The organism is Streptomyces sp. NBC_00654, from assembly GCF_026341775.1.
Taxonomy (GTDB): domain Bacteria; phylum Actinomycetota; class Actinomycetes; order Streptomycetales; family Streptomycetaceae; genus Streptomyces.
The window spans coordinates 1,440,977-1,669,716 of record NZ_JAPEOB010000002.1 but is presented as its reverse complement, the minus strand read 5'-3'; the positions used below and the strand labels follow the sequence as shown (position 1 = coordinate 1,669,716).

Below are 228,740 nucleotides of genomic sequence, written 5' to 3'. Positions count from 1 at the left end.
CCTCGGGAGGAACGACAAGTGAGGATCAAGCGCAACACCCCCCGTAAGGGCACCGCGAGACGCAACAGGGCCACCGCCGTCTTCGCGGGCCTCGTCGCCGTCGCGGCCCTCGCCGCCCCCACCGCCAGCGCCGACTCCACCGAAACCTACAGCGCGAGCCGGCTGACCGCGGCCGCGGACGCCGTGCTCGGCGCCGATGTCGCGGGTACCGCCTGGAACATCGACCCGAAGACCGGCCGACTCCTGGTGACCGTGGACAGCACGGTCTCGCAGGCGGAGATCGAGAAGATCAAGGAGTCCGCGGGAGCCGACGCGGGCGCCCTGCGCATCGAGCGCACGCCCGGCCGGTTCAGCAAGCTGATCTCCGGCGGGGACGCGATCTACGCCGACAGCTGGCGCTGTTCCCTCGGGTTCAACGTCCGCAGCGGCAGCACCTACTACTTCCTGACCGCCGGCCACTGCACCGACGGTGCGGGCACCTGGTGGGCGGACTCCTCGCACACCACCGTGCTCGGCACCACCACGGGATCCAGCTTCCCGACCAACGACTACGGCATCGTGCGGTACACCAACACCACCATCGCCAAGGACGGCACCGTAGGCAGCCAGGACATCACCAGCGCGGCCGAGGCCACGGTCGGGATGTCCGTCACCCGCCGCGGTTCCACCACCGGCACCCACGGCGGATCGGTCACCGGTCTCAACGCCACCGTCAACTACGGCGGCGGGGACATCGTCTACGGCATGATCCGCACCAATGTGTGCGCCGAGCCCGGCGACTCGGGCGGCCCGCTCTACTCCGGCACCAGGGCGATCGGTCTCACCTCCGGCGGCAGCGGCAACTGCAGCTCGGGCGGGACGACGTTCTTCCAGCCGGTCACCGAGGCGCTCAGCGCGTACAACGTCAGCGTCTACTGACCCAACCCCGGACCTGTCCGGAATTGGGAGCCCTCGTCCGGAAATCCGGACGGGGGCTCCCGCTCGCCCCGCGGCTTTTGAGAGGATGTCGGGACGGTCGGGTGCAGACACGCAGGGGGTTCCAGGTCCGTGAATCGCATCGGAGTGACCGGTCACCGTTCGATCCCCGTGGAGGCACGGGCGGATGTGCTGGCGGGACTGAAGGCGGCACTGTGCGCGGCGGGCGGTTCCCTGGAGGCGCTCTCCAGTCTGGCGGTCGGCGCCGACCAGATCTTCGCCGAACTCGCGCTCTCCCGCGGGGCGAGGCTGACGGCGGTGATCCCCAGCGGCGACTACGAGGACTGTTTCGACGGCGACGCCGAACTCGCCCACTACCGGATGCTCAAGTCCCGTGCGGCGCGTGAGGTCCGGCTGGACTTCCCGCACTCCACCGACGAGGCGTACTACGCGGCGGGCACCTATATCGCCGACCACTGCGACCGGCTGCTGGCCGTCTGGGACGGCCGCCCGGCGAGGGGTCTGGGCGGTACGGGCGACATCGTGACGTACGCCCGGAACCTGGGCCGTCCGGTCACCGTCATCTGGCGGGACGGCGTGGAGCGCGCCTGACCCCGAGGATGTGAGCTGATGCATCGTCACATGCGGTGTCTGGCCAGCCAGTCGGTGTGTTCCGGGGAGACGATCCGCTCGGTCTCGAAGACCGCGACGGGCCACTGACGCTCGGTCAGCGTGGTCTCCATCGCTGCCTGCATCGACTCCAGGTCCGTCTCCACCAGCGAGTGCGCGGAGATCAGCGGATGATGACGGCGCATCTCGTTCCAGGCGAGACAGGCGGCCGCGGCGGCGGAGAGCGTCCCGGTCAGCGCGAAGGACCGCCCGGCCCCGAACGTCTGGAACACGGCCAGCACCAGGGCGGGCGCGGTGAGCGCGGCGATGGTGCTGGACCAGACGAACGCACCGCGCCGCGAGACCTGCAGACGCCTGCGGTACCAGCGGCGCTGCTCGATCAGCCGGTCCCGGATGTACGTCTCCTTGCGTACGGTGAACGCCTTGTCCCGTAACTCGCGCATGGACTCGGTGATGAGGCCGTCACCGGAGCCGTCCAGTTCGTCGCGGGGGTCGGCCCAGCCGACCTTCCGGAGCTCCTGGAGGCCCTCTTCGAGCCGGTTGGCGAACACCGCCTCCGGGTGCGGTACGGCGGTGTCGAAGGGGGAGCCGTGGACGGCGTACCGCCAGCAGACGGACTTGATGAACTCGGCCGCGGAGCGGTTGAGCTGCCAATGCGACTTCGCTTTGCGGCGCGAGGCGAGGAAGGTCGTGACCAGGACACCCGTGTAGGCCAGCACGCCTATGGCGTCGAGCAGTTCGACGGGGCCGGCACCGACGTGCCAGGGGAGTGCCGCGGGCACCGTTCCGAGGACCAGCAGGACCAGCTGCCCGCGCGTGGTGTTCACCGCCTCGCGCTGACGTGCGATGGCGATGGCGTCCGTGTGGTGGAAGAGCGCCGGGAGGTCCTCGTTCCTGAAGACCATGGACCGGAGGGGTCCGGGAAGCGCCGTCATGTTCACCCCGTCTGCAGTTGTGGGCATGCCTGAACCGGTCGCGCCGCCGGCCCGGGGCCATGCCGCGACGGGTCCGCCGCGCGACGGGTCCACGTCCCTGCCGGGTCCACGAGAGTAGGGGTGGCCGCCGGGGACGGCAATGGCGCCCGTCGGTGCGGACCGTGTTCCCCGGCGAGGCTCCGGCCACTCTCGTGCGAACCGGCGTGCTATGAGAAAGTATTTCAACGTGCGGTGCACAAAGGTGAGTTGCAGATCAGCCACTTGGGCGATCGGCTCTCGGCGGGGGGAGTGCGTGATCGAGACGGACCGGAGAGACCAGGACGGCGGCGTGCCGCTGTCCGACAGCCAGCGCAGGGTGCGCCGCAGCCCTCTTCTGTTCACCGCGCCCCTGGTGCTGCTGGGACTGCTGACCCTCGTGCTGATCTGGGAGGCCGTCCGCGCCAATATGACGGGCGAGGCGCGGACCGAATGGCCCTGGCGCCTGCAGCTGCTCGACATGGAGGCGCTGGGCAGCCTGCTGGCCGTGGCCGCCGGGGCGGTCCTGGCCAGGGCGCAGTACGCCCGTACGGTGCGGCCGTATCTCGGCTGGCGGGGCGTCTGGGCCAAGGGGCTCCTGAAGGGGGACGCGGACGCCTGGCGCGTGGGCATACTCAACGGCGGGCAGCACATCGCCGTCATCGAGAACTGGGACTGCCGGCTGGTCCGCCGGGGCGATCCCGATGCCGCCGACGCGCCGTGGGCCGATGTCTCCGACGTCCTGGCAGACCTGACGGCGGCCGGACTGCTCGTCAAGGAGGACTTCCAGCTGATCGCCTTCGGCCCGGGATTCCCCCTGGTGGGCACCGGAGGATATGAATCGGTCCTGGTCGGCGCCTTCTCCCGGAGATTCGTCGAGCAGGTCGACGCGCTGTATGTGCGCGTCAGGGTGACCGACGTCGTGGGCGACACCCACGAGCGGGTGCTGGACTGCATGAGGGGCTCGCGGGTGGGCTACAACGCCCCGCTCGACTGACGTCCGCCCCGCGGGGGCGCGTTCGCGGTCATGCGCGCGGGCACGTTCGTGGTCATGCTCACGGCCATGCTCGCGGTCATGCGCGCGGGTGCGTTCGCGGGCGGAACCCCCGTGACGGAGCGTCTGCCGGGCCGGCGGGACACACCCGGGACCGCGGTACGGGGCGGTGTCCCGTGGCCCGCGAATTCAGGTCATCCGGCAATCCGGAAGTTGCGTGCCCCCGCTGTCCGTGCGCGGGTCGCGCGCCGGTCCGCGGGCGTCCTCACCGGGGAATGCCGCGGGTGCCGCAGGTCCCGTCGGCCCCCACCCCCGCGGCCTGCGGTTTCTCCCCTCACCCGACCGGTCGGTCGCGCACGGTGTTTTCGCCGGGGAAACGGGGCGTCAATGGCACCCCGGTCAACGTGTGTGAGGGCTCGGATGGGAGTAAAGTCATGCCGCCGGACGCTGCAATTATGCAGATACCGGTGACATTCAAGTGTCCGGAAACAACCCCTCAAGGACGGCCGTGAAGACCAACGAATCCTCCCCCGCCTTCGCCAACGCGAAGAGTCGTGCGCCGCTCGTCGAGATCGACGCCCGCAGTGCCGATGCCACCCGGAAGCTCAGCAGGGTATTCGGCGCCACCGCCGGCCGTCCCACGCGGACTTCGACCTTCAGTTCGGCGCTCTGATCCGGTCCGCCGGATGGCTAGACTGGGGGAATGACAGGACCCCTGGTCCCCTTTCGCGAAATCGTACTCAAGGTGCACAGCCGGTGCGATCTCGCCTGCGACCATTGCTATGTCTATGAACATGCAGATCAGAGCTGGCGTACCCGCCCCAAGACAATCTCTGACGACGCTATTTCCTGGACCGCCCGACGCCTGGCCGAACACGCGGCGACTCATGGGCTCTCTTCCCTTTCAGTGATCCTGCATGGGGGAGAGCCGCTCCTGGCGGGGCCCGCGCGGCTGCGCCGCGTCTGCGAGGAGCTCGGCTCGGCACTGCACGGTATCGCTGAGCTGGACCTCAGGATCCACACCAACGGTGTCCAGCTCAGCCCCCGATACCTCGACCTCTTCGACGAGTTCGGCGTCAGGGTCGGGATCTCGCTCGACGGCGACCGTACGGCGAACGACCGGCACCGCCGCTTCGCGAACGGACGCACCAGCCACCCGCTGGTCCTCGACGCGGTCAAGCTGCTCCGGCAGGAGCGCTACCGCCATCTCGACCTCGGCCTGCTGTGCACCATCGACATCCGGAACGATCCGATCGCGGTGTACGAGGCGCTCGCCGAGCAGGAACCGCCGCTCGTCGACTTCCTCCTCCCGCACGCCACCTGGGACGAGCCCCCGCCGCGCCCGGACGGTTCCCCCACCGCCTACGCCGACTGGCTCCTCGCGGTCTTCGACCGCTGGACGGAGCAGGGCAGGCCGGTCCCGGTACGGCTCTTCGCCTCGGTCCTCTCCAGCCTGAGCGGCGGCCCCAGCCTCACCGAATCCCTCGGGCTCGCCCCCACCGATCTGGTCGTCGTCGAGACCGACGGGCAGCTGGAACAGGTGGATTCCCTCAAGAGCGCCTACGAGGGCGCGGCGGCCACCGGGTTCGACGTGTTCACGAACTCCTTCGACGAGGTCGCCGCCCACCCCGGTGTCCGGGCTCGGCAGCTCGGTCTTGCCGGGGTCAGCGAGACCTGCCGCAGCTGCCCGGTCGTACGCTCGTGCGGCGGTGGTCTCTACACCCACCGCTACCGCTCGGCCGGCGGGTTCGACAACCCCTCGGTGTACTGCGCCGATCTGAAGGCGCTCGTCCGGGGCATCGAGGAACGCGCCGGGGCGTCCCTCGGATCGCCCGCGGTCACGGAGCCGAACGAACTGGCCGCGGAGCAGCAGGACCTGACGCGCACCCTGCTCGCCGCGCTCAACGAGGAACTCGACGGGCGGGGCGGGGAGAGCTGGGACCGGGCGTGGGAGCTGGCGGTGCGGATCGAGGGGACGGCGGCCGGTGCCGCCGGGCTGGACGCCGTGCTGGGCCATCCGTTCACCCGGGGCCGGCTGCTCGACGCGCTGGAGGGGGTGCGTGCCGGGCGGCCCGACGACGGCCGGGCGGCGGAGCGGCTGGCCGCGTCCGTGGCCGCCGCCGCCGTGCGTGCCGGACTCGATCTGCCCGTCCGGGTGACCTGCCGGGACGGGCGGTTCCACCTGCCCACCCTGGGCACGGTGCGGATCGGCGGACCGGGGGACCGGGGCGCGGCTCTGGTCCGCGGCACCGGCGGGGGGTTCACGGTCCGCCGTGAGGGCGACGGCGGCCACCCGGAGCCGCACATCGCGCTCAGCGACACGGACGGCCCCCACTGGCAGCCGGTACGCCGGGTGGCGGCGCCCGGGGCGCCCGGGTTCCTCCTCGACGACCTCGATCCCTACCGCGACTGCTTCGGCGCCCCCGTGGCGCCGCGGCTCGGCCGGGACGGGGCCGAGGCCTGGGGCGCACGGCTCGCGGCGGCCTGGGCGCTGCTGGAGGACGCCGTACCGGAACTGGCGGCCGAGGCGGCCGGGGCGCTCACCACCCTGACCCCGCTGGCCCCGTCGGCCGCCGGCGGGGCCGCCGTGGGGCGGCACGGCTACGGTGCGCTCGCGATCGGCGCGGGCGGGGACGCCCGGGAGCTGGCACTCGCACTGCTGGGCGGTTTCCGGCGGGCGAAACTGCGGGCGCTTGCCGAAGTCACGGATCTGTACGCGTCGGACGGTTCCTGGGATCATCGGTTGCCCTGGCGGGAAGAATCCGTATCGTTCTCCCGGCTGCTGACGGAGACCTATGAACGGGCAGGACTCGGTCTCTTCGCGCCACGGTTCCTCAAGGGCGTACCGGAAGCGCTCGACATGATCGAAAAGGCGGCAGAACCGACCGTCGACGGAAAGCGTCTTCTGGCCGTAGTACGGAAAGAGATCAGCGGTACACACGGGACAACTGGGGGAAAGGGCCGCGACGCTGTTCTTGATCAATAACACCCGGGACCGAAACCGGGAACGGTTGACCGAAAAGCGGCGTTCAATGACCGAACGCCAGGGGGGTGGAGCGCAGTCTGCTCCGGAATGATGAATTCGCTCGCATTCTTTTCCTACTCCTCGGATGCGAGTGCTCACACAGGACGGGGGTCGTGTGCACGCATCGACGCAGCAGCGAGCGGCGGACCATCGGCCGTACTTCTTTCTGAGTTACGCGCATACACCGGGGTACGGCGGTGGAACGGACCCCGATATGTGGGTCGAACGGTTATTCCAAGATCTGTGCGGCCATGTGATGGCCATGACCGATCTGCCCGCGGGCGCACCCGCGGGGTTCATGGACCGGGAGATACGCTCCGGTGAGGGCTGGTCGGAACGGCTCGGCGGAGTGCTCGCCACCTGCCGGGTCTTTGTCCCCCTGTTCTCACCGCGTTACTTCGCCAGCGAGATGTGCGGCAAGGAGTGGTACGCGTTCGAACAGCGCGCCATCCACCACCGGGCGCGCTCGAACCAGCCGGCCGAAGCGATCGTCCCGGCGCTCTGGGTCCCGGTGCCTCCCAGCCAACTGCCGGGATCGGCGGAGCGGTTGCAGTTCAACCACCGGGACTTCGGGGACCGGTACGTCAGCGACGGACTCTATGGGCTGATCAAGCTCAGGCTGTTCGCCCAGGACTACGAACGGGCCGTCTACGAACTGGCCAAACGGATCGTCAGCGTCGCCGACACGGTGCGGATCGACACCGGCCGGCCGGTCGACTACCGGCTCGCGCCCAGCGCCTTCGGCTCGCGCAGCAGCGGGGTGGGCGCCCCCCGGCCGATGCGGATCACCATCTGCGCGCCCACCCGCCACGACCTGCCCGAGGGGCGCAACAGCGACTACTACGGCGACAACCCGCAGGACTGGAACCCCTATCATCCGGCCGCCGCGAGACCGCTGGCCTATGTGGCCGAGGAACTGGTGCGCTCGCTCAACTACCAGGCCGTCATCTCCTCGTTCGACGAGGAGTCCGGGCAGCCCGAGGGCAAACAGTCGCCCAGCACCCCCGAGATACTCCTCGTCGACCGCTGGGCCCTCCAGGACGAGGAGCGGCGGCGCCGGCTCGCCTCCTTCGACGCCGAGAACCGCCCCTGGGTGACCATGGTCGTGCCGTGGAACCGCGACGACCACCAGAGCCGGGCGGCCGAGGCCGAACTCACCGAGAAACTCGAACAGACCATGCCGGCCAAGATGCGGCAGGGGCGGGCCTTCTGCCGCGTGGCGGCCAAAGGAGTGCCGACCATGGACGCCTTCGGGCAGATCCTGCCCCAGGTGGTCGAGGTGGCCGCCCAGCAGTATCTGCGCCACGCGACGGCGTACCCACCGGCCACCGGCGGAGGACACAGCGAACGGACGCGGCTGATGGGACCCATGGGCAACACCAGCTTCCTACCCGACCCGAACGATCCTGCGACGCAAGCGGAGGACGTATGACAGCCGGTCGTGACGGGCGCATCGTCACTTTCTACTCGTACAAGGGCGGTACGGGCCGCACGATGGCCCTGGCCAACACGGCCTGGATCCTGGCCGCCAACGGCAAGCGGGTACTGGCCGTCGACTGGGACCTGGAGGCACCCGGTCTGCACCGGTTCTTCCACCCCTTCCTCGACCCCTCCACCCTCGGTGCCACCACCGGGGTGATCGACCTGATCACCGAGTACGCCTGGGCCGCGACCAGCCCCGCCCAGCGCGCGGACGACTGGCACCGCGACTACGCCCGCATCCAGCCGCACGCGGTCTCCCTCACCCCCGAGGCGCTCGGCTGGGAGTTCCCGCAGGGCGGCACCCTCGACTTCGTCTCCGCCGGCCGGCAGAACCGCGAATACTCCGCGACCGTCTCCACCTTCGACTGGGACAACTTCTACGACCGGCTCGGCGGCGGCCACTTCTTCGACGCCCTGCGCGAGGACATGAAGGCCAACTACGACTACGTCCTCATCGACAGCCGTACCGGCCTCAGCGACATCGCCGACATCTGCACCGTCCACCTCCCCGACGTGCTCGTCGACTGCTTCACCCTCAGCGACCAGTCCATCGACGGTGCCGCCTCCGTCGCCCGGCAGATCGCCGAGCGCTACACCGGCCGTCCCATCGCGATCTTCCCCGTCCCGATGCGTATCGACGAGGGCGAGAAGGAGAAGGCCGACGCCGGACGGGCGCTGGCCCGGCTCAAGTTCGACCGGCTGCCGCGCGATCTCTCGGGCGACGAACTCACCGCCTACTGGGGCGCGGTGGAGATTCCGTACCGCCCCTACTACGCGTACGAGGAGACGCTCGCCACCTTCGGGGACGAGGCCGGGCTCACCAACTCGCTGCTCTCCGCCTTCGAACGGCTCACCGCGGTCATCACCGGCCGGCAGATCACCGCCATGCCTCCGGTGGGCGAAGAGGTGCGCCTGCGCATCCGGGACGCCTTCACCCGCCGCAGGCCCGCGCTGCCCGCCGACCTCTTCCTCAGCTATGTGGCGGAGAACCGGATGTGGGCCGACTGGATCGAGTCCGTCCTCACCCGGGCCGGCTTCCGGGTGGTCCCGCGCGATGTCTCCGCCGAACGGAGCGAGCGCCCGGAACCGGCGGACGTCACCGCCGAGAACGCGGCCAGGACCGTCGTCCTGCTCTCCAGCGCCTACCTCAAGTCGCAGCGCGCGGTGGGCCTGTGGGACCGCGCGGTCTCCGAGGACCCCGGCGGCGGCCGGCGCCAGCTGCTGCCGTTCAGGGTCGGGGACGTACGCCTCAGCGCCCCCTACATCGACCGCAACCCCGTCGACCTCTTCCGGCTCGACGAGGTGCACGCCACCACGGCCCTGATGCGCGCACTGGACCGGCCGGTGCAGCTGGTCGACGGGACGTCACCGGGGCCCCGCTTCCCCGGCACCGTACCGAGGATCTGGAACGCCCCGCCGCGCAACCCCGGATTCACCGGCCGCTCCCTCGTCCTGGAACGGATGCGCGACCAGCTCGGCGGCGGCATGGCGGTCGTCCTGCCGCAGCCGCAGACCCTGTACGGACTCGGCGGCGTCGGCAAGACCCAGGTGGCGCTGGAGTATGTGCACCGCTTCATGGCCGACTACGACCTGGTCTGGTGGATATCGTCCGAGCAGCCAGACGACGTGGTGGCCTCACTGGCCGAACTCGCCGTCCGGCTCGGTGCCCAGGGCGGCGAGGACATGGCCGCGGCCTCGCAGGAGGCCGTCGACCTGCTGCGGCGCGGAGTGCCCTCGGACCGCTGGCTGCTGGTCTTCGACAACGCCGACGATCCCGAACAGCTCCGCCGCTACTTCCCGCAGGGCGGCTCCGGCCACATCCTGGTGACCTCCCGGAACCAGACCTGGTCCCAGCACGGCGACGCGCTGCCCGTCGATGTCTTCCTCCGCGAGGAGTCCGTCGAGCACCTCCAGCGCCGCGCCCCGGGACTCAGCGACGACGACGCCGCACAGGTGGCCACCGCGGTCGGTGACCTGCCGCTCGCCGTCGAGCAGGCGGCGGCCTGGATCGCGGAGACCGCCACCCCCATCGGCGCCTATCTGGAACAGCTCGCCCAGCAGGCCCCGCAGGTGCTCGCCCTCAACCAGCCCGCCGGCTACCCCGAACCGGTCGCCGCGACCTGGAACATCTCCATCGCCCGGCTCAAGGAGCGCTCGCCCGCCGCGGTGCGGCTGCTCCAGCTCTGCGCCTTCTTCGCTCCCGAGCCGATCTCCGCGAATCTCCTCTACAGCAAGGAGATGATCGAGGCCCTGAAGCCGTACGACGCCTCGCTCCAGGAGAAGCTGGTGCTCGGCCGGGTCATCCGGGAGATCGGCCGGTTCGCCCTCGCCAAGGTCGACCAGGTGTCCAACTCCATCCAGGTGCACCGTCTGGTGCAGGCGGTGATCAGGGCCCAGCTCAGCGAGGAGGAGCAGCGGGAGGCCCGCCATGTCGTCCACCGCATTCTGGCGGGTGCGCGGCCCGACGACGACGAGCCGATCGACAACCCGGAGACCTGGCAGACCTTCGCCACCATCTGGCCGCACCTGGGCCCGTCCGACGCGCGCAACTGCAAGGAGCCGGAGCCCCGCAGGCTCCTGATCGACCGGGTGCGCTATCTGTGGAAGCGCGGGGACGTCCGGACCGCGGCCACCCTCGGTGACGAACTGCGCGAGACCTGGCTGGAGACGCTGGGGGAGCGGGACCTCCAGTACCTCTACCTCTGCTTCCACCTCTCCAACATCCTGCGTACGCGCGGACGGTACGTGGAGGCGAAGGAGCTCGACGAGCTGACCCTCCAGCGGCAGCGGGAGGTGCTGGGCCAGGAGCACCCGCACACGTACATGACCACCAGCAGTCTGGCCATCGACCTCGGTCTGCTCGGTGACTACGGCCGGGCGATCGAGCTGGCGACCGACGCCCGCGACGGGTTCAGCCAGATCTTCCACGACGATCACCCCAGGACGCTGGCGGCGGCCAACAACCTGGCCCTGAACCTGCGGAGCATCGGGCAGTACGCCAAGGCCCGCGAGATCGACCAGGACGTCTACGACTCACGGACCGAAGTGCTCGGCGCGGAGCACCCCTACAGTCTCTCCTCCGCCATGAACCTGGCCCGTGACCTGCGGGAGATCGGGCGGTACGAGGACTCCGTCGGTCTGCTCAGCCGCACCTACGACGCCTTCAAGCGGACGCTCGGCCGGAGCTATCCGACCACGCTCAGCGCCGCGAAGAGCCTGGCGGTCTCGCTGCGCAGGGCGGGCCGTTTCGAGGATGCCCACCGGCTGACGGTGGCCACCCGTGCCAGGTACCGCGCGAAGTACACCATGGCCAACCCCGATTCGCTGGCGTGCGACCTCAACCTGGCGGCGGACCTGTTCGCGGCGGGCGAGCCGGTCCAGGCCAGGGACGCGGCACGGGAGGTGGTCGACCAGTACATGAAGGTGCCGGGGGAGAAGCACCCGTACACCCTGGCCGCCCAGAACAACCTCGGTGTCTATCTGTCGGGGACGGGGGAGGCGGAGCAGGCCGAGAGGCTGCTGAAGCAGGTGGTCGCCTCGATGCGGGAGCGGTTCGGCCGCGAGCACCCGAACACCCTGTTCTGCGTGATGAACCTGGCCAGCGCGACCGCGGACCGGGGGGAACTCGACATCGTGCTGGAGACGGAGGAGCGGCTGTCCTCGCAGCTGCGGGAGGCCCTCGGGGCCTACCACCCCGAGACCCTGGCCATGACCTCGAACAGGGCGGTCACGCTCGACGCGCTGGGACGCGAGAACGAGGCGGTGCACCTGCGGGCGGAGGTGGTCGCCGAGCTGTCCAGGCAGCTCGGCGACGAGCATCCGCTGACCCGGATCGCCCGGGACGAGCGCCGGTTCCGGCGCGAACTGGAACCGCTCGCGGTGTGAGCCCGGCCGGGCCCGCCCCGACGGGCCCGGCCGTGGCCAAGTGCCCAGCCGTGGCCGGGGAGTGCCCGGCCGTGGTCAGGCGGCCGGGCACTCCCGGTCGTCCAGCAGCCAGTTGAGGATGCCGGGGAGCGCGGACAGCGCGTCGAAGTGCGCCGCCGCCGGTTCCAGTACGGCGGTGGCCCCGGGGATCTGGCCGGCCAGCCAGCGGGAGTGGCCGACCGGTGAGAACACGTCCTTCTCGCCGTGCCAGAGCATCACCGGACCGGTGATCTCCGCCGGGTCGAAGCCCCAGGGACGGCAGAAAGCGATGGCGTCGTCGATCCATCCGTACGCCGAAGTGCGCAGCCCCTCCCGGTAGTTGCGCAGCAGCATCGAGCGGATCCCGGCGTCGTTGACCACCACGCGGTCGGACGCGGTCAGCTCCCGGCGCAGATCGTCCAGAAGCCTGACAGGGTTCTGCCGGATCTCCTCGGAGCGGATGATGAAGGACTCCGCGAGGCCGTCCGGGTCGGCCGCGGCGGTGGAGTACGCGAGCACATTCGACTCCGCCATCCCCTCGAACCAGTCGAGTCCCTCCGCGTCCCAGGGCGCGAGGCCGACCAGGGCGGCGGTGCGGGTGACCCGGTCCGGCATCAGCGCCGCGCAGGCCAGGGCGTGCGGGGCACCGCCGGAGCGTCCCACGACGGCGAACCGCTCCAGACCCAGGGAGTCGGCGATCGCCCGTACGTCCTCGACGACATCGCTCACCCGGCGGCCCGCGTGACGGTCGGAGCCGCCGTATCCGGGGCGGTCATAGGTGATCAGCTGGGTGCGGCGCTGATAGAGCACCATGCCGCGTGGAGCGGGGCCCAGCCTGCTGCCCGGCATGCCGTGGAGCAGGAAGACCGGTCTGCCGCGCGGATCACCCAGGCGCTCCACCATCAGATGCCGCCCGTCCGCCGCGCGCACCCGACTTCGCACCCGTGCCTCCTCCGCCTCGGTTCCCCGGCCGGTCCGGGCACGGTGTGCCCGGCGTGTGCTGCCTTTTCGATGATGACCCATCAGGGGCGTCACGGGGACTCCCTGTCGGAAGGAACCGTGAAGGTCTTGGCGTGAAGGTACGGGGCGGGGGGCTTTCGCCGGATCCCGCACCGCGGCCGCGCGCTTCCCCGCGCGCCGTCGCGCGCATTATTCGTGAACGTTTTCACAAGCTTGCGAAGGGCTTTGGTCCCCGATGTCTTTGCAGGTGGGAGCGGGTTTCATGGGGAGAACGAGCGCTCGGGAGAGGACTTTGGGCCCTTCCGCCAGGGTCTTTGGTGGCCGATTCCGGAGTGATCACAGGTGTCGAATGGAGAGGTCAAGGAGCGCGACTCGATGAAGGAGTTCCTGTCATGCAGGCCGAAGAGATGGTGGACGGACTGGTCCGTAGGGCCTTGAACGCGCTCGACGCATACGGGTCGTTCACACAGGAGCAGATCGACCACATCGTCAAGAAGGCCTCGCTCGCCGCACTCGGCCGGCACGGCGAGCTCGCGCGGCTGGCGGTCGAGGAGACCGGGCGCGGGCTCTTCGAGGACAAGGCCGTCAAGAACCTGTTCGCCTGCGAGCACATCACGCACTCGATGGCCGGGCTGAAGACCGTCGGGGTCATCGGCCGCGACGAGGTGAACGGCATCACCGAGATCGCCGAGCCGGTCGGTGTCGTCTGCGCGATGACCCCGGTGACCAACCCGACCTCCACCACCGTCTTCAAGGCGCTGATCGCGCTGAAGACCCGCAACCCGGTCGTCTTCGCCTTCCACCCCTCCGCGCAGCACTGCTCGGCCGAAGCCGCCAGGACGGTCCGCGACGCGGCGGTCGCGGCCGGCGCGCCCGAGGACTGCGTGCAGTGGATCGAGGAACCCTCGATGGAGGCGACGGGCCTGCTGATGCACCACGACGGTGTCTCCACCATCCTGGCGACCGGCGGGAACGCCATGGTCAAGGCCGCCTACTCGTGCGGGAAGCCCGCCCTGGGCGTCGGCGCGGGAAACGTGCCCGCGTATGTCACCAGCAGCGGCAGGCTCCGGCGCGCGGTGCATGACATCGTGCTCTCGAAGTCCTTCGACCACGGCATGATCTGCGCCTCCGAGCAGGCCGTCATTCTCGACCACGAGGTGTACGACCGGGGTCTCGCGGAATTCGAGCGCCTGGGCGCGTATGTCGTCACCGCCGCCGAGAAGACCAAGCTGGAGGAGTTCGTCTTCGGCACCACGGCCTTCGCCGCCGACTGCTCCGGCGGGAAACTGAACGCGGACGTCGTCGGGAGGTCCCCGCGGTGGATCGCCGAGCAGGCCGGATTCCAGGTCCCCGAGAACACCGCGCTGCTGATCGCCGAATGCGCGGAGGTCGGTGAGGGCGAACCGCTCACCCGGGAGAAGCTTTCCCCGGTGCTGGCCGCCCTGAAGGCCGATTCCACCCGGCACGGCCTCGAACTCTCCGCCCAGATGGTCGAGTTCGACGGACTGGGACACAGCGCGGCCATTCACACCGAGGACGCGGAACTGGCCGAGGAATTCGGCAGTCGGGTCAAGGCGGTCCGGATCATCGTCAACGCGCCCTCGACCTTCGGCGGTATCGGCGACGTGTACAACGCCTTTCTGCCCTCCCTCACCCTCGGCTGCGGCAGCTACGGGCACAACTCGGTCTCCGGCAATGTCTCCGCGGTCAACCTCATCAACATCAAGCGGATCGGGCGGCGCAACAACAACATGCAGTGGTTCAAAGTGCCGCCGAAGATCTACTTCGAGCGCAACGCGCTGCGCTACCTCGGCGAGATGGACGGGCTGAACCGGGTCACCGTCGTCACCGACAGGACCATGGGCAGGCTGGGTTACGTACAGAAGGTCATCGACATCCTGCACTCCCGCGAGGGCGGACCGGTGACCCTCCAGGTGATCGACAACGTCGAGCCGAACCCCGAGCTGGAGACCGTACGGGCCGGGGCCGCGCTGATGCGCGACTTCGCACCGGACACGATCATCGCGCTGGGCGGCGGCTCCGCGATGGACGCGGCGAAGATCATGTGGCTGATGTACGAGCACCCCGAGGTCGAGTTCGCGGACACCAAGGAGAAGTTCTTCGACATCCGCAAGCGCGCCTACACCTTCCCCTCACTGGGCGAGAAGGCGCAGCTGGTCGCCGTCCCGACCACCTCGGGCACGGGCAGCGAGGTCACCCCGTTCGCGGTGATCTCCGACCCGGCGGCCGCCCAGAAGTACCCGCTCGCCGACTACGCCCTCACCCCGAACGTCGCCATCGTCGACCCGGTGCTGCCGATGGGCCTGCCGCCGAACGTCACGGCGGACTCCGGGTTCGACGCGCTGACCCATGCCACCGAGGCGTATGTCTCCGTCTACGCCAACGACTACACCGACGGGCTCTGCCTCCAGGCCATCAAGCTGATCTTCGGCAACCTGGAGCGCTGTGTGGTCGACGGGGCCCGGGACCCCGAGGCGCGGGAGAAGATGCACAACGCGTCGACCGTCGCCGGAATGGCCTTCGCCAACGCCTTCCTCGGCCTGGTGCACGCCATGGCCCACACCCTGGGCAACACCTTCCACGTCCCGCACGGTCGCACCAACGCGCTGCTCCTGCCGCATGTGATCCGGCACAACGGCCAGGTCACCGGCAAGGCCACCCCCTGGCCGAAGGCCGAGGTCTACCGGGCCCCGGAGCGGTTCCAGGAGATCGCCCGGATGCTGGGGCTGCCCGCCTCCACCCCGGCCGAAGGGGTCGAGTCCTACGCACGTGCCGTCGAGGAACTGCGCGCCAAGTGCGGGATCCCGGCCTCCTTCGCCGAGGAGGGCGTCGAGGAGACGGCCTTCGTCGAGGCGCTGCCGCAGCAGGCGATGAACGCGTACGCCGACCAGTGCGCCCCCGCCAACCCGCGGATGCCGATGATCGACGACATGATCCGGCTGATGCGGCAGGCGTACTACGGCAGCTGACCGGAGGCGCGCGTACCCCGCCCGGATGCCCGGTGCCGAGCAGGCACCGGGCGTTCGGGCATCCGGCGTTCGGGTTTCCGGCCACTCGGGCGTCCGGCCGTTCGGGGCGGAACCCGTGAAGAGTGGTGGTATCCGGCACAACCCATGCGCATATCCAGCCTTTCTGTGTGTGTCAGGTGTGCGCTCCGGTCGCATCGGCACATGCTCATCGCGGCGGCGGTGCCCGAAGGGCGGGCGCCGCGTCACCATGCAGGGGGAAGCGCGATGAGACGTGGACGTCGTCCGGCCGGAGGGATCGTGGTGGCTGCCGTCGCCGCGGCGTTGGTGACGGGAGCGGTGCCGGCCTCGGCCGCCGGTGCGGCGGAGGCCGCGATGCCGGGGTTCCTGGAGCCGTCGGACCTGCCGCCGGACCCCTTCTCGGCGTGGTACCGGTCGTCCGGTCCCTCCGAGGGGCCGCACCAGGCGATCTGTGCGGAGGCGCTCGTTCTGCCCGAGGGGGATGTCTGGAGCGCCACCTACAGCACCCCGGAGACGGCCGGGGCCTCGCAGGTGTCCGTGGTCTTCCCCACGGAGGCCGCGGCCGCCGGATTCGGTGCGCAGGCCGAGGCCTCGATCACGGGCTGCGAGGCCCGTATGGAGCAGGAGCAGCCGGGCCGCCCCGTGACGTTCCAGGACCACGGCACGGTCGGCGTCGAGGAGGGCGCCCATGTCTACGGCATCGGCTTCCAGGGCGGCTGGGGCTATCAGAACCAGCTCGTCTCGGTGGGCCGCGACGGCGACACCGTGACGATCGTCAGCTGGGAGAGCAACTGGGGCGACCCGCCCGTCGACGCCTTCAGGGAGACCACCCGGGTGGCCGTGGACAAGCTCAGGTGAGGGTCGGCCCGCCCGGTGCCGTCGCCGCCGAGGGCGCCGGACCGGACGGGTCCGTCTCCGGCCTGTGCCGCAGGGACAGCAGCAGGGTGCCGGCCGTGCCGACGACCGCCCAGGCGGAGAGCACCAGCAGCGGCCCGGTGACCGCGTTGCCCTTGAAGTACGCGATCGAGCGGGCCACCCAGGTGCCGGCGCCCGGGGGCAGGGCGGGGCCGATCGCCCGCCAGAAGTCCGGCAGCATCGGCAGCGGGAAGGCGCCGCCCGCGCTCGGGTTGCCCGCGATCACGATGATCAGGACGGCCAGTCCGATGCCGACGATGCCGGTGAGCGCCTCCAGGGCGAGCGTGATCATGCCGACCGAGAAGACGACCAGCGCGCCCAGGCCGGACAGCCCCCACACGCTGCCTGGCAGGGCACCGAGGATCGGCCCGATGATGACCGCGCCGCCGATGCCGCCCGCGATCGAGTACAGCGCCATGACCCCGGTCCGGATCACCGCGCGCTGTCGGTTGGCGGGCTTGGTGCCGGCGCTGATCGCCAGGATCGAGGCGCAGAGGTAGCCGCCCACGCACCAGCCCACGACGAGGTAGAAGGACGAGAGCCCGTCGAAGTCGTCGGGGGAGGCCGGGGCCACGTCCACGGTGCGCACGGTCCGGCGCTGGGTGGCCTCGACCTCGGTGAGGATCTTCTCCAGGGAGGTGGCCAGCACGGTGCCGCCGCCGGAGGCGACCAGCACGATGTCGGTCCTCCCCGCCGGGTCGACGATCAACGCTCCGTCGATGTCGCGGTTCAGGATCTGCTCGCGGGCCTGTGCGGCGTCACCGACCGTGCGGGGGTCCAGCGGGCCGCCGGGCAGATCGTCCAGCTGGGTGACGAGCTGCTGGGACATCTGCTGGGGGGCCACCACCCCGAACGGGACATCGGTCGGCTTCGGCTTGTGCAGCGCTCCGACGTAGGACGCGATGAACAGGAGCTGCAGCCCGAGCACACCGATCACGAGCAGTGCGGCCCGTGTGGTGACGGCGTTCTTCACCTCGTCGACGAAAGTCATGCCCCCACGGTCCGGGCGGCCCGCTGTTTACGCAGGCGGGGCTGGGCCGAATGGCTGATGGGGCGGCCGGGAGGTGCCCCGCACCCCGGGTATCGTACGAATGTTCGAAACTTGGTCTATGGTGGAGAACGAGGGGGGTGAGTTACGGAACGGTCCAGGAGGTGCGGATGCCCGGGTTCACGCATCTGCACACCGTTTCCGGGTTCTCCCTGAGATACGGGGCCTCGCACCCGGAGCGGCTGGCCGAACGTGCCGCCGAGCGGGGGATGGACGCCCTCGCGCTGACCGACCGCGACACCCTCGCGGGCGCCGTCCGCTTCGTCCGGGCCTGCGAGAAGGCCGGGATCCGGCCGCTCTTCGGCGTCGAACTAGCGGTGGCGCGGCGTACGGGGGAGGAGGGCCGCACGCATCGGCTGCGGGCGCCCGTGCGCGGTGGTGCCTTTGTCGATGAATCCGCACCCCGGGTCACCTTTCTCGCCCGTGACGGCGCACGGGGCTGGGCGGAGCTGTGCCGGCTCGTCACCGCCGCCCATGCCGCGTCCCCGGACCCGTCCGCCGACGCCGGACCGCCCCTGGTGGACTGGCCCTCGCTGCCCGCCGAAGGGCTCACCGTGCTGCTCGGGCCCGCCTCCGAGGTGGGCGGGGCGCTGGCCGCGGGCCGCCCCGACCGGGCCGCCGCGCTGCTCGCGCCCTGGCGGGAGATGTACGGCGACGACCTGCGCCTCGAAGCCGTCCACCACGGCCGCGGGGGCACCGGGCCGGGCTCGCTGCGGCTCGCCGCCCGGACCGTCGGTTTCGCCGCCGAGCAAGGGGTGCGGGCCGTGCTGACCAACGCGGTCCGGTACGCCGACCCGGGGCAGGGTCCGGTCGCCGATGTACTCGACTCGGCCCGCAGGCTCGTCCCCGTCGACCCGCGCCGCTCGCCCCTCGACAGCGGTGAGCGCTGGCTCAAGGACGCCCGCGCGATGCGGGAGACCGCCGAGCGGATCACCGCCGCCGCGGGTCTCGGCCCGGACGCCGGGGCGAGGCTGCTGGCGGAGACCCGCCGCACCGCCGACGCCTGCCTCGTCGACCCCGAGGACGACCTCGGCCTCGGCACCGTCCACTTCCCCGAACCGCGTCTCGTCGGTGCCGGGCGGCGCACCGCCCAGCGGGTGCTGGCCTCCCGGGCCGCCGCGGGCATGGTGCTGCACGGCCACGACCGCAGGCGCGACTACTGGGAGCGGATGCACCACGAACTGGACATCATCGCCCACCACGGCTTCGCCTCGTACTTCCTCACGGTCGCCCAAGTCGTCGACGACGTACGGGACATGGGAATCCGGGTCGCCGCCCGCGGCTCCGGCGCGGGCTCCCTGGTCAACCATCTCCTGGGCATCGCGCACGCCGACCCGGTCGAGCACGGGCTGCTGATGGAGCGCTTCCTGTCCAAGCGGCGCTTCGTGCTGCCCGACATCGACATCGACGTCGAATCGGCCCGCCGTCTCGACGTCTACCGCAGGATCATCGGCCGCTTCGGCGCCGAACGGGTCGCCACCGTCGCCATGCCCGAGACCTACCGGGTGCGCCACGCCATCCGGGACGTCGGGGCCGCGCTCTCCATGGACCCGGCCGAGACCGACCGGCTCGCCAAGGCCTTCCCGCACATCCGGGCCCGCGACGCCCGCGCCGCCATGGAGGAACTGCCCGAACTGAGGGCGGTGGCGGAGCGGAAGGAGACGTACGGGAGGCTCTGGGAGCTGGTGGAGGCGCTGGACGCGCTGCCCCGCGGCATCGCCATGCACCCGTGCGGGGTGCTGCTCTCGGACGCCGCGCTGCTGAGCCGTACCCCCGTCGTGCCCACCAGCGGCGAGGGCTTCCCGATGTCGCAGTTCGACAAGGAGGACGTGGAGCACCTCGGACTGCTCAAACTCGATGTGCTGGGCGTACGGATGCAGTCGGCGATGGCGCACGCGGTCACGGAGGTGAAGCGGGCCTCGGGGGAGGAGGTCGACCTCGACGCCGTGCCGCCCGGCGATCCGGAGACGTACCGGCTGATCAGGACCGCCGAGACACTGGGCTGCTTCCAGATCGAGTCGCCGGGCCAGCGCGATCTGGTCGGCAGGCTCCAGCCCGCCACCTTCCACGACCTGGTCGTCGACATCTCGCTGTTCCGGCCCGGCCCGGTCGCCGCCGACATGGTGCGGCCGTTCATCGAGGCCCGGCACGGCCGGGCGCCCGTCCGCTACCCGCATCCCGACCTGGAAGGGCCGCTGCGCGACACCTATGGCGTGGTCGTCTTCCACGAACAGATCATCGAGATGGTGGACATCATGACCGGCTGCGGCCGGGGCGAGGCCGACCGGGTGCGGCGCGGGCTCTCCGACCCCGGGTCGCAGGACCGGATCAAGGTCTGGTTCGCGCGGCGCGCGGCCGCGAGGGGGTACGGCATCGAAGTGATCGCCCGTACCTGGGAGATCATCGAAGCGTTCGGCAGCTACGGCTTCTGCAAGGCGCACGCGGTCGCCTTCGCCGTACCGACGTACCAGTCGGCCTGGCTCAAGGCGCACCATCCGGCGGCCTTCTACGCCGGGCTGCTCACGCACGACCCGGGGATGTACCCCAAGCGGCTGCTCCTCGCGGACGCGCGGCGGCGCGGGGTGCCGGTGCTGCCGCTGGATGTGAACCGTTCGGCGGCCGCCCATCGAATCGAACTGGTGTCCGGCGAAGAAGGGGACCCCGGGACCTGGGGGCTGCGGCTGGCGCTCTCGGACGTCCATGGCATCAGCGACGCCGAGGTCGCCCGGATCGAGGCCGGGCAGCCCTACAGCTCGCTGCTGGACTTCTGGCAGCGCGCCCGGCCGGGCAGGCCGGCCGCCGAACGGCTGGCCCAGGTCGGCGCGTTGGACGCCTTCGGCGCCAACCGCCGCGATCTGCTGCTGCACCTCTTCGAGCTCCACCGTGCCCGGCGGAGTGCCGGACCGGGCGCCCACGGGGCTCAACTCCCGCTGGGGGAGGGCCGGAAGTCCGGTTCCGCGGGCCTGCCCGACCTCAATGACGCGGAGCGGCTCAGCGCCGAACTCGGTGTGCTGAGCATGGATGTCTCGCGCCATCTGATGGAGGACCACCATGTCTTCCTGAAGGAGCTGGGCGCGCTCTCCGCCAAGCGGCTGCGGGAGGCACGGCACGGCGAGACCGTGCTGGTCGCGGGGGCCAAGGCGGCCACCCAGACTCCACCGGTCCGCTCCGGCCGCCGGGTCATCTTCACCACCCTGGACGACGGCACCGGCCTGGTGGACCTGGCCTTCTTCGACGACAGCCACGAGGCCTGCGCGCACACGGTCTTCCACTCCTGGCTGCTGCTGGTGCGCGGCGTGGTGCAGCGGCGCGGTCCGCGGAGCCTGAGCGTGGTCGGCGCCGCGGCCTGGAATCTGGCGGAACTGGCGGAGCTGCGCCGCAGCGGCGGACTCGACGCGGTCGCGGCGCGGCTGGCGGAGGTCCCGGACGGCGCGGACGCCGCTCCGGGGGAAGAGCCCCAAGGCACCGGCACCGGCCGGCGCATCACGCTGCCCACCGGTTACGAGATGAACCCCTGGTCCGACCTCCAGCCCCCCGGCGAGGGGACTCCCACCGGAAGGAAGCTGTGGCACCAGAGCCCCGGGAGCGCGGGATGAACGGCCGGGCGACGATTCTGTTCCTGCGGTTCCGCCGGATCGGCGGGGGGCCGGTGGGCGGCACCGGTTACGAGGGGCTGCTCGCCCTCCTGGGCGCGTTCACCCCGGTCGTCGAGGCCGCACCGCCCGACGGGGCGCTCGCCGATGTGAGCGGCGCGCTGCGCTACTTCGGGCAGGACGCGGTGGACCTGGCCTCGGTGATCCGGGTCCGGGCGCTCGCCCTGCACGGCGTGGACTGCGCGATCGGGGCGGCCGGCAACCCCATGCTGGCCCGGATGGCGGCGCGGCAGGCCGCGCCCGGGACGACCTTCGTGGTGCCCGACGGCCGGGAGGCCGCGTTCCTCGCGCCCCGGCCGGCCGCCGCGCTGGACGGTGTCGGGGCGGCGACGGCACGCACCCTGTGCGGATACGGGCTCGACTCCGTCGGCCGGATCGCCGCGGCGCCGCTGACCACCCTGCAGCGGATCACCGGGGTGCGGACCGGGCGCGAGGTGTGGGAGCGGGCGAACGGCATCGACCGCACCCGGGTCGTCCCGAACGCCGCCGCCCGCTCCATCGCCGCCGAACGCTCCTTCCCGCGCGACGAGCTGGACCGGGAGCGGCACCGCCGCGCGCTGCTCTCGCTCACCGAGGAGCTCGGTGCCCGGCTGCGCGGCGAGGGGCAGGTGTGCCGGGGGCTCGCGGTCTCCGTGCGGTACGCCGACCGGAAGGGCTACACGACGCTGACCCGCAGCCGCGCGCTCCGGGAGCCCACCGCCCACTCGGCGGCGCTCACCGAACTGGCGTACCGGATCCAGGACTCGCTCGGTCTGCAACGGGCCCGGGTCCGGGGGATCGGGCTGCGGGCCGAGGGGCTCGGCGACGCGGAACGGGCGGCCCGCCAGCTCAGCTTCGACCCGGCGGACGAGCGGGCGCGCCGGATCGAGGAGGTGTCGGACCGGCTGCGGGCGAGGTTCGGGCCGCAGGCGGTGAAACCGGGGCGGCTCGCTGCCTGACGTGCTGTCATGTGCCTGGAGCGCGGCCTGCGGTGAGGCGGCGCCAGTTTTTACCGACGCGTAACTTCCCCCGCGACCCTACTCGTGCGTAATTTGGCATGAGCACGGTAAGTGCATCGGAAGGAACAGCACCACCCGACTTGTGGTCCGGGCCGCAGGACGACCGACATCGCCACTCCCTTGAGCCGCAAGGAGACCACACGATGCTGCCCTGGACACGTGCGTCGCGCACCCCGCGTCCGCGCAGAACGCTCGCCGCACTGCTCCTCGCCGTCGCGGCCCTCGCCACCCCCGCGGCGACCGCGACCGCAGCCGCCCCCACCGCCTCCCCCTCGGCATCCACCGCCGGGGAGACCGCCACCTCCCGTGGCTGGAACGACTACTCCTGCAAGCCCTCCGCCGCCCACCCCCGCCCGGTCGTCCTGGTCCACGGAACCTTCGGGAACTCCGTCGACAACTGGCTCGTCCTCGCCCCCTACCTCGTCAACCGGGGCTACTGCGTCTACTCGCTCGACTACGGACAGCTCCCCGGCGTGCCGTTCTTCAACGGGCTCGGCCCCATCGACAAGTCCGCCGGACAGCTCGACGCGTTCGTCGACAAGGTGCTCGCCGCCACCGGAGCGCCGGAGGCCGACCTGGTCGGCCACTCGCAGGGCGGCATGATGCCGAACTACTACCTGAAGTTCCTCGGCGGCGCCGACAAGGTGAACGCCCTCATCGGGATCGCCCCCGACAACCACGGCACCACGCTCCTCGGGCTGACCAGGCTCCTGCCGTACTTCCCCGGCGCCGAGGACCTGCTCACCGAGAAGACCCCCGGCCTCGCCGACCAGATCGCGGGCTCGCCGTTCATCACCCGGCTCAACGCGGGCGGCGACACCGTGCCGGGCGTCCGCTACACCGTCATCGCGACCCGGTACGACGAGGTCGTGACCCCGTACCGCACGCAGTACCTGGACGGCCCGAACGTGCGCAACGTCCTGCTCCAGGACCTGTGCCCGGTCGACCTGTCCGAGCATGTGGCGATCGGGACCATCGACAGGATCGCCTTCCACGAAGTGGCCAACGCCCTCGACCCGTCGCGCGCCACCCCGACCACCTGCGCCTCGGCGGTCGGCTGACCCGGCCGGCGCACCGGGGACCGCTGCCCGGCGGGGGGCGGGCGGCGGTCCCCGGCAGCCGCGGGGGGAGGGGCTCAGCCCAGCGCCCGGTAGCGGCGCTCGGGCCGCCCCGTCCCCCCGTACCGCAAGGTCACCTCGGCCCGCCCCGTCTCCGCGAAGTACTCCAGATAGCGGCGGGTGCTGACCCGGGACAGTGACCCCGCCTGCGCGCACTCGGAGGCGGACAGACCCCCGGGGTGCTCCCGCAGGATGCGCTCCACCAGGTCGGCCGTGTGCGCCGCGAGACCCTTGGGCAGTTCGCGGGAGCCCGGCGGACGGGTGCCGAAGATATGGTCCACGTCCTCCTGCCGGGCCTCCTTCCGCGCCTCGTCCAGCGCGTCGAGCCGATTGCGCAGCGAGGCCACGTGCTGCAACTGCTCCACCAGGGCCGACCGGTGGAACGGCTTGATCAGATAGTGCAGCGCCCCGGCCCGCAACGCCGCGCGGACCACGCCCGCGTCGCGGGCGGCGGTGATGAAGAGCGCGTCGGCGCTGTGGCGGTCCGCGTCCCGCTCCTCCGCCGCCCGCAGCTCCCGCAGCACACTGATTCCGTCCATGTCGGGCAGATAGATGTCGAGCAGGATCAGATCGGGGCGCAACCGCCCCGCCGCGCGCAGCGCTTCGGCGCCGTTGTGCGCCACCCCGACGACCGTGAATCCGTCCATCGCGGACACATAACGGCTGTGCAGCTTCGCGACCATGAAGTCGTCGTCCACCACCAGCACCTTTGTCACGCGGCCACCGTAGAGCGCGACCACAACGACCACAACGTCCGTTGATTCCGGAACGGAGACAGGCCGTCGACGCGCGGGCAGCATGTGGGCCACTTCACAGCGAAAGGCGGAACCCGTGCGATTGCGCACTCCCCTCGCCCTGTTCGGGGCCGCGGTGCTGGTGTTCGTGGGGCCGCCGCTGCTCTCCACGGGCGGCGGCCCGGACAGCGGCACACAGATCCCCGGACTGCGCCCTCATGGTCCCCAACACCCCCGGCGGCGGCTACGACATCACGGCGCGCACCGCCGCGAAGAACGCCGAGGACGCCGGACTCACCCACAGCATCGAGGTGTTCAACCTCCCCGGCGCGGGCGGCACCGTCGGTCTGACCCGGCTCGTCGGCGAGCACGGCAACGGCAGGCTCGCGATGTCCATGGGCCTCGGCGTGGTCGGCGCGGTCCACACCAACAAGTCCCCCAAGACCCTCGGTGACACCACCCCGATCGCCCGGCTCACCGAGGAGCAGGACATCGTCGTCGTCGCCAAGGACTCCCCGTACCGCTCCATCGGCCAGCTGCTCACGGCCTGGCGGGCCGCCCCGGCGAAGCTCCCGGTCGGCGGCGGTTCCTCGCCCGGCGGCCCCGACCACCTCGCCCCGATGCTGATGGCGAAGGCCGCGGGCATCGCCCCGAAGCAGGTCAACTACATCCCGTTCGACGGCGGTGGCGAACTGCTCGCCTCGATCCTCGGCGACAAGGTCGCCTTCGGCGTCAGCGGGGTCGGCGAATACCTCGACCAGATCGAGGCGGGCGAGCTGCGCCTGCTCGCCGTCACCGGTCCGGAGCGGGTCCCCGGGCTCGACGCCCCCACCCTCCGCGAGGCCGGGCTCGACACCGACTTCACCAACTGGCGCGGCATCGTCGCACCGCCCGGCCTCTCCGACGCCGAACGCGACAAGCTCGTCGGCCTGATCCGGAAACTGCACGACTCGAAGCAGTGGAAGGACTCGATGAAGAAGAACGGCTGGGACGACGCCTTCCTCACCGGCGATGCCTTCGGCGACTTCCTGGACGCCCAGGACCGGCGCGTCGCCACGGTCCTTGAGGAGCTGGGACTGTGACCACCGACGACAGGCGATCCCCCGCCCCCGATCCCGCCCCCGCCCCCGATCCCGGACCCGCCCCCGCCCCCGATCCCGGACCCGCCCCCGCCCCCGATCCCGGACCCGCCCCCGCCCCCGATCCCGGACCCGCCCCCGCCCCCGATCCCGGACCCGGCCCCGCCCCCGATCCCGGACCCGGCACCCCTTCGGGGCGAGGTTCCTGGCTGCGCGAGCACTCCGAACTCGGCGTCTGTGTCCTGCTGCTGGCCCTCGGTGTCCTCGTCCTCACCGATGCCCTCACCATGAGCCCCGACATCACCCAGCGCGGACCCGTCGGTCCCAGGACCGTCCCGGTCGTCGTCGGCGCCGGGCTGCTCCTGGTCGCCGTCCTCCTCGCCGTGGACGTCCTGCGCGGCGGCCGCGGCGAGGCGGAGGGAGGCGAGGACGTCGACCTCGCCGAGCCGGCCGACCGGCGCACCGTGCTCCTGCTCGCCGCGGTCTTCCTCGCGGGCGCCGTACTGATCGACCCGCTCGGCTTCCCGGTCGCCGGCGCACTGCTCTTCTGGGGCTCCGCCTACGCGCTGGGCAGCCGGCACCACGACCGCGACCCGCTCATCGCGGCCGGGCTCTCCCTCGTCACGTACATCGTCTTCGACAGGCTGCTCGGGGTCCCCCTCCCCGGCGGCCCGCTGATGGGAGTGGTCTGACCGATGGATTCCCTCAACTCCCTCATCGACGGCTTCGGTACCGCGCTCACACCGGTCAACCTGCTCTGGGCCGCCCTCGGCGTCCTGCTGGGCACGGCGATCGGCGTGCTCCCCGGCATCGGACCGGCCATGGCGGTGGCGCTGCTGCTGCCGGTCACCTACGGACTCGAACCGACCGGTGCGTTCATCATGTTCGCCGGGATCTACTACGGCGCGATGTTCGGCGGCTCCACCACCTCGATCCTCCTCAACACCCCCGGGGAGAGCGCGGCCGTCGTCGCCGCGATCGAGGGCAACCCGATGGCCAGGGCGGGCCGCGGCGCACAGGCGCTGGCCGCCGCGGCGATCGGACACTTCGCGGGCGGCATGATCGGCACGGTCCTGCTGGTCGTCCTCGCCCCGACGGTGGCCTCGCTCGCCGTGGACATCGGTGCCCCCGACTACTTCGCGATCATGGTGCTGGCCTTCATCGCCGTCACCTCCGTCCTCGGCTCCTCCCGAATCCGCGGCCTCGCCTCCCTCCTCATCGGTCTCACCATCGGCCTCGTGGGCCTCGACGGGATGACCGGCCAGCAGCGCCTCACCTTCGGCTCGCTCCAACTGGCCGACGGAATCGACGTGGTGATCGTCGCGGTCGGCCTCTTCGCCATCGGCGAGGCGCTCTGGGTCGCCGCCCATCTGCGCCGCTCCACCGCCGAACCGATCCCCGTCGGCCGCCCCTGGCTCGGCCGGGAGGACCTCGGGCGCACCTGGAGGCCCTGGCTGCGCGGCCCCCTCATCGGCTTCCCGTTCGGCGCGATCCCGGCGGGCGGCGCGGAGATCCCCACCTTCCTCTCGTACGTCACGGAGAAACGTCTCTCCCGACACCGCGCGCAGTTCGGCAAGGGCGCCATCGAAGGTGTCGCGGGGCCGGAGGCGGCGGCCTCCGCCTCCGCCGCCGGCACGCTCGTGTCGATGCTCACCCTCGGTCTGCCCACCACCGCCGTCGCCGCCGTGATGCTGGCCGCCTTCCAGCAGTACGGCATCCAGCCCGGACCGCTCCTGTTCGAACGCGAACCCGAGCTGGTCTGGGGCCTCATCGCCTCGCTCTTCGTCGGCATGGTGCTGCTGCTCGCCCTCAACCTGCCGCTGGCACCCGTGTGGGCGAAGCTTCTGCGGATCCCGCGCCCCTATCTGTACGCGGGCATCCTGTTCTTCGCCGCGGTCGGCGCGTACGCCGTCGGCGGCGAGTCGTCCGACCTGGTGATCCTGCTGGTCATCGGACTGATCGGGTTCGGCATGCGGCGGTACGGACTGCCGGTGCTCCCCGCCGTGATCGGGGTGATCCTCGGCCCCGCCGCCGAACAGCAGCTGCGGCGCGCACTCCAGATCAGCGACGGGAGCGTCTCGGGCCTGGTCGACACCCCGTTCTCGGTGACCGTCTACGCGATCGTGGTGCTGATCGTGGCCTGGCCGTTGGCGCGCGGGCGGGTGGTGCGCCGGCGGGCCGGGGCCACGAAGCAGCGCACGTGACAAGGAGCACGGGACAAGGAGCACGGGACAAGGAGCGCCGGACAAGGAGCACGTGACAGTCCTTCGACGTCCGAAAAGGACCGGAACGGAGGGAAGAGGCCCCCGCACTGTCAGCGGCTGCTGAGACCATCGGGGGCATGACGACGATCGACTGGGACGCCGCCGCCGACTCCTTCGACGAGGAGCCCGACCACGGGCTGCTCGATCCGGCGGTCCGCCATGCCTGGGCCGGGCGGCTGGAGGGCTGGCTGCCCGCCACCGGCTCCGAAGTGCTCGACCTGGGCTGCGGGACCGGCAGCATCTCGTTGCTCGCCGCCGGTCAGGGGCATCGGGTCACCGCCGTCGACCGCTCGCCCCGCATGGCCGAGCGGGCACGCGCCAAGCTCGCCGGGACCGGCACCGAGGTGCTGGTGGGGGACGCCGCCCGGCCGCCGGTGGGGGACCGGCGGTTCGATGTGATCGTGGCACGGCACGTGGTGTGGCTGCTGCCCGATCCGGCGGCGGCCCTCCGCCACTGGTTCTCCCTGCTGAGGCCGGGCGGGCGGCTCGTGCTGATCGAGGGGGTGTGGGGAGGCGTCGGGCTCTCCGCGGCCCGTCTCACCGGGCTGCTGGCCCCGCACACGGAGCGCATCCACCACGAGGCCCTCTCCGGGGACGCCCGGCTGTGGGGCAGGGAGGTGGACGACGAGCGGTATGCCCTGGTGGCCCGCGCGGAGCCGCCGCGGCGGCACACCGAGGTCGTCGACGTCCATCTGATCCTCCGCCGGGGCCCCGACGTCCTGCTCGCCCGCCGGGCCGGTACGGGATACGGGGACGGCCTGTTCAACCTGCCCTCCGGCCACGCGGAGGACGGCGAGGACGTCCGGGAGGCGATGATCCGGGAGGCGTCCGAGGAGATCGGCGTGGCGCTGGACCCCGAGGAGCTGCGGGTGGCGCTCGTGATGCAGCACCGGGGTCCCGGCGGTGGTCCGCGCATGGGCTGGTTCTTCGAGGCGGAGTACGACGCGGCCCGCCCGCCGCGCAACGCCGAGCCGGACAAGTGCGCGGAGCTGGCCTGGTTCCCGCTGGACGGCCTGCCGGACGACATCGTCGCCTACTGCCGTGCGGGACTCGACGGATACCGCGCGGACGAACGGTTCCTGATCCACTGGCACGAGGACGGCGACACCATCGCGTACGACCCGGCGGGCGTCCGCCGGGCCGTCCCCCTGCCGCCCGCCGGGGCAGGCACCGGCCGGGTCCACCACATCGAGCTCTGGGTGCCCGACCTGGCCGGGGCCGCGAGGAGCTGGGGCTGGCTGCTCGGACGCCTCGGCCATGTCCCGTACCAGCAGTGGCAGTACGGCCGCAGCTGGCGGCGCGGCGACAGCTATCTCGTCCTGGAACAGTCGCCCGACCTGGCCGACGGCCCGCACGACCGCCGCCGCCCCGGTCTCAACCACCTGGCCTTCCACGTCCGCGACCGGGCCGCCCTCGACGCCCTGGTCGACGATGCCCCCGGGCACGGCTGGCGGCTGCTGTTCCCCGACCGTCATCCCTACGCGGGCGGCGCCGGGCACTGCGCCGCGTATCTGGAGGACCCGGCGGGGTACGAGGTGGAGCTGGTGGCGGGCACGTGCTGAGGGTCGTCCGCAGGGTCAGCTCAGGGCCGGGCGCACGGCGGGGCGGGCCCTCACGCGAGCAGCGGGGCCAGCCCTTCGGTGCGGGCGAGGTGTTCCAGTTCGTCCAGGGCCCGCACCGCCGCGCCGGCCGCGGCCGGGTCGCGTACGGCGAGGCCGCTGTCGGCGAACTCGTCCTCGTCCAGCCGCAGTACGGACGAACCGTCCGCCGACACCCACAGGTCGAGATCCAGATCCTCGACCTCCAGCACGCCGTCCGCCAGGAGGGCGGGCCGGGTGATGTCGCAGTACCAGCCCTTCAGCTCGCCGGCACCCGTGCGTACCTCCTTCACCGCGAACCACCGGTCCCGCCAGTAGTGCTCGGTGAACACATCCCCCGGTTCGAACCGTACGAAGCCGAAGTCCCGGATCCCGGGCGCCGCCCAGGGAGCCCTCACGGTCACCCGCCCGCCCTCGTCGCGGATCAGACGGGCGGGGTAGCGGATCTTGGTCCGGCCCGCCTTGGTCAGGGCGACGACCACGTCCGCCGGTTCAGCCGAGTGCGCGGACATGGCGTACCTCCGTGGCACAGATCCGGTAGCCGAACCACTCGTTGATCGCCAGCATCGGACCGTTGCCCGCGTCATTGCCGGTGTACGCGTCCGTGTATCCGGCGGCGCGCGCCCGGTGCAGGGAGTCGTTCTTCGCGAGCTTCGCCAGCCCCCGGCCGCGGTGGGCCCGGCGGGTTCCGGTCATCCCCGTCGCATACGTCGTGCCGCCGTCGGTGGTGGCCGCGCTGAACGCCGCCACCTCGCCGTCCACCATCGCCACCGAGGTCAGCTCACGGTCGAAGGAGGGATGGCGCCAGGTGCTGTTCAGCCAGTCCTCGTAGTCCGCCAGTTCGGAGGGGGTGTCGCTGGGCTCGTCCGCCGTCGTCTCCGCGTCCGCCTCGAACAGCGGCCGCGGATCGTCGGCGAAGGAGGCCGCGGTACGCAGTTCGACGCCCGCCGGGACGTCCTGGAGCGGCGGCAGTGTGCTGTTCTTCAGGTCGAGGTGGAGGAAGTGGGCCGGGCGGCTGGGCCCGTAGCCGCGCTTCCGGGCGAACTCCCGGCAGGCCGTCTCGTCGAGCACCCAGGTGTACACGGCGACCGCCCCGACCCCGGCCAGATACTCCTCGGCCGTGCTCAGCAGCAGCGAACCCGCCCCGCGCCCCAGCCGGTCCGGGTGGGTGTACGGGTTGCAGAACCCCTGGCCGGGCTCGGGGGTGTCGTGGGAGATGCCCACCTGCGCGGTTCCGACGACCTCCCCGTCCTCCTCGGCGACCAGCAGCCGGTACCGGCGGTCCGGATGGGCGGTGGCGAGGTCGAAGGCCACCTGCTCGGCCGTGGTCACCATGTACGGAAGGGCGGCCCGGCGCACCCGTACCCAGCCCTCGGCATCGGTGGGGAGGAAGTCGCGAACAATCACAGTCATGCGCCGGACGCTACGTGGAGCACGGCCGCGACCGCCTCCCCATTTTCCCGCGGTGGGGGAGAATCGCCCCGTGACTCTGAAGATCGCCATTGACCCGGATGCCGGCACCGCCCCGTACGAGCAGTTGCGCACGCAGCTCTCCGAACTGGCCCGCTCCGGCGCTCTGCCCGTCGGCTACCGGCTGCCGACCGTACGCGGCTTCGCCGATGAACTCGGCCTCGCCGCCAACACCGTGGCCAAGGCCTACCGGGCGCTGGAGGCGGACGGGGTGATCGAGACCCGGGGCCGGAACGGGACCTTCGTCGCCGCGGCGGGGGACGCGGCCGAGCGGAAGGCCGCGGCCGCCGCGCAGGAGTACGCCGAACTGGCCCAGCGGCTCGGGCTGTCCCGTGCGCAGGCGGTGTCGCTCGCCCAGGACGCCGTGCGGGCCGCGTACACGCGCTGACGAAGCCCCGGACGCACCGGGTCCGCCGGGCGGAGGTACGGCAGCGGGGACGGCGGACCGCCGCTCAGAGATACAGGCCCGCGTCCGCTCCCGCGTCCTGCTTCGGCACCGACGCGGGCCCGCTGCCGCGGCGCAGCGCGTACAGCTCCGCGAGCGTCGCACCGTCCCGTCCCAGCCCCTCCTCCGTACCCAGCCAGGACACCGACTCCTGGTGGGTCAGCGGCCCCACCTCGATACGGGCCAGGCAGCGGCCCGGCCTGACGACCGCCGGATGCAGCCGTTCCAGGTCCTCATTGGTGGTGACCCCCACGAGGACGTTGCGGCCCTGGCCCAGCAGACCGTCCGTCAGGTTCAGCAGCCGGGACAGCGCCTGGCCCGCCGTGTGCTTGGCCTCGCCGCGGATCAGTTCGTCGCAGTCCTCCAGGAGCAGCAGGCGCCAGCGTTCCTTCGCCGTGCCGTCGTCCTCGCCGATCGCGATGTCCATCAGATAGCCGACATCGTTGAAGAGCCGCTCCGGGTCCAGTACACAGTCGACCTGGCACCAGTCGCGCCAGGACCGGGCCAGGGTGCGCAGCGCCGAGGTCTTGCCGGTGCCCGGCGGGCCGTGCAGCAGGAGCAGCCGGCCCGAGATGTCGTCGGGGGTCACCTTCATCAGCCGGTCCATGGCCTCGGCCACCGGAGCGGTGTAGTTGGGGCGGACCTCGTCCCAGGTCCCGGCGGAGATCTGCCGGGTGGTGCGGTGCGGCCCGCGCCGGGGCGAGACGTACCAGAAGCCCATGGCCACGTTGTCGGGCTGCGGTTCCGGCTCGTCCTGGGCGCCGTCCGTCGCCTGTCCGAGCACCTTCTCCGCCAGCTCGGGGCTGGTCGCGGTGACGGTGAGGTCGGCGCCGCGGCTCCACCGGGAGACCAGCAGGGTCCAGCCCTCGCCCTCGGCGAGCACGGCACTGCGGTCGTCGCCCCGGGCGGCCCGCAGCACCTTGGCGGCCGGAGGCAGCAGCGTGGCCCCGGACTTGACGCTTTCGAGGGAGGAGCTGTGGGAGTACGGCTGCTCACCCGTCGCGAACCGGCCGAGGAACAGCGCGTCGACGACATCGGAGGGTGAATCACTGTCGTCGACGGTGAGCCGGATCGGCAGAGCGGACTCAGGGTTGGCGGACATGGCGCCCATGATCCGGCACGGGACCACCCCGCGCACCCGGGTTTCACCACTTCGTACCGGGGCCGGCCGCCCCGGCGTCCGGTGAACTCAGGGGGGCGGCAAGGCGCATTCGACAAATATCTTTGACATGCACACTTCCTGATCGGCGGTGGGTCCTGCTACGACGTAGGGACGCAGATACCCCTGCTCAAGGAGGTCCCATGAAAATGTCCAGACTCGTGGCGTTCTCGTCCTCTCTCCTGCTCGGTACGGTGCTCGCCCTCACCGGCGCGGGTGCGGCGAGCGCCGCGGATTCCGTGAAGGCCGTCGACTACGTGGCGCTCGGCGACTCGTACTCCTCGGGTGTCGGGGCCGGCAGCTACGACAGCGGCAGCGGCGACTGCAAGCGCAGCACCCGCGCCTACCCGGCGCTCTGGGCCGCCGCCAACTCGCCCGCCTCGTTCGCCTTCACCGCCTGCTCCGGCGCCCGCACCGGTGATGTCACGGGCGGTCAGCTCGGTCCGCTGAACTCCTCGACCGACCTGGTCTCGATCTCCATCGGCGGAAACGACGCGGGCTTCGCCGACGTCATGACCACCTGTGTCCTCCAGTCGGAGTCGACCTGTCTGAGCCGGATCGCCACGGCCCGCAGCTATGTCGACTCCACCCTTCCCGGCAAGCTCGACTCCGTGTACGCGGCGATCAGCGCCAAGGCCCCCTCCGCCCGGGTCGTCGTCCTCGGCTACCCCCGCTTCTACAAGCTGGGCGGCAGCTGCCTCGCCGGTCTGAACGAGAACGAGCGCGCCGCCATCAACGGCGCCGCCGACTACCTCAACGCGGCCACCGCCAAGCGGGCCGCCGACCACGGCTTCACCTTCGGTGATGTCGCGAAGACCTTCACGGGCCATGAGATCTGCTCGGGCAGCGCCTGGCTGCACAGTGTGAACTGGCTCAACATCGGCGAGTCCTACCACCCCACCGCCGCCGGGCAGTCGGGCGGCTATCTGCCCGTCCTGAACTCGGCCGCCTGACCGCGGCCGGCCGGCCGTCCGTCGCCGGTGCCCGTGGCAGGAGGCCTTGTCCGCCAGGGTCTCCTGCCTGTGGCTCCGACCTTCCGATCTGTCCAAGTCGCCCAGGAATCGGACAGATTCGGTAACTGGTCGTCAACCTCCGTATGTGTGTGCTCAATCCTGTGGCCGGGATACACGGGTGTCACTGCGGGGGGATAGGGTTAACCTGCCCGAGCCGGGTGCCCTCGTACGGGTGGGGAGTGACATGGAACAGATAACGGTGCGAAGCAGGCCGCGTGTGCCTGCCATTACATGCGGAAGCAGCGCGACCAGTTCGCGCCTCGACCGCCATCTCGCGGTGCTCGGCGGCCCTGCCGTCCCACAGCGTGATGCCGCGGAAGCGACGCTGCTGATGCGTGAGCTGACCTCGCGCGATGCCGCGCACCGCCGCCGGAGCAAGAGCGCGCGTGTCTCGCTCTTCGCGCCCCTGCGGCGACTGCGGCGCTCGCTCTTCGGCAGCCGCCGCTGAACCGACCGCATCACTCCGGGCCGGCCCGCTGTTCGGGACGGCGCGGGCGATCACACCTCCCGGCACAGCACTGCTGCCTGCTCGTCCGTCATTCCCAGGGCTCGCAGCAGTGCTTCGGTGTGCTCGCCCGGCGCTGGAGCGGCACCCGGCCCCGCCCTCACCGGCTCGGTGCGGGAGCCGCGGCCGGAGCGGGCCTGCGGCCCGGTCACAGCAGGGCGAACTGTCCCTCCGGCCCTTCCTCGTGGTGATCGAGCACGGACGCGGGCCGCCGGGCCGCCGCGGGAACGGGCAGCACTCCGGCGCCCACCAGTTCCTCCCGGGTGATCAGCGGCGCCCCGTCCAGCCGCGCCAGCAGCGCCTGCCGACGGTCCTCCAGCCCGTCGAGGAGCGCGAGGACGGTGATGAGTTCGAGGAGCTCCGAGGTCCACTCCTGCAGCCAGCCGTGCGGGCCGACCGCCGCCAGGCCCCCGTCCACCGGCGGCCGCCCGGCCTCAGCCGTGCTTTCCGGTCCGTTCCCCGCCCCGCTGCCCGGTGCGCTTCCTGTTCCGCTTCCTGTTCCGCTTCCGTTCGCGGCACCGTTCCCGGCGCCGGTGCCGGGCCCCGCCGTCGCCGCCGTACGCCGCTCGAACCAGAGCTCCAGCATCCGTACGCCGCCCACCCGGAACTCCCAGGCACCCGCCGGTACGGGGGAGATACGGCCCTCGCCGACGGCGAGCACCTCGCCGTCCGGGTCGTAGTCCAGCGTCCGCGGCCGGGGCGGGATCGCGGCCCGCACATAGGGGCGACGGCCGCCCGGCAGCCGGGGGCGCTCCCCGCCGCGTGCCCCGCGCAACTGCGGCCGCATCAGCTCCCGGCCCAGCCCCACACCCGCTGCCCAGAGCCGCCTGTCGGCGGGCAGGGGCACCCGGCAGCCGCCGGGGGAGGGGAGGGCGACGGCGAGGGCCCAGGCCAGGACGGACTCGGCGGTGAGCGCGTCCTCGCTGCTGCCGTCGTTGCCGCCCCAATTGCCGCTGCCGGTGCCGCTGCCGCCCTCGTCGCCCAGCCGGCCACGCAGCAGATCGAGCAGGCCCGGCGCCAGATTGGGTTCCGTGCCGCCCGGCCGCCGGTACAGCGGCCGGATCCGGCCCGGCCGGCCGGCGGGGGAGTGCCCGTCGGGAAGCAGCGCGCTCACCCAGAGGGCGGGCCCGGTGCCCTGGGGGACGGAGCCGTGCTCGACGGCGAAGAGCTGGTGCCCGTCGGCGACCCGCCACAGTTCGGGGCGGGCGGCGTCGATCAGCCGGTGATCGGGGATCAGCCACTGTTCGTCGAACGGTCCGTGCAGGATCCGTACGGGGTCGGGGAACGGGCCGGGGTCCCGGGCGAATCTGCCCGTACGGGTGGCCCGGCCGGGCAGGGCGGCGACCGCGGTGTGCGGCGTACGGTGGCGGCTGGGCGCGAACAGCCTCTCCCGCTCGGCGCCTTCGGCCCGGACCAGCCGCTCCCAGCGCGCCCTGAGCGTCGCCGGGTCGGGGCTCCTCACCCAGGGGCGTCCGGTTCTGAGGGGCCGTACAGACCACGGCATCAACTCGTCGAGCAGTGGGAACTCCGCGTTCCCGCCGGCTCCGGCCGCCCTCCGCGCTGCCACCGTGTCGTCCTCCGCCCCGCCGCGTCCGCCGAACCACCGGCATCGTAGCGGCGGGCGGTGCCACCGTGGGGTGGGGTCAGTGCGCCTCGACCGTCACGGAGAAGGAGAAGCGGTCTCCCCGGTATCTGATCCGCGCCACATCCACGACGCGTCCGTCGTCGTCGTAGGTCACCCCCGTGTAGTGCAGGATCGGGCTGAGCAGCGGGACCTGGAGCAGCTCGGCGGTGTCCGGGTCGGCCAGGCGTGCTTCGACGGTGTCGGTGATCCGGGAGATCCGCACCCCCACGGCGTCGCGCAGCACCTTGGTCATCGGCCACCGTTCGAGATCGGCCACATCGAGCCGGGCCGCGATCTCGGGGCGCAGCGCGTTCTCCGCCCAGTTGGTGGGCTCGCCCGTCTCGCCGTCGCAGCGGAGGCGCCGGTAGCCGACCACCTCGGCGCAGTCCGGGAAGAACTCGGCGAGGTCGCCCGGAACCGGGCCCGGCCCGTGGCCGAGCACGGTGGTCCGCTCGCCCGACTGCTGCGCCACGATCGCGTCGACCGAGCCCAGCAGCCGGACCGGCGAGACGCGCCGGGCGCGCGGCTCGATGAAGGTGCCGCGCCGCCGGTGCCTGCTGATCAGCCCTTCCGTCTCCAGCTCCTTGAGTGCCTGGCGCATGGTGAGCACGCTGACCCCGTAGTGCGCGGCGAGCTGCTCCTCGGTGGGCAGCCGCGGGGAGGCGTCCTGCGGGCGACCCAGTATCGAGGCCCGCAGCGACTGCGAGACCTGGTACCAGAGAGGGAGCTTCCGGTTCAGGACCAGGGAGTCGGGTGCGAAGGAGGGCGGGCGACGCGCCTCGGTCGCCCTGTGCGCTTCGTTCGCCCCACGCGCGCCCTGGGTCCCACGCGCGCCCTGGGTCCCACGCGTTCCCTGGGCCCCGAGAGCCCCCTGCCCCCCGAGAGCCCCCTGAGCCCCACGCGTTCCCTGGGCCCCGAGCACATCCCCGGCCCCGTGCGGTCCATCGACCCGGCTCGCGCCCTGAGCTTCGCTCACCCTGCCCACCTCGTTCAGCTCGCTCGCCCTCCGCCGTCCCGGCACTGCGGCCCGGTCCGCCCGGTCCGCCTATGGCCGGAAGTTGCGGGTCAGACCCTGCCATACGTCGTCGTACCCGCGCTGCAGGTGGTCGGCGCCCGCGGCCTGCGAGGTCGCCGTGACCGGCCACCGCGTCTCGAACATGAAGGCCAGGCCGTCGTCGATCTTCTGCGGCTTCAGCTCCGCCGCGCTCGCCCGGTCGAAGGTCTCCCGGTCGGGACCGTGCGCGGACATCATGTTGTGCAGGGAACCACCGCCCGGGACGAAGCCGTCCGCCTTCGCGTCGTACGCCCCCTCGATCAGTCCCATGTACTCGCTCATCACATTGCGGTGGAAGTACGGCGGGCGGAAGGTGTCCTCGCCGACCAGCCAGCGCGGGGCGAAGACCACGAAGTCCACTCCGGCGAGTCCGGGGGTGTCGGACGGTGAGGTCAGCACGGTGAAGATCGAGGGGTCCGGGTGGTCGTAGCTGATGGTGCCGATGACATTGAAACGGCGCAGGTCGTAGACGTACGGGGTGTGGTTCCCGTGCCAGGCGACGACATCGAGCGGGGAGTGGCCGTACGTCGCGGACCACAGGTTGCCGCAGAACTTGTTGATCACCTCGACAGGGCCCTCGTGGTCCTCGTACGCGGCGACGGGCGCCAGGAAGTCCCGGGCGTTGGCGAGGCCGTTGGCGCCGATCGGGCCGAGGTCGGGGAGGGCGAACGGCTGACCGTAGTTCTCGCAGACATAGCCGCGGGCGGTCTCCTCCAGCAGCTCCACCCGGAAGCGGACACCGCGCGGGATCAGCGCGATCCGGCCCGGTTCGGCGTGCAGCAGGCCCAGTTCGGTCCGCAGCAGCAGACCGCCGCGCTCCGGGACGATCAGCAGCTCACCGTCGGAGTCGCTGAACACCCGGTCCGTCATGGAGGAGTTGGCGTGGTAGAGGTGCACGGCCATGCCGGTGCGCTGCGCGGCGTCGCCGTTGCCGCCCAGCGTCCACAGACCGGAGAGGAAGTCGGTGCCGGGGGAGGGGGCGGGCAGCGGGTTCCAGCGGAGCCGGTTGGGGTCGGGGACCGACTCGGTGAACGGTGCGGTGCGCACGGCGCCGTTGTCGACACGGACGAACGGCGGGTGCGCCGCGGAGGGGCGGATCCGGTAGAGCCAGGAACGCCGGTTCCGGGCCCGGGGTTCGGTGAACGCGGACCCGCTCAGCTGCTCGGCGTACAGCCCCAGCGGGGCGCGCTGCGGTGAATTGCGGCCGTGCGGCAGGGCGCCCGGCACCGCCTCCGAGCTGTGCTCATTGCCGAAACCCGAGGAATAGGCCAGCCCCTCCGCCGTCTTCCTCGCCTGCTCGATGCCGCTCATCATGCGCTCCCGGTGCTGAGGGTGCCTGGAATCCGCCGGACAACGAATCCTATGGGTAACCGTAGGAATCGGAACCTGGCGCGTCAACGGCATTCGTGGTGCGCAAGGGGGTTCCAAAAGATGAACAATGCTCTACTCTCCCGCACATGTCGTGGACACGCAGACTCCTGGTGGTTCTCGCGGCGCTCGTCGCCGCGCTGCTCGCGGCCCCGGCCGCCCAAGCGCACGAAGAACGGCCGCTGACCCTGCCCGACGGCACCGGCAGCGTCCCCGAGTACCGCACCGGACCACCGGACCTGCTGGTCTGCAAGACCGACCGGGCGGACTTCGTACGCCGCACGGCGGGCTTCCCGGCCCGGCTGCGCGCCCGGAACATGGCCCTCTTCGAGCAGTGCCGCGAAACCGGCTACCGGCATCTCCAGCAGGCGGTCGACGCGGCCGTCCGGCCCGGCACCAACATCGCCGTCCTGCCGGGCCTGTACGAGGAGGAGCCCTCGCTCCCGAAACCGGCCGGGGAGTGCGCCCGGCTCAAGGCTCCCGACTCGCAGCTCGGCTACCAGATCCTCAGCTACGCGCAGCAGGAGCGGTGCCCGCACAACCAGAACCTGGTCGCGATCCTCGGCAAGAAGAACCTCCAGATCGAGGGGACGGGCGCGGACCGCACGGATGTCGTCATCGACGCCAAGTACCAGAAGCTGAACGCGATCCGCGCCGACAAGTCCGACGGGATCTACTTCAAGAACTTCACCGCGCAGCGCACCACCTTCAACTCGCTGTACGTCCTGGCCCAGGACGGCTTCGTCATCGACGACGTCCTCACCCGGTGGAACGACGAGTACGGCTTTCTCACCTTCGCCAGCGACCACGGGCTCTACAAGAACTGCGAGTCCTACGGGAACGGCGACTCCGGCATCTATCCGGGCAGCGCGTCGAACATCAACGACGGCCGGGGCTACGACGTCCCGCGCTACGCCATCGAGATCACCGGCTGCCGGAGCCACCACAACATGGTCGGCTACTCCGGCACGGCGGGCGACTCCGTCTACGTCCACGACAACGAGTTCGACCACAACATGGGCGGCGCCTCCATGGACAGCGCCTTCCCCGGCCACCCCGGCCTGCCGCAGAACCACGCCCGCTTCGAACGCAACCTGATCCACGACAACAACGCCGACTACTACCCGTACGTCGCCGACGGCACCTGCGCCAAGCCCCCCGTCGAACGCGGCTACGAGCGGGGGGTCGTCTGCCCGCAGATCTCCATGCCCCCCGGCACCGGCATCATCACCGCGGGCGGCAACTGGAACCTGTACGAGAACAACTGGGTCTACGGGCACGAGCGCGCCGCGTTCTTCCTGAGCGCCGCCCCCGCGTTCATCCGGGGCGAGGACTCCCTCGCCAAGCAGACCGACACGTCCCATCACAACCGCTACGCCGACAACCACCTCGGCACGGACAAGCAGGGCAGGTCCCGGCCCAACCGGACCGATGTGTGGTGGGACGGACAGGGCGAGTCCAACTGCTGGCAGCCCGGAACGGGACCCTCCACCCCGCGCACCCTGCCCGAGTGCGGGGCGGAGCGCGGCGAGGTGTCCGGGTCCACCGACCGGCTGGCCGGCGAGCCGGTCAAGCTCGCCCATCTGCTGGTCTGCGCCGACTACAGCGTGCAGGCGCGCCGGCTCCCGGCGGGCTGCGACTGGTACGGGGCACGGGGCATCGAACGCATCGAGGTGCAGGCGGCCCTGGGGCTCGCGGTGGTTCTCGCCCTGGTCGGCGGGGTGCTGTGGTGGCGCAGGCTGCGCCACAGCCGGGCCGCGACCGCGCTGACCCTGCTCGGCGCCGTCGGCCTGGCCCTGGATGTGGCCGGCGCGACCATGGGGCTCACCTCCACCTATCTGCCCGCGGTGGCGCTGCTGCTGACGGGTGTGTGGTGGACCGGCATCGGGCTCGTGCTGCGCCGCGAGCGGCCCGGCTTCGGCTGGACCACCGTCGCCCTGGGGACGCTCACCCTGCTGGACGCCTTCGACAAGGGGGTCCTGATGATCCCGTGGATACCGCTGAGCCCGGCGTGGGTGCGTGGGCTGCTCGGTGTGGTGTGGGTGGTGTGGGCGGTCGTCGCCGCGGCCCGGCACGGCGCGGAGGCCGCGGAGCGGGCCGGCGGGTCCCAGGAGAGCCCCGGCGACCCGGACCGGCAGCACTCCGCCGCCCGGCCCACCCCGAACGGAGAGTTGTCATGAAACCGGCCCGTACCCGCACCGCCGGCCCCGTGAAGGTCCCGGTCGGCCGCGAACAGGCGGCGAAGGCCCGTACCCGCACCGTCGCACTCCTTGCCGCCCTCACCCTCGCCCTCGTCCTCGGGGCGAGCGGCTGCGGCGGGCGCGCCACCACGCACCACAAGCCCGGGACCGGCCATGAACAGGCGAGCGGTGCCGTCGGGCGACTGCTCGCCGCGGACGACGGCAACGGCCACCGTCTGCGCCAGGTGGACGCGGACCGGGCGCCGGAAGCGGAGCTCTCCGTGCGGCCCGACTCCGAGGACGGCTGGAACGTCCATGTCTCCGTACGGAACTTCCGCTTCACCCCGGACAGCGTGGGCGGTGCGGCCCTTCCCGGGCGCGGCCATGTCCGCCTGTTCCTCGACGGACGCCCGCTCGCCCGGCTCTACGGGCCCTGGTACCACCTCCCCGGCGCGCTCGCCCGCTCCACGGCAGACGGTCCCCGCTCCCTCACCGCCCGGCTCTACGCCGACGACCACACGGCCTGGGCCGTCGCGGCCGGCCCGATCGAGGCCACCGCTCCTCTCGCCCCCGGCGCTTCCGGTACGTCCGGTGCCTCCGGGAAACCGTCAGGTCCACCGGAACGGCCCGCCGCCGACCGCACCCTGGACATCTCCATCGCCCACGGCAAGGTGAGTCCCGCGCCCGGCCGCACCGAGGTCGAAAAGGGCGAACGTGTCGCCCTTCGGGTCCGCAGCGACCGCGCCGACACCCTCCACGTCCATGGCTACGACAAGGAGGCCGATCTGCCCGCCGGCCGCACCACCACCCTCACCCTCACCGCCGACCGCACCGGGCTCTTCGAGGTCGAGACACACGGGTCCGGCCTGCTCCTGACCCAGCTCGTCGTACGGTGACGGGTCCGGAAGGCCCGGTGCGCACGGTGTCCGTACTCGCCCACGGCGTCGGCTCGCAGCACGACCTGCCGCTGTCGCCCTTCTACGCCTTCGCGGGCGCGTTCACCGCGCTCTTCGTCTCCTTCCTCGCGCTCGGCCTGCTCTGGTCCGCCTCCCGTTTCCGGGGCGACCGGGCGGGCCGCCCGCTGCCGGGCGCCGTGCAACGGCTCGCCGATGCCCGGCCCACCCGTATCGCGGCGCGCGTACTCGGGGCGGGCGCCGCCCTGTTCGTCGTACTCCAGCTCCTCCTCGGCCCGGAGGACCCGGAACGCAATCCGGCCGCCGGTGCGCTCTATGTGCTCTTCTGGGTCGGGCTCGTCCCGGCCTCCCTGTTCCTGGGCCCCGTCTGGCGGCTGCTCAACCCCCTGCGCACCACGCACCTCCTGGTCTGCCGCGCCCTGCGCCGGGACCCGGCCGCCGGCCGCCCCGTCCCCGTCCGGCTGGGGATGTGGCCCGCGGCGGCCGGGCTCCTCGCCTTCACCTGGCTCGAACTGGTCGCCCCCGACCCCGCGTCGGCCACCGCGCTCCTCCTCTTCCTCGCCGTGTACACCGCGATCCATCTCGCGGGCGCCGCCCGCCACGGGGACCGCTGGTTCGACCACGCCGACGCCTTCGAGGTCTACTCCGGCCTGCTGGCCCGCCTCTCCCCGCTCGGGCGCCGCCGCTCCGACCGCCGCCTCGTCCTGCGCTCCCCGTTCAACGGACTCGACGCCACCGCGCAGGTCCCCGGGCTCGTCGCCACCGTCTGCGTCATGCTCGGATCCACCGCCTACGACGGCTTCTCCGACGCCCCCTCCTGGATCACCACCGTCCAGACCTCACCCCTGGGCCGCACCGCGGCCGCCACGCTCGGACTCCTCGGCGCCGTCGCCCTGGTCGCCGCCCTCTACACCCTGTGCGCCGGAGCCACCCGGCTGATATCCGGCCGGCTGCCGCACCCCCTCACCGCCTTCGCGCACTCGCTCGTCCCGATCGCCCTCGGCTATCTCGTCGCCCACTACTTCACGCTCTTCGTCACCGAAGGGCCACGCACCGTCATGATGGCACTCGGCACCGACAATCCCGCCGCCCCCGGGCCGCCCCTGGGACCCGGCGCCCTCGCCACGCTCCAGGTCGCCGCCATCGTGCTCGGCCATGTGCTCGGGGTCGTCGCCGCCCATGACCGGTCCGTGCGGCTGTTCCCGCCGGGCCGCGCGGTCGCCGGACAACTGCCCCTGCTGGTCCTGATGATCGCGTACACCCTCGGCGGACTCACCCTGCTCATCGCCTGAGAGCCTGTCGGACCGGCGGCCACCGCCCGTTCCCGCGGAGGAGACCCACGGCATCATGGAGCCCGTGCCCCATGCGAACCCGAACCTCCGCCGCGCCCCCGTGCAGCGGCGCAGCGCCGAACGTCTCGCCCGGATACTCGACGCCTGCGCCGAACTGCTCGACGAGACCGGCTACGAACAGCTCTCCACCCGTGCCGTCGCCGTCCGGGCGCAGGTGCCCATCGGCTCCGTCTACCGGTTCTTCTCCAACAAGCGGGCCCTGGTCGACGCCCTGGCCCTGCGCAATCTGAACAGCTACACGGAGCGCATCACCGCGCGGCTCACCGGCGTTCCGGCCGCCGACTGGCGCGCGGTCGTCGACGCCGTGCTGGACGAGTACCTCGCGATGAAGCGGTCCGTCCCCGGCTTCGCCCTCGTCGACTTCGGCGCCCCGTCCCCGGCCGACGACCCCATGGGCGACGCCAACCCGCGGGTCGCGGCCAAGCTCGCCGACCTGCTCGCCGACCACCTCGGCCGCACCCCCGACGAGCACCTGCTCCGGGCGAGCCTGGTCAGTGTCGAGGCCGCCGACGCACTCTTCCAACTCGCCTTCCGCACCGACCCGTCGGGCGACCGGGCCATCGTCGCCGAGACCCGGGTCCTGGTCATGGCCTACCTCGGGCGGATCCTCGACTGACTGGTGCTGCCCCCGCCGCCGCCCTCGCAGAGCGCCCACTTCGACTTCGCGCTGAACTCCCTGGCCGTCCGCAACCAGGTCCGCTGCACACGCCCCGCCGTGCTCAACGCCATCCCCGTCTCCGTAACGGCACCCCATTGACCTGGGGTTTTGCTCGTATTGCTCGCACGTCAACATCTTGTTAACGCAGGAACGGGGCACCTAACGTCATCCGGACCGCCGACTCCGGTGGGAGTTCAAAGGTGAACGTTAGGTGTCTCCCATGCTGACAATCCTCGGCTTCGCCATGATCGCCACCTTCCTGGTGCTGATCATGACGAAGAAGATGTCGCCGATCGCGGCGCTGGTCCTGATCCCCGCGCTCTTCTGTGTCGCCGTCGGCCAGGGGGCCGAGCTGGGCGACTACGTCATCGAGGGCGTCGGCAACCTCGCGCCGACCGCCGCGATGCTCATGTTCGCCATCGTGTACTTCGGCGTGATGATCGACGTCGGCCTCTTCGACCCGATCGTCCGGGCCATCCTGCGCTTCTGCAAGGCCGACCCGCTGCGGATCGTCGTCGGTACGGCGGTACTCGCCGCGATCGTCTCGCTGGACGGCGACGGCTCCACCACCTTCATGATCACCGTCTCGGCGATGTATCCGCTCTACAAGCGTCTGAAGATGAGCCTGGTCGTGATGACCGGCGTCGCCGCCACGGCGAACGGCGTGATGAACACCCTTCCCTGGGGCGGCCCCACCGCCCGTGCCGCCACCGCGCTCAAGGTGGACGCGGCCGACATCTTCGTCCCCATGATCCCGGCGCTCGCGGTCGGACTGCTCGCCGTCTTCGTGCTGGCGTTCGTCCTCGGCCGGCGTGAGCGCAAGCGGCTCGGCATCCTCACCCTGGACGAAGCCCTCGTGCGGGAGACGGAGACGGTGCTCGTCGGTGCGGGTGGCGGCAGCGACCGTACGGCCAAGGCTTCCGGCGGGTCCGGCACGGTCACTGCTGGTGCTGGTGCTGGTGCGGACGCCGACCCCGCACCGGCCGCCGGTCATGCCGGCGACGAAGAGGAGTTCAAGGGCCTGGACCCGAACCGGGCCACCCTGCGCCCCAGGCTCTACTGGTTCAACGCCGGCCTCACCGTGGCCCTGCTGACCGCGATGATCATGGAACTGATGCCGATCCCGGTCCTCTTCCTGCTCGGCGCCGCCCTCGCCCTCACCGTCAACTTCCCGCACATGCCCGACCAGCGGGCCCGCATCGCGGCCCACGCGGACAACGTCCTCAATGTCTCCGGCATGGTCTTCGCCGCGGCCGTCTTCACCGGCGTCCTCTCCGGCACCGGCATGGTCGAGCACATGGCCGACTGGCTCGTCGGGGCGATCCCCGACGGCATGGGCCCGCACATGGCCGTCGTCACCGGCCTGCTCAGCCTGCCGCTCACGTACTTCATGTCCAACGACGGCTTCTACTTCGGGGTCGTCCCCGTCCTCGCCGAGGCCGGAGCCGCGCACGGCGTCTCCCCGCTGGAGATCGCCCGCGCCTCCCTGGCCGGACAGGCCCTCCATATGTCCTCCCCGCTGGTCCCCGCCGTCTACGTCCTCGTCGGCATGGCGAAGGTCGAGTTCGGCGACCACACCAGGTTCACCGTCAAGTGGGCCGTGCTCACCTCCCTGGTGGTGCTCGGCGCGGGCATTCTCTTCGGCATCGTCTGAGCCGTGACGGCCACCGACGGGACCGGGCGAATCCGCGGGCCGGACGTGACCGGTGTCTCCGGACGGTCCCTGGCGCCCAAAAACTAACGGCGCTAGTTTGGGCTCGGACGACATCGGCGGTACCCATGCCCTGGAGGACATGCCATGAAGGCCCATGACGGGATGTACATCGGCGGTACGTGGCGGCCTGCCGAGGGACCGGACACGATCGAGGTCGTGAACCCGGCGGACGAGCGGGTCATCGCCCGGGTTCCGGCGGGCACCGCCGCGGACGTCGACGCCGCCGTACGGGCCGCCCGCGCCGCGTTCCCCGGCTGGGCCGCCACCCCGCCCGCCGAGCGCGCCGCCCGGCTCGCCGCGCTGCGCGACGTCCTGGCCGCCCGCAAGGACGAGATAGCCGAGACCGTCACCGCGGAACTGGGCGCGCCGCTTCCGCTCTCGCAGGCGGTGCACGCGGGTGTGCCGGTCCTGGTCGCCGGTTCGTACGCCGAACTGGCCGCCTCGTACAGCTTCGAGGAGAAACTCGGCAACTCCACCGTCCTGCTGGAGCCGGTCGGTGTGGTCGGCGCGATCACTCCCTGGAACTACCCGCTCCACCAGATCGTCGCCAAGGTCGCCCCCGCGCTCGCCGCGGGCTGCACGGTCGTCCTCAAGCCCGCCGAGGACACCCCGCTCACCGCCCAGCTGTTCGCCGAGGCCGCCGAGGAGGCCCAGCTGCCGGCCGGCGTCTTCAACCTCGTCACCGGACTCGGCCCGGTCGCCGGTCAGGCGCTCGCCGAGCACGAGGGCGTCGACCTCGTCTCCTTCACCGGATCGACCGCCGTCGGCAGGCGGATCGGTGCCACCGCGGGCGCCGCCGTCAAGCGCGTGGCCCTGGAACTGGGGGGCAAGTCCGCCAATGTGATCCTGCCCGGCGCCGATCTCGCCAGGGCCGTCGCGGTCGGGGTGGCCAATGTGATGTCCAACTCCGGCCAGACGTGCAGTGCCTGGACCCGGATGCTGGTCGACGGCGAGCGGTACGAGGAGGCGGTGGCCCTCGCGGCGGCGGCCGTCGCCAAGTACGTACCGGGGGAGCGGGTCGGCCCCGTCGTCAACGCCGGGCAGCAGGCCCGGGTGCGCGGCTACATCGAACAGGGCATCGCGCAGGGCGCCAGGCTGGTCGCGGGCGGCCCCGAGGCCCCGAGGACGCCGGGGTACTACGTCAGCCCCACGGTGTTCGCCGATGTCACCCCGGAGATGACCATCGCCCGCGAGGAGATCTTCGGCCCGGTCCTCTCGATCCTCAGGTACGAGGACGTGGACGACGCCCTGCGGATCGCCAACGACACCGTGTACGGCCTGGCCGGCGCGGTCTGGGCCGCCGACGACGCGGAGGCCGTGGCCTTCGCCCGCCGGATGGACACCGGCCAGGTCGACATCAACGGCGGGCGGTTCAATCCGCTGGCCCCCTTCGGCGGGTACAAGCAGTCGGGCGTGGGGCGCGAACTGGGCCCGCACGGTCTGACGGAGTACCTCCAGACCAAGTCGCTCCAGTTCTGAGCGAAACCGCCCCGCCCGCCCTTTCGCGCATCCGCCCCGTTCGCGCATCCGCGCATCCGGGCCAGCCTCAGCCAAGGAGCCTTTCCGTGGTCCGCGCCGCCGTACTGCCCGCTGTCGGAGCTCCCCTGGAGATCACCGACATCGAACTCCCGCAACCCGGTCCCGGTCAGGTGCGCGTCGCGCTCGCCGCCGCCGGGGTCTGCCACTCCGACCTGTCCCTGTCGAACGGCACCATGCGGGTCCCGGTCCCCGCGGTCCTCGGTCACGAGGGCGCCGGAACCGTCGTCTCCGTCGGGGAGGGAGTCGCCGGTGTCGTCCCCGGCGACGCGGTCGTCCTCAACTGGGCGCCGTCCTGCGGGAACTGCTTCCACTGCGGAATCGGCGAGGTCTGGCTCTGCTCCGACGCGCTCAAGGGCACCGCCAACATCCATGCCCGTACCGCGGACGGCACCGAACTCCACCCCGGCCTGAACGTCGCGGCCTTCGCCCAGGAGACCGTCGTCGCCGCGAACTGCGTGCTGCCCGCCCCGGCCGGTATCCCGCTCACCGACGCGGCCCTCCTGGGCTGCGCCGTGCTCACCGGTTACGGGGCGGTCCACCACTCCGCCCGGGTCCGCACCGGCGAGAGCGTCGTCGTGTTCGGGATCGGCGGCGTCGGCCTCGCCGTGCTCCAGTCCGCCCGGATCGCCGGCGCCTCGCGGATCATCGCGGTCGACGTCTCCCCCGGAAAGGAGGAGCTGGCCCGGCTGGCCGGCGCCACGGACTTCGTCGTCGCCTCCGCCACCACCCCGCGAGAGATCCGCAGACTGACCGGCGGCCAGGGCGCGGATGTCGCCGTGGAGTGCGTCGGGGCGCCCGCCACGATCCGGGGCGCCTGGGAGTCCACCCGGCGCGGCGGCCGCACCACCGTCGTGGGGATCGGCGGCAAGGACCGGGAAGTCACCTTCAACGCCCTGGAGATCTTCCACTGGGGCCGGTCGCTGACGGGCTGCGTCTACGGCAACAGCGACCCGGCGCGGGATCTGCCGGTGCTCGCCGAGCACATCCGCGCGGGCCGTTTCGACCTGTCCATGCTGGTCACCGAACGGATCGCGCTGGACGGCATCCCGGCGGCCTTCGACAACATGATCGCGGGCCGGGGAGGGCGCGCCCTGGTGGTCTTCTAGGGCGTGTGTCGAAAGCAGCGCCGCCCGCCCGCACGGAGCAGCGCCGCCCGCCCGCACGGAGCAGCGCCGCCCGCCCGCACGGAGCAGCGCCGCCCGGCCCGCACGGAGTCGCGGGCGGGCGGGACCTCAGGAACCGCGCGGGGCCTCCGGGGCCAGCAGCCGGGCGTCCATCTCGCCCTGCTCGAACAGCCGTGAGGCCGGACCCGCGATCAGCGGGTCCGGTGCTCCGACCACCTCGGGGTCCTTGTCCGGGTAGTCGAAGCGGTGCAGCACATGGCGCATCGCCTCCAGCCGCGCCCGCTTCTTGTCATTGCTCTTCACCACGGTCCAGGGCGAGTCCGCCGTGTCCGTGTGGAACAGCATCAGCTCCTTGGCCTCCGTGTACGCGTCCCACTTGTCGAGCGACGCCAGGTCGACCGGGCTCAGTTTCCACCGGCGTACCGGATCGATCTGCCGGATCATGAACCGGTTGCGCTGCTCGTTGCGCGAGACGGAGAACCAGAACTTCACCAGGTGGATGCCGTCGCGCGCCAGCATCCGCTCGAAGTCCGGCGCCTGGTGCATGAACTCGAGGTACTCACGGGTCGTGCAGAACCCCATCACCCGCTCCACACCGGCGCGGTTGTACCAGGAGCGGTCGAACAGCACGATCTCCCCGGCGCTCGGCAGATGCGCCGCATACCGCTGGAAGTACCACTGGGTGCGTTCGCGTTCGGTCGGCTTCTCCAACGCCACCACCCGGGCACCACGCGGATTGAGATGCTCGGTGAACCGCTTGATCGTGCCGCCCTTGCCCGCCGCGTCGCGCCCCTCGAAGAGGATCACCAGCCGCTCGTCGTGCTCCTTCACCCAGTGCTGGAGCTTCAGCAGCTCGATCTGCAGGGCACGCTTGCGCTTCTCGTAGTCCCGGCGGGGGAGCTTGCGCTCGTACGGGTAGTCCTCGCGCCAGGCCTCCCGGGCGTGCCCGCGCGGTGTCACCAGCACCGGGTCGTCGTCGCCGCTGTCGGCCACGGCGAAGCCGTCGAGATACGGGCCCCCGTAGCGCGCGGCTTGCTTCGCGTCCTCCGAAGCGGAAGCCGACGCGGATGCCGACGCGGAAGCGGACCCGGCCCCGGACCCGGGTGCGGAACCGCGCTTCCCGCCACCCTTCCGCCGCGCCCCGTTACCCTCGCCCCGCTGCTTGGTGCTCCTCGTCATGACGGGATCCCTCCACCGGCCGTGCCCGACTCTTCCGCGTCAGGCCAGTCTGCTTACGGGTCCGGGAGACCGCCACTCCGGCCAGGCAGAGCAGCCCGCCGGCGATGCTGAGCGGTGCGGGCACCTCGTCGAGCAACAGCCAGGCCAGCACCACCACCAGCGCGGGTACCGCGTACGTGGTGGCGCCCATCCGGCCCGCGGTGGTGCGGGCCAGGGCGTAGGCCCAGGTGGTGAAGGCGAGGGCGGTCGGGAAGACGCCCAGGTACACCATGTTCAGCGTGGCGGACAGCGGCGCGTCGGCGGCCTCGGAGACCAGCACGCCGGAGAACGGCAGACAGGCGACCGTACCGATCAGGCAGCCGAAGGTGGTGACCTGGAGCGCGGATCCGTGCCGCAGCGCGGGCTTCTGGCTCACCACCCCGGTCGCGTACGCCACGGCGGCCAGCAGACAGAGGAGCACTCCCCGCACCGACGAGCCGCCGTGCCCGGACATCGAGAGCCCGACCACCGCCGCCCCCGCGAACGAGACCGCCATGCCCGCGAGCAGCCGGCGCGGCAGCCCCTCACCGAGCAGCCGTCCGCCGAGCAGGGCGATCAGGACCGGTGCGATGTTCACCACCATCGCGGCGGTTCCCGCGTCGACCTCCTGCTCGCCCCAGTTGAGCACCACCATGTAGAGCCCGAACCAGAGCAGCCCCGAGGTGACGATGCCGGGCCAGGCCCCCCGGGCCGGCAGCCCCTCCCGGCGTACGAGAAAGATCGCACCGAGGACGAGCGTGCCCGCCAGCAGCCTGCCGAGCGCCAGCGCACCGGGCGAGTAGGCCTCCCCCGCGCTGCGGATGGAGACGAAGGCGGAGGCCCACAGGACCACGGTGGTGGAGGCGGCGGCGACCGGCCGCCAGTCGGGCCCCGGTGCGGAATCAGCAGGTGGGATCGGTGTTGTCATGACCGAGAGGCTACGACCGCGACGTTGCGGCCCCGGCCGAATTGTCGTCTTCCGTCAATCGTCGGCGTCGCCGGATGCCGGATGCCGGGAGCCGGAGGCCGTCGTCCGCCGCCCCGTCCGCCGCGACGGCCGGCCACCGGGCGGCCGTTGCCGGGGCCGTCAGGCGATCGACGGCGCCTCGATGCCGAGCAGCTCCGACAGCGCCCGCTCCCCGTCCGGCGTCGCCCGCACCGCACGCCCCGAACCGATCCGTACGCACCATCCGGCCTCCAGCGCATGGCGGCACAGCGCGGCGCCCGCGGCACCCGCCAGGTGGGGGCGGCGTTCCGTCCAGTCCAGACAGCTCCGTACGAGGGGCCGCCGGGACGTGGACGGGAGCCCGATGCCCAGCGCGTCGAACCAGCCGAGGCCGGCGTCCGTGAGTGCGAGGCCGTTGTCCTGCCGCAGCAGTCCGCGGTCGGTCATCGCGTCGGTGATCCTGATGCCGAGCCGGCCCGCGAGATGGTCGTAGCAGGTGCGCCCACGGGCCAGGGCGCTGCTCATGCTCGCCTCCCGCAGGCCGCGCGGCCGCTCGTCCGCCCCGGCCACGACCCCGGCGGCCAGCTCCTCGACGAGGTGCGCGGTGCGTTCGTCGGCGAGCCGTACGTAGCGGTGGCGGCCCTGCCGTTCCTCGGCCAGCAGCCCGCCCGCGACCAGCTTGCCCAGATGCTCGCTGGCGGTCGACGGGGCGACCCTCGCGTACCTGGCCAGCTCACCGGCCGTCCAGGCGCGCCCGTCGAGCAGGGCGAGGCAGAAGGAGGCGCGGGTCTCGTCGGCGAGCAGCGCGGCCAGTGCGGCGAGGCGCGGAGCGGCCGGATCGTGCGGTGTCTGGCGTGCCATGCGTCCAGGATGCGTCAGGCACGGTTCGGCAGCGGCCGAACCGTGTCGTTCCCGGTGCGGGCCATCTGCTCGTACTGGAGCGCGAGCCCGTCCAGCAGGGCCCGCAGCCCGGTCGCGAACGCGCCCTCGTCCACCTGCCGGCGGCGGTCGGCCAGCAGATGCGCCTGGCCGAGGTGCGGGTAGTCGGCGGGGTCGTAGGCCGTCTCGTCGTCGACGAAGCCGCGGGCGAAGGAGCCCAGGGCCGAACCGGTGATGAAGTAGCGCATCAGGGCCCCGATGTACGTCGCCTGGGCGGGCGGCCAGCCGGCCCCGACCATGGAGCCGAACACCACGTCGGCGACCCGCAGACCGGCCGGACGGCGGCCGGGCCCCTGGGCGAGGACCGGGACGATGTGCGGGTGCTCGGTGAGCGCCGCGCGGTAGGAGACGGCCCAGTCGTGCAGGGCCTCCCGCCAGTCCCGGGGGTCGGACTCCTCGAACATCGACAGATCGACCTGGGCGGAGACGGCGTCGGCGACCGCGTCCAGGATCTCGTCCTTGTTGCGGAAGTGGTTGTAGAGCGAGGGCCCGCTGACCCCCAGCACGGCCGCCAGGCGCCGGGTGGAGACGGCGCCGAGCCCCTCGGAGTCCACGAGCGCGCTCGCCGCCTCGACGATGCGGTCTCTGCTGAGGAGGGGCTTGCGCGGTCGGGCCATGCGGCTCATAGTAGGGCCTGCGAACCATAAACTAGCAGTGCTAATTAAAGTGGGGTGTCGCTCGATGAACCTGGAACTCAGCGAGGAACAGGAAGCCGTACGGCGGCTGGCGGCGGACTTCGTCGCCCGCGAGGTCACCCCGAACGCCGTCGCGTGGGACCGGGCCGAGAGCGTCGACAGGTCGATCGTGAAGAAGCTGGGGTCGCTCGGCTTCCTCGGCCTCACGGTCCCCGAGGAGTACGGCGGCTCCGGCGGCGACCACCTCGCCTACTGCCTGGTCACCGAGGAGCTGGGCCGCGGCGACTCCTCCGTCCGCGGCATCGTTTCCGTCTCGCTCGGCCTCGTCGCCAAGACCGTCGCGTCCTGGGGGAGCGAGGAGCAGAAGCGGCGGTGGCTGCCGCGCCTGACCGCGGGCGAGGCGGTCGGCTGCTTCGCCCTCACCGAGCCCGGGACCGGATCCGACGCCGGGAACCTCACGACGGGGGCCGTCCGCGACGGCGGGGACTACGTCATCAACGGCACCAAGATGTTCATCACCAACGGCACCTGGGCCGATGTGGTGCTGCTCTTCGCGCGGACCGGGGACGCCCCCGGTCACCGGGGGATCTCCGCCTTCCTGGTGCCCGCCGACACTCCCGGCCTCACCCGCCGCGCCATCCACGGCAAGCTCGGCCTGCGCGGCCAGGCCACCGCCGAACTGGTGCTGGAGGACGTCCGGGTCCCCGCCGACACCCTGCTGGGCCCGGCGGGCAAGGGTTTCTCCGTCGCCATGTCGGCCCTGACCAAGGGGCGGATGTCGGTCGCGGCGGGCTGTGTCGGCATCGCGCAGGCCGCACTCGACGCCGCCGTACGGTACGCGGGCGAGCGGGAACAGTTCGGCAGGTCCATCGCGGGCCACCAGCTGGTGCAGGAACTGATCAGCGACATCTCCGTCGACGTCGACGCCGCCCGGCTGCTGACCTGGCGGGTCGCCGATCTCGTCGACCGGGGCCAGGACTTCGCCACGGCCGCGTCCACGGCGAAGCTGTTCGCCTCCGAGGCGGCCGTGCGCGCCGCCAACAACGCCCTCCAGGTCTTCGGCGGCTACGGCTACATCGACGAGTACCCCGTCGGCAAGCTGCTGCGCGACGCCCGGGTCATGACCCTCTACGAGGGCACCAGCCAGATACAGAAACTGATCATCGGCCGCGCGCTGACCGGGGTCTCCGCCTTCTGACCGGCCCTCGCGCTCGAACGGGCGTCTGAGTACCGGGCTGAGTACGGATGCGGATGTGGCGCGCGCCACGCCGGCGGATGCTGTGCGGCATGAGTGAGACGACATCGGTCAAGCAGCAGGGCACCGCGGCCTTCTACGGTCAGGCCGTCGCATCCTTCGGGGTGGCGATGGGCGCGGTGGCCCTCGGGATCTACTTCCTCGACGCCGACGCCTGGGTGCGCGGCTTCCTCGCCATCGGTGTGCTCTACCTCGTCACGTCGTGCTTCACCCTGGCCAAGGTCATCAGGGACCGCCAGGAGGCGGGGCAGCTCGTCAGCCGCGTCGACCAGGCGCGCCTGGAGAAGATCCTCGCCGAGCACGACCCCTTCCAGAAGCTCTGATCCGGCGACGGTATCCGGCGCCCCGGACCTAAGCGCTTGCTCAGGTTCGGGGTATGGTGTGCGTCCTGTTGACGGAGAGGGGCACGTGGCGATGAGTACGGCGCAGGAGATGGACGGTGACGACACGCCGTGGGGCGAGGTCACGCCCGAGGCGGCCAGGCGGCTCCTCGTCGCCGCCGTCGACGCGTTCGCCGAGCGCGGGTACCACGCGACCACCACCCGTGACATCGCCGGCCGCGCGGGTATGAGCCCGGCCGCGCTCTACATCCACTACAAGACGAAGGAAGAGCTCCTCCACCGGATCAGCAAGATCGGCCATGAGCGGGCCCTGTCCGTCCTGGAGGCGGAGGCCGACCGGGACGGCACGGCGGCCGTCCGGCTCGCCGCGGCGGTGCGCTCCTTCGTCCGCTGGCACGCCGAACGGCACACCACCGCACGCGTCGTGCAGTACGAACTGGACGCCCTCGGCGACGAACACCGCGCCGAGATCGTCGAACTGCGCCGCAGGAACGACGCCGTGGTGCGCCGGATCATCACCGAGGGCGTACGGGCGGGGGAGTTCGACGTCCCCGATGTGCCCGGCACCACCCTCGCGGTGCTGTCGCTCTGCATCGATGTGGCCCGCTGGTTCAACGCCCGGGGGATCCGGACGCCCGACGAGGTCGGCGCGCTCTACGCCGACCTCGTGCTGCGCATGGTGGGTGCGCGGACATAGCCCCTGGCCCGGCGGCCGGGTCCGGGGCGGCTCAGAAGTAGTAGCGGGACACCGATTCGGCGACGCAGGCGGGCTTCTCGCCGCCCTCGCGCTCGACGGTGACGACGGCGGTGACCTGCACACCGCCGCCCGCCTCCTCGACGCCGCCGAGCACGACCGTGGCGCGCAGCCGTGAACCCACCGGGACGGTCGAGGGGAAACGGACCTTGTTGGTCCCGTAGTTGATGCCCATCTTCATGCCCTCGACCCGCATGACCTGGGGTACGAGCGCGGGCAGCAGGGAGAGCGTCAGATAGCCGTGGGCGATCGTCGCGCCGAACGGCCCGGCCGCCGCCCGCTCGGGGTCCACGTGGATCCACTGGTGGTCGCCGGTCGCCTCGGCGAACTGGTCGATCCGCTTCTGGTCGATCTCCAGCCATTCGCTGTGACCCAGTTGCTCGCCCACCCCGTCGCGCAGTTCCTGCGCGGACGTGAAGATCCTCGGCTCTGACATGGTTCTGGTCCCTGCCTTCCGGCTCTCTGCCCTCATGCTGCGCCTCGCAACGTCGATTTCTAAGCGCTTGCTCAGCATCCTTCGGGCGGTGCGCCCCTGTCAACGACGCTGCGCACCGGTGTACGGGGGCGGCGTCCGGCGCACCGTGGTGATCGGCAGGGTTTTCGAAGAGTGCGGCGGGGTTCGAGGGGTGCCAGTAGGGTTCGAGGGGTGCCTCAGATCCCACAGACACTCCATGAACTCTCGGTCGGCCAGCTCTCCGCGCGCAGCGGTGCCGCGGTCTCGGCCCTCCACTTCTACGAGTCCAAGGGCCTGATCCACAGCCGTCGGACCAGTGGCAACCAGCGCCGGTACACCAGGGACGCACTGCGCCGGGTCGCGTTCGTGCGCGCCGCGCAGCGGGTCGGCATCCCGCTGGCCACCATCCGCGAGGCGCTCGCCGAGCTCCCCGAGGGGCGGACCCCGAACCGGGAGGACTGGGCCAGGCTCTCCCACGCGTGGCGCGGCGAACTGGACGAGCGCATCGATCAGCTGGGCAGGCTGCGTGACCATCTGACCGACTGCATCGGCTGTGGCTGCCTCTCGTTGGAGAACTGTGTGCTCTCCAACCCCGATGACATCTCCGGCGGCATGATCACCGGCTCTCGTCTGATGCCCGAGCGCACGAAGAGCGAGCGGGGAGAGCGGCCGGGCGGGTAGCGGGAGCAGCCGGGCGGGCAGGGGGAGCCGACGGGGTCGACCGCCCCTCCGGGCGCACCGCTCACGCCGCCGAGGCCAGATTCCGCTGCCGTGTCCGCCCGGCCCGCGCGAGTGCTCCTTCCGTCAGCACGGGGCGCGGCACCACGATTCCGCATCCGGTGCAGACCGGCCCCGACCACGGGTCCCGGTCCAGGTCCTGCCGCCAGGTGATGCCCGTCGCCGCGCAGACCGGGCAGGCGGACCCGGGCTCGGACCCCAGCGCCGCGATCAGCCGCCGCAGCACCTCGGCCAGGGGCGCGGACGGATGGACCCCCGGATCGGCGCAGCGGGCGACACCGTTGCCGCCCCAGGTCCGGCGGTGCCAGTCGTCGAACGCCCGCGGCCGGCGGAGTCCGTCGTGCTTCTCCCGGCGCCTCCGCTCGGCGAACCCCGTCTCGTACGCGAGCCAGATGGCCCGCGCCTCCTCCAACTCCTCCAGGGCGCCCATCAGACGAACCGGATCGGGGGCCCGGTCCTCGGGTCCGATCCCGTGCCGGGCGCACAGATGGTGCCAGGTCGCCCGATGACCGTACGGGGCGAACCTCTCCAGGCATTTGCGCAGCGAATACCGCCGCAATGCCAGGTCGCCCAGCGGATCGCGGACCTGTCTCGCAAGACTCCGGAAACCGGCCATGTCACTGCCACCTCCGTCACTCGTACTTCGGCGTCAAGGAATGGACGTACGACTGCCCGTTTCGGCTCCATCGAAAGATGAGAATCGTCCATTGGCCGAGACACCCCACGTGAGGCGGGGGTGATGACCGGTAGCGCGGCGGCGTGCGGCCGGTGGTGAGAGGGCGTGCGGGTGGGCGGCGATGCGGAAGAGGTGACCGGTGTTCGCCCTGCCGGCCGGGGACACCGCCTCCTTCCAGCGCGCGGCCTCCCGCATCGACCGCGCCTTCAACTGGTTCGGCGCGGACTCCCGCACCGCCGCCTACTGCAACAGCGGAATCAACCCGGTGCGCGCGGCGGACGTCGATCCGGCCACCTCGTATCACCGCCCTGAGCAGGCGTTATTCGGTGGCCAGGCTTTCCGGGCCGCGCATAGGGTCCGCATATGACAGTGTCCCCACGCCTGGAGAAACCCACCCCCGCGAACGTGCTGAGCGCCTGCCGTCTCCGGGTCCGCCCCGACCAGACGGCGTTCGTGTCGCCGGTCGCCGAATCGCTGGCGGAGGCGTATGTGCACCCCGGCACCGCCTGGCCCCGGCTGATCCGCGACGGTGACCGGACCGTGGGCTTCGTGATGGCCTTCTTCGGCATCCCCTTCGACTTCGACGCGGACGTGCCGGGCGCACCGCCGCGCTCCGGTCTCTGGCGCCTGGCGATAGACGCCGGTGAACAGGGCCGCGGGTACGGGCGCTTCGCGGTACGGGCGGTGAACGAGGAGATCCGCAGGCGCGGCGGGACGCTCTCCACGGTGACCTGGCACCCCGGCGAGGGCGGCCCGGAGGACTTCTATCTGCGGCTCGGGTACCTCAAGTGCGGGCTGACGAACGACGGCGACCATCTCGGCGAGCTGGACCTGACCCGCTGACGTCCGGGGCCGCCGGAGGACGGTGGGGGACGGTGGGGGCCGACCGGGGGACAGCCGGGGGACAGCGCCCCCCGGCCCTGCGTCCGGGACAGCCGCTACCCGCCGTACCGCAGGTACTTCTTCCGCTTCGCCCGGAACGCCGCCAGGTCATCGCGCCAGGCGCCCACCACCTCATCGGTGTCCGCGCCCGCGTCGATCATCGTGCGGACCCGGGTGTTCCCGGTGAGCTTGTCGATCCAGTTGTCCGGCCGCCAGGCGAAGCCGCTCCAGGACCGCTTCGCCGTCACCAGCAGGGCGATGCCGGTGCGCACCGGGTCGAACACCTCCCGGTCCTGGACATGCAGCTGCACCCCGCCGACCGTCTTCCCCTGGAACTTGGAGAAGGTCGGCGCGAAGTACGCCTCGCGGAACGCCACCCCGGGCAGGTCCAGCGCGTTGGCGGCGGCCGCCCAGCGGTAGTCGATCCCCTCCGCCCCCAGCAGCTCGAACGGCCGCGTGGTGCCCCGGCCCTCGGAGAGGTTCGTCCCCTCGAACAGGCAGGTGCCGGAGTAGACGAGGGCCGATTCGGGCGTCGGCATGTTCGGGCTGGGCGGCACCCACGGCAGCCCCGTCGTGTCGAAGAAGTCCGAGCGCCGCCACCCCGACATCGTGACGACGTCCAGTCGCACCGGCCGCTCCGCCAGGAACTCCGCGTTGAAGAACAGCGCCAGCTCCGCCACGGTCATGCCGTGCGCCTGGGCGATCTCCCGGCGGCCCACGAACGTCGCGAACGCCGGATCCAGGACCGGTCCCAGCGCGGCCCGCCCGGTCACCGGGTTCGGCCGGTCCAGGACGACGAAACGTTTACCCGCGAGGGCGGCCGCCTCCATGCAGTCGTAGAGCGTCCAGATGTACGTGTAGAAGCGGGCGCCCGCGTCCTGGATGTCGAAGACGACCGTGTCCACCCCGGAGGCGGTGAAGACGTCCGCCAGGGGCTGACCGCTCTTGAGATAGGTGTCGTAGACCGGCAGTCCGGTCGCAGGGTCGTCGTACCGTCCCTCGGAGCCGCCCGCCTGGGCGGTGCCCCGGAAGCCGTGCTCCGGGCCGAAGACGGCGGTCAGGTTCACCCGCGCGTCCGGGTGCATCACATCGACGATGTGCCGCACGTCGGAGGTGATCCCGGTCGGATTGGTGACCACCCCGACCTTCTGCCCCTTCAGCAGCCGGTAGCCGTCGGCGGCCAGCCGGTCGAACCCGGTGCGCACCCGGCCGTGTCCGGAGCCGTGACCCGGGCGGGCGGCTGCGGGGCCGGTCCCCGCCGCCGTGGCCGCGAGGGCTCCCACAGCGCTCCCGGCGGCCAGCAAACCACGTCTGGACAGGCTCATTCCGCTACCTCCATGATCGCGCCGTCTGTCATGGTCACGCACGCTAGCGCGGGTCCGCGCCGCACGGAACGACCCGGACCGGGCGGATTCCCCGTACTGGCCCCGGACCCTTCCCCAGGGACATACCGACCGGTTAGTCTGCCGGGACGGTCGGCTGGGAGAGGCGGGATCCGATGAGTACGGTGCAGGGCGCCGGCGTAGTGGTCACAGGGGCCGGGGGCGGCATCGGCGCCGCGCTGGCCCGCAGATTCGCCGCGGAGGGCGCGCGGGTCGTGGTCAACGACCTCGACCCCGGCCGGATCGGGCCGCTCGCCGAGGAGATCGGTGGGGTCGCGGTCGCCGGTGACGCCTCGCGGATCGTGGACGCCGCCCGCGACGCGCTCGACGGCACGGTGGACATCTACTGCGCCAACGCGGGCCTCGCCTCGCCCGGTGACGTCTTCGCCGACGAGGAGGTCTGGGCCGCCGCCTGGGACGTCAACGTCATGGCCCACGTCCGTGCGGCCAGGGCCCTCCTGCCGGACTGGCTGGAGCGGGGCAGCGGCCGCTTCGTCACCACCGCCTCCGCCGCCGGACTTCTCACGATGATCGGCGCGGCCCCGTACAGCGTCACCAAGCACGGCGCCGTCGCCTTCGCCGAGTGGCTCTCCCTGACCTACCGCCACCGCGGTCTCAAGGTCCACGCGATCTGCCCGCAGGGCGTGCGCACGGACATGCTCACGGCCGCGGGCTCCGCCGGGGAGCTGGTCCTCGCCCCCGGCGCGATCGAGCCTGAGGCGGTCGCCGACGCGCTGTTCGACGCCATGGCCGAGGACCGCTTCCTGGTCCTGCCGCACCCCGAGGTGGCCGGGTACCACCGGGCCCGCGCCACGGACCCGGACCGCTGGCTGGGCAGCATGAACCACCTCCAGCGGAAGTGGGAGGGGACCGGCGCGTGACCGCCTCGCGCCCGGGGCGGAGGTCCTGACCGAGCCCGCCGGGGCCGCGAGTGGGAAGATCCTCGGGCGGGAACCGCGTTCCCCCCGTCAGAACAGTTCACGCACCGTACGAAAGGCAGGTGGCCGCAGATGGCCAAGGCGACGGACGGGGACGGCACGCCCGTTCCCCAACGGCTGCTGGCCGCCGCCACCCGGCTCTTCGCCGAGCAGGGCTACGACCGCACCTCGGTCCAGGAGATCGTCGAGGCGGCGGGCGTCACCAAAGGGGCGCTCTACCACTACTTCGGCTCCAAGGAGGACCTCCTCCAGGAGGTGTACTCCCGGATGCTGCGGCTCCAGCAGGAACGGCTGGACGCCTTCGCGGAAGCCGAGGCGCCGGTCGAACAGCGGCTGCGGGACGCGGCCGCCGACGTGGTCGTCACGACCATCGACAACCTGGACGACGCCGCGATCTTCTTCCGCTCGATGCACCATCTGAGCCCGGAGAAGAACAAGCAGGTGCGGGGCGAGCGGCGCCGCTACCACGAGCGCTTCCGGGCGCTCATCGAGGAGGGGCAGCGGAGCGGGGTGTTCTCCACGGCCACCCCCGCGGACCTGGTGGTCGACTACCACTTCGGCTCCATCCACCATCTGTCCACCTGGTACCGGCCGGACGGCCCGCTCAGCCGCCAGGAGGTCGCCGACCACCTGGCGGACCTGCTGCTGAGGGCTCTGCGCCCGTAGCGGGTACGGCGTGGGCGCGCGGCCCCCGGGCCTGCGGGCCGGTGCCCGTGTGCGTACCCGGGCGCACAACCGGGCACAAAGGCGTCTCCGAAGGGTTGTTCGTTTATAGAACGGACATGTCCGGTTTCCACTCTTGACGGTGTGCCGTCATGTCGCTGACCATCGGTCACGCATCTCGCACCAGTAGCTCACGCACCTCGCACCATCAGCTCCAGGCATCCCGCACCAGCAGCTCCAGGACCCGGCCGGGCCCGACGACGTCGGCGCGACCGGGTGCCCCCCGCACGTTCCGTCAGTCCCCGAACGGAATCCGGAGCCCCTCGATGAGCCCGAACCGCTTTGCCCTGCGCAGATCCCCGGCCCTTCCGGCCGCTGCCGTCCTCTCCCTCGCCGCACTCCTCGTGACCGCCGCCCCCGCCGCCGAGGCGACCGGGACGACCGGGACGACCACGGTGGCCGCCGCCCCTGACATCCCGCTCGCCAACGTCAAGGCGCATCTCACCCAGCTCCAGTCGATCGCCACCGCCAACGGCGGCAACCGCGCCCACGGCCGCCCCGGCTACAAGGCGTCCATCGACTATGTGAAGGCCAAGCTGGACGCCGCCGGATACACCACGGCCCTCCAGCAGTTCACCTCCGGCGGCGCCACCGGCTACAACCTCATCGCCGACTGGCCCGGCGGGGACGCGAACAAGGTCCTCATGGCCGGGGCCCATCTGGACTCGGTGAGCTCGGGCGCCGGCATCAACGACAACGGCTCCGGCTCCGCCGCCGTGCTGGAGACGGCCCTGGCCGTCTCCCGGGCCCAGCTCGCGCCGGACAAGCACCTCCGGTTCGCCTGGTGGGGCGCCGAGGAACTGGGTCTCGTCGGCTCCCGGTACTACGTCAACAACCTGCCGTCCACCGAGCGTTCCAAGCTTTCCGGCTATCTCAACTTCGACATGATCGGATCGCCCAACGCCGGTTACTTCGTCTACGACGACGACCCGGTCATCGAGAAGACCTTCAAGGACTACTACGCCGGTCTGTCCATACCGACGGAGATAGAGACGGAGGGCGACGGCCGCTCCGACCACGCCCCGTTCAAGAACGTGGGCATCCCGGTCGGCGGTCTGTTCTCGGGAGCGGACTACACCAAGACCGCGGCCCAGGCCCAGAAGTGGGGCGGAACGGCGGGCCAGTCCTTCGACCGCTGCTACCACTCCTCCTGCGACAACACGAGCAACATCAACGACACGGCCCTCGACCGCAACAGCGACGCCATCGCCCACGCGATCTGGACCCTGTCGGCCGGCACGGGCGAACCGCCCACGGGCGAGGGCGTCTTCAGCAACGCCGCCGATGTCGCCGTCCCGGACAACGGTGCCGCGGTGACCTCCTCGATCGCGGTCACCGGGCGTACCGGCAACGCGCCCGCCGCACTCCAGGTCGGCGTGGACGTCAAGCACACCTGGCGCGGTGACGTGGTCGTCGACCTGGTCGCCCCCGACGGCACCGCCTACCGGCTGAAGAACTCCAGCAGCGGCGACTCGGCCGACAACGTGATCACGACCTACACGGTCGACGCGTCGAGCGAGACCGCCAACGGCACCTGGAACCTCCGGGTACAGGACGTGGCCTCGCAGGACACCGGCTACATCGACAGCTGGAAGCTCACCTTCTGAGTCCCGGGCCGCATCCGTACCCGTGGCCGCCGCGGCCGCCGGTACCCGCGCGTGCGGCCGCGCACGGTCCCCGGTGCGGGGCGGACCCATCCGGTCCGCCCCGCACCGCCGGTATCACCGGTCACCGGTACTTCTTGATCTCCTGCCGGGCCAGCGAGCGCTGGTGCACCTCGTCCGGCCCGTCCGCCAGCCGCAGCGTCCGCGCCGCCGCCCACAGCTCCGCCAGCGGGAAGTCCTGGCTGACACCGCCCGCGCCGTGCAGCTGTACGGCCCGGTCGAGGATGTCCACCACCGCGCGCGGGGTCGCGATCTTGATGGACTGGATCTCGGTGTGCGCCCCCCGGTTGCCCACGGTGTCCATCAGCCAGGCCGTCTTCAGTACCAGCAGCCGCAGCTGCTCCACCGTGACCCGGGCGTCCGCGATCCAGTTCTGCACGACGCCCTGCTGGGCGAGCGGCTTGCCGAAGGCCGTACGGGACACCGCCCGTCGGCACATCAGCTCGATCGCCCGCTCGGCCATGCCGATCAGCCGCATGCAGTGGTGGATCCGGCCCGGACCCAGCCGCGCCTGCGCGATGGCGAAGCCGCCGCCCTCCTCACCGATCAGGTTCGACGCGGGCACCCGCACATTCTTCAGGACGACCTCCGCGTGGCCGCCGTGGTAGTGGTCCTCGTAGCCGTACACCCGCATGGCGCGGCGCACTTCGAGGCCCGGGGTGTCCCTCGGGACGAGGATCTGCGACTGCTGGCGGCGGATGTCCTCGCCGTCCGGATCGGTCTTGCCCATCACGATGAAGAGCCGGCAGTCCGGGTTCATCGCCCCGGAGATGAACCACTTGCGGCCGTTGATGACGTAGTCGTCACCGTCCCGGGTGATCCGGGTCTCGATATTGGTGGCGTCGGAGGAGGCGACCTCGGGCTCGGTCATGGCGAACGCGGACCGGATCTCACCGGCGAGCAGCGGCTCCAGCCACCGCTTCTTCTGCTCGTCCGTGCCGAACTGGTGGAGCACCTCCATGTTCCCGGTGTCCGGCGCCGCGCAGTTGAGCGCGGTCGGCGCCAGCTGCGGGCTGCGGCCCAGGATCTCGGCCAGCGGGGCGTACTGGAGGTTGGTCAGCCCGGCACCGTACCCGGCGTCGGGGAGGAAGAGGTTCCACAGGCCCTGCCTGCGCGCCTCCGCCTTCAGATCCTCGACGACCTGCGGGGTGTCCCAGGGGGAGGCGAGGAGCGCGCGCTGTTCCTCCGCGGTGCTCTCGGCCGGGTACACATGCTCGTCCATGAAGGTGAGCAGCCTGGTGCGCAGTTCTTCGGTACGGGCGTCGAACGCGAAGTCCATGGGGTGATCAGCCTTCCTGGAGGGTGGTGAGGCCGTGCTCGATGAAGACGGGGACGAGATCGCCGATCGCGTCGAAACCGGCGCCCACGGTCTGGCCCCGGGTGTAGCGGTAGTGGATGCCCTCCAGGATCACGGCGAGCTTGAACCAGGCGAACGCGGTGTACCAGGAGAGGGCGGAGGTGTCCCGGCCGGAGCGGGCCGCGTAGCGCTCGATCAGCTCGGCGGGCGCGGGGTGGCCGGCCGCGCCGCTGGTGGTGGAGACCGGTGACTGCGGCAGGCCGAGGTCGGAGCTGTACATCACGAGCAGTCCGAGGTCCGTCAGCGGGTCGCCGAGGGTGGACATCTCCCAGTCGAGCACGGCCCTGATCCGGTCGTCCGGGCCGATCAGGACGTTGTCCAGGCGGTAGTCCCCGTGCACCACGGTGGGCGCGGGGGAGTGCGGCAGCGCACGGCCGAGCGCGGCGTGCAGTTCGTCGATCCCGGCGAGTTCGCGGTTGCGGGAGGCGTCGAGCTGCTTGCCCCAGCGGCGCAGCTGACGGTCCAGGAAGCCGTCGGGGCGCCCGAAGTCCCCGAGCCCGACGGCCCCGGGGTCCACGGCGTGCAGATCGACCAGGGTGTCGACCAGCCCGAGGACCACGCCCCGGGTGCGCGCGGGGCCCAGCGGGGCGAGCTGCTCGGCCGTGCGGAACGGGGTGCCCTCGACGTACTCCATGACGTAGAAGGGCGAGCCGATGACGGTCTCGTCCTCGCAGAGCAGCACCGGTTGCGGTACCGGTACGGCGGTCGGGAACAGTGCGCTGATGACCCGGAACTCGCGCTTCATGTCATGTGCGGTGGCCAGCACATGGCCGAGCGGGGGCCTGCGGACGACCCACCGGCCGGTGCCGTCGGTGACCGTGTACGTGAGGTTCGACCGGCCGCCCTCGATCAGCCGGGCCTCCAGCGGTCCGCTCACCAGCCCCGGCCGCTCGCGGTCGAGATGCCGGCGCAGCGGGCCGGGGTCGAGACCTGGCGGGTGGACTTGGCTCATGGTGCGCACCTCCGGGGCGTCGGAACGATCGCAGCCCATGATGCCGACCAGTCGGTATGTCGTCCAGTGAACTCCCGGAATCGACTGCGGCAACTCCCCTCGGGCTCTGGTGTTCAGTCGTATCCCTGAATAGAGTTCACGTATGGATACAGCCTTGTTGATCGACGAAGTCCGGCTCACCCCGATTCTCATAGCGGATCCGCCCCTTCTGAACACCCAGGGCGTCCATCAGCCGTACACCCCCCGGCTCATCGTCGAGGTCGTCACACGGGGTGGAGTGACGGGCATCGGGGAGACCTACGGCGACGGCACCTATCTGGATCTCGCCCGTCCGCTGGCCGAGGCCCTGCCCGGCCGCCGGGTCAGCGATCTGAACGGCCTGTTCACGCTCGCCGAGCAGGTGTGCGGCGACTCGCGCGCCGCCGACGACCGGGTCGACGCCGGTGGACTGCGCGGCGTGCGGACCGCCGACAAGCTCCGGCTCTCCGTCGTCTCCGGCTTCGAGGTCGCCTGCCTGGACGCGCTCGGCAAGAGCCTCGGCCTGCCCGTGCACGCCCTGCTCGGCGGCAAGGTCCGCGACACCGTCGAGTACAGCGCGTACCTCTTCTACCGCTGGGCCGCGCACCCGCGGGCCGGGGAGCGGGACGACTGGGGGGCGGCCCTGGACCCGGCCGGAATCGTCGCCCAGGCCAGGCGCTTCGCCGACGAGCACGGCTTCACCTCCTTCAAGCTCAAGGGCGGTGTCTTCGAGCCCGACCAGGAGATCGCCGCCGTCCGGGCCCTCGCCCAGGAGTTCCCGGGGCAGCCGCTGCGCCTGGACCCCAACGGCGCCTGGTCGGTGGAGACCTCCCTGTACGTCGCCGAGCAGCTCAAGGGCGTACTCGAATACCTGGAGGACCCGGCGAGCGGTACGGCGGCGATGGCCGCCGTCTCCGCGGCCACCGATGTGCCGCTGGCCACCAACATGTGCGTCACGACCCTCGCCGAGGTGCCCGAGGCCTTCGCCCGGGACGCGGTCCAGGTCGTCCTGAGCGACCACCACTACTGGGGCGGGCTGCACCGCACCCGTGAACTGGCCGGGATCTGCCGTACCTTCGGCGTGGGGCTCTCCATGCACTCCAACACCCACCTCGGCATCAGCCTCGCCGCGATGACGCAGGTCGCCGCCACCGTGCCCAACCTCGACTACGCCTGCGACAGCCACTACCCCTGGCAGACCGAGGACGTCATCACCACCCGGCACGTCTTCACCGACGGCCGGCTGACCGTCTCCGACGCTCCGGGCCTGGGCGTCGAACTCGACCGCGAGCGGCTGGCCGCGCTGCACCGGCGCTGGCTGGACGACGACGGCGCGATGCGCGAGCGCGACGACGCGGCCGCGATGCGCGAGGCCGAGCCGGAGTGGGTGACGCCGGCGATCCCGCGCTGGTGAGCGCCCGCCCGGTACCCCGGCCCTGAGTTGCGCCGAGTGTGGCCTGCGCCGAAGGTCGAAGGATGAAGGCGATCAGCTACAGCAGGTACGGCGGGGCCGACGTCATGGAGTACGGGGAGCGTCCCGACCCGAAGGTCGGCCCGGACACCGTCCTGGTGAAGGTGCGGGCCGCGGCCGTCAACCCGGTCGACTGGAAGGCCCGGGAGGGCTACCTCCAGTCGGGCCTCGAAGCGGTCTTCCCGGTGATCCCGGGCTGGGACGTCTCCGGAGTGGTCGTGCAACCCGGTGTCGCGGTCGACGAGTTCACCGTGGGTGACGAGGTCATCGGCTATGTGCGGGAGGACTTCCTCTCCCGGGGCACCTTCGCCGAATACGTCGCCGCGCCCGTGCGCACGCTCGCCCGCAAGCCGATGGGCCTGAGCTTCGAGGAGGCCGCGGGGCTGCCGCTGGCCGGCCTCACCGCCTACCAGGTGCTGCACCGCACCCTGAAGGTCCGCAGCGGCGAGACGGTCCTGGTCCACGCGGCGGCGGGCGGGGTCGGCTCGCTCGCGGTGCAGCTCGCCCGGCACGCGGGCTGCCGGGTCATCGGTACGGCGAGCGCCCACAACCACGACCATGTGCGCAGCCTCGGCGCCGAACCGGTGGAGTACGGCGACGGGCTCGCCGACCGCCTGCGGGCCCTGGCACCCGACGGCTTCGACGCCGCCTTCGACACCGTGGGCGGCGAAGCGCTCCGGGCCTCGGCGGACACCCTCGCCCAGGGCGGCCGGCTCGCCTCCATCGCGGACGGGGAGGTCTTCTCGTACGGCGGCCGCTACGCCTTCGTGCGGCCCGATGCCACGGACCTGGCCCATCTGGCGGAGCTGGCCGAACAGGGCATCGTCACGGTCCATGTGGACCAGGTCTTCCCGCTGGACCGGGCGGCGGACGCGTACCGGCTCAACGAGCGGGGCCGCACCCGGGGGAAGATCGTCGTCACCGTGGCCTGGGACAACTGAGAGGTCGCGCACGGACCGTGACAGCCCGGAAGCCGCGTGCCGCGACGGCCGGGAAGGTCATGCGCCGCGACGGCCGACCGTGTGCCGCGACGGCCGGGAGGACCGCCCCCCGTGACGGCTCAGAACAGCATGGCCGCGGCGAACACCGCGAGCGCCACCGTGCACACCGCCGCCGTCAGGGCGTGGCGCGAGGACAGCGGCTGCGGCCGCGCCACATGCATGCCCAGCACCCGCCGGTGCGCCACCCGGAGGAACCCCAGCCAGGCCAGCGCGCTCAGCGCCACCGCGGCCACCGCACCGGGCGTCGCGCCGCCGTGCAGCGCCTGCCGGCCCGCCAGCAGCGCCACCACCGTGCAGGACAGGGTGGTGCGCCGCCAGGCCAGCCTGGTCCGTTCCGGCTGCAGCCCCGGGTCCCTGGGGGCCTCGGTCACCGGCCCTCCCAGCCGAAGAGGACGACCACCACCATCGCCACGGCGACCACAGCGACCGCGAGACTCAGCAGCGTCGGGAAGCGGGAGACCGGCAGATCCTCACCGCGCCGCATCGCCCGCTCGCACCGCACCCAGTGGTTGACCGCCCGCAGCGCGCAGAGCACACCGGCGGCCAGCAGCCCCAGCGCCAGGCCCGCCCGGATGCCCCAGACGAGTTCCGGGAGGAATTGGTCGACGGCGAAACCGCCCCCGATGAGGGCCAGCGCCGTCCGGATCCACGCGAGGAACGTACGCTCATTGGCGAGCGAGAACCGGTAGTCCGGGGTGTCGCCCTCTTCGCGGATCCGCTGCGGCGCGAACCACAACCGGATGCCCTGTACAAAATCGTTCACGCCCGCGCCCTGTCTGTCGTTCCGCCGCTGTCCGGGTGCCGTGCTCACCGGGAACGGAGCTCCCGCAGCCGGTGGTACGCGGCCAGCCCGTCGGGCACCCACGGCCACTCGCCCAGCCGCGCCGACAGCTCCTCGTCGGTGAGGAAGGCGTGCCAGGCGACCTCTTCCGCCTGCGGATCCACCGGAGCCTCGCACCGCACCCGGTACACGTACGACCACCAGGTGTGCTCGGAGCTCTCGTAGAGGAACTTGAAGAGCGGCTCGGGGCGGGGGAGTCCGGACACGCCCAGCTCCTCCTCCGCCTCGCGCAGCGCCGCCCCGTCGTAGGACTCGCCCGCGCCCACGACCCCGCCGACGAACATGTCGTAGTGCGAGGGGAAGACCAGTTTGACGGGCGTTCTGCGATGCACGAAGAGCCTGCCCGAGGCGTCCCGCACCTCGATGAACACACAGCGATGACGCAGGCCCCGCGCGGTCGCCTCACCGCGCGGGGCCTGCCCGACGACCTCGTCGTTCTCATCGACGATGTCCAGGATCTCGGCAGTCGGGTCAAAGGGCTCCATACGCCCCATCCAACATCATGCCGCCGGCGGGGATCACTGCCCCATGACCCGCGGGGCCCCTGATCCGCGAAGGATCACCGGACAGCCTCTACGCCGTCACTGCCCCATGACGTACTTGACGGTCGGGCCGGTCGTCCAGCCGCCGTCCACCGCCAGCTCGGCGCCCGTGATGTACGAGGCGGCCTCCGAGAGCAGGAAGACGACGGCCTCGGCGATCTCGGGAGCCTCGCCGACCCGGCCCATCGGTGTGTTCGGGTAGTTGCCGTCGCCCTGCGCGATGCCCACGGCCGCGGTCATCGGGGTGTAGGTCATTCCGGGGTGGACGGAGTTGACCCGGACCTTCGCCGTGCCCAGCTCCACCGCGCCGATCTTGGTCAGGCCGCGTACGCCCCACTTGGAGGCGCCGTAGCTGGAGGTCATGGCGAGGCCCATCAGACCGGCGGCCGAGGAGATGTTGACGATCGAGCCGCCGCCGTTCTCCTTCATCACCGGGATCACGGTCTTCATGCCGATGAACACCGCGGTCAGATTGATGTCGATCACCTTGCGGAAGTGCTCGACCGACTCGGTCTCCAGCGGCTGACCGGTGGAGACACCGGCGTTGTTCACCAGGCCGTCGATCCGGCCGAACTCGGCGAGCGTGAACCGCGCGACGCGCTCCCAGTCCTCCTCGGAGGTCACGTCGTGGTGCAGGAACCGGGCCCGGTCCCCGAGCGCGGCGGCGGTCGCGGCGCCGTCCTCGTCGAGGATGTCGGTGATCACGACGTTGCCGCCGCCGGCGACGGCGAGACGGGCGGCCTCGGCGCCGAGGCCGCGGGCTCCGCCGGTGATGATGACGGTCCTGCCGGTGAGACTGGTCTTGTCGCTCATGGTGCTGTCCTTCATCTGCGGGTGGTTCCGGTGCGGCCCGGCACGGGGGCGCGCAGAAACGCGGTGGTGGTCTCGACGAGATCGGCGAGGAAGAGCTCCTCGCCGGTCAGTGGTTCGGTGCCGTCGAGGTATTGGCGGGCGCGGTCGGCCATCGCCGCGCCGATCAGGGTGAGCGCCAGATCGAGCCGCTCCAGGCGTACCGGCGTGGGCAGTGCGCCCAGGCGGTCCGAGACGCGGGCGATCAGCCGTCCGTACGCGGTGGCGTCGACCGCGGGGTGCAGTTCGCCCGTGCGCAGCCCGGTCTCATGGCTGAGCTGCGCGGAGATGCGCAGACAGCGCCGGCCGCGGTCGTCGGCCAGCAGACCGGCCTCGGCCGTCACCAGCGCGCCGACCAGCTCCCGTACGTCCGCGTCCGCGCCCAGCCCGTCCAGGAGCGGGGCCATCACCCGCTCGGTGCGGGACTGCCTCCCGGACATCACCGCGTCGAGCAGTCCGGCCCGGGAGCCGAAGTGGTACTGCACGGCGGACGGATTGCTCTGCCCGGCGAGCCGCACGATGTCGCGTATCTGCCCACCCGCGACACCCTGCGAGGCGAAGACCTCCTCGGCGGCGCGGATGAGCTTGTCCCTGGTGTCGGGCCCTGACGTTCTCGCCATGGGTCCACTGTAATGCTGGCCATTATTAATAACCAGTGCGGAGAGTCCGGACCCGCCGCGGGCCACTCCGGCCCGGCCCGCGTCAGCGCGGCTGGAGATCCTTCGTCCGCCGCCCGCCCACCGGCCCCGCCGGCATCGCGGGATGCAGCCCGAGCAGCACGATCCCGGTGACGATCGCCGCCAGACCCGCCGCCTCCCAGGCCAGCGCCCCCGTGTCCGTGCGCACCCGGTCCCCCAGGAAGCCGATCCCGCAGGCGATCCCGGCCAGCGGCTGGGCGGCGGTCAGCGCGGGCAGCGACATCCGCAGCGGCCCCGTCTCGAAGGCGCTCTGGACCAGGATCAGTCCCGTCACCCCCAGGACGAGCACGCCGTACGGCTGCCAGGCCGTCACCAGCGCGTCCCAGCCGCCCTCGGTCAGCCGCTCACCGCTCGCCCGGGTCAGCGCGTCCTGGAGCCCGTACAGCAGCCCGGCCGCCACCGCCAGGAGAGCCGGCGCCGCCCCGATCCGTGAGTGCCTGGCGGCGGCCGTCAGCAGCAGGGCGAGCCCCACCACCCCGCCGATCACCACCCAGTGCCGCAGCGGGTCGGTCACCGGATCCCCGCCGCGCGGCTCGCCGGCCAGCAGGAACGCCGCGACGCCCCCCGCCAGCAGCCAGAGCCCGGCCCAGCCCTGCCGCCCCAGCGGCTGCCTGGTGCGGCGGCGCGACAGGGCCATGGCGAAGAGCAGATTGGTCGCCAGCAGCGGCTCCACGACCGACACCTCGCCCCGGCCGAGGGCCAGCGCGCCCAGCACCATGCCGCAGACCATCAGTCCGATCCCGGCCAGCCAGCTCCTCACCCGCATCAGGTCGAGCAGCAGCCGGGGGGAGAGGAAGTCGCTCATCGGGGCACGCCGGGCGGCGGCCTGCTGCAGGACGAAGCCGAAGCCCAGACAGCAGGCGGCACCCACGGAGAGAACCAGGACCAGCACCGACACGATCTCTTCCTCAGGTCGGACCGGGAGGGAGTGATGTGGTTCGACGATAAGCCCTGCGCCGTACGGGAGCGGTGAGAATGCCGCCGACCGGGCGGTTGACGGCGCGGCGGACGGTGCCGAAGATCTAACGCACGAGTAACTTCGCCCACCGCTCCGCCCGGCGCAGGCCCCCCGACAAGGATGGAACCCCATGGCGTACGACGCTGATGTCATCGTGATCGGGGCCGGCCTCGCGGGGCTCGTGGCCACCGCCGAACTGGTCGACGCGGGCCGCTCGGTGATCCTGCTCGACCAGGAGCCCGAGCAGTCCGTCGGTGGCCAGGCGCACTGGTCCTTCGGCGGCCTGTTCTTCGTCGACTCGCCCGAACAGCGCCGGCTGCGGATCAAGGACAGCCGGGAGCTGGCCCTCCAGGACTGGTTCGGCACGGCGGGCTTCGACCGCGAGGAGGACCACTGGCCCCGGAAGTGGGCCGAGGCGTACGTCGACTTCGCCGCCGGTGAGAAGCGGCCCTGGCTCCACGCGCAGGGGCTGCGGATCTTCCCGGTCGTCGGCTGGGCCGAACGCGGCGGCTACGACGCCAACGGCCACGGCAACTCCGTTCCCCGCTTCCACATCACCTGGGGCACCGGCCCCGGCATCGTCGCCCCCTTCGAGCGCCGGGTGCGCGAGGGCGTCGCCAGGGGCCTGGTGCAGCTGAGGTTCCGCCACCGGGTCACCGGACTCGGCCGCTCGGCAGGGGCCCTCGACACGGTCACGGGCGAGATCCTGGAGCCGAGCGGAGCCGCGCGCGGCACGGCGAGCACCCGCGAGGCCGTCGGCGCCTTCGAGCTGAAGGCCCAGGCGGTGATCGTCACCTCGGGCGGTATCGGCGGCAACCACGACCTGGTACGGGCCCAGTGGCCCGAGCGGCTCGGCACCCCGCCCGCGAAGATGCTCTCGGGAGTCCCCGCCCACGTCGACGGGCTGATGCTGGGCATCGCCGAGGAAGCGGGCGCCCATCACATCAACCGCGACCGGATGTGGCACTACACCGAGGGCATCGAGAACTGGAACCCGATCTGGGCCAGGCACGGCATCCGGATCCTGCCCGGCCCCTCGTCCCTCTGGCTGGACGCCCGCGGCAAGCGGCTGCCGGTCCCGCTCTTCCCGGGCTTCGACACGCTCGGCACCCTCGAACACATCATGCGGTCGGGCCACGGATACACCTGGTTCGTCCTGGACCAGCGGATCATCGGCAAGGAGTTCGCGCTCTCCGGCTCCGAGCAGAACCCCGACCTGACGGGCAAGTCGGTCCGCGACGTGATCGGGCGGGCCCGCGCCGATGTGCCCGCACCGGTCAAGGCGTTCATGGACAACGGTGTGGACTTCGTGGTCGAGAACGACCTCGGCGCCCTCGTCCGCGGCATGAACGCGCTCACCGGCGACACCCTGATCGACGAGGACGGCCTGCGCCGCGAGATCACCGCACGCGACCGCGAGATCGCCAACCCCTTCACCAAGGACCTCCAGGTCACAGCCATCCGCGGGGCCCGCGCCTACCTGGGTGACCGGCTGATCCGTACGGCGAAGCCGCACCGCATCCTCGACCCGGCGGCGGGCCCGCTGATCGCGGTGCGCCTCAACATCCTCACCCGTAAGTCCCTGGGCGGCCTGGAGACGGACCTGTCCTCGCGGGTGCTCGCCGCCGACGGCGATCCGCTGCCCGGGATGTACGCGGCGGGCGAGGCGGCCGGGTTCGGCGGCGGCGGGGTCCATGGCTACCGGTCGCTGGAGGGCACGTTCCTCGGCGGCTGCATATTCTCGGGCCGCGCGGCGGGCCGGGCGGCGGCGCAGGCGGTCGGTTAGGGCGTGTGTCGAAAGCAGCGCCGTCCGCCCGAAGGGCGGGGCTGCTTTCGACACACGCCCCAGCGGGAGCGGCCGGGCAGCCGCTCCACCACCCGGAACCGCTCGGCCACGATCATCGTGCCGGTCCGGCACGCGTCGCCCGGCTCCCGGACGCCGGCGGCGGACCACGCGGACCCCGCGGGCCACCGGAGCCATCGTGGGCGGACAGCCGGCGGGCAGCGTGTCGTTCCAGCCAACTGTGCGGAATTCGGACGGAGTTGGCGGAGGGATGCCCTTGACTGGGAGGCTTCCGTGCGGCTTGGCTGTGCGCGATCATTTTGCTCGTACACCGCGTCGAAAGAAGCCTGCGGATGTCTCCGCCTCCGCCGCCCCTGGGCCGCTCCCGCAGACGGGGCGGTCGCTCGGACCACTCCTTCGACCCGGCCCTGGACGACAGCGACCTGATCGACGCCCGCCATCAGTTCGCCCAGGGCAGATGGACCAGGGCCCGCGCCCTGCTCGTCGGTACCGGCAGCGACTGGGACCGCCGCGGTCACCGGGTGCTCGCCCTCGCCGGCATCCCCTCCGCCGTCGACTGGGCCCGTGACTGGCTGATCGCCGAACCCGACAGCGCCGACGCCACCACCCTGCTCGGCTGCGCCTCCGTCGCCCGCGTCCGGCACCGGCGGGCCGCCGCCGACGAGGCCTCCCGGGCCCGCGAAGCCTGTCTGGCCGCCGCCGGGCTCGACCCGGCCGACCCGACCCCCTGGCTCGGACTCCTGCTGCTGGACCGCACGCTCGGCGGCGACGGAGCGGACACCGGCAAGCTCTTCGAAGAGGTACGTTCCCGGCACCCCGAACACCACCACGCGCACCACCTGATGGCCGCCCATCTCGCCGAGAGCCGCCCGGACGTCGGCCAGGACCCGCTCCACGAGGTCTACGACTTCGCCGCCTGGGCCGCCGAACAGGCCCCCGCGGACTCCCCGCTCGCGGTGCTCCCGGTCATCGCCCACGCCGAGCGGTACCGCGTCCTGGTCGCCGCCGGCACGGAGTCCGACGACCCCGTGGCCTCCGGGCACTGGTCGGGGCGGCGGGCCCGTCAGGTCATGAGGACCGCCTTCGACTGGTGGCTGGAGTGGGAGCGCGAGGACCACCCCCGGCACCGCACCGACCTCAACTTCCTGGCCCACGCCAAGTTCTGCGAGGGCCGTCCCGCCGAGGCGGCCGCGCTCTTCCACCGCATCGGCCCGCATGCCACCCCCGCGCCCTGGTCCTACTCCGGCGGTGACCCGTACCCCGCCTTCCTCGCGGCGCGCCGCTTCGCGCTCGGCACCCCCTGAAGGACTCCGCACACCGAAGCACCGCACACAGACACCCAGCACGGACACGCACAGCACGGACGCACAGCACAGACGCCACCGAAGAAGGGAACAACCCCGCGATGTCGACGGGCAGTTCATTTCCGAGTGATTCCGGCACCACGAAGGTGACCGGCGATACCGGCGGGATCAACACGTACAAGGGAGAGGAACGCGCCCTGCGGGCGAACCGGCTCGGCACCCCGGGCCTGCTGCTCTCGGTGCTCGCCGCCAGCGCCCCGCTGATGGTCGTCGCCGGGGTCATGCCCACGGTCTTCGGCGTGATGGGCATCGTCGGCCAGCCCCTGCTGTTCGTCATCCTCGGCATCGTCCTGATGCTGTTCAGCGTCGGGTACGCGGAGATGAGCCGGCACGTCCACAACGCCGGCGCCTTCTACGCGTACATCGCCCGCGGGCTCGGCCCGACGGCCGGGGCGGGCGCCTCGCTCGTCGCGCTGGTCGCCTACAGCGCGATGCAGGTCGGCATCTACGGCATTCTCGGCTTCGAGGTCTCCGGACTGTTCGCCGTCTATCTCGACATCGACCTGGACTGGTGGATACCGGCCCTCGTCGCCGTCGCGATCGTCGGCTTCCTCGGCTGGCTGAAGATCGACCTCAACGCCAGGGTGCTGGGAGTGCTGCTGGTCGTGGAGTGCGCCCTTGTCGTGATCTTCGACATCGCGGCCGTCAGCAAGCCCGGTCCCGAGGGGCTGTCCCTGCACGCCTTCGACCCGCAGACCCTCAGCGGCGCGGGGCTCGGCACCGCCCTGTGCTTCTGCATCGCCGCGTTCGTGGGCTTCGAACAGGCCCCGGTGTACGCGGAGGAGACCAGCCGCCCGCAGATCGTCGTCTCCCGGGTGATGTTCCTGGCCGTCGGCTACGCGGCGCTGTTCCTCGCCATCAGCTCCTGGGCCCTGACCGTCGCCACCGGACCCGGCTTCATCGCGGACACCTCCCTCAAGGAGGGCCCCGGAATGCTCTTCGGGCTCACCGAGGAGCGGCTCGGCACCACCTTCACCGACGTACTGCACGTCCTGTTCGTCACCGGTATGTTCGCCGCGCTCCTGAGCTTCCACAACGTCGTGGCCCGCTACGCGTTCGCGATGGGACGCGAGGGCCTGCTGCCCGCCGGATTCGGCCGCACCAACAAGGCGAGCGGCGCCCCCGCCACCGGATCGCTGCTCCAGTCCGTCGTCTCCGCCGTGATCGTGCTGGCCTTCGCGCTGACCGACGACAACCCGGTGGGCGACCCCACCGCGCCCGTCCTGCATCTGTTCACCTGGATGGGCAACGTCGGGGCGCTCGGCATCATCGTGCTGATGGCCGCCGCCTCGTTCGCCGTCATCGCCTTCTTCGTACGCCGCGGTGCGGGCAGGGCCCAGGCCCCCCGGCTCGTCGCCTCCGGGCTGGCCGGAATCGCCCTGCTGGCCATCGCGGTCTTCACGATCCGGGACTTCGGCGTCCTCGTCGGCTCGGGCCCCGGCTCGGTGCTCGACTGGGTGCTGCCCGGCGTGATCCTCGCCGCGCTCGCCGGCGGGCTGGTGTACGGGGCGGTGCTGCGCTCCACCAAGCCGGAGGTGCACGCCAGGATCGGCCTCGGCAACGAGGCGTTCCAGCTGGAGAAGGCCGCCGAGAACACCGCCGAGAACACCGCCGGCCCGCGCCGGAGGTACTGATCCGCGCGGGCGCTCCCGGGATCCTGCGGGCCGCACAGGGCGATGGCGCCCGTCGGCCGGTACGCATGCCGTACATGCGTACCGGACCGGCGGGCGCCATCGTGCACGGCCCCGTACGAACGTGGGGGGAGGGCCGTGCGGGCAGCCGGTGCCGGGGCCCTTTCCGTCGGGACGGAAGGGCTTCTAGAGCACCAGCGAGAGCAGCAGGATGAAGGCCAGCGAGACGACGGAGATGATCGTCTCCATCACCGACCAGGTCTTGATGGTCTGGCCGACGTCCATCCCGAAGTACTCCTTCACCAGCCAGAACCCGGCGTCGTTGACGTGGCTGAAGAAGAGCGAGCCTGCGCCGACGGCGAGGACCAGCAGCGCCGCGTGCGAGGTCGACATGTCGGCGGCCAGCGGGGCGACCAGACCGGCCGCCGAGATGGTGGCCACGGTCGCCGAACCCGTCGCGAGCCGGATCGCGACGGCGATCAGCCAGCCGAGCAGCAGCGCGGGTATCGACCAGTTCTCGGAGAAGTCCAGGATCATCCGGCCGACACCGGCGTCGATCAGCGTCTGCTTGAAGCCGCCGCCCGCGCCCACGATCAGCAGCACACCGGCGATCGGGGCGAGTGACTTCTCGACCGTGGTGGAGAGCCGGCCCTTGGTGAATCCGGCGGCCCGGCCGAGCGTGAACATCCCGACGACAACGGCCGCGAGCAGGGCGATCAGCGGCGAGCCGATCACATCGGTGACCCGCTGGACACCGTTCTCCGGATCGTCCACGACGATGTCGACCAGGGCCTTGACCAGCATCAGGGCCACGGGCAGCAGAATCGTCGCCAGGGTGGCGCCGAAGCTGGGGCGGCGGTCCAGTTCCTCCGAGGGGCGCTGCGGGATCATCTTCTCCGGCGCCTTGATGTCCACCCAGCGTGCCGCGTAACGGGAGAAGACCGGGCCCGCGATGATCACCGTGGGGATGGCGACCAGTACGCCGAGGGCCAGCGTCACACCGAGGTTGGCGCCCAACGCGTCGATCGCCACCAGCGGGCCGGGGTGCGGCGGGATCAGTCCGTGCATCACGGAGAGCCCGGCCAGCGCCGGGATACCGATCCGCATCAGCGAGTAGTTGCCGCGCTTGGCGACCAGCAGCACCACCGGGATCATCAGCACGATCCCGACCTCGAAGAACAGCGGCAGACCGATGATCGAGGCGATCAGGACCATCGCCCACGGCATGGCCCGTCCGCTCGCCCTGGCGAGGATGGTGTCGACGATCTGGTCCGCGCCGCCGGAGTCGGCGAGCAGCTTGCCCAGAATGGCGCCGAGCGCGATGAGGACACCCACACCCGCGACCGTCGAGCCGAGCCCCGCGGTGAAGCTGGCGATGGTCCTGGCCGGCGCGGCGCCCGCGAACGAGCCGAGCGCCAGCGAACCGATGGTCAGCGCGAGGAACGCGTGCATCTTGAACTTGGTGATGAGCAGAACGATGACGGCGATGCCCGCCAGCACGGCTATGCCCAACTGCGCGTTGCCGGCCGAGGTGATCGGTTCGACGGCGTCCGCTGCCAGCGTCTCGACGCTGAGACTGGTCACGGTGATGATCCTTAACTGTCGAGCCGGCGCAACGCGGCGACGGCCCGCTGGGTGATTTCCTCGGGCGTGCCGGACACATCGACCCCGACGCCGGCCTCGTCCTCCCCGAGCGGCTCCAGGGTGGCGAACTGCGAATCGAGCAGCGCGGTCGGCATGAAGTGACCCTTGCGGTCCGCCATCCGCCCCTCGATCAGGGCCCGGTCGCCGGTCAGATGGAGGAAGACGGCATCGGGGGCCTCGGCCCGCAGCCGGTCGCGGTAGACACGCTTGAGCGCCGAACTGCTGACGACACCGCCGAGTCCGGCCCGGCCGTGTGCCCACCGGCCGATCGCGTCCAGCCAGGGCAGGCGGTCCGCGTCGTCCAGCGGGGTGCCGGCCGACATCTTGGCGATGTTCGCCGCGGGGTGGAAGTCATCGCCCTCGGCGTACGGAACGCCGAGGGCGGCGGCGAGCAGGGGACCGATCGTGGTCTTGCCGGTTCCTGCCACGCCCATCACCACGACGACGTGGGGGGTGCTCATGGGTGCCTCGCTGTCTTCTTCGACATCGGTCCGTCGCGCTACTGAAACCCATTAGGTACGACTTATTCAAGTGGGTGTGACGCAAACGTCGTACTTTTTGTTCCCGAGGTGTGCCCCGTAGGCTTGCCCCATGACCACACAGGGCCAGGGGCTGCATACACATGTGCTGGACACCCTGGGTCTGGAGATCGCCTCCGGCCAGTGCCCGCCGGGCACGGTGCTGCGTACCGACGAGCTGGCCCAGCGCTTCGACGTCTCCCGTACGGTCGTGCGCGAAGTGGTCCGCGTCCTGGAGTCCATGCACCTCGTCGAGTCCCGGCGCCGGGTCGGGGTGACCGTGCGGCCGGCCGAGGCCTGGAACGTCTACGACCCCCAGGTCATCCGCTGGCGGCTGGCCGGCCGGGACCGGCCGCGGCAGCTGCGCTCGCTGACCGTCCTGCGCTCGGCGATCGAACCCGTCGCCGCCCGCCTCGCCGCCCGCAACGCCACCCCCCAGCAGTGCGCGGAGCTCACCGAACGCGCCCTCGGCATGGTCGCCACCTCGCGCGGCCAGCAGCTGGAGGGATATCTGGAGCACGACATCGCCTTCCACCGGATCGTCCTCAACGCCTCCGGCAACGAGATGTTCGCCCGTCTCGGTGACGTGGTCGCCGAGGTCCTGGCGGGCCGCACGCACCACCAGGTGATGTTCGAGGACCCCGACCCGGCCGCGGTCACGCTCCATGTCCGCCTCGCCGAGGCCGTACGCGAGCGGGACGCGGACGGGGCCGAGCGCCTCACCAAGGAGATCGCGGTGGGCGCCCTCCACGAACTGGACGTCCTCGCGCCCTGATCGAGGGGCCGGACCGGACGTGCCGGACAGGCCCTACGCCGTCCCGCCCCGTACGTGCGCCAACCGCCCCGCGGCAGCCGCGAGCACCATCTCCAGCGCCGCGGGATACCCGCTGCGCTCCATCTCCGCGACCAGCACTCCGGCCGTCGCCGCGATATGCGGATGTGTCCGGGCCGGCAGCCGCGCGTACGTCTCCCGCCAGGTCCGTTCCTCCAGGTCCCGGGCCCGGTCCGGAAGTGCCAGCGTCGACGCGTCGAGCGCGGCGAACGACAGCGTCTGGTCGACGAACACGTGGTAGATCCGGACGGCCTCCGCGTCCGGGAACCCCGCCCCGCGCAGCACCCCGAGGATCGCGTCGACCGACCGGATCTCGTGCCTCCGCCCCGTCACCCGGGCACAGGCCAGCACGGCGGCCTGCGGATGCGCCATGTAGTCCGCGTGCATCCTCAGCCCCAGCGCCCGCAGATCGGCCCGCCAGTCGCCGGTGGGGCGCCAGCTGTTCAGCGTACGGCCGATCAACTCGTCGGCCACCGCCAGCAGTAGCTCGTCCGTGTCCCTGAAGTACCGGTAGACGGCGCTCGGATCGCACCCCAGCGCCGCGCCGAGCCGGCGCACCGTCAGCGCCGCCGCCCCGTGCTCGCCGATCAGTCTCAGCGTCGTCTCCACGATCAGCTGCTCGGACAGAACCGCCCCGCCCTTGGTGGGACGTCTGCGCCGACGCGCGCTCTCCGGCACCACCCGCTCGCTCGCACCCATGGGGCGCACCTTATGACAACGGCGTTGACGTGTGAACCCGGCGAGGAGTTCGATGTGCCGCCATCGGGGCCGAACGGTGCCCCTCGGCGAAGGAGCGACGGTGACGGTTTCATTGACCCCGTACAGCAGCGACCCACCGGCCCCCGAGCCCCCGCAGGCCCTGCGCAAGAGTCTCGGCGTCATCGACGGCGTGGCCATCGCCGCCTCCTCCACGGCGGCCACCACCAGCATCGGCATCGGCCTCGGTGTCACCGCGGGCGCCGTCGGCCTGCATCTGCCGATCATCATGCTGCTCGCCTTCCTGCCGATCCTGGGCATCGCGAGCGCCTACTCACGGCTCAACAGGGTCGAGCCGAACATGGGCAGCGGCTACGTCTGGGTCGGCCGCTCCCTCAGCCCCTGGCTGGGCTTCCTCGTCGGCTGGATCGCCATCGCCGCCACCGTCGTCTTCCTCTCGTACACCACGACCGTCACCGGCTCCGCCCTCATCCAGCTCGCGGGCGAGGCGGGGCTGCACGAGTTCGCCGGCCTCCGCCTCGATCCCGACTCCACCGCCCAGGCGACCGCCCTCGGGATACTCGTGCTGGTGGCCGTCACCTTCACCGCGATCACCGGCCTCCGGGCCGCCGCCACCTTCCAGAAGTACCTGCTCGTCTTCGAGTACGCCGTCCTGCTCGGCTTCTGCGGATACGGACTCGTCGTCGGCCCCCACCCGTTCAGCCTGGACTGGATCAACCCGTTCACCATCCCGTCGGGACAGCAGTTCGCCCAGGGGCTCCTGCTCTCGGTGTTCTGCTACTGGGGCTTCGAGTCCTCCTTCAGCGTCACCGAGGAGGTCCGTGATCCCGAGGACGCCTCCCGGGCCGGGATCATCACCCTCTTCACCATGCTCGGCCTCTTCCTTCTCGGCTCCTTCGCCTTCCAGCGTGTGCTGTCGCTCGACGAACTGACCGCCAACGGAGCCCAGGGCCTGACCTACTTCGGCGACCGCCTGGCCGGGCAGCCGCTCGCCGCGCTCCCGCTCATCGCCCTCACCTTCTCCGCCGTGGCATCTCTCCAGTCGGGTGTGATCCCCACCGTCCGCGGCATGTTCGCCATGGGACGCGACCGTACGCTCGGCCCGCTGTGGAGCAAGGTCAGCCCCCGCTACGGAACTCCGGCGGCCGGGACCGTCGCCATCGGCTGCGTCGCCGTCGCCGTGGCCGTCCTCTCCCTGGTCATCCCGAAGGTCGGCGACAGCATCCTGGCCTCGGTCAACGCGATCGGCGTCGTCGTCTCCCTCTACTACGCGCTGACCGCCCTGGCCGCCGCCGCCCGCTTCCGCGGCACCCTGCGCGAAAGCCGCACGGAGGCGCTGCGGGCCGTCGTTCTCCCCGTCCTGAGCGCCGTCGTGCTGCTCGGCCTCGGCGGCTATCTGAGCTGGACCTTCTACACATCGGCCGATCACTTCGAGATCAGCCCGGACAACGGCTGGTTCATGCTCCTCTGCCCGGCGGTCATGCTGCTGACCGGCGTGATCGCGGCGGCCTGGGCCAAGTGGGTACGGAAGTCCCCGTACTTCGTCACCGGCCGCTCCGTCGCACCGGCCGTCGCGGAAGCTGCCTGACAGCGCACCGCACCCCACCCCGCACCCCAACGGACCGAAACGGAACCACCCATGCGCCACGCACCCGCCGACCTCGTCCTCACCGGCGGCCCCGTCCTCACGATGGACCCGGCCCGCACCCGCGCCACCACCCTCGCCGTCACCGGCGACCGGATCACCGCCGTCGGCCACGACGAGGTCCGTGAACTCATCGGCCCCCGGACCGAGGTCGTCGATCTCGCCGGGCGCCTGCTCGTCCCCGGCTTCCAGGACGCCCACATCCACCCGGTCACCGCCGGACTGGAACTCGCGCAGTGCGATCTCACGGACACCCGTACGGCGGCGGACACCATCGCCGCCGTACGCGCCTACGCCGACCGGCTGCCCGAACAGGAATGGATCACCGGCGGCGGCTGGTCCATGGACGCCTTCGAAGGCGGGGCCCCGACCAGGGACCTGCTCGACGCGGTCGTACCCGACCGCCCCGTCCACCTGGTCAACCGCGACCACCACGGAGCCTGGGTCAACACCCGCGCCCTGGAACTCGCCGGCGTCACCCGGGACAGCCCCGAACCGGCCGACGGACGCATCGAGCGCGACGGACGGGGCGAGCCCACCGGACTGCTCCAGGAGGGCGCCATGGACCTGGTCGCCCGTCTCACCCCGCGCTCCACCCCCGCCGACCGGCTCGCCGCACTGCTGCGCGCCCAGCGGATCCTCCACGGATACGGCATCACCGCCTGGCAGGACGCCATCGTCGGCTCCTACGGCTCGATGGACGACGCCGCCGACGCCTATCTCACCGCCGCGCGGGACGGATCGCTCACCGCCCGGGTCGCCGGCGCCCTCTGGTGGGACCGCGAGCGGGGCGCCGAGCAGATCCCCGAACTGGTCGCCAGGCGGGCGGAGCTGAGCGCCGGCCGGTTCCGGGCCGGCTCCGTGAAGATCATGCAGGACGGGGTCGCCGAGACCGGCACGGCCGCACTCCTCACCCCGTACCTCGACGCCTGCGGCTGCGCCACCGCGAACAGCGGCACCAGCTTCATCGACCCCGTGGCACTGCGCGGATACGTCACCGAACTCGACGCCCTCGGCTTCCAGGCCCACTTCCACGCGCTCGGCGACCGCGCCGTACGCGAGGCACTGGACGCGGTGGAGGCCGCCCGCGCCGCCAACGGGCGCAGCGACACCCGCCCCCACCTCGCCCACCTCCAGGTCGTCCACCCGGACGACATCCCCCGCTTCCGGGAACTCGGCGCCACGGCCAACATCCAGCCCCTCTGGGCCGCGCACGAACCGCAGATGGACGAGCTGACCATCCCCTTCCTCGGCCCCGAGCGGGCCGCCCTGCAATATCCGTTCGGCGCGCTCCTGAGCGCGGGCGCCACCGTCGCGGCGGGCAGCGACTGGCCGGTCAGCAGCGCCGATCCGCTCCACGGCATCCACACCGCCGTCAACCGGATCACACCGGACGGCGAAGGCCCCGCCTTCCTCCCCGGCCAGCGCATCACGCTCACCTCCGCCATCGCCGCGTACACGGCGGGATCCGCCCATGTGAACCACCTCGACGACACCGGATCGCTCCGCGCCGGGGCCCTCGCCGACCTGGTCGTCCTGGACCGCGACCCGTACGCCGGCCCGGCCGACGAGATCGGCGCGACCCGTGTGCTGCGCACCTATGTGGGCGGCCGGAAGGTCCACGACGCGGAGGACTGACCCCCGGGGGCGCGGCCGGGCGGCCCCGTGGGCGCGATGCTCCGCGGGGCCGCCGCGGCACCTCATGAGGCGTACGGTTGTCCGTGATCAATCTTCACAAGAGCCTCATTCGGAAAACAGGGAGTCCACGGTATGGCGCAGCAGGTGCAAGGGGTCATCGCACCGGGCAGGAACGAGCCGGTGCGGGTCGAGACGATCGTGATCCCGGACCCCGGTCCCGGTGAGGCCGTGGTGAAGATCCAGGCGTGCGGTGTCTGCCACACCGACCTGCACTACAAGCAGGGCGGCATCAACGACGACTTCCCGTTCCTGCTGGGCCACGAGGCCGCGGGCATCGTCGAGTCCGTCGGCGACGGGGTCACGGACGTCGAGCCGGGCGACTTCGTCATCCTGAACTGGCGCGCGGTGTGCGGACAGTGCCGTGCCTGTCAGCGCGGCCGGCCCTGGTACTGCTTCGACACCCACAACGCGAAGCAGAAGATGACCCTGCTGGACGGCACCGAGCTGTCGCCCGCCCTCGGCATCGGCGCGTTCGCCGAGAAGACCCTGGTCGCCGCGGGCCAGTGCACCAAGGTCGACCCCGAGGTGTCCCCGGCCGTCGCGGGACTGCTCGGCTGCGGCGTCATGGCGGGCATCGGCGCCGCCATCAACACCGGCGAGGTCGGCCGCGGCGACTCGGTCGCCGTCATCGGCTGCGGCGGCGTCGGGGACGCGGCCATCGCCGGTGCCCGGCTGGCGGGCGCGGCGAAGATCATCGCCGTGGACATCGACGACCGGAAGCTGGAGACGGCGAAGAAGATGGGTGCCACGCACACCGTCAACTCCCGTGCCACCGACCCGGTCGAGGCGATCCGCGCGCTGACCGGCGGCAACGGCGCCGACGTCGTCATCGAGGCGGTCGGCCGCCCGGAGACGTACAAGCAGGCCTTCTACGCCCGCGACCTGGCCGGCACGGTCGTCCTGGTCGGCGTTCCGACCCCGGAGATGCAGCTCGAACTGCCGCTCCTGGACGTCTTCGGGCGCGGCGGCTCCCTCAAGTCCTCCTGGTACGGCGACTGCCTGCCCTCGCGCGACTTCCCCATGCTGATCGATCTGCACCAGCAGGGCCGCATCGACCTCGGCGCGTTCGTCACCGAGACCATCGGGATCGGCGACATCGAGCAGGCCTTCGCCCGCATGCACGACGGTGACGTCCTGCGCTCGGTGGTGGTCTTCTGATGACCGCCCGCATCGACCACCTCGTCACCTCCGGCACCTTCGCCCTCGACGGCGGCGAGTGGGACGTCGACAACAACGTCTGGATCGTCGGCGACGACACCGAGGCGGTCGTCATCGACGCCGCCCACGACGCCGACGCCATCCTGTCCGCGCTCGGCGGCCGTACGCTGCGCGCGGTCATCTGCACCCACGCGCACAACGACCACATCGACGCGGCCCCGGCCCTCGCCGCCGCCACCGGCGCACCGGTCCTGCTGCACCCGGACGATCTGCCCCTGTGGAAGCAGACCCACCCGGACCGCGCGCCCGACGGCGAACTGGCCGACGGACAGGAGCTGGAGATCGCCGGTACGGTCCTGAAGGTCCTGCACACCCCGGGCCACGCCCCGGGCGCGGTCTGCCTGTACGCCCCCGGGCTCGCCACCGTCTTCACCGGCGACACCCTCTTCCAGGGCGGGCCCGGCGCCACCGGCCGTTCGTTCTCCCACTTCCCGACGATCGTGGGCTCGATCAGGGACCGGCTGTTCGCCCTGCCCGCGGAGACCACCGTCCGTACCGGACACGGCGGCTCCACCACCATCGGCGCGGAGTCCCCGCACCTGGACGAGTGGATCGCCCGCGGCCACTGACCGGGCCGTACACCGTTCCGTTCACCGCGTCGTTCACCGCTCCGGCCACGCTGAGAGCCGCAGCCCGCTCTCGAAGCGGCGCGGTTCTCCCGTGACCGGGTCGGTGAACTCCAGCGTCCTGGCGAGCAGCTGGAGCGGACGCGTCCAGTCCTCCGGTGTGCCCTCCGGCACCACCACCGGGTAGAGCGGATCGTGCACGAGCGGCAGGCCCAGGCTGTTCATGTGGACCCGCAGCTGATGGGTCCGTCCGGTGGCGGGCAGCAGCCGGTAGCGGCCCAGCCCGCCCCGGTGCCCCAGCAGCTCGATCCGGCTCTCGCTGTTCGCCGCGCCCGGTTCCTCCCGGGCGGCGAGCACCCCCCGCTCCTTGACGATCCGGCTCCGTACGGTGCGGGGGAGGGCGAGCGACGGATCGTACGGGGCCACCGCCTCGTACTCCTTGCGCACCAGCCGGTCCCGGAACAGCGTCTGGTACGCGCCCCGCTCCCCGGGCCGCACGACGAGGAGCACCAGCCCCGCGGTCAGCCGGTCCAGCCGGTGGGCGGGCTGCAGCGCGGGCAGGTCCAGCTCGCGGCGCAGCCGGGCCACCGCGGTCTCGGTGATGTGCCGGCCGCGGGGAGTGGTGGCCAGGAAGTGCGGCTTGTCGGCGACGACGAGGTGTGCGTCGCGGTACACGACGCCGACGGGGAAGGGCACCGGCTCCTCCGGCGCGAAGTCCCGGTGGAACCAGATCAGCCGCCCGGCGGTGTACGGCTCGTCGCCGCCCACCGCACCGCCGTCCGCGCCCACGAACCGGCCCTCGTCGAGCATCGCGGCCACCCGCCCCGCCCCGATCGCCCCCGCGAACCGCTCCAGCAGATGGTCCCGGACGGTGGCCCAGGAGCCATCGGCGTCCTCCGGCAGCCGCACCCGCACGGCATCGACCCCGTTCCGCTGCGCCAGCGGTGCGGCGGGCGGCCTCCCGCGCCCCCTCACCGGCGGGCGCCGGACGGGGCGGCGGCGGGAGCGCGGTGCCGGCTGTCGGCGGTCGTACGGGGCATGCGGGCGTCCTCCCGGCGGGCTGCGGTGCGTGAGGCGCCGTGCGCCCGGACGCGCAGCGCGAAATGGCCTCCATCGTGTTCACGATGAAGGCCATAATCGGTGTACTGCGTGGTGTCCGAGGGGGGACTTGAACCCCCACGCCCGATAAAGGGCACTAGCACCTCAAGCTAGCGCGTCTGCCATTCCGCCACCCGGACAAGGTGTCTGTCTCGCGGGCCCGGCCCGTTCCGACGTGGAAAACCATAGCAAACAATCGGGGGTGCTCGATCACGCACCGGCAGGCGTGAACGGCGCATGACGGGGGGTGGGTGCCCTTGGGTGTGCGGGGCGGGCGCGGGAGGATGAAGGGGAGCACCACAGCGACAGCGGAAGGAAGCAGTGTGAGCGAGACCAACGTGGCCCGGACCGTATCCGGCGAGGACGAGGTCGTGGACCTCTGCCGTGAGCTGATCCGGATCGACACCAGCAACTACGGCGACCACTCGGGCCCCGGTGAGCGGCTCGCCGCCGAGTACGTCGCGGAGAAGCTCGCCGAGGTCGGGCTCGAACCGCAGATCTTCGAGTCCCACAAGGGCCGTGCCTCCACGGTGGCCCGGATCGAGGGCGAGGACCCGTCGAGGCCCGCGCTGCTCATCCACGGGCACACCGATGTCGTCCCGGCCAACGCGGCCGACTGGACCCATGACCCGTTCTCGGGGGAGATCGCGGACGGCTGTGTGTGGGGCCGGGGTGCCGTCGACATGAAGGACATGGACGCCATGACCCTCGCGGTCGTCCGTGACCGCATGCGCAGCGGCCGCAAGCCCCCGCGCGACATCGTGCTGGCCTTCGTCGCGGACGAGGAGGCGGGCGGCACCTACGGCGCCCGCTACCTGGTCGACAACCACCCCGGGCTGTTCGAGGGGGTCAACGAGGCGATCAGCGAGGTCGGCGGGTTCTCCTTCACCGTCAACGAGAAGCTGCGGCTCTACCTCGTCGAGACGGCCCAGAAGGGCATGCACTGGATGAAGCTGACCGTGGACGGCACCGCCGGCCACGGCTCGATGATCCACAAGGACAACGCCATCACCGAGCTGTCCGAGGCCGTCGGGCGGCTGGGCCGGCACAAGTTCCCGGTGCGGGTGACCAAGACGCTGCGGCACTTCCTCGACGAGCTCTCGGACGCCCTGGGTACGGAGCTGGACCCCGAGAACATGGAGGAGACGCTCGCCAAGCTGGGCGGTATCTCCAAGCTCATCGGCGCCTCGCTGCAGAACACCGCGAACCCGACCCAGCTCGGCGCGGGCTACAAGGTCAACGTCATTCCGGGACAGGCGACCGCCCATGTGGACGGCCGGTTCCTGCCGGGGTACGAGGAGGAGTTCCTGGCCGACCTGGACCGGATCCTCGGCCCCAACGTGAAGCGTGAGGACGTGCACGCGGACAAGGCCCTGGAGACGACGTTCGACGGTGCCCTCGTCGACGCGATGCAGACGGCGCTGGTCGCCGAGGACCCGATCGCGCGGGCCGTGCCGTACATGCTCTCGGCCGGCACCGACGCCAAGTCCTTCGACGACCTGGGCATCCGGGGGTTCGGTTTCGCCCCGCTCAAGCTGCCGCCGGAGCTCGACTTCGCCGGGATGTTCCACGGAGTGGACGAGCGGGTGCCGGTCGACGGTCTGCAGTTCGGCGTGCGGGTGCTCGACCGGTTCATCGACAACTGCTGAAGCCCCGGTACGTATTCGCCTGCGTGTGCGTATGTGACCGGAAAGAGTGAAACGGGTTGCCCACTCGTAGCCCCGTTAACCACTTCTCGTTACAAGGGATGCGGTCCGCGGCTGGGACCGCATTTCCAACGAGGAGGAATAATGATCAAGAAGGTCGTCGCAATCGCGGCTGCTACCGGTGGTCTGGTGCTCGCGGGTGCGGGTATGGCTGCCGCCGACGCCGGTGCCCAGGGTGCCGCTGTCGGCAGCCCCGGCGTGCTCTCGGGCAACGTCGTCCAGGTTCCGGTCCACGTGCCGATCAACCTGTGCGGCAACACGATCTCCGTGATCGGCCTGCTGAACCCCGCCTTCGGCAACACCTGCGTCAACGCGTGACGTTGTGCGTCAACCCGTAAGGGTTTGAGCCCGGCCGGTCCCGGAGTGCGTGCCATGCACTCCGGGGCCGCTCGGCATTCGGCCCTCGCACGGTCGTGTCCGGGGGTATTTCGAAAGGCAGAAGGCAGGAAACGAACCTATGCGACAGGTCACTCGTAAAGGCCTGATCACCATCGCGGCGGCGGGCGGAGTGCTCGCGCTCAGTGGTGGCTACGCACACGCCGACGCCGGGGCGAACGGCGCGGCGACCAATTCCCCGGGGGTGCTGTCCGGGAATTCGGTCCAGATTCCGGTCGAGGTACCGGTCAATCTGTGCGGAAACTCCGTGAACGTGGGCGGACTGCTGAACCCGACGTTCGGCAACGACTGCGCGAACGGCACGTCGGGGACCGCGTCGCACGCCGGTGCGGCCGACAGCGGCGGCTCGGGCAACCACGCGGCGGCGGGCAGCACCACCGCGCAGGCGCCGGGCGGTGACGCCGGAACAGCGGGCGGCGGGACCGGCGGCGGGAAGCACCGTGCCCCCGGCGCCTCGGCGGAGGGCACGGCGCAGGGGTCCCCCGGGCTCCTGTCCGGCAACAACGTCGCGGTGCCGATCGACATCCCCGTGAACGCCTGCGGCAACAGCGTCACCATCGGCGGGCTCCTCAACCCCACCTTCGGCAACAGCTGCGGCAACGGCGCCGGGATCACCCCGCCGCGGCCGGAGGTGCCCGTCACGCCGGAGACGCCCCCCACCCCGCCGGTGAACAGCCCGCCCGAGCCCAACGCTCCGCAGGCGCAGAACCACCCCGGCGAGCAGCTCGCACAGACCGGTGGCGGCGGGCTCGACCTGCTGATCCCGGCGGGCGCGGGCCTGCTCCTGGCCGGTGTCGGATCCGTGCTGTACCGCCGCTCCCGGAACGCCGCGTAGCGGCTCCGCGACGGTCGCGGACCGTACGGTGAAACGGAGCGGGCCCCGTATCCGCGGGGCCCGCTCCGTGTTACCAGGTGGCCCGTATCTGACGGATGATCCGTCTGCGCAGCCGCACTCTGCGGCTGCCGTCGAGGCGCAGGGTCAGGCGGTCCAACTCCCAGTGCCCGTACTCGGCGTGGTCGGTCAGCAGTCGGGCCGCATCGTTGCGGGACACCCCGCGCGGCACGTACACGTCGATAAATTCGTATTCCGGCATCGCATCTATTGTGCGGGCACAGCCCCGGTACGGATAGCGTCTGCTCTATGTCTGATGCTGTGCAGCCCACCGCTGCCGAGGTACGTGCCGCCGCCGAAGCGGTCAAAGCCGCGCTCGACCACCACCTCGACGCGGTCGAACGCCGTACCGGGGACGACGACCCCGCCGTCTACGACGCGTTCAATGAACTGGCCGCCGCGGCCGAGGTCTACGACGAACTCCTCTACGACCGCTACGACGAGGTCACCCCCTTCGAGATCCCCGGGGCGGACGACTCCCTGCCGCCCTATGCCGGTCCCGGGGAGCCCGGCGCGCTGAGCGTGCTGATCCGGCGCGACTACACGGTCGTGGAACCCCCGCGACTGCTCGCTCAGGCACAGCGCCTCGCAGATCTGGAGTCGGACGACCTGGGCACCGGGAACGGCCCTGTCGTCGGCACCAGCGTCCATGCCGCGCTCGGCGTGCTCTTCGGTGAGTACGAACCGGACGAGATCGCCTCCCGGCACAAGGAGTTCGGCCTTGAGGAAGGTGACTCCACGCTCTGGGTCTCGGCCGCCGACGTGCCGCCCGAGCCGGGCGAATGGCTCGGGGCACCGTTCGACCACGCCGATCCCCAGCTCGTGGTGTGCCGGTTCGATGTCAGCTCGGTCTTCGACGAGGAGGAGCTGGACGAGGACCTGGACGACCTGACGGCAGGCACCTCCTGAACAACCGGTGAGTTCCCGCCGACCGTGGCCCCCGGTGAGCCGGGGGCCACAGTGCTGCCGGGACAGCCCTCAGGACGCGGCGCCGGGGGTCGGCAGAGCCTCCAGCAGGGGGCGCAGCCGCGTTGTCCGCTCCTGGGCGGGGATCCGGGCGACCGCGTGCGCGAGCGCTTGGTCCACGCCGTGCACGACGGACAGATGCCGCTCCCCGCGGCTGAAGGCGGTGTACACCCAGGGGCGGCTGAGCCCCTGCGCGGCGTCGCCGGGCAGTACGACGACCGCGGCGGGCCAGCGCATCCCGGCCGCCTGGTGGGCACTGAGCGCCCAGCCGTGCCGCACGGCCGACTCCACCCGGTCCTGGGGTACGACGACGGGGACGCCCGCGCAGTCCAGGCGCAGTCCCTCGGCGTCGGCCGAGAGCACCACCCCGGGCACGGTCCGGCCGGGTGCGGGGACATGGACGACGCGGTCGCCGGGATCGAAACCGCCGAACCGGCCGGGGCCCGGGTTCAGACGCTGCTTCAGCGCGGCGTTCAACGCCCGGGTGCCCGCCGAGCCGCCATGCCCGACGGTGATCACCTGGGTCTCGGCGGAAGCGATGCCGAAGGCTCGCGGAACCGAGTCGGCGACCAGCTGAACGGTGCGGTGGACCGCCTCGCCCGCATCGCGCACGGGGACGATCACCACCTCCTTGCCCGGTGCCTCGACCTGGTTCAGCTCACCGATGCCGATGCCGGAGACCAGCTCGCCGACCGGGCCCGGGTCCGGTGTACGGGACACGACCTGCGGGCACGCGCGCGCGGCCAGCACATCCGCGAACACCCGGCCCGCGCCCGCCGAACCCAGCACACCGGGGTCGCCGCTCAACACCAGCCGGGTGCCGTCCGCGAGCGACTCCACCAGGATCGCCGCCGCCTCCACGTCCAGCTGCGGGGCGTCCAGCACGACCAGCAGATCCAGGGCCAGCGCACCGTCCTCGTCCCGCCCGGGGCCCTCGGCGCCGGTGAGCAGCCCGGCGACGGTGACGGCCGACCGCGGGTCGCCGACCGACCGGGCCAGCCTGTCGCGGCCGTCCTCGCTGTGGGTGGCGCCGAGGGCGCGCAGCCCCAGGCCCCGGGCCGCCGCGATCAGGGCCGCCGGTTCGGCGCGGGCCGCCTCTCCGCCGCTGTGGGTGACCAGACCGCCGGTGGCGGCCGTACGGATCAGCTCGGCCGCCGAAGGGGACGGGGCGGCGGCCGCGGCTGCGGACCAGTCAGCGGTCTTCTCGCAGGCGTTGACCAGCCGCGCCAGACCGTCGGCGAGGCTCTCCTCGGCCAGTGCGTACCGGTCGAGGCCCAGCAGCACCTGGACCGGCTCCGGAGCCTGACCGGCGCCGTCCTGCCGGTCCGCGCGGCTCTCGTCGCCGCCCTCCGTGTCCTCCCCGTCCTCGGGTCCGGGCTCGTCCGCGGCCTCCGCCGCGTCCAGGCCGTCCTGGAAGACCAGCACGACGCCCTCGGCGACGGCGTGTTCCACGGCCGCGTCCGGGTCGCCCACCGCGCGCTCGGCGAGTGCCGCCCGGACGTCCGCGGCGTCCAGCGCCGTGTGGCCCTGGCGGGCCGCCCGCTCCAGCAGCCAGCCGACCAGTGCCGCCGTCCTGCGTTCGTCGTCCGGGCCGCATCCGGCGCCCAGCAGCGCCCGCGCGAACCCGTCCGCCTGCTCCGGGCCGACCCCGGGGACGGCGAGCAGCCGCCATGGGTCCTCGCGCAGGGCCTCGGCGGCCTGCTCGCCCAGCGTTTCGGCGGCCGGGCGGGCCAGCGCCTCGGGAGCCCCGCCCTCGGTGAGCAGCGCCCGCACCGATGCGGCCGCCCCGGGCGACGCGCCCGGTGCCGCGGGGGCGGGCCCGGACGGCCGGGGGCGCGGCGCGGTGGGCTGCGTGGGGGCGGGGGCGGCGCGGCGGGGGGCGGGGGCCGTGGCGGGGGAGTCGAAGAACGCGGTGCCGGCCTTGTCGCCGCTCTCGACGGCCCGGACGGCCGCGAGGAGATCGGCGGCGGTGCCGCTGAGCTTCGTACCGGCCGGGATGGGGCCGGCCTTGTCGGCCTTGCGCTTCTCGATCCGCTCCCGCAGTTCGCGCTGGGCGGCGAGCTCGGCCTCCGCCTCGGAGGGTGCGGCGGCGGCCTCCGCCGCACCGGCCGTCTCCCCGGCGGCGGCCTCCGTCCCGTCGGCCTTCTCGTCGGCCGTCCCCTCGGCCGTCCCCTCGGCCGTCCCCTCGGCCGTCCCCTCGGCCGTTCCGTCGTCCGGGGCTTGCGCCTCAGGTCCGCCGGACTCCGGCACGGCTTCGGAGGCGGCCTCGTCGTCGCCGTCGCCCTCGGCACTCCCGTCCGCGGCGGCTTCCGGCCCGTCGCCCGTCGCCCCGTCCGGCGTGTCGGGGGCGTCCGGCACCGGCGGGCCGTCCTCGGCCGAGGGGCCTGGGGTTTCCCCCCGGGGAAGCGCAGTCACAGAGTGCTCCAGTCCTGGTCGGGATAGCGGTGCACGGGCGCCGACACATCGTCGAGCGCCTGGCAGATCTCGTCAGGAAGACTAAGCGCCTCCACTGACAAAGCCTCTCTGAGCTGCTGCGCGTTGCGCGCGCCGATGATCGGGGCCGCCACCCCGGGCCGGTCCCGGACCCAGGCCAGCGACACCTGGAGCGCCGTCGTGGCCAGACCGTCCGCCGCCGTCGCCACCGCGTCGACGATCCGGCTCGCCGCGTCGTCGAGATAGGGCTCGACGAAGGGGGCCAGCTGATCGGAGGCGCCCCGGGAGCCGGACGGGGTGCCCAGCCGGTACTTGCCGGTCAGCACCCCGCGGCCCAGCGGGGACGAGGGCAGCAGGCCCACCCCGAGGTCCAGCGCGGCCGGCAGCACCTCCCGCTCGATGCCGCGCTGGAGCAGCGAGTACTCCATCTGCGTGCTGGCCAGCCGGGTGCGTACGCCGGGTGAGGCGAGCTGCCAGGTGGCCGCCTTGGCCAGCTGCCAGCCGCAGAAGTTCGACACGCCCGCGTACCGGACGCGGCCGGACGACACCGCCAGGTCCACCGCCTGCAGGGTCTCCTCCAGCGGGGTCGCCGGATCGAAGGCATGGACCTGCCACAGGTCCACGTGGTCCGTCCCGAGCCGTTCCAGCGAGGCGTCGAGCGCGGCCAGCAGATGGCCGCGCGATCCGTCGAAGCGGCGGTAGGGATCGGGGACGCTGCCCGCCTTCGTCGCGATGACCAGATCCTGCCGGGGCACGAGGGTGTCCACGAGCTGCCCGAGCAGATACTCGGCCTCCCCGCCCCCGTACACATCGGCGGTGTCGACCAGGGTGCCACCCGCGTCCCAGAAGGCCTTCAGCTGGTCGGCGGCGTCGTGCTCGTCGGTGTCCCGGCCCCAGGTGAGGGTGCCGAGCCCGATCCGGGACACGCGTAGGCCGGTACGGCCGAGTTGCCTCTGCTCCATGGGCGCTGAGATTACTGGCCATGGCCCCACGGAGTGGAGGCCTGTGGACAACCGATGGGCCGCCTAAGGGCTGTCCCGTCATCCCTGGCGGGCGCACGACGACAGCTACGGCACCTCGCCGCGTTGTCGGAACGCCCGCATACATCCGGTATGCGGGCCTCCCTCCACCTTGCGAAGCACCGCATCCGACGCCGCGCGCTGATCCGCCAGGGATGACGGGGCAGCCCTTGGCCTGCCGGAACGCCGTGACGCGCGCTAGAGTCCGGACCACAGGGACGTTACTGATCAGTAAGGGGAGCGGTTATGCGGCTCGGCATCAATCTCGGTTACTGGGGCGCGGGCATGGACGGCGACAACCTCGCCGTCGCCCAGGAGGCCGACCGGCTCGGTTACGACGTGTGCTGGGCCGCCGAGGCCTACGGGTCCGACGCGCCCACCGTCCTGGCCTGGGTCGCCGCGCAGACGGAGTCCATCGACGTCGGCTCCGCGATCCTGCAGATCCCGGCCCGTCAGCCCGCCATGACGGCGATGACCGCGGCCACCCTCGACTCGCTCTCCGGTGGCCGCTTCCGGCTCGGCCTCGGGGTGTCGGGCCCGCAGGTCTCCGAGGGCTGGTACGGCGTCAAGTTCGACAAACCGCTGGCCCGCACCCGTGAGTACGTCGAGATCGTCCGCAGGGCGATGTCCCGCGAGCGTCTCAGCTACGAGGGCCTGCACTGGACGCTGCCGCTGCCGGACGGTCCGGGCAAGCCGCTCAAGCTCACCGTCCACCCGCAGCGCGAGCACATCCCGCTCTACATCGCGGCCATCGGACCGAAGAACCTGGAGCAGACCGGCGAGATCGCCGACGGCGCCCTGCTGATCTTCCCGTCCGCCGAGCACCTGGAGGACACCGCGGTGCGGCACCTGCGGGCGGGCCGCGAGAAGGCCGGGAAGACCATGGACGGCTTCGACGTCTGCCCGACCCTGCCGCTGGCCGTCGGCGACGACATCAACGGCCTGGCCGACATGTTCCGCCCGTACACCGCGCTCTACGTCGGCGGCATGGGCAGCCGCAAGCAGAACTTCTACAACCGGCTCGCCCAGCGCATGGGGTACGAGAAGGAAGCCGCCGAGATCCAGGACATGTACCTGTCCGGCGACAAGAGCGGCGCCGCCGCCGCCGTACCGCACCGGCTCATCGACCAGACCACGCTGCTCGGGCCGGTGGAGCGGATCGCCGAGCGGATGCAGGCGTACGCCGCCGCCGGGGTCACCACCCTCACCCTCGCCCCGGCCGGCTTCACCCTCGACGAGCGGATCTCCGCCCTGCGCGCCGGCACGGACGCCCTGGAGCGCTCCGGCCTCGCCTGAGCACCGCGGGGGCGCCGTAACGCCGCCCGGGAGCCCCGGGCGGCGCTACGGCCGTGGTGGGGGCTCGGGGTCGACCCCGCCACGGCCGTCACGCGGAACAACGCGCCGCGCGGCCGACGGTTACGCGGCGCGTCCCCCGCCCCGTCGCGCCCTCCTCCGGTTGCCGAGCGCCGCGTACCGCACTTGACTTTGCCTCTGCGGACACCCGTACGGAGGTGGCATTGATGCTCTCGGCAAAAAGCCTGTTCCAGGAGATACTCGACGACGACGAGTCCTTCCGGCTCTTCTGTTCCATCGCGGCCAGCGGGGAGTCCCAGGGCGGCTGGGAGAACGGCCGGATCGCCGCTCTCGTCCCCGCGAGCCAGCGGGAGCTGGCTCCCAGGATCGTCCGGCACGGCGCCGACGAGGACAAGCACGGCCGGATCTTCAACGCGCTCCTGAAGAAGCGCGGACTGCGGCCCGTGGAGGTCCCGGGGGAGACCGACTACACGATGCTCCTGGAGAGGAACGGCATCGGCCTCGCGCACGGCCGCCTCAAGCGGGAGGAGCCGCTCTCCGAGCGCGACATCATCACCTATCTGGCCCACAGCAGGGTCACCGAGCAGCGGGCCTCGGAGCAGATGCGGCTGCTGTGCAGGTACTTCGCCGACGACCCCGATATCGGCCGCGCGGTGAAGATGATCTCCAACGACGAGGACAACCACCTCGCGTACTGCCACGAGGAACTGCTCCGCCTCGCCCGCGCCGGACACGGCCGTACGATCCAGCGCACCCTGCGGGAGTGCGCGCTGTCCGAGATCCGGGTCTACCGCGACGTCAGCCTCGCGGTGATGGCGCACATGGGCCGGGTACTGCGCTGGCCCCGCGCCAAGGCCGCCGTGCTGGCGGCGGGTATCCACGCGATGTACGCGTACGAGCGTCTCGTCGGCTGGCGGCGCATGGTGAGCCTGACACCGCCCGAGCGGCGTGACGCGCTCGGCGGCCCGGCGGTCGCGGAAGCCGAGTACGCGTGAGCCCGGCGGCCCCCGCCCGGCCCGGACCGCTCCGGGCCGCTCCCCGACGCTCCGGGCCGGCCGCCACGCTCAGAGCCAGCCGCGCCGCTTGAACTGGCGGTACAGGCCGATCACCGCGCAGGCCATCAGCCCGACCACCACCGGATAGGTCCACGCCCAGTGCAGCTCCGGCATGTGGTCGAAGTTCATGCCGTAGATGCCCGCCACCATCGTCGGGACGGCGGCCATGGCGGCCCAGGCGGAGATCTTGCGCATGTCGTCGTTCTGCCGCACGCCCATCTGCGCCAGGTGCGCCGACAGAATGTCCGAGAGGAGCCGGTCCAGGCCTTCCACCTGCTCGTTGGCGCGCGTCAGGTGGTCGGCGACATCGCGGAAGAACGGCTGGGAGTGCTCGTGCACGAACGGCACCCCCGCGCCGGCCAGCCGGGACATCGGTACCGCCAGCGGCCCGCTCGCCCGGCGGAACTCCAGCACCTGGCGCTTGAACGTGTAGATCTCGGCCGCGGTGTTCTTGGAGTTGCCGCTTCCGCTCGGTGCGAACACCTGGGTCTCCAGCTCCTCCAGGTCGACCTGGAGCTCGGCCGCGACATCGATGTAGTGGTCCACGACCGCGTCGCTGACCGCGTACAGCACCGCCGTGGGGCCGTGCTTGAGCACCTCGGGCTCGGCCTCCAGACGGCGGCGGACGGCCGCCAGCGGGGCGCCCTCGCCGTGCCGGACCGTCACCACGAACGAGTCGCCCATGAAGACCATCAGCTCATCGGCGCTGACCGTGTCGCTCTCGGGTTCGTAGACGATCGGCTTGATGACCGCGAACAGCGAGTCGTCGTACACCTCCAGCTTGGGCCGCTGGTGCGCGCTCAGCGCGTCCTCCACCGCCAGCGGGTGCAGCCCGAACTCGTGGCTGACCAGGTCGAACTCCTTCTCGGTCGGCTCGTGCAGCCCGATCCAGAGGAAGGCGTCCCCGGTGGCCCGCGCCTCGTCGAGCGCGTCGGAGAAGTCGGCGGGGCCGTCGGTACGGCGCCCGTCTCGATAGATGGCACAGTCCACGATCATTCGGGACATACTTCCTGGTTATGGGCCATAGCGCAGATGGCACCGTCCACGATCACGGCGGGCATTCTTCCCTGCCGCCGCCCGCTGTGCACCTTTGCCGGGCCATCTACCCTGGCCCGTATGCCCACGCTGATCCTCGTACGCCACGGACGCTCCACCGCCAACACGGCCGGAGTGCTCGCGGGCCGCACCCCCGGTGTCTCCCTCGACGAACGCGGTGCCGAGCAGGCCGCCGCACTCCCCGGACGGATGTCCGCGCTCACGCTCGCCGCCGCCGTCTGCAGCCCCCTGCAGCGCTGCCGCCAGACGCTCCAGCCGCTGCTCGACGCCCGCCCCGGCCTTCCCCTGCACACCGAGGAGCGGATCAGCGAGTGCGACTACGGGGACTGGTCGGGGCGCAAGCTCGCGGAGCTCTCCGACGAGCCGCTGATGACCGTCGTGCAGCAGCACCCCTCCGCCGCGGCGTTCCCCGGCGGTGAGTCCATGCGGGCCATGCAGGCCCGCGCCGTGGACGCCGTACGGGACTGGAACGCCCGCATCGAGGCGGAGCACGGCGATGACGCGACGTATGTGATGTGCTCGCACGGCGACATCATCAAGGCACTCGTCGCCGATGCGCTCGGCATGCATCTGGACCTGTTCCAGCGCATCCACGCCGACCCCTGCTCGGTCACGGCGATCCGCTACACACGGCTGCGCCCCTTCCTCCTCAGGCTCGGCGACACCGGCGACCTCGCCCCGCTGGCACCGCGCGAACGGACCGCCGGGGCGGACGCCTCGGCGTCACCCGGCGGAGACGGTTCGGCGGACGCGGCGGTCGGGGGCGGCGCGGGGGCGCCGTGATCGCTCCGCACAGTAGGGTGGACGCGCCGTAGGCGCCCCTCATCCGCCGTCAATTCTCAAGGGAGACAGGACGTGTCCCGTCAGGTGTTCCTGTACGACCCGCCGGACCGGTTCGTGGCCGGTACGGTCGGGCTGCCTGGCCGCCGTACGTTTTTCCTCCAGGCGTCGTCGAGCGGCCGGGTCACCAGCGTGGCGCTGGAGAAGACCCAGGTAGCCGCCCTGGCCGAGCGGATCGACGAACTGCTCGACGAGGTCGTACGGCGGACCGGCGGCAACTCGCCGGTGCCCGCCGTGGCCCCCACGGACATCGCCGACACCGCACCCCTCGACGCACCCGTCGAGGAGGAGTTCCGGGTCGGCACGATGGCGCTGGCCTGGGACGGTGAGGAGCAGCGCATGATCGTCGAGGCGCAGGCCCTCGTCGAACTGGACGCCGACTCCGAGGACGACCTCGCGGAGGCCGAGGAACGGCTTCTGCAGGACGAGGAGAACGGACCGCCGATGCTGCGCGTCCGGCTGAGCGGCGCCCAGGCGCGCGCCTTCGCCAAGCGGGCGCTGGATGTCGTGAACGCCGGCCGCCCGCCGTGCCCGCTGTGCAGTCTGCCGCTCGATCCGGAAGGACACGTATGCCCGCGCCAGAACGGATACCGTCGCGGGGCCTGACGGACACCGATTTGCTCACCCTGCTCACCGAGGGGCGGCTCACGGTCCTGGGACAGGTCCGCGGCGCGTCCAACGCGGTGCTCCACTGCACGGTCGCGTACGAGGGCGAGGAGCGCACCTGCGTCTACAAGCCCGTCGCCGGGGAGCAGCCGCTCTGGGACTTCCCCGACGGGACGCTCGCCCAGCGCGAGGTGGCCGCCTACGAGGTCTCCGAGGCGACCGGGTGGGGACTCGTCCCGCCCACGGTGCTGCGCGACGGACCGTACGGCCGGGGCATGTGCCAGCTGTGGATCGAGACCCCCGGGGGCGAGGCGGAGCCGTCGCTGCTCGCGCTCGTCGAGTCCGAGGAGCCCGGGGAGGGCTGGAAGGCCGTGGGCTTCGCCGAGGTGGGGGAGGGCCGGACGGCGCTGCTGGTGCACGCGGACGACCCGCGGCTGCGGCGGCTGGCGGTCCTCGACGCGGTGATCAACAACGGTGACCGCAAGGGCGGGCACCTGCTGCCCGCGCCCGGCGGGCGGCTGTACGGCATCGACCACGGCGTCACGTTCAACGCGGACGACAAGCTGCGGACGCTGCTGTGGGGGTGGGCCGGGGAGCCCCTGACGGCCGAGGCCGTGGAGGTGCTCGGTCTGCTGGCCGCGGAGCTCGCGCCGGGCGCGGCGCTGGCCACCCGTCTGGCCGGACTCGTCACAGGGGCCGAGCTGGAGGCGCTGCGGGGGCGGGTCGCGGGGCTGCGTACGGCGGGGCGGCATCCGGAGCCCAGCGGGGCGTGGCCGGCGATTCCGTGGCCGCCGGTGTGACAGCCGGGAACGGACCGTCCCGGGACCGGTAGACGAACCGTCCCGTCCGCGCAAGACCGCCTCTTCGGCCACGTTCCCCTATCCGGTTCGTATCCGGAAGCATCGTCCGGTTACGCTCATGACATGCATGCCTGGCCCGCTTCTGAGGTCCCCGCCCTGCCTGGCAAGGGCCGCGACCTTCGGATCCACGACACCGCGACCGGCGGACGGATCACCCTTGACCCCGGTCCCGTCGCCCGCATCTACGTCTGCGGCATCACGCCGTACGACGCGACCCATATGGGTCATGCGGCGACCTACAACGCGTTCGACCTCGTTCAGCGCGTGTGGCTCGACACCAAGCGGCAGGTTCACTACGTCCAGAACGTGACCGACGTGGATGATCCTCTGCTGGAGCGGGCCGTGCGCGACGGTCAGGACTGGACCGAGCTCGCGGAGCGCGAGACGGCCCTCTTCCGGGAGGACATGACCGCCCTGCGCATGCTCCCGCCGAAGCACTACATCGGCGCGGTGGAGGCGATACCCGGCATCGTCCCGCTCGTCGAACGCCTCCGGGACGCGGGCGCCGCCTACGAACTCGAAGGCGATGTGTACTTCTCCGTCGAGGCCGACCCGCACTTCGGCGAGGTCTCGAACCTCGACGCCGAGGCGATGCGCCTGCTCTCCGCCGAACGCGGCGGCGACCCGGAGCGCCCCGGCAAGAAGAACCCCCTCGACCCGATGCTCTGGATGGCCGCCCGTGAGGGCGAGCCGAGCTGGGACGGGGCCTCGCTCGGCCGCGGCCGGCCCGGCTGGCACATCGAGTGTGTGGCCATCGCGCTGGACCATCTGGGAATGGGCTTCGACGTTCAGGGCGGCGGTTCCGACCTGGCCTTCCCGCACCACGAGATGGGCGCCTCGCACGCCCAGGTACTGACCGGCGAGCACCCGTTCGCCCAGGCCTACGTCCACGCCGGCATGGTCGCGCTGGACGGCGAGAAGATGTCCAAGTCCCGGGGCAACCTGGTGTTCGTCTCCGCGCTGCGCCGCGAGGGCGTGGACCCGGCCGCCATCCGGCTGGCCCTGCTCGCGCACCACTACCGGGCCGACTGGGAGTGGACCGGCCAGGTGCTCACCGACGCCGTGGAGCGCGTGGGCCGTTGGCGTGCCGCCGTCTCCCGCCCCGACGGGCCGTCCGCGGACGGCCTGGTCGAGGAGGTCCGCGAGGCCCTCGCCGATGACCTGGACGCCCCCGCGGCGCTCGCCGCGGTGGACCGCTGGGCCGCGCTGGCCGTTGCCGAGGGCGGTACGGACGAGAGCGCGCCGGGGCTCGTCTCGCGCACCGTCGACGCACTGCTGGGCGTCGCGCTCTAGGGCGGTGCCGAAAGTGGCGCCGTCCGCCCGAAGGGCGGGGCTCACGGCGTCCGGTGCGTGCGATCGCAAGGCGGAGGAGTGTTCTCGTACCGGACGTACGAGAACACTCCAGCAACGCGGACAACGCGGCGAGCGTGCGTGCCGGGCGTCGCGAGCCGGGCGGGACTTTCGACACACGCCCCAGGCCTCGGTGCCGTCACCCACCGCTCGATCCGTTCACGACGGCCGGCCCCGGACTTCTTCCCGAAGTCCGGGGCCGGCCGTCGTTTCCGCCCGTCGCGCGCCGCGTGCCCGCCCTTGTCCCCGGACGGTGCCGAGGCCTGCTGCCGCCGATCGGCCCTCGAATCGGTCCTCGGATCAGTCCTCGGACGAATCCTCGGATGTTTCGTCCGGGTTTTCGTCCGGTCCGCCGTCCTTGTCGGAGGACGAGGGCGTGGAACCGTCCTGCGGCGGGGCGCCGGGGGTGTTCTCGAGGCCTGTTTCCGGCCGCGGTGGTCTGGGGGGTCTGGCGCGGCCGGAGGAGGTGTCCCGCAGGTACGAGGCATCCCCGGACTCCGTGGCATGGCCGCCGGGCGCCTGTCCCGGGCCGCCGTCCCGGCGCCGCAGATAGCGCTCGAACTCCCGGGCGATGGCCTCGCCGGACGCCTCGGGCAGCTCCGCGGTGTCCCGGGCCTCCTCCAGCGTCTGGACGTACTCCGCGACCTCGCTGTCCTCGGCGGCCAGCTGATCGACGCCGAGCTGCCAGGCGCGGGCGTCCTCGGGCAGTTCACCCAGCGGGATCCGCAGGCCGATCAGGTCTTCGAGGCGGTTCAGCAGCGCCAGCGTCGCCTTGGGGTTGGGCGGCTGCGACACATAGTGCGGCACCGCCGCCCACAGGCTCACCGCGGGCACGCCCGCATGGGTGCAGGCTTCCTGGAGGATGCCGACGATGCCTGTCGGGCCTTCGTACCGGGTCTCCTCCAGGTCCATGGTCCTGGCCAGATCCGGGTCCGAGGTGACGCCGCTGACCGGTACCGGCCTGGTATGCGGGGTGTCGCCCAGCAGCGCGCCGAGGATGACGACCATCTCGACGCCCAGCTCATGGGCGTAACCCAGGATCTCGTTGCAGAACGAGCGCCAGCGCATCGACGGTTCGATGCCGCGGACCAGGACCAGGTCGCGGGGTTTCTCCCCGCCGACGCGGACCACGGAGAGCCGGGTGGTGGGCCAGGTGATCTTGCGCACCCCGCCGTCCAGCCACACCGTGGGCCGGTTGACCTGGAAGTCGTAGTAGTCCTCGGCGTCGAGCGCCGCGAACACCTCGCCCTTCCATTCCCGGTCCAGATGTCCGACCGCTGTGGAGGCGGCGTCACCGGCGTCGTTCCAGCCCTCGAACGCGGCCACCATGACCGGGTCGATCAGCTCGGGTACCCCCTCGAGCTCGATCACCCAGGCCTCCTTCCGAAGTCTTCTTGTGTACGGAGCAACCTTACGGGTTGGCCCCCCTCCTGCAGCAGCCTCTTTGCACGGGTGGGTGAACCTTGCCACTGAGGGGTGCATCAACGGTCGAATCAGGGCATCAGCCCCTGGATTCATCCGAGCTGTATGACGGAATTTCCCCTCAACCCTGGACGCCTGCCCCTGTACGGCGCTATACATCGGATGACCACACCAGAGATCCGATGTTATTTGCCCTGGGGGGCGCACATGAGTCAGACCGTCACGGATTTCGAGGTCCACGACATCCGTTTTCCCACCTCGGAACAGTTGGACGGCTCGGACGCCATGAACCCCGACCCGGACTACTCCGCCGCCTACGTCGTCCTGCGCACGGACCTGCCCGGCAGTGACGGCGCGGGTATCGAGGGACATGGCTTCTGTTTCACCATCGGACGCGGCAACGAGGTCATGGCCGCCGCCATCGAGGCACTGCGCCCCTACGTGGTGGGGCGTCCCGCCCCCCGTACCGCCGCCGACCTCGCCGCGCTGTACCGCGATCTCACCCACGACTCGCAACTGCGCTGGCTGGGCCCGGAGAAGGGCGTGATGCACATGGCGGCCGGCGCGGTCGTCAACGCGGCGTGGGACCTGGCGGCCACCGCGGCCGGCCTGCCCGTCTGGCAGTTCCTCGCCGGGATGACGCCCGAGGAACTGGTCTCCCTCGTCGACTTCCGCTACCTCACGGACGCGCTCACCCCCGAGGAGGCCCTCGCGATCCTGCGGGCCGCCGAACCGGGCCGCGCCGAGCGCACCGAGCGGCTCCTCGACCGGGGCTACCCGGCGTACACCACCTCGCCGGGCTGGCTGGGCTACTCCGACGAGAAGCTCGCCAAGCTCGCCCGGGAGGCCGTCGCCGACGGCTTCGGCCAGATCAAGCTGAAGGTCGGCGGCGACCTGGACGACGACATCCGCAGACTCGCCATCGCCCGCGAGGCCGTCGGCCCCGGCGTCCGGATCGCCGTCGACGCCAACCAGCGCTGGGACGTCGCGGACGCGGTGGCCTGGATGAGCGCGCTCGCGCCCTACGACCCGCACTGGATCGAGGAGCCGACCAGCCCCGACGACATCCTCGGCCACGCCGCCGTGCGCGCCGGACAGTCCGTCAAGGTCGCCACCGGCGAACACGTCGCCAACCGCGTCGTGTTCAAGCAGCTCCTCCAGGCCGGCGCCGTCGACTTCGTCCAGATCGACGCGGCACGCGTCGCGGGCGTCAACGAGAACCTGGCGATCCTGCTGCTCGCCGCCAAGTACCAGGTGCCCGTCTGCCCGCACGCCGGCGGTGTCGGACTGTGCGAACTGGTCCAGCACCTCTCGATGTTCGACTATGTGGCGGTCTCCGGAACCTGGGAGGACCGCGTGATCGAGTACGTCGACCATCTCCACGAGCACTTCGCCGACCCCACCGTCCTCAAGGACGGCCGCTACGTCGCGCCGCGCGCACCGGGCTTCTCCGCCCGGATGCTCCCCCGGTCGATCGCTGAACACCGCTACCCGCAGGGCCCCGTCTGGCAGGCCCGCCTTACGCCTCAGGAGGCCGACCGATGACCGGCACACAGGACTTCGACGGGATGTCCGCCCTGGTGACAGGCGGTGCCTCCGGGATCGGGGCCGCCGTGGCGGCCATGCTCCTGGAGCGCGGCGCACAGGTCGCCGTCCTCGACCGGGAGACCGCGGGCGCACCCGCCGGAGCGCTCGCGCTCCAGGCCGACGTGAGGGACGACGCGGCCGTGCGCGACGCCGTGGACCGGGCCGCCGCCGAACTCGGCGCCCTGCACACCCTCGTCTCCAACGCCGGGATCGGCTCCGTCGGCACCGTCGAGGACAACGCCGACGACGAGTGGACCCGGGTGCTGGACATCAACGTCCTCGGCATGGTCCGCACCGCCCGTCACGCGCTGCCCCATCTGCGCCGCGCGGCCGCCGCCCGGCCGGGCTCCGTCTCGATCACCCAGACCTGCTCGATCGCCGCCACCGCCGGACTGCCCCAGCGCGCCCTGTACAGCGCGAGCAAGGGCGCGGTGCTCTCGCTGACCCTCGCCATGGCCGCCGACCACGTGCGCGAAGGAGTCCGCGTCAACTGCGTCAACCCCGGCACCGCGGACACCCCGTGGATCGGCCGGCTGCTGGGGCAGGCCGATGACCCGGACGCCGAACGCGCCGCGCTCAACGCCCGCCAGCCGCTCGGCAGACTGGTCTCGGCCGACGAGGTCGCCGCCGCCATCGTCTATCTGGCGAGCCCGTCCGCCGCCTCCGTCACGGGCACCGCACTCGCCGTCGACGGCGGGATGCAGGGCCTGAGGCTGCGCCCCGCCGACGCCTGACAGCAGCGGTCCCGCACGGACCCGCGCCACCGCACGACCCCCGTGACCACCGTACGGAAGTGACCACCGCGCCCCGGGACACCGCACGAGCCGCCCCATCCCGCACCGCCGAAATGCTCCGATCCGGTACTCCACGAAGGACGGGACCCATGAGAGTGCGTACGACGAGTGCGGCGGCCTGCGCCGTACTGCTGGCCGTCACAGCCCTTGCCGGCTGCAACCGCGACTCCGCCGACAGCGGGTACGGGGGCGGAAAGGTGGGCATCGATCTGCCGCGCAGCGACAGCGACTTCTGGAACTCCTACCAGCAGTACGTGGAACAGGGCGTCAAGGGCGGCGAGGTGAAGGCGCTGCCGCTGACCAACTCGCAGAACGACATCGGCAAGCTCGTCGCCAATGTCCGGACGTTCACCGACCAGGGTGCGAAGGCCGTCGTGATGGCCCCGCAGGACACCGGTGCGATAGCCGAGACGCTCAACACGCTGAACGAGAAGAAGATCCCCGTCATCAGCGTCGACACCCGCCCCGACAAGGGCAGCGTCTACATGGTGGTGCGCGCCGACAACAAGGCGTACGGGGCCAACGCCTGCAAGTACCTCGGCGAACAGCTGGGAGGCAAGGGCAAGGTCGTCGAATTCCAGGGCGACCTGTCCTCGATCAACGGGCGCGACCGCTCCCAGGCCTTCAAGGCCTGCATGGACAAGGACTTCCCCGGCATCGAGGTCTTCGAGCTGGCCACCGACTGGAAGGGCGACGTCGCCTCCGCCAAGCTCCAGTCGACGCTGGCCGCGCACCCCGACATCAACGGCATCTACATGCAGGCCGGCGGGGTCTTCCTCCAGCCCACGCTCGCCCTGCTGGAACAGAAGAAGCTGCTGAAGCCGGCCGGTGCGCCCGGTCACATCACGATCATCTCCAACGACGGCATCCCGGAGGAGTTCGACGCCATCAAGGCCGGGAAGATCGACGCGACGATCTCCCAGCCCGCCGACCTGTACGCGAAGTACGCCCTGTACTACGCCGAGGCGGCCCTGGACGGCAAGACCTTCGAGGAGGGCCCGACCGACCACGGCTCCCACATCATCAAGATCCCGGGCGGCTACGAGGACCAGCTCCCGGCACCCCTGGTGACCAAGGAGAACGTCGACGACCCGAAGCTGTGGGCCAACCAGCTGGAGAAGTGAGCCTGCCATGAACCAGGCACCACCACCGGCGGTACGGGCGACGGGCATCGTCAAACGCTTCGGGCCCACCGTGGCGCTCGACGGCGTCGGACTCACCGTCCGGCCCGGCGAGTCCCACGCGCTCGTCGGGCGCAACGGCGCGGGCAAGTCCACCCTGGTCGGCGTCCTCACCGGACTCCACCGGGCGGACGGGGGAGCGGTGACCTTCGGCGGGGAGCCCGCGCCCGCCTTCGGGGACACCACGGCCTGGCAGTCCAGGATCGCCTGCGTCTACCAGAAGTCCATGGTCGTCCCGGATCTGACCGTCGCCGAGAACCTCTTCCTCAACCGGTTCGACGACAAGGCCCGCTGGATCAGCTGGGGCAGGCTCCGCAGACGCGCGGAGACGCTGCTGGCCGAGTACGGGGTGCGGGTCGACCCCGACGCGCGGGCCCGGGATCTCGCCGTGGAGCAGCGGCAGTTCGTGGAGATCGCGCGGGCGCTGTCGTTCGGCGCCCGGCTGATCGTCCTGGACGAGCCGACCGCGCAGCTCGACGCCCGGGGCATCGGGCGGCTCTTCGACAAGCTGCGGGAACTCCAGGGCCAGGGAGTGGCCTTCCTGTTCATCTCCCACCACCTCCAGGAGGTGTACGAGCTGTGCACCGCGGTCACCGTCTACCGGGACGCCCGCCATGTGCTGACCACCCCGGTCGCCGACATCGGCAAGGCCGATCTGGTGGCGGCCATGACGGGGGAGCGGGGCCGCGTCGCGGGTGCCTGGCACGCCGCCGCGGCGGGCGCGGCCGACGAGTCGGCCGACCCGGTGCTGCGTACCGAACGGCTCTCACTGGCGGGCGAGTTCGAGGCGATCGACCTCCAGGTACGGCCCGGTGAGGTGCTCGGCCTCGCCGGTTCGGCGGCCAGCGGCAACACCGCGCTCGGCGAGACGCTGGCCGGGATGCGCAAGGCTTCCGGTGGCACGGTCTCCGTGCACGGCGGCGTCGTACGGCCGGGCAGCGTGCCGCACGCCCTGGACGCCGGAATCGGGTACATCCCCGAGGACCGTCACGACCAGGGGCTCGTGCTGGACCGGAGCGTCGCCGAGAACGCCACCCTCACGGTCACCGACCAGCTGGGCCCGTGGGGGACCGTACTGCCCTCCCGCACCCGGCGGTTCGCCCGGTCGATGATCGACTCCCTGGACATCAAGACCCAGGGGCCCGAGCAGCCCGTCTCCGGACTCTCCGGCGGCAACCAGCAGAAGGTGGTGGTCGCCCGCGCGCTCGCCCGGAAACCGAGCGTGCTGGTCGCGGTCCGGCCCACCGCGGGAGTGGACATCAAGTCCAAGGACTCGCTGTTGGGCGTGGTCCGGCGGGTCGCCGACGAGGGAAACGCCGCAGTGATCATCTCGGACGAGCTGGACGACCTCCGGGTGTGCGACCGGGTGCTCGCCCTGTTCCACGGGCGGGTCGTCGCGACGTTCGCAAGCGGGTGGACCGACGGGGAACTCGTCGCCGCCATGGAAGGTGTGGGGGAAAGGGAATGACCGGGACGATACAGCCGTCCGTCGCCGACGACGGCATCACGAGCGGGGCGAAGGGCACCGGCCCGCGCGGCCGCCTGGCGCTGATCCGGTGGAGCGACTTCTCCCTGGTGCCGGTGATCCTGGTGCTGATGGTGATCGGGTTCATCGTCTCGCCGGTCTTCCTCACCTCCAACAACCTGATCAGCGTCGTCCAGCAGTCCTCCGAGCTGAGCCTGCTGGTGCTCGGCCAGGCGCTGATCCTGATCTGCGGCCGGATGGACCTGTCGCTGGAGTCGACGATCGGCATCGCGCCCGTCGTCGCCATGTGGCTGGTGCTGCCCGAGGACGGCGGCCGTTTCGCCGGTCTGGAACTCTTCCCGGCCTGGTCCGCGATCCCGCTCTGTCTGCTCGTCGGCCTGGTCGTGGGTGTGATCAACGGCTTCCTGATCCTCAGGCTCCGGGTCAACGGCTTCATCGCCACGCTCGGCATGCTCACCATGCTGCGCGGCCTCCACATCGGCATCACCGAGGGCAAGTCGATCACCGACGTCCCGGAGTCCTTCCGCTACCTGGGCAGGAGCGAGTGGTCCGGCGCCCCCGCCGCGGTCTGGATCTGCCTGGCCCTGTTCGCGATCGGCGGCGCCGCGCTGGCCTGGCTGCGCCACGGACGCGCGCTGTACGCGATCGGAGGCAACCCGGAGGCGGCGCGGGCCGCCGGTATCAGGGTGGACCGGATCACCTGGATCGTGCTCGCCGTCGGCGGTCTGCTGGCGGCCTTCGCGGGCATCCTCTACACCGGCCACTACGGATCGGTGGCGGCCACCCAGGGCAACGGCTGGATCTTCCAGGTGTTCGCCGCGGCGGTGATCGGCGGCATCAGCCTCAAGGGCGGGCGCGGGACGCTGTTCGGCGCCCTCACCGGCGTACTGACGCTCCAGCTCGTGGTCAATGTGATGACCCTCGGAGGTGTGCCCGCGCTGTGGAACCAGTTCCTCAACGGCGTGATCATCATCGTGGCGCTGGTCATCTCCCGCTTCGCGAGCGGTGAGAAGCAGGACTGAGGAGGACCGAGGACATGCCGTACGGGCCGGTGGGGAAGCGCCCCCACCGGCCCGTACGGCATGTCATGGCCCCGGATCTCCGGCGCCGTCCGCCTCAGAGCGTGGACCTGAGCCACTGCTCCACGCTCGCCACATGCACCGTCGCCCAGGCCCGTGCGGCCTCCGCGTCCCGGTCCCGCAGCGCGGCGAGGATCGCCCGGTGCTCGTGCAGGGTGCGGCTGACGGCGTCCTCCTGCGTCAGACCGCGCCAGACCCGCGCCCGTGTGGTGGGCCCGGACAGGCCGTCGAGCAGGGAACAGAGCACCGAGTTGCCCGAGGACTGGACGATCCCGCGGTGGAAGTCCAGGTCCGCGGCGACCAGTTCCTCCACCGAGGGCTGCCCGCCCAGGGCGTCCAACTGGGAGCTGAGCAGGTCCAGTTGGGTATCGCTGATCCGGCCCGCCGCCATCGCCGTGGCGGCCGGTTCCAGGATCCGGCGCACCGCGAGGAACTCCAGCACCGTGTCGTCGCGGTGGAAGTCCACCACGAAGCTCAGCGCCTCCAGGAGCAACTGCGGGTCCAGGCTGGTGACATAGGTGCCGTCCCCCTGCCGCACATCGAGGATCCGGATCAGCGACAGCGCGCGCACCGCCTCCCGCAGGGAGTTGCGCGACAGCCCCAGCTCCGCGGCGAGTTCGCTCTCCTTGGGCAGCCGGTCGCCGGGACGTAGCGCACCCGAGACGATCATTCCCTTGATCTTCTCGATCGCCTCGTCGGTGACAGCCATGACGGTCCTCCTGGATTCGGACTGGATTCAGACATCCGATGTCTGTCCCCATTATGCGGGTCCGTTCACCCGGAAGAGCAGCCCCCGGCGCATCCGCGCCGCCGGCCCGCGCCGCCGGCCCGCGCCGCCGGCCCGCGCCGCCGGGGCCGTGATGTCGGCCCGCGCTGCCGGCCCGTGGTGCCGGTCCGCAGTGCCGGTCACTCCCAGAGGGAGGACGGCGCCTCGCGGCGTACGACGGGAGCGATCTCCTCGGCGAACCGCTGCAGGGTCTCCAGCTGCTCCGCGTGCTCCAGCCCGAAGCCGTCCACGGTGATCGACTGGAGATCGTGACGGTACACCGCGTGGTAGCCGAGGATCTTGTCGATGATCTGCTGCGGGCTGCCGATCAGCTGGGGCCCGTTCTCGATCGCGTCCTCGATCGTCCGGAACGGCGTGTTGTACCCGGCCCGTCCGGCGAGATGGGGCTTGAAGCTCTGCCGCACCCGCGCCTCGTACAGCTCCTTGTAGCGCGCGACGGCCGCCCGCGGGGTGCCGGCGATCAGCAGCCCGCCCGAGCCCGCCGCCACATGGGCGTCGGCCGGATCGTGCCCGTACGCCTCGAACCGCTCCCGGTAGTGCCCGATCAGCCGGGCGTAGGCCTCGCGCGGCTGGACGGCATTGGCCGTGAACAGCGGATCGCCGTGCTTCGCCGCCAGCTCGGGGGAGTGGAGACTGGTCGCCGAGCCGTGCCAGACGCGGGGCGGCCCAGCGTACGGACGGGGGACCGTCGTCACGTTCTTCAGGGGCGGCCGGAACTCGCCCTCCCAGTCCACCCCTTCCTCCGTCCACAGCCGCCGCAGCAGCTCGTACTTCTCCTTCTGGAGGTCCCACTGCCGGTCCTCGTCGAGCCCGAAGAGGTCGAAGTGCCCTGCCTCCGCGCCCTTGCCGACGACCAGTTCGATCCGCCCCCGGGACAGCTGGTCCAGCGTCGCGAAGTCCTCGGCCACCCGCACCGGGTCGAGGATCGCGACGACCGTGACACCGGTCAGCAGCCTGATGGTGCGGGTGCGGGCCGCCATCGCGCCCAGCACCACGCTCGGGCTCGACGAGAGGAAGGGGCCGGCGTGCCGTTCCCCGATCGAGTACGCGTCGAAACCGAGCCGCTCCGCCGCCGCTCCGGTTTCGATCACCTCCTCGAACCGGTCCGCGGCGGTGGGGAGTTCGCCGGTCAGCGGGTGCAGGGCGTGGCCGATCAGGGAGAGTACGGAGAATTTCATGACATCCACTCTCCCCGCGTCGTATTGCGCGCGTGTGGCGGCGGTATGGCACCTGCCGGGGACGCGCCGCACCTCGGCCGCACGCCTGCCGCACCTCGTCACGGACACGCGGACGGGGGCGCCTCCCCGTATCCGGGAAGCGCCCCCGTCGCACCCCGCCCGGTTCAGCCCCGGTCGGCCAGCATGCCGTCGACCCTGCCGCGGATCCCGTCCGTCGCCAGGCCCCGGATCGTCAGCGTCGTCCGCCGGCGCAGCACGTCGTCCGCGGTCTCGGCCCACTCGTAGTCCCGGGCGTAGGCCACCTGTGCCCAGATCTCCGGTGCGTCCGGGTGGACGCGCTCGGCCAGCGCCGGGTCCTCGTTCGCCATCCGCGCGATGTCGAAGGCCAGCGAGCCGTAGTGGGTGGCCAGGTGCCGGGCGGTGTCGGCCGCCATCCGCGGGCCGGGCGTGCCGCCGTCGATCAGCAGCCGGTGCGCGACCGCGTCGGGGTTGGCTATGCCGGGCAGCGGCAGCTTCCTCGGCAGCCGGGCCATCGGCTCCATGTCCTCCGCCAGCGGGTGCCCCGGCAGCGCGGCGAGCTTGTTCATCACGGTGCGGCCGATGTGGCGGAAGGTCGTCCACTTGCCGCCGGCCACCGACAGCATGCCGCCGCGGCCCTCCGTCACGACCGTCTCCCGCTTGGCCTTGGACGTGTCCCCGGGGCCGCCGGGCAGCACCCGCAGACCCGCGAAGGAGTACGTGATCAGGTCGCGGGACAGCTGCTGGTCCCGGATCGAGAACGCGGCCTCGTCCAGGATCTGCGCCGTGTCCGCCTCGGTCACCGCGACCTCGCCCGGGTCGCCCTCGTACTCCTCGTCGGTCGTACCGAGCAGCAGCATGTCCTCCCACGGCAGGGCGAACGTGATGCGGTACTTGTCGATCGGGGTGGCGAGCGCCGCCTTCCAGGGGCGGGTGCGCTTGAGCACCAGGTGCGCGCCCTTGGACAGACGTATGGAGGGGGCCGCGTCCGGGTTCTCCATCTTCCGCAGGTGGTCCACCCACGGCCCCGTCGCGTTCAGTACGAGCCGGGCGCCGACCCCGAACTCCGTACCGTCCGTACGGTCCTTCAGATCGGCGCCCGTGACCCGGCCCCCGGTGAACCGGAGGCCGGTCACCTCCGCGTGGTTGAGCACGACGGCACCCGCCTGGACGGCCGCGCGGACCGTCATCAGCGCCATGCGGGCGTCGTTCATCTGGTCGTCGCCGTAGACCGCGACGGCCTTCAGATTGTCCGTACGCAGCTCGGGGACGTCGCGCCGCGCCTTCGCCGGGCTGATCACATGGCCGACGCCGTCACCGAACGCGGACAGCGCCGAGTACGCGAACACCCCCGCCCCGAGCTTGGCGGCGCCATGCGGCCCGCCCTTGTACACCGGCAGGTAGAAGGTGAGCGGGTTGGCCAGGTGCGGGGCGACCTCGCGGGAGACCGCCCGCCGTTCGAAATGGTTCTCCGCGACCAGCTTCACCGCGCCGGTCTGCAGATAGCGCAGACCGCCGTGGAGCAGCTTGGAGGAGGCGGAGGAGGTGGCGCCGGCGAAGTCGCCGGCGTCCACCAGCGCCACCCGCAGTCCGGACTGCGCGGCGTGCCAGGCGGTGGAGATGCCCAGGATGCCGCCGCCGATGACCAGGAGGTCGTACGTCGCCCTGGAGAGCTGCTCCCGAGTCTCGGCGCGGCTCGGGAGGGAGCCGGAGGCCGGGTGCGTCCCGAGAGCCGGGACGCATCGCAGGGTGGTCATGGTGATTACTCCTCGACTGTGTCGTCGAGCCAGCCCATGGTCCGCTGCACGGCCTTGAGCCAGCTCTTGTACTCGCGGTCGCGGACATCCGCGTCCATGCGGGGGGTCCACTCCGCGGCCCGGCGCCAGTTGGCACGCAGGGCATCGGTGTCCGGCCAGAAACCGACGGCCAGACCGGCGGCGTAGGCCGCGCCGAGGCAGGTGGTCTCGGCGACCATCGGGCGCACCACGGGCGCGTCCAGGAAGTCGGCGAGCGTCTGCATCAGCAGGTTGTTGGAAGTCATGCCGCCGTCGACCTTGAGCGCGGTCAGTTCGACGCCGGAGTCCTTGGTCATGGCGTCGCTGATCTCGCGGGTCTGCCAGGCGGTGGCTTCGAGCACGGCACGGGCGATGTGCGCCTTGGTGACGTACCGGGTGAGACCGGCGATGACGCCGCGGGCGTCGGGACGCCAGTACGGGGCGAACAGCCCGGAGAACGCGGGCACGAAGTAGGCGCCGCCGTTGTCCTCGACCGAGGAGGCGAGCGTCTCGATCTCGGCCGCGGACTTGATCAGGCCCATCTGGTCGCGCATCCACTGCACCAGCGAACCGGTGACCGCGATGGAGCCCTCCAGGGCGTACACCGGACGCTGGTCGCCGATCTGGTAACCCACGGTCGTCAGCAGGCCGTTGTACGAGTTCACCGGGGTGTGGCCGGTGTTCAGCAGCATGAAGGTGCCGGTGCCGTACGTGGACTTGGCCTCGCCCACGGCGAAGCACGTCTGGCCGAACAGCGCGGCCTGCTGGTCGCCGAGCGCGGAGGCCACCGGGACCCCGTCGAGCACCCCGCCCCTGGCGGAGCCGTACACCTCGGCGGAGGAGCGGATCTCGGGGAGCACGGCGGCGGGGATGCCGATGGAGTGGAGGATCTTCTCGTCCCACGCCATGGTGTGCAGGTTCATCAGGAGGGTCCGTGAGGCGTTGGTGACGTCCGTGACGTGGACGCCGTCGTCGGTGCCGCCGGTCAGATTCCAGATGACCCAGGAGTCCATGGTGCCGAAGAGGATGTCGCCGCGCTCGGCGCGCTCGCGCAGCCCCTCGACGTTGTCGAGCAGCCAGCGGACCTTGGGCCCGGCGAAGTACGAGGCGAGCGGCAGCCCGGTCTCGCGCCGGAAGCGGTCCTGGCCGACGTTGCGGCCGAGCTCCTTGCAGAGCGCGTCGGTGCGGGTGTCCTGCCAGACGAGGGCGTTGTGGACGGGCTCGCCGGTGTGCTTGTCCCAGAGCAGCGTGGTCTCGCGCTGGTTGGTGATGCCGATCGCCTTGACGTCGGCGGAGGTGATGCCCGCCTTGACGATGGCGCCGGCGACGACCTCCTGGACGTTCTCCCAGATCTCGGTCGCGTTGTGCTCGACCCATCCCGGCTTCGGGAAGATCTGCTCGTGCTCCTTCTGGTCGACGGAGACGATCCGGCCGTCCTTGTCGAAGACGATGCAGCGGCTGGAGGTGGTGCCCTGGTCGATGGCCGCGATGAACGGCCCGGTGCCGTGGGTGCCGGTGGTGTGTGCGTCGGTCACGGTGTGCTCCCGGAAGTCTGTGTAGTACGGCTCTGAGGGCTCAGGCGAAGGCGAGCTGGTAGATCCCGCCCGCGAGGGCGCCGCCGATCAGCGGACCCGCCACGGGGATCAGGGCGTAGCTCCAGTCCGAGCCGCCCTTGTTGGGCAGTGGAAGCAGAGCGTGCACGATCCGGGGGCCGAGGTCACGGACCGGGTTGATCGCATACCCGGTCGGGCCGCCGAGCGAGAGACCGAGCCCGACGACGACGAACGCGGTGATCATCGCGCCGAGGACACCCGGACCCTTGGGGTCCTCGGGGGTGAGGCCGGGGATGGTGCTCTGGGTGAGGATCGCGAGGACCAGGACGGTGGTCGCGATGATCTCGGTCGTCATGTTCTGGCCGACGTTGCGGATCTCCGGCGAGGTGAAGAAGACGCCGTGCACCGGGCCCGGGTTCTCCGCCCCGCGCCCGGCGACCTCGGGGTCGTTCAGGTGCAGCTTGAAGTGACCGAAGTACGCGGCCCAGACCAGCACCGCGCCGATCATCGCGCCGAGGAGCTGTCCGGCGAAGTAGACCGGGAGGTCGCTCCACTCGGTGGCGCCCTTGATCGCGAGGCCGACGGTCACCGCCGGGTTGAGGTGGGCGCCGGACATGCCGGCGGAGATGTACGCGCCGGTCAGCACGCCGAAGCCCCACCCGAAGGTGATGGCGAGCCAGCCGGCGTTGAACGCCTTCGAGCGCTTCAGCGTGACAGCGGCACAGACGCCACCGCCCAGCAGGATGAGCACGGCGGTACCGATGGTCTCGCCGATGAAGATGTCGGAGCTGGACACCCGTGACTCCTTTGTCCTTCGTCCAGGGGAGGGCGAATCACCGGGTCCCTCCGGTGATTCGCGCCCCAGATGGGTATCCACGTGGTGTGGTCACGCCACCTGTAAGGGCTTGACCGGCGCTTGGCACTGTCACACCCTAACGTGTAATTCCGTTAAGTGTTCGACAATGCCGACCGGTGAACGGCAGTGTTTCCCCCGAACGAATGACGCGTCAAGGGTGTGTGGCGTACGACTCGGCGCGGAACCCGATCGTTACCGACGGCGCGCGGGCGCCCGCGCGCGTGGACCGCGCACGCGGAGAGGCCCCGGCGCGGGCCGGGGCCTCGGAGGGTGCGATGCGGTTCTGCGGGCGGTGCGGTGGGGGTGCGTGGCCGTACGGGCCCGCGGGGCCGGTCCGCGCGGCCGTCCGGCTCAGAAGCGGCCGGCGCCCAGGTCCCGGGAGACCGCGCGGGCGCAGTCCCGTACCGCCGCGACCAGTTCGGGGCGCAGCTCGCCGTCCGGGCGCACCCGCTCCACGGCGCCGGTGACGGCCACGGCGCCCACCGGCATCCGCCGCCGGTCGTGGATGGGCGCGGCCACGGCGGCCACCCCCTCCCAGGTCTCCTCCGCGTCGGTGCCGTAGCCCCGCGCCCGTACCAGGTCGAGCAGCGACTCGAACTCGTCCGCCGCGGTCACGGTGCGCGCGGTGAAGGACCGCCGTTCCGCCTCCATGGCCTCGCTGTGCGCCACCGGGTCGAACGCGGCGAGCACCTTGCCGAGCGCGGTGGAGTGCAGCGGCTGCATGGCCCCGACCTCCAGCACCTGGCGGCTGTCGTCGGGGCGGAAGACATGGTGGACGATGAGGACGCCGTGCTGGTGCAGGACGCCCAGGTGCACGCTCTCGCCGCTGGAGCGGGCCAGGTCGTCGGTCCAGACCAGGGCGCGCGCCCGCAGCTCGTGGACGTCCAGATAGCTGTTGCCCAGCCGCAGCAGTTCGGCGCCGAGCTGATAGCGCCCGGACGCCGCGTCCTGCTCGACGAAGCCCTCCAGCTGGAGCGTGCGCAGGATGCCGTGCGCGGTGCCCTTGGCCAGCCCCAGGGAGGAGGCGATGTCGGAGAGTCCGAGCCGACGCTCACCGCCCGCCAGCAGACGCAGCATCGCGGCCGCCCGCTCCAGCGACTGGATGTTCTTGGCCATCGCGCCGTACTCCTCCACCTCGGTTCGACAATGCTGAACACTATCGGTCGATGCCGACCTGTGCTCGGCGCCCGGGAAAGTCCGTTCCACCACTTGTCACGTGCTGTCCCCCGCACAGCATGCAGTCCGTCCCATGGACGGACTGACGGGGCGGGGCGCCACCCCGCTAGGCTGGCGAGGTGCGCCTTCCGACAGAAGGTCGCAAAGCCGACAGCCGTCGCATCCCTGGGAGATCATCCATGGCCTCGTTGCCGACATCCGCCGCCGACAGCCGGACCCGAGCCGACGCCCTTCGCGAGGCGCTCGCCACCCGAGTGGTGGTGGCCGACGGCGCCATGGGCACCATGCTCCAGGCGCAGGACCCCACCCTTGAGGACTTCGAGAACCTCGAAGGCTGCAACGAGATTCTGAACGTCACCCGCCCCGACATCGTCCGGTCGGTGCACGAGGAGTACTTCGCGGTCGGAGCGGACTGCGTCGAGACGAACACCTTCGGCGCGAACCTCGCGGCCCTCGGCGAGTACGACATCCCCGAGCGGGTGTACGAACTCTCCGAGTCCGGCGCCCGCATCGCCCGCGAGGTCGCCGACGAGTTCACCGCGTCCACCGGACAGCAGCGCTGGGTGCTGGGCTCCATGGGGCCGGGCACCAAGCTGCCGACCCTGGGCCACGCCCCGTACGACAAGCTCCGCGACGCCTACCAGCGGAACGCCGAAGGCATGATCGCCGGAGGCGCCGACGCCCTCCTGGTGGAGACCACCCAGGACCTGCTCCAGACCAAGGCCTCCGTCATCGGTGCCCGGCGCGCCCTGGAGGCCACCGGCAGCAGCCTCCCGCTGATCTGCTCCGTCACCGTCGAGACCACCGGCACCATGCTGCTCGGCTCCGAGATCGGCGCCGCGCTCACCGCGCTGGAGCCGCTCGGCATCGACATGATCGGCCTGAACTGCGCCACCGGCCCCGCCGAGATGAGCGAGCACCTGCGCTACCTCGCCCGGCACTCCCGGATCCCGCTCTCCTGCATGCCGAACGCGGGTCTGCCGGTGCTCGGCAAGGACGGCGCGCACTACCCGCTGGGCCCCTCCGAGCTCGCGGACGCCCAGGAGACCTTCGTACGCGAATACGGCCTCTCCCTGGTCGGTGGCTGCTGCGGTACGACGCCGGAGCACCTGCGCCAGGTGGTCGAGCGGGTCCGGGGCACGGTCCCCACCATCCGCGAACCGCGCCCGGAGCCCGGTGCCGCCTCGCTCTACCAGAGCGTCCCGTTCCGCCAGGACACCTCGTACCTCGCGATCGGTGAGCGTACGAACGCCAACGGCTCGAAGAAGTTCCGCGAGGCGATGCTGGAAGCCCGCTGGGACGACTGCGTCGAGATGGCCCGCGACCAGATCCGCGAGGGCGCGCACATGCTCGACCTCTGCGTCGACTACGTGGGCCGCGACGGTGTCGCCGACATGCGGGAGCTGGCCGGCCGCTTCGCGACCGCCTCCACCCTCCCGATCGTGCTCGACTCCACCGAGCTGCCCGTCCTGCGCGCCGGACTGGAGAAGCTCGGCGGGCGTGCCGTGCTGAACTCCGTCAACTACGAGGACGGCGACGGCCCCGAGTCCCGCTTCGCGAAGGTCAGCGCGCTGGCCTCCGAGCACGGCGCAGCCCTGATCGCCCTGACCATCGACGAGGAGGGCCAGGCCCGTACCGTCGAGCACAAGGTCGCCATCGCCGAGCGGCTCATCGAGGACCTCACCACCAACTGGGGCATCCATGAGTCGGACATCCTCATCGACACCCTGACCTTCACCATCTGCACCGGTCAGGAGGAGTCCCGGGGCGACGGGATCGCCACCATCGGCGCCATCCGCGAGCTGAAGAAGCGCCACCCCGACGTCCAGACCACGCTGGGCCTGTCGAACATCTCCTTCGGCCTCAACCCGGCCGCCCGCGTCGTGCTGAACTCCGTCTTCCTCGACGAGTGCGTCAAGGCGGGCCTCGACTCCGCGATCGTGCACGCCTCCAAGATCCTTCCGATCGCGCGCCTGGAGGAGGAGCAGGTCAAGGTCGCCCTCGACCTGATCCACGACCGCCGCGCCGAGGGGTACGACCCCCTGCAGAAGCTCATGGAGCTCTTCGAGGGCGTCAACATGAAGTCGATGAAGGCGGGCAAGGCCGAGGAACTCCTCGCCCTGCCGCTGGACGAGCGCCTCCAGCGGCGCATCATCGACGGCGAGAAGAACGGCCTGGAGGCCGACCTCGACGAGGCCCTCCAGGACACGCCCGCCCTCGACATCGTCAACAACACCCTGCTCGAAGGCATGAAGGTCGTCGGCGAGCTCTTCGGCTCCGGCCAGATGCAGCTCCCGTTCGTGCTCCAGTCCGCCGAGGTCATGAAGACCGCGGTGGCCCACCTGGAACCGCACATGGAGAAGACGGACGCCGACGGCAAGGGCACCATCGTGCTGGCCACCGTCCGCGGCGACGTCCACGACATCGGCAAGAACCTCGTCGACATCATCCTGTCCAACAACGGCTACAACGTCGTCAACCTGGGCATCAAGCAGCCCGTCTCCGCGATCCTGGAAGCCGCCGAGGAGCACCGCGCCGACGTCATCGGCATGTCCGGTCTCCTGGTGAAGTCCACCGTGATCATGAAGGAGAACCTCCAGGAGCTGAACCAGCGCAAGCTGGCCGCCGACTACCCGGTGATCCTCGGCGGCGCGGCCCTCACCCGGGCCTATGTCGAGCAGGACCTCCACGAGATCTACGAGGGCGAGGTCCGCTACGCCCGCGACGCCTTCGAGGGTCTGCGGCTGATGGACGCCCTCGTCGCCGTCAAGCGCGGAGTGCCGGGCGCCGTACTGCCCGAGCTGAAGCAGCGCCGGGTGCCCAAGCGCGAGGCAGCCGCCGTCGAGGTGACGGAGCCGGAGGAGGGTGTCCGCTCCGACGTCGCGACCGACAACCCCATCCCCGAGCCGCCCTTCCGGGGCACCCGGGTCGTCAAGGGCATCCAGCTCAAGGAGTACGCCTCCTGGCTGGACGAGGGCGCGCTCTTCAAGGGCCAGTGGGGTCTCAAGCAGGCCCGTACCGGCGACGGACCGACGTACGAGGAACTGGTGGAGACCGAGGGCCGCCCGCACCTGCGCGGCTGGCTCGACAAGCTCCACACCGAGAACATGCTGGAAGCCGCCGTGGTCTACGGCTACTTCCCCTGTGTGTCCAAGGGGGACGACCTGATCCTGCTCCACGAGGACGGCTCCGAGCGCACCCGGTTCTCCTTCCCGCGCCAGCGCCGCGGCCGGCGCCTGTGCCTCGCGGACTTCTTCCGGCCCCAGGAGTCCGGCGAGGTGGACGTCATCGGCCTCCAGGTCGTCACCGTCGGCTCGAAGATCGGCGAGGCCACCGCCGAGCTCTTCGAGGCCAACTCCTACCGCGACTACCTGGAGCTGCACGGCCTGTCCGTACAGCTCGCCGAGGCCCTGGCGGAGTACTGGCACGCCCGGGTCCGCAGCGAGCTGGGCTTCGCCGGGGAGGACCCCGCCGAGGTCGAGGACATGTTCGCGCTGAAGTACCGCGGCGCGCGCTTCTCCCTCGGCTACGGCGCCTGCCCCGACCTGGAGGACCGGGCGAAGATCGCGGAACTGCTGGAGCCGGAGCGGATCGGGGTCAAGCTCTCCGAGGAGTTCCAGCTGCACCCCGAGCAGTCCACCGACGCGATCATCATCCACCACCCGGAGGCGAAGTACTTCAACGCCCGATGAGGCACTGTTCCCCGCCCGGCCGCCCGCCGTTCCCCGCGCGGTGGCCGGACGAGTCGTAGACTGGTCGGTCCAGTGCAGGCCGGTCGCCCTCCCCACCGGGACGGCGGCCGGCCTTCTCGTCCCTACGGAAGGTGTGCCCGGATGACCAGTACGGTTCCCGCGTCCCTGACCCGCACGGCCGAAGGCGCCGCCCTGCAGGCTGTCCTTCTCGACATGGACGGAACCCTCGTCGACACCGAGGGCTTCTGGTGGGATGTGGAGGTGGAGGTCTTCGCCGATCTGGGTCACCGGCTCGACGAGACATGGCGGGACGTGGTCGTCGGCGGGCCGATGACCCGCAGTGCCGGCTACCTCATCGACTCCACCGGAGCCGACATCACGCTCGACGAACTCACCGTGCTGCTCAACGACCGGTTCGAGAAGCGCATCGGTCGAGGTGTCCCGCTGATGCCGGGCGCCGGGCGCCTGCTGGCGGAGCTGGCCGCGTGCGACATGCCGACCGCGCTCGTCTCCGCCTCGCACCGCCGGATCATCGACCGGGTCCTGGACTCCGTCGGCCACCACCACTTCGCACTGACCGTGGCGGGCGACGAGGTCACCCGCACGAAGCCCCACCCCGAGCCCTACCTCACCGCGGCGGCGGGCTTCGGCGCGGACCCCTGGCGCTGTGCGGTCATCGAGGACACCGCCACGGGAGTCGCCGCCGCCGAGGCCGCGGGGTGCCGGGTGGTCGCCGTACCGTCCGTGGCGCCGATCGCTCCGGCGGCCGGACGCGTGGTCGTCGGTTCCCTCGAGGACGTCGATCTCGCGTTCCTCCGGGAGCTGGTCACAGGGCAGCCCTGAGCAGCACCTGGTTCCCCCGCAAGGGCCCGGGCAGCGCGATCCGGTCCGGGAACCCCAGGGCCCCGGACCGGATCGCCGCACAGAGGGATCCCCGCGAGGGCGGCACCGTCACTGGGCGCCGGGGCGCACCAGACCGCTCTCGTACGCGTAGACGGCGGCCTGCACCCGGTCCCGCAGGCTCAGCTTCGTCAGCACATGTCCCACATGCGTCTTGACCGTCGTCTCGCTGACGAACAGATCCGCGGCGATCTCCGCGTTGGACAGGCCGCGCGCCACCAGCTTCAGGACCTCCACCTCGCGCTCCGTCAGCGTGTGCAGGGCGTCCGGAACCGGGTCCTCGCCCGAGGGCAGGTGGTCCGCGTACTTGTCGAGCAGCCGACGTGTGATGCTCGGCGCCAGCATCGCCTCACCGGCCGCGACCACCCGGATGGCCTGAACCAGCTCATTGGCCGGAGCGTCCTTCAGCAGGAAGCCGCTCGCGCCCGCGCGCAGCGCCTCCACCACATACTCGTCGAGGTCGAACGTCGTCAGGACGAGCACCTTCGCCGGACCGTCCCGGCCCGGACCGGTGATCTGACGGGTGGCCTCCACACCGTCCATGCGGGGCATACGGATGTCCATCAGCACCACATCGGGCTGGAGCGCCCGCACCTGGTCGATGGCCTGCAGACCGTCGCCCGCCTCTCCGACCACCGCCAGATCGCCCTCCGCCTCCAGGATCATCCGGAAGCCGGTGCGCAGCAGCGGCTGGTCATCGACCAGTAGGACGCGGATCGCCACGAAAACTCCTTAAGGGCCCTCAAGGGCCACCGGTTGGCCGGCCTCGGCCCGGACCGGTCCCATTCTGCCCTGGCCATCCTCGTCCGACTCCGCCGGGCGTACCGACAGGGGATAGACCGGGGGAGTCCCGCCGAATTCCGGGCAGACCGCTCGGTGGTCGCACCAGCCGCACAGCTTCGTCGGACGCGGCCGCCACTCACCGGTCTCCGTCGCCAGCGAGATCGCGTCCCACAGGGCCAGCAGCTTGCGCTCCACCCGCTCCAGGTCCGCCGTCACCGGGTCGTACGTCAGCACGTCGCCGCTGCCCAGATAGACCAGCTGCAGCCGCCGCGGCACCACACCCTTCAGCCGCCAGATCACCAGGGCGTAGAACTTCATCTGGAAGAGGGCGCCCTCCGCGTACTCCGGGCGCGGGGCCTTTCCCGTCTTGTAGTCCACGATCCGGACCTCGCCGGTCGGCGCCACATCGATCCGGTCGATCACCCCGCGCAGCCGCAGCCCGGACTCCAGCTCCGTCTCGACGAACAGCTCCCGCTCGGCCGGCTCCAGACGCGTCGGGTCCTCCAGCGAGAACCAGCGCTCCACCAGCTGTTCCGCCTCGCCCAGCCAGCGGGCCAGCCGCTCACCCTCCGCGTCCTGCGCGAACAGCTCGGTGAGCTCCGGCCTCGATTCCAGCAGCCGTTCCCACTGCCCGGGAACCAGCGCCCGCGCCCGCGGTGCCGTACGGTCCGCGGCAGGTGCGTCGAAGAGCCGCTCCAGCACCGCATGCACCAGCGTGCCCCGGGTAGCCGCCTCACTGGGCTTCTCCGGCAGCCTGTCGATGACCCGGAAGCGGTACAGCAAGGGACACTGCATGAAATCGCTCGCCCGCGACGGCGACAGTGACGAAGGCGGCTGGGGCTGCCGCGGTACGGAGGTCATGACTCAGACCCTACGGCCCGCCACCGACAGCGAGCGGCATACCATCGACCACAGAGCCTCGCACACTGCATGATCGTGGCAAACGCCACCGACCGGAGGGACCCCGTGGACGAGAGCGGCGACAGCGGGCGGCCGCAGCCCGGCGCAGGGGGAACGGACCCCGGCGCCGCACCCGAGAACGGCAAACCGCGACGCCCCGAGGAACCCGGCGGCGGCCTGCTCATGGGCCGCCCCTTCGGGGTGCCCGTGTACGTCGCCCCCAGCTGGTTCGTCGTGGCCGCCCTCATCACCTGGGTCTTCGGCGGCCAGCTCGACCGGGTCCTGCCCGAGCTCGGCGGTGCCCGCTACCTGGTCGCCCTCTTCTTCGCGATCGCCTTCTACGCCTCCGTGCTCGTCCACGAACTCGCCCACACGGTCGCCGCGCTGCGCTACAAGCTGCCGGTCCGCCGCATCCAGCTGCAGTTCTTCGGCGGTGTCTCCGAGATCGAGAAGGAGTCGGAGACGCCCGGCCGCGAGTTCGTCCTGGCCTTCGTCGGCCCGCTGCTCTCCCTCGTCCTCAGCGGTGTCTTCTACCTCGCGATGCAGTTCGTCGAGCCCGGCACCGTACCCGGCGTCCTGCTCGCCGGACTGATGATCTCCAACCTCATCGTGGCCGCCTTCAACCTGCTCCCCGGTCTCCCGCTCGACGGCGGCCGGATGCTGCGCGCCGTCGTCTGGAAGATCACCGGCAAGCCCATGAGCGGCACCATCGCCGCCGCCTGGGTCGGCAGGGGCCTCGCCGTCACCGTCCTCATCGGTCTGCCGCTCCTCACCCACACCGGGGCCCTCGGCAACGCCACCGACGAGATCGGCGGTGTGGAGACCGTCACGGACGCCCTGCTCGCCGCGATCCTCGCCGGAATCATCTGGACCGGTGCCGGCAACAGCCTGCGCATGGCACGCCTGCGCGAGCACCTCCCCGATCTCCGCGCCCGCAGCCTCACCCGGCGTGCCGTCCCGGTGGAATCGGCCACCCCGCTCTCCGAGGCGCTGCGCCGCGCCAACGAGGCGGGCGCCCGCGCACTCGTCGTCGTCGACGGACAGGGCAACCCCAAGGGCGTCGTCCGGGAGGCGGCCATCGTGGGTGTCCCCGAGCACCGCCGCCCCTGGGTCCCCGTCAGCGGTCTCGCCCAGGACCTCACCGACGGTATGAAGGTCCCCGCCGAACTGGCCGGCGAAGCCCTCCTCGACCGGCTCAAGGCGACCCCGGCCACCGAATACCTGGTGGTCGAGGAGACCGGCGAGATCTACGGAGTCCTCTCCACCGCCGACGTCGAACGGGCATTCGTGGCAGCCATGGCCCGCCCCGGCGCCTGATCCGGCGCCCGATCCGGCGGCGAGGCAGCCGCCCGCCGCCCCGGCAGGCGGTCGGCACCCCCGGAATCACCGGTACGCTGGTCACATGTCTGAACCGACCGGTGCCGCCCGCCGACGTGGGCCCTTCAAGGTCGGGGACCAGGTCCAGCTCACCGACCCCAAGGGACGCCACTACACCTTCACGCTCGAAGCCGGAAAGAATTTCCACACCCACAAGGGTTCTTTCCCGCACGACGAGCTGATCGGTGCTCCCGAGGGCAGTGTTGTCCGAACCACGGGAAACGTCGCCTATCTCGCGCTGCGCCCCCTGCTCCCCGACTTCGTCCTGTCCATGCCCCGCGGCGCCGCCGTGGTCTACCCCAAGGACGCGGGCCAGATCCTGGCCTTCGCCGACATCTTCCCCGGCGCCCGCGTCGTGGAGGCAGGCGTCGGCTCCGGCGCGCTGAGCACCTTCCTGCTGCGCGCCATCGGCGAGCAGGGCATGCTGCACTCCTACGAGCGCCGCGAGGACTTCGCCGAGATCGCCCAGCAGAACGTGGAGCGCTACTTCGGCTCCCCGCACCCCGCCTGGCAGCTCACCGTCGGCGACCTCCAGGACAACCTCTCCGACACCGAGGTCGACCGCGTCGTCCTGGACATGCTCGCGCCCTGGGAGTGCCTGGAGGCCGTCTCCAAGGCGCTCGTGCCCGGCGGCATCCTCTGCGCGTACGTCGCGACCACCACCCAGCTCTCGCGGACCGTCGAGTCCATCCGCGAGATCGGCTGCTTCGCCGAGCCGCAGCCCTGGGAGTCGATGATCCGCAACTGGCACGTCGAGGGCCTGGCCGTCCGGCCCGACCACCGGATGATCGGCCACACCGGCTTCCTGGTCACCGCCCGCCGCCTCGCGGACGGCGTCGAGGCGCCGCTGCGCCGCCGCCGCCCGTCCAAGGGCGCCTACGGCGACGACTACGACGGACCCGGCAGCCAGAGCGGTTCCGCCGCCCGCGGCTGACCCCGCACAACGCACCGGCGCCGCCGCGCAGTTCCCGGGGACGAACCGGGACCTGCGCGGCGGCGCCTTTTCGTTGTCCCGGGGGACGGCCGTCCCCCGGGGCTTCCCCCGGGGGGAAGCCGGAGTCCACCCCGCCGTTCCCCCGCGGTGTGAGGTATGGCACGATGCTGGCCTCCCCTCACCCCTCACCCCCACCGTTCCGACACCGTCCGGCACCGCCTTCCGGCTCCACAGGAATCACAGGAGACATACCGCGTGCAGACCTCCGCGCTCCCGGACCTCGCGCACACCGGCACCAAGCCGGTGCACTGGCTCGCCACGGCGGCGGCCATGGCCGCCGTCGTCGCCGGAGCGGGTCTGCTCCAGCCGGACTCCGCCACCGCGACCGCCTCGGCCTCCGAGCACCGCACCGCCGCGCGGCACGGCACCGCGCCCGCCAAGGCCCCCGATCCGGCGGCGGTGACCTTTCCGCTCGACTGCGGCACCGTGGGGAGCGTCGTGGCCCGGCAGGCGCCCGGAGACCTCGACGGCGACGGCAGGCCGGAGACGGTGGCGGTCGTCCACTGCGCCGCGGGCTCCGGCACCCCGCCCAGCGGTGTCTACGTCCTGACACAGGGGAACGGGGCCGCACCCCGGGTCGTGGCGACCCTGGTGGACCCCGCTCAGAAGATGACGGTCGGTGATTTCGCCGTCCATGGAGGCGTCGTCTCGGCGACCCTGCTCAGCTACTCCTCGGCCGATGTCCCGCGTTGCTGCCCGGACCGGCAGGAGAAGGCCGCCTGGCAGTGGAAGGGCGGCGCCTTCGTCCGTTCCGCGGGCGATCTCACCCGGAGCGCCTGAGCGGTTACGCCGCGTCCGGCCCGTACACCTCGACGCTGTCCGAAACCCGACGGACGTGAATGCAGTCGCCGGGGCACTCCTTGGCCGAGTCCACGACGTCCTGGAGAAGCGGCAGCGGCACCGGCGTTGTGGCGCCCTTGTCCTGCAACAGCTCGTCGTCGCCGCTCTTCACGTACGCCAGGCCGTCGATGTCCAGCTCGAAGACCTCCGGCGCGTACTGCACACAGATGCCGTCGCCCGTGCAGAGGTCCTGGTCGATCCAGACCTCCAGGTTCTGCGTGCCACTGTCGTCCGACGCGTCCTGCTGCACGGTCATGTGTCCTGCCGTTCCCTGCGTATCTGAACCAATTGGAGCCAGCCCTGACGGGTGTTGAACGCTTCGACGATACAACCGGCCGCTTTCCGATGTTGAAGGGTGGGTATTCCCTTGTCGTGAGGGAGAGCGCAAGGGTGAAGATCGGACACGTCCCGGAGTCTTTGTGATCTAGGGGTTTCAATCATCACCCACCCAGGTAGGGTCAGGAAGCGTCCAGCTCCCCATGGAGGAGGTGAGGACCGTGGCAGCCCACGACGACGACATCAACCGCGGCATCCGGCCCGGGCGGGGGTCTGATGACCCAGCCGGCCAGGTTGCCTATCTCGAGCAGGAAATCGCCGTCCTGCGACGTAAGCTCGCCGACTCTCCGCGTCATACGAGGATTCTCGAAGAGCGGATCGTCGAGTTGCAGACGAACCTGGCAGGCGTTTCCGCACAGAACGAGCGGCTCGCCAGTACGCTCCGCGAGGCCCGCGACCAGATCGTGGCCCTCAAGGAGGAAGTCGACCGGCTCGCACAGCCGCCGGCCGGCTTCGGAGTCTTCCTGCAAGCGAACGAGGACGGTACGTGCGACATCTTCACCGGGGGCCGCAAGCTCCGGGTGAATGTCAGCCCCAGCGTCGAGCTCGAGGACCTCCGGCGCGGCCAGGAGGTCATGCTCAACGAAGCGCTCAACGTGGTCGAGGCCATGGCGTACGAGAGCGCGGGGGACATCGTCACCCTCAAGGAGATCCTTGAGGACGGCGAACGGGCCCTGGTGGTCGGGCACACCGACGAGGAGCGGGTGGTGCGGCTCGCCGAGCCGTTGCTGGACATCACCATCCGCCCCGGCGACGCCCTGCTGCTGGAGCCGAGGTCCGGCTACGTCTACGAGGTGGTCCCCAAGAGCGAGGTCGAGGAGCTCGTTCTCGAAGAGGTCCCGGACATCGACTACGACAAGATCGGCGGACTGGGCGACCAGATCGAGCTGATCCGCGACGCGGTCGAGCTTCCGTACCTCCACCCCGACCTCTTCCGGGAGCACGAACTGCGGCCACCGAAGGGCATCCTGCTCTACGGTCCGCCCGGCTGCGGCAAGACCCTCATTGCCAAGGCGGTCGCCAACTCGCTGGCCAAGAAGGTCGCCGAGGTCACCGGACAGCCCGCGGGGAAGAGCTACTTCCTCAATATCAAGGGCCCCGAGCTCCTCAACAAGTACGTCGGCGAGACCGAGCGGCACATCCGCCTCGTCTTCCAGCGTGCCCGGGAGAAGGCGAGCGAGGGCACGCCCGTCATCGTCTTCTTCGACGAGATGGAATCCCTCTTCCGCACCCGCGGCAGCGGCGTCAGCTCGGACGTGGAGAACACCATCGTCCCCCAGCTGCTCGCCGAGATCGACGGGGTGGAAGGCCTGGAGAACGTCATCGTCATCGGCGCCTCCAACCGCGAGGACATGATCGACCCCGCCATCCTGCGGCCGGGACGTCTCGATGTGAAGATCAAGATCGAGCGCCCGGACGCCGAGGCCGCGAAGGACATCTTCGCGAAGTACCTGACCCCGTCCCTCCCGCTGCACGCCGACGATCTGGCCGAGCACTCCGGCTCCAAGCCGGCCGCCGCCCACGCCATGATCCAGTCCGTCGTGGAACGGATGTACACGGAGTCCGAGGAGAACCGCTTCCTCGAGGTCACTTACGCCAACGGCGACAAGGAAGTCCTGTACTTCAAGGACTTCAACTCCGGCGCGATGATTCAGAACATCGTCGACCGGGCAAAGAAGATGGCCATCAAGGCATTCCTCGAACAGCGGCAGAAGGGCCTTCGCGTCTCCCATCTCCTCCAGGCATGCGTGGATGAGTTCAAGGAGAACGAGGACCTTCCGAACACCACCAACCCGGACGACTGGGCCAGGATTTCCGGTAAGAAGGGTGAGCGGATCGTCTTCATCCGCACACTCGTCACCGGAAAGCAGGGCGCGGACACCGGCCGTTCCATCGACACGGTGGCGAACACCGGGCAGTACCTGTAAAAAGCGGTCCGGCTGCGGATGCCCGAACGGGGCGTCCGCAGCCGGTTGCTTTCCGACACGTCGGCCCGGCCGGAACAATGACGTAATTGATCTCCCCACCGGCGCAGAGGCACTCTAGGCTCTGCGGTACCGCCGAGACGCGCAGTGCGGGGACGGGCACCGCATCACGCACACCGGACAAGCAGCGGTACTTGAGCGTCGTCCCGGAGGGGAACGGCGCCGGGCAAGGAGGGCCGCATGACCGTACGGCGAGTAATGGGCATCGAGACGGAGTACGGAATCTCCGTCCCCGGCCACCCCAACGCCAATGCCATGCTCACCTCGTCCCAGATCGTCAACGCCTACGCGGCGGCGATGCACCGGGCGCGGCGCGCCCGCTGGGACTTCGAGGAGGAGAATCCGCTGCGCGACGCGCGAGGCTTCGACCTCGCCCGGGAAACCGCCGACTCCAGCCAGCTCACCGACGAGGACATCGGCCTCGCCAATGTGATCCTCACCAACGGTGCCCGGCTGTACGTCGACCACGCGCACCCCGAATACAGCTCACCCGAGATCACCAATCCGCGCGACGCGGTCCTGTGGGACAAGGCCGGCGAGCGCATCATGGCCGAGGCCGCCGAACGGGCCGCGGCGATCCCCGGTGCCCAGCCGATCCACCTCTACAAGAACAACACCGACAACAAGGGCGCCTCCTACGGCACGCACGAGAACTACCTGATGCACCGGGAGACCCCGTTCTCGGACATCGTGCGCCATCTGACCCCGTTCTTCGTCTCCCGGCAGGTCGTCACCGGCGCGGGCCGGGTCGGCATCGGCCAGGACGGCCAGGAACACGGCTTCCAGCTCAGCCAGCGGTCGGACTACTTCGAGGTCGAGGTGGGGCTGGAGACCACACTCAAGCGCCCCATCATCAACACCCGGGACGAGCCGCACTCGGACGCGGAGAAGTACCGCCGCCTCCATGTGATCATCGGTGACGCGAACCTCTCGGAGATCTCGACCTATCTGAAGCTCGGCACCACGGCCCTGGTCCTGTCCATGATCGAGGACGGCTTCATCAACGTCGACCTCGCTGTCGACCAGCCCGTACGCACCCTGCACCAGGTCTCGCACGACCCGTCCCTGAAGCAGCTGATCACGCTCCGCAGCGGCCGGACACTCACCGCTGTCCAGCTGCAGATGGAGTACTTCGAACTGGGCCGCAAGTACGTCGAGGAGCGCTACGGCGCCGACGCCGACGAACAGACCAAGGACATCCTGCTCCGCTGGGAGGACACCCTCAACCGGCTGGAGAACGACCCGATGAGCCTGGCCGGGGAGCTGGACTGGGTCGCGAAGCGGGAGCTGATGGAGGGCTACCGCCGCCGCGACAGCCTGGAGTGGGACGCTCCCCGTCTGCATCTGGTGGATCTCCAGTACGCCGACGTAAGGGCGGAGAAGGGGCTGTACAACCGTCTGGTGGCCCGCGGCAGGATGAAGCGGCTGCTGGACGAGAACGAGGTCGCCAGGGCGCGCACGAAGCCCCCCGAGGACACCAGGGCCTATTTCCGCGGCCGGTGCCTGGAGCAGTACGCGGACGATGTCGCCGCGGCCTCCTGGGACTCGGTCATCTTCGATCTGCCGGACCGTGACTCGCTGCAACGGGTTCCCACGATGGAGCCGCTGCGCGGGACGCGGGAGCACGTCAAGGAGCTCCTGGACCGCTGCCGCACGGCGGAAGAGCTGGTCCGGGTGCTGTCGGGCGGCTGAAAGCTCTCCCGGCTGGGAATCATTCAGATGACCTCCGGACGTTGAGACAAGTACCGGGCCAATGTCGGACCCCATGGGTAGGGTCTGATCAAGTGCTTCGAACCGAGCGGGGTGAGCTACATGGCGACCAAGGACACCGGCGGCGGACAGCAGAAGGCGACACGTTCCACCGAGGAGGCCGAGGAGCAGGCGCAGGACGCGCAGGCGTCCGAGGACCTCAAGGAGCGCCAGGAGAAGCTGAGCGACGACGTCGACTCGGTGCTGGACGAGATCGACGACGTCCTGGAGGAGAACGCCGAGGACTTCGTCAGGTCCTTCGTGCAAAAGGGCGGACAGTAGTTCACGGATGTGAACGCTCGGATGTGAGCCGGGCGCCCCGGGCCGGAAACGGTCCGGGGCACGGTCCGGCGGAGGACGGCCCGCGGAGACGGGGCGGCCGCCCGCGCCGCGCCGGCCTTTCCCCGTGCGTGGCCGCACGGTCACATCCCGCTACTCCCGCCGAACAGGTGGATCACCGTCACGGGGCGGGTAGGGTCCGTGGCGTAATGTGCTGCAACTGCAATTCGGCCATCGGCAAGTTGGGGGATGATCCTGACACCTTGCGCAGGGCCATCGCATACCTGGAGGGAAACGCGTGGAAGCCAACACTCGTAGCACCGGGCGTCTACCAGCTGCCTTCCTGACGCCGGGTTCGTCCTCGTTCATGGACTTCCTGTCCGACCAGTCGCCCCAGATGCTCCCGGGCAACCGGAATCTGCCGCCTCTGCAGGGAGCCATCGAGGCACCGCACGGCACGACGATCGTCGCGGCCTCGTTCCCCGGCGGAGTCGTACTGGCCGGTGACCGGCGCGCCACCATGGGCAACATGATCGCGCAGCGCGACATCGAGAAGGTCTTCCCCGCCGACGAGTACTCGGCGGTCGGTATCGCCGGCACGGCCGGCCTGGCCGTGGAGATGGTCAAGCTCTTCCAGCTGGAGCTGGAGCACTTCGAGAAGGTCGAGGGCGCCCAGCTCTCCCTGGAGGGCAAGGCCAACCGGCTCTCCACCATGATCCGCAGCAATCTGGCCATGGCCATGCAGGGCCTCGCCGTCGTGCCGCTCTTCGCCGGCTTCGACGTCGACCGCGAGCGGGGCCGGATCTTCTCGTACGACGTCACCGGCGGCCGCTCCGAGGAGCACGGCTACGCGGCGACCGGTTCCGGCTCGATCTTCGCCCGCGGGTCGATGAAGAAGCTCTACCGCGAGGACCTGACGGAGGAGCAGGCTCTCACCCTGGTCGTACAGGCGCTGTACGACGCCGCCGACGACGACTCGGCGACCGGAGGCCCGGACGTGGCCCGCCGGATCTACCCGATCGTCACCGTCATCACCGACGAAGGCTTCCGGAGGCTGACGGACCAGGAGTCCGCCGAGATCGCGCGCTCGATCCTGGAGCGGCGTCTGGAACAGCCCGACGGCCCGCGCGCCGCGCTGCTCTGACCGGGTCCTGAGACCTCTCCGATGCACTCGTCACTGACAGAAAGGGACGGATAGCCGGTGTCGACGCCGTTCTATGTCTCACCCCAGCAGGCCATGGCCGACCGGGCGGAATACGCCCGGAAGGGCATCGCCCGTGGTCGCAGCCTGGTTGTGCTGCAGTACGCCGACGGCATTGTGTTCGTCGGCGAGAACCCGTCCCGTGCGCTGCACAAGTTCAGCGAGATCTATGACCGGATCGGCTTCGCCGCCGCCGGCAAGTACAACGAGTACGAGAACCTCCGCATCGGCGGCGTGCGCTACGCCGATCTGCGCGGATACACCTACGACCGCGACGATGTGACGGCCCGTGGGCTGGCCAACGTCTACGCGCAGACGCTGGGCACCATCTTCTCCAGTGCGGCCGAGAAGCCGTACGAGGTGGAGCTGGTGGTCGCCGAGGTCGGTTCCGCGCCCGACGGCGACCAGATCTACCGGCTGCCGCACGACGGCTCGATCGTGGACGAGCACGGCTCGGTCGCGGTCGGCGGCAACGCGGAGCAGATCGGCGGTTTCCTGGACCAGCGCCACCGTGACGGCATGACGCTCGCGGAGGCGCTCAAGCTGGCTGTCCAGGCGCTGTCCCGGGAGCCGAACGGCGGCGAGCGGGAGATCCCCGCGGAGCGGCTGGAGGTCGCGGTCCTGGACCGTACGAGGCCGCAGCAGCGCAAGTTCAAGCGCATCGTCGGGCGGCAGCTGGCGCGTCTGCTGGGCGCGGACGACGCGGCGGGGAGCACCCCGACGGACGCTCCGTCCGACACCGAGGACGCCGATTCCACCGACACCCCGGCGGAGTCGGCGGGTTCCGCGGAGTCCGGGTCCACGGAGTCCGGGTCCGGGAAGTCCGGTTCCGGGAAGCCCGGCGGTTCCGCCGCGGACACGGACGCTCCGGATTCTTCGGGATCCTCGGACGCGTCGGGGTCCTCGGAGGGATAGCCCCCTTCGGGCACCGTGCGTTTCTGTGTCCCGGCCCACCGCGGAGGCGGCGGGCCGGGACACCGTCATGACCGGGCGGCGACGGCGGGCGGCGGTGCGGTGGAGCCGCGTTCCACCAGCCGGACGGGCAGGCTGCCCCGCTCGGCCGGGCGGCCGTCCAGGACGGCGAGCAGTGCCGCCATGCCCCGCTCGCCGACCTGCTCGGCGGGCAGCTGGACGGTGGTGAGCTCCGGTTCCACGGCGGTGGCCAGCGCCAGGTCGTCGAAGCCGGTGACCGAGATGTCGTCCGGTACCCGCAGCCCGATCCGGCGGACCGCCTTGCAGGCACCGGCGGCCAGCACGTCGTCGTCGCAGATGACCGCGGTGGGCCGGGGCCCCGGAGCGGCCAGTGCCCGCGCGGTGGCCTCGTGCCCCGCCCGTACGTCCAGGGAGGCCCGGACGGTGCGGACGGCGGCGTCCGGAACGTCCCGCAGCGCGTCGTGCAGCGCCTGGGCCCGGACCGCGAAGGTCCAGGTGTCGACGGCGGACGCGACATGGACGAACCGGCGGTGGCCGAGGGACAGCAGATGCTCCGTCACCTGGCGCATGCCGTCGGCGATGTCGAGGTTCACATGCGCGGCGGCCTCCGGGCCGGCCGGATCGCTGTCCAGCATCACCAGCGGCAGCTCCGCGCCGTGCAGCGCGCCGAGGGCGTCGGACGCCATGGAGGAGGCGATCACTCCGTCGAGGGCCGCCTGCGCGGAGGCGAAGGGGTCCCGCGCCGGGCCGGTCCCGTCGGGAGAGGGATAGAGCACGACGCCGAAGCCGTGCTCGGCGGCGACGGCGGCGGCGCCGGTGTAGACGCGGGCGAAGAACTCGTTGGTGAGCGCGGGGACCACCAGCAGGGCGGTCCGGGTGCGGCCGAGGCGGAGGCTGCGGGCGGCGAGGTTGGGCCGGTAGCCCAGCTCCCCGGCGCACTCCCGTACGCGCTGGGCCGTGGCCTGCGACACCCGGCCGTGCCACTTGTCGCCGAGGACGAGGGAGACGGTGGCCTGGGAGACCCCTGCGGCCCGTGCCACGTCGCGGCTGGTGGGCCGGGGCGGGACGGGCTGCTGTGCGCTGGTCAATCGGGCCTCCGTGCGGGGTGGTGCGGGGGTGATCGGGGTCGTGTGCCGCGAGATCCCGGGGTGCCGGGAGGTGGACCCGCCGACTGCCGACATGGTACGTATGGGCCTCGACGTTATACGTAAAACTCCAGCGCGGCGGAAGCCGGACCGGGGGAGAGGGACGGACATGGCCGCGGGATATCTGGAAATCCTCCGGGCGCGGCACGCCGCCCGGCTGCTGACGGGCACTCTGGTGGGGCGGCTGCCGAACGCCACCGCCCACATCGCGATCGTGATGTTCACCCGCGCCGAGGGCGGCAGCTACACCCAGGCGGGTGTTCTCGCCGCCGCGTACGGTCTGGCGACGGCCGTCGGGCAGCCGCTGCTGGGCCGGGCCGTCGACCTCTACGGGCAGCCGCGCGTCCAGTTCCCCGCCTCGGTGCTCTCCGCGCTCGGCATGGCCCTGCTCGCGCTGACCGGCCTCGGCACACTGCCGCTGGCCTACCTCGCCGTGATCGTCGCAGGGGTCTTCACGCCGCCGCTGGAGGGCGGGCTGCGGGCCCTGTGGCCCACCGTCCTGGGGCGTGAGGACCGGGTGCACCGGGCGTACGCCATGGACGCCGTGGCCCAGGAGGTGATGTTCACCCTGGGCCCGCTCCTGGTGACCGTGCTCGTCTCCCTGTGGTCGCCCGCCGCCGCGCTCCTCGTCATCAACGCGATAGGCGTCGTCGGGGCCCTGTCCGTGGTCCTCTCGGAGCCCTCCCGGACCTGGCGCTCGGCGCCGCGCGAGGCGCACTGGCTGGGTGCGCTGCGCTCGCCCGGACTCCTCGCGCTGCTCGGCTCCTTCTTCTTCGTCGGTCTGGCGATGGGCTCGATCACCGTGGCGGGAGTGGCCTACGCCGACGACCACGGCAGGGAATCCGTGTACGGCTGGCTGATGGCCGCCCTCGGCCTCGGCGCGCTGATCGGTGGCGCGGCCTACGGGGCGCGGCAGTGGGCGGGCGCGCCGGAGCGGCGGCTGCGGGTGATACTCGCTCTGCTGGCGCTGGGCTACCTGCCGTTGACGCTGACCCCCTCGGTGCCCGTGATGACGGCGCTGGCCGCACTCGCCGGGGTGTTCCTGGCCCCGGCGATCGCCTGCTCGTTCATCGTCGTGGACCGGCACGCGCCGCGCGGCACGGTGACCGAGGCGTTCTCCTGGCTCGTCACCACGTTCGGCGTAGGTGCCGCCGCCGGAACCGCCGCGGCGGGCCCGGCCGTCGAGCTCGGCGGAACGGCGTGGAGCTTCGCGGTGGCGGGGGCCGGAGGGGTGGCCGCGCTGCTGGTGCTCCTGGCCACCGGAAAGGTCCTCGCAGTTCCCGGGCGTACGCCCGCTGTTGTGGCGGGATCGGAAAATGATCGAAACGGTGCCGTCGAACCCGGTTTCAGCTCAGGCCATAAGGCGTAATGTTCAGTCATGGACCGCCGCATTTTCGGGCTGGAGAACGAGTACGGCGTCACGTGCACGTTCAGGGGACAGCGCCGACTGTCACCTGACGAAGTGGCGCGCTACCTCTTCCGCCGTGTTGTGTCATGGGGCCGCAGCAGCAATGTCTTTCTGCGGAACGGCGCCCGCCTCTACCTCGACGTGGGATCGCATCCGGAATATGCAACCCCCGAATGCGACAATGTGACCGAACTGGTCACGCACGACAAGGCCGGCGAGCGCATTCTGGAAGGTCTGCTCGTCGACGCCGAACGCCGCCTGCACGAGGAGGGAATCGCGGGCGACGTCTATCTCTTCAAGAACAACACCGACTCGGCGGGAAACTCCTACGGATGCCATGAGAACTACCTCGTGGCCCGGCACGGAGAATTCTCCCGGCTCGCGGACATCCTCATTCCGTTCCTCGTCACGAGGCAGCTGATCTGCGGCGCCGGCAAGGTGCTCCAGACGCCGCGCGGAGCGGTCTACTGCGTCAGCCAGCGCGCCGAACACATCTGGGAGGGCGTCAGCTCCGCGACGACCCGCTCGCGTCCGATCATCAACACCCGGGACGAACCCCACGCGGACGCGGAGCGGTACCGCCGCCTCCACGTCATCGTGGGTGACTCGAACATGTCCGAGACGACGATGCTGCTCAAGGTCGGCGCGACCGACCTGGTGCTCCGCATGATCGAGGCGGGCACCGTGATGCGGGACCTGACCCTGGAGAACCCGATCCGGGCGATCCGCGAGGTCAGCCACGACATCACGGGGCGGCGCAAGGTGCGCCTGGCCAGCGGCCGTGAGGCCTCCGCCATCGAGATCCAGCGGGAGTACTACGAGAAGGCCGTCGACTTCGTCGAGCGCCGGGGCATCCGGACCGGCACCGTCGACCAGGTCCTCGAACTGTGGGGCCGCACGCTCGACGCCGTCGAGGCCGAGGACCTCGACCGGATCGGTACCGAGATCGACTGGGTGATGAAGTACAAGCTCATCGAGCGGTACCGCGCCAAGCACAACATGACCATGTCGAATCCGCGGGTCGCCCAGATAGACCTCGCGTATCACGACATCCACCGTCGCCGCGGGCTCTACTACCTCCTGGAGCGCAAGGGGCAGGTCGCCCGCATCTGCGACGACCTGAAGATCTTCGAGGGCAAATCGGTGCCCCCGCAGACCACCAGGGCGCGGCTTCGCGGTGACTTCATCCGCAGGGCGCAGGAGCAGCGGCGGGACTTCACCGTCGACTGGGTACACCTCAAACTCAACGACCAGGCACAGCGCACGGTGTTGTGCAAGGACCCGTTCCGTTCCGTGGACGACCGAGTGGAGAAGCTGATCGCGGGTATGTGAGCCGGCGACCAGGACGCGCCCCGGCCTATCGCGTGACAGGGCCCCGTACGTTCCTCGTACGGGGCCCTCCGCACGGCCTAGAGTGTCCGGGACCCAACTACCGTGCCCCCTGAGATCTGAGGAACCAGTGCGCCGACTTGCCGGCCTTCTCGTCGTCCCCCTCCTGCTGCTGTCGACAGCGGCATGCGGCAGCGACGACAAGGCCTCCGACTCCGCCTCGTCGAAGAACGGAATGCCCGCGATCACCGCGGGTGCGAAGTTCGGCGAGAAGCCCACCCTCGCCAAGGGGAAGGGTGATCCGCCCAAGGAACTGAAGACCGAGGTCATCAGCGAGGGTGACGGCGCGAAGCTCAAGAACGGCGACGCGATCCAGGTCAATTATCTCGGTCAGTCGTGGGACTCCACCAAGCCGTTCGACAACAGCTTCGACCGCAAGACGCCGTTCGATCTGACGCTCGGCGCCGGAATGGTCATCCAGGGCTGGGACAAGGGCCTGGTCGGCCAGAAGGTCGGCAGCCGCGTCCAGCTGGTCATTCCCCCCGAGCTCGGCTACGGCGAGCAGGGCCAGGGCGACATCAAGCCCAACGCCACCCTCGTGTTCGTCGTCGACGTCCTGAAGGCGACGCAGATCCCCGCCTCCGCCAAGGGCAGCGAGGTCGCCCAGGACAACATCGACCTGCCGAAGGTCGGCACCAAGACCGACGGCAAGGCACCGACCGTCACGATCCCCAAGAGCGATCCGCCGAAGAAGCTGGTCTCCAACTACATCCTGGAGTCCGACGGCGCGGTCATCAAGGAGAGCGACAGTGTCGTCGTGAACTACGTCGGTCTCCTGTGGAAGGGTGGCAAGGAGTTCGACAGCACCTACGCCCAGGGCAAGACCCAGACCTTCCCGCTGGCCCAGATCACCCTCAAGGGGCTGAAGGACGGTCTGATCGACAAGAAGGTCGGCAGCCGCGTGCTGCTCGTCATCCCGCCGGACCAGGCGTTCGGCGACAAGGCGCAGCAGAGCATCCCCGCCAACTCCACGCTCGTCTTCGCCGTGGACATCCTGGCAAAGATGTAAGACTGTCCCGGTTGCCCAGTTCATCATTTAGAGGAGCAGTTCAGTGAGCATCGAGAAGCCCGAGATCGACTTCCCGGGTGGCGAGCCGCCGGTCGACCTGGAGATCAAGGACATCTGGGAGGGCGACGGTGCCGTCGCCAAGGCCGGCGACACTGTCTCCGTCCACTACGTGGGTGTGGCCTTCTCCACCGGCGAGGAGTTCGACGCCTCCTGGAACCGCGGCACCCCGCTGCGCTTCCAGCTCGGCGCCGGTCAGGTCATCTCCGGCTGGGACCAGGGCGTCCAGGGCATGAAGGTCGGCGGCCGTCGCCAGCTGACCATTCCCGCCGCCCTCGCGTACGGCGACAGCGGCGCCGGTGGCGGCCGCATCGCCCCCGGCGAGACGCTGATCTTCGTCTGCGACCTGGTCGGAGTCTGATCCGTCCGACGGACGTGAGCACAGGGCCCATGCCGTACGGCATGGGCCCTCGCTCTGTCCAGCGGGAGGCCCTCGCTTTTGTCCGGACACGCGGGGGCGGTACGGTCGACGGTCATAGCACGTAGAGAAAGGGCGTCGATGGCGATTGCCAAGGCCGAGCGGCTGATGAACCTGGCGCTGTGCCTTCTGGGAACCAGGCGTCCGCTCAGCAAGCGTGAGCTCCGCGGCTCCATCGAGGCCTACCTGGAAGCCGGCTCCGACGACTCCTTCAACCGGATGTTCGAGCGCGACAAGGACGATCTGCGCGAACTCGGTCTGATCATCGAGACCGTGGAGAACCTGGACGGTGACACCGGATATCTCGCGCGCCGCGACAGCAACCGGCTCCCGCCCATCACGCTGGACGCCGAGGAGGCCGCGGCGCTGGGGCTCGCCGCCAAGGTGTGGCAGCAGGCCCGGCTCGCCGGGGCCGCGAGCGGCGCGCTGCAGAAGCTGCGGGCCGCGGGCATGCCCGAGGCGGAGGACGCGTACGAGGTGCACAGCGCCCTCGAACCCCGCATTCCGGTCCATGAGGCGGCCTTCGAGCCGCTGATGCTGGCCTGCCGGGACCGCCGCCCGGTCACCTTCGACTACCGCAAGGCGAACTCCGCCCGCCCCGGACAGCGACAGGTCGAGCCCTGGACCCTGGAGTGCTGGCGCGGGCACTGGTACCTGGCCGGCTGGGACCGGGACCGGGGTGCCGAGCGAGTGTTCCGGCTCTCCCGGATCACCGGCCGGGTCCGCTCCAGGTCCGGCGCCTTCACGGCCGAGGTGCCCGACGTCGTGACGGTGCGCGAGACCGTCGAGAGCTGGGCGGGGGAGACCGCGACCAGGACCGCGCGGATCAGGCTGCGCGCCGGTTCCGGATACCCGCTGCGCTCACGCGCGATATCGGTACGGGACCTGGGCGGCGGGTGGGACGAGCTGGAGATTCCGTACGGGCACGGCCTGGACGCCTGGCTCGTCGAGTTCGGCCCGGACGTCGTCGTGGAGGAGCCCGCCGATCTGCGGGCCGATGTGGTGGACCGGCTGCGTGCCGTGGCCAAGGACTAGGGGACCCGTACCGATGGCCACGAACGCGATCGACCAGACCCGCCGGATGCTCTCCCTGGTGACGTATCTGCGTGAGCGCCCCGGCGCGCACGTCCAGGACGTGGCACGGGCCTTCGGGATCACCGAGGACGAGCTGATCTCGGACCTCGATGTGCTCCCGATGTGCGGGACCAGCTTCCGGGGCGGTGACCTGCTGGACATCGACACCGACGGTGACCGCATCTGGTGGCACAACCCCGACGACGTGGCCGAGCCGCTGCGGCTCGCCGCCGACGAGGCCACCGCGCTGCTCGTCGCGGCGCGCGCCGTGGCGACCCTGCCCGGACTGCGCGAGAGCGACCGGCTGGCGCTGGTACGGGCCACCGCCAAGCTGGAGACGGCCGCCGGTGAGGTGGGGGCCGCGAGCTCCCGGCTCTCGGTGACCTTCGAGGCGGAGGGCGGGGTCTTCGCCGATGTCGACCGGGCCATCTCCGAGCGGCGCCGGCTCTGGCTGCGCTACTACTCGCCAGCCCGCGACGAACTGACCGAGCGCGAGGTGGACCCGATCCGGCTGTTCGCGGTCGGGCACACCTACATGGAGGGCTGGTGCCGGCTCTCCGAGGCCCGGCGCACCTTCCGGCTGGACCGGGTCGCCGAGATCAGGCTGCTCGACGCACCGGCCGCGCCGCCGGAGCTGGAACTGCGCGATCTGTCGGAGGGGCTGGTGCAGCCCTCGGCGCAGGACCCGGAGGTCGTCATCGAGGTGGGCCCCGGCGGCCGGTGGGTCGCCGAGTACTACCCGCACGACAGCGCGGAGGAGCTTCCCGACGGCGGGATGCGCATCACGCTGAGGACCCCGGACCCCGCCTCGCTGCGCAGGCTCGCCCTGCGCCTGGGCGGGGAGGGGCGCATCGTCGCCCCGCCGGAGCTGGCGGACAGTGCGCGGCGGGCGGCCCGCGAGGCGCTCGCCGCCTACGACGGCGTGGCCTGAGCGGCGGCCGGAGGAGCGATGGACCAGATGTCTGTGATGTCCCGCGTCACGGTGCTCCCGTACCCGGTCCCCGGGCCGGGACGGACACCGGGACAGGGGCGGGCGCAGGGGTACGTCCCCGGCCCGGTGCCCGAACCCGTACCCGCCGCCGTGCGCTTCCGTGCCTCCTGCCCGGACTGCCAGGGGCGCTTCGAACTCGCCGCGGGCGGCCTGCGCCTGGTGATCGGCGCCGGCCCCCGCACCACGTTCTACTCCTTCACCTGCCCCGAGTGCGGCGCCACCGTCCGCAAGCCCGCCGGGGAACGCATCATCGAACTCCTCACCGGCGGCGGCGTTTCCACGCTGCGCCTGCACACCGCCCCGTAGGAAGAAGAGGCCCCGCCGCATGTTCTGGCCCATGCTCGCCATCGCCCTGGGATTCCTGGGCATCGCCGTGCTCGGTGTCCTGGCCGTCAAGGTCTTCGTCGAAGCGGAGCGGCTGGGGCGTCAGGTGTCCGCCACCACACAGCGCATCAACCGAGCGGCCGAGGACCTCGAACGAGCGGCGACCGACCTCGCCGCCACCGGGGATGCCCTGCGATAGCAGGGCCGCGGCCTGATGTTTCTCCACTTCGGGGGGTACGCTGCTGAAGTCGGCCCAGGCAGGGAGGTGCGGGCCGCAATCGGGAGTATGCACAGGCATTGCCTCGCGTTTACCCCTGCGGGTTACGATCGCTGCCAGCGCACAGGTCGGACGTATGTCCTGCCGAACGGGTAGCGAGCCCACCCTCCAGTCGCCTCAGTGAGAAGGAAGTCGCCCATGATCGGCAATCTGAAGCCCCTCGAGATCGTTCTGATCATCGCTGTCATCCTGCTGCTCTTCGGTGCCAAGAAGCTTCCCGACATGGCGCGCTCGCTCGGCAAGTCGGCCCGCATCCTCAAGAGCGAGGCCAAGGCGATGAAGAAGGACGACGCGGAGCCCGCGGCCCCCACGACGGAGACCGTCGCGGACCAGACCCCGCCGCAGTCCACCACCGCGCGCACCATCCAGGCCGCTCCGGGAGACGTCACCAGCTCCCGCCCGGTCAGCGAGGCCAAGCCCACCACCCAGAGCTGACAGCTGACGCGTTCCGGCGACAGCCGCTGCACGAGACGAGGGAAGTGGGTTGCTCAAGTCTGCCCGCAAGCAGGAGAAGGACGACGAGGGGCGCATGCCCCTCCTCGATCACCTGCGTGAGCTGCGTAACCGGCTGCTGAAGTCGGTACTGGCCGTCGTGATCGCGGTGATCGTGGCAGCGTTCTTCCAGAAGGAGATCTTCGAGTTCCTGATGGAGCCGATCCTGGACTCGGTCGGCTGCAAGAACGGCGCCGTCACCATGGTCAACGGTCGGCCATGCGCCGAAATGACCACCAACGGTCTGCTGTCCCCCTTCACCATCGCCCTGAAGGTGGCGCTGATGGCGGGTGTGCTGGTGGCGACGCCGGTGTGGCTCTACCAGCTGTGGGCGTTCGTCGCCCCGGGCCTGCACAGCCAGGAGAAGCGGTACGCCGTCGCCTTCGTCGTGGCAGGTGTGCCCCTGTTCATCGGCGGGGCCTACCTCGCGTACGCGATTCTTCCGCAGACCGCCGAGATCATGCTCGGGTTCACACCGGACAACGTGAAGAACCTGCTGCCCCTCGACGACTTCCTCGACCTGATCACCCGCATGGTGATCGTCTTCGGCCTGGCCTTCGAGCTGCCGCTGCTGCTCGTCGCGCTGAACATGACGGGCGTCGTCTCCGGCAAGCGGATGCTCACCTGGTGGCGCGGCATGATCGTGGGGCTCACCGCCTTCGCCGCCATCGCGACCCCCGGCGGTGAGCCGGTCTCCATGCTGCTGCTCGCCGGGCCGCTCGCGCTCCTGTACTTCGTCGCGGTCGGCTTCTCCCTGCTGAACGACAAGCGCAGAAGGCGCAACAACCCGGACGCCGATCTCGACGACGACGAAGCCTCCGAGATCGACCTCACTCCCGAGGATGTGGGAGGAGTGGAGAGCGTGTCCTCCTCGCGCAGGGCACTGCCGGAGCAGGCTTCCGGCGAGTCCGGCCGCAGGGACCCGCATCGGCTGAACGGCTACGACGACATCACCTGACCTTGTAGGGTCCGGCGGGTGACCAGCGAGATCACCCTTTTCGTCAATCCCACCGCGGGAAGCGGCCGGGGCGCGCACGCCGCGCAGCCGGCCGCTTCCGCGTTGCGGGACGCCGGATTCTCCGTCCGCACGGTTCTCGGCGAGGACGCCGACGACGCCCTGGGCCGCGCCCGCGAGGCCGTGGCCGCGGGGACCGGGGCACTGATAGCCGTGGGCGGGGACGGCCTGATGTCCCTCGCCCTCCAGGCCGTCGCCGGGACCACCACACCCCTCGGTGTCGTCGCGGTCGGTACCGGCAACGACTTCGCCCGCGCGCTGGGCCTGCCGGTGAGGGACCCGGCGGCCGCCGGCCGGCTCGCCGCCGGGGCACTCAAGTCCGGGGGAGTGCGCGAGACGGACCTCGGCCGGGCCGGCGGGCGGTGGTTCGGCTCGGTGCTCGCCTCCGGCTTCGATTCACGGGTGAACGACCGGGGCAACCGGATGCGCTGGGTCGGCGGGCGGTTCAAGTACGACCTCGCGATCCTCGCCGAACTGGCAGCCTTCCGCCCGATCCCGTACCGGATCCGGCTGGACGGCGGCGAGGTACGGGAGACCGAGGCGACGCTGATCGCTGTCGGCAACGGGAGCACCTACGGCGGCGGGATGCGGATCTGCGCCGACGCCGTGATGGACGACGGGCTGTTCGACGTGACCGTGGTGGGGGACTGCAGCCGGGCCACCCTGTTGAAGGTGTTTCCGCAGGTCTACCGGGGAACGCATCTGGGCCACCCGAAGGTCACCGTGCACCGGGTCTCCTCGATCGAACTCGCGGCCGCCGGTGTCACCGCGTACGCGGACGGTGAACCGATGGGAGCGCTGCCGCTCACGGCCACCTGCGTGCCCGGTGCGGTCAGGGTGCTGACCGGGTGAGATGCGGGGTGAATTAAAGATCGGGCTGACTGTCGGAGGTGGCGGGTAGGCTCGTATCAAGATGACAGAGGACCTCTCACCAGCTGAGCGATACCAGGCTTCTCGGGTCCGTGCGGCCGAGCAGGCCACGGCCCTCGGGCCCTTCCGCGAGATGTACGAATTCGGACTGGACCCGTTCCAGATCGAGGCCTGCCAGGCCATGGAAGCGGGCAAGGGGGTGCTGGTCGCGGCCCCCACCGGGTCGGGCAAGACGATCGTCGGCGAGTTCGCCGTGCACCTGGCTCTGGAGCAGGGCCGCAAGTGCTTCTACACCACGCCCATCAAGGCACTGTCCAACCAGAAGTTCGCCGACCTGGTCAAGCGCTACGGCGCGGACAAGGTCGGCCTGCTGACCGGGGACAACAGCGTCAACTCGGAGGCACCGGTGGTCGTCATGACCACCGAGGTCCTGCGGAACATGCTGTACGCGGGCTCCCAGTCCCTGACCGGACTCGGATATGTGGTGATGGACGAGGTGCACTACCTCTCCGACCGCTTCCGGGGCGCGGTGTGGGAGGAAGTGATCATTCACCTGCCGGAGTCGGTGACCCTGGTCTCCCTGTCGGCGACCGTGTCCAACGCGGAGGAGTTCGGCGACTGGCTGGACACCGTCCGGGGCGACACCGCGGTGATCGTCTCCGAGCACCGGCCCGTGCCGCTCTGGCAGCACGTCATGGCCGGGCGCAGGATGTACGACCTCTTCGAGGAGGAGACCGACCACGGCGGCCGCGGCGCCGGACGCCGCGAGGTCAACCCCGACCTCGTCCGGCTCGCCCGGATGGAGAACCAGCGCGGGTACAACCCGCGCGAGCGCCGTCGCGGCAAGATGGTGCGCGAAGCGGACCGCGAGCGCGAGCGGCGCCAGCGCAGCCGGATCTGGACACCCGGACGGCCCGAGGTCATCGACCGGCTGGACGCCGAAGGGCTCCTGCCCGCGATCACGTTCATCTTCAGCAGGGCCGGCTGCGAGGCCGCCGTGCAGCAGTGTCTGCACGCCGGACTCCGGCTCAACGACGAGGACAAGCGCCGCCTGGTCAGGGAGATCGTCGAGGAGCGGACCGCGTCCATCCCCGGCGAGGACCTCCAGGTCCTCGGGTACTACGAGTGGCTCGAAGGGCTGGAGCGGGGCATCGCCGCGCACCACGCCGGCATGCTGCCGACCTTCAAGGAGGTCGTCGAGGAGCTGTTCGTGCGCGGCCTCGTCAAGGCGGTCTTCGCCACGGAGACGCTGGCCCTCGGCATCAACATGCCCGCGCGCTCGGTGGTGCTGGAGAAGCTCGTCAAGTGGAACGGCGAGCAGCATGCCGACATCACCCCCGGCGAGTACACCCAGCTCACCGGCCGCGCCGGGCGCCGGGGCATCGACGTCGAGGGCCACGCGGTGGTCCTGTGGCAGCGGGGCATGGACCCGACCGCGCTGGCGGGCCTGGCCGGCACGCGTACGTATCCGCTGCGCTCCAGCTTCCGCCCCTCGTACAACATGGCGGTGAACCTGGTGCAGCAGTTCGGGCGGCACCGTTCGCGTGAGCTGCTGGAGACCTCCTTCGCCCAGTTCCAGGCCGACCGGTCCGTCGTCGGGATCTCCCGGCAGGTCCAGCGGAACGAGGAGGGCCTGGAGGGCTACCGGGAGGGCATGACCTGCCACCTCGGTGACTTCGAGGAGTACGCGCGGATGCGGCGCGACCTCAAGGACCGGGAGACGGAACTGGCCAAGCAGGGTGCCGCGCAGCGGCGTGCCGCCGCGGCGTCGTCCCTGGAGAAGCTGAAGCCCGGTGACGTCATCCATGTGCCGACGGGCAAGTTCGCGGGTCTCGCCCTGGTGCTGGACCCGGGGCTGCCGGCCGGCCGGGCCAACGGGCACCGGGGATTCGACCACCACGACGGTCCGCGCCCGTTGGTGCTGACCGCCGAGCGGCAGGTGAAGCGGCTGGCATCGATCGACTTCCCGGTGCCGGTGGAGGCGCTGGAGCGGATGCGCGTCCCGAAGTCGTTCAATCCGCGCTCGCCGCAGTCGCGCCGCGACCTGGCGTCCGCGCTGCGGTCGAAGGCCGGGCACATCGCGCCGGAGCGGCACCGCAAGCAGCGGGCCGCGGCCGCCGACGACCGGGAGATCACCCGGCTGCGCACCGAGCTGCGCGCCCACCCCTGCCACGGGTGCGACGAGCGCGAGGACCACGCGCGGTGGGCCGAGCGGTATCACCGCCTGCAGCGTGACACCCGGCAGCTGGAGCACCGGATCGAGGGGCGGACGAACACCATCGCCCGGACCTTCGACCGGATCGTCGCACTCCTCACCGAGCTGGACTACCTCCGGGGCAACGAGGTCACCGACAACGGCAGGCGGCTCGCCCGGCTCTACGGCGAGCTGGACCTGCTGGCCAGCGAGTGTCTGCGCGAGGGCGTCTGGGAGGGCCTGAACCCGGCCGAACTCGCCGCGTGCGTCTCGGCGTTGGTGTACGAGGCGCGGCAGGCGGACGATGCGGTGGCGCCCAAGCTGCCGTCCGGTCCCGCGAAGACCGCCATGGGCGAGATGGTCCGTATCTGGGGCCGGCTCGACGCCGTGGAGGAGGACTTCAAGATCAACCAGACCGAGGGGGTCGGGCAGCGCGAGCCCGACCTCGGGTTCGCCTGGGCGGTCTACATGTGGGCCTCCGGGCGCACGCTGGACGAGGTGCTGCGCGAGGCGGAGATGCCGGCGGGGGACTTCGTGCGGTGGTGCAAGCAGGTCATCGATGTGCTGGGGCAGGTGGCGGCAGCCGCTCCCCGGGACGGGAGTTCGGTGGCGAAGAACGCGCGCAAGGCCGTGGACGCGGTGTTGCGCGGCGTGGTGGCGTACAGCTCCGTGGGATGAGGCGTGAGGCGGGGCGGGCGGGGAGGACCACTCCCCGCCCGCCCCTTACGCGTCCGCCGCCGCGGCAGCCTCGGGGGCGGTCACGGGGCGGGCCGGTCCGCCTGCCGGGACGCGTCGCGCTTGGCCACTTCCTCGCGGACGATCGGGATGACCTGCCGGCCGAAGTCGATCGCGTCGTCCAGCAGGTCGTAGCCGCGGGCGGAGAGGATCTCCACTCCGAGGTCGTAGTAGTCGAGCAGCGCCTGCGCCACCGTTTCCGGGGTGCCCACCAGGGCCGTCGAGTTGCCCGCGCCACCTGTCTCGGCGGCGGTGGGAGTCCACAGGGCCCGGTCGTGGCGCTCGCTCCGCGCGGCCACCCGGAGCAGCCGCTGCGAACCCGAGTTCTCGGGGTTCGTCAGCGGGTGGCGGCGGGCCGGCGGGGCGCCCGCCCTGCGGGCCCTGATGCGGTCGAGCGTGCGGTGCGCCTTCTCCCGGGCCAGCTCCTCGGTCGGCGCGATGACCGGGCGGAACGCGACCTGGATCCTGGGGGTGTCGGTGCGGCCCGCGGCCCTGGCCGCCGCCTTCACCGACTCGATCTGCTCGGCGGTCTCGGCGAGCGGTTCGCCCCAGAGGCAGTAGATATCGGCCTCGGCGCCCCCGGCCGCGTAGGCCGCGGGTGACGATCCGCCGAACGAGACGCGCGGGTGCGGCTGTTGGACGGGGAAGGTGTCGCTCACGAAGTCGTTGAACCGGTAGTGCGTTCCTTCGTGGTCGAAGGGTTCGTGCGAGGTCCATGCCTTCTTGATGATCTGGATGGCCTCGCGGGTGCGGGCGTAGCGCTCGTCCTTCGGGAGGAAGTCGCCCTCGCGCTGCTGCTCGTGGTCGTTCCCGCCGGTGATGAAGTGCACGGCGAGACGGCCGTCGCTGATCCGGTCCAGGGTCGCGAAGGTCTTCGCCGCGAAGGTGGGGTACGAGACGTTGGGGCGGTGGGCCACCAGGATCTGCAGGGTCTCGGTACGGGCCGCGATGTAGGCGGCGGCGGGCGACGGGTCGGGGGAGCCGGAGCCGTAGGCGAACAGCACCCGGTCCCAGCCGTAGTCCTGATGGGCGCGGGCCAGTCTGAGGGTGTACTCCTTGTCGAAGGACGCCCCGGAGCGGGATGTCACTTCGGAACCTTCGTTGGTCGCCGCTATGCCGAGGAACTCGACGGGCATGGCAAGGCCTCATCTCGTGCTGTGCTGGAAACTGCCGTGTCGGGGAATGCCGTGACGTGGAGCGGTCAGGGACGACACGAGGCGGACCACACTCGACCGAAGTCGATGTGGTCACGGGTGACCAGCCGCAGCTGAGGGCGCATCCGCCCAGTGGAACAGGCGTGTTGGCGTCCCGTCAACCATGGGCCGGGAGCTCCCGCCGTGCGGAGCGGGCACATCGGGGAGGGAAGCAGGGGGTGCGGCGGGAACGGAACGGGGGGTGACCGCGGCCCGTCGTCCGGGCTCGCGGCCACGATGTATCCCCGCCCGTGATACCGCTCGGTCAGGTCCTGCGGCTCTTCGCCGCCGTCCCCGCGCAGATCAGTCCCAGCAGGACGGTCAGCCCACCGATGACGACGTTGTTGATCACGACCCCGGCGTCCGGGCTGCTGCCCACGACCCAGGTCGACACGATGATCCAGGCGCCCATGGCGCACATGGCCCAGCTCAGGCCGTACATGCGCTCCGGCATGACGGAGAATCCCAGGGCCAGTACGGCGATGGCGATACCCATCACGAGGTTGTGCGTCACGAGTGCGGGCTGGCTCGCCGTGAAGTGGAGCACCCACGGCGAGATGGCGCAGTACAGACCGACGAGGAATGCCGGTCCGTCCACCAGCGCCACATCACGGCCGCCGAGCATGCGGTCGTACCGGTCGCGCATTTCGGAGACATCGGGGTGACCAGCCAGGTCATGCCCGGTGTGCGAGACGTTGCTCATGAGTTTTCGTCTCCTTCGGTTCTGCAGGCCCGACCGCTGTGTGTGGAGTGCGCGGAAAATGCCTGCTATCCCATGATGCTCTTATCTGCTCCTTATGCGTAGATTTATTTGGCTATGACTGTTCCGGATGCGCGGCTGCGGATCCCGCCCCGTCCGGCCGCCGGGCCGGCGACACAAGATCCGCGGTCCGGAGGGCCGGGCCCCCGTACCCGGCAGCGGCACGTGCAACGGCTCCTTCCCGGGGTCATCCGGTCAGGGCAGGGGGCGCCCGCTCTGCGGCTTCCGGGATGCGCGGGCCACCGGGCCGGGCAGGAAGGAGCGTGTTGTGCGCCGTCCGGCCGTGCCGCGCCGAGGAGCCGCCACCATGACCGATCCCCTCAGCCCGCCACCGGCCGTCGTCGCGGTACTGGGCCCGTGTCACCGGCCGATGCCGTCCTATGGGCCGGTGTCGTTCTCGGCCTCCGAACAGGGCCACGGCGCCGAGGACATGGCCGCCGGACACTTCGCGAGCTTCGGCACCTGAGCAGGGCGGCCGGGTACCTCACCGCCCGGCCGCCCGCCCACGTACCTCCCGGCCCGCCCTGCCGGTCACATCGGGGGCATCAGGACCGTGTCGACGATGTAGACCGTCGCGTTGGCCGTCGGAACAGCGCCGCAGACGACCTTCGAGGAGTCGTTCACGGTGTACGTCACACCGGAGCCGGATGCCGTCAGCGTGCTCTTCGCCAAGGTGTCGAAGGTCCCCTTCTCCAGCTGCTTGGGCGTCAGCTTCTGCCCCACCACGTGGTAGGTGAGCACCTTGGTCAGCGCCGCCTTGTCCGCCAGCAGCTTGTCCAGGTCCGCCTTCGGGATCTTGGCGAAGGCATCGTCGGTCGGCGCGAACACCGTGATGTTCCGCGCGTTGTTCAGGGTGTCGGCCAGGCCCGCCTGTCCGACGGCGGTGACCAGGGTGGCGAGGTCCGGGTTGTTCGAGGCGGCCGTGGCGACCGGGTCCTTCGCCATGCCCGCGAACGAGCCCGCGCCGTCCTTCGGCACCGAGGCGCATCCCGGGCCGAACGGCTCGCTCTTGTTCAGGGAGTCCCCGTCCGGCGTGACAGGAGTCGACGCGGCGCCCGGCCGGGACCCGCCGGCGGAGGCGGAGTCCTTGGAGTCGTCGGAGGAACAGGCCGTCAGGGCCAGCGGCAGAACGGCGGCGGCGGACACGGCGAGGGCGGCGCGGCGGAAGTGGAGGGCGTTCATGGTGTTCTCCTGGATCAGAATGCGAGTGATCGCTCGGGGACCGGTATCGGTCATGTGCGGTGGGTGACGGGGGATCAGGGCACGTCGACCACCACCGAATGCCAGCCGGTCGCTCCGTCGGGGACGGTGCCGGCCCGTTCGCCGGTCTGGGTGACGCCGGTACGGTCCGTCGCGCGGACCTCAAGGGTGTGGTGGCCGGAGGTGGCCGGCCATTCCCACACCCATTGGCGCCAGGTGTCCAGGCTGTCCTGTGCACCGAGGCGGGCGGTGTGCCAGTCGCCGCCGTCCACCCGGACCTCCACCCGGGCGATGCCCCGGTGCTGGGCCCAGGCGACCCCGGCGACGGGCACCGTGCCCGGCCCGGGGGAGGCGAACGGGCGCGGGGTGTCGATGCGTGACTGGGTCTTGACGGGCGCCCGGCGCGACCAGCTGCGCTTGACCCAGTAGGCGTCGTAGTCGTCGAACGTCGTCAGTTCGATGTCCTGGATCCACTTGCAGGCGGACACATAGCCGTACAGGCCGGGGACGAGCATCCGGACGGGGAAGCCGTGCGCGAAGGGCAGCGGTTCGCCGTTCATGCCGAGCGCGAGGAGCGCGTCGCGCCCGTCCATGACGTCCTCGACCGGCGTACCGATCGTCATGCCGTCCACCGACCGCGCCACGATCTGGTCGGCGGGTCCGCCCCGCGAGGGCGGCCTCACCCCGGCCTCGCGCAGCAGGTCGGCCAGCCGCACACCGATCCAGCGGGCATTGCCGATGTACGGTCCACCGACCTCGTTGGACACGCAGGCCAGCGTGATGTCGCGCTCGACGATCTCCCGCTCCAGCAGATCGTGGAAACCGACGGTGAGGGGACGGCTCACGCCCCTGCCGTGGATCCGCAGCCGCCATCCGCCGGCGTCGATCTGTGGGACCACCAGGGCGGTGTCCACCCGGTAGAAGCTCTTGTTCGAGGTGATGAACGAGCTCACGCCCCGGATTCCCAGGTCCGCGCCGCGCGGCACTGCGGGCGCCGCCGAGTCCGGCACCGGGAGGACCACCGCACGGCGTGAGGCGGCGGCCCCGGCCTGCACGGACGCGGTGAGCCGACGTCCCACCAGGCCCGCACCGGCCGAGGCCGCCGCCGCGGCGGTCGCCGCGATCACGAACCCGCGACGGTCGAAGGTGCCCCGCGCCCCGTTGTCCGGCTCCCCTGCCGCGGGGGCTCGCCCCGGTACCGGGGCGAGCCGACCGACCAGGAGATACAGCACCCCCGCGGCCACCGCGGCACCCACCACCGAAGGCAGCGCGTCACCGGGCCCGCCCTCCGGCCGTCCGGCCGCCGCCACCGCCCCGACCGCGCCGAAGACCAGAACCGCCGCCGAGCCGGTCCGCCGGTGCTGCAGCGCGAGCACCCCCACCGCCAGGGCGAAGAGCGCCAGCAGCGTGAGGATGCCCAGTTGGAGCACCAGTTTGTCGGCGGTGCCGAAGTTCCGTACGGCGAAGTCCTTCAGCGCCGGGGGAGTGCGGTCGATGACCGCCCCGCCCACCGCCGTGACCGGACCGGCCTCGGGACGTACGGCGGCAGCGACCAGTTCGGCGACGCCCAGGGCGCAGAACCCGGCGATCAGACCGCTGAGCGCGGCGAGCGCGGCGCGCGTCCAGCGGGACCTCCGGGATCCGGTGGAGCCGCGCGGCGGCGGATCGTTCTGATGTGGTCTCACACCATGCATTCGGCACGGAACCGGCTGCGGATTGGTCATTCACCCGTTCGGGGGGCGGCCGAAGAGCCGCCGGTCCGCGCGGTCCCCGGCGAAGCGTCGAGGGCACATCCGTGCGGGGCGGCGCCCGGGAGGCCGGACCGATCACGGTGCACAGCCTCCCGGCACGACACGGCCCGACCTGACACCACACGGCCCGGCACGGCTGAGCCCGGCACGGCTGAGCCCGGCCCGGCTCAGTCCGGCCCGGCTCAGCCCGGCCCGGCGGATCACCCTCAGCGCGTCAGGTGGGGAACGCCAGCACGGCCAGGGGAGCCGACGTCGGCTGCTCGGACCCGCCGGCCGGTTCGGCGGTGATGCCCATGCCGGACGCCCGGCCGACCGGCCCGTCCAGCAGGACCGCCCCGTCGGTGGCGGAGGGGTCCATCAGTCCGGCGGACCGCATGGTGCCGTTGTCGTCGAACCACAGCTGGTACACCTTGCCGTCGGGCGGCGGGGCCATCCCGGAAGCCAGGAACACCGCGTGATCCCGGCTCGCCGAGACGACGACTGTGCCCCGGGCGCCCCCGGCCAGCTCGCCCGATCGGCTTCTCGCGTCCGGTGCGGAAAGCACCTGGGCCAGCAGCTCGCCCTGCCGCCGCGAGAGGTCGGCCTCCTGCCGGGCATCCTGTGCCAGCCGGCCCTGCCACACGGCGATGCCGCCGAAGGCGGCGGCGGCCGCGGCACAGGCGGCCAGCGCGAACGTCAGCCGGCGGCGGGAGCGGACACCGGCATCGGCGCGGCCGGTGGAGGACGGGCCGCCGTGGCCGTGGGCGGGCGGCTCCTGCCGTACGGCCGTGATCTCCCGCAGCACGCGGGCGCGCAGTTCGCCCGGCGGTGTCCGTGCCGCCGCGAGGCCGAGCCGGGCGGCGGTCGCCGACAGCTCCTGTACCTCCTGGGCGCAGGCCGCGCAGTCGTGCAGATGCCGCTCGAACTCACGGCGCTCGGACTCCGGCAGCGCGTGCAGGGCATAGGCCCCGGTCAGTGTGTGCAGGTCGGCGGCGCTCACACGCTCACCCCCAGGCAGTCGCGCAGCCGGATCAGCCCGTCCCGCAGCCGTGTCTTGATGGTTCCCAGAGGTACGCGCAGGAGTTCCGCGACCTCACGGTAGGTCAGGCCCCGGTAGTAGGCCAGGTTCACCGACTGGCGCTGGAGTTCGGAGAGGTTGCGCAGACAGCGCCGGACCTGTTCCCTCTCCAGCCGTGTCTCGACCTGCTCGGTGACCTCGTCGAAGGCGGGCGTACGGTCCAGCAGCGCGGCCCGGTGTTCCCTGGCCGCCGAGGCCTCCGCCGAGCGGACCCGGTCCACCGCCCGCCGGTGGGCGAGGGTCAGCACCCAGTTCATCGCGCTGCCCCGGGACGCCCGGAAGCGGGGCGCGGTCCGCCACACTTCGACCAGCACCTCCTGCGCCACCTCCTCGGACTGGGCGGGATCGCGGAGCACGCTGCGCACCAGCCCGAGGACCGGTCCGCAGACCGCGTCGTACACCTCGGCGAAGGCGTCCTGGTCGCCCGTGGCGACCAGGACCAGAAGCTCCTGGAGATCGGGCCCCGGCACGGGTGCTCCGCTGATGTGTACGGCTTCCTTCACGCGGGTTTCCTCCTGGGACGCTCATCGGTTCCGGGAGTGATTCGGAGCCGGTGGCGGCGTGGATTGGCCGGTGCGCGTGAAAGTCCGGCGCAGGCGGTCATCGAGCGCGCGTGATCCTGCCACGCCGCGGGCGCACCGCCGTCAGCGCACCGCGGTCTCGCCCGCCCGGCCGGGGATCCCGTCATCGGACGGGGCGTCCGTCGCCTCGGCCCCCTTCGCCTGCCGTACCGCGCGGATGGCCAGGAAGATCAGCAGCCCGAACGGCGAGAGCAGGATCGTCAGCACCAGCAGGGGGCCCATCACCAACGGGGACACCGCCAGTTTCCGTGCCTGGAGGAACATCCACTGACCCAGCAGCAGATCCCACGCGATGACCTGCGCCCAGAGCGCTCCCGCACCGTTCCCGAGCGCCGCCAGATCGCGGAAGGCGTCGATGTCGGGGTTGCTCACCGCCGTCCAGAGTTCGGGGAAGACGGGCAGGGCCAGCACGAGATAGACCGCCAGCACCGGCAGGACGGTGAGGGGCGAGGAGACGATCCGGGTGGTGGTGGCCCAGCGGGGCGCGAAGATCATGAGCAGCCAGAACGGGGCCGTCAGATAGAACGTGATCTCGAAAAGTGCACCGGTCATGCCACGAGCTCCTTGTCGTAGGAATCGGTGTTCCGCCGCGCGGGTGTCTGCCGCAGCGCCGCCCAGGCGCCGAGTGCGGCGGCGGCGAGGATCATGCCCGCGACGGCCAGGGTCGACCCGTCCGGGTGAATCAGCGGCTGGCCGCGCAGGGCCTGCCAGGTGATCAGGGCCACGACCGCCGCGTACGCGCCGGAGGCGACGAGCACGAGGCGGAAGCGGACGCGCGGGTCGCGCAGCCTCGCGACACGAGGCGCGAGCGCGAGCAGCAGGAGCAGGAACAGGGGTATGAGCTGGAGCGCGTGCATGCCGACGAAGTGGGGTATTCGCAGGTCGCCGCCGGTCGTCGACCAGCCGGTGATCGGCATGGAGGGGCCGCCGTCCGGTACGCCCACGGCGTGCGCGCCCACCACGTCGGCGGTGTCCAGATCGCCGGCCGCCCGCTGCTGTGCGCTCGGCTGGGACATCAGGAAACCGATCCCCGCGCCCACCAGGGCGAGCACCACGCCGGAGCGGATCGCCCAGGCCGAGGCCCGGTCGGCGATCCGGGCGCGCAGCAGCAGCAGGGCGATCACCAGGGTCGCGGTCCAGAGGGTGATGACGGTGTACGCCATCACGTCGTAGAGCCGGGTGTCGAACGGCGTCTCGTGATTGAAGTGGCTGCGCTTGCCCCGGATGACCTGCCCGGTGATGATCGCCATCTCGCCGAGGCTGGCCAGGACGACCACATTGCCGGCCCACCGGCCTGTTCGCCGGCCGTGGGTGAGGAGCGTCAGCATCCATGCCAGGGCCAGGCAGTAGGGCACGAACGAGACGGCGAACTTGAACGGCTTGGCCCAGATCGGCGCACCCGCCAGCATCCGGTCGTCGACCACCAGACCCACCGCGGAGACGACCGCCATCACGGCCATCGCGGCGGAGAACAGGACCAACGGCCGGTGCCATAAACGCCACGTCGACATGGAGAACCCCCTGGAGCGAGATGATTATGGATAGCGGGACTCCCCACTATCCGATAGAGGGACTATCTATGATGGGCGAGGGATTTGGCAAGTCATGAAAGGGCGGACACGCGGTGCGCATCGGTGAGTTGAGTCGTAGGTCCGGGGTTCCGGTGCCGACGATCAAGTACTACGTACGCGAGGGGCTGCTGCCCGCCGGGCAGCTGACCAGCCCGAACCAGGCGAGCTACGACGCCGGGCACGAGCGCAGGCTGCGGCTGATCCGCGCGCTGCTGGATGTCGGCGGGCTCTCGCTCTCCGCCATCGGGGATGTGCTGGAGGCCGTCGACGACCCCGAGCAGCCGGTGCACAAGGTGCTGGGTGCCGCGGCGGAGGGCGTCACGCCGACGGACGAGGAGGAGACGGGCCCCGAGCTGGAGGAGGCCCGTGAGGAGGTGGCCGAGCTGCTGGAGCGGCGGGGCTGGCACGTCGAGGAGGAGAGCACGGCCGGTGAGTCGCTGGCCGGGGTGCTGGTCGCGTTGCGGCGGGCCGGGCACGGAGGATTCACCGAACTGCTCGATGTGTACGCGGATGCCGCCGAGCCGGTCGCCCGCGCCGACCTCGACTATGTGGCGCGGCGGGTGGCGCGCGAGGACCTGGTGGAGAGCGTGGTCGTGGGAACGGTGCTCGGAGAGGCGATGTTCGGGGCGCTGCGGCGGCTCGCGCATGTCGATGCCTCCGCCCGTCTCTACGAGGAGCCGGGTACGGGCGACGAGGGGGTAGCGGACGCAGGGGAGCCGGGCGGCGAGGGCGTTGCGGACGCAGGGGAAGGGGCACCGGGCGGCGCTGAAGACGCGTCGGGTGGCGGTTCGGCGGCGTCAGGGGCCCCGGAGCCCGGCGCGCGCGTCTGACGTGCGGAGACCCCGGTCGCCATGGCAACCGGGGTCCCTGCCGGGCGCGAACGCGCGAAGGCGGGAAGGCGCGCGAACGCGAAGGCGCGCGAACGCGAAAGTGCGTGGGCGTGCGCAGGCGCGAAAGTCTGTGAAGCTGCGCGGGTGCGGCCTGTGCGTGCCTACGGGGGCGACGGCACGCGCTACGCGGCGCCCTCCTGCTCGCGCTCCACCTGCTCGTTCCACTCGCGCTTGACGGCGCGCCAGGCATCGTCGTTCTTCCCGAGCCGCCAGTAGCCGGAGATCGACAACTGCTGGAGGGGAATCTGCCGGTCGAGCCGCAGATAGCTGCGGATCTCCTTCACGAAGCCCGCCTCGCCGTGCACGAACGCCTGCACCTCACCCGCCGGGAAGTCCAGCCCCTTCACGGCGGCGGTCAGGGCCTCGCCGACCGGACGGTCACCGCGGTGCAGCCAGGTCACCGCCACCCCGTCGGCCGTCACGATCTTCTGCTCCTCCGAGGCGTCCGGCACCTCGATGAACGCGTGCACCGGCGCACCCGCGGGCATCTGCTCAAGCGCCGCGGCGATCGCGGGCAGCGCGCTCTCGTCGCCGGCCAGCAGATGCCAGTCGGCCGAGGCCTGCGGTCCGTAGCCGCCGCCGGGGCCCAGGAACGTCACCTGCTCGCCCGGCCGGACCCGCGCCGCCCACGGTCCGGCGAGACCCTCGTCGCCATGCACCACGAAGTCGATGGCCAGCTCGCGGGAGGCCGGGTCCCAGGAACGCACCGTGTAGGTGCGGGTGGTGGGCCACAGCTCACGGGGGTGCGACTCGCGGATCGCGGCCATGTCGAAGGGGTGTGCGTAATCGGCGCCCTCGGGTGCGAAGCACAGCTTGACGTAGTGATCGGTGAAGCCGGAGAGCTCGAAGCCGGCCAGCCCGTCACCGCCGAGGACCACCCGCACCATGTGCGGGGTGATCTGCTCGGTGCGCACGACCTGCGCGCCCTGAGCCTTGGGTGCCTGCCGGGCCGGCCGCTCTGCCACGAGGTTCTCCCTGATCTGGACGTTCGGGGACCCGGGAACGGGACCCCTCTAGGTTAGGTAAACCTAACCTAGCATCTCAGGCCCGAAGAGTGGAGAGCAGTCTCCGCACGGCGCCGCCCAGGCCCCACTGCTCCGCCAGCGCTTCGAGGGCGGCCGGATCGCGCGGCTCGTGGGGCAGCGCCGGGTCGAAGGCGGGCAGTGGGACGTCACCCGCGACGCGGACGACCTTCGGCGCGACGGCGACATAGTCCCGTGCCTCGTCCAGCCGCTTGCGCTGCGAGGGTGTCAGCCCGGCGGCCGGATCGTCCACGGCGGCCATGATTCCGGCCAGATCACCGAAGGCGTCCAGCAGCTTGGCCGCCGTCTTCTCGCCGATGCCGGGGACGCCGGGCAGGCCGTCGCTCGGGTCGCCGCGCAGCAGGGCCAGATCGACATAACCGGCACCGTCCACGCCGTACTTCTCGCGCAGCCATGCCTCGTCCGTCACCTGGAGCATTCCGACCCCCTTGAGCGGGTACAGCACGCGCACCCGCCGGGCGTCGTCGACCAGCTGATAGAGATCGCGGTCGCCCGTGACGATGTCGACGGGGCCGGACGCCAGGCCGGTGAGTGTGCCGATCACATCGTCCGCCTCGTACGGCGTGACGCCCACCCGGGCGATCCCGAGCGCGTCCAGCACGTCCTCGATGATCGGGACCTGGGGGGACAGGGTGTCGGGCGTGTCCTCCTCGTCGGCGAGTCCCTCGGCCGTCTCCACCGCCACCCGGTGCGCCTTGTACGTGGGGATCAGCTCGACGCGCCAGTGCGGGCGCCAGTCGTTGTCCCAGCAGGCGACCAGGTCGTCCGGTCGGTGGTCCTGCACCAGGCGGGTGATGAAGTCGAGCAGTCCGCGCACGGCGTTGACCGGGGTGCCGTCCGGCGCGCGCACCGAATCGGGGACGCCGAAATAGGCGCGGTAGTAGAGGGAGGCGGTGTCGAGGAGCATCAGGCGTCGCGTCACACCCCGATGATGCCCCACACCACTGACACCGGCCCGGAAGTGAGCTGAATCACACTTGTGTTTGGTGTGCGTAAGTGCGGGCAGGCGCGCCACCGGAGCGGACCACGTCGCATTTTCAACCAATGCGCGTGCAGTGCGGACCGAATCCGCACCGCTCCACGGTCTGCCGGAGGGGGTGGCAGACCGTTTTTCGGTTCAACGCGTGAGGTGTATGTGTCAAGGCTGCAAGCCGACCACTTGTACAAAGTGTTCGGCAGACGACCCGATCAAGCCGTGCGGAAACTCGAGAGCGGCACCGGCCGCGACGAGCTGCGCGCCGACGGAACGACCGCAGCGGTGATCGACGCCTCGTTCACCGTGGAACCGGGCCAGATCTTCGTCGTGATGGGTCTCTCGGGGTCCGGTAAGTCCACGTTGCTGCGGATGCTCAACGGACTGCTCGACGCCACTGCCGGACGTGTGCTGTTCGACGGCCAGGACCTGACCGCCCTGAGCCCCCGTGAACTGCGCCATGTCCGGTCCTCCAAGATCAGCATGGTGTTCCAGCACTTCGCGCTCTTCCCCCACAGGAGCGTGCTGGAGAACGCCGCGTACGGTCTCGAAGTGCAGGGTGTGCCGCGCGCCGAGCGTGAGCAGCGCGCCGCCCAGGCGCTGGAACTGACCGGCCTGGCCGGCTGGGAGAAGTCCTGGCCCGACGAACTTTCCGGCGGTATGCAGCAGCGCGTGGGCCTGGCCCGCGCCCTGGCCACCGACGCCGATCTGCTGCTGATGGACGAGTCCTTCAGCGCCCTGGATCCGCTGATCCGCCGTGACATGCAGGACCAGCTGCTCGAACTCCAGAAGCGGCTGAAGAAGACGATCGTGTTCATCACCCACGACCTCAACGAGGCCATGCGCCTCGGTGACCGGATCGCCGTGATGCGCGACGGCAGGATCGTCCAGCAGGGCACCGCCGAGGACATCCTCGTCCGTCCGGCCAACGACTATGTCGCGTCGTTCATCCAGGACGTCGACCGCTCCCGGGTGCTCACCGCCGGTTCGATCATGGAGCAGCCCGAGAAGGGCCGCTCCGACCAGGACGTGCTGGCCGAGGCGCCCGCGACCGTGACCGCCGGGACGCCGATCGCCGAGCTGTTCACGCCCTGTTCCACCAGTGGGGTCGCCGTGGCCGTCACCGATGCCGGGGGCGAGGTGATCGGTGTCGTGCCGCGCGGCCGTCTGCTCGCCGCGCTCGGTGAGGAGCCGCGTGTCGACGACGTATCGCCGGCCCGGTCCTCCGACGCCGAGAAGGTGAGCGCCGGTGCCTAGGTTCACCTTCGGCGAGTGGGTCGAGGACGCGGTCGACTGGCTCCAGTCGAACCTCACCTGGATCTTCGACGCCATCAAGGCCGTGCTCGGCGGAATGTACGACGGGGTCAACGCCGTCCTCGGCGGCGGTGAGCCGCTGCTGATGGCCGCGATCTTCGCCGTCATCGCGTTCTGGCTGCGCGGCGTGATTCCGGCCGTACTCACCTTCGCGGGCTTCGCCCTGATCGACTCCCTCGCCCTGTGGAACGAGGCGATGGCCACGCTGTCGCTGGTGGTCGTGGCTGCCGTCATCACCATCGTGATCGCGGTACCGACGGGCATCTGGGCCGCGCGGAACAACAAGGTCAGTGCCGCGCTCCGGCCGGTCCTCGACGTCATGCAGACGATGCCCGCCTTCGTCTACCTGATCCCCGGCGTCATGTTCTTCGGCGTCGGTGTCACCCCCGGGGTCATCGCCACCATCGTGTTCGCGATGCCCCCCGGTGTCCGGATGACCGAGCTCGGCATCCGTCAGGTGGACAGCGAACTGGTCGAGGCCGCCGAGGCGTTCGGCACGACGCCCCGCGACACCCTGACCCGGGTGCAGCTGCCGCTCGCCCTGCCGACGATCATGGCCGGTATCAACCAGGTGATCATGCTGGCGCTGTCGATGGTGGTCATCGGCGGTATGGCGGGCGCGGGCGGTCTCGGCGAGAAGGTGTACGCCGCGATCACCCAGCTCCAGGTCGGCCTCGCCGCCGAGAGCGGCATCGCCGTCGTCATCCTCGCCATGTACCTGGACCGGATGACCGGCGCGCTCAACGAGCGGGTCTCCCCGCTCGGCCGCCGGGCCGCCGCCAGGATCGCCTCCGGCGCGCGTGGCCTGAAGATCACCCACTACAAGCCGGGCACCGCCGTCGCGATGGTCGGTGTGGTCGTCCTCGCGCTGATCGCGGGCGGGCTCAACATCGCCGGCTCGGACGACGGTGGGAAGAACGTCGCCGGGGACAGCGCGAACGTCGGCAAGGGCCAGAAGATCAACCTGGGCTACATCCCGTGGGACGAGGGCATCGCCTCCACGTTCCTCTGGAAGGAGCTCCTGGAGCAGCGCGGCTATACGACCGACATCAAGCAGCTGGACGCCGGTCCGCTCTACTCCGGTGTCGCACGCGGCGACATCGACTTCCAGACGGACTCCTGGCTGCCCACCACGCACAAGGACTACTGGGACAAGTACAGCTCCCAGATCGACGATCTCGGCGCGTGGTACGGGCCGACCTCGCTGGAGCTGACGGTTCCCTCGTACGTGAAGGGCATCGACTCGCTCGACGACCTCAAGGGTCAGGGCAAGAAGTTCAACGGCAAGATCATCGGCATCGAGGCCAGTGCCGGGATGATGGGCACGCTCAATGAGAAGGTGCTCAAGGAGTACGGCCTGGAGGGTGAGTACAAGGTCGTCTCCTCCAGCACGTCCTCGATGCTGGCCGAGCTGAACGCCTCGATCAAGAAGAAGGAGCCGGTCGTGGTGACCCTGTGGTCGCCGCACTGGGCCTACGGCAAGCACGACCTGAAGAAGCTCAAGGACCCCAAGGGTGCCTGGGGCAAGGGCGAGAACGTGCACACCGTCGCCCACAAGGGGTTCGCCGAGAAGGCGCCGGCGGTCTCCGAGTGGCTGAAGGACTTCAAGCTCACCGAGGAGCAGCTCACCGGCCTGGAGAACGAGATCCAGACCGCCGGTGAGGGCAAGGAGCAGGAGGGCGTACGCGCCTGGCTGAAGAAGTCCCCGGGCCTCGTCGACCAGCTTGCCCCGCTGCCCGGGGGCGCCGGTGGCGGTCAGCAGGGCGAGGACGCGGGCAAGACGGTCAACATGGGCTACTTCCCCTGGGACGAGGCCATCGCGAGCACCTACCTGTGGCAGAACCTGCTGGAGGACCGCGGCTACCGCACGACCGTCAAGCAGCTCGACCCCGGTCCGCTCTACACGGGTCTCGCGCAGGGGCAGATGGACGTCCAGTTCGACTCCTGGCTGCCGACGACGCACAAGGCGTACTGGGACAAGTACAAGGACAACCTCACCGATCTCGGTTCCTGGTACGGGCCGACCTCGCTGGAGCTGACGGTTCCCTCGTACGTGAAGGGCATCGACTCGCTCGACGACCTCAAGGGTCAGGGCAAGAAGTTCAACGGCAAGATCATCGGCATCGAGTCGAGTGCCGGGATGATGGGCACGCTCAATGAGAAGGTGCTCAAGGAGTACGGCCTGGAGGGTGAGTACAAGGTCGTCTCCTCCAGCACGTCCTCGATGCTGGCCGAGCTGAACCGCTCGATCAAGAAGAAGGAGCCGGTCGTGGTGACCCTGTGGTCGCCGCACTGGGCCTATGGCAAGCACGACCTGAAGAAGCTCAAGGACCCCAAGGGTGCCTGGGGCAAGGGCGAGGAGATCCACACGGTCGCGAAGAAGGACTTCGCGAAGGACTTCCCCGAGGTCACCCGCTGGCTGAAGGACTTCAAGCTCACCGAGGCGCAGCTGGCCTCGCTGGAAGTGGAGATCCAGAACGGGGGCGGTGGCAAGGAGAAGGAATCCGCCCGCCGCTGGATGGACGCCAACCCCGAGGTGGCCGCCGCGCTGACGCCTGTCGGCAGCTGATTCCGGCACCCGGCGGAGAAGGGGACGGCCCCGGTGGAGCACCGGGGCCGTCCCCTTCTCCATGGCCGAAGAACGCCCCTGGCGGGTTTCCCGCCTCTTCTCCCGTGCTCCATCTCCCGAACGATGTGCGTAGTGTGCTCGCAACCGGGAGGATGGCCAGGCGGGAGGGAGCCCGGACATGGACGAGAAGGAAGCACTGCGGGTCGGTGCCGCGGTCCGCCGACGGCGCAGAACCCTGGGGCTCACGCTGGCCTCGGTCGCCGCGCGCAGCGGGCTGTCCGTGCCGTTCCTGAGCCAGATCGAGAACGAGCGCGCCCGCCCCAGCGCCAGGTCGCTGGACCGGGTCGCCGAGGCGCTGGAGACCACGACCGCACGGCTGCGGGCCGCCGCCGACTCGGCGCGCTCGGTGGACGTGGTGCGCGCGGGCGAGGGGGACGGGGTACGGCGCGTGGTGCGCGGCCGCCACCAGCTCAGCGCGCTGGAGTTCACCGGTGAGCAGGACCTGGGGCGCGAGTTCCAGCACCGCAACGACGAGGTGATGTACGTCGTCGAGGGCGCCGCCGAGGTGGAGGCCGAGGGGCAGGCGTACCGGCTGGAGCGCGGCGACACGCTGTTCCTGTCCGGCGGTGTCCGGCACCGCTGGCGCGCCACCGTCCCGGAGACCCGGCTGCTGATCGTCTCGGTGGCCGAGAACATCGACGCCACGTACGATTCCCGCCGCTGACCGCCGCTGACCGCCGCTGACCGCCGCTGACCGCGGCTGACCGCCGCTGACCGCTGCGGGACAGTCCCCGGGCCGCCGCAGGACAGTCCCCGGGCCGCCCCGGACCGGCGGGTGTCACCGGGCCCGCCCCCGTACGTCCGTCCGAGAAAGGCCCGCCCGTGCGCGTCGTCTCCCTGGTCCCCTCGCTCACCGAGGCCGTCGCCGCCACCGCACCCGGGCTGCTGGCCGGGGTCACCGACTGGTGCACCCACCCGCCGGGCCTGGCCGCCGCCCGCATCGGCGGCACGAAGAACCCCGACGTGGCGGCGGTGGCCGCGCTGCGCCCGGACCTGGTCATCGCCAACGAGGAGGAGAACCGCGCCCCCGACCTCGCCGCGCTGCGGGAGGCCGGGCTCGATGTCATGGTCACCGTGATCCGCACCCTCGACGAGGCCTTCGCCGAGCTGGAACGGGTGCTGGTCACCGGCTGCGGCCTCGGCCGGCCCCGCTGGCTGGACGAGGCGGAGGCCGCCTGGGCGGCGGTCCCCGCCCCGGGAGCCCCGCGCCCGGCGGTCGTGCCCGTCTGGCGCAGACCCTGGATGGTGCTCGGCCGTGACACGTTCGCCGGTGATCTGCTGGCCCGCCTGGGGGTGCGCAACGTCTACGCGGACCACGCCGAGCGCTACCCCCGTATCCCGCTCGCCGAACTGAACGCGTCCGGCGCCGAACTGGTCGTGCTGCCCGACGAGCCGTACCGCTTCACCGCCGACGACGGGCCCGAGGCCTTCCCCGCGCTGCCCGCCGCACTCGTCGACGGGCGCCACCTCACGTGGTACGGGCCGTCACTGGCCGAGGCGCCCGCGGTGCTGCGAGCAGCGCTCCGCTGACCAGCCCGCGCAGCGTCCGCGCCCCGGCCACCGCCCAGGCGGTCACCAGGAACACATACAGCGCGACGGCCAGCCAGGTGAAGGCGTCGAGCCCGGTGTGCCGGGCCAGCCCGGCGGCCCCGGTCACACACGTACCGACGGGGAAGGTGAATCCCCACCACGTCATCGCGAACGTCATCCCGGCCCGCAGCGCCCGCACCACCATCGCGAGGGCGAGCGCCAGCCACAGCAGCGCGAACCCCATCACCGGCACCCCGTAGAGCACGGCGAACGCACCGAAGGCCGAGGCGTACGGGGCACCGACCGCCCCCGGCGCCACATCGGCCAGCTGGTTGACCGCGGTGGTCGACTGGCCCAGCGGGCCCAGAACCAGGAACAGCGTCGGCGTCAGCGCGAGCGGCAGCGGCCCCTGGTGCACCAGCCGCGCGAAGACGGTCGGGAGCACCACCAGCGTGGCCAGCAGGGACAGCCCGAACATCGCGTAGCAGGCCATCAGCAGCGTCCCGCGCCACTGGCCCGCGGGCAGTTCGGGCACCAGCAGCGCGCCGAGCGAGGCGGAGACCATCGGCGCCACCAGCGGCAGCAGCCAGACGGGCGAGGCGCTGCCGGGCTCCAGCCGGTGGCGTACGACCATCAGATACGGGACGGCGACCGCGGCGGCGAGACCGATCAGCGTGCCCGCGACGTACAGCACCGAGTGCACCACGAGCGCGGCCTGCTCACCGATGACGTCCTTGCCGACCACCATGGTGCCCCCGCCGACCGCGAGCAGAGCCATGGACAGGCACCCGTAGAACGGGGCGACGGCCGGGTCCAGGAGATGGGCGCGGGCCTGGTCGCGGTGGTGGATCCAGTGCCCGGTACGGGCCACCAGGACGGCGGCGAGCCACAGCGCGGACAGCGCCCACACGACGGTGCACACGGTCCGCAGGCCCGGCACATCCACGGGGAGCGCGACACCCGCGCTCGCGACGATCGCGGTCCCCATCACGGAGGCGTACCAATTGGGGCCGATGTGCCGCAGGGACGGCAGCCGGAGGGCGGCCGGGCGGGAGGCGTCGGACGGGGAGGACGACGGCGTCCGGGGCTGGGGCTCTGCCTGGGTCTGCGGAAAGATGGCCATGCCACGATTCTTGGCCGGACCGCCGCTCCCCACCAGGGAGTCCGTCCCTATGAGGTCATAAGCTGGCTTTATGCCCAGCGATGAACACGTACCCCTGTCCCACCGGGTTCCCGACCTCGGGGCGCTGGAGCTGCTGCTCGCCGTGGCCCGGCACGGCAGCCTCGGACGGGCCGCCCGGGACGTCGGTGTCACCCAGCCCGCCGCCTCCAGCCGCATCCGGTCGATGGAGCGGCAGCTCGGCGTCGCCCTCCTGGACCGCTCCCCGCGCGGCTCCCGGCTGACCGACGCGGGCGCCCTGGTCACCGACTGGGCGCGCCGGGTCGTCGAGGCCGCGGAGGCGTTCGACGCGGGGGCCCAGGCACTGCGTGACCGCCGGGACTCGCGGCTGCGGGTCGCGGCGAGCATGACGATCGCGGAGTACCTGCTGCCGGGCTGGCTCATCGCGCTGCGCGCCCAGCGGCCGGACACCGCCGTGTCCCTCGTCGCGGGGAATTCGGCGGCGGTCGCCCGGCGGCTGGTGACCGGTGAGGCCGATCTGGGGTTCGTGGAGGGGCTGTCGATACCGGAGGGCCTGGACGGTACGGTCATCGCGCACGACCGCCTGGTGGTCGTGGTCGCCCCCTCCCACCCCTGGGCCCACCGCCGGACGCCGTTGCTGCCGGTGGAACTGGCCGCGACCCCGCTGATCCTGCGGGAACACGGCTCCGGCACCCGGCAGGTCCTGGACGCCGCGCTCGCCCCGCACGGCGGGCTCGCGCAGCCGTTGCTGGAGCTCTCCTCCACGACCGCGGTGAAGGGCGCGGCGGAGAGCGGCGCGGGTCCCTGTGTGCTCAGCGAACTGGCGCTGGGCGAGGAGCTGTCGGCCCGCCGCCTGGTGAAGGTCCCGGTCGCGGGCGTACGCCTCCGCCGCCAGCTGCGCGCCGTATGGCCCTCCGGTCACCGGCCCACCGGACCGGCCCGGGACCTGCTGTCCCTCACCCGGCCGGACTCCGACGCCCCGGGCGTCTGAACGGGGCGGGGAGGCCGCCGGGCGGACCGGTCTCCCCAGGCCCCCCGGCGGACCGGTCCCCCCAGGCTCCCGGGCGCACGGCATCCGCCCCGCTGCCCGGGGGCGTCAGGCCCGGCCGGGTGCCGACACCAGGGCGGTCCGGCCGGCGCGCCGCCGGTCCGGCCCCGCCGCCGAGGCGGCCGCCACTAGCGCCCGCATCACTCGCGAGTCCTCGCCCATCTCCGGGTGCCACTGCACGCCCAGTACCCATTGCGGACCGGGGAGTTCGACCGCCTCGACGGTGCCGTCCACCGCGTGGGCGGAGGCCACCAGCGCCGGGGCCAGCCGTTCGACGGCCTGGTGGTGGTAGGTCGGTACGGCGCACTCCCCGGCGACCACCGAGGCGTAGCGGGTACCGGGCACGGGCGTCACCACATGCTCGCCGAGGATCCCGGTCGTGCCGGGCGGACCGGCGTGCCCGTCGATGTGCTGGACCAGGGTGCCGCCCAGGGCCACGTTCAGCAGCTGCATGCCCCGGCAGATCCCGAGCACCGGGATCCCGGACTCCAGCGCCGCGTCGAGCAGGGCCTTCTCCCAGGCGTCGCGCTCCCGGGCGGGCGGCCCGGTCCGGGGATCGCGCTCCGCCCCGTACAGCTCGGGCCCGACATCGGCGCCGCCCGCCACCACGAGCGCGTCCAGCCGGGACACGGTGGCCGCGGCCCGCTCGGGGGCGTCCGGCGGAAGCAGTGCGGCCAGCCCGCCCGACCGCTGCACCAGACGCGGGTACGCGGCGGGGAGGACGGCGGCGGGCAGCTCCCAGACGCCCCACCTGGCCGCGGGCTCCAGATAGGTGGTGATGCCGATGAGGGGTTCGGGCATGGTGCGGTCCCTTCGGTAGGCCGCGTGCAGCGGGCCGAAGTCAATGGTGTCACCGCATACCTTAGATTCTCGGTGCGATGCGGCAAGGAGACCGGGAAGATGTTCCGGTCAGGCCAGGAAGCCGCGCAGCAGCGCCGCCGTTCCGGCGCAGTGCTCACGCATCACCGCGCGTGCCGCCTCCTCGTCCCCGTCCAGGACCGCCTCGACGAGAACCGTGTGCTGATGCTGCGAATGCTCCAGGTTGCGCACGAGCAGCGGAATGCAGTCCAGCAGGCCGTTCACCGTGGCCCGGACCGCCGCGTACTGGGCGGTCAGCGACGGCGAACCGGAAAGCCGGGCCAACGTCAGGTGAAACAGGGTGTCGTGCCTGCGGTAGTCGGGCAGAGGTGTCTCGTGTGTCGCCGCCAGTGCCCTGCGCAACCGGTCCGCGCCCTCGCCGGTCAGCCCGTGCGCGGCGCAGAGTCCGGCCGCTCCGGTCTCCAGGACCTCGCGGAAGCGCAGCACGTCCTCCATGTCGACCTCCGCCACCCGGCGCCGCAGTTCGTCCTCGCCGGCCGTGCCGGTGCGCGGTGTCACGAACGTGCCGCCGTAACGGCCGCGCCTGCTCTCCACCAGGCCTTGCTCCTGGAGCACCTTCAGCACCTCGCGCAGCGTGACCCGGCTGATCCCGAGCAGCTCGGCCAGCTCCCGCTCCGCAGGCAGCCGTTCGCCGCCCGCCACCAGGCCGAGCCGCGTCACCTGGAGGATCTGCTCCAGTGCCTCCTCGAAGCCGTTGCCCGCGCGGACGGGGCGCAGCACCGGCTTCAGGCGGGCCGCCGCCGGATGCTCACCGGATTCCTCGGTCACGTTCCGTTTCCCTTTCTTTCAAAGGTCTCATCCCATACCTTAAGGCTTCCGTCCGGCCGAAGGAGGAGTATCCCGTGGCAGTGCGAACACCCCCGCTCGGTATCGAGGAACTGCGTGTTCTCGTCGCGAGCGGTGAGATCGACACCGTCGTCCTCGCCTTCCCCGACATGCAGGGAAGACTGCAGGGCAAGCGGTTCGCCGCCGCCTTCTTCCTCGACGAGGTCATGGAACACGGCACCGAGGGCTGCAACTACCTGCTCGCCGTGGACACCGACATGAACACCGTCGACGGCTACGGAATGTCCTCCTGGGACCGGGGGTACGGCGACTTCGCCATGCACCCCGACCTCGGCACCCTGCGCCGCGTCCCGTGGAACGAGGGCACGGCCATGGTCATCGCCGACCTCGCCCGGGAGGACGGGTCGCCCGTCGTCGCCGCCCCCCGCCAGATCCTCCGCCGCCAGCTGGAGCGGCTCGCCGGACTCGGCCTCACCGCCCACGTCGGCACCGAACTCGAGTTCATCGTCTTCAAGGACACCTACGAGCAGGCCTGGGACCGCAACTACCGCGGTCTGACACCGGTCAACCAGTACAACATCGACTACTCGGTCCTCGGTACCGGCCGTATCGAGCCCCTGCTGCGCCGGATCCGCAACGAGATGGCGGGCGCCGGCCTCACCGTGGAGTCGGCCAAGGGCGAATGCAACCCCGGCCAGCACGAGATCGTCTTCCGCTACGACGAGGCACTGGTCACCTGCGACCAGCACGCGGTCTACAAGACCGGCTCCAAGGAGATCGCCGCGCAGGAAGGGGTCGCGCTCACCTTCATGGCCAAGTTCAACGAGCGCGAGGGCAACTCCTGCCACATCCACCTCTCGCTCCAGGACGCCCGGGGCCGCAACGTCATGGCGGGCGACGACGGGGCCATGTCCCCGCTGATGCGCCACTTCCTCGCCGGACAGCTCGCCGCGCTGCGTGAGTTCACCCTGCTCCACGCCCCGAACATCAACTCCTACAAACGGTTCCAGCCCGGCTCCTTCGCCCCGACCGCGGTCGCCTGGGGCCATGACAACCGCACCTGTTCGCTGCGCGTCGTCGGCCACGGCCGCTCGATGCGCTTCGAGAACCGGCTGCCGGGCGGCGACGTCAACCCGTACCTGGCCGTCGCCGGTCTGATCGCCGCCGGACTCCACGGCGTCGAACAGGAACTGGAACTGCCCGAGGGCTGCGGGGGCAACGCCTACACCTCCGGGTACGAGCGGGTCCCCACCACCCTCCGGGAAGCCGCCGAGCTCTGGGAACGCAGCGAGGTGGCCCGTGCCGCCTTCGGCGACGAGGTCGTCGGGCACTACCGCAACATGGCGCGCGTCGAACTCGAGGCCTTCGACGCCGCGGTGACCGACTGGGAGCTCCGCCGCTCCTTCGAACGCCTGTGAGGAATCCGTGACCACCGACCACCGCACCGCTTCCCCCGACACCCGTCACCACACCCCCGACGCACCCGGCGCCCACGACGTACTGAACCCGGCGACCGGGGAACACCTCGCCACCGTCCCGGCCACCACCCGGGCCGGGGTGGACGCCGCCGTGACCCGGGCCGCCGCCGCCCAGCGCGTCTGGGCCGCCCTGGCCCCGGCCGACCGCGCCCGCCTGCTGCGCCGCTTCGCGGCAGCGGTCGACGCCGAGACCGAGTCCCTGGCCCGGCTGGAGACGGCCGAGGCGGGGCACCCGCTCGGCAACGCCCGCTGGGAGGCGGGCAACGTACGCGACCTGCTCGAATACGCCGCCGGGGGAGTGGAACGCCTCAGCGGCCGGCAGATCCCGGTGGCGGGCGGAATCGACTTCACCCTGCTCGAACCCCTCGGCGTCGTCGGCGTGATCGCCCCGTGGAACTTCCCCATGCCGATCGCCGCCTGGGGCGTCGCACCCGCCCTCGCCGCAGGCAACGCCGTACTCCTCAAGCCCGCCGAGACCACCCCGCTCACGGCCCTGCGGCTGGCGGAGATCGGGCGGGCCGCGGGCCTTCCCGAGGACCTCTTCCAGGTGCTGCCCGGAGCGGGCGCGGTGACCGGCGACGCCCTGGTCGAGCACCCCGGCGTCGCCAAGATCGTCTTCACCGGTTCCACCCGGGTCGGCAAGCGGATCATGGCCAAGTGCGCCGACCGGGTGAAGCGGCTCACCCTCGAACTCGGCGGCAAGAGCCCCAACATCGTCTTCGCCGACGCCGACATCGAGGCCGCCGCGGCCGCCGCCCCCATGTCCTTCCTGGACAACGCGGGCCAGGACTGCTGCGCCCGCACCCGCATCCTCGTCCAGCGCTCCGCGTACGACCGCTTCCTGGAGCTGCTCGCCCCCGCCCTCGCCGCGGTCGTCGTCGGGGACCCGGCCGACGAGAAGACCCAGATGGGACCGCTGATCTCACGGGCCCAGCTGGAACGGGTCCGCGGCTACGTCCCCGGACACGCGCCGGCCCTGCGGGGCAGCGCTCCCGAGGGCCCCGGCTTCTGGTTCCCGCCGACCGTCCTCACCGGCGTCGCCCCGGACGCGCCCGTCGCCACGGAGGAGGTCTTCGGCCCGGTCGCTGTCGTCCTCCCCTTCGAGGACGAGGCCGACGCCGTCCGGCTCGCCAACGCCACCGACTACGGCCTGGCGGGCTCCCTGTGGACCCGTGACGTGGGCCGCGCCCTGCGCGTCGCCCAGGCGGTCCGGGCCGGGAACCTGTCCGTCAACTCCCACTCGGCCGTCCGCTACGGGACCCCCTTCGGCGGCTACAAGCAGTCCGGCCTCGGCCGCGAACTGGGCCCCGACGCCCTGACCGCCTTCACCGAAACCAAGAACGTCTTCCTCAGCACGGAGGCCTGAACCAGCATGAGCAACGACAACGAGAGCATCTGCCGCCGACTGGTCGGCCGCACCGCCGTCATCACCGGAGCGGGCAGCGGTATCGGCCTGGCCACCGCCCGCCGGCTGGCCTCCGAAGGGGCGCATGTCGTCTGCGCCGACATCGACGCGGCCGCGGGCGGGGCCGCCGCCGAGGAGGCCGGCGGCCTCTTCGTCCAGGCCGACGTCACCGACCCCGGGCAGGTCGAGGCGCTCTTCAAGGCCGCGTACGACACCTATGGCTCCGTCGACATCGCCTTCAACAACGCGGGCATCTCCCCGCCCGACGACGACTCCATCCTCACCACCGGCCTGGAGGCCTGGAAGCGCGTCCAGGACGTCAACCTCACCTCCGTCTACCTCTGCTGCAAGGCAGCCCTGCCCTATATGCGCCGCCAGGGCCGCGGCTCGATCATCAACACCGCGTCCTTCGTGGCCAGGATGGGCGCGGCGACCTCCCAGATCTCGTACACCGCCTCCAAGGGCGGCGTGCTCGCGATGTCCCGGGAGCTCGGCGTGCAGTTCGCCCGGGAGGGCATCCGGGTCAACGCCCTGTGCCCGGGGCCGGTCAACACCCCGCTGCTGCGGGAACTGTTCGCCGCCGACCCGGAGCGCGCGGCCCGCAGGCTCGTCCACATCCCGCTCGGCCGCTTCGCCGAGGCGACCGAGATCGCGGCCGCCGTCGCCTTCCTGGCCAGCGACGACTCCTCCTTCGTCAACGCCACCGACTTCCTGGTCGACGGCGGCATCTCCGGGGCCTATGTGACCCCGGTCTGACAGCCCGCGCGGCCTGTCGGACCCGGACCCTAGAGTGGGGGCATGAGTCACGCGACACCGCCCGGCTGGTACCCGGACGCGGGTGCGCCCGGCACCGAGCGCTGGTGGGACGGCACGGCCTGGACCGCGCACACCCGTCCGCTCGCCGCCGCGCAGCCCGGTCCGCAACAGCCGTACGCGGCACAGTCGTTCGGGCCCCCGCCGCTTCCGGCACTGCCGCGGCAGCGGACCGGCGGCAGCGCGCCCCCGGGCGGCGGGGCCCGCACCCGCATCCTGGCGGTCGCCCTGTCCGGGCTGGTGATCGCCGGGGTGGCCGTCACGGCGGCCGTGCTGCTGGGCGGGGACGACAGCGGTACGGGCCCGGCGGTGGTGTCCAGCGGCACCGCACCGCACCCCACCGCGTCGGCCACCGCCTCCGGGGGTACGCCCGCCCCCGGCGACTCGGCGGACGAGGACCCCGGCATGCTCACCGATCAGCTCAACGGGATCACCCTGCCGGTCCCCGAGGGCTGGGAGAAACCGGAGAGCACCGTCGACGACACGACCACCATGCGGACCGTCGGCTCCTACGCCTGCCCCGGAGACTCCGCCGCCCTCTGCTACCACGGCACCGTCACCACCCGCACCCCGAGCCGCACCGACGCGACCACCCCCGAGGCGCTGGCCGAGCAGGACATCACCACGGCCGCGGACAGCGTGTACGAGAAGAACCTCGTCGGCCGGCGCGTCCACGGCGGCATCGTGTCGCACACGGTGCTGAAGTCCGCGTCGGTGAGCGTGGCGGGACGTACCGGCCATCTGGTGCGCTGGCAGGTCACCACCGCCAAGGGCCCCGGGGGCGTGGTGCAGTCGGTGGCCTTCCCCTCGGCGGTGGGCAGCGAGACACCGGTCCTCGTCCGCATGGCGTTCGACGCCGGACAGAAGGACCTGCCGCTCTCGCTCATGGACACGATCACCCGGGGCATCCGCCCGGTCGGCGACAGCGCCACGGGCGGAGGGGTCGGCAGCTCGGTCGCGCCCTGAACGCCGCGTACCGCCGTGCGCGCTGCCGCCACGTACCGCCGTGCGCGCCGCCGCCGCGACCGCCGGTCAGAGGAAGGTGCGGCCCTCGCCCCGGTACGTCGGAACGGTCGCCGTGATCCGGTCGCCCTCGATCAGCCGAAGCTCCTCGAACCGCTCGCACAGCTCACCGGCCTTGGCATGCCGGAACCACACCTTGTCGCCGATCAGCAGATCGTCCGCCGGGGCGCCGAGCAGCGGCGTCTGCACCTCGCCCGCGCCCTCCTGCGGGTCGTAGCGCAGCCCCTCGGGGAGATACGGCACGGGCAGCCGGTCCGCACCGGCCGCGCCGGACGCCGGATAGCCGCCGCCGAGCACCGTCACCACACCCACCCCGGGCCTGCGCACCACGGGCTGCGCGAACAGCGCCGCCGGACGGCCGGTGAACGACGTGTAGTTGTCGAACAGCCGGGGCACGTACAGCCCCGACCCGGCCGCGATCTCCGTCACCGCGGGTTCGGCCGCGGTGTGCTGCACGCTGCCCGTGCCACCGCCGTTCACGAACTCCAGGCCGGGTGCCACCGCCCGGACCGCCCGCACCACCTCGGCCCGGCGGACCGCCAGCTCCCTGCGGGCCGCGGACTGCATCAGCCGGATCGCCCGGGACCGCAGCGGACTCCCCGCGACCGCGTCGCCGACCCCGGCGACATGGCCCTCGTACGCCATCAGGCCCACCAGCCGGAATCCCGGGCGGCGGGCGACCGCGCGGGCCAGCTCCGCCAACTCGACGGGCGAGCGCAGCGGCGAGCGCAGCGCGCCGACCCGGACGCGGCCGCCCAGCAGACGCAGCGAGGTGTCCAGTTCCAGACAGACCCGGATCTCCTCCCGCCCGCCGGACCGCGCCGCGTCGATCAGCTCCAGCTGCGCCCGGTCGTCCACCATCACCGTCACCGCGGCGGCCAGCTTCGGGTCGGCGGCCAGCTCGGCGAACGCGGTGCGGTCGGCGGACGGGTAGGCCAGCAGCACGTCCTCGAAACCGGCCCGCGCCAGCCACAGCGACTCCGCCAGCGTGAACGACATGATCCCGGCGAACCCGGGACGCGCGAGCACCCGCTCCAGCAGGGCCCGGCAGCGCACCGACTTGCTCGCCACCCGGATCGGCTTCCCCCCGGCCCGGCCGACGAGATCGTCGGCGTTGGCGTCGAAGGCCTCCAGATCGACCACCGCGATCGGGGCGTCGAGATGGGCGGTGGCCCGGTCGTACCGGGCCCGGTCAGTGGCGCGGGCAGTCATGGCCGCAGCTTGCCAGACACCCGTACCGCTGGGTAGGGGGACGATCGGGGCAGATCCCCCCGGGCGTGGCGTCCCGTTCCCCTCCGTCGCCTCCCAGCCCGTAGAGTGACGGGCACGCGCGAACCGATCGGGCCTGCCTGTGACGGTGATCCGCGGACGGTACGGGGACGTGAACCAGGGGGCGGGCCGGATGAGTACCGAAGCGCAGCGCGCTCCCGTGCCGCCCCGCCCGGCCACTCCGCCGCCCGCACCGGCGACCGCGCCCGGGGTCCCGGCGCCGACGGCCCCGGTGAAGCCGCGGCCCGGACCGGCCCCCGCACCGGCCCCGCCCGCCGCGGCCCCGCTCACACCCGGGCGACCGGCCCCGGCCCCGCCCGCCCCGGCGGCTCCGCCCGTACCACCCGTACCGCCGCCCCCGCGGACCGCCGCCGGGACCCCGCCCGCCGCCGCGCCGGCCACCCGGGCCCCAACCCCGGCCACCGCCCCGGCCCCTGCTCCCGCCGAGACCACCGCCCGGCTGCGCCCCGTACCGCCCGCGCCCCGGCGCACCGCCCCGCAGCCGGGACAGTCACCGGATCCGGCATGGTCACCGCAGCCGCAGCCGCAGCCGCAGCCGCAGCCGCAGCCGCAGCCGCAGCTGCAGCCGCAATTGCAGGTGCCCGCGCACCCCGCCGTGCCGCCGGCCGCGCCCCCCGCGACCCGGCGCAGACCCGTCGGCGCGGTGGACCTCACCCCCCACCCCGGCGGCGCCCCTCCCGGCCCGCCGCCCACGCACCCCGTCCCGTACCCCGTACCGCTCCGCTACGGCTTCCCCGAGACGCCCGCGGAGACGACGACCCGGCTGCGCCCCGTACGCCCCCGGCGCCGGGGGCGGACCGCGGTGGCGGCCACCTGTGTCGTCCTCGGTCTCGGGCTGATCGGCGGCGCGGCCACCGGCACCTGGCTCACCGGCGACTCCTCGGCCGAACCGGGCACCCGCAGCGCGTACGCCACGGGCCGGACCGTCTGGCACACCGCCCCTGTCGACACCCTCTTCCCGCGCACGCTCAAGGGCATCGGCGCGGGTCCCGGTGCCGCGGACCGGGTCTGGACCCGGATCGCCGTCGCCCCCGACAGCGGCTGCGCCAAGGGGATCGACCCACTGCTCCTGACGACCCTGCGCCCGGCCGGCTGCGAGCGCATGGTGCGGGCCACGTACACCGACGCGACCCGCAGCAGCGTCACCACGGTCGGGATGATCTTCACCGAGGCCTCCGAGGAAGGCATGAGGGCGCTCGCCACCCGTTTCACCGAGCAGCGCCTCGGCGCGCGCAAGGACCTCATGCCCCGTGCGTACGCCGTCGAGGGGACCGTCGCCGCGGCCTTCCGCGACGGGCAGCGCGCCAGCTGGACGGTCCATGTCCTGACCGAACTGCCCGTCGTCGTGTTCGCCGTCTCCGGCTTCGCGGACGGGCGCACCGTCGCCGACCCGCAGCCGGCGGCCGCGGCCACGGCCGCCGGAGCGACGACCGCCGTCGCCCAGGCCGGGCTCGGGCACGAGGCGAAGGGCGTGGCGGACCAGGTCGAGCGCGGGCTGCGCGGGACCGTCACCGACCTCACGGAGAAGCCGGAATGAACCGCCGCCGCCGTGTCCTCGCCGCGGCCTGCGCCGCCACCGTCCTCGCGCTCTCCGCCGCCGCCCCCGCCCACGCGGACGCCATCCGGGACCAGCAGTGGGGACTGGCGGCCCTGCACACCGACCGGGCCTGGCAGACCACCAAGGGCAAGGGCATCACCGTCGCCGTCCTCGACACGGGGGTCGACAACACCCACCCCGACCTCGCCGGACAGGTACTCCCCGGCAAGGACCTCATCGGCTTCGGCGCCGGCCGGGGCGACGCGGCCTGGGCCCTGCACGGCACCGCGATGGCCGGCATCATCGCGGGCCGCGGACGAGGTCCGGGGCGCGGTGACGGCATCCTCGGCATCGCCCCGGAGGCACGGATCCTCCCGGTCCGGGTGATCCTGGAGTCCAACGACCCGTCCCGCGCCAAGGCCCGCAAGTCCCGCGGCACCGCGCTCGCCGAAGGCATCCGCTGGGCCACCGACCACGGCGCCGATGTCATCAACCTCTCCCTGGGCGACGACAGCAAGTCCGCGCACCCCGAGCCGGGCGAGGACGCCGCGATCCAGTACGCCCTGGGCAAGGGCGTCTCCGTCATCGCCTCGGCGGGCAACGGCGGCGAGAAGGGGGACCGGGTCTCCTACCCGGCCGCCTACCCCGGGGTCATCGCGGTCGCGGCCGTCGACAAGCAGGGCACGCACGCCTCGTTCTCCACCCGGCGCTGGTACGCCACCGTCAGCGCGCCCGGCGTCGACATCGTCGTCGCCAACCCGGACCGCAAGTACTACATCGAGTGGGGCACCTCGGCCGCCTCGGCCTTCGTCTCCGGAGCCGTGGCCCTCGTCCGCGCCGCCCACCCCGGGCTCACACCGGCCCAGATCAAGAAGCTCCTCGCGGACACCGCCCGCGACGCCCCGGCCAACGGCCGTGACGACGCCCGCGGTTACGGCATCGTCGACCCCGCCGAGGCCATCGAGACCGGCTCCCGGCTGCGCCCCGCCGACCTGAGCGCCCGGTCCGCCACCACCGGCTACCGCGAGCGGTACTTCGGACCGGGCCCCACCCCGCCGCACCGGGAACCGGGCCCCGTGAACTGGCTGGCCCCGGCCGCGGGCGGCCTCGGCGCCGTCCTGCTGGCCCTGGCCGTCGTCCTGTGGCGGGGCAGGACGCTCACCGGGCGCCGCTGACCGCCGGGACCGCCGCCCCGCGGGCCGGAGCTCCGGCTGCCGCCCCGACCTGTTGTCGGGGCGGCAGAGCGCAGGGACTACGCTCGTCCCGTGGCGCTCAAGAACATTCCGGACCCCGGTTTCTCCGACGACGACGGCACGGCCGCTCCCGCACTGACGGCGGCGCTCGCCGCCTGGTCGCAGGACCGTACGGCGGTCGGCCCGGTCCTCGAAGCGCTCCGGGGCGCCCGGCTGCTCGTTCCCGTGGTCGCCGTCCTCGGCGAGGTCGAGGAGGACGAGAACGGGCTGCGCCGCGAGAAGACCAGCGACATGGCGGTGCCCACGCTCCAGGCCGGTGACCGGCGCGCGCTGCCCGCCTTCACCTCCACCGCCTCGCTGGCCCGCTGGGACCCCGCGGCCCGCCCCGTCGCCGTACCCCTGCACCAGGCGCTCCAGGCCGCCGCGCACGAGAAGGCCGACACGGTGGTGCTGGATCTCGCGGGGCCGGTCGCGTTCGAGCTCACCGGCCCGGCACTGCTGGCGCTGGCCGAGAACCGCACCAGTACCGACCCGCTCCAGGACCCGGCGGTCGTCGCGGCGGTACGCGACACCGTCGCCGCCGAACCCGCGGTCGTCCGTGCCCACCTCGGTCCGGGCCGGGCCGACGGCACCCTCGCGCTGGTTCTCGCCCCGGACGCCGTGCCCGCCGAGGCGGCCCGCCGCGTCGCCGAGGCGTTGTCGGCCAGCGAGGTCCTGCGGGCCAGGCTGGTACGCGGCCTCGATCTGGCGCTGCTGCCCGCCGGGGCGGCCACCGAGGGTGACCCGCTGTTCACTCGCTGATCGCCCGAACGGCTCAACGCGCGCATCTCTCTCCGCGCCGTGAGAATTGACGGGTAATCGGTTGAAACCGACCGATCGCCCCAGATCTCGCGAGGTGGTTGTATGCAGACGCGGACAGTGGTGTCGGAGTTCCTGGGCACGCTGCTGCTGGTCTTCTTCGCCGTCGGATCGGCGGTGCTCGCCGTCGAGTACATCGGGACGGTGGGCATCGCCCTCGCGTTCGGATTCACCCTGCTCGCGCTCGCCTACGCGCTGGGCCCGATCTCCGGATGCCATGTGAACCCCGCGGTCACGCTGGGCATGCTCGTGGCCCGCCGGATCGACCTCCGTACGGCCGTCGAGTACTGGGTGGCCCAGTTCCTCGGCGCCATCGTGGGTGCGGCCCTGCTCTTCCTGCTCGCGAAGCAGGTTCCGGGGCTGAAGACGAGCGGCGCGTTCGGGAGCAACGGCTACGACGACCGGTCGGCCGTCGGGATCAACCTGGGCGGGGCCTTCCTCGCCGAGGTGGTGCTGACCTTCCTGCTGGTGTTCGTGGTGCTCGCGGTGACCCACAAGGTCGCGGTCGTCGGCTTCGACGGGCTCCCCATCGGGCTGTCCCTCGCGGTGATCCACCTGGTGGGCATCCCGCTGACCGGTACCTCGGTCAACCCGGCCCGGAGCCTCGGACCGGCTCTGTTCGCGGGCGGCGCGGCCCTCTCCCAGCTGTGGCTGTTCATCGTGGCGCCCCTGGTCGGCGGTGCCATCGCGGCGTACGCGCACCGGCTGACCCACCCGGTGCCGGCCCAGGAGGCCGCCGGGCTCGGCGGGACCGGCTGAGCGGGAAGGGGGCGACGCCCCGGCCCGGACGCGAAGCGCGGGCCCGCCTCCCGTGAGGGGAGGCGGGCCCGCGCGGTGGGCCGTGGGGGAGCGGTCAGCCGTAGACCGGGCCGGTGTACTTCTCGCCGGGGCCCTGGCCGGGCTCGTCCGGCACCAGCGACGCCTCGCGGAACGCCAGCTGGAGCGACTTCAGGCCGTCCCGCAGCGGGGAGGCGTGGAAGGTGCTGATCTCCGTGGTGCTCGCGTCCAGCAGGCCGGCCAGCGCCTGGACCAGCTTGCGCGCCTCGTCCAGGTCCTTGTGCTGCTCGCCCTCCTCGGTCAGGCCGAGCTTCACGGCGGCCGCGCTCATCAGGTTGACGGCGACCGTGACGATCACCTCGACCGCGGGGACCTCCGCGATGTCGCGGGCCATGTCGTCGAAGCCGGGAGAAGCGGGAGAACCGGTGCTGGGGGTCGCGTCACTCATGCCCCACACGATAAGGCCAGGCCCGGACCTCACCGCCCGCGGGAGCCCGGAGCCGGGGGATTCGCGCGCCCGCCACCGGGCTGCTAACCTTGTGTAACGACCGGCCGGACATCTATGTGCCCGGCCCACAAGTGGAGGCTCCGATCTCCCACCTGGCTGTCCTTCTGGGACGGCGGGTCACCGGTCAGGTGGCGACCATCGTTCCGTACGGACGATGGAGCCGCCCGATGCGCCCCGCGGTTGAACGCGGCGGTGTTCCGGTATTTCCAGGAGCCCCGCCTGTGTCCCGTCCGGGGCATTTTTGATGTTCCGGCTCGGTTGGTCTGACGAAACAGACGTTACGCGGCTGTCCGCCAGGCGGTCCGCGTGGTGCTACCGAGGAGGATCCATCAGCGCCGAGCCCCGCATCAACGACCGGATTCGCGTTCCCGAGGTGCGACTTGTCGGTCCCAGCGGCGAGCAGGTCGGGATTGTTCCGCTTGCCAAGGCCCTGGAACTCGCACAGGAGTACGACCTCGACCTGGTCGAGGTGGCGGCGACCGCCCGTCCGCCCGTGTGCAAGCTCATGGACTACGGGAAGTTCAAGTACGAGTCGGCCATGAAGGCCCGTGAGGCGCGCAAGAACCAGGCGCACACGGTCATCAAGGAGATGAAGCTCCGGCCGAAGATCGACCCGCACGACTATGACACCAAGAAGGGTCACGTCGTCCGGTTCCTCAAGCAGGGCGACAAGGTCAAGATCACGATCATGTTCCGTGGTCGTGAGCAGTCCCGCCCCGAGCTGGGCTTCCGACTGCTCCAGCGTCTCGCTTCGGATGTCGAGGACCTCGGTTTCATCGAGTCCAACCCGAAGCAGGACGGCCGGAACATGATCATGGTTCTGGGCCCGCACAAGAAGAAGACCGAAGCCATGGCCGAGGCCCGTGAGGCCCAGGCCGCCCGCAAGGCGGAGCGTCAGGGCTACGCGCCCGACGCCGAGTCCGAGGGTGAGGCTGCCGAGGCTCCTGCCGCGGCCGCCGAGGCTCCGACCGAGACACCCTCCGAGGCGTGACCTTCGGGGGCCGCCATCCAGGCGCCCCGGGTCCCCGCGGAATCCCATAGAGATCTGACGCCCCTGCAGTCCGGTGCCCGCACCGTGAGGGGCGCCACTGACGAGGAGAGAACGGCGCGATGCCGAAGAACAAGACGCACAGCGGTGCCAGCAAGCGCTTCAAGATCACCGGCTCCGGCAAGGTGCTCCGCGAGAGGGCCGGCAAGCGCCACCTGCTCGAGCACAAGTCGTCCAAGAAGACCCGCTCGCTGACCGGCACGGTCGTCGTGGCTCCGGCCGACGCCAAGAAGATCAAGAAGCTTCTCGGCAAGTGAGGTCCGGCCCCCGGTGAATCCGGGGGCACGACCTCGATCACACCGGGACCAATTCGTTTCCGGGCCGTGTGAGGACAACCACGGCCCCGCTACAAGGAGTTAACAAGTGGCACGCGTCAAGCGGGCAGTCAACGCCCACAAGAAGCGCCGGGCAATTCTCGAGGCCGCCAGCGGCTACCGCGGTCAGCGTTCGCGCCTGTACCGCAAGGCCAAGGAGCAGGTCACCCACTCCCTGGTCTACAACTACAACGACCGCAAGAAGCGCAAGGGCGACTTCCGTCAGCTGTGGATCCAGCGCATCAACGCCGCTGCCCGCCAGAACGGCATGACGTACAACCGCCTCATCCAGGGTCTGAAGGCCGCCAACATCGAGGTGGACCGCAAGATCCTGGCCGAGCTCGCGGTCAACGACGCCAACGCGTTCGCCGCCCTCGTCGAGGTTGCCCAGAAGGCCCTCCCGAGCGACGTCAACGCCCCGAAGGCCGCCTGACCCAGGCCGCTCTTCCAGGTACCGAGCCGGACCCGCAGGCGTACACCGTCTGCGGGTCCGGTGCGTTGCACCACCTGAACCCCACCTCCGTACGCAGAGAGGCTCGCCGCCGACCATGGGCACCCCCGAACTGATCTCCCCGCGCTCGCCCCGTGTCACCGCCGCCCGGCGGCTGGCCAAGCGAAACTTCCGCGGCAAGGAGCGCCGGTTCATCGCCGAGGGGCCGCAGGCCGTCCGCGAGGCCGCCGGGCACCGGGGCAGCGACGGCGAGCCGACACTCATCGAGCTGTTCGCCACCGTCGAGGCCGCCGAGCGGTACACCGACATCGTCGAGGCCGCCCACGCCGCGGGCGCCCGGGTGCATCTCGCCGACAGTGAGGTACTGGCCGATGTGTCGCAGACCGTCACCCCGCAGGGTCTGATCGGCGTCTGCCGCTTCCTGGACTCGCCGTTCGAACAGATCCTCGCCGCGAAGCCCACGCTGGTGGCCGTGCTCGCCAATGTACGGGACCCCGGGAACGCCGGTACGGTGCTGCGCTGCGCCGACGCGGCGGGCGCCGACGCGGTCGTGCTCACCGATGCCTCGGTGGACCTCTACAACCCCAAGTCGGTACGGGCGTCGGTCGGGTCGCTGTTCCATCTGCCGGTCGCCGTCGGCGTCCCCGTCGAGCACGCCGTGCGCGGACTGCGGGACGCGGGGGTGCGGATCCTCGCCGCCGACGGCGCGGGCGCCGACGACCTCGACGACGAGCTGGACGCGGGCACCATGGGCGGGCCCACCGCCTGGGTCTTCGGCAACGAGGCCTGGGGCCTCCCCGAGGAGACCCGCGCACTGGCCGACGCCGTGGTCCGGGTCCCCATCCACGGCAAGGCGGAGAGCCTGAACCTCGCGACCGCCGCGGCCGTCTGCCTGTACGCCTCCGCACGGGCACAGCGCCCCCGCCGTACCGCCTGAGCGGCCGTACCCGCCTCCCCGCGGCGCCCCCGGAACCGGTGTACATGTGTTCACCGACGGTTACCGGCCACGGTCCGGGCCCGTGCCACCGGCGCACCGGCCGAGTGCGCCCCCGCAGGGTGTCGCTCGTTCCCCGACGACTAGTAGGGTGACGAACTCGGGGGCCCACTGCACCGGTTCGAGAGGTGGGGTACGGGAATATGGCTGTCGGCATGAGTCCGCGTCAGGCACACAAGGCCGTCGTGCGCACCGGGGCGGACCGGGACGGCACCGGCCCGGACACCACGGACACCGTCGGCGACCTCCGGGGCGGCCTTCTCCCCGGCGTCGACCCGGACGACCTTCCCGACGGCCTCGTCGTCGCCGACGAGAGCGGCCGGGTCGTCTGCTTCAACGCCGCCGCCGCCCGGATCACCGCCACCCCCGCCGCCGCCGTACTCGGCCGGTCCCTGGAGCACGCGCTGCCCCTGGAGGACCTCAAGGGGAAGCGCTGGTGGTCGCTGACGGACCCCTACGGGGGCCTCGCCACCCGGGGCGGACAGCCCGAGCGCAATCTCCTGCTGCCAGGTGGCCGTGAGGTCCTGGTCTCCGCACGGTACGTACGCGAACGGCCCACCGGCCCGGTGCGCCGGGTGGTGGTCTCCCTGCGCGGGACCGAGGCCCGCCGCCGTACCGAACGCAGCCACGCCGAGCTGATCGCCACGGTCGCCCATGAGCTGCGCTCCCCGCTGACCTCGGTCAAGGGCTTCACCGCGACGCTGCTCGCCAAGTGGGAGCGGTTCACCGACGACCAGAAGCGGCTCATGCTGGAGACCGTCGACGCCGACGCGGGCCGGGTCACCCGGCTCATCGCCGAACTGCTCGACATCTCCCGGATCGACTCCGGCCGCCTCGAACTGCGCCGTCAGCCCGTCGACATCTCCGCCGCCGTCGAACGCCACGTCCAGGCCCTCACCGCGAACGGCCAGGCGCCCGACCGCTTCCTCGTCCGCACCCGGCAGCCGCTGCCCGATCTGTGGGCCGACCCCGACAAGGTCGACCAGGTGCTCGGCAACCTGCTGGAAAACGCGGTGCGTCACGGCGAGGGAACCGTCACCATTGAGATCGCCCCCGCACCCGCGCCGGCGAACAGTGACGAGACAGGGACGGCGGTCACCGTGAGCGACGAAGGTCCCGGCATCCCCGAGGAGTCGATGGGCCGCGTCTTCACCCGCTTCTGGCGGGGCAGCAAGCGCGGCGGGACCGGCCTGGGCCTGTACATCGTCAAGGGCATCGTCGAGGCACACGGCGGCACGATCACCGTCGGCCGGGGGCCCGGCGGCGGCGCGCAGTTCCGATTTATTCTGCCCGTGAGCGCGCCGGGCTACTTGAGCTAGCAGAACCCTTCGGACCGGGCGGTGGCGGGCGACGGGCGGGCCCGACCGGCCCGCGGGCCCCCTCCGCTTCGCGCGGCCTTTAGACTCGACCATTGGCACCTTTGTGTCCTCCAGGCGTCGAGCGGAGCCACGGAGGTCCGGGGGTATCCCCCGGTAAGAGCAGTATCAGCCAATCGGAAGCACGGGAAGAGATGTCGGCACCGAACAAGTCGTACGACCCAGTCGAGGTCGAGGCACTGAAACCGGAAGAGATCGAGCGCCTGCGGGACGAGGCGTTCGCCGCCTTCGCCGCCGCGGGCGACCTCGACGCGCTCGCCCAGGCGAAGACCGCGCACACCGGAGGTACCTCGCCGCTGTCCCTCGCCAACCGCGAGATCGGCGCCCTGCCGCCGCAGGCCAAGGCCGAGGCGGGCAAGCGCGTGGGTCAGGCCCGCGGCGCCGTCTCCAAGGCCCTGGCCGCCCGCCAGGCGGAGCTGGAGGCCGAGCGCGACGCCCGGGTCCTGGTCGAGGAGGCGGTGGATGTCACACTGCCCTACGACCGCACCCCGGCCGGCGCCCGGCACCCGCTCACGACCATCATGGAGCGCGTCGCGGACGTCTTCGTGGCCATGGGCTACGAGATCGCGGAGGGCCCCGAGGCCGAGGCGGAGTGGTTCAACTTCGACGCCCTGAACTTCGTGCCCGACCACCCGGCCCGGCAGATGCAGGACACCTTCTTCGTCCGGGGCACCACGCCCGAGGGCAGGCCGACCACGGGCGACGAGTCCGGTGTCGTACTGCGTACACACACCTCGCCGGTCCAGGCCCGCTCCCTGCTGGAGCGCAAGCCCCCCGTCTACGTCGTCTGCCCGGGGCGGGTCTACCGCACCGACGAGCTCGACGCCACGCACACCCCGGTCTTCCACCAGATCGAGCTGCTCGCCGTCGACGAGGGCCTGACCATGGCCGACCTCAAGGGCACCCTGGACCACATGGTCCAGGCGCTCTTCGGGCCGGACATGAAGACCCGGCTGCGGCCGAACTTCTTCCCGTTCACCGAGCCGTCCGCCGAGATGGACATGGTCTGCTACGTCTGCCGCGGCGAGTCCGTCGGCAACCCGGACCGTCCCTGCCGCACCTGCGGCAGCGAGGGCTGGATCGAGCTGGGCGGCTGCGGCATGGTCAACCCCAAGGTGCTCGTCGCCTGCGGTGTCGACCCCCAGAAGTACAGCGGATTCGCCTTCGGGTTCGGCATCGAACGGATGCTGATGTTCCGCCACAACGTCGAAGACATGCGAGACATGGTCGAGGGTGACGTCCGGTTCACCCGGCCGTTCGGGATGGAGATCTGATGCGCGTCCCGCTTTCCTGGCTGCGGGAGTACGTCGACCTGCCGGCGACGGAGACCGGCCGTGACGTACAGGCCAAGCTCGTCGCCGTCGGCCTGGAGGTCGAGACCGTCGAGCAGATCGGCGCCGGCCTCAAGGGCCCCCTGGTCGTCGGACAGGTCCTGACCATCGAGGAGCTGGAGGGCTTCAAGAAGCCCATCCGCTTCTGCACGGTGAACGTCGGCACCGCCAACGGCACCGGTGAGCCGCAGGAGATCGTCTGCGGAGCCCGTAACTTCTCCGTCGGCGACAAGGTCGTCGTGGTCCTGCCCGGTGCCGTGCTGCCCGGCGACTTCGCGATCGCCGCGCGCAAGACGTACGGCAGGACCTCGCACGGCATGATCTGCTCCACCGACGAGCTCGGCATGGGCGACGACGGCACCCACGGCATCATCGTGCTGCCGCCGGAGCACGAGGCCGGTACCGACGCGATCGAGCTGCTCCAGCTCGTCGACGAGGTCCTCGACATCGCCGTCACGCCGGACCGGGGCTACTGCCTGTCCATGCGCGGTGTCGCCCGTGAGACGGCCATCGCCTACGGGCTTCCGCTGCGCGACCCGGCGCTCCTGGACGTGCCCGCGCCGAACGCGTACGGCTACCCGGTCAAGGTGGCCGACCCGATCGGCTGCGACCGCTTCACCGCGCGCACCGTCACCGGTCTGGACCCCGAGGCGCGTTCCCCGATCTGGATGCAGCGCCGTCTGCAGAAGGCCGGGATGCGTCCGATCTCGCTGGCCGTGGACATCACCAACTACGTGATGCTGGAGCTCGGCCAGCCGCTGCACGCCTACGACCGCACGCGGGTCGACGGGCCGATCGGGGTGCGCCGCGCCCAGCAGGGCGAGAAGCTCACCACCCTCGACGGCACCGTACGGGTACTGGACGCCGCGGACCTGGTCATCACCGACAACCGCGGGCCGATCGGCCTCGCCGGTGTCATGGGCGGCGCCAACACCGAGATCGCCGACGCCCGGAACGGCGAGAGCCACACCACCGAGGTCGTCATCGAGGCCGCGCACTTCGACGCGATCTCGATCGCCCGGACCGCGCGCCGCCACAAGCTGTCCTCCGAGGCGTCCAAGCGCTTCGAGCGCGGCGTCGACCCGCAGGCCGCCGCCGCTGCCGCGCAGCGCACCGTCGACCTGCTGGTCCTCGTCGCGGGCGGCACCGCCGAGGCGGGCGTCACCGAGATCAGTGCTCCCTCGGCGCCCCGCACCATCGCGATGCCCGCCGACCATCCGGACCGGGTCGCCGGTGTGGACTACGGCCGCGAGACCGTCGTACGCCGCCTCCAGCAGGTCGGCTGCGACGTCTACGGGCAGGACGAGCTCATCGTCACGGTGCCGTCCTGGCGCCCCGACCTGAACGAGCCGAACGATCTGGCCGAAGAGGTCATCCGGCTGGAGGGCTACGAGAACCTCCCGTCCACCCTGCCGACGCCGCCGTCCGGCCGCGGGCTCACCGACCGCCAGCGGCTGCACCGCCGCATCGGCCGGGTGCTCGCCGGATCGGGCTATGTCGAGGCGCTGAGCTACCCGTTCATCGGCGACGCCGTCCTGGACCAGCTCGGACTGGACGAGGACGACGCCCGCCGGCGTACGGTCAAGCTCGTCAACCCGCTGTCCGACGAGGAACCGGCACTGCGCACCACGCTGCTGCCCGGCCTCCTCGGCGCACTGCGGCGCAACGACGGCCGCGGCAGCCACGACCTCGCGCTCTTCGAGACCGGGCTGGTCTTCCGGCCGACCGGCCAGGAGACCCGCGCCGTACGGCTGCCCGTCGACCGGCGGCCCTCCGCCGAGGAGATCGCCGCACTCGACGCCGCACTGCCGCGCCAGCCGCGCCACGCCGCCGTCGTCCTCGCGGGCGCCCGCGAGCAGGCCGGCTGGTGGGGCAAGGGCCGTCCCGCCGACTGGGCGGACTCCGTCGAGGCCGCGCGGGCGATCGCCCGTGAGGCGGGCGTCGAACTCACCGTCCGCGCCGACCAGCACCAGCCGTGGCACCCCGGCCGCTGCGCCGCGCTGTTCGTCACGGTGAACGGCGAGGAGACCCTGTTCGGTCACGCGGGCGAACTGCACCCGCGCGTCATCAAGGAGCTCCACCTGCCCGAGCGGACCTGCGCCATGGAGGTCGAGCTCGACGTCCTGGAACAGGCCGTCGACGGCGCGCTCCAGGCGCCCCGGATCTCCGCCTTCCCGGTGGCCACCCAGGACGTCGCGCTGATCGTCGCCCAGGACGTGCCCGCCGCCGAGGTGGAGCGCGCCCTGCGTGAGGGAGCGGGTGAACTCCTCGAATCGCTGCGGCTGTTCGACGTGTTCACCGGTGACCAGATCGGTGCGGACCGCAAGTCCCTGGCGTACGCGCTGCGGTTCCGCGCCGCGGACCGCACGCTGACCGTCGAGGAGGCCTCGGCCGCCCGTGACCGCGCGGTCGCCCTGGCCGCCGAGCGCACCGGCGCGGTGCTGCGCGGCGCCTGACGCACAGCACGGCCGCACAGCGGGGAGGGGCGTGACCGGTGCACCGGTCACGCCCCTCCCTCATGTCCCGCCGAGCGGCGCGGGGACCGCACGCGGACCCGGAGGCGGAACCGGGAGGAACTCGGTTCCGGCCTCGTTCCGCGGCCACCCTCCTCTTCGTTGGGCAGTGGGTCGTGCGGTCCGGCGCCGTCCGGCCGGCCACGGAGTGTCGGGCAGGCCGGCTGGGCGGACGGCGCGGGTGCGGGCCGTCGTCTGTACGAGGGGGAGCCGACGACCCGGCCGCCTCCGGCGGGGACGACCAAGTCAACCGATCCGGGACGGGGAGCGACAGGGCGCACAGCAGGATGGTTCGGGCATTCCGTTCACACCCCGTGTGAACCGTGCTCCACTAGGGTCATTGCGACACGCACCATGGGGGGGCAATGGAGCCCAACATCCTGCTCGAATCCCTGATCGACGAGGCAGGCGTGTCCCGGGCGGGGCTCGCCGGGCACGTCAACCGGGCGGGCCTGGCCCGCGGCCTGAACCTGCGCTACGAACACACGGCGGTGTCCCGCTGGCTCAAGGGACAACGCCCGCGCGGCCAGGTGCCCGACCTCATCTGCGAGGTCCTCGGCGGCAGGCTGCGGCGCCCGGTCGCGCTCGACGACATCGGCATGGGGCGCTCCGGCCCGGACACATCGCCGCACGGCACCACACTGTCCTGCTTCGTCGACCGGGCCACCACACTGTGGCGCGGGGACGAGCAGCACCGCCCGCACCTCGCCACCGCACCCGCGGTCACCGGCACGGCGGCGGTGATGCCGGTCTGGGAGTGGGAGAACCCGCCGGAGGACACGGATGTCTCCCGGCCGGGACCGGTCCGGGTGACCGCGGCCGGCATCGTGGTGCTCAGGGCGGCCCGCGACCACTACGAGCAGATGTACCGCAGGGCCGGTGGCATCGTGACCCGCTCCCGTGTCGTCGGCTTCCTCAACGCCGAGGCGGCACCCCTGCTGCGCGGCGGCTGCGGCGACGCGCTGGGCCGCCGGCTGCACCGGGCGACGGCCGGTCTGGTGGCCGTCGCGGGCATCTGCGCCTACGACTCCGACGCCCATGGCCCGGCGCAGCGCTACTTCCACCAGGCGCTGCGGTTGGCCAAGGCGAGCGGGGACCGGGGGCTGGGCGGCTATGTGATCGCGCTGCTGGTCAACCAGTCGCTGTTCCTGGCCGACTACCGGCGCTCGATCGCCTTCGCGGAGGCGGCGCTGCGGGCCGCCGGAGCGCACATCACCCCGGCGCTGGCCGCCGATCTGTACGCGATGCAGGCGAAGGCCTACGCGCGCCTCGGCGACTCCGCCGGCGCCCGGGCGTGCATCCGGCGCGCCGAGTCCCAGGCGGAGCGCATCAGCGCCGGCCGGGAGCCGGAGGAGACGGGATACGTCCAGCCGGGTCTGGTCGATGTGCAGGTGGCGGAGGCGCTGCTCGGCCTGGGGGACCTGTCGGCCGCGCGGGAACACGCGGTCGCCGCGGTGCGAGCCCCGGCGCACGACCGGGGCATGGTGCACCGGCTCGCCATGCTGACCCGGCTGGAACTGCTGCAGGGCGAGGCCGACCGGGCGGCGTGCACCGCCGCGCACATGGCCGAAAGGGCCCGGGGCATGGATTCCCGGCGGCTGCGCGACCGGCTGTGCTCGGTACGGGAGCACCTGTCGGCGAGCGGCTGCCCGGAAGCCGCGCGGACGGCCGAGATGATCGACGGGGCGCTGCGCGTGCCGCTGTAGTTCTTCCGCCCGCCCCGCCACGAGTGCCCCTCCGGCCCGGGGGCGTCCCGGCCGGCCCCGGAGGGGCAGTGGCGCCACGGGTCAGGCGTACGGGTAGAAGCCCGAGCCTGTCTTGCGGCCGAGCCGGCCCGCGTCCACCATGCGCTGCAGCAGCGGGGGAGCGGCGTACAGCGGCTCCTTGAACTCGGCGTACATCGAGTCGGCCACCGAGGCCACCGTGTCCAGACCGATCAGGTCGGCGAGCTTCAGCGGACCCATCGGGTGGGCACAGCCGAGCTCCATGCCGTTGTCGATGTCCTCACGGCTGGCGATGCCCGACTCGAACATCCGGATCGCGGAGAGCAGATACGGAATCAGCAGCGCGTTCACGACGAAACCGGACCGGTCCTGGGCGCGGATCGCGTGCTTGCCGAGCACGTCGTGGACGACCGACTCGGCGCGCGCGATGGTCTCGTCCGAGGTGGTCAGCGCCGGGATCAGCTCGACGAGCTTCTGCACCGGGGCCGGGTTGAAGAAGTGGATGCCGATGACCCGGTCCGGGCGCGAGGTCGCGACGGCCAGCTTCACCAGCGGGATGGAGGAGGTGTTGGACGCCAGGATCGCGTCCTGCCGGGTCACCACCTGGTCGAGCACCTGGAAGATCTCGGTCTTGACCTGCTCGTTCTCCACGACGGCCTCGATGACGAGATCGCGGTCGGCGAACTCACCGAGGTCGGTGGTGAAGCTGAGCCGGCCGAGGGTCTCGTCGCGCTCGGCTTCGGTGATCTTGCCGCGTTCGGCGGCCTTCGAGAGGGAGTTGTGCAGCCGGGTGCGGCCGATCTCCAGCGCCTCGCCGGTGGTCTCGGCCACCTTCACTTCGAGGCCGCTGCGCGCGCACACCTCCGCGATACCTGCGCCCATCTGGCCACAGCCCACCACCCCGACGCGTGCAATGTCGGCCATAGAGTCCGTCACCTCGTGCCTTTCGCCGTTCTCCGTATCGCAGGGTCCCGTGTGATTCCGGTGCCCGCCTCGACCCCCCGACGTTACTCCGCGACGCGGCCCCGATGGTCCGCGGGTCAACCGGCTGTCAACGGGCATGATGTGCGTCACGCAGTGCTACCGGTCGCGTACGAAGAGGTGGAGAGGTGGAGGGTGCAGGAAATGAGGCATCTGGGGAGAAGAGCGCTCGTGGCGGGCGCGGCCGCGCTGATCGCCGCGACGACGGGCGGTGACGCCATGGCATCCTCGGGTGCGGCGGCCCGCGACAGGGAACGGAGCGGGAAGCCGCACAAGGCGCGTGGGCACCGCCGCGCGGTGGCGCGGAACGAACTGCGCGGGATGTGGATCGCCACGGTCGCGAATCTGGACTGGCCCTCCGCGTCGGGCCGTACGGTGGCGGAGCAGAAGGCCGAGCTGACCGGGTATCTGGACAGGGCCGTCGCGCTCCGGCTCAATACCGTGGTGCTTCAGGTCCGGCCCACCGCCGACGCGCTGTGGCCCTCACCGTACGAACCGTGGGCCCAGTGCCTCACCGGAGTGCAGGGCCGGGACCCGGGCTGGGACCCGCTGGGTACGGCGGTGCGCGAGGCGCACGCCCGCGGACTGGAGCTGCACGCCTGGTTCAACCCGTATCGCGTGGCGAACCACACGGACCCCTCCAAGCTCATCGCCACCCACCCGGCACGGCTGCACCCGGAGTGGATCCTGCCGTACGGCGGGAAGCTCTACTACAACCCGGGGCTGCCCGAGGTCCGCGGCTTCGTCCAGGACGCGATGCTGGACGCGGTGCGCCGGTACGACATCGACGCGGTCCACTGGGACGACTACTTCTACCCCTATCCGGTGGCCGGCCAGGTCTTCGACGACGACGACGCGTACGCGCGCCACGGCGCGGGCTTCCCGGACCGGGCCGCCTGGCGCCGCGACAACATCGACCGGCTGGTGCGGGAGACGGCCGAGCGGATCAAGGCCATCAAGCCGGGTGTCCGGTTCGGGATCAGCCCCTTCGGGGTGTGGCGCAACGCGACGAGCGACCCGCTCGGTTCGGACACCCGGGCCGGGGTGGAGACGTACGACGACCTGTACGCCGACACCCGTAAGTGGATCAAGGAAGGCTGGATCGACTACATCTGCCCGCAGATCTACTGGAACCTCGGGTTCGCCGCAGCCGACTACGCCAAGCTGCTGCCCTGGTGGAACGAGACCGTACGGGGCACGGGCGTCGACCTCTATGTGGGGGAGGCGCTCTACAAGGCCGGCGACCCGGCCCAGCCCGCTGCCTGGCAGGACCCGGCCGAGCTGTCCCGCCACCTCACCTTCGCCCGTGACTACGGCGGCGTCGGCGGGCACATCTTCTTCTCGGGCAGAGCTGTACTGGCCGACCGCATCGGCGCGCTGGCGCGAGTCGCGGCCGATCACTATCCGAGCGCCGTCAGGCGGTCCGGTGACCGTCGCGCCCCGGGCGCCGACGGACGAAGCGGCGGCTGAACCGGCGGCTGAACCGGCGGGGTGCGCCGGGGCCGGGGGCGCACGCCCCCGGCCCTCGGCCCCCGGTTCCTAGTACGTCCCCCGGTCCTTCTCCGCTGCGGTGTGCTGCACGACGCTGTCGGGCCCGGGTGACACCAGTGATTCGTGTCCGTCGGCGAAGCGCACACGGTACGGGGGAGCACCCCCGTCGCCGAGCACTTCGATGATCTCCGCGACACGGTCGTGCTGCCCCACGGTCCTGCCGTGCGTCAGCAGCCGGTCGCCGGCGTGTGCCTCCATCGGGAGTGACCTCCTCACGGATGGTGATCCATGTCGACAAGTCTATGACCGTACGCCAGGATCGCCTCCCGCACGCGGGGCGGCCGCGATACGGACGGGCATGTCCGGTCGAGCTGCGCGGCGGTCTCCGGCCCGGCGGAGATCACGGAGGGCGTCCGCAGGCCGCGCACCGCCTGCGACGGACTCTTCGCCCGCCCCGAACGGGGCGATAGCCTCCGGCCATGAGCGAAACTCCCGAGCACCGTTACGAGATCTCCGCCGACCCCGGCCGGCTCGACCCGGCCCGTATCCACCACTGGCTCTCCACCGACGCCTACTGGGCGCTCGGACGCGCCCGCGAGCACCAGGACCGGGCCATCGCCGGATCGCTGAACTTCGGCGCGTACGACACCGCGTCGGGCGAACAGGTCGCGTACGCCAGGGTCGTCACCGACCAGGCCACCTTCGCCTGGCTCTGCGATGTGTACGTCGACCGCCCGGCCCGCGGCCACGGCCTGGGCACCCGGATAGTGGAGGCCGTCCGCGACCATCTCGCCCCCACCGGCGTACGACGGCTGCTGCTGGCCACCGACGACGCCCACGGTGTGTACGAGAAGGTCGGTTTCACCGGACTGGACAACCCGGAGAAGTGGATGTCCCTCCGGCCCGCCTGATCCGGCATCCCGGGCCCGCCCCCTTGACCGGCGTGGCGTTCGGCCCCACGATCACCGCCATGAGTGTTCGATTCTGCCTGGTCGCCGCGGCGCGCAGCTCCTCCCTGCTGGCCGAGCGCTTCGACGACGACCGGCCGCTCGACCACGCCGGCTGGCACGAGATCCAGCTGGTCGCGCACACCCTGGTGCCGCTCGGCGGGGCCGAACTGCGCTACTGCTCGCCCACCCCGCGCAGTCGCGCGACCGGCGACGCGCTCGGCTTCGCGCCGATGGCGCAGCCCGCCCTCCGGGACTGCGACATGGGCCGCTGGCGGGGCCTGACGCTGGCCGAGGTCACCGCCCGTGAACCGGCCGCGGTCGACGCCTGGCTCGCCGACCCGCGCTCCGCCCCGCACGGCGGTGAATCGCTGCACGCCTTCATCTCGCGGATAGGGGGCTGGCTGGACACCCGCCCCGCCCGCGACGGTCTCATCGTCGCGGTCGCCGAACCGGCGGTGATCCGTGCCGCCCTGGTCTACGCGCTGAACGCCCCGCCACCGGCGTACTGGAACGTGGACGTCCGCCCGCTCTCCACCCTCACGCTGACCGGTCTCCCGGGCCGCTGGAGCGTGAACCTCGAAGCCGGTGCCGGCTGACCGGCCGCCCGGCGCCTTTCCTCCGGTCCGACCGGTCGGTACGTTACGGGCAGCAGGGTTCCCGTGGGCGTGGGCCCCGGACGAGGAGGCCAGGGTGCCGCAGATCCAGGGTCATTGCGACGAACGGTTCGCCGGGGTGCGCGAGGCGTTCGAGCGGAACTTCACGGAGCGCGGCGAGCTGGGTGCGGCCGTCACCGTCCTGGTCGACGGGACGCCGGTGGCCGACCTCTGGGGCGGCTGGGCGGACGCGGCCGGGACCCGCCGCTGGGAGCGGGACACCCTCGTCAACGTCTGGTCCACCGGCAAGGGGCCCATGGCCCTCTGTGCCCACCTCCTGGCCGACCGCGGCCTGCTCGACCTGGACGCGCCCGTCGCCGCGTACTGGCCGGAGTTCGCCGCCGCCGGCAAGGGATCCGTCCTCGTACGCCACCTCCTCTCGCACCGGGCCGGCCTGGCCGGACTCCGCGAGCCGCACACCCTGGCGGAGCTGTACGACTGGGAGCTGACCTGTGCCCGGCTGGCGGCCACCGAACCCTGGTGGGAGCCCGGCACCCGGTCCGGCTACCACGCGCTCTCCTACGGTTTCCTGGTCGGTGAGGTGGTCCGCCGGATCAGCGGGCTGATGCCGGGGGAGTTCCTGCGGCGGGAGATCACCGGGCCGCTCGGCATCGACTTCACCTTCGGGCTCCCGGAGAAGGACACGGACCGCGTCGCCGAACTCGTCCGGGCGAAGCCCCTGAGCGACGAGGGGGGCGAGCACTTCGCACGGTTGCGGCCGGTGGCCATCGCCTCTCTCGCCAACCCCGCCACCGGTGTGGCCGTGGCCAACACACCGCGGTGGCGGTCCGCCGAGATCCCCGCGGCCAACGGCCACGGGACGGCCCGTGCGGTCGCCTCCCTGTACGGCATCGTCGCCGGGCGCGGCAGTCTGGCCGGCCGGCGCGTCCTGTCGGAGAGGGCGGCCGAACGGGTCCGTGAAGGCCAGGGCAGCTGCCGGGACCTGGTGCTCGGCCCCGGCTTCGCCCATGACACCGAGATCGGACTCGGCCTGTGGCTGAGCGGCCCGAACCGCTCGTACGGCCCCAACCCGGCGGCGGTCGGCCACGACGGCGCGGGCGGCTCCTGCGGCCTGGCCGACCCGGAGGCCGGAGTCGCGCTCGGCTATGTCATGAACCGGATGGGTACGGGCATCACGGACGACCCGCGCAAGAGAGCGCTGGTCGAGGCGGTGTACGCGGCGCTCCGGCGGCCGGGCGGGCGGCCCCGGAACCCGGCTCGGTGATTCATCGGCCGTCCCCGGGTTTCACCTGTGGTTGTCAGGAGTGTGAGGATGGCTCCATGACAACCAAGGTCTTCTTCGACATCACCATCAATGACGAGCCCGCAGGGCGGATCAACTTCAACCTGTTCGACGACGTCGTGCCCAGGACGGCGGACAACTTCCGTGCCCTGGCGACCGGCGAGAAGGGCTTCGGCTACAAGGGCTCCTCCTTCCACCGGGTCATCCCGGACTTCATGCTCCAGGGCGGCGACTTCACCCGGGGCGACGGCACGGGCGGCAAGAGCATCTACGGCGAGAAGTTCGCCGACGAGAACTTCAAGCTCACCCACGACCGTCCCGGTCTGCTGTCGATGGCCAACGCCGGACCGAACTCCAACGGTTCGCAGTTCTTCATCACGACCGTCGTGACCTCCTGGCTGGACGGCAAGCACGTCGTCTTCGGCGAGGTCGACGGCGAGGACAGCATGGAGCTGGTCCGCAAGATCGAGAGCCTGGGCACGCCGAACGGCCGTACCCGCGCCAAGGTCACCATCGCCGACTGCGGCGTTCTCTGACCTTTCCAGGACCTGTACGGGCCCGCGGCTGAGCCGGCCGGCCGACGTCGCACCGTCGGCCGGCGCCTCGCCCCGGGCGGCCGGGCCGGGCCGGGCTGTGCCCGGCCCGTTGTCGTACCCGTGTGGAAGGGTGCCTCCCGGACGCCGAACGGGGTGTCCGCATCCGTGTCCAGGCCGCAGCCGCCCGGCTGCCGAAGGAGTCCGCACCATGTCCGGCACCGACGCCGTCCGTACGTCCCTCGAAGCCATCGCCACCCTGCTGGCGCCCGCCCGTCCGGCAGTCGCCGAGCGGACGCTGTACGCCCATGACGACCCCGCCGGCTACCTCCGCGACCACGCGGACGCGCTTGAGGACCGGGGCATCGACGAGCCCGTCGCGAACCTCGCCTGGATAGCACTCATCGACGCGCTCACCGAGAACGGGCTGCTCGCGGAGTTCGACTGGAAAGAGGACCCCGGCGAGATCCGCTCCCTGCTCGGCCGGCTGGAGTCCCGCCCGTCCGTCGACCCCTGGGTGCTGTTCGACGCCGACGAGATGCTTCTGCCGGCCTTCGAGTTCCTGGAGGCGTGCGGCCGTCACTACCGGGAGGTCGGGGCCGCGACGGCCGTTCTCGACATCGAGTCCGACTGCTATCCCGTGGTGATCGTGCGCGCCGCGCGGGCCCAGGAGCTGACCGCACTCGCCAGGAGCGCGGGATTCACCGTCCTGAGCCCCGGCGCGTGATGACCGGCGCCCGTCGTCCGTGAACCCCTGGGTCCGCCGCGGCCCGCGGGACGGCCGTCGGGGCTGGGGGGAGGCGGAGGTCCGGCCGGTCATCGCGGCATTGACGGTCTCGTACGGGAGCCCGTCGGCGAATGCCGTGCTCGTACCGCTGGTGAGGAGTTCACGCGCGCTGCGGGAGACCACGGCGTAGGCGGCCTCGGCGATCGCGGATCCCGCGCTGACCCGGGCGACCCCGAGCTTCGCCAGCGCGGGGACGGGGAGCGCACCGGGTCCGGTCAGCAGGTTCAGGGGCGCCGGTACGCCGTCGGCCAGGGCCGAGACCGTCTCCTCGTCGAACGCGCCCAGGACGAACACCCCGCCCGCCGGGGGGCGCACCACCGCCGGGTCCTTCGGCCCCCGGCCCCGGCCCCTGTGCGCGGAGGCACGCGCGTCTCCCGGATGGCAGGGGCGGCGAGCCGGTCCTAGCGTGGGCGGCGAGTGTCACGGAACCGAGCCGGAGAGTTGGTGCGTGGAGATGACGGACGGGCCCACGATCGTCCTGGTCCATGGATTCTGGGGCGGGGCCGCCCACTGGGGGCATGTGATCACCGAGCTGGACCGGCGCGGTCATGGCTCGCTCCGGGCGGTGGAGATGCCCCTCACCTCGCTGGCCGACGACGCCGAGCGCACCCGCAAGATGGTCCGCCAGGTGGAGGGCCCCGTCCTGCTGGTCGGCCACTCGTACGGCGGCGCGGTCATCACCGAGGCGGGTGACCTGCCCCAGGTCACCGGGCTCGTCTACATCGCCGCGTTCGCCCCGGACGCGGGCGAGAGCCCCGGCGGGATCACCCAGGAACACCCGCCCGCCGCGGCCGACAACCTCGCCCCGGACTCGGACGGCTATCTGTGGGTCGCCCAGGACAAGTTCCACGAGAGCTTCTGTCAGGACCTGCCCGCCGACGAGGCCCGGGTCATGGCCGTCACCCAGAAGGCCCCGCTCGCCTCCACCTTCGGCGACACCGTCACCGCCCCGGCCTGGCGGACCAAGCCCTCCTGGTACCAGGTCTCCACCGAGGACCACATGATCCACCCCGACAACCAGCGCCGTATGGCCGCGCGCATGAACCCCCGGCGGACCGTCGAACTCGCCGCCGGCCACGCGTCCCTGGCCTCCCGGCCCCAGGCCGTCGCCGATCTCATCGAGGCCGCGGCCGACGACCGCGGCACCGGCTGAGGCCTCCCGGACCGGCCGGCCCGGTTCGTCCTGCGGTCGTGTGACCGTGCGTCCTGCCCGGACACGGAGGACCGGGGGTGGCGCGTGGGGGGAGCGCGCGGGTAGCGCGCCGTAGTTCGATCTTTCTGCGCCTATGTCACGCCTGGTCAGATTGCCGGGCGCGCTCTCACACTGTGTGTCGGCCCGCCCGGGCTGTCGTCGGCACTGCGCCGCCCCCGGGTGCGAGGGCGCATGCGGGCTCAACGTACCGGCATGCGCGTGCGGGAAGGCCGAAATTTCCGGGTGGTAGCAGATATGAGTCATCAGAGTTGGCCGATTTTCGCCGTATGTGCTCATGCCGGGGAGCGAACGGTGAATTTCGGCGAACAATTCCAGTCACCTCTCGGTGAGGTGGCCGACATGGATTCCCTGATCCGTACGGCATATGGGTATTTTTCGGCGCTCGGTTCGCATGTTCCGGCATCGCCGTCCGGGTTCTGCGGCTGCGGCCATGGGCGCGACCTGGTGTGCGCGGAGTGCGGCGGACGCTGGCTGGCTGCCGCGTACCGGGCCGCGGATATTCCCGAGAAAGCCAGTCGTGGCGCCTTTCTCGAAGATCTGCTGAAGGCGGAGAGCGGGGATGCTTCCGGGATTACCAAGGCGGCAATCCTGGGCAGTGTCCTCAAAGTGGTGGGCGATGTGCTGCGGGAATGGCATCGGGAAAGTCACTTCGAATATCCGGGAGGCGGTGAAAGGATTTCGCTGCTCGGCAGGAACCCGTTCTTGCGGCCCGCTCCGGAGTTGTGCGCCGACCATGTCGGCGAATGCGCGATCCTGGTGCTGACCAGCGGATTCCCGCTCGCCCGTGACCGGTCGGACCTCTGGGCGGCATCGCGGCTGGGCCTCGGCTGGGCATGTGACTATCAGGGCGGAGACCATTACGGGTACGCGGACTGGCTGAAGGTGCAGCGGGAGACGACGCTGCCGGGCCGGGTGCGCGACGCGGAAGAAGCGGTGTGTCTCGGACTCAGCCAGGGCGTGGACTCCGGCGGGCGGGTGGACGCGCACTGGCTGTGCGATGTCGCCCTGCCCGCGGGAGTGGACCCGCTGCCGATCCTGCTGGGCTCCGAACTCGTCAACTTCGGAATCCTCGGCGATGTCGAGTCCGACTGCGACGAGTTCGCGCGGAGCGTGGTCGCCCGCCTCGGAGTGATGATCATCTGTAGCAGTGTCGACATCGTGGACGAGGCCGTGTGCGGGGAGCGCAATCTCCTCGACACCCTCTGCGAGTCCGGTGCCCGGGGCGCGGTCGGCTGGGCGGTGGAGCGGATCCGCGACGACACGTGGTCCCCGGCCGAGACGGACGCCTGGGCCCTGTGGAGCCACTACGTCTGGCTGGGCCAGCGCCACCGGTTCGTGTTCCGGGGAATGCCGGAGCGTACACAGGCCGCACTGGCGACGAGCTGGAAGGACTCCGACACTCTGCCCGCGCTGCTGCGGACCCAGCGGGAGTACCTCTCCACTGTGGTGGCCGACCCGGAGCTGCTGGTGGCCTGCGACTGCTGCGACCATGTCGCCCTGGCCCGGGAGATGACGGCCTGGCTGAAGGCGGCGAACGGCTCGGTCGATGTGCGCGACGAAGGGCAGCTCGCGTTCCTCAAGCTCGTGGACGCGTGCGGGATCAACGAGTGCGACACCTGGCATCGCAGCATCCTCGATCTGTGCCCGTCCCTGCGGGAGCGGCACCGGGTCCTCCTGCGGTCCCTGGTCCGCGACGTCCGGAAGTTCACGGCGGGGCTGGACCACTATGTGGCGTACCTCAAGGGCGCGGACTGCCGCTTCCTGCCCGTCCGGCCGCAGTGGATCGCGCACGAAGCGTCGGCGGACCTGTGCGCGAAGCACCACGGGTATCTGATGCGGGCCGCGCGGAGCGAGCGCCTGGAGCCGGCCGGAGGCCGATGACCCGCGGAATACCGGGCGTACGCCGATCGGCCGCGTACGGACCCGACGGGCCGTCGGGAACGTTCGGGAGGGCCGCCCGGAACACTGAAGGGCCCGGACGCGAGGTCCGGGCCCGGTGCCGCTCCCGTACCGCCCCGTACTTCTTTGCATAAAAGTGCGGCACTGCGTATAGTCATGCCATCGACGAGGAGGATACCGATGGTGGTACGTGCGGCAGTGGCAGGGGCGAGCGGTTACGCCGGCGGGGAGCTGCTGCGCCTTCTGCTGGCCCACCCCGAGGTCGAGATCGGCGCCCTCACGGGCCACTCCAACGCGGGACAGAGCCTCGGCCCGCTCCAGCCCCATCTGCGGCCGCTCGCCGACCGGGTGCTCCTGCCCACCACCGCCGAAGTTCTCGCCGGGCACGACGTGGTCTTCCTGGCCCTGCCGCACGGGCAGTCCGCCGCGGTGGCCGAACAGCTCGGTGACGAGGTTCTCGTGGTCGACATGGGCGCGGACTTCCGGCTGGGGAACGCGGCCGACTGGGAGAAATTCTACGGCTCCCCGCACGCCGGCACCTGGCCCTACGGACTGCCCGAGCTGCCCGGCGGCCGGGCGGCGCTGGAAGGGGCCAGGCGCATCGCCGTGCCCGGGTGCTATCCGACCGCCGTCTCCCTCGCGCTCTTCCCGGCGTACGCGGCACAGCTCGCCGAGCCCGAGGCCGTCGTCGTCGCCGCGTCCGGCACCTCCGGAGCGGGCAAGGCGGCCAAGCCCCATCTGCTGGGCTCCGAGGTCATGGGCAGCATGACCCCGTACGGCGTCGGCGGCGTCCACCGCCACACGCCGGAGATGATCCAGAACCTCAGCGCCGCCGCCGGAGAGCCGGTCACCGTCTCCTTCACCCCGACCCTCGCGCCCATGCCCCGCGGCATTCTCGCCACGTGCAGCGCGAAGGCGAAGCCCGGCGTGGACGCCGAGGCCGTACGCGACGCCTACGAGAAGGCGTTCGCGGACGAGCCGTTCGTCGATCTCCTCCCCGAGGGCCAGTGGCCCGCCACCGCGTCCGTGTACGGCTCCAACGCCGTCCGGATCCAGGTCGCCCATGACGCGGCGGCCGGCCGGATCATCGCGATCAGCGCCATCGACAACCTCGCCAAGGGCACCGCCGGCGGCGCCCTGCAGAGCATGAACATCGCGCTCGGACTTCCCGAGGGCACAGGTCTTTCCACGATCGGAGTGGCACCGTGAGCGTCACGGCAGCACAGGGATTCTCGGCGGCGGGTATCGCCGCCGGAATCAAGGAGAGCGGTAACCCCGACCTGGCCCTCGTGGTCAACAACGGGCCGCGTCGCGCCGCCGCGGGCGTCTTCACCTCCAACCGCGTCAAGGCCGCCCCCGTCCTCTGGTCGGAGCAGGTGCTCAAGGGCGGCGAAGTCACCGCCGTCGTCCTCAACTCCGGCGGCGCCAACGCCTGTACGGGACCCCAGGGCTTCCAGGACACCCACGCCACCGCCGAGAAGGCCGCCGAGGTCCTCGACGGGCACAGCGCGGGCGAGATCGCGGTCGCCTCGACCGGGCTCATCGGCCTGCTGCTCCCGATGGACAAGCTGCTGCCGGGCATCGAGAAGGCCGCCGCGGCCCTCAGCGAGCACGGCGGCGAGAAGGCCGCCATCGCCATCAAGACCACCGACACCGTGCACAAGACGGCCGTCGCGGGCGGCGAGGGCTGGACCGTCGGCGGCATGGCCAAGGGCGCGGGCATGCTCGCCCCCGGCCTCGCCACCATGCTGGTCGTCCTCACCACCGACGCCGACGTGGACGCGCCCGGTCTCGACGCCGCGCTGCGCGAGGCCACCCGCACCACCTTCGACCGGGTCGACTCCGACGGCTGCATGTCGACCAACGACACCGTGCTGCTGCTCGCCTCGGGGGCGAGCGGGATCACCCCCGAGAAGTCGGAGTTCGCCGAGGCCGTACGGGCCGTCTGCGCCGACCTCGCCCGCCAGCTCATCGGCGACGCCGAGGGTGCCTCCAAGGACATCCGGATCGAGGTGATCAACGCCGAGAGCGAGGACGACGCCGTCGAGGTGGGCCGCTCCATCGCCCGTAACAACCTCCTCAAGTGCGCCATCCACGGCGAGGACCCCAATTGGGGCCGTGTCCTGTCCGCGATCGGCACGACGAAGGCCGCCTTCGAGCCCGACCGGCTCAACGTCGCCATCAACGGTGTCTGGGTCTGCAGGAGCGGCGGCGTCGGCGAGGACCGCGACCTCGTCGACATGCGCTACCGGGAGGTCACGATCACCGCCGACCTCGCCGCCGGCGCCGAGTCGGCCGTCATCTGGGCCAACGACCTCACCGCGGACTACGTCCACGAGAACAGCGCGTACAGCTCATGAGTACGGCCCGCAAGCACACCGCGCTCCCCAAGGCACAGATCCTCATCGAGGCGCTGCCCTGGCTGACCCGGCACAACGGCAGGACCGTCGTCATCAAGTTCGGCGGCAACGCCATGGTCGACGAGGAGCTGAAGGCCGCCTTCGCCCAGGACGTCGTCTTCCTGCGGCAGGCCGGCCTCAAGCCCGTCGTCGTGCACGGCGGCGGCCCGCAGATCAGTGCCCAGCTGGACAAGCAGGGCCTGGTCAGCGAGTTCAGGGCCGGGCTGCGCGTCACCACGCCCGAGGCGATGGACGTCGTACGGATGGTGCTGGCCGGACAGGTCCAGCGCGAGCTCGTCGGGCTGCTCAACCAGCACGGCCCGCTGGCCGTCGGAATGACCGGCGAGGACGCCCGCACCATCACCGCCACCCAGCACCGGCCCACCATCGACGGCGAACTCGTCGACATCGGCCGGGTCGGTGAGATCACCGCCATCGACACCGGGGCCATCCAGGCGCTGCTGGACGACGGCCGCATCCCGGTCGTCTCCTCCATCGCCCGCTCCGCCGACGACAACCACGTCTACAACGTCAACGCCGACACCGCGGCCGCCGCACTCGCCGCCGCGCTGAACGCCGAGACCCTCATGGTCCTCACCGATGTCGAGGGCCTCTACGAGGACTGGCCGCACAGCGACGATGTGATCAGCCGTCTCACCGCCTCGGAGCTGGAGAAACTCCTGCCCGACCTCTCCAGCGGCATGGTCCCGAAGATGCAGGGCTGCCTGCACGCGGTACGCAACGGGGTCGAGACCGCCCGGGTCATCGACGGCCGGGTCCAGCACTCGATCCTGCTGGAGATCTTCACCGACGAGGGAATCGGCACGATGGTCGTGCCCGACGCACCGCACGCGACACAGGGGGAAGCATGACCAACGCCGGGCTCTCGAAGCGGTGGCAGGGCGCGCTCATGGACAACTACGGCACCCCCCAGCTGTCCCTGGCGCGCGGCTCCGGCGCCCGCCTCTGGGACGCGGACGGCGCCGAGTACCTCGACTTCGTCGGCGGCATCGCGGTGAACGCGCTGGGCCACGCCCACCCCGCGGTGGTCGAGGCCGTCTCCGCCCAGGTCGCCGCACTCGGGCACGTCTCCAACCTCTTCATCGCGGAACCGCCCGTCGCCCTCGCCGAGCGGCTGCTCCAGCTGTTCGGCCGGACCGGACGGGTGTACTTCGCCAACTCCGGCGCCGAGGCCAACGAGGCCGCCTTCAAGATCGGCCGGCTCACCGGACGTACCCATATGGTCGCCACCGACGGCGGCTTCCACGGCCGGACGATGGGCGCGCTCGCCCTCACCGGCCAGCCCGGGAAGCGTGACGCCTTCCTGCCGCTGCCCGGCGAGGTCACCCATGTGCCGTACGGGGACGTGGCGGCCCTGAGGGCGGCGGTGACCACCGACACCGCGCTGCTGATCATCGAGCCCGTCCAGGGCGAGAACGGCGTGGTCGTGCCCCCCAAGGGCTATCTGGAGGCCGCCCGCGAGATCACCCGGGCCACCGGCACCCTGCTCGTCCTGGACGAGGTGCAGACCGGTATCGGCCGGTGCGGCCACTGGTTCGAGCACCAGGCCCACCAGGGTGTCGAGCCCGATGTGGTCACCCTGGCCAAGGGGCTCGGCGGCGGACTGCCGATCGGCGCCACCGTCGCGTTCGGCCCGGCCGCCGACCTGCTGACGCCGGGCCGCCACGGCACGACCTTCGGCGGCAACCCGATCGCCTGCGCCGCCGGACTCGCCGTCCTGGACACCCTCGCCGCCGACGGCGCCCTGGACAACGTCAAGCGGCTCGGCGAGCGGATCCGCGAAGAGGTCGAGGGACTGGGACACCCCCTGGTCTCCCATGTCCGCGGCTCCGGACTGCTGCTGGGTATCGTGCTCACCGGACCCCTCGCACCGCAGGTGCAGCAGGCGGCCCAGGGAGCCGGACTCCTGGTGAACGCGCCCGCCCCCGATGTCGTACGGCTCATGCCGCCGCTGATCATCGGTGACGAAGAGGTGGACGCGTTCCTGCGGATTCTGCCGGGCGCTCTCGACGCGGCATACGGGGACGGACGATCCGGAGAATGACGATCCGGAGAATGAGGCGACGACGATGACCGAGGCGCAGGAATCCGAGCACGGCGGGCCCTCCGTGCCGCAGACCCGCACCGCCCGCCACCGCCGGATCGTGGACATCCTGAACCGGCAGCCGGTGCGCTCCCAGAGCCAGCTGGCCAGACTGCTGGCCGACGACGGGCTGAGCGTCACTCAGGCGACGCTCTCCCGGGACCTCGACGAGCTGGGCGCGGTCAAGATCCGCAACACCGGCGGCGAACTGATCTACGCGGTGCCGAGCGAGGGCGGATTCCGTACCCCGCAGGCGCCGCTGGGCGGCTCGGCCAAGGAGGAGCGGATGCGCAGGCTCTCCGCCGAACTCCTCATCTCGGCGGAGGCCTCGGCCAACCTCGTGGTGCTGCGCACACCGCCGGGCGCGGCCCAGTTCCTCGCCTCGGCCATCGACCAGGCCGAACTGCAGGACATCCTCGGGACCATCGCGGGTGATGACACCCTGATGCTGATCAGCCGTGACCCGAACGGCGGCCAGGCGCTCGCGGACCATCTGCTGCGGCTGGCCCAGAACGACCGCTGAGCCGGTCCGGGCCGGACGGGAGCGTCCTCAGTACCGGGTGATCGCGGTCGGGCCCGAGGAGGTCCCGATCGCGATGTGCGGCCGGCGGGCCGGGTCCGCCCAGGCCAGGATCCGGTCCATCGCGGCGGCGGGTACGGAGACGCAGCCCGCCGTCGCCCCGCGCCCGTTCACATGGAGGAAGATCCCGGCGCCCCGGCCCCGTACCGGCCGGTCGTAGTTGAAGCCGATGACCAGCGCGCGGGCGTACTGGGCCCGGTAGGTGACCAGATGCTCGGCCTCGCCGGCCCGGCAGTCCGCCGGCAGCGGCTCCACCCAGCGGTTGTAGGCCCGTGCCGCGTTGTCCTGGCACCACCAGGAAAGCTCGCCCACACGGCGGTAGGGGTACGCCGTCCCGGGTACCGGTGGCGCGGTCCCGAAGGCGTACGGGAGGCGGTACAGGCCACTGGGCGTGGTGCCGGTGCCCTGCTCGCGCGTCCGGCCCTCCGCCAGACCCTTCGCGCCGAACCGGGCGGGCGCGGATCCGGCCGCCGCCCACCGGCCCCGTCGCCGCTCCCACCAGGTCACCGTGCCGGTGGTGGATCCCGCGTCCGGAGCCTCCGCCGTGATCAGCTGGCTGCCGCCGCCGGTGTCGGCCAGCAGTACCGGCAGGGGCGGGCCGTCCGCCGGCCGGGCCGCGACCGAGCCCACCAGGGCGAGCAGTACCCCACAGGTCACCAGAGATCCGCGCATGGTCCGGACCGTACGGTGCCCGGTGCCTGCGCCCCACCGGGCCTGCGCCGTACGGCCGAACGTCTCACCGCGCGGGCGGCGCCGGCTCCGGTGCCTCCGGCCGCGGGGTCATCGGCGGCAGCGGCAGCGGGAGGCCCGGCAGCCCGTCGATGCTGGTGGCGATGTCCTGCTTCTTCTCGAAGTACGCGCTGAGGCTCTCGTCGTCCTCACGCCGGAAGCGGTCGGCGTGCAGCGTCCGGTCCTCGTCGTACGAGAGGTGGGGCACCGCGAATCCGCAGGTGTCGCGGATCAGTTCGGCCCGCACGAGGATGACCGCGCGCAGCCCGTGCGGTGCGGTGTCGACGCCGGGGAAATGCGTGAGGAGCCCGTTGAACCGCGGGTCGTCCCGGAAGACCGGCTCCCCGCGGCCGTGCACCCGCACGATGTTCGGAGGCCCCTGGAAGGCGCACCACATCAGCGTGATGCGCCCGTTCTCGCGGAGGTGGGCGATGGTCTCCGCGTTGCTCCCGGCGAAGTCCAGGTACGCCACGGTCGTTTCGTCGATGACGGCGAACGAACCGCTGACGCCCTTCGGGGAGAGGTTGACGGTGCCGTCGGAGTCCAGGGGAGCGGTCGCGGTGAAGAAGATGTGCTGTGCCTCGATGAAGGCTCTCAGCCGTCCTTCGATGCGTTCATGTGTTTTTCCCATGGCGCTGATTATCTGTGGCAGCGGTTTCACCGGCGAGGTCCTTTCCTGCCGCGCGTCCTGGCCGCAAGCCCCTGACCTGCGGTTTTGACAAAGCATACGGAGGACTGCATAGTTATACCCATCAGTGATTGCACCGTAAGGAGAAACCCGTGACCGAGCGCGTCGTACTCGCCTACTCGGGCGGCCTGGACACCTCCGTCGCCATCGGCTGGATCGCCGAGGAGACGGGCGCCGAGGTCATCGCCGTTGCCGTGGACGTCGGCCAGGGCGGCGAGGACCTGGACGTCATCCGCAAGCGCGCGCTCGCCTGCGGTGCCGTCGAAGCCGAGGTCGCGGACGCGAAGGACGAGTTCGCCGAGGAGTACTGCCTCCCGGCGATCAAGGCCAACGCCCTCTACATGGACCGCTACCCGCTGGTCTCCGCCCTCTCCCGGCCGACCATCGTCAAGCACCTCGTCGCCGCCGCCAAGAAGCACGACGCCGGCATCGTCGCCCACGGCTGCACCGGCAAGGGCAACGACCAGGTCCGCTTCGAGGCCGGCATCTCGGCCCTCGGCCCCGATCTGAAGTGCATCGCCCCGGTCCGCGACTACGCGATGACCCGGGACAAGGCGATCGCCTTCTGCGAGGAGAAGAACCTCCCGATCGCGACCACCAAGAAGTCCCCGTACTCCATCGACCAGAACGTCTTCGGGCGCGCCGTCGAGACGGGCTTCCTGGAGGACATCTGGAACGCGCCGATCGAGGACATCTACGAGTACACGGAGAACCCGGCCGCCGTCCGCGAGGCCGACGAGGTCGTCATCTCCTTCAAGGAGGGCGTGCCGGTCGCCATCGACGGCCGGCCCGTCACCGTGCTCCAGGCGATCCAGCAGCTCAACGAGCGGGCCGGCGCCCAGGGCATCGGCCGGATCGACATCGTCGAGGACCGGCTCGTGGGCATCAAGTCCCGCGAGGTGTACGAGGCTCCGGGCGCCATCGCCCTGATCACCGCGCACCAGGAGCTGGAGAACGTCACCGTCGAGCGCGAACTGGCCCGCTACAAGCGGCAGGTCGAGCAGCGCTGGGGCGAGATGGTCTACGACGGCCTGTGGTTCTCCCCGCTCAAGCGCGCCCTGGACGGCTTCATCAACGAGGCCAACCAGCACGTCACCGGCGACATCCGGATGACCCTGCACGCCGGCCGCGCCGTCGTCACGGGCCGCCGGTCCGAGGAGTCGCTGTACGACTTCAACCTCGCCACCTACGACTCGGGCGACACGTTCGACCAGTCCAAGGCGCAGGGCTTCATCGAGATCTTCGGCCTCTCGTCGAAGATCGCCGCCAAGCGTGACCTGGCCTGACCCCGGCCCGTTTACGTCACCGCCTCCCTGTTCCTCCGCGGCGGGGAGGCGGTCGCACATCCACCCCCTGTTCTCCGAGGAGCACGCAGTGAGCAACGGCACCGGCAACGGCAACGGCGATGTACGCCTCTGGGGCGCCCGCTTCGCCGACGGCCCGGCCGAGGCGCTGGCCAAGCTGTCCGCGTCCGTCCACTTCGACTGGCGGCTCGCGCCGTACGACATCGCCGGCTCCCGCGCCCACGCGCGTGTCCTCAACAAGGCGGGACTGCTCACCGAGGACGAGCTGACCCGGATGACCGAGGGCCTGGACCGGCTGGAGGCCGATGTCGCCGACGGGTCCTTCACCGGGACCATCGCCGACGAGGACGTCCACACGGCACTGGAGCGGGGGCTGCTGGAGCGCCTGGGCCCGGATCTCGGCGGCAAGCTGCGGGCCGGCCGTTCCCGCAACGACCAGATCGCCACGCTCTTCCGGATGTACCTGCGCGACCACGCCCGGATCATCGGCGGCCTGATCGCCGAGCTCCAGGACGCCCTGGTGGGCCTGGCGGAGGCGCACCCGGACGTGGCGATGCCCGGCCGTACACACCTCCAGCACGCCCAGCCCGTCCTCTTCGCCCACCATGTGCTGGCCCATGCGCAGTCCCTGACCCGGGACGCCGAGCGGCTGCGCCAGTGGGACGAGCGGACCGCCGTGTCCCCCTACGGTTCCGGCGCGCTCGCCGGGTCCTCGCTCGGACTCGACCCGGAGGCGGTCGCCGCCGACCTCGGCTTCGAGCACGGTTCGGTGGCCAACTCCATCGACGGCACGGCCTCGCGGGACTTCGTCGCCGAGTTCGCCTTCATCACCGCGATGATCGGCGTCAACCTCTCCCGGATCGCGGAGGAGGTCATCATCTGGAACACGAAGGAGTTCTCCTTCGTCACCCTGCACGACGCCTTCTCCACCGGCTCCTCGATCATGCCGCAGAAGAAGAACCCCGACATCGCCGAGCTGGCGCGCGGGAAGTCCGGCCGCCTCATCGGCAATCTGACCGGCCTGATGGCCACGCTGAAGGCCCTGCCGCTCGCCTACAACCGCGACCTCCAGGAGGACAAGGAGCCGGTCTTCGACTCCTGCGACCAGCTCGAAGTCCTGCTGCCCGCCTTCACCGGCATGATGGCCACCCTCACCGTCAACCGCGAGCGCATGGAGGAGCTGGCCCCGGCCGGCTTCTCGCTCGCCACCGACATCGCCGAGTGGCTGGTCAAGCAGGGCGTGCCGTTCCGCGTCGCGCACGAGGTCGCGGGCGAGTGCGTCAAGGAGTGCGAGCGGCACGGCATCGAGCTGGACCAGCTCACCGACGAGCAGTTCGAGAAGATCTCCGCGCATCTGACCCCGGAGGTCCGCACCGTCCTCAATGTGAAGGGCGCCCTCGCCTCCCGCAGCGGCCGGGGCGGTACGGCTCCCTCGGCCGTCGCCGTACAGCTCGCCGAGGTGAAGGCGGACCTGGCGGCCCAGCACGCCTGGGCGACCGCGCGGCGGTAGCACCGGTCCGGTACACCCCGTCCGGCCGCCCTGCGGCACCCGGGCAGGCCACAGGAGGTGTACGAACGGCATCGCGGGCTACGTTGGTCGGGAAGGAGTGACGGAACCCGACACGAGGAGCCCGCGATGCCCTTCGCCGCACTGGCCGCCGCGACGACCCCGACCGCTCACATCGGGCTCGGCCTCGCCGCCGTCGGCAGGCCCGGCTACATCAATCTGCACCGCGACCGGGACCTGCCCGCCGACCGCGGTGTCGACGCCCTGCGCGCCCGTACCCATGAGCTGCTGGACGCCGCCTACGCCCAGGGCGTGCGCTACTTCGACGCGGCCCGCTCCTACGGCCGGTCCGAGGAGTTCCTCGCGGGCTGGCTGACCGCGCACCCCGATGCCACGGACGTCGTCGTCGGCAGCAAATGGGGCTACACCTACACCGCGGGCTGGAGCGTCGACGCCGAGGCGCACGAGGTCAAGGACCACGGCCTGGCCATGTACGAACGCCAGCGCGCCGAGACCCGTGAACTCCTCGGGGACCGGCTCGACCTCTACCAGATCCACTCGGTGACCGCCGACAGCCCGGCGCTGGGCGACAAGGAGCTGCACGCACGGCTCGCCGCGCTCGCCGCCGAGGGCGTCACCGTCGGCCTCTCCACCAGCGGCCCCGGCCAGGCCGACGCGATCCGGGCCGCCCTCGCCGTCACGGTCGACGGCGAACCCCTCTTCCGTACCGTCCAGGCCACCTTCAACGCGCTGGAGACCTCGGCCGCGGGGGCGCTCGCCGAGGCCCATGACGCCGGGCTCACCGTGATCGTCAAGGAGGGCATGGCCAACGGCCGCCTCGCCGGGACCGACGCCCCCGCCGTGATCCGGGAGATCGCCGACGAGGAGGGCCTGGGCAGCGACGCGGTCGCCCTCGCGCTGATCCTGCACCAGCCCTGGGCCGGCGTCGTCCTCTCCGGCGCGGCCACCGTGGACCAGCTCGCCGGGAATCTGCACGCCGCGGTGGTCGACCTCGACGAGGAGCGGCGTGACCGGCTCGACGCCCTGGTGGAGGAGCCCGAGGCGTACTGGCGCCACCGCTCGGCACTGCCCTGGAGCTGACCGGTCCGCCGGCCGCTCACCCGTCGGACCGTGCGCCCGCGGCGGCCCAGCCGGCGAGCGCGTCGAAGTCGTCGCGCACCAGGCCGACCCGCGGATCGACGTACCGCAGCAGTGCCCGGACCGGGTGGTGGGCCCCCACCCACACCCGGTCCCGGTCGGTGATCTCGTCGTCGACCCAGGCGAACGGGCGCCCGGCCGCGTACTCGACGACGTACCGCGTCTTCCAGTACGTCCCGTCCGGCCCGGCGCCGTGCATCTCGGGCCAGTCGATGCAGGGCAGCTCGGGCAGTCCCAGACGCGGGCCGACCCAGTGGTTGGCCTCGTTCTTCCAGGTCGTGGCCCAGACCAGTTCGTAGGCGGCCGCCAGGCCCAGCAGTTCGCCGCCGTGCTCCGGCTTGAGCAGGACCGGCAGGGCGGGACCCTCGGTCCACCCCGTCGGGCGCATGAGGTGCTGGCGGTATCCCTCCGGGGCTCCGCGGCGGGACAGCGCCAGGTAGGGGTTGAGCGGGCCGTCGATGTCGATCAGCAGCAGCGGCTTCATGTCCTTATGCTGCCCACTCCCCGCGGGCCTCGGCATCAGCCGGTGAGACAATAATGTCTCGTATGGGTTAGGGTTGTCTCATGACTCTCGACCGTGAGCAGGTGCTGCGCAGTGCCGCCACCCTGCTGACCCACAAATCCACCGCCACCATGGACGAGGTCGCCAAGGCGGCCGGCATCGGCCGCGCCACCCTCCACCGCCACTTCGCGGGGCGGGACGCGCTGGTGAAGGCGTTGGAGGACCTCGGGATCCGGGAATTCGAAGCGGCCCTGGATGCCGCCGCCCTCGACGAGGGCACCTCGGAGGAGGGGCTGCGCCGCCTTGTCGCGGCCGTCGAGCCCGGAGCCGGACTGCTGTCCTTTCTCGTCAACGAGAACCAGCTCTTCGAGGGCGACGAGGTCCACGAGGGCTGGAACCGGCTCGATGCCAGGGTCTCCGCCTTCTTCCGGCGCGGTCAGGAGCGCGGCGAGTTCCGTATCGACCTCACCCCGGCCTGGCTGACCGAGGCCCTCTACGGGCTCATCGGCACCGGCGCCTGGTCCGTCCAGACGGGACGGGTGGCCGCACAAGACTTCCAGTACATGATCGTCGAGCTGCTGCTCGGCGGAGCACGGCGGAGCGTGAAGCAATGACCAGCATCGACCAGCACCAGGAAACCGTGGACGTGGTACGCCGCCCCGGGCGGTGGATCGCCCTGGCCGTGCTCGTGCTCGCGGTGCTGCTGGTGGCCGTCGACGCCACCGTGCTCGGCCTCGCGACCCCGTTCCTCAGCGAGGACCTCGAACCGACCGGCACCCAGCTGCTCTGGATCGGCGACGTCTACTCCTTCGTCATCGCCGGACTCCTCGTCTCCATGGGCAGCCTCGGTGACCGCATCGGCCGCAAGAAGCTGCTGCTGATCGGCGCCGTCGCGTTCGGCGCGGTCTCCGTGCTCAACGCGTACGCGCACACCCCGGAGATGATGATCCTGGCCCGAGCGCTGCTCGGTGTCGCGGGCGCCACCCTGATGCCGTCCACCCTGGCCCTGATCCGCAACCTCTTCCACGACCCGCGCGAACGCAGCCTCGCCATCGGTATCTGGGGTGCCATGGCCTCCGCGGGTGCGGCGGTCGGCCCCGTCGTCGGCGGATTCCTCCTCGAACACTTTTGGTGGGGCTCGGTCTTCCTCATCAACCTGCCCGTCATGGCGGTGCTCGTGGTCGTCGGCATCAAGCTGATCCCCGAGTCGAAGAACCCGGCACCGGGCCCCTGGGACCTGATGAGCGTCGCGCTCTCCCTGATCGGCATGATCGGAGTCGTGTACGCCATCAAGGAGGTGGCCGCGCACGGGGCGAGCTGGGAGGTCGGAGCGGCGGCCGTCATCGGCGTCGCCGCGCTCGCCTGGTTCATCCGCCGGCAGCTGAAGCTGCCCGCGCCCCTGCTGGACATGCGGCTCTTCCACCACCGGGGCTTCTCCGGCGCGGTCCTCGCCGATCTGCTGACCATCCTCGGCCTGTCCGGGCTGGTCTTCTTCCTCTCCCAGTTCCTGCAACTGGTCCAGGGCCGAGGCCCGCTGGAAGCCGGGCTCGCCGAACTGCCCGCGGCCATCGGCGCGGTGACCGCGGGTCTGCTGGCCGGATTCGCGGCCCGCCGATTCTCGGTCCGCTCCGTGGTCTCCGGCGGACTCGCGGCGGTCGGCCTGGCCCTGGCGTCCGTGACCCTGCTCAGCAAGGACACCGGATACCCGATGCTCGGCGGCATGCTGCTGGTCGTCGGCGTCGGTGCCGGGTTCGCCTTCACCGTCACCGCCGACGTCATCCTCTCCAGCGTGCCGAAGGAGCAGGCCGGCTCCGCGTCCGCCGTCTCCGAAACGGCGTACGAACTCGGCGCCGCCCTCGGTATCGCGCTGCTCGGCTCCATCGTCACCGGGGTCTACCAGGACTTCGTGACCCCGCAGGGCATCCCCTCCGACACGGCGGCGGCCGCCCATGAATCCCTGGGCGGTGCCGTCGAAGCGGCCGGCGGCCTGCCCGCCGGGCAGGCGGATCCCCTGATCTCGGTGGCCCAGGAGTCGTTCGTCGAGGGGCTGCAGCTCGCCGCGGGGGTCGGTGCCTCGGTGCTCCTGGCCACCGCGGTCGCCGCCTGGTTCCTGCTGCGGGGCCAGAAGCTGGAGGAGGGCATCGAGCACCCGTAACCGCCCGTGGCCGCTACGCGAAAGGGCCCGCGACCTCTCGGGGTCGCGGGCCCTTTCGCATACGGTTCAGGCGGCCTTGGCCTTCGTGGCGTACATGTCGACGTACTCCTGGCCGGACAGCCGCATCACCTCGGCCATCACCGAGTCCGTCACCGCCCGGAGCACATAGCGGTCGCGGTCCATGCCCTCGTAGCGCGAGAACTCCATCGGCTCACCGAAGCGCACCGTGACCTTGCCCGGACGGGGCAGTCCGGCGCCGCCGGGCTGGAGCTTGTCCGTGCCGATCATCGCGAACGGCACCACCGGCGCGCCCGTCATCAGCGTCAGCCGGGCGATTCCCGTACGGCCCCGGTAGAGGCGGCCGTCGGGGGAGCGGGTGCCCTCCGGGTAGATCGCGAAGGCATGGCCCTCGTCCAGCACCCGGCGCCCGGTCATCAGCGCCGCCACGCCGCCGCGTCCGCCGTCCCGGTCCACCGGGATCATGCCGCAGCCGGTGAAGAACCAGGCCATCAGGCGGCCCTTGAACCCCTTGCCCGTGACGTACTCGTCCTTGCCGATGTAGAACACCGGCCGGTCGCAGCAGATCGGCATGATCATCGAGTCGATGAACGTGAGGTGGTTGCCCGCGAGGATCACCGGCCCGGTCCCGGGGATGTTCTTCGCGCCTTCCACCTGCGGGCGGAACATCAGGCGCAGGATCGGTCCGAGCACTGCCTTGATGACCGTGAGTCGGGACAACGGTTCCTCCGGTGTCGTGGCCGGGCCGGCCGAGGTGCGGTGAGGGTCTGTGCGGATGCGGGTCTGTGCAGGTGAGGACGATACTCGCGGGTACCGCCTGATCGCACATCGGGTTCACGAAGCGGATACGCGGTGTTGACGTGTGTTTGCGCCATGTTCGCCGCGGGGCTGCCGTGCGGACGGCCCGGCTGCCTACGATCGGCCCTCGCTCGACAGGTACCAGACATTACATGCGAGGAGCATTCATGACAGAGCGTGAGCGGACGAGTCCCGGCCGGCGGACCCTTCTGGGGGCGGCCGTCCTCGGTACCGCGGCCCTCGGGCTGTCCGGTACGGCGCAGGCCGCCGAGCGGGGCCGCGGCGGCCACGGCCACGGCTCCTTCCGGGACCTGCCCGTGCCGACCGTCATAGGCCACCGGGGCGCCAGCGGCTACCGCCCCGAGCACACTCTCGGCTCCTACCAGCTGGCGCTCGACATGGGCGCGCACATCGTCGAGCAGGACCTCGTGCCGACGAAGGACGGCCATCTCGTGTGCCGCCACGAGAACGACATCACCGCCACCACGGATGTCGCCGACCACCCCGCGTTCGCGAGCCGTCGGACCACCAAGAAGGTCGACGGGGTCTCCCTCACCGGCTGGTTCACCGAGGACTTCACCCTCGCCGAGCTGAAGACGCTGCGGGCGAAGGAGCGCATCCCGGGCACCCGTCAGGAGAACACCCTCTACGACGGCCGCTGGGAGATCCCCACCTTCGAGGAGGTCCTGCGCTGGGCCGACAAGGAGGGCCGCCGGCGCGGCCGGCCCGTCTGGCTGTACGTCGAGACCAAGCACCCCACGTACTTCCGCGGACTGGGCCTCGGCCTGGAGGAGCCGCTGGCCCGGCTGCTGCGCCGCCACAACCGCCACCGCGCGAACTCTCCGCTCATACTCCAGTCCTTCGAGCCCGGCTCCGTCCAGCGGCTGTCCCGGCTGGTCGCCACCCCGCGTGTCGTCCTGCTGTCCGGCCCCAAGGAGCGCCCCTGGGACTTCGTGGAGGCCGGGGACCCGCGTACGGTCGCGGACCTCGTCACGCCGGCCGGTCTGAAGTGGATGGCGTCGTTCGCCCAGGGCATCGGCCCCACGCTGGACCTGATCATCCCGAAGGACGCCTCCGGCCGGCTGACCTCGCCGACCGCTCTGGTGAAGGACGCGCACGCACAGGGCCTGGTCCTCCACCCGTACACGATGCGCAACGAGAACAGCTTCCTGCCCGCCGACTTCCGCCGGGGCACCGACCCCAGCGCGTACGGCGACGCCTTCGGCGCGTTCCGGGCGTACTTCGCGACCGGCATCGACGGGATCTTCTCCGACAACCCGGACACCGCGCTGCTCGCGGCGGCGGACTTCGCCGGGAACTGACGTACCTGCTCCGGCGCCGTGCTGAGCACCGTCCGCCGTCAGCCACCCGGCCGGACATGCCCCGGTCGGGTGGCGCTCCCCGCGCACGGCAACCGGGTGCGGGCCGGGCACGTCCGCTGGGGCATGACACTTCATGATCATGCTCCGGCCGCATCCGCCGCATCCGCCGCATCCGCCGCATCCGCCGCATCCGCCGCGTCCGGTCCGTCCGCCGCGTCCGCCGCCCGTGTCGTCCGCGCCCTGCACCCCCTGGTGCGTGCTGAGGCGACGGCCGAGGCACCCGCCGCCGCGGTCGACCCCGCCGATCTCGAACAGGCCGTATGGCTGCGGCTGATGGAGCGGCTGGCCGCGGTGGGGCCGCCGGACGACTCCGCCCGCTGGGTGCGCGACTCCGTACGGGCGGAAGCCCGCCGGGCCCGCCGCAGGGCCCGGCACGAACACCCGTACGCCGGAAGGGAGCCCGTCGCCGGCCCGTCCGGCTGCCCCGAGCGCACCGCGCTGCGTGCCGCCGAACGACGGGCGCTGCGCGCGGCGGTGGCCCGGCTGCCCCGGCGGTGTTCCCGGATGCTGGAGGCGATGCTCGCCCCGGGGGATCCGACCTACCGGGAAATCGCAGGGGAGTTGGGTATGTCACAGGGCAGTTTGGGTCCCATGCGTTCCCGTTGCCTTGGATGTCTGCGCAGAATGCTCGCGGCGGAGGTTGTCGCTCCTGAACTGCGGGGATAGGAGCGGGTAGACAACCGGCGGACAGGTGAGCGGGAGGCATGCACACATGGGCATGAGCGTGACCATCTCGGCGGCGACCACACAGGACGTCGAGCAGATCTTCAAGCTTCAGTACCTCTGCTTTCAGAGCGAGGCGGAGCTCTACGACAACTACCGGATAGACCCTCTCGTCCAGACCCTCGAATCGGTGCGCGGTGAAGTCGCCGAGGACGTGGTGTTCGTGGCCAGGCTGGGTGAGGAAGTGGTCGGTTCGGTACGCGGATTCACCGACCAGGACGGTACGGGCCAGATCTCCAGGCTCTGCGTCCATCCCCGGCTCCAGGGGCACGGCCTCGGCGCCCGTCTGCTGCGGGCCGCGGAGGCGGGCCTGGCCGAGGGCCGGTCGGCCACCCGCTTCCGGCTGCGCACCGGGCACCGCAGCGAGAACAACCTGCGGCTCTACCGCAGGGCGGGCTACGCGCGGGTGGGGGCCGCCACCGGGGCGGACGGGGTGCGGATGATCCTGTTGGAGAAGGACGCCGACGCGCGGGCCTACGCGGCCAGCGCCTGAGCGGTCCGACCGGCCCGCTCCGGTCCGGTCCGTACGGACTGTTCCGGGTCCGTCGGGACCGGTTCAGGAGGTCTTCGCGCGGCGCAGCCAGATCATCCCGGTGACCGGCAGGATCACCGGGATGAACAGGTATCCCATCCCGAAGTCCGACCACACGGTCGCGTCGGGGAAGGCGGACGGTTCCGCCAGCGTCCACGCACCGACGACGAGCACCCCCACCAGCTCGGCGGCGCAGCACACCAGCGCCGCCCTCCGGGCCTTCTCCCCGCCGCGCACCAGCGAGTACGTGATGAATCCGTACACGACGGCCGCGACGGCGGACAGCACATAGGCCAGCGGCGCCCTGTCGAAGTCCAGGATCATCTGGACGACCGAGCGGGAGGCGGCCGCCACGGTGAACACTCCGTAGAACCAGACCAGTACCCGTCCGGGCCCGGTGCCCAGCTCGAAGGACGGCTTCGCGGGAGCCTCGGGGCGTTCGGTGTCGGTCACGGTCAGTTTCCCCAGATGTCGTAGAGCCGCACTTCGAGCACCGCCAGCACGACGGCGCCGGCCGCCACCGTCACCGAGCCCCAGCGGGTCCGCTCGGTCAACGACAGGAATCCGGCCGCCGGCACGGTCGCGAAGGAACCGATCAGATAGGCGATGAAGATCGTCATGCCCTGTTCCGGCCGCTCACCCCTGGCCAGCTGCACGATTCCGACCGACAGCTGGGCCAGGGCCAGTACCGAGACGATGGCCATCCCGATGAAGTGCCAGTCCTTCGTGGGCTGGTCCCGGTAGGCGGCGTATCCGCACCAGGCGGCGAGGGCGAGCGCGGACACGGCGACCGCGACCGTCAGGGCGTCAAGCATGAAGCGAGGGTATTACGGACGTGCCGGGCGTCCGCGCGGGGGCCGGGGGCCCTGCCGCCGGGCGCCGGGGCGCACGCGACGGGGCGGCGGTCGCGGGATCGTGGCCTTGGCCACAGCGGCCACCGGCCCCACACCGGCGCACGGGGTCGCCCCCGCAGGAGAAGCCCCCGTGTCGACGCAGGTCACAGCCTTTCCGAGGGGGACTCGGGCCGTGGCCCCGACCGCGCGGCGTGACCATCCACGACTGTCCGCTATTCGGACAGCCTGGTTCGGGGAGGCGATACGTCTGTTTTACTTGGGGACATGACCACGACGAGCAGCCGCACCCTTGCGACCGAGGCGATCAGCACGCCCGGTGCTCGTTGTATGTGTCGAATGCGCGCCTTCTGAGGGCCCCCGCCTGAGCCTCGCGCCCCGAAGCGAGACCGAGCCTGCGCCGTTTGCACCCAATGGAACGAGCCCGCCCGAGCATGCGCTGCCGCCCGGCCCTCCGCCGCGCCCGGCCATGCCGAGACCCATCGGCAGATCAGCCCGAACAGTCTCTTCAGACGAATGCCCCGTGCCCGGCGGACACCGCGCCGCGCACTCGACAGTGACGGAAACCCCTGTGATCACCACTACGGGCCTCACGAAGGTCTACCAGTCGCGCGGCCGTGAGGTCACCGCACTCGACGGCGTCGACCTGCATGTCCGCGAGGGCGAGGTCTACGGAGTCGTCGGACAGAGCGGCGCCGGGAAGTCCTCCCTGATCCGCTGCGTCAACCTCCTGGAGCGGCCCACCTCCGGCACCGTCACGGTGGCCGGTCAGGACCTCACCGCACTCGCCGGCCGCGGCCGGCGCGCCGGCCGGGAACTGCGCGAGGCGCGCAGCCGTATCGGCATGGTCTTCCAGCACTTCAATCTCCTGGCCTCGCGCAACGTCCGGGACAACGTGGAACTCCCGCTGGAGATCCTCGGCGTCTCCGGCCGGGCCCGCACCCGCAAGGCACTCGAACTGCTCGACCTCGTCGGCCTCTCCGACAAGGCGAAGGCCTACCCCGGTCAGCTCTCCGGCGGGCAGAAGCAGCGCGTCGGGATCGCCCGCGCCCTGGCCGGCGACCCCAAGGTGCTGCTCTCGGACGAGGCGACCTCCGCACTGGACCCCGAGACCACCCGCTCCATCCTCGCGCTGCTGCGCGACCTCAACCAGCAGCTGGGACTCACCGTCCTGCTCATCACGCACGAGATGGACGTCGTCAAGACGGTCTGCGACTCCGCCGCGCTGATGCGGCGCGGCCGCGTCGTCGAGTCCGGCACCGTCGGCGAACTGCTCGCCACTCCCGGTTCCGAACTCGCCCATGAGCTCTTCCCGGTCGGCGGCACCGCCTCGGCACCCGACCGCACGGTCGTCGACGTCACCTTCCACGGTGAGGCCGCGAGCCGGCCGGTGATCTCCCAGCTCTCCCGTACGTACAACATCGACATCTCCATCCTCGGCGCGGCGATGGACACCGTCGGCGGCAACCAGATCGGCCGGATGCGCATCGAGCTGCCCGGCCGGTTCGAGGAGAACGTCGTCCCGATCGGCTTCCTGCGCGAGCAGGGTCTGCGGGCCGATGTCGTGGACGAGGAGTCCGCCGCCGTACCGCAGGACGCGGAGTCCGCCGCCGTACCCGGACAGGCCGCCGCCCCGCTCACCAAGGAGGTCGCCAAGTGACCTGGTCCGAAATGCAGCCACTGCTGACCCAGGGCACCGTCGACACCCTCTACATGGTGCTGTGGTCCGCGGTCGTCACCGTGCTGGTGGGGCTTCCGCTCGGCATCCTGCTGGTCCTCACCGACAAGGGCGGGCTCCTCCGGAACACGGTGGTCAACAAGGTCATCGGCGTGATCGTGAACATCGGCCGTTCGCTGCCGTTCATCATCCTGCTGATCGCCCTGATCCCCTTCACCACCTGGGTCGTCGGCACCTTCATCGGGCCGACGGCGATGATCGTGCCGCTCGCCGTGGGCGCCATCCCGTTCTTCGCGCGGCTCGTGGAGACGGCGGTCCGCGAGGTCGATCACGGGCTCGTCGAAGCCGTCCAGTCGATGGGCGGATCGATCCCGACGATCGTCCGCAAGGTACTGCTGCCGCAGGCCCTGCCCTCGCTCGTCTCCGGGGTCACCACCACCGTCATCGTGCTCATCGGCTACTCCGCGATGGCCGGCGCGGTCGGCGGCGAAGGGCTCGGCTCCAAGGCCGTGACCTACGGATTCCAGCGCTTCGACAACCAGTTCATGCTCATCACCGTCGCGCTGCTGATCGTCATCGTGACCGTGATCCAGCTGATCGGCGACGGGGTCGTGCGCCTGCTGGCCCGCCGGGGCCGCACCCTCTCCTGACCCCGCCCGCCCCCTGACTCTCTTCCTCCACCAAGCCCGAACTCCTTGTCCGGGCGCACCACCTCATCACCGAAAGAGGCACTCTTCGTGCGTAAGAACATCAAGATCACCGCAGCTGCCGCAGCCACCGCCGCCGTCGCCCTGGGCCTCAGCGCCTGCGGTACGGACTCCGACCCGGTGTCCAAGAGCGGCACCGGCGCCAAGGCCGACACCTCCAAGGCACTCGTCGTCGCCGCGTCCCCGACGCCGCACGCAGACATCCTCGGCTACGTCCAGAAGAACCTGGCGGCCAAGGAAGGCCTCAAGCTGGAGGTCAAGGAGTTCACGGACTACGTCCTGCCGAACACCGCCACCGAGACCGGCCAGGTCGACGCCAACTTCTTCCAGCACCAGCCCTACCTGGACGACTTCAACAAGAAGAACAACACCCACCTCGTCCCCGTCGGCACGGTGCACCTGGAGCCGCTGGGCCTGTACTCCAAGACGGTCAAGGACCTCAAGGACATCAAGTCCGGCCAGACCGTCGCGGTGCCCAACGACACCACCAATGAGGGCCGCGCCCTCCAGCTGCTCGCCCAGAACGGCCTGATCACCCTCAAGGACGGCGTCGGCACCGACGCCAAGCTGAGCGACATCACCGACAAGAAGGGCCTGGAGTTCAAGGAGCTGGAGGCCGCCACCGTGCCCCGCGCGCTGAACGACGTCGACGCCGCCGTCATCAACGGCAACTACGCCATCGAGGCGAAGCTCAAGCCCTCCACGGACTCCCTGGCGCTGGAGAAGGCCGACGGCAACCCGTACGCCAACATCATCGCCGTGAAGAAGGGCAACGAGAAGGACGCCCGCGTCGAGAAGCTCATCAAGCTCCTCAACTCCGACGAGGTCAAGAAGTTCATCGAGGACACCTACCAGGGCTCGGTCATCCCGGCCTTCGGTACCCCCGCCAATTCCTGACCCCCGCCGGGTACTTGCCGACGGAGCCCCGCGCCTTCCCGGAGGGAAGCGCGGGGCTCCGCCGTGCGGACCCGCCCATGCGCGAGGCCGGGCCGATGCTGCATGCTGTGCCTTTACCCGGTCTTCGGCATGGAGCTGCGCATGACTACCACCTTTCCGTCCATCTCCATCAGCACGGACAGGTTGGTGATGCGCCCCTTCGAGATGGACGACATCCCGGCGTACATCGAGATGATGAACGACGAACTCGTCACCGCCTGGACCGACGGACCGCACCCCTACACCCAGGTCGACGCCGAACGCTGGGTCCGCAGGATCGCCCCGGCCGAGCGCACCACCGGCAACGGAATCGTCCTCGCCGTCACCGAGTTCCTCACCCAGCGCCTGGTCGGCTCCGTCCAGCTGCTGAACACCGACTGGCGCACCCTGGCCACCGAGGTCCGCTACATCACCGCCCCCTGGGCGCGCGGTGAGGGGTACGCCACCGAATCCGTGCTGGCGCTGGCCGAATGGCTCTTCCGCGACCAGCGGTTCGAACGCATCGAGCTGCGCACCCCCGCCGACAACACCGCCTCCCAGCAGGTCGCCCAGAAACTGGGCTGCATCAGCGAGGGCGTCCTGCGCAACGCCCGGATAGCGCGCACCCGCACCGAGAACGGCACGGACGGCGGCTGGACCGACATCCGCACCGATCTGATCGTCTGGGGCCTGCTGCCCGAGGACCTCGAAGGTGTCGCCGAGGAGCTGGCCGACGCCGGCGGCTACGGCACCTACAACGACTGGAACTGACACCGGCGACGACCGGAGGCGACACCGCGCGGCCCCGCCGCCGGGCCCCGGCACGGGCCAGGTACTCTCACCCTGCCCGCCACCCCCGCGGGCACCCCGCCCTGCTGCACCCCGCCTGCTACACCCCAGGAGACAGACGACGATGGCCGACCGGGTCACGGTGATCGGCTGGGACGGCTCGCCACTGACCGGAGCGGCAACGGCCGCGCTGTCGGCCGCCACGCTCGTCGCGGGAGCCGCCCACCACCTCGCACTCCCCGAGATCCCCGGACGCGCCGAACGCATCCGCCTCGGCAGCGTCGACCTCGCCGCCCGCCGGATAGCCGGACACCGGGGCAGCCCCGTGGTCCTCGCCGACGGAGACCCCGGCTTCTTCGGTGTCGTACGCACCCTGCGCGCCCCCGAGCACGGCCTGGAGGTCGAAGTCGTGCCCGCCGTCTCCTCGGTCGCCACCGCGTTCGCCCGCGCCGGAATGCCCTGGGACGACGCACAGGTCGTCGTCGCCCACCCGCGCACCCTGCGCCGCGCCGTCAATGTCTGCCGCGCCCACCACAAGGTCGCCGTCCTGACCTCGCCCGGCGCGGGCCCCGCCGAACTGGCACTCCTGCTCGAAGGGGTTCACCGCACCTTCGTGATCTGCGAGGAGCTCGGCACCGCCCGCGAACAGGTCTCCGTCCTCACCTCCGACAAGGCCGCCGACCACGCCTGGCGCGACCCGAACGTGGTCATCGTCATCGGCGGCGGCCCCGAGACCACCGCGTCCGGCGCCTGGATCGCCGGCCGCCTGCCCGCCTACCCCCAGGGCGTACGCGGCTGGGCGCTGCCCGCCGAGGCGTACCGGGACGGCCCGGCGGACCACGGCGGGAAGGCGGGCGAGGGCGAGTCACCGGCCCTGCGCGCCGCCCAGCTGGCCCGCCTGGGCCCGCGCACCGGCGACCTGCTCTGGGACATCGGCTCCGGCGGCGGAGCGCTGGCCGTGGAGGCGGCCCGCTTCGGTGCGGCGGTGCTGGCCGTGGACAGCGACCGGGCCGCCTGCGACCGTACGGCGGCTGCCGCCCGCGCCTTCGGCGTACCCCTCCAGGTCGTTCAGGGGCGGGCCCCGCACGTTCTCGAACGGCTGCCCGAACCGGATGTCGTACGGATCGGGGGCGGCGGCGTTCCCGTCGTCACCGCGGTCACCGACCGCCGCCCGGAACGCATCGTCACCCACGCCTCGACCCGGGACGAGGCGGAGGCGCTCGGGGCGGCGCTCTCCGGGAACGGATTCACCGTCGAATGCTCCCTGCTCCAGTCCGTCGACCTGGACACCTCCGGGTGGGCGGAACGCGAACGGTCCGTTGTCTTCCTGCTCTCCGCACGGCGTTCGGACCTCGCCCCCTGACCTGTGCGGCGCGCCGATCGGGGTAGGCTGGCCGATCGTTGTACCGCGCCCGGCCGTTCGTCGCTTCGTTCGTCAATGTCCGGAAAAGGGGACCGTTTTGGTCCCCGTTGTGGTACGGCAGATCCCGGGGACGCGCGAAGTGGCGCAGTCCACAGAGAGCCGTGGCAGAACTGCCTGTCGCGGCGGCGTACGGCCGCGAGAATATGAAGAGGTCCGCGGGCGTTTCGTGCCGCGCGGCGAGCCCGCTCGTTCTTGTTGACGAGCACCGGCGTGCCGTGGTTCGGGCGTCCCGGGCGAAGGGCCGAAGGAGCACTGACGATGGGCGAGGGGTACGCATGACTGACACCGGCCAGATCCCGGGCGAGGGACTGCCGGAGAACGCAGGCATGGTGGAGCAGCCGGGCATCCCCGCCCCGGACGCGTACACCTTCCTCGATCCCTCCGAGCACACACCCGAGGACGACGATCTTCTGCTGATGCCGACTTCCCAGGGCGCGTGGAGCGACCCGCAGGTCGTTCCCGCCCCCGTTCCGGGCCAGGCCGTTGAGGGCGCCGCCGCGTACCCGCAGGCACAGGGGCACGCCCCGGCGGCGACGGCCGAACAGGCCGCACCGCAGGCGCAGACCCAGGCCCAGGCGCAGCCGGCTGTTGCCGCGCAGGGCCGGGCCGCGTACGCCGGCCGGCAGCCCGGCGCCGCCCACGGCACCCATGAGTCCGGTGGCCGGGACACCGGTTCCGTCGACCTCAACGGTGTACGGATCCCGGGCCCCACGCCCGCCCCCGCGCAGGTCCCGGCGGCCGCGCACGCCGCCGCCCCCACGCGCCGCCCGCTGCACCGGGGCCCCGCGTCCGCCGAGGCCCCCTCGTACGGCGGTACGCCGACCGGCGGTGTGGTCCGCTCCCTCGCCGACCGCGGCCCCGCCGGAGCGCCGCAGCCTCCCGTGTCCGCACGCCATGCAGGGCCGCCCACGGCGGGCCCGCAGTACCTCGACGCCCCCGCCGGGGAGACCCCGCTGCTGCCCGGACCGCAGCTGGGCGAGATCCCGCCGCAGAGCGGTGCTCCGTGGTCCGCCCAGCCCCCCGTGCAGCCCGAGGCCGTGGTCCAGCCGGAGCAGGCTGTCCAGCCGGAGGCCGTGGTCCAGCCGGAGCCGGTGGTGCAGCCCGAGGCCGCCGCCGTGGAGACGGCCGTTGTCGTGGAGACGGCCGCTGTCGCAGAAACGGTCGCTCCTGAGCCGACGGAAGCGCAGGCTCCGGACATCCTGAACGAGGTACCGGCACCGGCGGAGCCGACCGCCGAGGCTCCGGCCGCGGTGGCTCTGGCCGCGGTGGCGGAGGAGTCCGCGGAACAGTCCGTACCCGTCGAAGGGCCGGAGGCCACGCCGCCGCAGCACGCCCCGGCCCCGGTCGTGGAGGCCGCCCCGACGGAGGCCGCCCCGACGGAGGCCGCGCTGCCGGAGGCCGTCGTCGAGGCGGAAGCCGCGCCCGTGCCCGAAGCCGCGCCCGTGCCCGAAGCCGTCGTGGAAGCGCCCGTGGAAGCCGTTGCCGAGGAGCCCGCGGCGACCGCACCCGCTGAGACCCCGGTGATGGCCCCCGCCGCGCCCCCCGTGGAGGCGGAGCCCGTCGCGGAGCCGTTCCTGGCGGAAGCAGTGCCGCCCGAGACCGTCGAGACCGCCGCGCCGGTGGAAGCGGCACCCGTCGAAGCGGCACCCGTGCCCGCCGATGCCGCGCCCCCCGTCGTGGTGGAGGCGCCGGCGGAGGTCGCGGCCCCGGAGCCCGCCGCGGAGCCGGAACCCGTCGCCCACGTGGAGCCGGAACCCGTCGCCGCCGCGCAGCCGGAAGCCGTTCCCGATGACGCCACGGGGCCCGAGATCATCGAGACCCCCGAGCTCGTGGAGCCGGTACAGGCAGAGATTCCGGCCGGGACCGAGCCCGCGCCGGCCGAGGAGCAGCCCTCCCAGGAGCAGCCCTCCCAGGAGCAGCCCTCCCAGGAGCAGTCCGCCGAAGCGCAGTCCGCCGGAACGGAGCCCGCCCCGGCGGAGCCCGCCGAGGAGTTCACTCCTCCCGCCCCCGGCTACGACGACGCCGAACGCGAAGCGGTCCTGCGCGTCATGCGAGAGCGCCGCGACATCCGCAACGGCTTCCGCAGCGACCCGATCCCGCACGAGGTCCTGCTCCGGGTCCTCGAAGCCGCGCACACGGCCCCGAGCGTGGGCCACTCGCAGCCCTGGGACTTCGTCGTCATCCGCTCCGCGGAGACCCGCCGCTCCATGCACGAACTGGCCCAGCGTCAGCGCGACGCCTACGCCAGCTCGCTCCCCAAGGGCCGGGCCAAGCAGTTCAAGGAACTGAAGATCGAGGCCATCCTCGACACCCCGGTGAACATCGTCGTCACCGCCGACCCCACCCGTGGCGGCCGGCACACCCTCGGCCGGCACACCCAGCCGCAGATGGCCCCGTACTCCTCGGCCCTCGCGGTGGAGAACCTGTGGCTCGCCGCACGCGCCGAGGGCCTCGGCGTCGGCTGGGTCAGCTTCTTCGACGAGCGTGAGATGGTCCGCGCGCTCGGACTGCCCGAGCACCTCGAAGTCGTCGCTTACCTCTGTGTCGGATACGTCGACGAGTTCCCCGAGGAGCCCGAGCTGATGCAGGCGGGCTGGTCCAAGCGACGACCGCTCTCCTGGGTCGTTCACGAGGAGACGTACGGGCGCCGCGCCCTGCCCGGCGAGGAGCCGCACGACCTGCTCCAGGAGACCATCTCCAGCATCCGCCCGCTGGACGCCAAGGCGCTCGGCGAGGCCTGGGAACGCCAGAAGCGGATGACGAAGCCCGCCGGTGCGCTCGGCATGCTGGAGATCATCTCCGCCCAGCTGTCCGGGCTCTCCCGGATGTGCCCGCCGCCCATTCCCGAGCCCGCCGCCGTGGCGATCTTCGCCGGGGACCACGGGGTGCACGCCCAGGGCGTCACCGCCTGGCCGCAGGAGGTCACGGCCCAGATGGTGGCCAACTTCCTCGGCGGCGGAGCCGTCTGCAACGCCTTCGCGGCCCAGGTCGGCGCCGAGGTCTGTGTGGTCGACGTCGGTGTCGCCTCCGAACTGCCCGCGACGCCGGGACTCCTGCCGCGCAAGGTGCGCCCCGGAACGGCGGACTTCACCACGGGGCCCGCCCTCAGCCGGGAAGAGGTCCTCGCGGCCGTCGAGGTCGGCATCGAGACCGCCCGCGATCTGGTCGCGGCAGGCAACAAGGCGCTGCTGACCGGCGAGATGGGTATCGCCAACACCACCGCCTCCGCCGCGCTGATCTGCGTGTACACCGGTATCGACGCGGCCGAGGTGACCGGCCGGGGGACCGGTATCAACGACGAGATGCACGCCCGCAAGGTCGATGTCGTCCGCCGGGCGCTCGACCTGCACCAGCCGGACCCGTCCGACCCGATCGGTGTGCTCGCCGCGGTCGGCGGCCTGGAGCACGCCGCGATGGCGGGCTTCCTGCTCGGCGGCGCGTCGCTGCGTACGCCGGTCATCCTGGACGGCGTGAGCGCGGGCGCGGCGGCCCTGGTCGCGCGGGCCATCGCCCCCGAGGCCCTCGCCGCCTGCATCGCCGGTCACCGCAGTGCGGAGCCCGGCCATGTCGCCGCGCTCAACAAGCTGGGCCTGCGCCCGCTGGTCGATCTCGACCTGCGCCTCGGCGAGGGCACGGGAGCCCTGCTCGCGCTCCCGATCGTGCAGAGCGCGGCCCGCGCGATGCACGAGGTGGCCACGTTCGATTCGGCGGGCGTCACCGAGAAGTAGCCGCGCCCCACCCGTGCGCCGGGCGGACCACACGGCCCGCCCGGCGCACGACGGCACCCCTCGGGTGCTCCCCGGGCCGGTCCGCGGCGGCGGTCGAGTCCGCCGCAGATGTTCCACCGGCCGGCCGCCCTCCCCGCCGGTCGACCGCCCCCTCACCCGCACGCCACCCCGCGTATCGTGGTGCCCACCCCGCGCGCGCCCCGCGCCGTATCCCCCCGCACGTCACAGCCGCTCCACCGCCGCAGCGGCCCCCTACGCAGCACCCGTACGAGGAGTCCGCACCGCCATGGCCGAGCACGCCGATCACCCCGCGTACCCCGTCGGACTGCGCCTGAACGGGCGCCGCGTCGTCGTCGTCGGCGGCGGCCAGGTCGCGCAGCGCCGCCTGCCCGCGCTCATCGCGAGCGGTGCCGACATCACGCTCGTCTCCCCGTCCGCGACCCCGTCCGTCGAGGCGATGGCCGACACCGGCGAGATCCGCTGGGAGCGCCGCCGGTACGAGGACGGTGACCTCGCCGACACCTGGTACGCCCTCGTCGCCTGCTCCGACCAGGCCGCCGCCGACGCCGCCTCGGCCGAGGCGGAGCGCACCCGCACCTGGTGCGTCCGCAGCGACGACGCCGAAGCCGCCACCGCCTGGACCCCGGCCACCGGCCGCAGCGAGAACGTGACGGTCGCGGTTCTCACCACCACCTCGCAGGGCCGGGACCCCCGCTACTCCGCAGCCGTGCGCGACGCCATCGTGGAGGGCCTGCGCGACGGCACCCTCGCCGCCCCGCACCACCGCACCCGCGCCCCGGGTGTCGCGCTCGTCGGCGGCGGTCCCGGTGACCCCGACCTGATCACCGTCCGGGGCCGCCGGCTGCTCGCCGAGGCCGACGTGGTCATCGCCGACCGGCTGGGCCCCCGTGACCTGCTCGACGAACTCCCGCCGCACGTCGAGGTCATCGACGCGGCGAAGATCCCGTACGGCCGCTACATGGCGCAGGAGGCGATCAACCAGGCGCTGATCGAGCACGCCAAGGCGGGCAGGGCCGTCGTCAGGCTCAAGGGCGGCGACCCGTTCGTCTTCGGCCGGGGCATGGAGGAGGCCCAGGCGCTGGCGGCCGAGGGCATACCGTGCACCGTCGTCCCCGGAATCTCCAGCTCCATCTCCGTGCCGAGCGCGGCGGGCATCCCGGTCACCCACCGCGGCGTCGCCCACGAGTTCACCGTCGTCAGCGGCCACGTCGCCCCGGAGGACCCGCGCTCCCTGGTCGACTGGGCGGCGCTCGCACAGCTGCGGGGCACGCTCGTCCTGCTGATGGCCGTCGACAAGATCGGCGCCATCGCCGCCGCTCTGATCGCCCACGGCAAGGACCCGCTGACCCCGGTCGCCCTGGTCCAGGAGGGCACCACGGCCGCCCAGCGCCGGGTCGACGCGACGCTCGCCACCGTCGGCGAGCGCGCCGTCGCCGAAGAGGTGCGCCCGCCCGCCGTGATCGTCATCGGTGAAGTCGTCGCGGTCGGCCCGGTCCCCCTCGTACCCTCCGCGGAGTAACCGGCGGTAACAGAGTTTCATCCAAGGCGTTGGCACCACACACCGGACAAGGCAGTATCACCCTGTGGCAGATCTCATCACCGTCGACGATCCCGACGACCCGCGCCTGCGCGACTACACCGGCCTGACCGATGTCGAGCTCCGGCGCCGCCGTGAGCCGGCCGAGGGCCTCTTCATCGCCGAGGGCGAGAAGGTGATCAGACGGGCCAGGCACGCCGGGTACGAGATGCGGTCGATGCTGCTCTCCGCCAAGTGGGTCGACGTGATGCGCGACGTCATCGACGAGGTCCCGGCACCCGTGTACGCGGTCTCTCCGGAACTCGCCGAACGCGTCACCGGCTATCACGTGCACCGGGGTGCACTGGCCTCCATGCAGCGCAAGCCGCTGCCCACCGCCGAGGAACTGCTGGGCACGGCCCGCCGGGTGGTCGTCATGGAGTCGGTCAACGACCACACCAACATCGGTGCGATCTTCCGCAGCGCCGCCGCCCTCGGCATGGACGCCGTGCTGCTCTCGCCGGACTGCGCCGACCCCCTGTACCGGCGTTCGGTCAAGGTCTCCATGGGCGCGGTCTTCTCCGTCCCGTACGCCAGGCTCGACGCCTGGCCCAGGACGCTGGAGAGCGTACGGGGAGCGGGCTTCACGCTGCTCGCGCTCACCCCCGACGAAAAGGCCTCCAGCATCGACGAGGCGGCACCGCACCGGATGGAGCGGGTGGCGCTGATGCTCGGAGCCGAGGGGGACGGGCTGTCCACACAGGCGCTGATGGCCGCCGACGAATGGGTCCGTATCCCCATGGCGCACGGCGTCGACTCACTGAACGTGGGAGCGGCGGCCGCGGTCGCCTTCTACGCCGTGGCGACAGGCCGCCCGCAGAGCTGACCCCGGCCCGTCCGGCCGGGGCCTGTCCGACCCTAGAGGGCCCGTCCCGGAACCGGCCCGCCGGGAGCGGCTGCCCCCGGCGGGGTGTGCTGCGCGCCGACGGCCCGGTCGTGCGGCGACCGGGGTACGTCCATCCCGCGCGCCGGTCCCTGACAGCCCTGCGCCGCCGCGATACCCAGTGCCACGAGCAGTGTCACGACGACGAAGACCACCAGCCGCTGCCGGAGCAGTCGCGGATTCGCCGGCCGGCGCCCCGGTGAAGTGGTCCGGTTCCCGCCCCGTGTGCCCGGCCTCCCGTTCGTCGCGCCGGGGCGCTTCCCGGACCGCGTGGTGTTGCGGGGAGCCTGCTGGGGGCGCGGGTCTCCGGTGCGGGAGGCGGCCGGACGCGGCCCGGTGCGCCTGCTCCGCTGCGGCCGCGAGGAGGACGGGCCCTCCGAACGGCGGGTGTGCTGCTCGGTGTACGGGCCGTCCAGGCGGCCGGTCGGGCGGTCCAGCTCCTGCGCGGAACGCTGGGCGGGCGGCCGGCTCTCGTGCAGGCCCTGCGCCTCCCGGGCCGCGATCTCCTTGAGCCGCATGGAGAGTTGCAGCGTGCTCGGCCGCTCCTCGGGGTCCTTCGCCAGACAGGCGCGCACCAGCGGGGCGAGCGCGTCGTGCACATCGTGCAGCTGCGGCTCCTCGTGCACCACGCGGTAGAGCATCACCTCGGAACTGCCGTGCCCGAAAGGCGAGTCGGCCATCGCCGCGTACGCCAGGGTGGCACCCAGCGAGAAGACGTCCGTCGCGGGTGTCACGGCCGCGCCCCGGACCTGCTCGGGCGCCAGGAAGCCGGGCGACCCCACCGCCGTACCGACATGGGTCAGCGTGCTCGCCCCGGTCGCCCAGGCGATACCGAAGTCGATGATCCGGGGACCCTTGGGGGAGAGGAGGATGTTCGACGGCTTCAGGTCCCGGTGGACGACACCGGCCTCGTGCACCGCCACCAGTCCCTCGGAGAGCGCCGCTCCGATCGAGGCCACCTCGGCGGCCGGCAGGGGCCCCTCCTCGGCGACCTTGTCGTGCAGTGAGGGGCCGGGGACGTACTGCGTGGCGAACCAGGGGCGGTCCGCCTCCAGATCGGCGGCGACCAGCCGTGCCGTACAGCCGCCCCGGATCCGCCGGGCCGCCGACACCTCGCGTGCGAAACGCGAACGGAACTCCTGATCCTCCGCCAGGTCGGGGCGGATCACCTTGAGGGCGACCCGCTGACCGCGACGGTCGGAGCCCAGATAGACGACACCCATGCCGCCCGCGCCGAGTCGCCGGTGCAGCCTGAACGAGCCGACGAGACGCGGGTCCTCGCGCCGGAGCCGCATCATCGCCATCGTCTGCCCATCCCCGCTGCCTGGTCCGCCTGACGAGGCACAGCTTACGTACCCGGCGCCCGGCTCGCTCAGAGGCCGCGCCCTCGCCGGAGATTCGATTGTCAGTGCCGGGTGGGAAGCTTGAAGAGTGGTCAGGGAGCCGTGGATCCGGGCTCCCCGCCCCGTGCGAGATCTCAAAGGACCGTCGCAGAAGGGGGATTGGATCAGTGAAGGGCGATCGCGTGGAGATAGTCGTGGACGCGGGAGACACGACCAGGACCTACGAGGTGGTGGCCTCCAGGGCGGGCCGCAGAGTGGAGACCGCCGTCCGCCGGGGGGTGGTGGAAGTGAGTGAAGTCACCCGGAACGGCACGGTGGTGCGCACCGCCCGCTTCATGGCGACCAGGGTGCTCGCCCTGGTCGAACAACCGGTACCCAGGGAGGACAGCTCCGAGCGACCCCTCCGGGATGACCCCCAGCCCTGAGGCCCGGTCTCCACCCAGGGGAGTACGCCGACTACCCACAGCTCATCCTCCGGGAGGCCCGGCAATCGGTACGCGGGCATGACGACCCCTGCCCGCAGCTTCCCTAATGTGGAGATCAAGCGGCGGGCGAACACTCGTCCCCCGAGGTCAACGCCCGTCGCCCCACATCAGGTCAGGAGAGGAACCATGTCGGACACGGCAACGCGGACCATGATCCGCACGCAGGGACGCAGGGCATCCGCCGCGTTCGGCGCCCGTCGGTCCGGCACGCGCCACCCCTTGGTGGCGACGGCCATGGTTCTTCCTCTGGCGGCCCTGCTCGTAGTCGTCTTCGGCGGCTGGGAGGCAGTGGTCACACAGGCGTCGTCCGTGGCGGTGATGCTGGGGCGCTGAGCGGCGCCCCGGGTCCGGAAGAGCGGTCCGGACCGGGACATCCGGCCAACAACCCCGTGGGGACGGGGGTGCGGCGGACGGCAGCGTTTGTCCGGTCAGCTGGGGAGCTGACCGGACATCGCGCTGTCCGGCCCCGCGCTGTCCGGCCCCGCGCAGTCACCCGCTCCCCCCACCCGCGGTCTTCCTGCCCGCAAGCCCTCCGCTCCCGCCCCCCCCAAGCACCCTTCGCTCCCCGCTCCCCGCTCCCCGCTCCCGCCCCCGGCTCCCGGGCCCGGCGCGTACGCTCGACGCGGGACCGGCGGCAGGACCGGACCGATTACCGCGGGGGAGCCGTTGAGTACCACCACAGTCGTAACGGAGCTGGGCACCCTCGCTCACGACCGCTCCCACCCGCCCGCCCCCCGGTGCGTCTGCGCCCCGCCGCAGGTACTGGCGGACCGCCCCGACGGCACCGTGGTCCGCAGCGGCCCGGTCGTCGCCAAGGCGCACGCCGCGGACACGGACCGCGAGGCCCTCGCCGCCCGCGTCGCCCTGGCGGCCGCCCCCCAGCTGGCCGGCATCCTGCTCCCGCCCCTGCCCGCGCCGCCGGGCGGCCCCCGCCCCGGCCGCCCCGTCACCCTCTGGCCGCACGGCGAACCCGTCGACCCGGCGGACCCCGACGCCGCGCCCTGGGAGGAGGCCGCCGCCCTGCTCGCCCGCCTCCACCGCACCCGGTCCCCGCTGCCGCTGCCCCCGATGCGCGGCCCCGCCAAGGCCGCCGCGGCCGTTGCCCGGATGCGCGCGGCCCGCCCCGGCGAACCGGCCACCGACGCCGTCCTCGCCGCCTGGCGCGGGCTGCCAGCCTGGGCCCGCGGCGAAGAAGCCGCCCCGGGGCACCGTACGGGCTTCCTCTGCCACGGGGATCTGCATCTCGGCCAGCTCGTCCGCCACCCGGCACCGTACGGTTCCTGGCTGCTCATCGATGTCGACGACGCGGGTCTCGGCGATCCGTCATGGGACCTCGCCCGGCCCGCCGCCTGGTACGCGGCCGGGCTGCTGGACCCCGATGTCTGGCTGCGCTTCCTGGCCGCCTACCGGGCCGGGGGCGGCCCGGCCGTGCCCGCCGACGGGGATCCCTGGCCCGCTCTGGATGTGCCGGCGCGCGCCCTGACCGTGCAGACCGCGGCCCTCGCCCTCGCCAAGTCCGTTGCGGAGGGCCGGTCTCCGGATGAGGTGGAGCAGATGATGATCGACACCTGTGCCCGAATTGCCTCCCTCCCGCCCGAGTTGGCGGCCGGACGCTCGTCGTAGGGTGAACCGACCGCCGCCGGGCACGTATTCCGGCGACGGCACACCGAAGGCGAGGAGCCGAGTCGATGATGCAGTGCCCCAAGTGTCACGCCCAGATGCACACGTACAACCGCAATGGTGTCCAGATCGAGCAGTGCAGCGGCTGCCGGGGGATATTCCTCGACTACGGTGAGCTGGAGTCCCTGACCCGTCTGGAGTCCCAGTGGACGCAGCAGGCGCCGCCCGCGCCGCCCGCCCCGCAGGCCTACCCGGCCGCTGCCGCTCCGGCACCCGCGTGGGGCGCCCCGCACCACGGCGGACACCACGGCCACCACCGTCAGAAGGGCTTCGGCCGGATGCTCTTCTCCTCCTGACCCCCTTGTCGTACCGCGGGTCCGGGCACATCAGGTCCGGACCCGCGGTACGCGCTGCCGTGCGCGCCGGCGCGACGACCGCGATCCCGGTACGACAGAACCCCCGGTCGTCGGAACGACCGGGGGTTCTGGCTGGTGCGCGATACTGGGATTGAACCAGTGACCTCTTCCGTGTCAGGGAAGCGCTCTCCCGCTGAGCTAATCGCGCAGGGTGACCCTGCGTGTACTGCGTGCGCGATACTGGGATTGAACCAGTGACCTCTTCCGTGTCAGGGAAGCGCTCTCCCGCTGAGCTAATCGCGCGGGGGTCCTCGCGGACCGGTGGACGATACTGGGATTGAACCAGTGACCTCTTCCGTGTCAGGGAAGCGCTCTCCCGCTGAGCTAATCGTCCTTGGAGGTGGAGACGGGATTTGAACCCGTGTAGACGGCTTTGCAGGCCGTTGCCTCGCCTCTCGGCCACTCCACCAGGAGTGGGGGTTCGGGAAGATCCCCCACTTTCTGCGAGCGGACGACCAGGTTCGAACTGGCGACCTCAACCTTGGCAAGGTTGCGCTCTACCAACTGAGCTACGTCCGCGTGTCTTTCCCGGTTCACTCGCGTGTCCCGGCGACGTGTTGAACTCTAGCGGATTCCTGGGCCAGTACAAAAACGCGTTTGCGCAGCGTGCTGCGGTGCCTTTGCCCCGGCGCAGGTCATCGTGCGCCGTCCTAGACTCACCAGAGTGTTCGACCTCGCCCCAATGGCCCGCTTCGGCGGCCTCGTCGCCTCCGGTCTGCAGGATGTGACCAGTGATCCCGCGGCCCTCGACTCGTCCGGCTTCTGGGCCGTATGCGCCGATTTCGAAGGCCGCCTCGTCTGCGCCCGCTTCTCCACCGTACGGAGGGAGCCGGTGCCCGCCCCCGTCCCCGGAGCATGGCGCGGTCCCGCCGTGGGGGACTGGACCTCATCGATGGACCGCGACGCCTACAAGGCGGGCGTGCGGCGGATCCGTGAACACATCGCGGCGGGTGAGGTCTATCAGGCCAATCTCTGCCGCGTGATGTCCGCGCCGCTGCCGGCCCCGGACACCGCCGACGTGGACGCCCTCACCGCGCTGCTGGCACGTGGCAACCCCGCCCCGTACGCAGGAACGATCCGGCTGCCCGCGCAGGGCGTCGAGATCGCCACCGCGTCCCCCGAGCTGTTCCTCGCGCGAAACGGGCGGACCGTCGAGTCCGGGCCGATCAAGGGCACCGGGCGCACCGAGGACGATCTGCTGGAGAAGGATCACGCGGAGAACGTGATGATCGTCGACCTGGTCCGCAACGACCTGGGCCGGGTCTGCGCGACGGGCAGTGTGAGCGTCCCCGATCTCTGTGTGGTGGAGAAGCACCCCGGGCTCGTCCACCTCGTCTCCACCGTCCGAGGACGGCTGGCCGACGGGGCGGGCTGGCCGGAGCTGCTGGCCGCGGCCTTCCCGCCCGGTTCCGTCACCGGGGCACCGAAGTCCAGCGCGCTGCGGATCATCGAGGCGCTGGAGACCGCCCCGCGCGGGCCGTACTGCGGCGGGATCGGCTGGGTCGACGCCGACCGGGCCACCGCCGGCCTGGCGGTCGGCATACGGACGTTCTGGATCGACCGGGCCGGCCCCGCGCCGGTGCTCCGCTTCGGTACCGGGGCGGGGATCACCTGGGGCTCCGACCCGGAGCGGGAGTGGGACGAGACCGAACTGAAGGCGGCCAGGCTGCTCGCTGTAGCGTCGGGCGCGTTCGAGGAGACAGGAAGGACCGGTTCATGAGGATTTGGGTCAACGGCGAACTGCGGGCCGCCGACGATGCCCGGCTGTCCGTGCTCGACCACGGGCTCACCGTGGGCGACGGCGTCTTCGAGACGGTCAGGACCACCCACGGCCGCCCGTTCGCCCTGACCCGGCATCTGGACCGGCTGACCCGCTCGGCGCGGGGGCTGGGACTGCCCGATCCGG

Annotated in this window: 208 protein-coding genes, 6 tRNA genes and 4 pseudogenes (1 of these 218 cut by a window edge); 143 read left to right on the top strand and 75 right to left on the bottom strand. The window is 71.6% G+C overall.

Going from position 1 to position 228,740, the window contains the following annotated elements:
• Window positions 1-18 precede the first annotated feature (18 nt).
• Window positions 19-918 carry a S1 family peptidase gene (locus tag OHA98_RS27645; RefSeq protein WP_266929443.1) on the top strand — a complete coding sequence of 300 codons (900 nt, stop codon included), beginning with the start codon at window positions 19-21 and terminating at the stop codon, window positions 916-918.
• A gap of 129 nt (window positions 919-1,047) precedes the next feature.
• Window positions 1,048-1,527, top strand: coding sequence for a hypothetical protein (locus tag OHA98_RS27640; RefSeq protein ID WP_266929442.1), 480 nt, complete (start codon window positions 1,048-1,050; stop codon window positions 1,525-1,527).
• A 26-nt stretch (window positions 1,528-1,553) separates the two neighbouring features.
• Here the strand turns inward: OHA98_RS27640 and OHA98_RS27635 are convergent, their stop codons facing one another.
• The gene (locus OHA98_RS27635; RefSeq protein ID WP_266930943.1) at window positions 1,554-2,480 is read right to left on the bottom strand and encodes a DUF4231 domain-containing protein; all 927 of its coding nucleotides are present in this window, start codon (window positions 2,478-2,480) and stop codon (window positions 1,554-1,556) included.
• Between the two features lie 292 nt (window positions 2,481-2,772).
• Between OHA98_RS27635 and OHA98_RS27630 the strand changes: the two genes are divergently transcribed.
• From OHA98_RS27630 to fxsT, 5 genes are all read left to right on the top strand, one after another.
• On the top strand, window positions 2,773-3,492 hold the full coding sequence (locus tag OHA98_RS27630; protein WP_266929441.1) for a hypothetical protein: 720 nt from the start codon (window positions 2,773-2,775) through the stop codon (window positions 3,490-3,492).
• 505 nt (window positions 3,493-3,997) lie between these two features.
• Window positions 3,998-4,162, top strand: coding sequence for an FxSxx-COOH cyclophane-containing RiPP peptide (gene fxsA, locus OHA98_RS27625; protein WP_266929439.1), 165 nt, complete (start codon window positions 3,998-4,000; stop codon window positions 4,160-4,162).
• A 30-nt stretch (window positions 4,163-4,192) separates the two neighbouring features.
• Entirely contained in the window at window positions 4,193-6,475 is a 2,283-nt protein-coding gene (gene fxsB, locus OHA98_RS27620; protein ID WP_266929438.1) for a radical SAM/SPASM protein FxsB, inactivated metallohydrolase extension form, read from the top strand.
• A gap of 124 nt (window positions 6,476-6,599) precedes the next feature.
• Window positions 6,600-7,946, top strand: a complete 1,347-nt coding sequence (gene fsxC, locus OHA98_RS27615; protein WP_266929437.1) for an FxsC protein — start codon at window positions 6,600-6,602, stop codon at window positions 7,944-7,946.
• Entirely contained in the window at window positions 7,943-11,881 is a 3,939-nt protein-coding gene (fxsT, locus tag OHA98_RS27610) for an FxSxx-COOH system tetratricopeptide repeat protein (protein ID WP_266929436.1), read from the top strand. Before fsxC ends, fxsT begins: the two co-directional genes overlap by 4 nt.
• A gap of 75 nt (window positions 11,882-11,956) precedes the next feature.
• On the opposite strand, the gene OHA98_RS27605 is transcribed toward fxsT, so the two are convergent.
• Window positions 11,957-12,841, bottom strand: coding sequence for an alpha/beta fold hydrolase (locus OHA98_RS27605; protein ID WP_266929435.1), 885 nt, complete (start codon window positions 12,839-12,841; stop codon window positions 11,957-11,959).
• Window positions 12,842-13,266: 425 nt separating this feature from the next.
• Here OHA98_RS27605 and adhE point away from each other — a divergent pair, with 425 nt between their 5' ends.
• Window positions 13,267-15,849, top strand: a complete 2,583-nt coding sequence (gene adhE / locus OHA98_RS27600) for a bifunctional acetaldehyde-CoA/alcohol dehydrogenase (protein ID WP_266930942.1) — start codon at window positions 13,267-13,269, stop codon at window positions 15,847-15,849.
• Window positions 15,850-16,113: 264 nt separating this feature from the next.
• Complete coding sequence (locus OHA98_RS27595; RefSeq protein WP_266929434.1) at window positions 16,114-16,725, top strand: hypothetical protein; 612 nt, start codon at window positions 16,114-16,116, stop codon at window positions 16,723-16,725.
• Here OHA98_RS27595 and OHA98_RS27590 read toward each other — a convergent pair.
• Entirely contained in the window at window positions 16,718-17,773 is a 1,056-nt protein-coding gene (locus OHA98_RS27590; protein ID WP_266929433.1) for a DUF3533 domain-containing protein, read from the bottom strand. The two genes, OHA98_RS27595 and OHA98_RS27590, sit on opposite strands and share 8 nt — an antisense overlap.
• A 167-nt stretch (window positions 17,774-17,940) precedes the next feature.
• Here OHA98_RS27590 and OHA98_RS27585 point away from each other — a divergent pair, with 167 nt between their 5' ends.
• The 3 genes from OHA98_RS27585 (at window position 17,941) to OHA98_RS27575 (ending at window position 23,542) form a co-directional block, all read left to right on the top strand.
• A complete protein-coding gene (locus OHA98_RS27585) occupies window positions 17,941-21,426 on the top strand; it encodes a DNA polymerase III subunit alpha (RefSeq protein ID WP_266930941.1) in 3,486 nt (1,161 codons plus the stop codon).
• Window positions 21,423-22,421, top strand: a complete 999-nt coding sequence (locus OHA98_RS27580; protein WP_266930939.1) for a hypothetical protein — start codon at window positions 21,423-21,425, stop codon at window positions 22,419-22,421. The genes OHA98_RS27585 and OHA98_RS27580 overlap by 4 nt, the downstream gene beginning before the upstream one ends.
• A gap of 203 nt (window positions 22,422-22,624) precedes the next feature.
• Window positions 22,625-23,542: a triacylglycerol lipase gene (locus OHA98_RS27575; RefSeq protein ID WP_266929431.1), complete on the top strand. Its 918-nt coding sequence runs from the start codon at window positions 22,625-22,627 to the stop codon at window positions 23,540-23,542.
• Window positions 23,543-23,616: 74 nt separating this feature from the next.
• Here OHA98_RS27575 and OHA98_RS27570 read toward each other — a convergent pair whose 3' ends face one another.
• The gene (locus OHA98_RS27570; protein WP_266930937.1) at window positions 23,617-24,306 is read right to left on the bottom strand and encodes a response regulator; all 690 of its coding nucleotides are present in this window, start codon (window positions 24,304-24,306) and stop codon (window positions 23,617-23,619) included.
• Window positions 24,307-24,430: 124 nt separating this feature from the next.
• Between OHA98_RS27570 and OHA98_RS27565 the strand changes: the two are divergent.
• The 4 genes and pseudogenes from OHA98_RS27565 (at window position 24,431) to OHA98_RS27550 (ending at window position 29,238) form a co-directional block, all read left to right on the top strand.
• A pseudogene (locus OHA98_RS27565) lies at window positions 24,431-25,415 on the top strand (Bug family tripartite tricarboxylate transporter substrate binding protein).
• A 206-nt stretch (window positions 25,416-25,621) separates the two neighbouring features.
• Entirely contained in the window at window positions 25,622-26,104 is a 483-nt protein-coding gene (locus OHA98_RS27560) for a tripartite tricarboxylate transporter TctB family protein (protein ID WP_266930936.1), read from the top strand.
• A 3-nt stretch (window positions 26,105-26,107) separates the two neighbouring features.
• Complete coding sequence (locus OHA98_RS27555) at window positions 26,108-27,616, top strand: tripartite tricarboxylate transporter permease (RefSeq protein WP_266929430.1); 1,509 nt, start codon at window positions 26,108-26,110, stop codon at window positions 27,614-27,616.
• Window positions 27,617-27,753: 137 nt separating this feature from the next.
• Window positions 27,754-29,238: a trifunctional class I SAM-dependent methyltransferase/NUDIX hydrolase/VOC family protein gene (locus OHA98_RS27550; RefSeq protein WP_266929429.1), complete on the top strand. Its 1,485-nt coding sequence runs from the start codon at window positions 27,754-27,756 to the stop codon at window positions 29,236-29,238.
• 50 nt (window positions 29,239-29,288) lie between these two features.
• Here OHA98_RS27550 and OHA98_RS27545 read toward each other — a convergent pair whose 3' ends face one another.
• Together OHA98_RS27545 and OHA98_RS27540 are read right to left on the bottom strand one after the other, a co-directional pair.
• A complete protein-coding gene (locus tag OHA98_RS27545) occupies window positions 29,289-29,786 on the bottom strand; it encodes a DUF402 domain-containing protein (RefSeq protein ID WP_266929428.1) in 498 nt (165 codons plus the stop codon).
• Window positions 29,767-30,687, bottom strand: coding sequence for a GNAT family N-acetyltransferase (locus OHA98_RS27540; RefSeq protein ID WP_266929427.1), 921 nt, complete (start codon window positions 30,685-30,687; stop codon window positions 29,767-29,769). Before OHA98_RS27540 ends, OHA98_RS27545 begins: the two co-directional genes overlap by 20 nt.
• 70 nt (window positions 30,688-30,757) lie before the next feature.
• On the opposite strand from OHA98_RS27540, the gene OHA98_RS27535 reads away from it, so the two are divergent.
• Entirely contained in the window at window positions 30,758-31,132 is a 375-nt protein-coding gene (locus tag OHA98_RS27535) for a GntR family transcriptional regulator (protein WP_266929426.1), read from the top strand.
• Window positions 31,133-31,196: 64 nt separating this feature from the next.
• Here OHA98_RS27535 and OHA98_RS27530 read toward each other — a convergent pair whose 3' ends face one another.
• Window positions 31,197-32,291 (bottom strand): DUF5925 domain-containing protein, encoded by a 1,095-nt coding sequence (locus OHA98_RS27530; RefSeq protein ID WP_266929425.1) that lies wholly within the window; start codon window positions 32,289-32,291, stop codon window positions 31,197-31,199.
• A 200-nt stretch (window positions 32,292-32,491) separates the two neighbouring features.
• Between OHA98_RS27530 and OHA98_RS27525 the strand changes: the two genes are divergently transcribed.
• Complete coding sequence (locus tag OHA98_RS27525) at window positions 32,492-33,301, top strand: SGNH/GDSL hydrolase family protein (protein ID WP_266929424.1); 810 nt, start codon at window positions 32,492-32,494, stop codon at window positions 33,299-33,301.
• 244 nt (window positions 33,302-33,545) lie between these two features.
• Window positions 33,546-33,809 carry a hypothetical protein gene (locus OHA98_RS27520; protein ID WP_266929423.1) on the top strand — a complete coding sequence of 88 codons (264 nt, stop codon included), beginning with the start codon at window positions 33,546-33,548 and terminating at the stop codon, window positions 33,807-33,809.
• Window positions 33,810-34,014: 205 nt separating this feature from the next.
• On the opposite strand, the gene OHA98_RS27515 is transcribed toward OHA98_RS27520, so the two are convergent.
• From OHA98_RS27515 to hmgA, 3 genes are all read right to left on the bottom strand, one after another.
• The gene (locus tag OHA98_RS27515; protein ID WP_266929422.1) at window positions 34,015-35,433 is read right to left on the bottom strand and encodes a type ISP restriction/modification enzyme; all 1,419 of its coding nucleotides are present in this window, start codon (window positions 35,431-35,433) and stop codon (window positions 34,015-34,017) included.
• Window positions 35,434-35,509: 76 nt separating this feature from the next.
• Entirely contained in the window at window positions 35,510-36,235 is a 726-nt protein-coding gene (locus OHA98_RS27510; protein ID WP_266930934.1) for a GntR family transcriptional regulator, read from the bottom strand.
• 300 nt (window positions 36,236-36,535) lie between these two features.
• Window positions 36,536-37,855, bottom strand: coding sequence for a homogentisate 1,2-dioxygenase (gene hmgA / locus OHA98_RS27505; protein WP_266929421.1), 1,320 nt, complete (start codon window positions 37,853-37,855; stop codon window positions 36,536-36,538).
• A 146-nt stretch (window positions 37,856-38,001) separates the two neighbouring features.
• On the opposite strand from hmgA, the gene OHA98_RS27500 reads away from it, so the two are divergent.
• From OHA98_RS27500 to OHA98_RS27465, 8 genes are all read left to right on the top strand, one after another.
• A complete protein-coding gene (locus OHA98_RS27500; protein WP_266929420.1) occupies window positions 38,002-40,092 on the top strand; it encodes a right-handed parallel beta-helix repeat-containing protein in 2,091 nt (696 codons plus the stop codon).
• Window positions 40,089-40,988: a hypothetical protein gene (locus OHA98_RS27495; RefSeq protein ID WP_266929419.1), complete on the top strand. Its 900-nt coding sequence runs from the start codon at window positions 40,089-40,091 to the stop codon at window positions 40,986-40,988. Before OHA98_RS27500 ends, OHA98_RS27495 begins: the two co-directional genes overlap by 4 nt.
• A gap of 26 nt (window positions 40,989-41,014) precedes the next feature.
• The gene (locus tag OHA98_RS27490; RefSeq protein ID WP_266930933.1) at window positions 41,015-42,298 is read left to right on the top strand and encodes a hypothetical protein; all 1,284 of its coding nucleotides are present in this window, start codon (window positions 41,015-41,017) and stop codon (window positions 42,296-42,298) included.
• 55 nt (window positions 42,299-42,353) lie between these two features.
• Window positions 42,354-42,974 (top strand): TetR/AcrR family transcriptional regulator, encoded by a 621-nt coding sequence (locus OHA98_RS27485; protein WP_266929418.1) that lies wholly within the window; start codon window positions 42,354-42,356, stop codon window positions 42,972-42,974.
• A gap of 3 nt (window positions 42,975-42,977) precedes the next feature.
• Entirely contained in the window at window positions 42,978-43,115 is a 138-nt protein-coding gene (locus tag OHA98_RS27480) for a hypothetical protein (RefSeq protein WP_266929417.1), read from the top strand.
• 121 nt (window positions 43,116-43,236) lie between these two features.
• Window positions 43,237-44,670 (top strand): CitMHS family transporter, encoded by a 1,434-nt coding sequence (locus OHA98_RS27475; RefSeq protein WP_266929416.1) that lies wholly within the window; start codon window positions 43,237-43,239, stop codon window positions 44,668-44,670.
• A gap of 144 nt (window positions 44,671-44,814) precedes the next feature.
• Window positions 44,815-46,209: an aldehyde dehydrogenase family protein gene (locus tag OHA98_RS27470; protein WP_266929415.1), complete on the top strand. Its 1,395-nt coding sequence runs from the start codon at window positions 44,815-44,817 to the stop codon at window positions 46,207-46,209.
• Window positions 46,210-46,295: 86 nt separating this feature from the next.
• The gene (locus tag OHA98_RS27465; RefSeq protein ID WP_266929414.1) at window positions 46,296-47,375 is read left to right on the top strand and encodes a zinc-binding dehydrogenase; all 1,080 of its coding nucleotides are present in this window, start codon (window positions 46,296-46,298) and stop codon (window positions 47,373-47,375) included.
• Window positions 47,376-47,501: 126 nt separating this feature from the next.
• Here OHA98_RS27465 and ppk2 read toward each other — a convergent pair whose 3' ends face one another.
• The 4 genes from ppk2 to OHA98_RS27445 form a co-directional block, all read right to left on the bottom strand.
• Window positions 47,502-48,572, bottom strand: a complete 1,071-nt coding sequence (ppk2, locus tag OHA98_RS27460) for a polyphosphate kinase 2 (RefSeq protein WP_266929413.1) — start codon at window positions 48,570-48,572, stop codon at window positions 47,502-47,504.
• A complete protein-coding gene (locus tag OHA98_RS27455) occupies window positions 48,538-49,518 on the bottom strand; it encodes a DMT family transporter (protein WP_266929412.1) in 981 nt (326 codons plus the stop codon). The genes ppk2 and OHA98_RS27455 overlap by 35 nt, the downstream gene beginning before the upstream one ends.
• Window positions 49,519-49,677: 159 nt before the next feature.
• Window positions 49,678-50,397 (bottom strand): helix-turn-helix transcriptional regulator, encoded by a 720-nt coding sequence (locus OHA98_RS27450; RefSeq protein WP_266929411.1) that lies wholly within the window; start codon window positions 50,395-50,397, stop codon window positions 49,678-49,680.
• Window positions 50,398-50,411: 14 nt separating this feature from the next.
• Complete coding sequence (locus tag OHA98_RS27445) at window positions 50,412-51,092, bottom strand: TetR/AcrR family transcriptional regulator (RefSeq protein ID WP_266929410.1); 681 nt, start codon at window positions 51,090-51,092, stop codon at window positions 50,412-50,414.
• A gap of 64 nt (window positions 51,093-51,156) precedes the next feature.
• On the opposite strand from OHA98_RS27445, the gene OHA98_RS27440 reads away from it, so the two are divergent.
• The 3 genes from OHA98_RS27440 (at window position 51,157) to OHA98_RS27430 (ending at window position 53,403) form a co-directional block, all read left to right on the top strand.
• On the top strand, window positions 51,157-52,308 hold the full coding sequence (locus OHA98_RS27440; protein WP_266929409.1) for an acyl-CoA dehydrogenase family protein: 1,152 nt from the start codon (window positions 51,157-51,159) through the stop codon (window positions 52,306-52,308).
• Between the two features lie 89 nt (window positions 52,309-52,397).
• Window positions 52,398-52,688 carry a YiaA/YiaB family inner membrane protein gene (locus tag OHA98_RS27435; RefSeq protein ID WP_207316538.1) on the top strand — a complete coding sequence of 97 codons (291 nt, stop codon included), beginning with the start codon at window positions 52,398-52,400 and terminating at the stop codon, window positions 52,686-52,688.
• Window positions 52,689-52,779: 91 nt separating this feature from the next.
• Entirely contained in the window at window positions 52,780-53,403 is a 624-nt protein-coding gene (locus OHA98_RS27430) for a TetR/AcrR family transcriptional regulator (protein WP_266929408.1), read from the top strand.
• Between the two features lie 31 nt (window positions 53,404-53,434).
• On the opposite strand, the gene OHA98_RS27425 is transcribed toward OHA98_RS27430, so the two are convergent.
• Window positions 53,435-53,896, bottom strand: coding sequence for a MaoC family dehydratase (locus tag OHA98_RS27425; RefSeq protein ID WP_266929407.1), 462 nt, complete (start codon window positions 53,894-53,896; stop codon window positions 53,435-53,437).
• Window positions 53,897-54,106: 210 nt separating this feature from the next.
• Between OHA98_RS27425 and soxR the strand changes: the two genes are divergently transcribed.
• On the top strand, window positions 54,107-54,595 hold the full coding sequence (gene soxR, locus OHA98_RS27420) for a redox-sensitive transcriptional activator SoxR (RefSeq protein ID WP_266929406.1): 489 nt from the start codon (window positions 54,107-54,109) through the stop codon (window positions 54,593-54,595).
• A 61-nt stretch (window positions 54,596-54,656) separates the two neighbouring features.
• Here the strand turns inward: soxR and OHA98_RS27415 are convergent, their stop codons facing one another.
• A complete protein-coding gene (locus OHA98_RS27415; protein WP_266929404.1) occupies window positions 54,657-55,268 on the bottom strand; it encodes a hypothetical protein in 612 nt (203 codons plus the stop codon).
• Window positions 55,269-55,467: 199 nt separating this feature from the next.
• Here OHA98_RS27415 and OHA98_RS27410 point away from each other — a divergent pair, with 199 nt between their 5' ends.
• Window positions 55,468-55,695, top strand: a complete 228-nt coding sequence (locus OHA98_RS27410; protein WP_266929403.1) for a hypothetical protein — start codon at window positions 55,468-55,470, stop codon at window positions 55,693-55,695.
• Complete coding sequence (locus tag OHA98_RS27405) at window positions 55,692-56,171, top strand: GNAT family N-acetyltransferase (protein ID WP_266929401.1); 480 nt, start codon at window positions 55,692-55,694, stop codon at window positions 56,169-56,171. Before OHA98_RS27410 ends, OHA98_RS27405 begins: the two co-directional genes overlap by 4 nt.
• 95 nt (window positions 56,172-56,266) lie before the next feature.
• Here OHA98_RS27405 and OHA98_RS27400 read toward each other — a convergent pair whose 3' ends face one another.
• The gene (locus OHA98_RS27400) at window positions 56,267-57,535 is read right to left on the bottom strand and encodes a DUF1343 domain-containing protein (RefSeq protein ID WP_266929400.1); all 1,269 of its coding nucleotides are present in this window, start codon (window positions 57,533-57,535) and stop codon (window positions 56,267-56,269) included.
• Window positions 57,536-57,708: 173 nt separating this feature from the next.
• On the opposite strand from OHA98_RS27400, the gene OHA98_RS27395 reads away from it, so the two are divergent.
• From OHA98_RS27395 to OHA98_RS27385, 3 genes are all read left to right on the top strand, one after another.
• Entirely contained in the window at window positions 57,709-58,473 is a 765-nt protein-coding gene (locus OHA98_RS27395) for an SDR family oxidoreductase (RefSeq protein ID WP_266929399.1), read from the top strand.
• A gap of 129 nt (window positions 58,474-58,602) precedes the next feature.
• Entirely contained in the window at window positions 58,603-59,196 is a 594-nt protein-coding gene (locus tag OHA98_RS27390) for a TetR/AcrR family transcriptional regulator (protein ID WP_266929398.1), read from the top strand.
• A gap of 323 nt (window positions 59,197-59,519) precedes the next feature.
• Window positions 59,520-60,860 carry a M28 family metallopeptidase gene (locus tag OHA98_RS27385; RefSeq protein WP_266929397.1) on the top strand — a complete coding sequence of 447 codons (1,341 nt, stop codon included), beginning with the start codon at window positions 59,520-59,522 and terminating at the stop codon, window positions 60,858-60,860.
• Window positions 60,861-60,981: 121 nt separating this feature from the next.
• Here the strand turns inward: OHA98_RS27385 and OHA98_RS27380 are convergent, their stop codons facing one another.
• Together OHA98_RS27380 and OHA98_RS27375 are read right to left on the bottom strand one after the other, a co-directional pair.
• Window positions 60,982-62,196, bottom strand: a complete 1,215-nt coding sequence (locus OHA98_RS27380; RefSeq protein ID WP_266929395.1) for an acyl-CoA dehydrogenase family protein — start codon at window positions 62,194-62,196, stop codon at window positions 60,982-60,984.
• 7 nt (window positions 62,197-62,203) lie between these two features.
• Window positions 62,204-63,226 carry a phosphotransferase family protein gene (locus OHA98_RS27375; protein WP_266929394.1) on the bottom strand — a complete coding sequence of 341 codons (1,023 nt, stop codon included), beginning with the start codon at window positions 63,224-63,226 and terminating at the stop codon, window positions 62,204-62,206.
• A 142-nt stretch (window positions 63,227-63,368) separates the two neighbouring features.
• Here OHA98_RS27375 and OHA98_RS27370 point away from each other — a divergent pair, with 142 nt between their 5' ends.
• A complete protein-coding gene (locus OHA98_RS27370; RefSeq protein WP_266929393.1) occupies window positions 63,369-64,658 on the top strand; it encodes an enolase C-terminal domain-like protein in 1,290 nt (429 codons plus the stop codon).
• A 62-nt stretch (window positions 64,659-64,720) separates the two neighbouring features.
• A complete protein-coding gene (locus tag OHA98_RS27365) occupies window positions 64,721-65,656 on the top strand; it encodes an NADP-dependent oxidoreductase (protein ID WP_266929392.1) in 936 nt (311 codons plus the stop codon).
• A 119-nt stretch (window positions 65,657-65,775) separates the two neighbouring features.
• Here the strand turns inward: OHA98_RS27365 and OHA98_RS27360 are convergent, their stop codons facing one another.
• The 5 genes from OHA98_RS27360 to OHA98_RS27340 form a co-directional block, all read right to left on the bottom strand.
• Entirely contained in the window at window positions 65,776-66,087 is a 312-nt protein-coding gene (locus OHA98_RS27360; protein WP_266929391.1) for a DUF202 domain-containing protein, read from the bottom strand.
• A complete protein-coding gene (locus OHA98_RS27355) occupies window positions 66,084-66,479 on the bottom strand; it encodes a YidH family protein (protein WP_266929390.1) in 396 nt (131 codons plus the stop codon). The genes OHA98_RS27360 and OHA98_RS27355 overlap by 4 nt, the downstream gene beginning before the upstream one ends.
• 44 nt (window positions 66,480-66,523) lie before the next feature.
• Window positions 66,524-67,051, bottom strand: a complete 528-nt coding sequence (locus tag OHA98_RS27350) for an NUDIX hydrolase (RefSeq protein WP_266929389.1) — start codon at window positions 67,049-67,051, stop codon at window positions 66,524-66,526.
• Between the two features lie 87 nt (window positions 67,052-67,138).
• Complete coding sequence (locus tag OHA98_RS27345) at window positions 67,139-67,912, bottom strand: glucose 1-dehydrogenase (protein WP_266929388.1); 774 nt, start codon at window positions 67,910-67,912, stop codon at window positions 67,139-67,141.
• 11 nt (window positions 67,913-67,923) lie between these two features.
• Window positions 67,924-68,529, bottom strand: a complete 606-nt coding sequence (locus OHA98_RS27340) for a helix-turn-helix domain-containing protein (protein ID WP_353962258.1) — start codon at window positions 68,527-68,529, stop codon at window positions 67,924-67,926.
• A gap of 14 nt (window positions 68,530-68,543) precedes the next feature.
• Between OHA98_RS27340 and OHA98_RS42990 the strand changes: the two are divergent.
• Window positions 68,544-68,597, top strand: a pseudogene (locus OHA98_RS42990) (hypothetical protein); the annotation flags it as partial.
• 53 nt (window positions 68,598-68,650) lie between these two features.
• On the opposite strand, the gene OHA98_RS27335 reads toward OHA98_RS42990, so the two are convergent.
• Complete coding sequence (locus OHA98_RS27335) at window positions 68,651-69,544, bottom strand: DMT family transporter (RefSeq protein WP_266929386.1); 894 nt, start codon at window positions 69,542-69,544, stop codon at window positions 68,651-68,653.
• 190 nt (window positions 69,545-69,734) lie between these two features.
• On the opposite strand from OHA98_RS27335, the gene OHA98_RS27330 reads away from it, so the two are divergent.
• From OHA98_RS27330 to OHA98_RS27320, 3 genes are all read left to right on the top strand, one after another.
• A complete protein-coding gene (locus OHA98_RS27330) occupies window positions 69,735-71,390 on the top strand; it encodes an FAD-binding dehydrogenase (protein WP_266929385.1) in 1,656 nt (551 codons plus the stop codon).
• A gap of 350 nt (window positions 71,391-71,740) precedes the next feature.
• Window positions 71,741-72,712, top strand: a complete 972-nt coding sequence (locus tag OHA98_RS27325; RefSeq protein ID WP_266929384.1) for a hypothetical protein — start codon at window positions 71,741-71,743, stop codon at window positions 72,710-72,712.
• Between the two features lie 101 nt (window positions 72,713-72,813).
• Complete coding sequence (locus OHA98_RS27320) at window positions 72,814-74,406, top strand: APC family permease (protein ID WP_266929383.1); 1,593 nt, start codon at window positions 72,814-72,816, stop codon at window positions 74,404-74,406.
• Between the two features lie 183 nt (window positions 74,407-74,589).
• On the opposite strand, the gene OHA98_RS27315 is transcribed toward OHA98_RS27320, so the two are convergent.
• On the bottom strand, window positions 74,590-75,987 hold the full coding sequence (locus OHA98_RS27315) for a gluconate:H+ symporter (protein WP_266929382.1): 1,398 nt from the start codon (window positions 75,985-75,987) through the stop codon (window positions 74,590-74,592).
• A gap of 11 nt (window positions 75,988-75,998) precedes the next feature.
• Entirely contained in the window at window positions 75,999-76,508 is a 510-nt protein-coding gene (locus OHA98_RS27310) for a gluconokinase (protein ID WP_266929381.1), read from the bottom strand.
• Window positions 76,509-76,638: 130 nt separating this feature from the next.
• On the opposite strand from OHA98_RS27310, the gene OHA98_RS27305 reads away from it, so the two are divergent.
• Entirely contained in the window at window positions 76,639-77,340 is a 702-nt protein-coding gene (locus OHA98_RS27305) for a FadR/GntR family transcriptional regulator (protein WP_266929380.1), read from the top strand.
• 33 nt (window positions 77,341-77,373) lie between these two features.
• On the opposite strand, the gene OHA98_RS27300 is transcribed toward OHA98_RS27305, so the two are convergent.
• Window positions 77,374-78,096 (bottom strand): TetR/AcrR family transcriptional regulator, encoded by a 723-nt coding sequence (locus OHA98_RS27300; protein ID WP_266929379.1) that lies wholly within the window; start codon window positions 78,094-78,096, stop codon window positions 77,374-77,376.
• 100 nt (window positions 78,097-78,196) lie between these two features.
• Here OHA98_RS27300 and OHA98_RS27295 point away from each other — a divergent pair, with 100 nt between their 5' ends.
• From OHA98_RS27295 to OHA98_RS27280, 4 genes are all read left to right on the top strand, one after another.
• A complete protein-coding gene (locus OHA98_RS27295; protein ID WP_266929378.1) occupies window positions 78,197-79,702 on the top strand; it encodes an APC family permease in 1,506 nt (501 codons plus the stop codon).
• Window positions 79,703-79,753: 51 nt separating this feature from the next.
• Window positions 79,754-81,397 (top strand): amidohydrolase, encoded by a 1,644-nt coding sequence (locus OHA98_RS27290; protein WP_266929377.1) that lies wholly within the window; start codon window positions 79,754-79,756, stop codon window positions 81,395-81,397.
• Between the two features lie 132 nt (window positions 81,398-81,529).
• On the top strand, window positions 81,530-82,615 hold the full coding sequence (locus tag OHA98_RS27285; RefSeq protein ID WP_266929376.1) for an S-(hydroxymethyl)mycothiol dehydrogenase: 1,086 nt from the start codon (window positions 81,530-81,532) through the stop codon (window positions 82,613-82,615).
• Entirely contained in the window at window positions 82,615-83,244 is a 630-nt protein-coding gene (locus OHA98_RS27280; RefSeq protein ID WP_266929375.1) for an MBL fold metallo-hydrolase, read from the top strand. Before OHA98_RS27285 ends, OHA98_RS27280 begins: the two co-directional genes overlap by 1 nt.
• Window positions 83,245-83,277: 33 nt before the next feature.
• On the opposite strand, the gene OHA98_RS27275 is transcribed toward OHA98_RS27280, so the two are convergent.
• Both OHA98_RS27275 and OHA98_RS27270 read right to left on the bottom strand, forming a co-directional pair.
• Complete coding sequence (locus OHA98_RS27275; protein WP_266929374.1) at window positions 83,278-84,216, bottom strand: pseudouridine synthase; 939 nt, start codon at window positions 84,214-84,216, stop codon at window positions 83,278-83,280.
• A gap of 175 nt (window positions 84,217-84,391) precedes the next feature.
• Window positions 84,392-84,479, bottom strand: a tRNA-Leu gene (locus OHA98_RS27270).
• Window positions 84,480-84,662: 183 nt separating this feature from the next.
• On the opposite strand from OHA98_RS27270, the gene OHA98_RS27265 reads away from it, so the two are divergent.
• The 3 genes from OHA98_RS27265 (at window position 84,663) to OHA98_RS42765 (ending at window position 87,276) form a co-directional block, all read left to right on the top strand.
• Window positions 84,663-85,988: a M20/M25/M40 family metallo-hydrolase gene (locus OHA98_RS27265; protein ID WP_266929373.1), complete on the top strand. Its 1,326-nt coding sequence runs from the start codon at window positions 84,663-84,665 to the stop codon at window positions 85,986-85,988.
• A 141-nt stretch (window positions 85,989-86,129) separates the two neighbouring features.
• Window positions 86,130-86,363 (top strand): chaplin ChpH, encoded by a 234-nt coding sequence (gene chpH, locus OHA98_RS27260; protein WP_266929372.1) that lies wholly within the window; start codon window positions 86,130-86,132, stop codon window positions 86,361-86,363.
• Between the two features lie 139 nt (window positions 86,364-86,502).
• Entirely contained in the window at window positions 86,503-87,276 is a 774-nt protein-coding gene (locus OHA98_RS42765) for a chaplin (protein ID WP_323179646.1), read from the top strand.
• Window positions 87,277-87,346: 70 nt separating this feature from the next.
• On the opposite strand, the gene OHA98_RS27245 is transcribed toward OHA98_RS42765, so the two are convergent.
• Complete coding sequence (locus OHA98_RS27245) at window positions 87,347-87,535, bottom strand: DUF5703 family protein (protein WP_266929371.1); 189 nt, start codon at window positions 87,533-87,535, stop codon at window positions 87,347-87,349.
• A 47-nt stretch (window positions 87,536-87,582) separates the two neighbouring features.
• Here OHA98_RS27245 and OHA98_RS27240 point away from each other — a divergent pair, with 47 nt between their 5' ends.
• Window positions 87,583-88,242, top strand: a complete 660-nt coding sequence (locus OHA98_RS27240; RefSeq protein ID WP_266929370.1) for a hypothetical protein — start codon at window positions 87,583-87,585, stop codon at window positions 88,240-88,242.
• A 69-nt stretch (window positions 88,243-88,311) separates the two neighbouring features.
• Here OHA98_RS27240 and OHA98_RS27235 read toward each other — a convergent pair whose 3' ends face one another.
• Window positions 88,312-90,714 carry a helix-hairpin-helix domain-containing protein gene (locus OHA98_RS27235; protein ID WP_266929369.1) on the bottom strand — a complete coding sequence of 801 codons (2,403 nt, stop codon included), beginning with the start codon at window positions 90,712-90,714 and terminating at the stop codon, window positions 88,312-88,314.
• Window positions 90,711-91,694 carry an aldo/keto reductase gene (locus OHA98_RS27230; protein WP_266929368.1) on the bottom strand — a complete coding sequence of 328 codons (984 nt, stop codon included), beginning with the start codon at window positions 91,692-91,694 and terminating at the stop codon, window positions 90,711-90,713. The genes OHA98_RS27235 and OHA98_RS27230 overlap by 4 nt, the downstream gene beginning before the upstream one ends.
• 303 nt (window positions 91,695-91,997) lie before the next feature.
• On the opposite strand from OHA98_RS27230, the gene OHA98_RS27225 reads away from it, so the two are divergent.
• Window positions 91,998-93,047, top strand: a complete 1,050-nt coding sequence (locus tag OHA98_RS27225) for an LLM class F420-dependent oxidoreductase (protein ID WP_266929367.1) — start codon at window positions 91,998-92,000, stop codon at window positions 93,045-93,047.
• A 224-nt stretch (window positions 93,048-93,271) separates the two neighbouring features.
• Window positions 93,272-94,060, top strand: coding sequence for a ferritin-like domain-containing protein (locus OHA98_RS27220; protein WP_266929366.1), 789 nt, complete (start codon window positions 93,272-93,274; stop codon window positions 94,058-94,060).
• 69 nt (window positions 94,061-94,129) lie between these two features.
• On the opposite strand, the gene corA is transcribed toward OHA98_RS27220, so the two are convergent.
• On the bottom strand, window positions 94,130-95,125 hold the full coding sequence (corA, locus tag OHA98_RS27215) for a magnesium/cobalt transporter CorA (RefSeq protein ID WP_266929365.1): 996 nt from the start codon (window positions 95,123-95,125) through the stop codon (window positions 94,130-94,132).
• Between the two features lie 111 nt (window positions 95,126-95,236).
• Between corA and OHA98_RS27210 the strand changes: the two genes are divergently transcribed.
• From OHA98_RS27210 to mshC, 4 genes are all read left to right on the top strand, one after another.
• Window positions 95,237-95,959 (top strand): histidine phosphatase family protein, encoded by a 723-nt coding sequence (locus OHA98_RS27210; RefSeq protein WP_266929364.1) that lies wholly within the window; start codon window positions 95,237-95,239, stop codon window positions 95,957-95,959.
• A 72-nt stretch (window positions 95,960-96,031) separates the two neighbouring features.
• Complete coding sequence (locus OHA98_RS27205; RefSeq protein ID WP_266929363.1) at window positions 96,032-96,622, top strand: DUF3090 domain-containing protein; 591 nt, start codon at window positions 96,032-96,034, stop codon at window positions 96,620-96,622.
• Entirely contained in the window at window positions 96,586-97,422 is an 837-nt protein-coding gene (locus OHA98_RS27200; protein WP_266929362.1) for an SCO1664 family protein, read from the top strand. The genes OHA98_RS27205 and OHA98_RS27200 overlap by 37 nt, the downstream gene beginning before the upstream one ends.
• A gap of 123 nt (window positions 97,423-97,545) precedes the next feature.
• Window positions 97,546-98,775, top strand: a complete 1,230-nt coding sequence (gene mshC, locus OHA98_RS27195) for a cysteine--1-D-myo-inosityl 2-amino-2-deoxy-alpha-D-glucopyranoside ligase (RefSeq protein WP_266929361.1) — start codon at window positions 97,546-97,548, stop codon at window positions 98,773-98,775.
• A 357-nt stretch (window positions 98,776-99,132) separates the two neighbouring features.
• Here the strand turns inward: mshC and OHA98_RS27190 are convergent, their stop codons facing one another.
• Entirely contained in the window at window positions 99,133-100,203 is a 1,071-nt protein-coding gene (locus OHA98_RS27190; RefSeq protein WP_266929360.1) for a PAC2 family protein, read from the bottom strand.
• A 258-nt stretch (window positions 100,204-100,461) separates the two neighbouring features.
• On the opposite strand from OHA98_RS27190, the gene OHA98_RS27185 reads away from it, so the two are divergent.
• The 5 genes from OHA98_RS27185 to OHA98_RS27165 all read left to right on the top strand — a co-directional run bounded on the left by OHA98_RS27185 (window position 100,462) and on the right by OHA98_RS27165 (window position 106,324).
• Complete coding sequence (locus OHA98_RS27185) at window positions 100,462-101,799, top strand: enolase C-terminal domain-like protein (protein WP_266929359.1); 1,338 nt, start codon at window positions 100,462-100,464, stop codon at window positions 101,797-101,799.
• Complete coding sequence (locus OHA98_RS27180) at window positions 101,796-102,575, top strand: SDR family NAD(P)-dependent oxidoreductase (protein ID WP_266929358.1); 780 nt, start codon at window positions 101,796-101,798, stop codon at window positions 102,573-102,575. The genes OHA98_RS27185 and OHA98_RS27180 overlap by 4 nt, the downstream gene beginning before the upstream one ends.
• A gap of 149 nt (window positions 102,576-102,724) precedes the next feature.
• Window positions 102,725-103,759 carry a sugar ABC transporter substrate-binding protein gene (locus tag OHA98_RS27175; protein ID WP_266929357.1) on the top strand — a complete coding sequence of 345 codons (1,035 nt, stop codon included), beginning with the start codon at window positions 102,725-102,727 and terminating at the stop codon, window positions 103,757-103,759.
• A gap of 7 nt (window positions 103,760-103,766) precedes the next feature.
• Window positions 103,767-105,284 carry a sugar ABC transporter ATP-binding protein gene (locus OHA98_RS27170; protein WP_266929356.1) on the top strand — a complete coding sequence of 506 codons (1,518 nt, stop codon included), beginning with the start codon at window positions 103,767-103,769 and terminating at the stop codon, window positions 105,282-105,284.
• Entirely contained in the window at window positions 105,281-106,324 is a 1,044-nt protein-coding gene (locus tag OHA98_RS27165) for an ABC transporter permease (RefSeq protein ID WP_266929355.1), read from the top strand. The genes OHA98_RS27170 and OHA98_RS27165 overlap by 4 nt, the downstream gene beginning before the upstream one ends.
• A 94-nt stretch (window positions 106,325-106,418) precedes the next feature.
• Here OHA98_RS27165 and OHA98_RS27160 read toward each other — a convergent pair whose 3' ends face one another.
• The 6 genes from OHA98_RS27160 to OHA98_RS27135 form a co-directional block, all read right to left on the bottom strand.
• The gene (locus OHA98_RS27160; protein ID WP_266929354.1) at window positions 106,419-107,090 is read right to left on the bottom strand and encodes a FadR/GntR family transcriptional regulator; all 672 of its coding nucleotides are present in this window, start codon (window positions 107,088-107,090) and stop codon (window positions 106,419-106,421) included.
• A gap of 197 nt (window positions 107,091-107,287) precedes the next feature.
• Window positions 107,288-108,346 carry an LLM class flavin-dependent oxidoreductase gene (locus OHA98_RS27155; protein ID WP_266929353.1) on the bottom strand — a complete coding sequence of 353 codons (1,059 nt, stop codon included), beginning with the start codon at window positions 108,344-108,346 and terminating at the stop codon, window positions 107,288-107,290.
• Window positions 108,347-108,510: 164 nt separating this feature from the next.
• Complete coding sequence (locus OHA98_RS27150; protein ID WP_266929352.1) at window positions 108,511-110,121, bottom strand: glycerol-3-phosphate dehydrogenase/oxidase; 1,611 nt, start codon at window positions 110,119-110,121, stop codon at window positions 108,511-108,513.
• Window positions 110,122-110,126: 5 nt separating this feature from the next.
• Window positions 110,127-111,674 (bottom strand): glycerol kinase GlpK, encoded by a 1,548-nt coding sequence (gene glpK / locus OHA98_RS27145; RefSeq protein WP_266929351.1) that lies wholly within the window; start codon window positions 111,672-111,674, stop codon window positions 110,127-110,129.
• A gap of 40 nt (window positions 111,675-111,714) precedes the next feature.
• Window positions 111,715-112,488, bottom strand: a complete 774-nt coding sequence (locus OHA98_RS27140; protein ID WP_266929350.1) for an MIP/aquaporin family protein — start codon at window positions 112,486-112,488, stop codon at window positions 111,715-111,717.
• 411 nt (window positions 112,489-112,899) lie between these two features.
• Window positions 112,900-113,664 (bottom strand): IclR family transcriptional regulator, encoded by a 765-nt coding sequence (locus OHA98_RS27135; protein ID WP_266929349.1) that lies wholly within the window; start codon window positions 113,662-113,664, stop codon window positions 112,900-112,902.
• 239 nt (window positions 113,665-113,903) lie between these two features.
• Between OHA98_RS27135 and metH the strand changes: the two genes are divergently transcribed.
• Both metH and OHA98_RS27125 read left to right on the top strand, forming a co-directional pair.
• Complete coding sequence (gene metH / locus OHA98_RS27130; protein WP_266929348.1) at window positions 113,904-117,416, top strand: methionine synthase; 3,513 nt, start codon at window positions 113,904-113,906, stop codon at window positions 117,414-117,416.
• Between the two features lie 141 nt (window positions 117,417-117,557).
• Window positions 117,558-118,259, top strand: a complete 702-nt coding sequence (locus OHA98_RS27125) for an HAD family phosphatase (RefSeq protein ID WP_266929347.1) — start codon at window positions 117,558-117,560, stop codon at window positions 118,257-118,259.
• Between the two features lie 108 nt (window positions 118,260-118,367).
• On the opposite strand, the gene OHA98_RS27120 is transcribed toward OHA98_RS27125, so the two are convergent.
• The gene (locus OHA98_RS27120) at window positions 118,368-119,039 is read right to left on the bottom strand and encodes a response regulator transcription factor (RefSeq protein WP_073729189.1); all 672 of its coding nucleotides are present in this window, start codon (window positions 119,037-119,039) and stop codon (window positions 118,368-118,370) included.
• Between the two features lie 9 nt (window positions 119,040-119,048).
• Window positions 119,049-119,894 (bottom strand): PD-(D/E)XK nuclease family protein, encoded by an 846-nt coding sequence (locus OHA98_RS27115; protein ID WP_266930931.1) that lies wholly within the window; start codon window positions 119,892-119,894, stop codon window positions 119,049-119,051.
• 171 nt (window positions 119,895-120,065) lie between these two features.
• Here OHA98_RS27115 and OHA98_RS27110 point away from each other — a divergent pair, with 171 nt between their 5' ends.
• The 3 genes from OHA98_RS27110 to OHA98_RS27100 all read left to right on the top strand — a co-directional run bounded on the left by OHA98_RS27110 (window position 120,066) and on the right by OHA98_RS27100 (window position 123,150).
• Window positions 120,066-121,316 carry a site-2 protease family protein gene (locus tag OHA98_RS27110; protein WP_266930930.1) on the top strand — a complete coding sequence of 417 codons (1,251 nt, stop codon included), beginning with the start codon at window positions 120,066-120,068 and terminating at the stop codon, window positions 121,314-121,316.
• Window positions 121,317-121,401: 85 nt separating this feature from the next.
• Window positions 121,402-122,310, top strand: a complete 909-nt coding sequence (locus OHA98_RS27105; RefSeq protein ID WP_266929346.1) for a tRNA (adenine-N1)-methyltransferase — start codon at window positions 121,402-121,404, stop codon at window positions 122,308-122,310.
• Window positions 122,311-122,565: 255 nt separating this feature from the next.
• On the top strand, window positions 122,566-123,150 hold the full coding sequence (locus OHA98_RS27100; protein ID WP_266929345.1) for a hypothetical protein: 585 nt from the start codon (window positions 122,566-122,568) through the stop codon (window positions 123,148-123,150).
• Window positions 123,151-123,154: 4 nt separating this feature from the next.
• On the opposite strand, the gene OHA98_RS27095 is transcribed toward OHA98_RS27100, so the two are convergent.
• On the bottom strand, window positions 123,155-123,466 hold the full coding sequence (locus OHA98_RS27095) for a ferredoxin (RefSeq protein WP_266929344.1): 312 nt from the start codon (window positions 123,464-123,466) through the stop codon (window positions 123,155-123,157).
• Between the two features lie 241 nt (window positions 123,467-123,707).
• Between OHA98_RS27095 and arc the strand changes: the two genes are divergently transcribed.
• The 6 genes and pseudogenes from arc (at window position 123,708) to prcA (ending at window position 129,675) form a co-directional block, all read left to right on the top strand.
• On the top strand, window positions 123,708-125,474 hold the full coding sequence (gene arc / locus OHA98_RS27090; RefSeq protein WP_266929343.1) for a proteasome ATPase: 1,767 nt from the start codon (window positions 123,708-123,710) through the stop codon (window positions 125,472-125,474).
• Between the two features lie 237 nt (window positions 125,475-125,711).
• Complete coding sequence (gene dop / locus OHA98_RS27085; RefSeq protein ID WP_266929342.1) at window positions 125,712-127,223, top strand: depupylase/deamidase Dop; 1,512 nt, start codon at window positions 125,712-125,714, stop codon at window positions 127,221-127,223.
• A gap of 120 nt (window positions 127,224-127,343) precedes the next feature.
• Window positions 127,344-127,562, top strand: a complete 219-nt coding sequence (locus tag OHA98_RS27080) for a ubiquitin-like protein Pup (protein WP_073729588.1) — start codon at window positions 127,344-127,346, stop codon at window positions 127,560-127,562.
• A gap of 149 nt (window positions 127,563-127,711) precedes the next feature.
• A pseudogene (locus OHA98_RS27075) lies at window positions 127,712-127,906 on the top strand (endonuclease domain-containing protein); the annotation flags it as partial.
• Entirely contained in the window at window positions 127,858-128,703 is an 846-nt protein-coding gene (gene prcB, locus OHA98_RS27070) for a proteasome subunit beta (RefSeq protein ID WP_266929341.1), read from the top strand. The pseudogene OHA98_RS27075 and the gene prcB, both read left to right, overlap by 49 nt.
• 57 nt (window positions 128,704-128,760) lie before the next feature.
• Window positions 128,761-129,675 carry a proteasome subunit alpha gene (prcA, locus tag OHA98_RS27065; RefSeq protein ID WP_266929340.1) on the top strand — a complete coding sequence of 305 codons (915 nt, stop codon included), beginning with the start codon at window positions 128,761-128,763 and terminating at the stop codon, window positions 129,673-129,675.
• 65 nt (window positions 129,676-129,740) lie between these two features.
• Here prcA and OHA98_RS27060 read toward each other — a convergent pair whose 3' ends face one another.
• On the bottom strand, window positions 129,741-130,781 hold the full coding sequence (locus tag OHA98_RS27060) for a LacI family DNA-binding transcriptional regulator (RefSeq protein ID WP_266929339.1): 1,041 nt from the start codon (window positions 130,779-130,781) through the stop codon (window positions 129,741-129,743).
• 166 nt (window positions 130,782-130,947) lie between these two features.
• Between OHA98_RS27060 and OHA98_RS27055 the strand changes: the two genes are divergently transcribed.
• From OHA98_RS27055 to OHA98_RS27000, 12 genes are all read left to right on the top strand, one after another.
• On the top strand, window positions 130,948-132,207 hold the full coding sequence (locus tag OHA98_RS27055; protein WP_266929338.1) for an MFS transporter: 1,260 nt from the start codon (window positions 130,948-130,950) through the stop codon (window positions 132,205-132,207).
• Between the two features lie 9 nt (window positions 132,208-132,216).
• A complete protein-coding gene (pafA, locus tag OHA98_RS27050; protein ID WP_266929337.1) occupies window positions 132,217-133,578 on the top strand; it encodes a Pup--protein ligase in 1,362 nt (453 codons plus the stop codon).
• A 127-nt stretch (window positions 133,579-133,705) separates the two neighbouring features.
• Window positions 133,706-134,644 (top strand): FKBP-type peptidyl-prolyl cis-trans isomerase, encoded by a 939-nt coding sequence (locus tag OHA98_RS27045; protein WP_266929336.1) that lies wholly within the window; start codon window positions 133,706-133,708, stop codon window positions 134,642-134,644.
• A gap of 43 nt (window positions 134,645-134,687) precedes the next feature.
• A complete protein-coding gene (locus OHA98_RS27040; RefSeq protein ID WP_266929335.1) occupies window positions 134,688-135,062 on the top strand; it encodes an FKBP-type peptidyl-prolyl cis-trans isomerase in 375 nt (124 codons plus the stop codon).
• A 138-nt stretch (window positions 135,063-135,200) separates the two neighbouring features.
• Window positions 135,201-136,154 carry a YafY family protein gene (locus OHA98_RS27035; RefSeq protein WP_266929334.1) on the top strand — a complete coding sequence of 318 codons (954 nt, stop codon included), beginning with the start codon at window positions 135,201-135,203 and terminating at the stop codon, window positions 136,152-136,154.
• Between the two features lie 13 nt (window positions 136,155-136,167).
• Window positions 136,168-137,124, top strand: a complete 957-nt coding sequence (locus OHA98_RS27030; protein WP_266929333.1) for a YafY family protein — start codon at window positions 136,168-136,170, stop codon at window positions 137,122-137,124.
• A gap of 126 nt (window positions 137,125-137,250) precedes the next feature.
• Entirely contained in the window at window positions 137,251-137,490 is a 240-nt protein-coding gene (locus tag OHA98_RS27025; protein ID WP_266930929.1) for a hypothetical protein, read from the top strand.
• A gap of 19 nt (window positions 137,491-137,509) precedes the next feature.
• Entirely contained in the window at window positions 137,510-137,707 is a 198-nt protein-coding gene (locus tag OHA98_RS27020; protein WP_266929332.1) for a hypothetical protein, read from the top strand.
• Window positions 137,708-137,923: 216 nt separating this feature from the next.
• Window positions 137,924-138,220 carry a Sec-independent protein translocase subunit TatA gene (gene tatA / locus OHA98_RS27015; RefSeq protein WP_266929331.1) on the top strand — a complete coding sequence of 99 codons (297 nt, stop codon included), beginning with the start codon at window positions 137,924-137,926 and terminating at the stop codon, window positions 138,218-138,220.
• 49 nt (window positions 138,221-138,269) lie between these two features.
• Window positions 138,270-139,235, top strand: coding sequence for a twin-arginine translocase subunit TatC (gene tatC, locus OHA98_RS27010; protein WP_266929330.1), 966 nt, complete (start codon window positions 138,270-138,272; stop codon window positions 139,233-139,235).
• Window positions 139,236-139,253: 18 nt separating this feature from the next.
• Complete coding sequence (locus OHA98_RS27005) at window positions 139,254-140,144, top strand: diacylglycerol kinase (protein WP_266929329.1); 891 nt, start codon at window positions 139,254-139,256, stop codon at window positions 140,142-140,144.
• 61 nt (window positions 140,145-140,205) lie between these two features.
• Window positions 140,206-143,034: an RNA helicase gene (locus OHA98_RS27000; RefSeq protein ID WP_266929328.1), complete on the top strand. Its 2,829-nt coding sequence runs from the start codon at window positions 140,206-140,208 to the stop codon at window positions 143,032-143,034.
• 80 nt (window positions 143,035-143,114) lie between these two features.
• On the opposite strand, the gene OHA98_RS26995 is transcribed toward OHA98_RS27000, so the two are convergent.
• Both OHA98_RS26995 and OHA98_RS26990 read right to left on the bottom strand, forming a co-directional pair.
• Entirely contained in the window at window positions 143,115-144,227 is a 1,113-nt protein-coding gene (locus tag OHA98_RS26995) for an LLM class flavin-dependent oxidoreductase (RefSeq protein WP_266929327.1), read from the bottom strand.
• A 322-nt stretch (window positions 144,228-144,549) separates the two neighbouring features.
• Entirely contained in the window at window positions 144,550-144,987 is a 438-nt protein-coding gene (locus OHA98_RS26990) for an SPW repeat protein (RefSeq protein ID WP_266929326.1), read from the bottom strand.
• Window positions 144,988-145,351: 364 nt separating this feature from the next.
• On the opposite strand from OHA98_RS26990, the gene OHA98_RS26985 reads away from it, so the two are divergent.
• Window positions 145,352-145,510: a hypothetical protein gene (locus OHA98_RS26985; RefSeq protein ID WP_266929325.1), complete on the top strand. Its 159-nt coding sequence runs from the start codon at window positions 145,352-145,354 to the stop codon at window positions 145,508-145,510.
• Between the two features lie 65 nt (window positions 145,511-145,575).
• Here OHA98_RS26985 and OHA98_RS26980 read toward each other — a convergent pair whose 3' ends face one another.
• The 6 genes from OHA98_RS26980 to OHA98_RS26955 form a co-directional block, all read right to left on the bottom strand.
• A complete protein-coding gene (locus tag OHA98_RS26980) occupies window positions 145,576-146,226 on the bottom strand; it encodes a fasciclin domain-containing protein (protein WP_266929324.1) in 651 nt (216 codons plus the stop codon).
• 74 nt (window positions 146,227-146,300) lie between these two features.
• Window positions 146,301-147,836 (bottom strand): molybdopterin-dependent oxidoreductase, encoded by a 1,536-nt coding sequence (locus OHA98_RS26975; protein ID WP_266930928.1) that lies wholly within the window; start codon window positions 147,834-147,836, stop codon window positions 146,301-146,303.
• A gap of 373 nt (window positions 147,837-148,209) precedes the next feature.
• Entirely contained in the window at window positions 148,210-148,974 is a 765-nt protein-coding gene (locus OHA98_RS26970) for an anti-sigma factor (protein WP_266929323.1), read from the bottom strand.
• Complete coding sequence (locus tag OHA98_RS26965) at window positions 148,971-149,555, bottom strand: sigma-70 family RNA polymerase sigma factor (RefSeq protein WP_266929322.1); 585 nt, start codon at window positions 149,553-149,555, stop codon at window positions 148,971-148,973. Before OHA98_RS26965 ends, OHA98_RS26970 begins: the two co-directional genes overlap by 4 nt.
• A 141-nt stretch (window positions 149,556-149,696) precedes the next feature.
• Complete coding sequence (locus tag OHA98_RS26960) at window positions 149,697-150,185, bottom strand: ABA4-like family protein (protein ID WP_266929321.1); 489 nt, start codon at window positions 150,183-150,185, stop codon at window positions 149,697-149,699.
• Entirely contained in the window at window positions 150,182-151,144 is a 963-nt protein-coding gene (locus OHA98_RS26955; protein WP_266929320.1) for a hypothetical protein, read from the bottom strand. Before OHA98_RS26955 ends, OHA98_RS26960 begins: the two co-directional genes overlap by 4 nt.
• 113 nt (window positions 151,145-151,257) lie before the next feature.
• Here OHA98_RS26955 and OHA98_RS26950 point away from each other — a divergent pair, with 113 nt between their 5' ends.
• On the top strand, window positions 151,258-152,034 hold the full coding sequence (locus tag OHA98_RS26950; protein ID WP_266929319.1) for a MerR family transcriptional regulator: 777 nt from the start codon (window positions 151,258-151,260) through the stop codon (window positions 152,032-152,034).
• 182 nt (window positions 152,035-152,216) lie between these two features.
• On the opposite strand, the gene OHA98_RS26945 is transcribed toward OHA98_RS26950, so the two are convergent.
• Both OHA98_RS26945 and OHA98_RS26940 read right to left on the bottom strand, forming a co-directional pair.
• Window positions 152,217-153,059 (bottom strand): siderophore-interacting protein, encoded by an 843-nt coding sequence (locus tag OHA98_RS26945; protein WP_266929318.1) that lies wholly within the window; start codon window positions 153,057-153,059, stop codon window positions 152,217-152,219.
• A 76-nt stretch (window positions 153,060-153,135) separates the two neighbouring features.
• The gene (locus OHA98_RS26940) at window positions 153,136-154,044 is read right to left on the bottom strand and encodes a 5'-3' exonuclease (RefSeq protein WP_323179671.1); all 909 of its coding nucleotides are present in this window, start codon (window positions 154,042-154,044) and stop codon (window positions 153,136-153,138) included.
• A 228-nt stretch (window positions 154,045-154,272) separates the two neighbouring features.
• Here OHA98_RS26940 and OHA98_RS26935 point away from each other — a divergent pair, with 228 nt between their 5' ends.
• The 4 genes from OHA98_RS26935 to OHA98_RS26920 all read left to right on the top strand — a co-directional run bounded on the left by OHA98_RS26935 (window position 154,273) and on the right by OHA98_RS26920 (window position 159,583).
• Window positions 154,273-155,367 carry a glycine betaine/L-proline ABC transporter ATP-binding protein gene (locus OHA98_RS26935; RefSeq protein WP_266929316.1) on the top strand — a complete coding sequence of 365 codons (1,095 nt, stop codon included), beginning with the start codon at window positions 154,273-154,275 and terminating at the stop codon, window positions 155,365-155,367.
• Window positions 155,360-157,993, top strand: a complete 2,634-nt coding sequence (locus OHA98_RS26930) for an ABC transporter permease/substrate binding protein (protein WP_266929315.1) — start codon at window positions 155,360-155,362, stop codon at window positions 157,991-157,993. Before OHA98_RS26935 ends, OHA98_RS26930 begins: the two co-directional genes overlap by 8 nt.
• Window positions 157,994-158,171: 178 nt before the next feature.
• Window positions 158,172-158,717, top strand: coding sequence for a helix-turn-helix domain-containing protein (locus OHA98_RS26925; RefSeq protein ID WP_266929313.1), 546 nt, complete (start codon window positions 158,172-158,174; stop codon window positions 158,715-158,717).
• Window positions 158,718-158,875: 158 nt separating this feature from the next.
• Window positions 158,876-159,583: a helical backbone metal receptor gene (locus OHA98_RS26920; RefSeq protein WP_266929312.1), complete on the top strand. Its 708-nt coding sequence runs from the start codon at window positions 158,876-158,878 to the stop codon at window positions 159,581-159,583.
• Here OHA98_RS26920 and OHA98_RS26915 read toward each other — a convergent pair.
• On the bottom strand, window positions 159,522-160,706 hold the full coding sequence (locus tag OHA98_RS26915; RefSeq protein WP_266929311.1) for a TDT family transporter: 1,185 nt from the start codon (window positions 160,704-160,706) through the stop codon (window positions 159,522-159,524). The two genes, OHA98_RS26920 and OHA98_RS26915, sit on opposite strands and share 62 nt — an antisense overlap.
• Before the next feature lie 70 nt (window positions 160,707-160,776).
• On the opposite strand from OHA98_RS26915, the gene OHA98_RS26910 reads away from it, so the two are divergent.
• Window positions 160,777-161,715 carry a LysR family transcriptional regulator gene (locus OHA98_RS26910; protein WP_266929310.1) on the top strand — a complete coding sequence of 313 codons (939 nt, stop codon included), beginning with the start codon at window positions 160,777-160,779 and terminating at the stop codon, window positions 161,713-161,715.
• A gap of 105 nt (window positions 161,716-161,820) precedes the next feature.
• Here OHA98_RS26910 and OHA98_RS26905 read toward each other — a convergent pair whose 3' ends face one another.
• Together OHA98_RS26905 and OHA98_RS26900 are read right to left on the bottom strand one after the other, a co-directional pair.
• A complete protein-coding gene (locus tag OHA98_RS26905) occupies window positions 161,821-162,573 on the bottom strand; it encodes a gamma-glutamyl-gamma-aminobutyrate hydrolase family protein (protein ID WP_266929309.1) in 753 nt (250 codons plus the stop codon).
• Window positions 162,574-162,681: 108 nt separating this feature from the next.
• Window positions 162,682-163,419, bottom strand: coding sequence for a FadR/GntR family transcriptional regulator (locus OHA98_RS26900; RefSeq protein WP_266929308.1), 738 nt, complete (start codon window positions 163,417-163,419; stop codon window positions 162,682-162,684).
• Window positions 163,420-163,493: 74 nt separating this feature from the next.
• On the opposite strand from OHA98_RS26900, the gene OHA98_RS26895 reads away from it, so the two are divergent.
• From OHA98_RS26895 to OHA98_RS26880, 4 genes are all read left to right on the top strand, one after another.
• Window positions 163,494-164,855, top strand: a complete 1,362-nt coding sequence (locus OHA98_RS26895; RefSeq protein WP_266929307.1) for a glutamine synthetase family protein — start codon at window positions 163,494-163,496, stop codon at window positions 164,853-164,855.
• A gap of 82 nt (window positions 164,856-164,937) precedes the next feature.
• A complete protein-coding gene (locus OHA98_RS26890; RefSeq protein WP_266930927.1) occupies window positions 164,938-166,281 on the top strand; it encodes an aldehyde dehydrogenase in 1,344 nt (447 codons plus the stop codon).
• Window positions 166,282-166,287: 6 nt separating this feature from the next.
• Window positions 166,288-167,076 carry a 3-oxoacyl-ACP reductase gene (locus OHA98_RS26885; protein WP_266929305.1) on the top strand — a complete coding sequence of 263 codons (789 nt, stop codon included), beginning with the start codon at window positions 166,288-166,290 and terminating at the stop codon, window positions 167,074-167,076.
• 42 nt (window positions 167,077-167,118) lie between these two features.
• Window positions 167,119-168,099, top strand: coding sequence for a DUF2510 domain-containing protein (locus tag OHA98_RS26880; RefSeq protein WP_266929304.1), 981 nt, complete (start codon window positions 167,119-167,121; stop codon window positions 168,097-168,099).
• 66 nt (window positions 168,100-168,165) lie between these two features.
• On the opposite strand, the gene OHA98_RS26875 is transcribed toward OHA98_RS26880, so the two are convergent.
• The gene (locus tag OHA98_RS26875; RefSeq protein WP_266929303.1) at window positions 168,166-169,368 is read right to left on the bottom strand and encodes an amino acid deaminase/aldolase; all 1,203 of its coding nucleotides are present in this window, start codon (window positions 169,366-169,368) and stop codon (window positions 168,166-168,168) included.
• A gap of 721 nt (window positions 169,369-170,089) precedes the next feature.
• Between OHA98_RS26875 and OHA98_RS26870 the strand changes: the two genes are divergently transcribed.
• From OHA98_RS26870 to OHA98_RS26855, 4 genes are all read left to right on the top strand, one after another.
• Window positions 170,090-170,983 carry a hypothetical protein gene (locus tag OHA98_RS26870; RefSeq protein ID WP_266930926.1) on the top strand — a complete coding sequence of 298 codons (894 nt, stop codon included), beginning with the start codon at window positions 170,090-170,092 and terminating at the stop codon, window positions 170,981-170,983.
• Complete coding sequence (gene mycP, locus OHA98_RS26865; RefSeq protein ID WP_266929302.1) at window positions 170,980-172,158, top strand: type VII secretion-associated serine protease mycosin; 1,179 nt, start codon at window positions 170,980-170,982, stop codon at window positions 172,156-172,158. Before OHA98_RS26870 ends, mycP begins: the two co-directional genes overlap by 4 nt.
• 90 nt (window positions 172,159-172,248) lie before the next feature.
• A complete protein-coding gene (locus tag OHA98_RS26860) occupies window positions 172,249-172,977 on the top strand; it encodes an SseB family protein (protein WP_266929301.1) in 729 nt (242 codons plus the stop codon).
• A gap of 102 nt (window positions 172,978-173,079) precedes the next feature.
• Window positions 173,080-173,793, top strand: a complete 714-nt coding sequence (locus OHA98_RS26855) for an MIP family channel protein (RefSeq protein WP_266929300.1) — start codon at window positions 173,080-173,082, stop codon at window positions 173,791-173,793.
• A 94-nt stretch (window positions 173,794-173,887) separates the two neighbouring features.
• Here the strand turns inward: OHA98_RS26855 and OHA98_RS26850 are convergent, their stop codons facing one another.
• Window positions 173,888-174,259 carry a DUF1844 domain-containing protein gene (locus OHA98_RS26850; RefSeq protein WP_266929299.1) on the bottom strand — a complete coding sequence of 124 codons (372 nt, stop codon included), beginning with the start codon at window positions 174,257-174,259 and terminating at the stop codon, window positions 173,888-173,890.
• A 346-nt stretch (window positions 174,260-174,605) separates the two neighbouring features.
• Here OHA98_RS26850 and infC point away from each other — a divergent pair, with 346 nt between their 5' ends.
• The 8 genes from infC to OHA98_RS26810 all read left to right on the top strand — a co-directional run bounded on the left by infC (window position 174,606) and on the right by OHA98_RS26810 (window position 184,052).
• Window positions 174,606-175,310 (top strand): translation initiation factor IF-3, encoded by a 705-nt coding sequence (gene infC, locus OHA98_RS26845; RefSeq protein ID WP_266930925.1) that lies wholly within the window; start codon window positions 174,606-174,608, stop codon window positions 175,308-175,310.
• A gap of 119 nt (window positions 175,311-175,429) precedes the next feature.
• Window positions 175,430-175,624 (top strand): 50S ribosomal protein L35, encoded by a 195-nt coding sequence (gene rpmI / locus OHA98_RS26840; RefSeq protein ID WP_003970213.1) that lies wholly within the window; start codon window positions 175,430-175,432, stop codon window positions 175,622-175,624.
• A gap of 106 nt (window positions 175,625-175,730) precedes the next feature.
• Complete coding sequence (gene rplT, locus OHA98_RS26835; RefSeq protein WP_003970214.1) at window positions 175,731-176,114, top strand: 50S ribosomal protein L20; 384 nt, start codon at window positions 175,731-175,733, stop codon at window positions 176,112-176,114.
• Window positions 176,115-176,229: 115 nt separating this feature from the next.
• Window positions 176,230-177,069 (top strand): RNA methyltransferase, encoded by an 840-nt coding sequence (locus OHA98_RS26830; RefSeq protein ID WP_266929298.1) that lies wholly within the window; start codon window positions 176,230-176,232, stop codon window positions 177,067-177,069.
• Window positions 177,070-177,269: 200 nt separating this feature from the next.
• Complete coding sequence (locus OHA98_RS26825; protein ID WP_266929297.1) at window positions 177,270-178,445, top strand: ATP-binding protein; 1,176 nt, start codon at window positions 177,270-177,272, stop codon at window positions 178,443-178,445.
• Window positions 178,446-178,636: 191 nt separating this feature from the next.
• Window positions 178,637-179,776, top strand: a complete 1,140-nt coding sequence (gene pheS / locus OHA98_RS26820; RefSeq protein WP_266929296.1) for a phenylalanine--tRNA ligase subunit alpha — start codon at window positions 178,637-178,639, stop codon at window positions 179,774-179,776.
• Window positions 179,776-182,289, top strand: coding sequence for a phenylalanine--tRNA ligase subunit beta (gene pheT / locus OHA98_RS26815; protein WP_266929295.1), 2,514 nt, complete (start codon window positions 179,776-179,778; stop codon window positions 182,287-182,289). Before pheS ends, pheT begins: the two co-directional genes overlap by 1 nt.
• Window positions 182,290-182,711: 422 nt before the next feature.
• Window positions 182,712-184,052 carry a transcriptional regulator gene (locus tag OHA98_RS26810; RefSeq protein ID WP_266929294.1) on the top strand — a complete coding sequence of 447 codons (1,341 nt, stop codon included), beginning with the start codon at window positions 182,712-182,714 and terminating at the stop codon, window positions 184,050-184,052.
• 81 nt (window positions 184,053-184,133) lie between these two features.
• Here the strand turns inward: OHA98_RS26810 and OHA98_RS26805 are convergent, their stop codons facing one another.
• Window positions 184,134-184,994 carry a 3-hydroxybutyryl-CoA dehydrogenase gene (locus OHA98_RS26805; protein WP_266929293.1) on the bottom strand — a complete coding sequence of 287 codons (861 nt, stop codon included), beginning with the start codon at window positions 184,992-184,994 and terminating at the stop codon, window positions 184,134-184,136.
• A gap of 201 nt (window positions 184,995-185,195) precedes the next feature.
• Here OHA98_RS26805 and OHA98_RS26800 point away from each other — a divergent pair, with 201 nt between their 5' ends.
• Window positions 185,196-186,521, top strand: a complete 1,326-nt coding sequence (locus OHA98_RS26800) for a glycoside hydrolase family 10 protein (RefSeq protein WP_266929291.1) — start codon at window positions 185,196-185,198, stop codon at window positions 186,519-186,521.
• Between the two features lie 69 nt (window positions 186,522-186,590).
• Here the strand turns inward: OHA98_RS26800 and OHA98_RS26795 are convergent, their stop codons facing one another.
• Entirely contained in the window at window positions 186,591-186,800 is a 210-nt protein-coding gene (locus tag OHA98_RS26795) for a DUF1918 domain-containing protein (RefSeq protein WP_266929290.1), read from the bottom strand.
• Window positions 186,801-187,021: 221 nt separating this feature from the next.
• On the opposite strand from OHA98_RS26795, the gene OHA98_RS26790 reads away from it, so the two are divergent.
• From OHA98_RS26790 to OHA98_RS26770, 5 genes are all read left to right on the top strand, one after another.
• Entirely contained in the window at window positions 187,022-187,453 is a 432-nt protein-coding gene (locus OHA98_RS26790) for a GNAT family N-acetyltransferase (protein WP_266929289.1), read from the top strand.
• Between the two features lie 59 nt (window positions 187,454-187,512).
• Window positions 187,513-188,088, top strand: a complete 576-nt coding sequence (locus OHA98_RS26785; RefSeq protein ID WP_266929288.1) for a histidine phosphatase family protein — start codon at window positions 187,513-187,515, stop codon at window positions 188,086-188,088.
• Between the two features lie 94 nt (window positions 188,089-188,182).
• On the top strand, window positions 188,183-189,370 hold the full coding sequence (locus tag OHA98_RS26780; RefSeq protein WP_266929287.1) for a serine hydrolase domain-containing protein: 1,188 nt from the start codon (window positions 188,183-188,185) through the stop codon (window positions 189,368-189,370).
• Window positions 189,371-189,426: 56 nt separating this feature from the next.
• On the top strand, window positions 189,427-189,924 hold the full coding sequence (locus tag OHA98_RS26775; protein ID WP_266929286.1) for a peptidylprolyl isomerase: 498 nt from the start codon (window positions 189,427-189,429) through the stop codon (window positions 189,922-189,924).
• Window positions 189,925-190,132: 208 nt separating this feature from the next.
• Window positions 190,133-190,648, top strand: a complete 516-nt coding sequence (locus OHA98_RS26770; RefSeq protein WP_266929285.1) for a DUF6630 family protein — start codon at window positions 190,133-190,135, stop codon at window positions 190,646-190,648.
• A 165-nt stretch (window positions 190,649-190,813) separates the two neighbouring features.
• On the opposite strand, the pseudogene OHA98_RS26765 reads toward OHA98_RS26770, so the two are convergent.
• Window positions 190,814-191,002: pseudogene (locus tag OHA98_RS26765) on the bottom strand (isocitrate lyase/phosphoenolpyruvate mutase family protein); the annotation flags it as partial.
• Window positions 191,003-191,162: 160 nt separating this feature from the next.
• Here OHA98_RS26765 and OHA98_RS26760 point away from each other — a divergent pair.
• The 7 genes from OHA98_RS26760 (at window position 191,163) to OHA98_RS26730 (ending at window position 198,846) form a co-directional block, all read left to right on the top strand.
• Window positions 191,163-191,861 (top strand): alpha/beta hydrolase, encoded by a 699-nt coding sequence (locus OHA98_RS26760; protein WP_266930924.1) that lies wholly within the window; start codon window positions 191,163-191,165, stop codon window positions 191,859-191,861.
• A gap of 762 nt (window positions 191,862-192,623) precedes the next feature.
• Window positions 192,624-193,802, top strand: a complete 1,179-nt coding sequence (locus OHA98_RS26755; RefSeq protein ID WP_266929284.1) for a hypothetical protein — start codon at window positions 192,624-192,626, stop codon at window positions 193,800-193,802.
• Between the two features lie 198 nt (window positions 193,803-194,000).
• Window positions 194,001-195,029, top strand: coding sequence for an N-acetyl-gamma-glutamyl-phosphate reductase (gene argC, locus OHA98_RS26750; protein ID WP_266929283.1), 1,029 nt, complete (start codon window positions 194,001-194,003; stop codon window positions 195,027-195,029).
• Window positions 195,026-196,180 carry a bifunctional glutamate N-acetyltransferase/amino-acid acetyltransferase ArgJ gene (gene argJ / locus OHA98_RS26745; RefSeq protein WP_266929281.1) on the top strand — a complete coding sequence of 385 codons (1,155 nt, stop codon included), beginning with the start codon at window positions 195,026-195,028 and terminating at the stop codon, window positions 196,178-196,180. The genes argC and argJ overlap by 4 nt, the downstream gene beginning before the upstream one ends.
• Window positions 196,177-197,091 carry an acetylglutamate kinase gene (gene argB, locus OHA98_RS26740; protein WP_266929280.1) on the top strand — a complete coding sequence of 305 codons (915 nt, stop codon included), beginning with the start codon at window positions 196,177-196,179 and terminating at the stop codon, window positions 197,089-197,091. The genes argJ and argB overlap by 4 nt, the downstream gene beginning before the upstream one ends.
• A complete protein-coding gene (locus tag OHA98_RS26735; RefSeq protein ID WP_266929279.1) occupies window positions 197,088-198,284 on the top strand; it encodes an acetylornithine transaminase in 1,197 nt (398 codons plus the stop codon). Before argB ends, OHA98_RS26735 begins: the two co-directional genes overlap by 4 nt.
• A 25-nt stretch (window positions 198,285-198,309) precedes the next feature.
• Entirely contained in the window at window positions 198,310-198,846 is a 537-nt protein-coding gene (locus tag OHA98_RS26730) for an arginine repressor (RefSeq protein WP_266929278.1), read from the top strand.
• Between the two features lie 27 nt (window positions 198,847-198,873).
• On the opposite strand, the gene OHA98_RS26725 is transcribed toward OHA98_RS26730, so the two are convergent.
• Window positions 198,874-199,575, bottom strand: coding sequence for a L,D-transpeptidase (locus OHA98_RS26725; RefSeq protein WP_266929277.1), 702 nt, complete (start codon window positions 199,573-199,575; stop codon window positions 198,874-198,876).
• A gap of 64 nt (window positions 199,576-199,639) precedes the next feature.
• Window positions 199,640-200,263 (bottom strand): pyridoxamine 5'-phosphate oxidase family protein, encoded by a 624-nt coding sequence (locus OHA98_RS26720; protein ID WP_266929275.1) that lies wholly within the window; start codon window positions 200,261-200,263, stop codon window positions 199,640-199,642.
• A gap of 149 nt (window positions 200,264-200,412) precedes the next feature.
• Between OHA98_RS26720 and OHA98_RS26715 the strand changes: the two genes are divergently transcribed.
• From OHA98_RS26715 to OHA98_RS26705, 3 genes are all read left to right on the top strand, one after another.
• Window positions 200,413-201,606, top strand: a complete 1,194-nt coding sequence (locus tag OHA98_RS26715) for an argininosuccinate synthase (RefSeq protein WP_266929274.1) — start codon at window positions 200,413-200,415, stop codon at window positions 201,604-201,606.
• 88 nt (window positions 201,607-201,694) lie between these two features.
• Window positions 201,695-203,134, top strand: coding sequence for an argininosuccinate lyase (argH, locus tag OHA98_RS26710; RefSeq protein ID WP_266929273.1), 1,440 nt, complete (start codon window positions 201,695-201,697; stop codon window positions 203,132-203,134).
• A gap of 126 nt (window positions 203,135-203,260) precedes the next feature.
• Window positions 203,261-204,232 carry an aldo/keto reductase gene (locus tag OHA98_RS26705; RefSeq protein WP_266929272.1) on the top strand — a complete coding sequence of 324 codons (972 nt, stop codon included), beginning with the start codon at window positions 203,261-203,263 and terminating at the stop codon, window positions 204,230-204,232.
• Between the two features lie 16 nt (window positions 204,233-204,248).
• Here the strand turns inward: OHA98_RS26705 and OHA98_RS26700 are convergent, their stop codons facing one another.
• Window positions 204,249-204,773 (bottom strand): hypothetical protein, encoded by a 525-nt coding sequence (locus OHA98_RS26700; protein ID WP_266929271.1) that lies wholly within the window; start codon window positions 204,771-204,773, stop codon window positions 204,249-204,251.
• 80 nt (window positions 204,774-204,853) lie between these two features.
• On the opposite strand from OHA98_RS26700, the gene OHA98_RS26695 reads away from it, so the two are divergent.
• Together OHA98_RS26695 and OHA98_RS26690 are read left to right on the top strand one after the other, a co-directional pair.
• The gene (locus OHA98_RS26695) at window positions 204,854-205,405 is read left to right on the top strand and encodes a TetR/AcrR family transcriptional regulator (protein ID WP_266929270.1); all 552 of its coding nucleotides are present in this window, start codon (window positions 204,854-204,856) and stop codon (window positions 205,403-205,405) included.
• Window positions 205,402-206,946, top strand: a complete 1,545-nt coding sequence (locus OHA98_RS26690; RefSeq protein WP_266929269.1) for an MFS transporter — start codon at window positions 205,402-205,404, stop codon at window positions 206,944-206,946. The genes OHA98_RS26695 and OHA98_RS26690 overlap by 4 nt, the downstream gene beginning before the upstream one ends.
• 66 nt (window positions 206,947-207,012) lie before the next feature.
• Here OHA98_RS26690 and OHA98_RS26685 read toward each other — a convergent pair whose 3' ends face one another.
• On the bottom strand, window positions 207,013-207,684 hold the full coding sequence (locus tag OHA98_RS26685) for a 1-acyl-sn-glycerol-3-phosphate acyltransferase (RefSeq protein ID WP_266929268.1): 672 nt from the start codon (window positions 207,682-207,684) through the stop codon (window positions 207,013-207,015).
• A 245-nt stretch (window positions 207,685-207,929) separates the two neighbouring features.
• Here OHA98_RS26685 and OHA98_RS26680 point away from each other — a divergent pair, with 245 nt between their 5' ends.
• The 3 genes from OHA98_RS26680 to OHA98_RS26670 all read left to right on the top strand — a co-directional run bounded on the left by OHA98_RS26680 (window position 207,930) and on the right by OHA98_RS26670 (window position 210,360).
• On the top strand, window positions 207,930-209,084 hold the full coding sequence (locus tag OHA98_RS26680; protein WP_266929267.1) for a glycerophosphodiester phosphodiesterase: 1,155 nt from the start codon (window positions 207,930-207,932) through the stop codon (window positions 209,082-209,084).
• Window positions 209,085-209,207: 123 nt separating this feature from the next.
• Window positions 209,208-209,810, top strand: coding sequence for a sigma-70 family RNA polymerase sigma factor (locus tag OHA98_RS26675; RefSeq protein ID WP_266929266.1), 603 nt, complete (start codon window positions 209,208-209,210; stop codon window positions 209,808-209,810).
• 46 nt (window positions 209,811-209,856) lie between these two features.
• Window positions 209,857-210,360, top strand: a complete 504-nt coding sequence (locus tag OHA98_RS26670) for a GNAT family N-acetyltransferase (protein WP_266929265.1) — start codon at window positions 209,857-209,859, stop codon at window positions 210,358-210,360.
• Between the two features lie 63 nt (window positions 210,361-210,423).
• On the opposite strand, the gene OHA98_RS26665 is transcribed toward OHA98_RS26670, so the two are convergent.
• Both OHA98_RS26665 and OHA98_RS26660 read right to left on the bottom strand, forming a co-directional pair.
• Window positions 210,424-210,852: a hypothetical protein gene (locus tag OHA98_RS26665; protein ID WP_266929264.1), complete on the bottom strand. Its 429-nt coding sequence runs from the start codon at window positions 210,850-210,852 to the stop codon at window positions 210,424-210,426.
• Window positions 210,853-210,854: 2 nt separating this feature from the next.
• Window positions 210,855-211,214: a hypothetical protein gene (locus tag OHA98_RS26660; protein ID WP_266929263.1), complete on the bottom strand. Its 360-nt coding sequence runs from the start codon at window positions 211,212-211,214 to the stop codon at window positions 210,855-210,857.
• 607 nt (window positions 211,215-211,821) lie between these two features.
• On the opposite strand from OHA98_RS26660, the gene OHA98_RS26655 reads away from it, so the two are divergent.
• From OHA98_RS26655 to OHA98_RS26620, 8 genes are all read left to right on the top strand, one after another.
• Window positions 211,822-212,910 carry a methionine ABC transporter ATP-binding protein gene (locus OHA98_RS26655; protein WP_266929262.1) on the top strand — a complete coding sequence of 363 codons (1,089 nt, stop codon included), beginning with the start codon at window positions 211,822-211,824 and terminating at the stop codon, window positions 212,908-212,910.
• Entirely contained in the window at window positions 212,907-213,578 is a 672-nt protein-coding gene (locus tag OHA98_RS26650) for a methionine ABC transporter permease (protein ID WP_266929261.1), read from the top strand. Before OHA98_RS26655 ends, OHA98_RS26650 begins: the two co-directional genes overlap by 4 nt.
• A gap of 87 nt (window positions 213,579-213,665) precedes the next feature.
• A complete protein-coding gene (locus OHA98_RS26645; protein WP_266929260.1) occupies window positions 213,666-214,532 on the top strand; it encodes a MetQ/NlpA family ABC transporter substrate-binding protein in 867 nt (288 codons plus the stop codon).
• Window positions 214,533-214,634: 102 nt separating this feature from the next.
• Complete coding sequence (locus OHA98_RS26640; protein WP_266929259.1) at window positions 214,635-215,321, top strand: GNAT family N-acetyltransferase; 687 nt, start codon at window positions 214,635-214,637, stop codon at window positions 215,319-215,321.
• A gap of 142 nt (window positions 215,322-215,463) precedes the next feature.
• Complete coding sequence (cbiE, locus tag OHA98_RS26635; protein ID WP_266929258.1) at window positions 215,464-216,702, top strand: precorrin-6y C5,15-methyltransferase (decarboxylating) subunit CbiE; 1,239 nt, start codon at window positions 215,464-215,466, stop codon at window positions 216,700-216,702.
• A gap of 335 nt (window positions 216,703-217,037) precedes the next feature.
• Window positions 217,038-220,490 carry a nicotinate-nucleotide--dimethylbenzimidazole phosphoribosyltransferase gene (cobT, locus tag OHA98_RS26630; protein WP_266929257.1) on the top strand — a complete coding sequence of 1,151 codons (3,453 nt, stop codon included), beginning with the start codon at window positions 217,038-217,040 and terminating at the stop codon, window positions 220,488-220,490.
• 286 nt (window positions 220,491-220,776) lie between these two features.
• Complete coding sequence (gene cobA, locus OHA98_RS26625) at window positions 220,777-222,030, top strand: uroporphyrinogen-III C-methyltransferase (RefSeq protein WP_266929256.1); 1,254 nt, start codon at window positions 220,777-220,779, stop codon at window positions 222,028-222,030.
• Between the two features lie 64 nt (window positions 222,031-222,094).
• On the top strand, window positions 222,095-222,913 hold the full coding sequence (locus OHA98_RS26620) for an RNA methyltransferase (protein WP_266929255.1): 819 nt from the start codon (window positions 222,095-222,097) through the stop codon (window positions 222,911-222,913).
• A gap of 32 nt (window positions 222,914-222,945) precedes the next feature.
• Here OHA98_RS26620 and OHA98_RS26615 read toward each other — a convergent pair whose 3' ends face one another.
• Window positions 222,946-224,274, bottom strand: coding sequence for a serine/threonine-protein kinase (locus tag OHA98_RS26615; protein ID WP_266929254.1), 1,329 nt, complete (start codon window positions 224,272-224,274; stop codon window positions 222,946-222,948).
• Window positions 224,275-224,480: 206 nt separating this feature from the next.
• Here OHA98_RS26615 and OHA98_RS26610 point away from each other — a divergent pair, with 206 nt between their 5' ends.
• The 4 genes from OHA98_RS26610 (at window position 224,481) to OHA98_RS26595 (ending at window position 226,774) form a co-directional block, all read left to right on the top strand.
• Window positions 224,481-224,738, top strand: coding sequence for a hypothetical protein (locus OHA98_RS26610; RefSeq protein WP_266929253.1), 258 nt, complete (start codon window positions 224,481-224,483; stop codon window positions 224,736-224,738).
• Window positions 224,739-224,924: 186 nt separating this feature from the next.
• The gene (locus tag OHA98_RS26605) at window positions 224,925-225,131 is read left to right on the top strand and encodes a hypothetical protein (protein ID WP_266929252.1); all 207 of its coding nucleotides are present in this window, start codon (window positions 224,925-224,927) and stop codon (window positions 225,129-225,131) included.
• A gap of 333 nt (window positions 225,132-225,464) precedes the next feature.
• Window positions 225,465-226,421 carry a phosphotransferase family protein gene (locus OHA98_RS26600; RefSeq protein WP_266929251.1) on the top strand — a complete coding sequence of 319 codons (957 nt, stop codon included), beginning with the start codon at window positions 225,465-225,467 and terminating at the stop codon, window positions 226,419-226,421.
• Between the two features lie 65 nt (window positions 226,422-226,486).
• The gene (locus OHA98_RS26595) at window positions 226,487-226,774 is read left to right on the top strand and encodes a zf-TFIIB domain-containing protein (RefSeq protein ID WP_266929250.1); all 288 of its coding nucleotides are present in this window, start codon (window positions 226,487-226,489) and stop codon (window positions 226,772-226,774) included.
• A 133-nt stretch (window positions 226,775-226,907) separates the two neighbouring features.
• Here OHA98_RS26595 and OHA98_RS26590 read toward each other — a convergent pair.
• The 5 genes from OHA98_RS26590 to OHA98_RS26570 form a co-directional block, all read right to left on the bottom strand.
• A tRNA-Val gene (locus tag OHA98_RS26590) sits at window positions 226,908-226,982 on the bottom strand.
• Window positions 226,983-227,005: 23 nt separating this feature from the next.
• Window positions 227,006-227,077, bottom strand: a tRNA-Val gene (locus OHA98_RS26585).
• A 19-nt stretch (window positions 227,078-227,096) separates the two neighbouring features.
• Window positions 227,097-227,168, bottom strand: a tRNA-Val gene (locus tag OHA98_RS26580).
• A gap of 1 nt (window position 227,169) precedes the next feature.
• A tRNA-Cys gene (locus tag OHA98_RS26575) sits at window positions 227,170-227,243 on the bottom strand.
• 37 nt (window positions 227,244-227,280) lie between these two features.
• A tRNA-Gly gene (locus OHA98_RS26570) sits at window positions 227,281-227,353 on the bottom strand.
• 163 nt (window positions 227,354-227,516) lie between these two features.
• On the opposite strand from OHA98_RS26570, the gene OHA98_RS26565 reads away from it, so the two are divergent.
• On the top strand, window positions 227,517-228,554 hold the full coding sequence (locus OHA98_RS26565) for a chorismate-binding protein (RefSeq protein ID WP_266930923.1): 1,038 nt from the start codon (window positions 227,517-227,519) through the stop codon (window positions 228,552-228,554).
• A protein-coding gene (locus OHA98_RS26560) for an aminotransferase class IV (RefSeq protein ID WP_266929249.1) crosses the window boundary here: on the top strand, window positions 228,551-228,740 show its 5' end (the start). It continues 632 nt past the right edge of the window; the window shows 190 of its 822 coding nt (coding positions 1-190); its start codon is at window positions 228,551-228,553; the stop codon falls past the right edge of the window. The genes OHA98_RS26565 and OHA98_RS26560 overlap by 4 nt, the downstream gene beginning before the upstream one ends.

Coding starts and splice junctions, on each gene's coding strand:
- OHA98_RS27635 (WP_266930943.1), bottom strand. CDS start 2,480: ATGACGGCGCTTCCCGGACCCCTCCGGTCCATGGTCTTCAGGAACGAG.
- fxsB (WP_266929438.1), top strand. CDS start 4,193: ATGACAGGACCCCTGGTCCCCTTTCGCGAAATCGTACTCAAGGTGCAC.
- fsxC (WP_266929437.1), top strand. CDS start 6,600: ATGCGAGTGCTCACACAGGACGGGGGTCGTGTGCACGCATCGACGCAG.
- fxsT (WP_266929436.1), top strand. CDS start 7,943: ATGACAGCCGGTCGTGACGGGCGCATCGTCACTTTCTACTCGTACAAG.
- adhE (WP_266930942.1), top strand. CDS start 13,267: ATGGTGGACGGACTGGTCCGTAGGGCCTTGAACGCGCTCGACGCATAC.
- OHA98_RS27595 (WP_266929434.1), top strand. CDS start 16,114: ATGAGACGTGGACGTCGTCCGGCCGGAGGGATCGTGGTGGCTGCCGTC.
- OHA98_RS27590 (WP_266929433.1), bottom strand. CDS start 17,773: ATGACTTTCGTCGACGAGGTGAAGAACGCCGTCACCACACGGGCCGCA.
- OHA98_RS27585 (WP_266930941.1), top strand. CDS start 17,941: ATGCCCGGGTTCACGCATCTGCACACCGTTTCCGGGTTCTCCCTGAGA.
- OHA98_RS27580 (WP_266930939.1), top strand. CDS start 21,423: ATGAACGGCCGGGCGACGATTCTGTTCCTGCGGTTCCGCCGGATCGGC.
- OHA98_RS27575 (WP_266929431.1), top strand. CDS start 22,625: ATGCTGCCCTGGACACGTGCGTCGCGCACCCCGCGTCCGCGCAGAACG.
- OHA98_RS27555 (WP_266929430.1), top strand. CDS start 26,108: ATGGATTCCCTCAACTCCCTCATCGACGGCTTCGGTACCGCGCTCACA.
- OHA98_RS27550 (WP_266929429.1), top strand. CDS start 27,754: ATGACGACGATCGACTGGGACGCCGCCGCCGACTCCTTCGACGAGGAG.
- OHA98_RS27545 (WP_266929428.1), bottom strand. CDS start 29,786: ATGTCCGCGCACTCGGCTGAACCGGCGGACGTGGTCGTCGCCCTGACC.
- OHA98_RS27540 (WP_266929427.1), bottom strand. CDS start 30,687: ATGACTGTGATTGTTCGCGACTTCCTCCCCACCGATGCCGAGGGCTGG.
- OHA98_RS27530 (WP_266929425.1), bottom strand. CDS start 32,291: ATGTCCGCCAACCCTGAGTCCGCTCTGCCGATCCGGCTCACCGTCGAC.
- OHA98_RS27525 (WP_266929424.1), top strand. CDS start 32,492: ATGAAAATGTCCAGACTCGTGGCGTTCTCGTCCTCTCTCCTGCTCGGT.
- OHA98_RS27520 (WP_266929423.1), top strand. CDS start 33,546: ATGGAACAGATAACGGTGCGAAGCAGGCCGCGTGTGCCTGCCATTACA.
- hmgA (WP_266929421.1), bottom strand. CDS start 37,855: ATGAGCGGCATCGAGCAGGCGAGGAAGACGGCGGAGGGGCTGGCCTAT.
- OHA98_RS27500 (WP_266929420.1), top strand. CDS start 38,002: ATGTCGTGGACACGCAGACTCCTGGTGGTTCTCGCGGCGCTCGTCGCC.
- OHA98_RS27495 (WP_266929419.1), top strand. CDS start 40,089: ATGAAACCGGCCCGTACCCGCACCGCCGGCCCCGTGAAGGTCCCGGTC.
- OHA98_RS27485 (WP_266929418.1), top strand. CDS start 42,354: ATGGAGCCCGTGCCCCATGCGAACCCGAACCTCCGCCGCGCCCCCGTG.
- OHA98_RS27475 (WP_266929416.1), top strand. CDS start 43,237: ATGCTGACAATCCTCGGCTTCGCCATGATCGCCACCTTCCTGGTGCTG.
- OHA98_RS27470 (WP_266929415.1), top strand. CDS start 44,815: ATGAAGGCCCATGACGGGATGTACATCGGCGGTACGTGGCGGCCTGCC.
- ppk2 (WP_266929413.1), bottom strand. CDS start 48,572: ATGACGAGGAGCACCAAGCAGCGGGGCGAGGGTAACGGGGCGCGGCGG.
- OHA98_RS27455 (WP_266929412.1), bottom strand. CDS start 49,518: ATGACAACACCGATCCCACCTGCTGATTCCGCACCGGGGCCCGACTGG.
- OHA98_RS27450 (WP_266929411.1), bottom strand. CDS start 50,397: ATGGCACGCCAGACACCGCACGATCCGGCCGCTCCGCGCCTCGCCGCA.
- OHA98_RS27445 (WP_266929410.1), bottom strand. CDS start 51,092: ATGGCCCGACCGCGCAAGCCCCTCCTCAGCAGAGACCGCATCGTCGAG.
- OHA98_RS27440 (WP_266929409.1), top strand. CDS start 51,157: ATGAACCTGGAACTCAGCGAGGAACAGGAAGCCGTACGGCGGCTGGCG.
- OHA98_RS27435 (WP_207316538.1), top strand. CDS start 52,398: ATGAGTGAGACGACATCGGTCAAGCAGCAGGGCACCGCGGCCTTCTAC.
- OHA98_RS27430 (WP_266929408.1), top strand. CDS start 52,780: ATGAGTACGGCGCAGGAGATGGACGGTGACGACACGCCGTGGGGCGAG.
- OHA98_RS27425 (WP_266929407.1), bottom strand. CDS start 53,896: ATGTCAGAGCCGAGGATCTTCACGTCCGCGCAGGAACTGCGCGACGGG.
- OHA98_RS27415 (WP_266929404.1), bottom strand. CDS start 55,268: ATGGCCGGTTTCCGGAGTCTTGCGAGACAGGTCCGCGATCCGCTGGGC.
- OHA98_RS27405 (WP_266929401.1), top strand. CDS start 55,692: ATGACAGTGTCCCCACGCCTGGAGAAACCCACCCCCGCGAACGTGCTG.
- OHA98_RS27400 (WP_266929400.1), bottom strand. CDS start 57,535: ATGAGCCTGTCCAGACGTGGTTTGCTGGCCGCCGGGAGCGCTGTGGGA.
- OHA98_RS27395 (WP_266929399.1), top strand. CDS start 57,709: ATGAGTACGGTGCAGGGCGCCGGCGTAGTGGTCACAGGGGCCGGGGGC.
- OHA98_RS27390 (WP_266929398.1), top strand. CDS start 58,603: ATGGCCAAGGCGACGGACGGGGACGGCACGCCCGTTCCCCAACGGCTG.
- OHA98_RS27385 (WP_266929397.1), top strand. CDS start 59,520: ATGAGCCCGAACCGCTTTGCCCTGCGCAGATCCCCGGCCCTTCCGGCC.
- OHA98_RS27380 (WP_266929395.1), bottom strand. CDS start 62,196: ATGGACTTCGCGTTCGACGCCCGTACCGAAGAACTGCGCACCAGGCTG.
- OHA98_RS27375 (WP_266929394.1), bottom strand. CDS start 63,226: ATGAGCCAAGTCCACCCGCCAGGTCTCGACCCCGGCCCGCTGCGCCGG.
- OHA98_RS27370 (WP_266929393.1), top strand. CDS start 63,369: ATGGATACAGCCTTGTTGATCGACGAAGTCCGGCTCACCCCGATTCTC.
- OHA98_RS27365 (WP_266929392.1), top strand. CDS start 64,721: ATGAAGGCGATCAGCTACAGCAGGTACGGCGGGGCCGACGTCATGGAG.
- OHA98_RS27350 (WP_266929389.1), bottom strand. CDS start 67,051: ATGGGGCGTATGGAGCCCTTTGACCCGACTGCCGAGATCCTGGACATC.
- OHA98_RS27345 (WP_266929388.1), bottom strand. CDS start 67,912: ATGAGCGACAAGACCAGTCTCACCGGCAGGACCGTCATCATCACCGGC.
- OHA98_RS27330 (WP_266929385.1), top strand. CDS start 69,735: ATGGCGTACGACGCTGATGTCATCGTGATCGGGGCCGGCCTCGCGGGG.
- OHA98_RS27325 (WP_266929384.1), top strand. CDS start 71,741: ATGTCTCCGCCTCCGCCGCCCCTGGGCCGCTCCCGCAGACGGGGCGGT.
- OHA98_RS27320 (WP_266929383.1), top strand. CDS start 72,814: ATGTCGACGGGCAGTTCATTTCCGAGTGATTCCGGCACCACGAAGGTG.
- OHA98_RS27310 (WP_266929381.1), bottom strand. CDS start 76,508: ATGAGCACCCCCCACGTCGTCGTGGTGATGGGCGTGGCAGGAACCGGC.
- OHA98_RS27305 (WP_266929380.1), top strand. CDS start 76,639: ATGACCACACAGGGCCAGGGGCTGCATACACATGTGCTGGACACCCTG.
- OHA98_RS27300 (WP_266929379.1), bottom strand. CDS start 78,096: ATGGGTGCGAGCGAGCGGGTGGTGCCGGAGAGCGCGCGTCGGCGCAGA.
- OHA98_RS27290 (WP_266929377.1), top strand. CDS start 79,754: ATGCGCCACGCACCCGCCGACCTCGTCCTCACCGGCGGCCCCGTCCTC.
- OHA98_RS27285 (WP_266929376.1), top strand. CDS start 81,530: ATGGCGCAGCAGGTGCAAGGGGTCATCGCACCGGGCAGGAACGAGCCG.
- OHA98_RS27280 (WP_266929375.1), top strand. CDS start 82,615: ATGACCGCCCGCATCGACCACCTCGTCACCTCCGGCACCTTCGCCCTC.
- chpH (WP_266929372.1), top strand. CDS start 86,130: ATGATCAAGAAGGTCGTCGCAATCGCGGCTGCTACCGGTGGTCTGGTG.
- OHA98_RS42765 (WP_323179646.1), top strand. CDS start 86,503: ATGCGACAGGTCACTCGTAAAGGCCTGATCACCATCGCGGCGGCGGGC.
- OHA98_RS27245 (WP_266929371.1), bottom strand. CDS start 87,535: ATGCCGGAATACGAATTTATCGACGTGTACGTGCCGCGCGGGGTGTCC.
- OHA98_RS27240 (WP_266929370.1), top strand. CDS start 87,583: ATGTCTGATGCTGTGCAGCCCACCGCTGCCGAGGTACGTGCCGCCGCC.
- OHA98_RS27230 (WP_266929368.1), bottom strand. CDS start 91,694: ATGGAGCAGAGGCAACTCGGCCGTACCGGCCTACGCGTGTCCCGGATC.
- OHA98_RS27225 (WP_266929367.1), top strand. CDS start 91,998: ATGCGGCTCGGCATCAATCTCGGTTACTGGGGCGCGGGCATGGACGGC.
- OHA98_RS27220 (WP_266929366.1), top strand. CDS start 93,272: ATGCTCTCGGCAAAAAGCCTGTTCCAGGAGATACTCGACGACGACGAG.
- corA (WP_266929365.1), bottom strand. CDS start 95,125: ATGTCCCGAATGATCGTGGACTGTGCCATCTATCGAGACGGGCGCCGT.
- OHA98_RS27210 (WP_266929364.1), top strand. CDS start 95,237: ATGCCCACGCTGATCCTCGTACGCCACGGACGCTCCACCGCCAACACG.
- OHA98_RS27200 (WP_266929362.1), top strand. CDS start 96,586: ATGCCCGCGCCAGAACGGATACCGTCGCGGGGCCTGACGGACACCGAT.
- mshC (WP_266929361.1), top strand. CDS start 97,546: ATGCATGCCTGGCCCGCTTCTGAGGTCCCCGCCCTGCCTGGCAAGGGC.
- OHA98_RS27185 (WP_266929359.1), top strand. CDS start 100,462: ATGAGTCAGACCGTCACGGATTTCGAGGTCCACGACATCCGTTTTCCC.
- OHA98_RS27180 (WP_266929358.1), top strand. CDS start 101,796: ATGACCGGCACACAGGACTTCGACGGGATGTCCGCCCTGGTGACAGGC.
- OHA98_RS27175 (WP_266929357.1), top strand. CDS start 102,725: ATGAGAGTGCGTACGACGAGTGCGGCGGCCTGCGCCGTACTGCTGGCC.
- OHA98_RS27170 (WP_266929356.1), top strand. CDS start 103,767: ATGAACCAGGCACCACCACCGGCGGTACGGGCGACGGGCATCGTCAAA.
- OHA98_RS27165 (WP_266929355.1), top strand. CDS start 105,281: ATGACCGGGACGATACAGCCGTCCGTCGCCGACGACGGCATCACGAGC.
- OHA98_RS27160 (WP_266929354.1), bottom strand. CDS start 107,090: ATGGCTGTCACCGACGAGGCGATCGAGAAGATCAAGGGAATGATCGTC.
- OHA98_RS27155 (WP_266929353.1), bottom strand. CDS start 108,346: ATGAAATTCTCCGTACTCTCCCTGATCGGCCACGCCCTGCACCCGCTG.
- OHA98_RS27150 (WP_266929352.1), bottom strand. CDS start 110,121: ATGACCACCCTGCGATGCGTCCCGGCTCTCGGGACGCACCCGGCCTCC.
- OHA98_RS27135 (WP_266929349.1), bottom strand. CDS start 113,664: ATGGCCAAGAACATCCAGTCGCTGGAGCGGGCGGCCGCGATGCTGCGT.
- metH (WP_266929348.1), top strand. CDS start 113,904: ATGGCCTCGTTGCCGACATCCGCCGCCGACAGCCGGACCCGAGCCGAC.
- OHA98_RS27125 (WP_266929347.1), top strand. CDS start 117,558: ATGACCAGTACGGTTCCCGCGTCCCTGACCCGCACGGCCGAAGGCGCC.
- OHA98_RS27115 (WP_266930931.1), bottom strand. CDS start 119,894: ATGCAGTGTCCCTTGCTGTACCGCTTCCGGGTCATCGACAGGCTGCCG.
- OHA98_RS27105 (WP_266929346.1), top strand. CDS start 121,402: ATGTCTGAACCGACCGGTGCCGCCCGCCGACGTGGGCCCTTCAAGGTC.
- OHA98_RS27095 (WP_266929344.1), bottom strand. CDS start 123,466: ATGACCGTGCAGCAGGACGCGTCGGACGACAGTGGCACGCAGAACCTG.
- dop (WP_266929342.1), top strand. CDS start 125,712: ATGACCGTACGGCGAGTAATGGGCATCGAGACGGAGTACGGAATCTCC.
- OHA98_RS27080 (WP_073729588.1), top strand. CDS start 127,344: ATGGCGACCAAGGACACCGGCGGCGGACAGCAGAAGGCGACACGTTCC.
- OHA98_RS27055 (WP_266929338.1), top strand. CDS start 130,948: ATGGCCGCGGGATATCTGGAAATCCTCCGGGCGCGGCACGCCGCCCGG.
- pafA (WP_266929337.1), top strand. CDS start 132,217: ATGGACCGCCGCATTTTCGGGCTGGAGAACGAGTACGGCGTCACGTGC.
- OHA98_RS27035 (WP_266929334.1), top strand. CDS start 135,201: ATGGCGATTGCCAAGGCCGAGCGGCTGATGAACCTGGCGCTGTGCCTT.
- OHA98_RS27030 (WP_266929333.1), top strand. CDS start 136,168: ATGGCCACGAACGCGATCGACCAGACCCGCCGGATGCTCTCCCTGGTG.
- OHA98_RS27020 (WP_266929332.1), top strand. CDS start 137,510: ATGTTCTGGCCCATGCTCGCCATCGCCCTGGGATTCCTGGGCATCGCC.
- tatA (WP_266929331.1), top strand. CDS start 137,924: ATGATCGGCAATCTGAAGCCCCTCGAGATCGTTCTGATCATCGCTGTC.
- OHA98_RS27000 (WP_266929328.1), top strand. CDS start 140,206: ATGACAGAGGACCTCTCACCAGCTGAGCGATACCAGGCTTCTCGGGTC.
- OHA98_RS26995 (WP_266929327.1), bottom strand. CDS start 144,227: ATGCCCGTCGAGTTCCTCGGCATAGCGGCGACCAACGAAGGTTCCGAA.
- OHA98_RS26990 (WP_266929326.1), bottom strand. CDS start 144,987: ATGAGCAACGTCTCGCACACCGGGCATGACCTGGCTGGTCACCCCGAT.
- OHA98_RS26985 (WP_266929325.1), top strand. CDS start 145,352: ATGACCGATCCCCTCAGCCCGCCACCGGCCGTCGTCGCGGTACTGGGC.
- OHA98_RS26980 (WP_266929324.1), bottom strand. CDS start 146,226: ATGAACGCCCTCCACTTCCGCCGCGCCGCCCTCGCCGTGTCCGCCGCC.
- OHA98_RS26960 (WP_266929321.1), bottom strand. CDS start 150,185: ATGACCGGTGCACTTTTCGAGATCACGTTCTATCTGACGGCCCCGTTC.
- OHA98_RS26955 (WP_266929320.1), bottom strand. CDS start 151,144: ATGTCGACGTGGCGTTTATGGCACCGGCCGTTGGTCCTGTTCTCCGCC.
- OHA98_RS26940 (WP_323179671.1), bottom strand. CDS start 154,044: ATGCTCCTCGACACCGCCTCCCTCTACTACCGCGCCTATTTCGGCGTC.
- OHA98_RS26925 (WP_266929313.1), top strand. CDS start 158,172: ATGGACGAGAAGGAAGCACTGCGGGTCGGTGCCGCGGTCCGCCGACGG.
- OHA98_RS26915 (WP_266929311.1), bottom strand. CDS start 160,706: ATGGCCATCTTTCCGCAGACCCAGGCAGAGCCCCAGCCCCGGACGCCG.
- OHA98_RS26910 (WP_266929310.1), top strand. CDS start 160,777: ATGCCCAGCGATGAACACGTACCCCTGTCCCACCGGGTTCCCGACCTC.
- OHA98_RS26905 (WP_266929309.1), bottom strand. CDS start 162,573: ATGCCCGAACCCCTCATCGGCATCACCACCTATCTGGAGCCCGCGGCC.
- OHA98_RS26885 (WP_266929305.1), top strand. CDS start 166,288: ATGAGCAACGACAACGAGAGCATCTGCCGCCGACTGGTCGGCCGCACC.
- OHA98_RS26880 (WP_266929304.1), top strand. CDS start 167,119: ATGAGTCACGCGACACCGCCCGGCTGGTACCCGGACGCGGGTGCGCCC.
- OHA98_RS26875 (WP_266929303.1), bottom strand. CDS start 169,368: ATGACTGCCCGCGCCACTGACCGGGCCCGGTACGACCGGGCCACCGCC.
- mycP (WP_266929302.1), top strand. CDS start 170,980: ATGAACCGCCGCCGCCGTGTCCTCGCCGCGGCCTGCGCCGCCACCGTC.
- OHA98_RS26855 (WP_266929300.1), top strand. CDS start 173,080: ATGCAGACGCGGACAGTGGTGTCGGAGTTCCTGGGCACGCTGCTGCTG.
- OHA98_RS26850 (WP_266929299.1), bottom strand. CDS start 174,259: ATGAGTGACGCGACCCCCAGCACCGGTTCTCCCGCTTCTCCCGGCTTC.
- rpmI (WP_003970213.1), top strand. CDS start 175,430: ATGCCGAAGAACAAGACGCACAGCGGTGCCAGCAAGCGCTTCAAGATC.
- OHA98_RS26830 (WP_266929298.1), top strand. CDS start 176,230: ATGGGCACCCCCGAACTGATCTCCCCGCGCTCGCCCCGTGTCACCGCC.
- OHA98_RS26825 (WP_266929297.1), top strand. CDS start 177,270: ATGGCTGTCGGCATGAGTCCGCGTCAGGCACACAAGGCCGTCGTGCGC.
- pheS (WP_266929296.1), top strand. CDS start 178,637: ATGTCGGCACCGAACAAGTCGTACGACCCAGTCGAGGTCGAGGCACTG.
- pheT (WP_266929295.1), top strand. CDS start 179,776: ATGCGCGTCCCGCTTTCCTGGCTGCGGGAGTACGTCGACCTGCCGGCG.
- OHA98_RS26810 (WP_266929294.1), top strand. CDS start 182,712: ATGGAGCCCAACATCCTGCTCGAATCCCTGATCGACGAGGCAGGCGTG.
- OHA98_RS26805 (WP_266929293.1), bottom strand. CDS start 184,994: ATGGCCGACATTGCACGCGTCGGGGTGGTGGGCTGTGGCCAGATGGGC.
- OHA98_RS26800 (WP_266929291.1), top strand. CDS start 185,196: ATGAGGCATCTGGGGAGAAGAGCGCTCGTGGCGGGCGCGGCCGCGCTG.
- OHA98_RS26795 (WP_266929290.1), bottom strand. CDS start 186,800: ATGGAGGCACACGCCGGCGACCGGCTGCTGACGCACGGCAGGACCGTG.
- OHA98_RS26790 (WP_266929289.1), top strand. CDS start 187,022: ATGAGCGAAACTCCCGAGCACCGTTACGAGATCTCCGCCGACCCCGGC.
- OHA98_RS26785 (WP_266929288.1), top strand. CDS start 187,513: ATGAGTGTTCGATTCTGCCTGGTCGCCGCGGCGCGCAGCTCCTCCCTG.
- OHA98_RS26775 (WP_266929286.1), top strand. CDS start 189,427: ATGACAACCAAGGTCTTCTTCGACATCACCATCAATGACGAGCCCGCA.
- OHA98_RS26770 (WP_266929285.1), top strand. CDS start 190,133: ATGTCCGGCACCGACGCCGTCCGTACGTCCCTCGAAGCCATCGCCACC.
- OHA98_RS26760 (WP_266930924.1), top strand. CDS start 191,163: ATGACGGACGGGCCCACGATCGTCCTGGTCCATGGATTCTGGGGCGGG.
- argC (WP_266929283.1), top strand. CDS start 194,001: ATGGTGGTACGTGCGGCAGTGGCAGGGGCGAGCGGTTACGCCGGCGGG.
- argB (WP_266929280.1), top strand. CDS start 196,177: ATGAGTACGGCCCGCAAGCACACCGCGCTCCCCAAGGCACAGATCCTC.
- OHA98_RS26735 (WP_266929279.1), top strand. CDS start 197,088: ATGACCAACGCCGGGCTCTCGAAGCGGTGGCAGGGCGCGCTCATGGAC.
- OHA98_RS26730 (WP_266929278.1), top strand. CDS start 198,310: ATGACCGAGGCGCAGGAATCCGAGCACGGCGGGCCCTCCGTGCCGCAG.
- OHA98_RS26725 (WP_266929277.1), bottom strand. CDS start 199,575: ATGCGCGGATCTCTGGTGACCTGTGGGGTACTGCTCGCCCTGGTGGGC.
- OHA98_RS26720 (WP_266929275.1), bottom strand. CDS start 200,263: ATGGGAAAAACACATGAACGCATCGAAGGACGGCTGAGAGCCTTCATC.
- OHA98_RS26705 (WP_266929272.1), top strand. CDS start 203,261: ATGCCCTTCGCCGCACTGGCCGCCGCGACGACCCCGACCGCTCACATC.
- OHA98_RS26700 (WP_266929271.1), bottom strand. CDS start 204,773: ATGAAGCCGCTGCTGCTGATCGACATCGACGGCCCGCTCAACCCCTAC.
- OHA98_RS26695 (WP_266929270.1), top strand. CDS start 204,854: ATGACTCTCGACCGTGAGCAGGTGCTGCGCAGTGCCGCCACCCTGCTG.
- OHA98_RS26690 (WP_266929269.1), top strand. CDS start 205,402: ATGACCAGCATCGACCAGCACCAGGAAACCGTGGACGTGGTACGCCGC.
- OHA98_RS26680 (WP_266929267.1), top strand. CDS start 207,930: ATGACAGAGCGTGAGCGGACGAGTCCCGGCCGGCGGACCCTTCTGGGG.
- OHA98_RS26675 (WP_266929266.1), top strand. CDS start 209,208: ATGACACTTCATGATCATGCTCCGGCCGCATCCGCCGCATCCGCCGCA.
- OHA98_RS26670 (WP_266929265.1), top strand. CDS start 209,857: ATGGGCATGAGCGTGACCATCTCGGCGGCGACCACACAGGACGTCGAG.
- OHA98_RS26660 (WP_266929263.1), bottom strand. CDS start 211,214: ATGCTTGACGCCCTGACGGTCGCGGTCGCCGTGTCCGCGCTCGCCCTC.
- OHA98_RS26640 (WP_266929259.1), top strand. CDS start 214,635: ATGCTGTGCCTTTACCCGGTCTTCGGCATGGAGCTGCGCATGACTACC.
- cbiE (WP_266929258.1), top strand. CDS start 215,464: ATGGCCGACCGGGTCACGGTGATCGGCTGGGACGGCTCGCCACTGACC.
- cobT (WP_266929257.1), top strand. CDS start 217,038: ATGACTGACACCGGCCAGATCCCGGGCGAGGGACTGCCGGAGAACGCA.
- cobA (WP_266929256.1), top strand. CDS start 220,777: ATGGCCGAGCACGCCGATCACCCCGCGTACCCCGTCGGACTGCGCCTG.
- OHA98_RS26615 (WP_266929254.1), bottom strand. CDS start 224,274: ATGGCGATGATGCGGCTCCGGCGCGAGGACCCGCGTCTCGTCGGCTCG.
- OHA98_RS26605 (WP_266929252.1), top strand. CDS start 224,925: ATGTCGGACACGGCAACGCGGACCATGATCCGCACGCAGGGACGCAGG.
- OHA98_RS26595 (WP_266929250.1), top strand. CDS start 226,487: ATGATGCAGTGCCCCAAGTGTCACGCCCAGATGCACACGTACAACCGC.
- OHA98_RS26565 (WP_266930923.1), top strand. CDS start 227,517: ATGGCCCGCTTCGGCGGCCTCGTCGCCTCCGGTCTGCAGGATGTGACC.